At 49.3% G+C, this 169,478-nt stretch carries 143 protein-coding genes, 2 tRNA genes and 6 pseudogenes; 93 read left to right on the forward strand and 58 right to left on the reverse strand.

The genetic code is table 11. From position 1 onward, the window contains the following. The first annotated feature begins 102 nt into the window (after positions 1-102). Positions 103-178: transfer RNA gene (locus BEB54_RS14075), tRNA-Gly, on the forward strand. A 233-nt stretch (positions 179-411) separates the two neighbouring features. Continuing rightward, positions 412-465 carry a hypothetical protein gene (locus BEB54_RS14080; protein WP_010723271.1) on the forward strand — a complete coding sequence of 18 codons (54 nt, stop codon included), beginning with the start codon at positions 412-414 and terminating at the stop codon, positions 463-465. Here BEB54_RS14080 and queG read toward each other — a convergent pair. After that, positions 448-1,587, reverse strand: a complete 1,140-nt coding sequence (queG, locus tag BEB54_RS14085; protein ID WP_032185740.1) for a tRNA epoxyqueuosine(34) reductase QueG — start codon at positions 1,585-1,587, stop codon at positions 448-450. The two genes, BEB54_RS14080 and queG, sit on opposite strands and share 18 nt — an antisense overlap. On the opposite strand from queG, the gene nnr reads away from it, so the two are divergent. The 22 genes from nnr (at position 1,586) to BEB54_RS14200 (ending at position 24,438) form a co-directional block, all read left to right on the forward strand. After that, entirely contained in the window at positions 1,586-3,133 is a 1,548-nt protein-coding gene (nnr, locus tag BEB54_RS14090) for a bifunctional ADP-dependent NAD(P)H-hydrate dehydratase/NAD(P)H-hydrate epimerase (RefSeq protein WP_105277361.1), read from the forward strand. The two genes, queG and nnr, sit on opposite strands and share 2 nt — an antisense overlap. Then, complete coding sequence (gene tsaE, locus BEB54_RS14095) at positions 3,105-3,566, forward strand: tRNA (adenosine(37)-N6)-threonylcarbamoyltransferase complex ATPase subunit type 1 TsaE (RefSeq protein WP_000981977.1); 462 nt, start codon at positions 3,105-3,107, stop codon at positions 3,564-3,566. The genes nnr and tsaE overlap by 29 nt, the downstream gene beginning before the upstream one ends. A gap of 18 nt (positions 3,567-3,584) precedes the next feature. Continuing rightward, complete coding sequence (gene amiB, locus BEB54_RS14100) at positions 3,585-4,922, forward strand: N-acetylmuramoyl-L-alanine amidase AmiB (protein ID WP_032185741.1); 1,338 nt, start codon at positions 3,585-3,587, stop codon at positions 4,920-4,922. 9 nt (positions 4,923-4,931) lie between these two features. Then, a complete protein-coding gene (gene mutL / locus BEB54_RS14105; RefSeq protein ID WP_001353511.1) occupies positions 4,932-6,779 on the forward strand; it encodes a DNA mismatch repair endonuclease MutL in 1,848 nt (615 codons plus the stop codon). Next, on the forward strand, positions 6,772-7,722 hold the full coding sequence (gene miaA / locus BEB54_RS14110) for a tRNA (adenosine(37)-N6)-dimethylallyltransferase MiaA (protein ID WP_001280339.1): 951 nt from the start codon (positions 6,772-6,774) through the stop codon (positions 7,720-7,722). The genes mutL and miaA overlap by 8 nt, the downstream gene beginning before the upstream one ends. A gap of 85 nt (positions 7,723-7,807) precedes the next feature. After that, positions 7,808-8,116 carry an RNA chaperone Hfq gene (gene hfq, locus BEB54_RS14115; RefSeq protein WP_001051883.1) on the forward strand — a complete coding sequence of 103 codons (309 nt, stop codon included), beginning with the start codon at positions 7,808-7,810 and terminating at the stop codon, positions 8,114-8,116. 76 nt (positions 8,117-8,192) lie between these two features. Then, the gene (gene hflX / locus BEB54_RS14120) at positions 8,193-9,473 is read left to right on the forward strand and encodes a ribosome rescue GTPase HflX (RefSeq protein ID WP_000460360.1); all 1,281 of its coding nucleotides are present in this window, start codon (positions 8,193-8,195) and stop codon (positions 9,471-9,473) included. An 85-nt stretch (positions 9,474-9,558) separates the two neighbouring features. Continuing rightward, positions 9,559-10,818, forward strand: coding sequence for an FtsH protease activity modulator HflK (hflK, locus tag BEB54_RS14125; protein WP_000312477.1), 1,260 nt, complete (start codon positions 9,559-9,561; stop codon positions 10,816-10,818). Between the two features lie 2 nt (positions 10,819-10,820). Further along, on the forward strand, positions 10,821-11,825 hold the full coding sequence (hflC, locus tag BEB54_RS14130) for a protease modulator HflC (protein WP_001232412.1): 1,005 nt from the start codon (positions 10,821-10,823) through the stop codon (positions 11,823-11,825). A gap of 81 nt (positions 11,826-11,906) precedes the next feature. Next, entirely contained in the window at positions 11,907-12,104 is a 198-nt protein-coding gene (locus BEB54_RS14135; RefSeq protein WP_001089292.1) for a DUF2065 domain-containing protein, read from the forward strand. A 103-nt stretch (positions 12,105-12,207) separates the two neighbouring features. Further along, a complete protein-coding gene (gene purA, locus BEB54_RS14140; protein WP_105282217.1) occupies positions 12,208-13,506 on the forward strand; it encodes an adenylosuccinate synthase in 1,299 nt (432 codons plus the stop codon). Between the two features lie 204 nt (positions 13,507-13,710). Beyond that, complete coding sequence (gene nsrR, locus BEB54_RS14145; RefSeq protein WP_001177637.1) at positions 13,711-14,136, forward strand: nitric oxide-sensing transcriptional repressor NsrR; 426 nt, start codon at positions 13,711-13,713, stop codon at positions 14,134-14,136. A 38-nt stretch (positions 14,137-14,174) separates the two neighbouring features. Continuing rightward, positions 14,175-16,616 carry a ribonuclease R gene (gene rnr, locus BEB54_RS14150; protein WP_000076292.1) on the forward strand — a complete coding sequence of 814 codons (2,442 nt, stop codon included), beginning with the start codon at positions 14,175-14,177 and terminating at the stop codon, positions 16,614-16,616. Between the two features lie 180 nt (positions 16,617-16,796). After that, positions 16,797-17,528 (forward strand): 23S rRNA (guanosine(2251)-2'-O)-methyltransferase RlmB, encoded by a 732-nt coding sequence (rlmB, locus tag BEB54_RS14160; RefSeq protein ID WP_032304360.1) that lies wholly within the window; start codon positions 16,797-16,799, stop codon positions 17,526-17,528. A gap of 126 nt (positions 17,529-17,654) precedes the next feature. Continuing rightward, on the forward strand, positions 17,655-18,056 hold the full coding sequence (locus tag BEB54_RS14165) for a YjfI family protein (RefSeq protein WP_032304361.1): 402 nt from the start codon (positions 17,655-17,657) through the stop codon (positions 18,054-18,056). Between the two features lie 18 nt (positions 18,057-18,074). Continuing rightward, positions 18,075-18,773: a PspA/IM30 family protein gene (locus tag BEB54_RS14170; RefSeq protein ID WP_000511992.1), complete on the forward strand. Its 699-nt coding sequence runs from the start codon at positions 18,075-18,077 to the stop codon at positions 18,771-18,773. Further along, a complete protein-coding gene (locus tag BEB54_RS14175) occupies positions 18,773-19,843 on the forward strand; it encodes a potassium channel family protein (protein ID WP_032185747.1) in 1,071 nt (356 codons plus the stop codon). Before BEB54_RS14170 ends, BEB54_RS14175 begins: the two co-directional genes overlap by 1 nt. Further along, the gene (locus tag BEB54_RS14180) at positions 19,840-20,499 is read left to right on the forward strand and encodes a YjfK family protein (protein ID WP_000200291.1); all 660 of its coding nucleotides are present in this window, start codon (positions 19,840-19,842) and stop codon (positions 20,497-20,499) included. The genes BEB54_RS14175 and BEB54_RS14180 overlap by 4 nt, the downstream gene beginning before the upstream one ends. A 17-nt stretch (positions 20,500-20,516) precedes the next feature. Then, positions 20,517-20,915 (forward strand): DUF350 domain-containing protein, encoded by a 399-nt coding sequence (locus tag BEB54_RS14185; protein ID WP_000547753.1) that lies wholly within the window; start codon positions 20,517-20,519, stop codon positions 20,913-20,915. 9 nt (positions 20,916-20,924) lie between these two features. Then, on the forward strand, positions 20,925-21,563 hold the full coding sequence (locus BEB54_RS14190; protein WP_000101673.1) for a DUF1190 domain-containing protein: 639 nt from the start codon (positions 20,925-20,927) through the stop codon (positions 21,561-21,563). A gap of 2 nt (positions 21,564-21,565) precedes the next feature. Beyond that, entirely contained in the window at positions 21,566-22,729 is a 1,164-nt protein-coding gene (locus tag BEB54_RS14195) for a glutathionylspermidine synthase family protein (protein WP_032185750.1), read from the forward strand. Positions 22,730-22,812: 83 nt separating this feature from the next. Continuing rightward, the gene (locus tag BEB54_RS14200; RefSeq protein WP_105277362.1) at positions 22,813-24,438 is read left to right on the forward strand and encodes an isovaleryl-CoA dehydrogenase; all 1,626 of its coding nucleotides are present in this window, start codon (positions 22,813-22,815) and stop codon (positions 24,436-24,438) included. Between the two features lie 149 nt (positions 24,439-24,587). On the opposite strand, the gene yjfN is transcribed toward BEB54_RS14200, so the two are convergent. After that, complete coding sequence (gene yjfN, locus BEB54_RS14205; RefSeq protein WP_000811566.1) at positions 24,588-24,863, reverse strand: DUF1471 family protease activator YjfN; 276 nt, start codon at positions 24,861-24,863, stop codon at positions 24,588-24,590. Positions 24,864-25,011: 148 nt separating this feature from the next. Beyond that, positions 25,012-25,341, reverse strand: coding sequence for a biofilm peroxide resistance protein BsmA (gene bsmA / locus BEB54_RS14210; protein ID WP_000254636.1), 330 nt, complete (start codon positions 25,339-25,341; stop codon positions 25,012-25,014). A gap of 181 nt (positions 25,342-25,522) precedes the next feature. On the opposite strand from bsmA, the gene yjfP reads away from it, so the two are divergent. Beyond that, positions 25,523-26,272, forward strand: a complete 750-nt coding sequence (gene yjfP, locus BEB54_RS14215) for an esterase (protein ID WP_105277363.1) — start codon at positions 25,523-25,525, stop codon at positions 26,270-26,272. Here the strand turns inward: yjfP and ulaR are convergent. After that, on the reverse strand, positions 26,269-27,024 hold the full coding sequence (gene ulaR / locus BEB54_RS14220) for an HTH-type transcriptional regulator UlaR (RefSeq protein WP_000133631.1): 756 nt from the start codon (positions 27,022-27,024) through the stop codon (positions 26,269-26,271). The genes yjfP and ulaR overlap by 4 nt on opposite strands. A 107-nt stretch (positions 27,025-27,131) precedes the next feature. Then, the gene (gene ulaG / locus BEB54_RS14225; RefSeq protein ID WP_001353507.1) at positions 27,132-28,196 is read right to left on the reverse strand and encodes an L-ascorbate 6-phosphate lactonase; all 1,065 of its coding nucleotides are present in this window, start codon (positions 28,194-28,196) and stop codon (positions 27,132-27,134) included. 354 nt (positions 28,197-28,550) lie between these two features. Between ulaG and ulaA the strand changes: the two genes are divergently transcribed. The 6 genes from ulaA to ulaF are packed head-to-tail and all read left to right on the forward strand — an operon-like array spanning position 28,551 to position 32,957. Next, entirely contained in the window at positions 28,551-29,948 is a 1,398-nt protein-coding gene (ulaA, locus tag BEB54_RS14230) for a PTS ascorbate transporter subunit IIC (protein WP_105277364.1), read from the forward strand. A 15-nt stretch (positions 29,949-29,963) separates the two neighbouring features. Continuing rightward, positions 29,964-30,269: a PTS ascorbate transporter subunit IIB gene (gene ulaB / locus BEB54_RS14235; protein WP_000218362.1), complete on the forward strand. Its 306-nt coding sequence runs from the start codon at positions 29,964-29,966 to the stop codon at positions 30,267-30,269. 9 nt (positions 30,270-30,278) lie between these two features. Continuing rightward, positions 30,279-30,743, forward strand: a complete 465-nt coding sequence (gene ulaC / locus BEB54_RS14240) for a PTS ascorbate transporter subunit IIA (RefSeq protein ID WP_000776505.1) — start codon at positions 30,279-30,281, stop codon at positions 30,741-30,743. Between the two features lie 13 nt (positions 30,744-30,756). After that, complete coding sequence (gene ulaD / locus BEB54_RS14245; RefSeq protein WP_000056740.1) at positions 30,757-31,407, forward strand: 3-keto-L-gulonate-6-phosphate decarboxylase UlaD; 651 nt, start codon at positions 30,757-30,759, stop codon at positions 31,405-31,407. A 9-nt stretch (positions 31,408-31,416) separates the two neighbouring features. After that, entirely contained in the window at positions 31,417-32,271 is an 855-nt protein-coding gene (ulaE, locus tag BEB54_RS14250) for an L-ribulose-5-phosphate 3-epimerase UlaE (protein WP_000949498.1), read from the forward strand. After that, positions 32,271-32,957 (forward strand): L-ribulose-5-phosphate 4-epimerase UlaF, encoded by a 687-nt coding sequence (ulaF, locus tag BEB54_RS14255; RefSeq protein ID WP_001170788.1) that lies wholly within the window; start codon positions 32,271-32,273, stop codon positions 32,955-32,957. Before ulaE ends, ulaF begins: the two co-directional genes overlap by 1 nt. 128 nt (positions 32,958-33,085) lie before the next feature. Here the strand turns inward: ulaF and yjfY are convergent, their stop codons facing one another. After that, positions 33,086-33,361 (reverse strand): DUF1471 family protein YjfY, encoded by a 276-nt coding sequence (gene yjfY / locus BEB54_RS14260; RefSeq protein WP_000492914.1) that lies wholly within the window; start codon positions 33,359-33,361, stop codon positions 33,086-33,088. 327 nt (positions 33,362-33,688) lie between these two features. On the opposite strand from yjfY, the gene rpsF reads away from it, so the two are divergent. Genes rpsF through rplI form a run of 4 tightly spaced genes read left to right on the forward strand, consistent with a single transcriptional unit; the run spans position 33,689 to position 35,128 of the window. Continuing rightward, entirely contained in the window at positions 33,689-34,084 is a 396-nt protein-coding gene (gene rpsF, locus BEB54_RS14265) for a 30S ribosomal protein S6 (protein ID WP_001216676.1), read from the forward strand. Between the two features lie 6 nt (positions 34,085-34,090). Then, positions 34,091-34,405: a primosomal replication protein N gene (gene priB, locus BEB54_RS14270; RefSeq protein ID WP_001296681.1), complete on the forward strand. Its 315-nt coding sequence runs from the start codon at positions 34,091-34,093 to the stop codon at positions 34,403-34,405. A gap of 4 nt (positions 34,406-34,409) precedes the next feature. Then, complete coding sequence (gene rpsR, locus BEB54_RS14275; RefSeq protein ID WP_000135199.1) at positions 34,410-34,637, forward strand: 30S ribosomal protein S18; 228 nt, start codon at positions 34,410-34,412, stop codon at positions 34,635-34,637. Positions 34,638-34,678: 41 nt separating this feature from the next. Further along, positions 34,679-35,128: a 50S ribosomal protein L9 gene (rplI, locus tag BEB54_RS14280; RefSeq protein ID WP_001196062.1), complete on the forward strand. Its 450-nt coding sequence runs from the start codon at positions 34,679-34,681 to the stop codon at positions 35,126-35,128. Between the two features lie 70 nt (positions 35,129-35,198). On the opposite strand, the gene BEB54_RS14285 is transcribed toward rplI, so the two are convergent. Further along, the gene (locus tag BEB54_RS14285; protein ID WP_105277365.1) at positions 35,199-35,993 is read right to left on the reverse strand and encodes a DUF2686 family protein; all 795 of its coding nucleotides are present in this window, start codon (positions 35,991-35,993) and stop codon (positions 35,199-35,201) included. Positions 35,994-36,263: 270 nt separating this feature from the next. Between BEB54_RS14285 and BEB54_RS28615 the strand changes: the two are divergent. Then, positions 36,264-36,668: pseudogene (locus tag BEB54_RS28615) on the forward strand (TetR/AcrR family transcriptional regulator); the annotation flags it as partial. Here BEB54_RS28615 and ytfB read toward each other — a convergent pair. Continuing rightward, the gene (gene ytfB / locus BEB54_RS14295; RefSeq protein ID WP_105277366.1) at positions 36,652-37,290 is read right to left on the reverse strand and encodes a cell division protein YtfB; all 639 of its coding nucleotides are present in this window, start codon (positions 37,288-37,290) and stop codon (positions 36,652-36,654) included. The pseudogene BEB54_RS28615 and the gene ytfB overlap by 17 nt on opposite strands. A gap of 217 nt (positions 37,291-37,507) precedes the next feature. On the opposite strand from ytfB, the gene fklB reads away from it, so the two are divergent. Both fklB and cycA read left to right on the forward strand, forming a co-directional pair. Then, on the forward strand, positions 37,508-38,128 hold the full coding sequence (gene fklB, locus BEB54_RS14300) for an FKBP-type peptidyl-prolyl cis-trans isomerase (RefSeq protein WP_000211225.1): 621 nt from the start codon (positions 37,508-37,510) through the stop codon (positions 38,126-38,128). A 308-nt stretch (positions 38,129-38,436) separates the two neighbouring features. Further along, positions 38,437-39,849, forward strand: a complete 1,413-nt coding sequence (gene cycA / locus BEB54_RS14305; RefSeq protein WP_000228352.1) for a D-serine/D-alanine/glycine transporter — start codon at positions 38,437-38,439, stop codon at positions 39,847-39,849. Between the two features lie 44 nt (positions 39,850-39,893). On the opposite strand, the gene ytfE is transcribed toward cycA, so the two are convergent. The 3 genes from ytfE to qorB form a co-directional block, all read right to left on the reverse strand. Continuing rightward, positions 39,894-40,556, reverse strand: a complete 663-nt coding sequence (ytfE, locus tag BEB54_RS14310; RefSeq protein WP_105277367.1) for an iron-sulfur cluster repair protein YtfE — start codon at positions 40,554-40,556, stop codon at positions 39,894-39,896. Positions 40,557-40,663: 107 nt separating this feature from the next. Beyond that, positions 40,664-41,629: a DMT family transporter gene (locus BEB54_RS14315; protein ID WP_105277368.1), complete on the reverse strand. Its 966-nt coding sequence runs from the start codon at positions 41,627-41,629 to the stop codon at positions 40,664-40,666. 107 nt (positions 41,630-41,736) lie between these two features. Beyond that, a complete protein-coding gene (gene qorB / locus BEB54_RS14320; RefSeq protein WP_088541514.1) occupies positions 41,737-42,597 on the reverse strand; it encodes an NAD(P)H:quinone oxidoreductase in 861 nt (286 codons plus the stop codon). Positions 42,598-42,684: 87 nt separating this feature from the next. Here qorB and BEB54_RS14325 point away from each other — a divergent pair, with 87 nt between their 5' ends. Further along, positions 42,685-43,065, forward strand: coding sequence for a winged helix-turn-helix transcriptional regulator (locus BEB54_RS14325; protein ID WP_000075980.1), 381 nt, complete (start codon positions 42,685-42,687; stop codon positions 43,063-43,065). Between the two features lie 124 nt (positions 43,066-43,189). Here the strand turns inward: BEB54_RS14325 and cpdB are convergent, their stop codons facing one another. After that, entirely contained in the window at positions 43,190-45,133 is a 1,944-nt protein-coding gene (gene cpdB, locus BEB54_RS14330; RefSeq protein ID WP_088144809.1) for a 2',3'-cyclic-nucleotide 2'-phosphodiesterase, read from the reverse strand. Between the two features lie 189 nt (positions 45,134-45,322). Between cpdB and cysQ the strand changes: the two genes are divergently transcribed. Continuing rightward, entirely contained in the window at positions 45,323-46,063 is a 741-nt protein-coding gene (gene cysQ / locus BEB54_RS14335; RefSeq protein ID WP_000886904.1) for a 3'(2'),5'-bisphosphate nucleotidase CysQ, read from the forward strand. Positions 46,064-46,275: 212 nt separating this feature from the next. After that, positions 46,276-47,199, forward strand: coding sequence for a hypothetical protein (locus tag BEB54_RS14340; RefSeq protein ID WP_088144808.1), 924 nt, complete (start codon positions 46,276-46,278; stop codon positions 47,197-47,199). A 99-nt stretch (positions 47,200-47,298) separates the two neighbouring features. On the opposite strand, the gene BEB54_RS14350 is transcribed toward BEB54_RS14340, so the two are convergent. Beyond that, on the reverse strand, positions 47,299-47,853 hold the full coding sequence (locus BEB54_RS14350) for a YtfJ family protein (protein ID WP_088144807.1): 555 nt from the start codon (positions 47,851-47,853) through the stop codon (positions 47,299-47,301). Between the two features lie 325 nt (positions 47,854-48,178). Here BEB54_RS14350 and BEB54_RS14355 point away from each other — a divergent pair, with 325 nt between their 5' ends. Further along, positions 48,179-48,385 carry a DUF1107 domain-containing protein gene (locus BEB54_RS14355; protein WP_000689228.1) on the forward strand — a complete coding sequence of 69 codons (207 nt, stop codon included), beginning with the start codon at positions 48,179-48,181 and terminating at the stop codon, positions 48,383-48,385. Between the two features lie 62 nt (positions 48,386-48,447). Here the strand turns inward: BEB54_RS14355 and BEB54_RS14360 are convergent, their stop codons facing one another. Beyond that, on the reverse strand, positions 48,448-49,791 hold the full coding sequence (locus BEB54_RS14360; protein WP_000934983.1) for a hemolysin family protein: 1,344 nt from the start codon (positions 49,789-49,791) through the stop codon (positions 48,448-48,450). 322 nt (positions 49,792-50,113) lie between these two features. Next, on the reverse strand, positions 50,114-50,752 hold the full coding sequence (msrA, locus tag BEB54_RS14365) for a peptide-methionine (S)-S-oxide reductase MsrA (protein WP_001355104.1): 639 nt from the start codon (positions 50,750-50,752) through the stop codon (positions 50,114-50,116). A gap of 205 nt (positions 50,753-50,957) precedes the next feature. On the opposite strand from msrA, the gene tamA reads away from it, so the two are divergent. Genes tamA through BEB54_RS14385 form a run of 3 tightly spaced genes read left to right on the forward strand, consistent with a single transcriptional unit; the run spans position 50,958 to position 56,811 of the window. After that, on the forward strand, positions 50,958-52,691 hold the full coding sequence (gene tamA, locus BEB54_RS14375; protein ID WP_001269316.1) for an autotransporter assembly complex protein TamA: 1,734 nt from the start codon (positions 50,958-50,960) through the stop codon (positions 52,689-52,691). Further along, positions 52,688-56,467 (forward strand): autotransporter assembly complex protein TamB, encoded by a 3,780-nt coding sequence (gene tamB / locus BEB54_RS14380; protein WP_088144806.1) that lies wholly within the window; start codon positions 52,688-52,690, stop codon positions 56,465-56,467. Before tamA ends, tamB begins: the two co-directional genes overlap by 4 nt. A 2-nt stretch (positions 56,468-56,469) precedes the next feature. Further along, entirely contained in the window at positions 56,470-56,811 is a 342-nt protein-coding gene (locus BEB54_RS14385) for a gamma-glutamylcyclotransferase family protein (protein ID WP_001219160.1), read from the forward strand. 377 nt (positions 56,812-57,188) lie between these two features. On the opposite strand, the gene ppa is transcribed toward BEB54_RS14385, so the two are convergent. Then, positions 57,189-57,719, reverse strand: a complete 531-nt coding sequence (gene ppa / locus BEB54_RS14390) for an inorganic diphosphatase (protein ID WP_000055072.1) — start codon at positions 57,717-57,719, stop codon at positions 57,189-57,191. A 309-nt stretch (positions 57,720-58,028) separates the two neighbouring features. On the opposite strand from ppa, the gene ytfQ reads away from it, so the two are divergent. The 4 genes from ytfQ (at position 58,029) to yjfF (ending at position 62,638) form a co-directional block, all read left to right on the forward strand. Then, a complete protein-coding gene (gene ytfQ / locus BEB54_RS14395) occupies positions 58,029-58,985 on the forward strand; it encodes a galactofuranose ABC transporter substrate-binding protein YtfQ (protein WP_000265930.1) in 957 nt (318 codons plus the stop codon). Between the two features lie 132 nt (positions 58,986-59,117). Then, positions 59,118-60,620 carry a galactofuranose ABC transporter, ATP-binding protein YtfR gene (ytfR, locus tag BEB54_RS14400; protein ID WP_088144805.1) on the forward strand — a complete coding sequence of 501 codons (1,503 nt, stop codon included), beginning with the start codon at positions 59,118-59,120 and terminating at the stop codon, positions 60,618-60,620. Between the two features lie 13 nt (positions 60,621-60,633). Further along, on the forward strand, positions 60,634-61,656 hold the full coding sequence (gene ytfT / locus BEB54_RS14405; RefSeq protein WP_088144804.1) for a galactofuranose ABC transporter, ATP-binding protein YtfT: 1,023 nt from the start codon (positions 60,634-60,636) through the stop codon (positions 61,654-61,656). Next, positions 61,643-62,638 carry a galactofuranose ABC transporter, permease protein YjfF gene (gene yjfF, locus BEB54_RS14410; RefSeq protein ID WP_000595980.1) on the forward strand — a complete coding sequence of 332 codons (996 nt, stop codon included), beginning with the start codon at positions 61,643-61,645 and terminating at the stop codon, positions 62,636-62,638. Before ytfT ends, yjfF begins: the two co-directional genes overlap by 14 nt. 32 nt (positions 62,639-62,670) lie before the next feature. Here yjfF and fbp read toward each other — a convergent pair whose 3' ends face one another. Further along, complete coding sequence (fbp, locus tag BEB54_RS14415) at positions 62,671-63,669, reverse strand: class 1 fructose-bisphosphatase (RefSeq protein WP_000853753.1); 999 nt, start codon at positions 63,667-63,669, stop codon at positions 62,671-62,673. 175 nt (positions 63,670-63,844) lie between these two features. Here fbp and mpl point away from each other — a divergent pair, with 175 nt between their 5' ends. Next, complete coding sequence (gene mpl / locus BEB54_RS14420) at positions 63,845-65,218, forward strand: UDP-N-acetylmuramate:L-alanyl-gamma-D-glutamyl-meso-diaminopimelate ligase (RefSeq protein WP_001219783.1); 1,374 nt, start codon at positions 63,845-63,847, stop codon at positions 65,216-65,218. A 155-nt stretch (positions 65,219-65,373) separates the two neighbouring features. Here the strand turns inward: mpl and yjgA are convergent, their stop codons facing one another. Further along, the gene (gene yjgA / locus BEB54_RS14425; RefSeq protein WP_000166277.1) at positions 65,374-65,925 is read right to left on the reverse strand and encodes a ribosome biogenesis factor YjgA; all 552 of its coding nucleotides are present in this window, start codon (positions 65,923-65,925) and stop codon (positions 65,374-65,376) included. Positions 65,926-66,018: 93 nt separating this feature from the next. Between yjgA and pmbA the strand changes: the two genes are divergently transcribed. The 4 genes from pmbA (at position 66,019) to BEB54_RS14450 (ending at position 68,652) form a co-directional block, all read left to right on the forward strand. Beyond that, a complete protein-coding gene (gene pmbA / locus BEB54_RS14430) occupies positions 66,019-67,371 on the forward strand; it encodes a metalloprotease PmbA (RefSeq protein WP_088144803.1) in 1,353 nt (450 codons plus the stop codon). 181 nt (positions 67,372-67,552) lie between these two features. Then, entirely contained in the window at positions 67,553-67,939 is a 387-nt protein-coding gene (gene cybC / locus BEB54_RS14435) for a cytochrome b562 (RefSeq protein WP_001232246.1), read from the forward strand. A gap of 190 nt (positions 67,940-68,129) precedes the next feature. Continuing rightward, positions 68,130-68,372 (forward strand): type II toxin-antitoxin system RelB/DinJ family antitoxin, encoded by a 243-nt coding sequence (locus tag BEB54_RS14445; protein WP_000212715.1) that lies wholly within the window; start codon positions 68,130-68,132, stop codon positions 68,370-68,372. Next, positions 68,362-68,652, forward strand: a complete 291-nt coding sequence (locus BEB54_RS14450) for a type II toxin-antitoxin system RelE family toxin (protein ID WP_088144802.1) — start codon at positions 68,362-68,364, stop codon at positions 68,650-68,652. The genes BEB54_RS14445 and BEB54_RS14450 overlap by 11 nt, the downstream gene beginning before the upstream one ends. On the opposite strand, the gene nrdG is transcribed toward BEB54_RS14450, so the two are convergent. The 5 genes from nrdG to treR all read right to left on the reverse strand — a co-directional run bounded on the left by nrdG (position 68,653) and on the right by treR (position 76,033). Next, a complete protein-coding gene (gene nrdG, locus BEB54_RS14455) occupies positions 68,653-69,117 on the reverse strand; it encodes an anaerobic ribonucleoside-triphosphate reductase-activating protein (RefSeq protein WP_001106232.1) in 465 nt (154 codons plus the stop codon). Positions 69,118-69,251: 134 nt separating this feature from the next. Then, positions 69,252-71,390, reverse strand: coding sequence for an anaerobic ribonucleoside-triphosphate reductase (nrdD, locus tag BEB54_RS14460; protein WP_000187805.1), 2,139 nt, complete (start codon positions 71,388-71,390; stop codon positions 69,252-69,254). A gap of 393 nt (positions 71,391-71,783) precedes the next feature. Continuing rightward, positions 71,784-73,439 (reverse strand): alpha,alpha-phosphotrehalase, encoded by a 1,656-nt coding sequence (gene treC, locus BEB54_RS14465; protein ID WP_105277717.1) that lies wholly within the window; start codon positions 73,437-73,439, stop codon positions 71,784-71,786. Between the two features lie 49 nt (positions 73,440-73,488). Then, positions 73,489-74,910: a PTS trehalose transporter subunit IIBC gene (gene treB, locus BEB54_RS14470; protein ID WP_072156972.1), complete on the reverse strand. Its 1,422-nt coding sequence runs from the start codon at positions 74,908-74,910 to the stop codon at positions 73,489-73,491. A 118-nt stretch (positions 74,911-75,028) separates the two neighbouring features. After that, positions 75,029-76,033 (reverse strand): trehalose operon repressor TreR, encoded by a 1,005-nt coding sequence (gene treR / locus BEB54_RS14475; RefSeq protein WP_257187417.1) that lies wholly within the window; start codon positions 76,031-76,033, stop codon positions 75,029-75,031. A 125-nt stretch (positions 76,034-76,158) separates the two neighbouring features. Here treR and mgtL point away from each other — a divergent pair, with 125 nt between their 5' ends. Together mgtL and mgtA are read left to right on the forward strand one after the other, a co-directional pair. Then, positions 76,159-76,212 (forward strand): mgtA regulatory leader peptide MgtL, encoded by a 54-nt coding sequence (mgtL, locus tag BEB54_RS14480; protein ID WP_001387276.1) that lies wholly within the window; start codon positions 76,159-76,161, stop codon positions 76,210-76,212. A 140-nt stretch (positions 76,213-76,352) separates the two neighbouring features. Continuing rightward, the gene (gene mgtA, locus BEB54_RS14485; RefSeq protein ID WP_000471876.1) at positions 76,353-79,049 is read left to right on the forward strand and encodes a magnesium-translocating P-type ATPase; all 2,697 of its coding nucleotides are present in this window, start codon (positions 76,353-76,355) and stop codon (positions 79,047-79,049) included. A 205-nt stretch (positions 79,050-79,254) separates the two neighbouring features. Here mgtA and ridA read toward each other — a convergent pair whose 3' ends face one another. From ridA to bdcA, 6 genes are all read right to left on the reverse strand, one after another. Beyond that, positions 79,255-79,641 carry a 2-iminobutanoate/2-iminopropanoate deaminase gene (gene ridA / locus BEB54_RS14490; RefSeq protein WP_000047539.1) on the reverse strand — a complete coding sequence of 129 codons (387 nt, stop codon included), beginning with the start codon at positions 79,639-79,641 and terminating at the stop codon, positions 79,255-79,257. 72 nt (positions 79,642-79,713) lie between these two features. Next, positions 79,714-80,175, reverse strand: coding sequence for an aspartate carbamoyltransferase regulatory subunit (gene pyrI / locus BEB54_RS14495; protein ID WP_000148577.1), 462 nt, complete (start codon positions 80,173-80,175; stop codon positions 79,714-79,716). Positions 80,176-80,187: 12 nt separating this feature from the next. Continuing rightward, positions 80,188-81,123, reverse strand: a complete 936-nt coding sequence (pyrB, locus tag BEB54_RS14500; protein ID WP_000013046.1) for an aspartate carbamoyltransferase — start codon at positions 81,121-81,123, stop codon at positions 80,188-80,190. 3 nt (positions 81,124-81,126) lie between these two features. Beyond that, positions 81,127-81,261, reverse strand: a complete 135-nt coding sequence (gene pyrL, locus BEB54_RS14505) for a pyr operon leader peptide (RefSeq protein WP_001296693.1) — start codon at positions 81,259-81,261, stop codon at positions 81,127-81,129. 280 nt (positions 81,262-81,541) lie between these two features. Further along, complete coding sequence (locus tag BEB54_RS14515; RefSeq protein ID WP_039021195.1) at positions 81,542-81,937, reverse strand: RidA family protein; 396 nt, start codon at positions 81,935-81,937, stop codon at positions 81,542-81,544. A gap of 130 nt (positions 81,938-82,067) precedes the next feature. After that, positions 82,068-82,781 (reverse strand): SDR family oxidoreductase, encoded by a 714-nt coding sequence (gene bdcA, locus BEB54_RS14520; RefSeq protein ID WP_000500711.1) that lies wholly within the window; start codon positions 82,779-82,781, stop codon positions 82,068-82,070. Positions 82,782-82,851: 70 nt separating this feature from the next. Between bdcA and BEB54_RS14525 the strand changes: the two genes are divergently transcribed. The 3 genes from BEB54_RS14525 (at position 82,852) to BEB54_RS14535 (ending at position 85,742) form a co-directional block, all read left to right on the forward strand. Further along, the gene (locus tag BEB54_RS14525; RefSeq protein WP_000256673.1) at positions 82,852-83,445 is read left to right on the forward strand and encodes a TetR/AcrR family transcriptional regulator; all 594 of its coding nucleotides are present in this window, start codon (positions 82,852-82,854) and stop codon (positions 83,443-83,445) included. A gap of 144 nt (positions 83,446-83,589) precedes the next feature. Next, a complete protein-coding gene (gene tabA, locus BEB54_RS14530; protein ID WP_105277718.1) occupies positions 83,590-84,042 on the forward strand; it encodes a toxin-antitoxin biofilm protein TabA in 453 nt (150 codons plus the stop codon). A 122-nt stretch (positions 84,043-84,164) separates the two neighbouring features. Then, entirely contained in the window at positions 84,165-85,742 is a 1,578-nt protein-coding gene (locus tag BEB54_RS14535) for a hypothetical protein (protein ID WP_105277719.1), read from the forward strand. A gap of 51 nt (positions 85,743-85,793) precedes the next feature. Here BEB54_RS14535 and argF read toward each other — a convergent pair whose 3' ends face one another. Beyond that, positions 85,794-86,798 (reverse strand): ornithine carbamoyltransferase, encoded by a 1,005-nt coding sequence (gene argF, locus BEB54_RS14540; protein WP_105271819.1) that lies wholly within the window; start codon positions 86,796-86,798, stop codon positions 85,794-85,796. Between the two features lie 162 nt (positions 86,799-86,960). Between argF and rraB the strand changes: the two genes are divergently transcribed. After that, positions 86,961-87,377: a ribonuclease E inhibitor RraB gene (gene rraB, locus BEB54_RS14545; RefSeq protein ID WP_000002953.1), complete on the forward strand. Its 417-nt coding sequence runs from the start codon at positions 86,961-86,963 to the stop codon at positions 87,375-87,377. A 144-nt stretch (positions 87,378-87,521) separates the two neighbouring features. Here rraB and BEB54_RS14550 read toward each other — a convergent pair whose 3' ends face one another. Continuing rightward, positions 87,522-88,025, reverse strand: coding sequence for a GNAT family N-acetyltransferase (locus BEB54_RS14550; protein WP_001059402.1), 504 nt, complete (start codon positions 88,023-88,025; stop codon positions 87,522-87,524). 192 nt (positions 88,026-88,217) lie between these two features. Between BEB54_RS14550 and BEB54_RS14555 the strand changes: the two genes are divergently transcribed. Next, complete coding sequence (locus tag BEB54_RS14555; protein ID WP_000079650.1) at positions 88,218-89,414, forward strand: YjgN family protein; 1,197 nt, start codon at positions 88,218-88,220, stop codon at positions 89,412-89,414. Between the two features lie 53 nt (positions 89,415-89,467). On the opposite strand, the gene valS is transcribed toward BEB54_RS14555, so the two are convergent. From valS to pepA, 3 genes are all read right to left on the reverse strand, one after another. After that, entirely contained in the window at positions 89,468-92,323 is a 2,856-nt protein-coding gene (valS, locus tag BEB54_RS14560) for a valine--tRNA ligase (RefSeq protein WP_046083062.1), read from the reverse strand. Then, positions 92,323-92,766, reverse strand: a complete 444-nt coding sequence (gene holC, locus BEB54_RS14565) for a DNA polymerase III subunit chi (RefSeq protein WP_000786399.1) — start codon at positions 92,764-92,766, stop codon at positions 92,323-92,325. Before holC ends, valS begins: the two co-directional genes overlap by 1 nt. A 161-nt stretch (positions 92,767-92,927) precedes the next feature. Beyond that, the gene (gene pepA / locus BEB54_RS14570) at positions 92,928-94,439 is read right to left on the reverse strand and encodes a leucyl aminopeptidase (RefSeq protein ID WP_000397144.1); all 1,512 of its coding nucleotides are present in this window, start codon (positions 94,437-94,439) and stop codon (positions 92,928-92,930) included. A gap of 153 nt (positions 94,440-94,592) precedes the next feature. Between pepA and ytgA the strand changes: the two genes are divergently transcribed. From ytgA to lptG, 3 genes are all read left to right on the forward strand, one after another. Beyond that, positions 94,593-94,643 (forward strand): protein YtgA, encoded by a 51-nt coding sequence (gene ytgA, locus BEB54_RS29330; protein ID WP_211180521.1) that lies wholly within the window; start codon positions 94,593-94,595, stop codon positions 94,641-94,643. A gap of 62 nt (positions 94,644-94,705) precedes the next feature. Continuing rightward, entirely contained in the window at positions 94,706-95,806 is a 1,101-nt protein-coding gene (gene lptF / locus BEB54_RS14575; RefSeq protein WP_000584114.1) for an LPS export ABC transporter permease LptF, read from the forward strand. Beyond that, positions 95,806-96,888, forward strand: a complete 1,083-nt coding sequence (lptG, locus tag BEB54_RS14580) for an LPS export ABC transporter permease LptG (RefSeq protein ID WP_001295681.1) — start codon at positions 95,806-95,808, stop codon at positions 96,886-96,888. Before lptF ends, lptG begins: the two co-directional genes overlap by 1 nt. Positions 96,889-97,048: 160 nt before the next feature. Here lptG and BEB54_RS14585 read toward each other — a convergent pair whose 3' ends face one another. From BEB54_RS14585 to idnD, 5 genes are all read right to left on the reverse strand, one after another. Continuing rightward, complete coding sequence (locus tag BEB54_RS14585; RefSeq protein WP_032185790.1) at positions 97,049-98,551, reverse strand: helicase HerA-like C-terminal domain-containing protein; 1,503 nt, start codon at positions 98,549-98,551, stop codon at positions 97,049-97,051. A 77-nt stretch (positions 98,552-98,628) separates the two neighbouring features. Continuing rightward, entirely contained in the window at positions 98,629-99,627 is a 999-nt protein-coding gene (gene idnR / locus BEB54_RS14590; RefSeq protein WP_001348245.1) for a DNA-binding transcriptional regulator IdnR, read from the reverse strand. Between the two features lie 66 nt (positions 99,628-99,693). Continuing rightward, the gene (gene idnT / locus BEB54_RS14595) at positions 99,694-101,013 is read right to left on the reverse strand and encodes a gnt-II system L-idonate transporter (protein WP_001128336.1); all 1,320 of its coding nucleotides are present in this window, start codon (positions 101,011-101,013) and stop codon (positions 99,694-99,696) included. A gap of 64 nt (positions 101,014-101,077) precedes the next feature. Next, positions 101,078-101,842 (reverse strand): gluconate 5-dehydrogenase, encoded by a 765-nt coding sequence (idnO, locus tag BEB54_RS14600; protein WP_000998702.1) that lies wholly within the window; start codon positions 101,840-101,842, stop codon positions 101,078-101,080. 23 nt (positions 101,843-101,865) lie between these two features. Further along, positions 101,866-102,897 carry an L-idonate 5-dehydrogenase gene (gene idnD, locus BEB54_RS14605; protein WP_001197418.1) on the reverse strand — a complete coding sequence of 344 codons (1,032 nt, stop codon included), beginning with the start codon at positions 102,895-102,897 and terminating at the stop codon, positions 101,866-101,868. Between the two features lie 216 nt (positions 102,898-103,113). Between idnD and idnK the strand changes: the two genes are divergently transcribed. Further along, the gene (idnK, locus tag BEB54_RS14610) at positions 103,114-103,677 is read left to right on the forward strand and encodes a gluconokinase (protein WP_000896738.1); all 564 of its coding nucleotides are present in this window, start codon (positions 103,114-103,116) and stop codon (positions 103,675-103,677) included. Between the two features lie 3 nt (positions 103,678-103,680). Here idnK and ahr read toward each other — a convergent pair whose 3' ends face one another. Then, entirely contained in the window at positions 103,681-104,700 is a 1,020-nt protein-coding gene (gene ahr, locus BEB54_RS14615) for an NADPH-dependent aldehyde reductase Ahr (protein ID WP_001300770.1), read from the reverse strand. Between the two features lie 195 nt (positions 104,701-104,895). Between ahr and BEB54_RS14625 the strand changes: the two genes are divergently transcribed. Both BEB54_RS14625 and BEB54_RS14635 read left to right on the forward strand, forming a co-directional pair. Further along, positions 104,896-104,980 (forward strand) — tRNA-Leu (locus tag BEB54_RS14625). Positions 104,981-105,669: 689 nt separating this feature from the next. Beyond that, positions 105,670-107,706 (forward strand): hypothetical protein, encoded by a 2,037-nt coding sequence (locus BEB54_RS14635; protein WP_105282219.1) that lies wholly within the window; start codon positions 105,670-105,672, stop codon positions 107,704-107,706. Positions 107,707-108,104: 398 nt separating this feature from the next. Here the strand turns inward: BEB54_RS14635 and BEB54_RS14640 are convergent. Beyond that, positions 108,105-108,284, reverse strand: a pseudogene (locus BEB54_RS14640) (hypothetical protein); the annotation flags it as partial. 44 nt (positions 108,285-108,328) lie between these two features. Further along, positions 108,329-109,201, reverse strand: coding sequence for a phosphorothioated DNA-binding restriction endonuclease (locus BEB54_RS14645; protein WP_105277772.1), 873 nt, complete (start codon positions 109,199-109,201; stop codon positions 108,329-108,331). Positions 109,202-109,339: 138 nt separating this feature from the next. Between BEB54_RS14645 and BEB54_RS14650 the strand changes: the two genes are divergently transcribed. Both BEB54_RS14650 and BEB54_RS29935 read left to right on the forward strand, forming a co-directional pair. After that, positions 109,340-109,990, forward strand: coding sequence for an HNH endonuclease (locus BEB54_RS14650; RefSeq protein ID WP_105277773.1), 651 nt, complete (start codon positions 109,340-109,342; stop codon positions 109,988-109,990). Next, complete coding sequence (locus tag BEB54_RS29935) at positions 109,990-110,067, forward strand: hypothetical protein (RefSeq protein ID WP_212734751.1); 78 nt, start codon at positions 109,990-109,992, stop codon at positions 110,065-110,067. The genes BEB54_RS14650 and BEB54_RS29935 overlap by 1 nt, the downstream gene beginning before the upstream one ends. A 44-nt stretch (positions 110,068-110,111) precedes the next feature. On the opposite strand, the pseudogene BEB54_RS29135 reads toward BEB54_RS29935, so the two are convergent. The 4 genes and pseudogenes from BEB54_RS29135 to zorA2 form a co-directional block, all read right to left on the reverse strand. Then, a pseudogene (locus BEB54_RS29135) lies at positions 110,112-110,607 on the reverse strand (kelch repeat-containing protein); the annotation flags it as partial. Between the two features lie 209 nt (positions 110,608-110,816). Continuing rightward, positions 110,817-111,920 carry a type II Zorya anti-phage system protein ZorE gene (gene zorE / locus BEB54_RS14665; RefSeq protein WP_105277774.1) on the reverse strand — a complete coding sequence of 368 codons (1,104 nt, stop codon included), beginning with the start codon at positions 111,918-111,920 and terminating at the stop codon, positions 110,817-110,819. Between the two features lie 3 nt (positions 111,921-111,923). After that, positions 111,924-112,631, reverse strand: a complete 708-nt coding sequence (gene zorB2 / locus BEB54_RS14670) for a type II Zorya anti-phage system protein ZorB2 (RefSeq protein WP_105277775.1) — start codon at positions 112,629-112,631, stop codon at positions 111,924-111,926. A 6-nt stretch (positions 112,632-112,637) separates the two neighbouring features. Further along, positions 112,638-114,290: a type II Zorya anti-phage system protein ZorA2 gene (gene zorA2, locus BEB54_RS14675; protein ID WP_105282220.1), complete on the reverse strand. Its 1,653-nt coding sequence runs from the start codon at positions 114,288-114,290 to the stop codon at positions 112,638-112,640. 211 nt (positions 114,291-114,501) lie between these two features. Here zorA2 and BEB54_RS14680 point away from each other — a divergent pair, with 211 nt between their 5' ends. From BEB54_RS14680 to BEB54_RS14705, 6 genes are all read left to right on the forward strand, one after another. Next, on the forward strand, positions 114,502-117,861 hold the full coding sequence (locus tag BEB54_RS14680; RefSeq protein ID WP_123059740.1) for an STY4851/ECs_5259 family protein: 3,360 nt from the start codon (positions 114,502-114,504) through the stop codon (positions 117,859-117,861). After that, positions 117,861-124,175: a DEAD/DEAH box helicase gene (locus BEB54_RS14685; protein ID WP_105277776.1), complete on the forward strand. Its 6,315-nt coding sequence runs from the start codon at positions 117,861-117,863 to the stop codon at positions 124,173-124,175. Before BEB54_RS14680 ends, BEB54_RS14685 begins: the two co-directional genes overlap by 1 nt. 223 nt (positions 124,176-124,398) lie before the next feature. Next, positions 124,399-127,257, forward strand: coding sequence for a DEAD/DEAH box helicase (locus BEB54_RS14690; protein WP_123059741.1), 2,859 nt, complete (start codon positions 124,399-124,401; stop codon positions 127,255-127,257). 2 nt (positions 127,258-127,259) lie between these two features. Beyond that, on the forward strand, positions 127,260-132,182 hold the full coding sequence (locus BEB54_RS14695; protein ID WP_105277777.1) for a class I SAM-dependent DNA methyltransferase: 4,923 nt from the start codon (positions 127,260-127,262) through the stop codon (positions 132,180-132,182). Continuing rightward, positions 132,182-138,523 (forward strand): DEAD/DEAH box helicase, encoded by a 6,342-nt coding sequence (locus BEB54_RS14700; protein WP_105277778.1) that lies wholly within the window; start codon positions 132,182-132,184, stop codon positions 138,521-138,523. Before BEB54_RS14695 ends, BEB54_RS14700 begins: the two co-directional genes overlap by 1 nt. Then, on the forward strand, positions 138,520-140,634 hold the full coding sequence (locus tag BEB54_RS14705) for a UvrD-helicase domain-containing protein (RefSeq protein ID WP_103253448.1): 2,115 nt from the start codon (positions 138,520-138,522) through the stop codon (positions 140,632-140,634). The genes BEB54_RS14700 and BEB54_RS14705 overlap by 4 nt, the downstream gene beginning before the upstream one ends. 513 nt (positions 140,635-141,147) lie before the next feature. Here BEB54_RS14705 and BEB54_RS14710 read toward each other — a convergent pair. After that, positions 141,148-141,798 carry a hypothetical protein gene (locus BEB54_RS14710; RefSeq protein ID WP_001026378.1) on the reverse strand — a complete coding sequence of 217 codons (651 nt, stop codon included), beginning with the start codon at positions 141,796-141,798 and terminating at the stop codon, positions 141,148-141,150. 170 nt (positions 141,799-141,968) lie between these two features. Next, positions 141,969-142,650, reverse strand: a pseudogene (locus BEB54_RS14715) (hypothetical protein). A gap of 114 nt (positions 142,651-142,764) precedes the next feature. Between BEB54_RS14715 and BEB54_RS29940 the strand changes: the two are divergent. Next, entirely contained in the window at positions 142,765-142,854 is a 90-nt protein-coding gene (locus BEB54_RS29940; protein WP_374758120.1) for a hypothetical protein, read from the forward strand. Positions 142,855-143,186: 332 nt separating this feature from the next. Here BEB54_RS29940 and BEB54_RS29945 read toward each other — a convergent pair. The 3 genes and pseudogenes from BEB54_RS29945 to nanC all read right to left on the reverse strand — a co-directional run. Continuing rightward, a pseudogene (locus BEB54_RS29945) lies at positions 143,187-143,753 on the reverse strand (sialate O-acetylesterase); the annotation flags it as partial. 64 nt (positions 143,754-143,817) lie between these two features. Next, a complete protein-coding gene (nanM, locus tag BEB54_RS14725) occupies positions 143,818-144,924 on the reverse strand; it encodes an N-acetylneuraminate epimerase (RefSeq protein WP_105277780.1) in 1,107 nt (368 codons plus the stop codon). Between the two features lie 19 nt (positions 144,925-144,943). Beyond that, a complete protein-coding gene (nanC, locus tag BEB54_RS14730; RefSeq protein ID WP_071533235.1) occupies positions 144,944-145,660 on the reverse strand; it encodes an N-acetylneuraminic acid outer membrane channel NanC in 717 nt (238 codons plus the stop codon). 1,462 nt (positions 145,661-147,122) lie between these two features. Here nanC and fimB point away from each other — a divergent pair. The 9 genes from fimB (at position 147,123) to fimH (ending at position 155,875) form a co-directional block, all read left to right on the forward strand. Next, positions 147,123-147,725, forward strand: coding sequence for a type 1 fimbria switch DNA invertase FimB (fimB, locus tag BEB54_RS14745; protein WP_000790582.1), 603 nt, complete (start codon positions 147,123-147,125; stop codon positions 147,723-147,725). Positions 147,726-148,202: 477 nt separating this feature from the next. Further along, a complete protein-coding gene (fimE, locus tag BEB54_RS14750; protein ID WP_000044711.1) occupies positions 148,203-148,799 on the forward strand; it encodes a type 1 fimbria switch DNA invertase FimE in 597 nt (198 codons plus the stop codon). 480 nt (positions 148,800-149,279) lie between these two features. After that, positions 149,280-149,828, forward strand: coding sequence for a type 1 fimbrial major subunit FimA (fimA, locus tag BEB54_RS14760; RefSeq protein WP_000695535.1), 549 nt, complete (start codon positions 149,280-149,282; stop codon positions 149,826-149,828). Positions 149,829-149,892: 64 nt separating this feature from the next. Further along, positions 149,893-150,432, forward strand: a complete 540-nt coding sequence (locus BEB54_RS14765; protein WP_000824095.1) for a fimbrial protein — start codon at positions 149,893-149,895, stop codon at positions 150,430-150,432. Between the two features lie 36 nt (positions 150,433-150,468). After that, positions 150,469-151,194, forward strand: coding sequence for a type 1 fimbria chaperone FimC (gene fimC, locus BEB54_RS14770; protein WP_001403893.1), 726 nt, complete (start codon positions 150,469-150,471; stop codon positions 151,192-151,194). A 66-nt stretch (positions 151,195-151,260) separates the two neighbouring features. Next, a complete protein-coding gene (gene fimD / locus BEB54_RS14775) occupies positions 151,261-153,897 on the forward strand; it encodes a fimbrial usher FimD (RefSeq protein ID WP_105282221.1) in 2,637 nt (878 codons plus the stop codon). A gap of 9 nt (positions 153,898-153,906) precedes the next feature. Continuing rightward, positions 153,907-154,437 (forward strand): type 1 fimbria minor subunit FimF, encoded by a 531-nt coding sequence (gene fimF / locus BEB54_RS14780; RefSeq protein ID WP_039020421.1) that lies wholly within the window; start codon positions 153,907-153,909, stop codon positions 154,435-154,437. A gap of 12 nt (positions 154,438-154,449) precedes the next feature. Further along, positions 154,450-154,953, forward strand: a complete 504-nt coding sequence (gene fimG / locus BEB54_RS14785) for a type 1 fimbria minor subunit FimG (protein ID WP_105277724.1) — start codon at positions 154,450-154,452, stop codon at positions 154,951-154,953. A 19-nt stretch (positions 154,954-154,972) separates the two neighbouring features. Beyond that, on the forward strand, positions 154,973-155,875 hold the full coding sequence (fimH, locus tag BEB54_RS14790; protein WP_103253485.1) for a type 1 fimbria D-mannose specific adhesin FimH: 903 nt from the start codon (positions 154,973-154,975) through the stop codon (positions 155,873-155,875). 173 nt (positions 155,876-156,048) lie between these two features. On the opposite strand, the gene gntP is transcribed toward fimH, so the two are convergent. Further along, positions 156,049-157,392 carry a gluconate permease GntP gene (gene gntP / locus BEB54_RS14795; RefSeq protein WP_105277725.1) on the reverse strand — a complete coding sequence of 448 codons (1,344 nt, stop codon included), beginning with the start codon at positions 157,390-157,392 and terminating at the stop codon, positions 156,049-156,051. A gap of 339 nt (positions 157,393-157,731) precedes the next feature. On the opposite strand from gntP, the gene uxuA reads away from it, so the two are divergent. The 3 genes from uxuA to uxuR all read left to right on the forward strand — a co-directional run bounded on the left by uxuA (position 157,732) and on the right by uxuR (position 161,445). Next, entirely contained in the window at positions 157,732-158,916 is a 1,185-nt protein-coding gene (gene uxuA, locus BEB54_RS14805; RefSeq protein ID WP_000438605.1) for a mannonate dehydratase, read from the forward strand. An 80-nt stretch (positions 158,917-158,996) separates the two neighbouring features. Then, the gene (locus tag BEB54_RS14810) at positions 158,997-160,457 is read left to right on the forward strand and encodes a fructuronate reductase (RefSeq protein ID WP_000208194.1); all 1,461 of its coding nucleotides are present in this window, start codon (positions 158,997-158,999) and stop codon (positions 160,455-160,457) included. Between the two features lie 214 nt (positions 160,458-160,671). Beyond that, a complete protein-coding gene (gene uxuR / locus BEB54_RS14820; RefSeq protein WP_000833681.1) occupies positions 160,672-161,445 on the forward strand; it encodes a Uxu operon transcriptional regulator in 774 nt (257 codons plus the stop codon). Positions 161,446-161,585: 140 nt separating this feature from the next. On the opposite strand, the gene BEB54_RS14825 is transcribed toward uxuR, so the two are convergent. Next, the gene (locus BEB54_RS14825; protein WP_000062493.1) at positions 161,586-162,407 is read right to left on the reverse strand and encodes a DUF2686 family protein; all 822 of its coding nucleotides are present in this window, start codon (positions 162,405-162,407) and stop codon (positions 161,586-161,588) included. A 287-nt stretch (positions 162,408-162,694) separates the two neighbouring features. Between BEB54_RS14825 and BEB54_RS29950 the strand changes: the two genes are divergently transcribed. The 4 genes from BEB54_RS29950 (at position 162,695) to iraD (ending at position 163,473) form a co-directional block, all read left to right on the forward strand. Further along, positions 162,695-162,763 (forward strand): hypothetical protein, encoded by a 69-nt coding sequence (locus tag BEB54_RS29950; RefSeq protein ID WP_418930497.1) that lies wholly within the window; start codon positions 162,695-162,697, stop codon positions 162,761-162,763. Further along, on the forward strand, positions 162,742-162,885 hold the full coding sequence (locus BEB54_RS29705; protein ID WP_269218583.1) for a hypothetical protein: 144 nt from the start codon (positions 162,742-162,744) through the stop codon (positions 162,883-162,885). The genes BEB54_RS29950 and BEB54_RS29705 overlap by 22 nt, the downstream gene beginning before the upstream one ends. 115 nt (positions 162,886-163,000) lie before the next feature. Then, complete coding sequence (gene idlP / locus BEB54_RS28620) at positions 163,001-163,084, forward strand: iraD leader peptide IdlP (RefSeq protein WP_123009414.1); 84 nt, start codon at positions 163,001-163,003, stop codon at positions 163,082-163,084. Further along, positions 163,081-163,473: an anti-adapter protein IraD gene (iraD, locus tag BEB54_RS14835; protein WP_000986226.1), complete on the forward strand. Its 393-nt coding sequence runs from the start codon at positions 163,081-163,083 to the stop codon at positions 163,471-163,473. The genes idlP and iraD overlap by 4 nt, the downstream gene beginning before the upstream one ends. Here the strand turns inward: iraD and hypT are convergent. The 4 genes from hypT to BEB54_RS14855 all read right to left on the reverse strand — a co-directional run bounded on the left by hypT (position 163,466) and on the right by BEB54_RS14855 (position 166,768). Beyond that, positions 163,466-164,377, reverse strand: coding sequence for a hypochlorite stress DNA-binding transcriptional regulator HypT (gene hypT, locus BEB54_RS14840; RefSeq protein ID WP_000340767.1), 912 nt, complete (start codon positions 164,375-164,377; stop codon positions 163,466-163,468). The genes iraD and hypT overlap by 8 nt on opposite strands. Before the next feature lie 64 nt (positions 164,378-164,441). Further along, on the reverse strand, positions 164,442-165,614 hold the full coding sequence (gene iadA, locus BEB54_RS14845; RefSeq protein WP_039020418.1) for a beta-aspartyl-peptidase: 1,173 nt from the start codon (positions 165,612-165,614) through the stop codon (positions 164,442-164,444). A 12-nt stretch (positions 165,615-165,626) separates the two neighbouring features. After that, positions 165,627-166,088 (reverse strand): YjiG family protein, encoded by a 462-nt coding sequence (locus BEB54_RS14850; protein WP_000211971.1) that lies wholly within the window; start codon positions 166,086-166,088, stop codon positions 165,627-165,629. Beyond that, entirely contained in the window at positions 166,085-166,768 is a 684-nt protein-coding gene (locus BEB54_RS14855) for a nucleoside recognition domain-containing protein (protein ID WP_105271138.1), read from the reverse strand. Before BEB54_RS14855 ends, BEB54_RS14850 begins: the two co-directional genes overlap by 4 nt. A gap of 249 nt (positions 166,769-167,017) precedes the next feature. On the opposite strand from BEB54_RS14855, the gene kptA reads away from it, so the two are divergent. Next, a complete protein-coding gene (gene kptA / locus BEB54_RS14865) occupies positions 167,018-167,590 on the forward strand; it encodes an RNA 2'-phosphotransferase (protein WP_105277728.1) in 573 nt (190 codons plus the stop codon). A 180-nt stretch (positions 167,591-167,770) separates the two neighbouring features. On the opposite strand, the pseudogene BEB54_RS14870 reads toward kptA, so the two are convergent. Next, a pseudogene (locus BEB54_RS14870) lies at positions 167,771-169,405 on the reverse strand (Ig-like domain-containing protein); the annotation flags it as partial. Positions 169,406-169,478 lie beyond the last annotated feature (73 nt).

Consider the following 169,478-nt stretch of genomic DNA (forward strand, 5'->3'; position numbering starts at 1 on the left):
GCTCAGTTGGTAGAGCACGACCTTGCCAAGGTCGGGGTCGCGAGTTCGAGTCTCGTTTCCCGCTCCAAAATTTGAAAGTGCTGCAAAGCACAGACCACCCAAGCGGGAATAGCTCAGTTGGTAGAGCACGACCTTGCCAAGGTCGGGGTCGCGAGTTCGAGTCTCGTTTCCCGCTCCAAATTCTTCTCTCAATAAAATATCCACAGCGACGCGATGCGTTATTGCTGGTTTTTGTTGTCTCTGACAAACTCTTGTAAACAGAGTTATCCACAGCCTCATGTCGTAATCTTAATTTCAAAGAAACTTCGCACGGTGAATAGTATTTTTTTAACTTATTGATATATAGGTTGAAAATTAAGATCTCGTTTTGTCGAGTCGATCACTTGACGATTTTATTCGCCTTGAATTGCAATGCGTTTTTATTTTTATTCACAAGCTGTGGATGAATCAGGCGTCACGCGGTAACCCTTTTTCAATCACCCGAACCAGACGCTGTTTTTTCGGTAGTTGTACCTCTACGACGCACGCATTTCGCCTCTCGATTTGCTGCGCAATCGCCCACGCTATGTGCTCATCAAGAAGTGGGTGCTCACCTTTACGACTTTCCAGCGCTGTCAAAATCGTTTTATCCCAGGGGGCATTGCCTAATGCCACGGCGATATTACGCAGCCAACGCAGGTGACCTATACGGCGAATCGCCGAACCTTCCGTGACTTTTAAAAACTTCTCTTCACTCCAGGCGAATAACTCAATGAGTTCCGGTGCGTGTAGTGGTTTGCGCGGGCTGAAATCGTCTTCTGTAGTGAGTTGCGAATAGCGATTCCATGGGCAGATAAGCTGGCAGTCATCGCAACCGTAAATACGGTTTCCCATCAATGGACGCAGCTCTTCCGGGATCGCCCCTTCCAGTTCAATGGTGAGATAAGAGATACAGCGGCGAGCATCGACGGTATATGGCTCGACGATGGCGCCGGTCGGGCAAATCGTCATACAGGCCACGCATTTACCACATCCTTCCTCGACCGGTTGATCCACGGGCAGCGGAATATCGACCAGTAATTCACCTAAAAAGAAGAACGAACCGGCCTCGCGATTGAGGATAAGTGAGTGCTTACCTGTCCAGCCAAGACCTGCTTTTTCAGCTAACGGGCGCTCGAGAATAGGCGCAGAATCGACAAACGGTCTAAAATTCAGCGAAACACAATGTTGCTGAATCATCTCGCCCAGCTTTTTGAGTCGGTTGCGCAGAAGTTTGTGATAGTCACGGCCCAGCGCATAACGGCTAACATAGCCGAGTTTGGGGTTTTTCAGCGTGCTGGCAAATGCGGCGTTAGCAGGAAGGTAATTCATCCGCACGCTGATCACGCGCAGCGTACCAGGCAATAACTCATGGGGGCGAGCGCGCAGCATACCGTGACGCGCCATCCAGTCCATTTCGCCGTGGTATTGTTTGTCCAGCCATGCTTGCAGTTTGGGCTCGGACGCGCTGAGATCGGTATCGGTAATACCTACCTGCTGAAAGCCCAGTTCCAGCCCCCACTGTTTAATTTTTTGCGCTAACTGATTGAGATCGAGGGGCTCTGACATGACGGACCATACAATGAAGAAAAACCCCGTAAGTATACCACACACCGTCTGGCACGCCGACGATATCCGCCGCGGCGAACGCGAGGCGGCAGATTCGTTGGGGCTTACACTCTATGAACTGATGCTTCGCGCTGGTGAAGCCGCATTTCAGGTGTGTCGTTCGGCTTATCCTGATGCCTTCCACTGGCTGGTGCTGTGCGGTCATGGCAATAACGGCGGCGATGGTTATGTGATTGCGCGGCTGGCAAAAGCGGTCGGCATTGAGGTCACGCTGCTGGCCCAGGAAAGTGACAAACCGTTACCGGAAGAGGCCGCGCTGGCACACGATGCATGGTTAAACGCGGGAGGCGAGATCCATGCTTCGAATATTGTCTGGCCCGAGTCAGTAGATCTGATTGTTGATGCGCTGCTCGGTACCGGATTGCAGCACGCGCCCCGCGAATCCATTAGCCAGTTAATCGACCACGCTAATACTCACCCTGCGCCGATTGTGGCGGTTGATATCCCTTCCGGCCTGCTGGCTGAAACTGGCGCTACGCCAGGCGCGGTAATCAATGCCGATCACACCATCACTTTTATTGCGCTAAAACCTGGCTTGCTCACCGGGAAAGCCCGGGATGTTACCGGAAAACTGCATTTTGACTCGCTGGGGCTGGACAGTTGGTTGGCAGGTCAGGAGACGAAAATTCAGCGGTTTTCGGCAGAACAACTTTCTCACTGGCTGAAACCGCGTCGCCCGACTTCGCATAAAGGCGATCACGGGCGGCTGGTGATTATTGGTGGCGATCACGGCACTGCGGGGGCTATTCGTATGACGGGGGAAGCGGCACTGCGTGCTGGTGCTGGTTTAGTCCGAGTACTGACCCGCAGTGAGAACATTGCGCCGCTGCTGACTGCACGACCGGAATTGATGGTGCATGAACTGACTATGGACTCTCTTACCGAAAGCCTGGAATGGGCCGATGTGGTGGTGATTGGTCCCGGTCTGGGCCAGCAAGAGTGGGGGAAAAAAGCCCTGCAAAAAGTTGAGTATTTTCGCAAACCGATGTTGTGGGATGCCGATGCATTGAACCTGCTGGCAATCAATCCTGATAAGCGTCACAATCGCGTGATCACGCCGCATCCTGGCGAGGCCGCACGGTTGTTGGGCTGTTCCGTAGCAGAAATTGAAAGTGACCGCTTACATTGCGCCCAACGTCTGGTACAACGTTATGGCGGCGTAGCGGTGCTGAAAGGTGCCGGAACCGTAGTTGCCGCGCATCCTGACGCTTTAGGCATTATTGATGCCGGAAATGCAGGCATGGCGAGCGGCGGGATGGGTGATGTGCTCTCTGGTATTATTGGCGCATTGCTTGGGCAAAAACTGTCGCCGTATGATGCAGCGTGCGCGGGCTGTGTCGCACACGGTACGGCAGCTGACGTACTGGCGGCGCGTTTTGGAACGCGCGGAATGCTGGCGACCGATCTCTTTTCCACGCTACAGCGTATTGTTAACCCGGAAGTGACTGATAAAAACCATGATGAATCGAGTAATTCCGCTCCCTGATGAGCAGGCAACATTAGATCTGGGCGAGCGGGTAGCGAAAGCCTGCGATGGTGCAACCGTAATCTATCTGTATGGCGATTTAGGCGCAGGTAAAACCACCTTTAGCCGGGGCTTCTTACAGGCTCTGGGTCATCAGGGTAATGTCAAAAGCCCCACTTATACGCTGGTCGAACCCTATACGCTCGACAACTTAATGGTGTATCACTTTGATTTATACCGCCTTGCCGATCCCGAGGAGCTGGAGTTTATGGGGATCCGCGATTATTTTGCTAACGATGCCATCTGCCTGGTGGAGTGGCCACAACAAGGTACAGGTGTTCTTCCTGACCCGGATGTCGAAATACACATTGATTATCAGGCACAAGGCCGTGAGGCGCGCGTGAGTGCGGTTTCCTCTGCGGGTGAATTGTTGCTGGCGCGTTTAGCCGGTTAACCTTTGAAAGGTGGCGGGATGATGTATCGCATCAGAAATTGGTTGGTAGCGACGTTGCTGCTGCTGTGCGCGCAGGCTGGCGCCGCTACGCTCTCTGATATTCAGGTTTCTAACGGTAATCAACAGGCGCGAATAACATTGAGTTTTACTGGCGATCCTGATTACGCGTTTAGCCATCAAAACAAACGCACCGTGGCGCTCGATATCAAACAAACGGGCGTGATTCAGGGGCTACCGTTGTTGTTCAGCGGTAATAATCTGGTGAAGGCGATTCGCTCTGGAACGCCTAAAGATGCACAAACGCTACGGCTAGTGGTCGATCTCACCGAAAACGGTAAAACCGAAGCGGTGAAGCGGCAGAATGGTAGCAATTACACTGTCGTCTTTACGATTAACGCCGATGTGCCGCCACCGCCTCCGCCGCCGCCTGTGGTTGCGAAACGCGTTGAAACGCCTGCGGTTGTCGCACCGCGCGTCAGCGAACCGGCGCGCAATCCGTTTAAAACGGAAAGTAACCGCACTACGGGTGTTATCAGCAGTAATACGGTAACGCGTCCGGCAGCGCGCGCGACGGCTAACACTGGCGATAAAATTATCATCGCTATTGATGCAGGACACGGTGGTCAGGACCCTGGCGCTATCGGCCCCGGTGGTACGCGGGAGAAAAATGTCACCATCGCCATCGCACGTAAATTGCGTACTTTGCTCAATGACGATCCAATGTTTAAAGGCGTTTTAACCCGTGACGGGGATTACTTTATCTCGGTGATGGGGCGCAGCGATGTGGCACGTAAGCAAAACGCTAATTTCCTCGTGTCGATTCACGCTGATGCCGCACCGAACCGCAGTGCGACTGGCGCTTCCGTATGGGTGCTCTCTAACCGTCGCGCCAACAGCGAAATGGCCAGTTGGCTGGAGCAGCACGAGAAACAGTCGGAGCTGCTGGGCGGAGCGGGCGATGTGCTGGCGAACAGTCAGTCTGACCCGTATTTAAGCCAGGCGGTGCTGGATTTACAGTTCGGTCATTCCCAGCGGGTAGGGTATGATGTAGCGACCAGTATGATCAGTCAGTTGCAACGCATTGGCGAAATACATAAACGTCGACCAGAACATGCCAGCCTTGGCGTTCTGCGTTCGCCGGATATCCCATCAGTACTGGTCGAAACCGGTTTTATCAGCAACAACAGCGAAGAACGTTTGCTGGCGAGCGACGATTACCAACAACAGCTGGCAGAAGCCATTTACAAAGGCCTGCGCAATTATTTCCTTGCGCATCCGATGCAATCTGCGCCGCAGGGGGCAACGGCACAAACGGCCAGCACGGTGACGACGCCAGATCGCACGCTGCCAAACTAAGGATGATTGATGCCAATTCAGGTCTTACCGCCACAACTGGCGAACCAGATTGCCGCAGGTGAGGTGGTCGAGCGACCTGCGTCGGTAGTCAAAGAACTGGTAGAAAACAGCCTCGATGCGGGTGCGACGCGTATTGATATTGATATCGAACGCGGTGGGGCGAAACTTATCCGCATTCGTGATAACGGCTGCGGTATCAAAAAAGATGAACTGGCGCTGGCGCTGGCGCGTCATGCTACCAGTAAGATCGCCTCTCTGGACGATCTCGAAGCTATTATCAGCCTGGGGTTCCGCGGTGAGGCGCTGGCGAGTATCAGTTCAGTTTCCCGTCTGACGCTCACTTCGCGCACCGCAGAGCAGCAGGAGGCATGGCAAGCGTATGCCGAAGGGCGCGATATGGACGTGACGGTTAAACCGGCGGCGCATCCGGTGGGAACGACGCTGGAAGTGCTGGATCTGTTCTACAATACCCCGGCGCGGCGCAAATTCCTGCGTACCGAGAAAACCGAATTTAACCATATTGATGAAATCATCCGCCGCATTGCGCTGGCGCGTTTCGACGTCACTATCAATCTGTCGCATAACGGCAAAATAGTTCGCCAGTACCGCGCAGTGCCGGAAGGCGGGCAAAAAGAACGGCGCTTAGGCGCGATTTGCGGCACCGCTTTTCTCGAACAAGCGCTGGCGATTGAATGGCAACACGGCGATCTCACGCTGCGCGGCTGGGTGGCAGATCCGAATCACACCACGCCCGCACTGGCAGAAATTCAGTATTGCTACGTGAATGGTCGCATGATGCGCGATCGCCTGATCAATCATGCGATCCGTCAGGCCTGTGAAGACAAACTGGGGGCCGATCAGCAACCGGCATTTGTGTTGTATCTGGAGATCGACCCACATCAAGTGGACGTCAACGTGCACCCCGCCAAACACGAAGTGCGTTTCCATCAGTCGCGTCTGGTGCACGACTTTATCTATCAGGGCGTGCTGAGTGTGCTACAACAACAGCTGGAAACGCCGCTGCCACTGGACGATGAACCTCAACCTGCACCGCGCACCATTCCGGAGAACCGCGTGGCCGCCGGGCGTAATCATTTTGCTGAACCGGCAGTTCGCGAACCGGTAGCCCCCCGCTACTCTCCTGCGCCCGCCTCTGGTGGTCGTCCAGCAGCTTCCTGGCCGAATGCGCAGCCAGGCTACCAGAAACAGCAAGGTGAAGTGTATCGCCAGCTTTTGCAAACGCCTGCGCCGATGCAAAAACCAAAAGCACCTGAACCGCAGGAGCCAGCGCTTGCGGCGAACAGTCAGAGTTTTGGTCGGGTACTGACTATCGTCCATTCCGACTGTGCGTTGCTGGAGCGCGACGGCAACATTTCACTTTTAGCCCTGCCAGTGGCAGAACGTTGGCTGCGTCAGGCGCAGTTGACGCCGGGTGAAACGCCAGTTTGCGCCCAGCCGTTGCTTATTCCGTTGCGGCTAAAAGTTTCTGGCGAAGAAAAATCGGCATTAGAAAAAGCGCAGTCTGCCCTGGCGGAATTGGGTATTGATTTCCAGTCCGATGCACAGTATGTGACCATCAGGGCCGTGCCTTTACCCTTACGCCAACAAAATTTACAAATCTTGATTCCTGAACTGATAGGCTACCTGGCGAAGCAGTCCGTATTCGAACCTGGCAATATTGCGCAGTGGATTGCACGAAATCTGATGAGCGAACATGCGCAGTGGTCAATGGCACAGGCCATCACCCTGCTGGCGGACGTGGAACGGTTATGTCCGCAACTTGTGAAAACGCCGCCGGGTGGTCTGTTACAATCTGTTGATTTACATCCGGCGATAAAAGCCCTGAAAGATGAGTGATATCAGTAAGGCGAGCCTGCCTAAGGCGATTTTTTTGATGGGGCCGACGGCCTCCGGTAAAACGGCGTTAGCCATTGAGCTGCGTAAAATTTTACCAGTAGAGTTGATAAGCGTTGATTCTGCCCTTATTTACAAAGGGATGGATATCGGGACGGCGAAGCCGAACGCTGAAGAGTTACTCGCCGCGCCGCACCGATTGCTGGATATTCGCGATCCGTCGCAGGCTTATTCGGCCGCTGATTTTCGCCGCGATGCGCTGGCGGAAATGGCTGATATTACCGCGGCGGGGCGGATCCCACTATTAGTGGGCGGTACGATGTTGTATTTCAAGGCATTGCTGGAAGGGTTGTCGCCGCTACCGTCGGCAGACCCCGAAGTGCGGGCCAGAATTGAGCAACAGGCGGCAGAGCAAGGTTGGGAGTCATTGCATCGTCAACTTCAGGAGATCGATCCGGTTGCGGCAGCAAGGATTCATCCAAATGATCCACAAAGGCTTTCCCGGGCACTGGAAGTTTTTTTCATTTCGGGTAAAACTTTAACGGAACTGACGCAAACGTCAGGAGACGCTCTACCGTATCAGGTGCATCAGTTCGCCATCGCCCCGGCGAGCCGTGAACTGCTCCATCAACGAATTGAGCAGCGTTTTCATCAGATGTTGGCTTCAGGTTTTGAAGCAGAAGTCCGGGCGCTTTTTGCCCGAGGAGATTTGCATACGGACTTGCCTTCCATTCGTTGCGTGGGTTATCGCCAGATGTGGTCTTACCTTGAAGGCGAAATCTCATACGATGAAATGGTTTATCGAGGTGTTTGCGCCACGAGACAGTTGGCGAAGCGGCAGATAACCTGGCTGCGTGGTTGGGAAGGGGTTCACTGGCTTGACAGTGAAAAACCAGAACAGGCGCGTGACGAAGTATTACAGGTTGTTGGTGCTATCGCAGGCTGAATGTGTACAATTGAGACGTATCGTGCGCAATTTTTTCAGAATCGAAAGGTTCAAAGTACAAATAAGCATATAAGGAAAAGAGAGAATGGCTAAGGGGCAATCTTTACAAGATCCGTTCCTGAACGCACTGCGTCGGGAACGTGTTCCAGTTTCTATTTATTTGGTGAATGGTATTAAGCTGCAAGGACAAATCGAGTCTTTTGATCAGTTCGTGATCCTGTTGAAAAACACGGTCAGCCAGATGGTTTACAAGCACGCGATTTCTACTGTTGTCCCGTCTCGCCCGGTTTCTCATCACAGTAACAACGCCGGTGGCGGTACCAGCAGTAACTATCATCATGGTAGCAGCGCGCAGAATACTTCCGCGCAACAGGACAGCGAAGAAACCGAATAAGGTTTCATGCTGTTTTTTTTACACGGGGAGCCAGCGATCCTGCGTTCCCCGCTGATCTATTTAGAGGGTTATACGCTTGTTTGACCGTTATGATGCTGGTGAGCAGGCGGTACTGGTACACATCTATTTTACGCAAGACAAAGATATGGAAGACCTCCAGGAGTTTGAATCTCTGGTTTCTTCCGCCGGTGTCGAAGCATTGCAGGTGATTACCGGTAGCCGTAAAGCGCCGCACCCAAAGTATTTTGTAGGTGAAGGTAAAGCAGTTGAAATTGCGGAAGCTGTCAAAGCGACGGGTGCTTCGGTCGTTCTTTTTGACCATGCCCTGAGCCCGGCGCAAGAGCGTAACCTGGAGCGTTTGTGCGAGTGTCGTGTTATCGACCGCACCGGCCTTATTTTAGATATTTTCGCCCAACGTGCGCGTACCCATGAGGGTAAGTTGCAGGTTGAGCTGGCGCAGTTGCGCCATCTGGCTACGCGCCTGGTGCGTGGCTGGACCCACCTTGAAAGACAGAAAGGCGGGATCGGTTTGCGTGGTCCGGGTGAAACCCAGCTCGAAACCGACCGTCGTTTGTTGCGTAATCGCATCGTGCAGATACAGTCGCGCCTGGAAAGAGTTGAAAAACAGCGTGAGCAGGGGCGGCAATCGCGTATCAAAGCCGACGTTCCTACTGTTTCGCTGGTGGGATATACCAACGCCGGTAAATCTACCCTTTTCAATCGCATCACCGAAGCGCGGGTCTATGCGGCAGACCAGTTGTTTGCCACCCTCGACCCGACGTTGCGGCGTATTGACGTCGCGGATGTCGGTGAAACCGTGTTGGCAGATACCGTAGGGTTTATTCGCCACCTGCCGCACGATCTGGTGGCGGCATTTAAAGCCACATTACAAGAGACGCGGCAAGCCACATTGCTGCTGCACGTCATTGACGCGGCAGATGTGCGAGTACAAGAAAACATCGAAGCGGTGAATACGGTTCTTGAAGAGATCGATGCTCACGAGATCCCAACCCTGCTGGTGATGAACAAGATCGATATGCTGGAAGATTTTGAACCGCGTATTGATCGGGACGAAGAGAACAAACCGATCCGTGTCTGGCTTTCTGCGCAGACCGGAGCGGGGATACCACAGCTTTTTCAGGCTTTGACGGAGCGTCTTTCCGGCGAGGTGGCGCAGCATACATTGCGTCTGCCGCCGCAGGAAGGGCGTCTGAGAAGTCGTTTTTATCAGCTTCAGGCAATAGAAAAAGAGTGGATGGAGGAGGACGGCAGCGTAAGTCTGCAAGTTCGTATGCCGATCGTTGACTGGCGTCGCCTCTGCAAACAAGAACCGGCGTTGATCGATTACTTGATCTAACGGCGTAGCGTCTGAAGCGTGGAGTCATATCCTCTGGCGTCGAAAGACAACAGGGATCACCGCATAACAAATATGGAGCACAAACATGGCGTGGAATCAGCCCGGTAATAACGGACAAGACCGCGACCCGTGGGGAAGCAGCAAACCTGGCGGCAACTCTGAGGGAAATGGAAACAAAGGCGGTCGCGATCAAGGGCCACCTGATTTAGATGATATCTTCCGCAAACTGAGCAAAAAGCTCGGTGGTCTGGGCGGCGGTAAAGGCACCGGATCTGGCGGTGGTAATTCATCGCAAGGCCCGCGCCCGCAGCTTGGCGGTCGTGTCGTTACCATCGCAGCGGCAGCGATTGTCATTATTTGGGCGGCCAGTGGTTTCTACACCATTAAAGAAGCCGAACGCGGCGTGGTAACACGCTTTGGTAAATTCAGCCATCTGGTTGAGCCGGGTCTGAACTGGAAACCGACGTTTATCGACGAAGTCAAACCGGTGAACGTGGAAGCCGTGCGTGAACTGGCTGCTTCCGGTGTGATGCTGACGTCGGACGAAAACGTGGTGCGCGTTGAGATGAACGTACAGTACCGCGTCACCAATCCGGAAAAATATCTATATAGCGTGACCAGCCCGGATGACAGCCTGCGTCAGGCTACCGACAGCGCCCTGCGTGGGGTTATCGGTAAATACACCATGGACCGCATTCTGACGGAAGGTCGTACCGTGATTCGTAGCGATACTCAGCGCGAACTGGAAGAGACGATTCGTCCGTATGACATGGGTATCACTCTGCTGGACGTCAACTTCCAGGCAGCTCGTCCGCCGGAAGAAGTAAAAGCGGCGTTTGACGATGCGATTGCCGCGCGTGAAAACGAACAGCAATACATTCGTGAAGCAGAAGCGTATACCAACGAAGTTCAGCCGCGTGCGAACGGTCAGGCGCAACGTATCCTCGAAGAGGCGCGTGCGTACAAGGCTCAGACTATCCTGGAAGCCCAGGGTGAAGTGGCACGCTTTGCTAAACTTCTGCCGGAATATAAAGCTGCGCCGGAAATTACCCGCGAGCGTCTGTATATCGAGACGATGGAAAAAGTGTTGGGCAACACCCGCAAAGTGCTGGTTAACGATAAAGGTGGCAACCTGATGGTTCTGCCGTTAGACCAGATGCTGAAAGGTGGTAACGCCCCTGCGGCGAAGAGCGATAACGGTGCCAGCAATCTGCTGCGTCTGCCGCCAGCCTCTTCCTCCACAACCAGTGGAGCAAGCAACACGTCGTCCACCAGTCAGGGCGATATTATGGACCAACGCCGCGCTAACGCGCAGCGTAACGACTACCAGCGTCAGGGGGAATAACGATGCGTAAGTCAGTTATCGCGATTATCATCATCGTGCTGGTAGTGCTTTACATGTCTGTCTTTGTCGTCAAAGAAGGTGAGCGCGGTATTACGCTGCGTTTTGGTAAGGTACTGCGTGACGATGACAACAAACCTCTGGTTTATGAGCCGGGTCTGCATTTCAAGATACCGTTCATTGAAACGGTGAAAATGCTTGATGCACGTATTCAGACCATGGACAACCAGGCCGACCGCTTTGTGACTAAAGAGAAGAAAGACCTGATCGTCGACTCTTACATCAAATGGCGCATCAGTGATTTCAGCCGTTACTACCTGGCAACGGGCGGTGGCGACATTTCGCAAGCGGAAGTGCTGTTGAAACGTAAGTTCTCTGACCGTCTGCGTTCTGAAATTGGTCGCCTGGACGTGAAAGACATCGTCACCGATTCCCGTGGTCGTCTGACCCTCGAAGTACGTGACGCGCTGAACTCCGGTTCTGCGGGTACAGAAGATGAAGTTACTACCCCGGCTGCAGATAACGCCATTGCCGAAGCGGCAGAGCGCGTAACGGCTGAGACGAAGGGTAAAGTACCGGTCATCAACCCGAACAGTATGGCGGCGCTGGGTATTGAAGTTGTCGATGTGCGTATCAAGCAGATCAACCTGCCGACCGAAGTGTCTGAAGCGATCTACAACCGTATGCGCGCCGAGCGTGAAGCGGTAGCACGTCGTCACCGTTCACAAGGTCAGGAAGAAGCGGAAAAACTGCGCGCGACTGCCGACTATGAAGTGACCAGAACGTTGGCAGAAGCTGAGCGTCAGGGCCGCATCATGCGTGGTGAAGGCGATGCAGAAGCAGCCAAACTGTTTGCTGATGCATTCAGTAAAGATCCGGACTTCTACGCATTCATCCGTAGCCTGCGTGCTTATGAGAACAGCTTCTCTGGCAATCAGGACGTGATGGTCATGAGCCCGGACAGCGATTTCTTCCGCTACATGAAGACGCCGACTTCCGCAACGCGTTAATATAACGACTGCGATACAGGTCAATAAAGCCACCGCATCCTCAGGGATGTCGGTGGTTTTCTTTTTCTATAAGGATAATGAATGAATTCGACAATCTGGCTGGCGCTTGCCCTGGTTTTGGTGCTGGAAGGTTTAGGGCCGATGCTTTACCCGAAGGCATGGAAGAAGATGATCGCTGCGATGACCAATTTGCCCGATAATATTTTACGTCGTTTTGGCGGTGGACTTGTGGTTGCGGGCGTTGTGGTCTACTACATGTTGAGGAAAACGATTGGCTGAACAAAAAACAGACTGATCGAGGTCATTTTTGAGTGCAAAAAGTGCTGTAACTCTGAAAAAGCGATGGTAGAATCCATTTTTAAGCAAACGGTGATTTTGAAAAATGGGTAACAACGTCGTCGTACTGGGCACCCAATGGGGTGACGAAGGTAAAGGTAAGATCGTCGATCTTCTGACTGAACGGGCTAAATATGTTGTACGCTACCAGGGCGGTCACAACGCAGGCCATACTCTCGTAATCAACGGTGAAAAAACCGTTCTCCATCTTATTCCATCAGGTATTCTCCGCGAGAATGTAACCAGCATCATCGGTAACGGTGTTGTGCTGTCTCCGGCCGCGCTGATGAAAGAGATGAAAGAACTGGAAGACCGTGGCATCCCCGTTCGTGAGCGTCTGCTGCTGTCTGAAGCATGTCCGCTGATCCTTGATTATCACGTTGCGCTGGATAACGCGCGTGAGAAAGCGCGCGGCGCGAAAGCGATCGGCACCACGGGTCGTGGTATCGGGCCTGCTTATGAAGATAAAGTGGCACGTCGTGGTCTGCGTGTTGGCGACCTTTTCGACAAAGAAACCTTCGCTGAAAAACTGAAAGAAGTGATGGAATATCACAACTTCCAGTTGGTTAACTACTACAAAGCTGAAGCGGTTGATTACCAGAAAGTTCTGGATGATACGATGGCTGTTGCCGACATCCTGACTTCTATGGTGGTTGACGTTTCTGACCTGCTCGACCAGGCGCGTCAGCGTGGCGATTTCGTCATGTTCGAAGGTGCGCAGGGTACGCTGCTGGATATCGACCACGGTACTTATCCGTACGTAACTTCTTCCAACACCACTGCAGGTGGCGTGGCGACCGGTTCCGGCCTGGGCCCGCGTTATGTTGATTACGTTCTGGGTATCCTCAAAGCTTACTCCACTCGTGTAGGTGCAGGTCCGTTCCCGACCGAACTGTTTGATGAAACTGGTGAGTTCCTCTGCAAGCAGGGTAACGAATTCGGCGCAACTACGGGTCGTCGTCGTCGTACCGGCTGGCTGGACACCGTTGCCGTTCGTCGTGCGGTACAGCTGAACTCCCTGTCTGGCTTCTGCCTGACCAAACTGGACGTTCTGGATGGCCTGAATGAGGTGAAACTCTGCGTGGCTTACCGTATGCCGGATGGTCGCGAAGTGACTACCACTCCGCTGGCAGCAGACGATTGGAAAGGTGTAGAGCCGATTTACGAAACCATGCCGGGCTGGTCTGAATCCACCTTCGGCGTGAAAGATCGTAGCGGTCTGCCGCAGGCGGCACTGAACTACATCAAGCGTATTGAAGAACTGACCGGTGTGCCGATCGATATCATCTCTACCGGCCCGGATCGTACTGAAACCATGATTCTGCGCGACCCGTTCGACGCGTAATTCTGGTACGCCTGGCAGATATTTTGCCTGCCGGGCTAACAGTGTGATACATTGCTGTGTCGGGTAAGCCATTACGCTATCCGACACAGTGTTAAATCCTCGCTTTTTTCCTTCCCCGAACTGAAATAAATTAGCGACACAGCTTGTGGCTGGTTTATCATCAATATAAATGTATTTTTTCCCGCTTTCCCTTTTGAGGTTGATGTGCAGTTAACGAGTTTCACTGATTACGGATTACGTGCGCTGATCTACATGGCGTCATTGCCAGAAGGGCGGATGACCAGTATTTCTGAAGTGACTGACGTCTACGGCGTCTCCCGTAATCATATGGTCAAAATAATCAATCAACTTAGTCGTGCCGGCTACGTGACTGCTGTTCGTGGAAAAAATGGCGGCATTCGCCTGGGTAAACCGGCGAGTGCGATACGTATTGGTGATGTGGTGCGCGAGCTGGAGCCCTTATCGCTGGTGAATTGCAGCAGTGAGTTTTGCCACATTACACCTGCCTGTCGGTTGAAACAGGCGCTTTCTAAGGCCGTGCAAAGTTTTCTTATGGAACTGGATAACTACACGCTTGCCGATTTGGTTGAAGAGAATCAACCGCTTTATAAATTATTGCTGGTGGAGTGACGAAAATCTTCATCAGAGATGACAACGGAGGAACCGAGATGTCACAAGATCCTTTCCAGGAACGCGAAGCTGAAAAATACGCGAATCCCATCCCTAGTCGGGAATTTATCCTCGAACATTTAACCAAACGTGAAAAACCGGCCAGCCGTGATGAGCTGGCGGTAGAACTGCACATTGAAGGCGAAGAGCAGCTTGAAGGCCTGCGTCGCCGCCTGCGCGCGATGGAGCGCGATGGTCAACTGGTCTTCACTCGCCGTCAGTGCTATGCGCTGCCGGAACGCCTCGACCTGGTGAAAGGTACCGTTATTGGCCACCGTGATGGCTACGGCTTTCTGCGGGTTGAAGGACGTAAAGATGATTTGTATCTCTCCAGCGAGCAGATGAAAACATGCATTCATGGCGATCAGGTGCTGGCACAGCCGCTGGGCGCTGACCGTAAAGGCCGCCGTGAAGCGCGTATTGTCCGCGTACTGGTACCAAAAACCAGCCAGATTGTTGGTCGCTACTTTACCGAAGCGGGTGTCGGCTTTGTGGTTCCTGACGACAGTCGTTTGAGCTTCGATATCTTAATCCCGCCCGATCAGATCATGGGCGCGCGGATGGGCTTTGTGGTGGTGGTTGAACTGACCCAACGCCCGACTCGCCGTACCAAAGCGGTGGGTAAAATCGTCGAAGTGCTGGGCGATAATATGGGGACTGGCATGGCGGTTGATATCGCTCTGCGCACCCATGAAATTCCGTACATCTGGCCGCAGGCTGTTGAGCAACAGGTTGCCGGGCTGAAAGAAGAAGTACCGGAAGAGGCGAAAGCTGGCCGTGTCGATCTGCGCGATTTACCGCTGGTCACCATTGATGGCGAAGACGCCCGTGACTTTGACGATGCAGTTTACTGCGAGAAAAAACGCGGCGGCGGCTGGCGTTTGTGGGTCGCAATTGCCGATGTCAGCTACTATGTGCGTCCGCCAACACCGCTGGACAGAGAAGCGCGTAACCGTGGTACGTCGGTGTACTTCCCTTCGCAGGTTATCCCGATGCTGCCGGAAGTGCTCTCTAACGGCCTGTGCTCGCTCAACCCGCAGGTAGACCGCTTGTGTATGGTTTGCGAGATGACCATTTCGTCGAAAGGCCGCCTGACGGGCTACAAATTCTACGAAGCGGTGATGAGCTCTCACGCGCGTCTGACCTACACCAAAGTCTGGCATATTCTGCAGGGCGATCAGGATCTGCGCGAGCAGTACTCCCCGCTGGTTAAGCATCTCGAAGAGCTGCATAACCTCTATAAAGTGCTGGATAAAGCCCGTGAAGAACGCGGCGGGATCTCGTTTGAGAGCGAAGAAGCGAAGTTCATTTTCAACGCTGAACGCCGTATTGAGCGTATCGAACAGACCCAGCGTAACGACGCACACAAGTTAATTGAAGAGTGCATGATTCTGGCGAATATCTCGGCGGCGCGTTTCGTTGAGAAGGCCAAAGAACCGGCACTGTTCCGTATTCACGACAAGCCGAGCACTGAAGCAATAACCTCTTTCCGTTCAGTGCTGGCGGAGCTGGGGCTGGAATTGCCTGGCGGTAACAAGCCGGAACCGCGTGACTACGCGGAACTGCTGGAATCGGTTGCTGACCGTCCTGACGCAGAAATGCTGCAAACCATGCTGTTGCGCTCGATGAAACAAGCGATTTACGATCCGGAAAACCGCGGTCACTTCGGTCTGGCATTGCAGTCCTATGCGCACTTTACTTCGCCGATTCGTCGTTATCCTGATCTGACGCTCCACCGCGCCATTAAGTATCTGCTGGCGAAAGAGCAAGGGCATCAGGGCAACACCACTGAAACCGGCGGCTACCATTATTCGATGGAAGAAATGCTGCAACTGGGTCAGCACTGTTCGATGGCGGAACGTCGTGCCGACGAAGCAACGCGCGATGTGGCTGACTGGCTGAAGTGTGACTTCATGCTCGACCAGGTAGGTAACGTCTTTAAAGGCGTGATTTCCAGTGTCACTGGCTTTGGCTTCTTTGTTCGCCTGGATGACTTGTTCATCGATGGTCTGGTCCACGTCTCTTCGCTGGACAATGACTACTATCGCTTTGACCAGGTGGGACAACGCCTGATGGGTGAATCCAGCGGCCAGACTTATCGCCTGGGCGATCGCGTGGAAGTTCGCGTCGAAGCGGTTAATATGGACGAGCGCAAAATCGACTTTAGCCTGATCTCCAGCGAACGCGCACCGCGCAACGTCGGTAAAACCGCGCGCGAGAAAGCGAAAAAAGGCGATGCAGGCAAAAAAGGCGGCAAGCGTCGTCAGGTTGGTAAAAAGGTAAACTTTGAGCCAGACAGCGCTTTCCGCGGCGAGAAAAAAACGAAGCCGAAAGCGGCGAAGAAAGACGCGAGAAAAGCGAAAAAGCCATCGGCGAAAACGCAGAAAATAGCCGCAGCGACCAAAGCGAAGCGTGCGGCGAAGAAAAAAGTGGCAGAGTGATCATTACCCTCTTCAAACAGAAGAGGGTCAGATTGCTGACAAAATGCGCTTTGTTCATGCCGGATGCGGCGTGAACGCCTTATCCGGCCTACATAATCAGGCAAATTCAATACATTGCAGGGATCATGTAGGCCTGATAAGCGTAGCGCATCAGGCAAAACGTAAACAACGAGTACATTAATGAGCGAAATGATTTACGGCATCCACGCAGTGCAGGCCCTGCTGGAGCGCGCCCCTGAACGTTTTCAGGAAGTCTTTATTTTAAAAGGCCGTGAAGATAAACGTCTGTTGCCGCTGATTCACGCCCTTGAGTCCCAGGGCGTGGTTATCCAGCTGGCAAACCGCCAATATCTCGACGAGAAAAGCGACGGTGCCGTGCATCAGGGCATTATCGCCCGTGTGAAGCCTGGACGTCAGTATCAGGAAAATGATCTGCCGGATCTGCTTGCTTCGCTCGATCAGCCGTTCCTGCTGATCCTCGACGGTGTAACCGATCCGCATAACCTGGGTGCATGTATGCGTAGCGCGGACGCCGCAGGTGTTCATGCGGTGATTGTGCCGAAAGATCGCTCCGCACAGCTCAACGCCACGGCGAAAAAAGTAGCCTGCGGCGCGGCAGAAAGCGTTCCGCTGATTCGGGTGACTAACCTTGCGCGCACCATGCGTATGTTGCAGGAAGAGAATATCTGGATCGTCGGTACGGCAGGTGAGGCGGATCATACGCTCTATCAGAGCAAAATGACCGGACGGCTGGCACTGGTGATGGGCGCAGAAGGTGAAGGCATGCGTCGCCTGACCCGTGAACATTGCGATGAGTTGATCAGCATCCCAATGGCAGGAAGTGTTTCTTCGCTGAACGTTTCTGTGGCGACAGGCATTTGCTTATTTGAAGCGGTACGCCAGCGTAGCTAATTTCTCGGAATTATGAAAAGCCATCCAGATTTGGATGGTTTTTTTTTGTCTATAGCTGGTAAGATAATTACGTACTACAAATATTCATTTTATTAATATTTAAACTTAATTTATATGGAATAATATATGACATGGAATCCGTTGGCGCTGGCGACGGCGCTGCAAACTGTACCTGAACAAAATATTGATGTAACAAATAATGAAAACGCATTAATTATTAAAATGAATGATTATGGCGATTTGCAAATCAATATTCTTTTTACTTCCCGCCAAATGATCATCGAAACCTTTATTTGCCCGGTAAGTAGTATCAGCAATCCAGATGAATTTCATACCTTCTTATTAAGAAATCAGAAGATGATGCCGTTGTCATCGGTAGGGATCTCCAGCGTGCAACAGGAAGAGTATTACATTGTTTTCGGGGCGTTATCGCTTAAATCTTCTCTTGAAGATATCCTGCTGGAAATAACCACGCTGGTAGATAACGCTTTGGATCTTGCTGAAATTACAGAAGAATATTCACACTAATTACAAGGACAGGTATTTATGGGAATTTTAAAAACTTTATTTACGCTGGGTAAATCGGTGATCTCGCAAGCGGAAGAATCCATTGAAGAAGCACAGGGCGTTAGAATGCTTGAACAGCATATACGCGATGCCAAAGCAGAACTGGATAAGGCCGGTAAATCACGTGTCGATCTACTGGCAAGAGTGAAATTGAGCAACGATAAACTGAAAGATTTGCGTGAGCGTAAAGCCAGTCTGGAAGCTCGCGCGCTGGAAGCGTTAAGCAAGAATGTTAATCCGTCGTTGATTAACGAAGTTGCTGAAGAAATCGCCCGTCTTGAGAATCTCATTACCGCTGAAGAGCAAGTGTTGTCGAATCTGGAAGTCTCTCGCGATGGTGTGGAAAAAGCGGTTACAGCGACAGCACAGCGTATCGCTCAATTTGAGCAACAAATGGAAGTCGTTAAAGCTACTGAAGCCATGCAGCGTGCACAACAGGCCGTAACGACCTCTACTGTTGGCGCATCTTCCAGCGTTTCGACAGCGGCAGAATCCTTAAAGCGTCTGCAAACGCGTCAGGCCGAACGTCAAGCTCGCCTGGATGCTGCCGCACAGCTGGAAAAAGTGGCAGATGGTCGCGATCTTGATGAAAAACTGGCGGAAGCCGGAATTGGCGGTAGCAACAAAAGTAGCGCCCAGGATGTATTAGCAAGACTGCAACGCCAACAGGGCGAGTAATGTTCTTCTCATGGATCATTAAAACCTGCCGACGTCACCTTTCCAGGCTTACCTGGCCGGCATTGACTGGATTATTTACAGGACAGTATCTGTTTTGTTATCTGGTGTTAACTGCGTTGCATGAAGAGGCGTTGGTAGGTCAACTGAGTAATTTTATTTATTACTGCTCGGTTGTGGGATCAACGCTGGGGTTTGGTGATATCACACCCCAAACGGTGGGGGGACGTCTGTTCACAGCGCTCTGGCAGATTCCTGTGAGTGTTGGTTTATTTGGCGCTTTAATGGGAAAAGTCATTGCATTAGTGCAAGACATATTGGCGAAAGGAATGACGGGAATGGGCGACTACAGCAATTTGCGCAACCATATGCTGGTCATTGGATGGCGCGGGCATCAGACTGAAAAGATGATTTCATTATTGTTGTTTGATGCCCGAAGAGCATTTGGCCGGGTACTTTTGTGTGAGCGGGATGATATTCAACATCCGATGCCTGGAAATAATTGGGTCGATTTCATTCGTATTAGTAATTTTAATGATCCGCATGAACATACCCGCATGGGACTGGCAAATTGCCAAAGTGTCATCATCTTTTCGCAAACTGATGAGCAGACGTTCACGACCGCACTATCCCTGGCGGATTTTATTCCTGAAAGATGCCATATCGTCGCTTATCTGGAAGATGAACGCTACGCTCGTTTATTAGAGGTTCATTGTCAACGTATTGAAATAGTGCGAAATATTTCAGCAGAACAACTTTCCCGTTCAATACAAGATCCCGGTTCATCTCAATCAGTGGCATCGATTATGAATCCAATGCTGGGGGATACGGGGTTTGTTTTACCTATTCCTGAACGGGTTACCTCAATGCGTTATGGCGCATTGATGCATTATATGAAACTTCATCATGATGCCACCGTCCTGGGAATAAGCAGTTGTAAAAATGGTAGGGGAATGGAACTGAATCCAGTCATTGCAACGGAAGTTAAAGGCGGTATGTGGCTGCATCTTATTGGCAATAACCGTATTTTGGCTGAAGAAGTGGCATGGCAGGACATTGAGGGAAGCATATGACAAGTTTTTTCAAGCGTCTGTTTGGTAAGGATGATAAACCTGCAATCGCACGTGGCCCACTGGGACTTCATCTCAATAGCGGCTTTACGCTCGACACGTTAGCGTTTCGTTTGCTGGAAGATGAATTGCTGATTGCGCTGCCGGGTGAAGAATTTACGGTAGCCGCTGTCAGCCACATCGATCTGGGCGGCGGTAGTCAGATTTTCCGCTACTACACTTCGGGCGATGAATTTCTGCAAATCAATACCACCGGCGGCGAAGATATTGATGACATTGATGATATCAAGCTCTTTGTCTATGAAGAGAGCTACGGTATCAGTAAAGAGAGCCACTGGCGCGAGGCGATCAATGCCAAAGCGATGGGGGCAATGACTTTAAACTGGCAGGAAAAACGCTGGCAGCGATTTTTTAACAGCGAAGAACCGGGGAATATCGAACCCGTCTATATGCTGGAAAAAGTTGAAAATCAAAACCACGCCAAATGGGAAGTGCATAATTTTACCATGGGCTATGAACGGCAGGTGACCGAAGATACCTGTGAATATTTGCTGTTAAATGGTGAGGAATCTTTTAACGATCTCGGCGAGCCGGAGTGGTTATTTTCGCGCGCACTGGGTGTTGATATCCCACTGACATCACTTCATATTATTGGTTAATTACAAGGACGTTTACGATGCATATACTGGATTCACTTCTTGCCTTTAGCGCCTATTTTTTTATTGGCGTGGCTATGGTGATTATTTTTCTGTTTATCTACTCCAAAATTACACCGCACAACGAATGGCAGTTAATTAAAAACAATAATACCGCGGCGGCACTGGCGTTCAGTGGTACATTGTTGGGTTACGTGATCCCATTATCTAGTGCGGCAATCAATGCGGTGAGTATTCCGGATTATTTTGCCTGGGGCGGGATCGCACTGGTGATTCAGTTACTCGTTTTTGCTGGCGTCAGACTTTATATGCCAGCATTAAGCGAAAAAATTATTAATCACAATACCGCAGCAGGAATGTTTATGGGAACCGCCGCGCTGGCTGGCGGTATTTTTAACGCAGCTTGTATGACATGGTAATGGACGATCATGGCCAGAAAACGCAAATCAAGAAATAACAGTAAAATTGGTCACGGAGCGATCAGTCGCATTGGAAGACCTAATAATCCTTTTGAGCCGCGACGCAATCGCTACGCACAAAAATACTTAACGTTGGCGCTAATGGGCGGTGCAGCTTTTTTTGTATTGAAAGGTTGTGGCGATAGTGGTGATGTCGATAACGACGGTGACGGAACGTTTTACTCGACAGTGCAGGATTGTATTGATGACGGTAATAATTCAGATATCTGTGCTCATGGCTGGAACAATGCCAAAGCGGCATTTTATGCCGATGTTCCGAAGAATATGACTCAGCAGAATTGTCAGTCTAAGTACGAAAATTGCTACTACGACAATGTTGAACAGAGTTGGATCCCGGTCATTTCTGGATTTTTATTAAGCCGGGTTATTCGTAAAGATCGCGATGAGCCGTTCGTTTATAACAGCGGTGGATCCTCATTTGCTTCCCGCCCCGTCTGGCGCAATACTTCCGGTGATTACTCCTGGCGCTCCGGTTCTGGCAAAAAAGAGTCTTACTCCTCGGGCGGCTTTACCACCAGAAAAGCGTCAACTGTTTCTCGCGGCGGCTATGGTCGTTCTTCCAGCGCCCGTGGGCACTGGGGAGGCTAATCATGCTGAGACACAACGTTCCTGTACGACGGGATCTGGACCAGATCGCCGCCGACAACGGTTTCGACTTTCATATCATCGATAATGAAATTTATTGGGATGAGAGTCGGGCTTACCGCTTTACTCTGCGTCAGATAGAAGAGCAGATCGAAAAACCAACTGCGGAACTGCATCAGATGTGCCTTGAGGTGGTGGATCGTGCGGTTCAAGACGAAGAGATCCTGACGCAACTGGCGATCCCCCCGCTGTACTGGGATGTGATCGCTGAAAGCTGGCGCGCACGCGATCCTTCGCTGTATGGTCGGATGGATTTTGCCTGGTGTGGTAATGCGCCGGTGAAGCTGCTGGAGTACAACGCCGATACGCCGACCTCATTGTATGAGTCGGCTTATTTCCAGTGGCTGTGGCTGGAAGATGCGCGGCGTAGCGGCAGTATTCCGCGTGATGCCGATCAGTACAATGCCATTCAGGAACGCCTGATTTCGCGTTTTAGCGAGCTTTACAGTCGGGAACCGTTTTATTTCTGCTGTTGTCAGGATACCGACGAAGACAGGAGTACTGTGCTGTACTTGCAGGACTGCGCTCAGCAGGCTGGGCAGGAGTCACGGTTTATCTACATTGAAGATCTCGGTTTGGGCGTCGGCGGTGTACTGACCGATCTTGATGATAATGTCATCCAGCGTGCATTTAAGCTGTATCCGCTGGAATGGATGATGCGTGACGATAACGGTCCGCTGCTGCGCAAGCGCCGCGAGCAATGGGTGGAGCCGTTATGGAAAAGTATCTTGAGCAACAAAGGGTTAATGCCGCTGCTTTGGCGCTTCTTTCCTGGTCATCCTAACCTACTTGCATCCTGGTTTGATGGCGAAAAACCGCAGATTGCCGCTGGCGAAAGCTATGTGCGTAAACCGATCTACTCACGCGAGGGCGGTAACGTCACCATTTTCGATGGTCAGAATAACGTCGTTGACCACGCTGAGGGTGATTATGCCGATGAACCGATGATCTACCAGGCATTTCAACCTCTGCCACGATTTGGCGATAGCTACACACTCATTGGTAGCTGGATTGTTGATGATGAAGCGTGCGGAATGGGGATCCGTGAAGATAACACGCTGATCACCAAAGACACCTCACGTTTCGTTCCGCATTATATTGCTGGCTAAGAATGTTTTAGCAATCTCTTTCTGTCAGGAATCCGTGGCAGTGACCATACTAAGGGTGACTGCCATTGATGGAGGGAGACACAGTGCACTGGCAAACTCACACCGTTTTTAATCAACCTATACCATTAAATAACAGCAACCTATACCTGTCTGATGGCGCGCTCTGCGAAGCGGTAACGCGTGAAGGTGCTGGCTGGGATAGCGATTTTCTCGCCAGTATTGGTCAGCAGTTAGGAACGGCTGAATCCCTTGAACTGGGGCGACTGGCGAATGTGAATCCGCCTGAATTATTGCGCTACGATGCGCAAGGACGCCGTCTGGACGATGTGCGTTTTCACCCCGCCTGGCACTTGCTGATGCAGGCGCTATGTACCAATCGGGTGCACAATCTTGCCTGGGAAGAAGACGCTCGCTCCGGCGCATTTGTGGCGCGCGCGGCGCGTTTTATGTTGCACGCACAGGTTGAGGCTGGGTCGTTATGCCCGATAACGATGACCTTTGCCGCCACGCCATTGCTGTTACAGATGTTACCCGCGCCGTTTCAGGACTGGACCACGCCGCTGTTGAGCGATCGCTACGATTCTCACTTATTGCCAGGTGGGCAAAAACGCGGTTTGTTGATTGGCATGGGCATGACGGAAAAGCAGGGCGGTTCCGATGTGATGAGCAACACCACCCGCGCAGAGCGACTGGAAGATGGCTCTTATCGGCTGGTGGGGCATAAATGGTTTTTCTCGGTGCCGCAAAGCGATGCGCATCTGGTGCTGGCGCAGACTACGGGCGGTTTGTCCTGCTTTTTTGTGCCGCGCTTTTTGCCTGACGGGCAACGCAACGCGATTCGCCTCGAGCGGCTGAAAGATAAGCTGGGTAATCGCTCTAACGCCAGCGGCGAAGTGGAGTTTCAGGATGCCATTGGCTGGTTGTTGGGGCAGGAAGGGGAAGGAGTTCGTCTGATCCTGAAAATGGGTGGGATGACGCGTTTTGATTGCGCCCTGGGTAGCCATGCCATGATGCGTCGTGCGTTCTCGCTGGCAATTTATCACGCTCATCAACGCCATGTATTTGGTAATCCGTTGATCCAACAGCCTTTGATGCGTCATGTCTTAAGCCGCATGGCGCTCCAACTTGAAGGGCAAACAGCGTTGCTGTTTCGTCTTGCGCGAGCGTGGGATCGGCGTGCCGATGCCAAAGAAGCCCTGTGGGCGCGCTTATTTACGCCTGCGGCGAAATTTGTTATCTGCAAACGTGGCATTCCGTTTGTGGCTGAAGCGATGGAGGTGCTGGGCGGTATTGGCTATTGCGAAGAGAGCGAACTACCGCGACTTTATCGGGAAATGCCAGTGAACAGCATCTGGGAAGGTTCTGGCAATATTATGTGCCTCGATGTGCTGCGCGTTCTCAATAAGCAGGCTGGGGTATACGATTTGCTGACAGAAGCATTTGTGGAAGTGAAAGGACAGGATCGCTATTTTGATCGCGCGGTTCGTCGTTTGCAGCAGCAACTGCGTAAGCCAGCTGAAGAAATGGGGCGAGAGATTACTCGTCAGCTATTCCTGCTGGGTTGCGGCGCGCAAATGTTGAAATATGCCTCTCCGCCAATGGCGCAGGCGTGGTGTCAGATGATGTTTGATACGCGCGGCGGCGTGCGGTTGTCAGAGCAGATCCAGAATGATTTATTGCTGCGGGCGACGGGGGGAGTATGTTTATAAACGAGTCAGCCAGATGTGATGCTAGCGCGTCTTATAATGGCAACAGCAGCATTACGTGTTATCAACTAACACAATGAAATTTCAGGAACTGTTGGCCGGATAAGGCACAGGTGCCGCATCCGGCATTGTTCATTTGCTGTAGATGACACTCACGCATACAGGATCGCCTGTACGCGCCAGTTATCAGGCTGCTGGTCTTCGTACATGGTAATAATGCGGTACCATGATGCACCTTGTTCATCGGCCTTTAACGCCACGATACGTTCCACGTCCTGCGGATCCCCTGAAATATTGCTAACCGAGATCTGACCTATTTCATTCAGGCCCGTCACGCAGTCAGCACTGGCGAATTCTGCAGACTGTGCCGTGGCGCTCGCAGGATAAGTCACTAATTGCAGCGAGGGTGAGGCAAGTAATTGTTTCATCGTCAGCTCCATTTTTCGTTTCCCCACATGTTGCAGGGCATTCCATCGCGGTAATAAACGCCCGAGCTTCCAGCCGGTAATTTATTGTGCACAGGTAAACGCATAGGGACGCAAAGCAATGTAAAGCTGACTATGTAAGTTGTCTGATTTATTTACGGTACAAAATGGCTTGTGAATACCACTGTCCTGTCACGATGGTTTCGTCCACCATGACGACAACGTAATAATCAGCTTTTGCAGCGACAGCTTTCGCTCTGATTTCTGCTAATGCGTCATCCGGAGAACCCCGAACCATCGTGCTTACGCTACCTATTCGCTGTAACCCTTGCGTCTGGTCGCGGCGAATCTCTTGCGGATGGTCCGTTACTGGCGGTGCTGGCTGTGGCGTACCTTGCAGTGCGCTACAGGCACTTAACATCAACACCAATAATAAACTGGCAAACCGGTAAATAACGCTATTACGTTTCCTGCTAACCATAGTGTAGTGCCTTATTAATTTAACTTTGGGGGAATGTTCCCGAATTGTTACCTGGTACGCGATTTTCGAATGAAAACGTGATGAAAGCGTAACCCACATCTCAACATTATGAACTAATACCGCCAGCAGAAACTTGTGCTAAGGATTTCTTCATGTCATACCAGACAAAAAGGAGAGACAGATGATTGAAATAGACTCGCGCGTGCTGGCAGATATTCCCGTTCTTCATGCTTATCCTGTCGGGCAAAAAGATACCCCGTTACCGTGCGTGATTTTTTATCACGGCTTTACTTCGTCCAGTCTGGTGTATAGCTATTTTGCCGTTGCGCTGGCGCAGGCTGGTTTGCGGGTAATCATGCCGGATGCGCCCGATCACGGTAGCCGTTTTAGGGGCGACGCAGCGCGGCGGTTAAATCAATTTTGGCAAATTTTGCTACAAAGTATGCAGGAATTCACTACCTTACGTGCGGCAATAGCCGAAGAAAACTGGCTGCTTGCTGACCGTCTGGCAGTCGGTGGCGCGTCGATGGGCGCGATGACGGTACTGGGAATTACCGCTCGCCACCCCACGGTGAAATGTACCGCCAGCATGATGGGATCGGGCTATTTTACATCGCTCGCCCGTTCACTGTTTCCACCGCTGATACCTGAAACGGCAGCACAGCAGAATGAATTCAATAACATTGTCGCGCCGCTGGCAGAGTGGGAAGCGACAAACCATCTGGAACAACTTGGTGACAGACCTCTACTGCTGTGGCATGGCCTTGACGATGACGTCGTGCCTGCCGACGAATCACTACGTTTGCAGCAGGCCTTAATCGAGACGGGACGGGATAAACTGCTAACCTGTTCATGGCAGCCAGGCGTGCGTCACCGCATTACGCCTGAGGCATTAGATGCTGCCGTGACATTTTTCCAGCAGCATCTTTAAACACGCAGAATGCTGACCCCTTGCGCTTCCAGTTGTTGCAGGATTTCCGGGTTAGCATTTTTGCCGGTGATCAGCATATCGATTTGATCTGCACGACTAAAGAGCATCCCCGCACGTTCGCCGATCTTACTGCTATCAACCAGTACCACCAGTTTCCCTACCACGCTCAACATCTTCTGCTCTGCCATTGCCGTCAGCATATCGGTTTTATACAACCCTTCTGCGGTCAGTCCTTTGCCGCTGGTAAACATCCAGTGCCCGGCATAGAGACTGTTTTCGCTGCCCTGTGGACTTAAGGTGATGGACTGGCTTTTGTTGTATTGGCCGCCCATGATAATCACGCTGTCATGCTCCTGATCGATCAGGTAATTCGCCAGCGGTAGATAATTAGTAATGATTTGCACTGGCTTGCCACACATTTCCCGCCCAAGCAGAAACGCGGTGGAACCGCAGTTGATGACGACGCTTTCGCCGGGATTCACCAGCTGCGAGGCTGCTTTAGCGATACGTACTTTTTCATCATGGTTCTGCGCCTGATGCAGATTCATCGGCGTCCAGCGTGGGCGCTGCTGGGTAATGGCTTCTGCGCCATTGCGCACTTTTTTCAGTTTGCCGCTTTCGTCAAGTTTATTGATATCGCGTCGAGCGGTAGCAGGCGAAATTCCCAGACGCTCAACGACTTTCTCAACGGTCACAAAGCCCAATTGTGCGAGCATTTCCAGGAGAATTTGATGTCTTTGTGCTTCAGTCATGAGCTATTCCGATAAAATTTGATTTTTTTAGATGATATTTGAAATAGCCAGGAAATACTACGCCGGATAGCGCGAACTTCTCCACGCCATCCGGTATAAACGACAGATTACAGGAACGACTTGAACGGCAGATCCGGTTCAATGGTGAAGCAATCGTCAAAACCACGTGGATAGTGGTACTCGAAGTTGTCTTTATCCAGCGGCCAGGTAAATTTGCCACCGACCTGCCAGATAAACGGCTTGAAGCCATACTTCAGGCGATCTTTTTTCATCTCCCACAGTACGCGGATCTCTTGCGGATCGGCCTGGAAGTTTGACCAGATGTCGTGGTGGAACGGGATAACCACTTTTGTATTCAGCGCTTCTGCCATACGCAGGATATCAGCACTGGTCATTTTGTCGGTGATACCACGTGGGTTTTCACCGTATGAACCTAATGCCACGTCGATCTGATGCTCGTTACCGTGCTTCGCATAGTAGTTAGAGTAGTGGGAATCGCCACTGTGATACAGGGTACCGCCCGGCGTTTTGAACAGGTAGTTTACCGCGCGATCGTCCATGCCGTCTGGCAGTACGCCAGCCGCTTTTTGATCGGCAGGCAAAGTGATCAGTGCAGTACGGTCAAACGCGTCAAGGGCATGAATTTCAATGTCTTTCACTTTAACGACATCGCCCGGTTTGACCACGATGCAACGTTCTTTCGGCACACCCCAGCCAATCCACAAATCCACGCAGGTTTTCGGCCCGATAAATGGCACGTCATCAGCGCAGTTCTGCATCACGGCAGCAGCGACGTTGACGTCGATATGATCGTTGTGATCGTGAGTTGCCAGTACCGCGTCGATCTGGCGAATCGCAAAGGGATCAAGAACAAATGGGGTGGTACGCAGGTTCGGTTGCAGTTTTTTCACGCCAGCCATGCGCTGCATCTGGTGACCCTGTTTCATTAGTGGGTTACCGTGACTTTGTTTGCCAGTACCACACCAGAAATCGACGCAAACGTTGGTGCCACCTTCCGATTTCAGCCAGATCCCGGTGCAGCCTAGCCACCACATCGCGAATGTGCCAGGAGCTACCTGTTCTTGTTCAATTTCTTCATTCAACCAGCTACCCCACTCCGGGAAAGTGCTCAGGATCCAGGATTCACGGGTGATACTTTTCACTTTACTCATCGCCATTTACCTTCATTATGGTTCAATTTGAATCAATATTTGATTGGTTTTGATTAATCCTGACACTATTTTTTCAGGAAGGCAATGACCATTTTTTGACTTTTTGCCTGATGAGTAGTTGTTGATTTTAAGGCATTAAAGATGAAAAGGATTGTGATATTTAATTAACTACATGAATTTTAATTAATAAGTTTTGCATTGTGTGAATTCCACGCTTTCTATGTGGAATTATTTGCGTGTCGCGTCACATTTAATCATAAATAATCTTGTTGTGATTACTTTTGAAAATTAGAGTGAGTGCACAACATTCCGGGTGTGCGGAATACCCGGTTACCTCTTCTTCAGGAGATCGTTATGGAGATCCTCTACAACATCTTTACCGTGTTTTTTAACCAGGTCATGACTAATGCCCCGTTACTGCTGGGTATTGTGACCTGTCTGGGCTACATCCTGCTGCGCAAAAGTGTCAGCGTGATTATCAAAGGTACGATTAAAACCATTATTGGTTTCATGTTGTTGCAGGCCGGGTCCGGCATCCTGACCAGCACCTTCAAACCGGTGGTGGCGAAAATGTCGGAGGTTTATGGCATCAATGGTGCGATTTCCGATACTTACGCTTCCATGATGGCTACCATCGAACGTATGGGCGATGCCTATAGCTGGGTGGGCTACGCGGTGTTGCTGGCACTGGCGCTGAACATCTGTTACGTGCTGCTGCGTCGCATTACCGGTATTCGCACCATCATGCTGACGGGTCACATCATGTTCCAGCAGGCGGGGCTGATTGCCGTTACGCTGTTTATCTTTGGTTACTCCATGTGGACCACCATTATCTGCACCGCGATTCTGGTTTCGCTCTACTGGGGCATCACCTCCAACATGATGTACAAGCCAACTCAGGAAGTGACGGACGGCTGTGGTTTCTCCATCGGTCACCAACAACAGTTTGCATCATGGGTTGCTTATAAAGTTGCGCCGTTCCTCGGCAAAAAAGAGGAAAGCGTTGAAGACCTCAAACTGCCAGGCTGGCTGAATATTTTCCACGACAACATCGTCTCCACGGCGATTGTCATGACCATCTTCTTTGGTGCCATTTTGCTCTCCTTCGGTATCGACACCGTGCAGGCGATGGCAGGTAAAGTGAACTGGACGGTGTACATCCTGCAAACCGGTTTCTCCTTTGCGGTGGCGATCTTCATCATCACTCAGGGCGTGCGCATGTTTGTGGCGGAACTCTCTGAAGCGTTTAACGGTATCTCCCAGCGCCTGATCCCCGGTGCGGTTCTGGCGATTGACTGTGCGGCCATCTATAGCTTCGCGCCGAACGCTGTGGTTTGGGGCTTTATGTGGGGCACCATCGGTCAACTGATTGCAGTTGGCATCCTGGTCGCCTGCGGCTCTTCCATTCTGATTATCCCTGGCTTTATCCCGATGTTCTTCTCTAATGCCACCATCGGCGTGTTTGCTAACCACTTCGGTGGCTGGCGCGCGGCGCTGAAGATTTGTCTGGTGATGGGGATGATTGAAATCTTTGGTTGCGTCTGGGCGGTGAAACTTACCGGTATGAGCGCCTGGATGGGCATGGCGGACTGGTCGATTCTGGCACCACCGATGATGCAGGGCTTCTTCTCCATCGGCATCGCCTTTATGGCCGTCATCATTGTCATTGCACTGGCTTATATGTTCTTCGCTGGCCGCGCGCTGCGCGCAGAAGAAGATGCAGAAAAACAACTGGCAGAACAGTCTGCTTAATAAGGAGTTTTGATTATGACCGTACGTATTCTGGCTGTGTGTGGTAACGGACAAGGCAGTTCCATGATCATGAAAATGAAAGTGGACCAGTTTTTAACCCAGTCGAACATCGACCACACGGTAAACAGCTGCGCGGTTGGTGAATACAAAAGCGAGTTGAGCGGCGCGGATATCATCATCGCTTCTACGCACATCGCGGGCGAGATCACCGTGACCGGCAACAAATATGTCGTTGGCGTGCGCAACATGCTCTCTCCTGCTGACTTTGGCCCGAAACTGCTGGAAGTGATCAAAGAACATTTCCCGCAGGACGTGAAGTAAGGGCGCGCTATGAAATTACGTGATTCGCTGGCGGAGAATAAATCTATCCGTCTGCAGGCTGAAGCTGAGACATGGCAGGACGCAGTGAAAATCGGCGTTGACCTGCTGGTGGCGGCGGATGTTGTCGAGCCGCGTTACTACCAGGCGATTCTGGATGCGGTTGAACAGCACGGTCCGTACTTTGTGCTCGCACCGGGCCTGGCAATGCCGCATGGTCGCCCGGAAGAGGGCGTTAAGAAAACCGGTTTTGCACTGGTGACGCTGAAAAAGCCGCTGGAGTTCAACCACGAAGATAACGACCCGGTGGATATCCTCATCACGATGGCGGCGGTCGATGCCAACACGCATCAGGAAGTGGGCATCATGCAGATCGTCAACCTGTTTGAAGATGAAGAGAATTTCGACCGTTTACGCGCCTGCCGTACCGAGCAGGAAGTCCTGGATCTCATTGACCGCACCAACGCGGCTGCTTAAGAAGGAATTGAAAATGTCATTACCGATGTTGCAAGTCGCGCTGGACAACCAGACTATGGCTAGCGCCTACGAAACTACTCGCCTGATTGCCGAAGAAGTCGACATTATCGAAGTGGGCACCATTCTGTGCGTGGGCGAAGGCGTGCGTGCGGTTCGCGATCTGAAAGCGCTTTATCCGCACAAAATCGTGCTGGCAGACGCCAAAATCGCCGATGCGGGCAAAATCCTTTCTCGTATGTGCTTCGAAGCCAACGCTGACTGGGTGACCGTGATTTGTTGTGCAGATATCAACACCGCCAAAGGCGCGCTGGACGTGGCAAAAGAGTTTAATGGCGACGTGCAGATCGAACTGACCGGTTACTGGACCTGGGAACAGGCGCAGCAGTGGCGCGACGCAGGTATCCAGCAGGTGGTTTATCACCGCAGCCGTGACGCGCAGGCCGCAGGCGTGGCGTGGGGCGAAGCGGATATCACCGCGATCAAACGTCTTTCCGATATGGGCTTCAAAGTCACCGTCACCGGTGGCCTGGCGCTGGAAGACCTGCCGCTGTTCAAAGGCATTCCGATTCATGTGTTTATCGCTGGGCGTAGTATCCGTGATGCAGCCTCTCCGGTTGAAGCCGCGCGTCAGTTCAAACGTTCCATCGCCGAACTGTGGGGCTAAGGAGCGGATATGTTGTCCAAACAAATCCCGCTTGGCATCTACGAAAAAGCGCTTCCCGCCGGGGAGTGCTGGCTGGAACGGCTGCAACTGGCAAAAACGTTAGGCTTCGATTTTGTCGAGATGTCGGTAGATGAAACGGACGATCGCCTCTCGCGCCTTGACTGGAGCCGCGAGCAGCGTCTGGCGCTGGTGAACGCGATTGTTGAAACCGGCGTGCGCGTACCATCCATGTGCCTTTCTGCTCATCGTCGTTTCCCGCTGGGCAGCGAAGATGACGCAGTGCGGGCGCAGGGGCTGGAGATTATGCGCAAAGCTATCCAGTTCGCCCAGGATGTCGGTATTCGCGTGATCCAACTGGCGGGCTACGACGTTTACTATCAGGAAGCCAATAACGAAACGCGTCGTCGTTTCCGTGACGGCCTGAAAGAGAGCGTTGAGATGGCGAGCCGCGCGCAGGTGACGCTGGCAATGGAGATCATGGATTACCCGTTGATGAACTCCATCAGCAAGGCGCTGGGTTACGCGCACTATCTTAACAACCCGTGGTTCCAGCTCTACCCGGATATCGGCAACTTGTCGGCGTGGGACAACGACGTGCAGATGGAGTTGCAGGCCGGAATCGGGCATATCGTCGCGGTGCATGTGAAAGACACCAAACCAGGCGTCTTCAAAAACGTGCCGTTTGGCGAGGGTGTGGTGGATTTCGAACGTTGCTTTGAAACGCTCAAACAGAGTGGCTATTGCGGGCCGTACCTGATTGAGATGTGGAGCGAAACGGCGGAAGACCCGGCGGCAGAAGTGGCGAAAGCGCGTGATTGGGTGAAAGCGCGCATGGCTAAAGCAGGCATGGTGGAGGCGGCATAATGCAAAAGCTGAAACAGCAGGTATTTGAAGCCAACATGGATCTGCCGCGTTACGGGCTGGTGACCTTTACCTGGGGCAACGTCAGCGCCATTGACCGCGAACGCGGGCTGGTGGTGATCAAGCCCAGCGGCGTTGCCTACGAAAGCATGAAAGCGAACGATATGGTGGTGGTTGATATGAGCGGCAAGGTGGTGGAAGGGGAGTATCGTCCGTCTTCCGACACTGCGACGCATCTTGAACTCTACCGTCGTTATCCGTCGCTTGGCGGCATTGTCCATACCCATTCCACGCATGCCACCGCATGGGCGCAAGCGGGGCTGGCGATCCCGGCATTAGGCACCACGCACGCTGACTACTTCTTTGGCGATATCCCGTGTACGCGCGGGTTAAGCGAAGAAGAAGTGCAGGGGGAATACGAGCTAAACACTGGCAAAGTGATTATCGAAACGCTGGGTGACGCCGAGCCGCTGCATACGCCGGGAATTGTGGTGTATCAGCACGGGCCGTTCGCCTGGGGGAAAGATGCTCACGATGCGGTGCATAACGCGGTGGTGATGGAAGAAGTGGCGAAAATGGCGTGGATTGCCCGCGGCATTAACCCACAACTGAATCACATCGACAGCTATCTCATGAATAAACACTTCATGCGTAAGCACGGTCCTAACGCCTATTACGGGCAGAAGTAAAACACGCGCTGCGGAAATTTCCTTCTTCGGGAGATAACTGGTCTAAGTCCGCAGCCGTTTTTCAAAAAAAGCCCCCTGAGAAGGGGGCAAAGCAAACTATGGCAATGTTTCGTTGGTTATACCTGGTGCTAGCGATAAATATCCGCGCTGGCGTGCATATTGCCGTTACTCCCCGGTTCCCGCATCAGAATCACATGGTAGTACGTTGCGCCCTGCGCATCTGTCTCTTCATTTAATGCCTGACGTGCTTCACTTTCAGTGGCGAAATTATGATTGATATAAATCACGCCTAAGCTTTGCACATCGTCCATATTTCTGGCCTGGTGGTTATTAATTTCAATGGCTGCCCATGTATTTGCACTTAGCAAAAGCACAGCCAGAAGGGCTAAAACACGGCTGAACATAGATACCTCCTCGACGGCTGACTTTGTGTGCTCTCCTCTTGTGGTGATCTTCTGATTTAATTTTAATCAATGATAAAGAAGTGGATGGTGACCATTTCTGATGCAGTTGTTCAAAAAAACACCATGATGAAGTGTGATGAACTTCAAATCAGCGTGTTAGTACGATTTGGTGAAAGATGAGATTTATTTGTCGGCTGGCCTTGAGTTTAGCGGGGTATGTCAGTACTATAACGCGTCATTTTTCAGCCGACCTTTAACACGTTCCTTGCCTCCCCGGGATTCGGCTGACCCAGACAGGAGGCTGAATAATCCGTAAGGAGCAATTCGATGCGTCATTACGAAATCGTTTTTATGGTCCATCCTGACCAGAGCGAACAGGTTCCGGGCATGATCGAGCGCTACACTGCTGCCATCACTGGTGCAGAAGGCAAGATCCACCGTCTGGAAGACTGGGGCCGCCGTCAGCTGGCTTACCCGATCAACAAACTGCACAAAGCACACTACGTTCTGATGAACGTTGAAGCTCCGCAGGAAGTGATCGATGAGCTGGAAACTACCTTCCGCTTCAACGATGCCGTTATCCGCAGCATGGTTATGCGTACCAAGCACGCTGTTACCGAAGCATCTCCGATGGTTAAAGCGAAAGACGAGCGCCGTGAGCGTCGCGATGATTTCGCAAACGAAACCGCTGATGATGCTGAAGCTGGGGATTCTGAAGAGTAATTTCTGATGACCAACCGTCTGGTGTTGTCCGGCACCGTGTGCAGGACTCCCCTTCGAAAGGTCAGTCCATCAGGAATTCCTCACTGCCAGTTCGTGCTTGAGCATCGTTCTGTGCAGGAGGAAGCCGGCTTTCACCGGCAGGCGTGGTGTCAAATGCCCGTTATTGTTAGCGGACACGAAAACCAGGCCATTACTCACAGTATAACGGTCGGCAGTCGCATAACCGTTCAGGGGTTCATTTCATGCCACAAGGCAAAGAACGGTCTGAGCAAAATGGTTTTGCATGCCGAGCAGATTGAATTGATAGATTCTGGAGACTAGCCATATGGCACGTTATTTCCGTCGTCGCAAGTTCTGCCGTTTCACCGCGGAAGGCGTTCAAGAGATCGACTATAAAGATATCGCTACGCTGAAAAACTACATCACCGAAAGCGGTAAGATTGTCCCAAGCCGTATCACCGGTACCCGTGCAAAATACCAGCGTCAGCTGGCTCGCGCTATCAAACGCGCTCGCTACCTGTCCCTGCTGCCGTACACTGATCGCCATCAGTAATCGGTCACGGTCCATTAATACGACTTTGAGAGGATAAGGTAATGCAAGTTATTCTGCTTGATAAAGTAGCAAACCTGGGTAGCCTGGGTGATCAGGTAAACGTTAAAGCGGGCTATGCTCGTAACTTCCTGGTACCGCAGGGTAAAGCTGTTCCAGCTACCAAGAAAAACATTGAATTCTTCGAAGCACGTCGCGCTGAACTGGAAGCTAAACTGGCTGAAGTTCTGGCAGCTGCTAATGCTCGCGCTGAGAAAATCAATGCACTGGAAACTGTTACCATCGCGTCTAAAGCTGGCGACGAAGGTAAATTGTTCGGTTCCATCGGTACTCGCGACATCGCTGACGCTGTAACTGCAGCTGGCGTTGAAGTGGCTAAGAGCGAAGTTCGTCTGCCGAACGGCGTTCTGCGTACCACTGGCGAACACGAAGTGAGCTTCCAGGTTCACAGCGAAGTATTCGCGAAAGTGATCGTAAACGTAGTAGCTGAATAATTCGTTATTCAACGAGACGTAAAAACGCCGACCATTGGTCGGCGTTTTGCTTTCTATTTTTCGTCAGGCATTAATTTCGCAAGTAGATCCATTCACCATTCTCTTGTGTCCATAAGTCAGGATGGTTTGCTGGCGTTAGATGCATACGATCACTCCTTATGTCTCGGTCCTGCGGCACTCGCTCGAAACCTAAACCCGAGTAGATTGCGGCTGAATTTGATAAGGAACGTAGACCAATTTTCAAATCATGGGGTAAATCAGAATACGCGTTTAGCAATGCAGCAATGATGAATCCGAGGGCATTAGAAACGCCTGTAACAGTGCGAAGTTGGTCGATATAAAGATCGATTGTTGGTAGTTCAGATGACCAGCAATTAGGCATTTGGGCAGGAAGGGTTACAACGTATCCTATCGTTTGGCCGGTATAGTCTGGAGTACCATAACCAGGTCCCAAAACCACTTCGTGTATTGTGTATTTACTGTTGGGTTCGAAGGATTCGACATCTTGCAATAAATATTTCAGTTCTGCGGTTAACCGCGCACCCGCGTAAGCTTTATTGTATTTCTGGGCGTGAATATTATCTAATGTAGCTTCATGGTTCCATCCAAAAGAATTATCACCATTCATTGTTATTCCATCGTAAGTATTACACCTCGTCGCTAGCTTATTGAATGCTTGCCAGTCTGAGAGATCTAGTTTGTGGATCTCAACAGTACGTCTGCCATCGCAATTATGATCTCTTCCACGATTTGACAGTAATGTAGCGCGTGTGTATTGATGAAATTTTAATTTTACTGGTTTGTCGGTGGACGAAAAACGGGGTGAATATGCAGGAAATGAATAAATAGTCGTTGGTAATGTCATTGTATTTTTGCCTGTTTAATTTTTTTATAAATATCGTAGTTAAATGCTCACAGAAAAAGAATCGATATTAATAAAAATAAGTTTGTTTTCTGAAGTAGTGAAAATAGCGGATAGTAAAAGATATTAATATCAAAAATCGCTCATCACGGATATAACGATGCACCCAGGGAGGGAGATGACTGACAACGCCTTACACCATACATTCTTGTTATGCGGTATGTAATTATTCTACGCTGTCGGTATCGGTAAGTTCGTTAATCAGCAGGTTAACCAGACACAAGCGCCATTGAGAAAATTATCGATTTCACCTGGGATTATTACATTGCTAACCCCTGGTTTTTAAAAATTGTGCATAGTGAAAACCAGAGTAAAGGGGGGCATTATGCAAAATCACAGCGCCTTTTAGAAATTAACCACGCACACTTACAGTTAATGGAGTCATTATTAGCTGAAGGCAAACGGCGCAATATTTTTAAGCCAGATATCGACCCGTTGCAGGTGAATATTAATATTGCTGCTCTTGGAGGATATTATTTGATCAACCAACATACGCTTGGCCTGGTTTATCACATCAGTATGGTTTCACCGCAGGCACTGGAAGCCAGGCGTAAGGTCATCAAAGAGACGATCCTTAGCTGGCTTCTGGTTGACCCTTCATCTACCGCGCGCGAATAAAACTGCCATCCAGCTGGCGGGTAAACAGAACCTGTTGATTATTTCCCGTATCAATGGTTAAGCCCGTCACCACGCCGCTGGCGTTCTGGCGGATTTTCACCATCTGCCCATTTTGCAAATTACTCAGTGGCTTATCCGCGCCTTCTACCTGCGCCATTGCATAGACATCGGTAGCGGGCAGTCCGTGGTCGCGGAACAGCTGCGCCATTGTTTTACCGGGTTCGACACGATAAGAGCGCCATTGATTGTCAATTCCGCTATCTGGCTGGAAAGGTTGCACTTGCGAGGTTTGCGGCTGCTCTTCCGGTTGGCCTTCCTGTATCGGTTCTGGAGCGACCGGAGCCACCTGATCAGGATCATTTTGTGGTGTGACTAATTGCGCCCGCAGCTGTTCTTCTGTCGGCGGTTGTGATTGCGACTGAATATCTAACTGTGCTTCACGCGTCACCACCGGCGCGTTTGGCGTATCATCAGACGGGAGTAGAAATCCGACCACCAATACAATAGCGGCAATAATGATCCCCCGACGATGCATCGGCGGTAGCGGGTCCATGAAGCGAAAATTGTCCGGCGCGTGCCAGACTTTCTCCAGGGTTGGTTTTAGTTCAAAGCGCCCGGGCATGGTTTCCTCCTGCTCCGCGTCTTGTTCCTCAATCATAGCCTATGAATAAGCTAACGCTATGATGTCCGTGGTAAACCCGCCTTTATTATATTCATACGGGATATTGCTATTGTTTCTTTTTCCCCGGGATTTGTCATCATTCCCGCGACAAAGTTTTACCCAAAGAAGTGTGGCTGATATGCTGCCCGCTACTTTATACCCTAAGAAAGGAAATACGATGACCACCCCAACTTTTGACACCATCGAAGCGCAAGCAAGCTACGGCATTGGTTTGCAGGTAGGGCAACAACTGAGTGAATCTGGCCTGGAAGGGCTGCTGCCAGAAGCACTGGTTGCAGGCATTGCCGATGCGCTGGAAGGCAAACATCCGGCTGTTCCGGTTGATGTGGTGCACCGCGCGCTGCGTGAAATCCACGAACGCGCCGATGCCGTTCGTCGTCAGCGTTTCCAGGCGATGGCTGCTGAAGGTGTGAAATACCTGGAAGAAAACGCCAAAAAAGAAGGTGTGAATAGCACCGAATCTGGCCTGCAATTCCGCGTGATCAATCAGGGGGAAGGCGCAATTCCGGCACGCACTGACCGCGTTCGTGTTCATTACACCGGAAAACTGATCGACGGCACCGTGTTTGACAGCTCCGTCGCTCGCGGCGAGCCAGCTGAATTCCCGGTTAACGGCGTGATCCCTGGCTGGATTGAAGCACTGACTCTGATGCCGGTAGGTTCTAAATGGGAACTGACTATCCCGCAGGAACTGGCCTATGGCGAGCGTGGCGCAGGCGCGTCCATCCCTCCGTTCAGCACCCTGGTGTTTGAAGTCGAACTGCTGGAAATCCTCTAAGCAGCGCATTCTGTTCCCCTCGAGCCAGAGGGGAGCAGGCATTCAGCAATAAACCCTTCAGTTTGCCAAATGGCGCTATTTTGTGTTGCAAAGACCACGTAAGCGTGTATTTTTGTGAGCTGTTTCGCGTTATCACCGTGATATGACACTCACTTTAAACATAAAATTAACATTAGATCTAAATCTTAGTATTCATCCCGCGTATTGTTACCTAATATCGATGAGTCCCGATACAGATTCGTCGTATCATAGACTGACTAAAGGCCGCAGAGCCTGAACAACACAGACAGGTACAGGAAGAAAAAAACATGGTAGATCAGGTAAAAGTCGTTGCCGATGATCAGGCTCCGGCTGAACAGTCGCTACGGCGCAATCTCACAAACCGACATATCCAGCTTATTGCCATTGGTGGGGCCATTGGTACGGGGCTGTTTATGGGGTCCGGTAAAACAATCAGCCTTGCCGGACCGTCGATCATCTTCGTTTATATGATCATCGGTTTTATGCTCTTTTTCGTGATGCGGGCAATGGGGGAATTGCTGCTTTCGAATCTGGAATACAAATCTTTTAGTGACTTCGCTTCCGATTTACTGGGGCCATGGGCGGGATATTTCACTGGCTGGACCTACTGGTTCTGCTGGGTGGTTACCGGTATGGCGGACGTGGTGGCCATCACTGCCTATGCTCAGTTCTGGTTCCCCGATCTCTCCGACTGGGTTGCCTCGCTGGCGGTGATAGTGCTGCTGCTGACGCTCAACCTCGCTACCGTGAAAATGTTCGGTGAGATGGAGTTCTGGTTTGCGATGATCAAAATTGTCGCCATCGTGTCACTGATTGTCGTCGGCCTGGTCATGGTCATGATGCACTTCCAGTCACCGACCGGTGTGGAAGCGTCGTTTGCGCATTTGTGGAATGACGGCGGCTGGTTCCCGAAAGGTTTAAGTGGCTTCTTTGCCGGATTCCAGATAGCGGTTTTCGCTTTCGTGGGGATTGAGCTGGTCGGTACAACCGCTGCGGAAACGAAAGATCCGGAGAAATCACTGCCACGTGCGATTAACTCCATTCCGATCCGTATCATTATGTTCTACGTCTTCGCGCTGATTGTGATTATGTCCGTGACGCCGTGGAGTTCGGTAGTCCCGGAGAAAAGCCCGTTCGTTGAACTTTTTGTATTGGTGGGTTTGCCTGCGGCTGCCAGCGTAATCAACTTTGTGGTGCTGACCTCTGCGGCGTCTTCCGCTAACAGCGGCGTCTTCTCTACCAGCCGTATGCTGTTTGGTCTGGCCCAGGAAGGTGTTGCGCCGAAAGCGTTCGCTAAACTTTCTAAGCGCGCCGTACCAGCGAAAGGGCTGACCTTCTCTTGTATCTGTCTGCTCGGCGGCGTGGTGATGTTGTATGTGAATCCAAGTGTAATTGGCGCGTTCACGATGATCACGACTGTTTCCGCGATTCTGTTTATGTTCGTCTGGACGATTATCCTTTGCTCATACCTGGTGTATCGCAAACAGCGTCCGCACCTGCATGAGAAATCAATCTACAAGATGCCGCTCGGTAAGCTGATGTGCTGGGTATGTATGGCGTTCTTTGTGTTCGTGATCGTGCTGCTGACACTGGAAGATGACACTCGCCAGGCGCTGCTGGTTACCCCGCTGTGGTTTATCGCGCTGGGGTTGGGCTGGTTGTTTATTGGTAAGAAGCGGACTGCTGAACTGCGGAAGTAACGGCTTTATCATGCTGGATGGCGCAATGCCATCCAGCTTTTAGATCACTCACCCGCCAGCGCGCGCGGGAACAGCACATTGTTTTCCAGACTGATGTGCTCCATCAGGTCATCAATCAGTTCATTAATACCGTTATACATCGCTTTCCAGGTGGTGCAGGCTTCCGGCGGCGGTGTGACGTTATTGGTAGTGTGTTTGATTACTTCCAGCAGTTCACCCGCTTCATCGTGCTCGCTTTCCATTACGCTAATTGGCCCCATCGCCTGGCTACCCATGCCTTGTTTGAGCATCGGGAAGAGGATCTGCTCTTCTTTCATCATGTGGCTGGAAAGCTCTTCATGCAGCATGGTCAGGTATTTTGTCAGCCCTTTTGGCACGCTCGGTTTGTCGGCGTGAACGCGTTCGACTTTAGTCGCTTGCAGAATCAGTTCCGGCAGTTGTTCACGGTGACGATCGTGGTAGCGCACGATGATATGGTCGATGATTTCCGCCAGTGGGGCGCTACGCCAGTCTTTCTCAATCGGTTGTTCAGCAAGCTTTGCCAGTTCGGCTTCAATGACGTCAACATCCAGTTCTTTACGTGCCGCCGCACGCGCCAGCGTTTGCTTACCGCCGCAGCAGTAATCCATATCATATTGACGAAACAGAGCCGAAGCGCGAGGAATAGAGAGCGCCAGTTCACCTAAAGGTTGGTCGCGATAAGCCATAGCTGATACCTCATTCTTAATAATATAAGATGTATTTTAAATGCATCTTTAAGGCAAATGCTATAACCCTTACGTAGCAGAGGCTTATTTAACTCACTGCCAGCGTGTCAACTTTCTGAGACAGATTCAGTTAAAGGCTTTTCCGGTTTGGCTCTGACCGCAATGACCACGCCAATCACTAACAGCGCGATACCGCTCAGCGTCATTAGCGGCGGCATTTGCTGGCGGAGTAAAAAGGTGTACAGCAAACCTGCCAGCGTTTCGAAAACAATCAACGGCCCAAGAATCACCGTTGGTAATCGCTGGCTGGCGACGTTCCAGCAGAGTGCGCCAACCCATGAGCAAAGCACGGCTATCGCAATCATCAGACTAATAAACACCAGCGGACGGGGGCCAAAAGGTAGGGAGAAGCCCGGCGTTTGCGTATTCAGCCAGTAACAGGCGACGAGATAACCGATGAGCGAAACCGGCAGCGTGACCAGCGCCTGCGCCGTTGCCCACATCATCGGATGTTTGTCTGGGTTTTCCCGCAGCCAACGGGCGTTGCGCAAGGCATACCACGCCCAGCAGACCACGGAAACTAACGCCAACACGATGCCAGAGGTATAACGTGCCCAGTCAAAATCGGGGAGTCCGTGGTCTAACTCAGCAATATTTACACATGCCAGGCCGATGCCAATACAAACCAGCGCCGGGGCGAGTTTCCCCCACGCGAGTTTACCGTCACGCTGGCTATAAAGCAGATTGGCGAAGACAGGAATCACCACCGGCAGGGTGCCGATAATCATCGTGGAAACAGGCGCGCCAGTACGTTGAATGGCACTGGCAAGGCAGAAGTAATAGATGAGGTTGCCCATCATGGTGAGCATCAAGGCGGTAAGCCAGTCGCGACGCGCCAACTGACGCAGACGCACGCGTCCCAGCCAGGCAATGGGCAGCGCAATTAACCCTAACGCCAGATAACGCCCCATCGACTGCAACATCGCCGGGTATTCCGGCACGATCAACGGCCCGACAAATATAAGCCCCCACATCAACCCTGCTAACAGGGCGTACAGCACGCCGCTAATCATTACTGGCATCCATTGGTCTGTCAGAAGAAAGTTCAGGAAGCAGACATGATTGCTCCCCGCATCCCGTCATTATCAGAGAGGATACGGGAGGATGCCACTTTAATTAACTAGTTATTAACATTAAAAAGATGGCTTACGCTCTCGGCTAATGTTGTCGTTGGGCGGCCAATCAATTTGCTAAGCGTTTTGCTGTCATCAAACAGGCCGCCTTTCGATGCGCCAACGTCAGAATCTGCCAGCATATCCGCCAGCCCGTCAGGCAGACCGACGCTTTTCAGCGCCGCGGCGAAATCAGCTTCGCTCAGGTTTTGATAGGTAACCTGTTTGCCGCTCTGTTTGGTGAGTTCCGCCGCTAACTGTGTCAGTGTCCAGGCGCTATCACCTGCCAGTTCATAAACCTTGCCTTCGTGACCTGCTTCGCTAATTACGCGCGCCGCAGCTACCGCATAATCAGCTCGCGTAGCTGAGGCAATTTTGCCATCGCCCGCGGCACCGATAAATACGCCGTGCTCCAGTGCTGCCGGGGCGCTGGCGAGATAGTTTTCGGTGTACCAGCCGTTGCGCAGCAAGGTGTAAGCGATGCCAGAAACAGCCAGCATTTTCTCCGTCTCGATGTGCTCATCGGCGAGGCCGAGCGGGGAGGTATCAGCATGTAGCAGGCTGGTATAAGCGATAAATTTCACGCCCGCCGCCTTAGCGGCATTAATAACATTTCGATGCTGCGGGGCACGTTGCCCCACTTCGCTGGAAGAGATCAGCAGCAGTTTTTCCACTCCCTGAAGCGCAGATGTCAGTGCGGCTTCATCGCCGTAGTCAGCCTGACGTACAGTAATGCCTTGCGCGCTCAATGCCTGCGCTTTTGCCGGGTTACGTGCGATAGCCACTATTTGGCTGGCAGGAACGGTTTTCAGTAAGGAGTTAATAACATGGTGACCAAGTTGGCCGGTTGCGCCGGTAATTGCGATCATGGGAAGCCTCCATCGGTTTGTCTTGTGTTTAAATACGCTACCACCTAAACTTACTTTTAGTAAGTACGTACAAAAAGGTAAGTATGAATGAGCCAGGCTAGCCTGTCGCAACAACTGAAAGAGGGTAACCTCTTCGCCGAACAGTGCCCGTCGCGCGAGGTGTTGAAACACGTCACCAGCCGTTGGGGGGTATTGATTCTGGTCGCGCTTCGCGAAGGTACGCACCGTTTTAGCGACCTGCGCCGCAAGATGGGTGGGGTGAGTGAAAAGATGCTTGCGCAGTCGTTACAGGCGTTAGAGCAGGATGGGTTTCTTAACCGTATCTCTTATCCGGTGGTGCCGCCGCATGTGGAATACAGCCTCACGCCGCTGGGCGAGCAGGTGAGCGAAAAGGTTGCTGCACTGGCGGACTGGATTGAGTTGAATTTGCCTGAGGTGCTGGCAGTGCGGGATGAACGTGCGGCATAACAGCCGGATGCGCTGCGCTTATTCGGCCTACGGTTCATGACCTGTAGGGCGGATAAGATGCAGCAGCACCGCATCCGCCAATAAATGCCGGATGCGGTTCATATCTATAGACGGGAAAAGTGTTTTACTTACTCAAATCCACCTGATAAATCGCAAAGCCGATATCATCGGTCGCGACTTTATTCATCGGATACTGCCCTTTCTCTTTAATAAACTCTGCGGCTTTATCTGACGGAGAGGTTTCGAAACGGATATCCAGTTTCTTATCGCCGGGAATCGGTGCTAAACGCCAGTTGTTATCTGCCGCCGGGTGAATTTCTCCCGCACGCTTCGACTCATCTGCAATCCACGCTGCCAGCACCGAGCGGTTCTCATCCGGTGAAGCAAAAGCGATATGGCTATCGCCCGTACCTGCAAATTTGCCGCCGTAAGCGCGATAGTTATTGGTGGCAACGAGGAACATCGCGTTCGGATCAAGCGGCTTGCCGTTAAAGGTCAGGTTCTTAATCCTTTCCGCATTGGCATTAACCACCTGGCACTCGCCGTCATAGCGAGCGGGCTGAGTAACATCAATCTGATAATTCACACCATCAATGACGTCAAAGTTATAGGTGCGGAAACCATCCCAGTTGATCAGTGACTGTGGTTTCGTGCTGTTGGGATCAATCTGGTTAAACTGTCCGGCGGAGCATTCCAGCCACTCTTTCACCTCTTTACCGCTGGCTTTCACCACAATCAGCGTATTGGGATAGAGGTAAAGATCGGCGGCGTTACGGAAGGTTAATTGGCCTTTTTCCACCTCCACATAGCTTGCCGGATCATTTTTGCGACCACCGACTTTAAACGGTGCGGCAGCTGAAAGCACCGGCAGTTTTGCCAGATCCGGATCGCCCTGAATGTAGTGTTCGACATACGCTTTTTGTGCATTATTCACCACCTGCACGGTCGGATCGTCCTGCACCAGCGCCAAATAGCTATACATATTGTCGGCAGATTTACCGATTGGTTTGCTGACAAACTGGCGTGTGGCGTTGTGATCGGCTTTAAGTGTTTCTACCAGCTTGCTGTCTTCCGCCGCGAGGGATTTTTTATTGGCGATATCGTAAATTGGCCGTGCTTCCGCTTTCGCCTGCGTCACCTGCCATTTTCCGCTGTCATTATTGAGTTGCAGATCGACCACGCCGAGATGATCGCCCCACATGCCCGGCATTACCGCCGGAACGCCGTTCAGCGTGCCTTTGGCGATATCAGCCCCTTTGATATTCGCAAAATCTTTACTCGGGAAGACGGCGTGAGCATGGCCAAACATAATGGCGTCAACGCCCGGAATTTCACTGAGATAATAAACTGAGTTTTCTGCCATCACTTTATACGGATCGGCAGAGAGACCAGAATGCGCCAAAACGACAACAAGATCGGCACCTTTCTCGCGCATTTCAGGTACGTACTTGCGCACAGTTTCCGTTATATCGTTAACGGTGACTTTGCCAGATAAATTAGCTTTATCCCATCCCATAATCTGCGGCGGTACGACGCCAATATAGCCAATCTTCAGCGTCTGTTTTTTTCCGTCTTTATCGATCACTTCGGTGTCTTTAATCAAATACGGTGTAAACATGGGCTGTTTGGTTTTAGCGTCAATGACGTTGGCATTTACATAAGGGAATTTCGCTCCTGCCAGTGCATTTTTCAGGTAATCCAGGCCGTAGTTAAACTCGTGGTTACCGAGTGTGCCGACAGTATAGTCCAGCGTATTTAATGCCTTATAGACAGGGTGAATATCTCCGGCTTTTAATCCTTTCGCCGACATGTAATCGGCCAGCGGACTCCCCTGGATCAAATCGCCATTATCGACCAGTACGCTGTTTTTCACTTCATTGCGGGCATCGTTAATCAGGCTTGCCGTACGTACCAGTCCGAATTTTTCCGTGGCGGTGTCTTTGTAATAATCGAAATCCATCATGTTGCTATGCAGATCAGTGGTTTCCATGATACGCAGATCGACCGTCGCTGCATTCACACTGGCGGCAATCAGCGTGGCCAGGAGCGTTGCGCTAAACTTAATCATCAGGGACATCCTTTTATCATCGGGAATTCGAAAGAAAAGGGAGAATAAACCTCTTACTTTTAGAACAGTGAAGAATGCCACAATTTAACGCTTTGAAAATGATGACACTATCACAGTTGGCGCATTCTTTAACGATAGGGTATAAGTAAAACAACAAGTTAACACCGCTCACAGAGACGAGGTGGAGAAATGTTAGATCAAGTATGCCAGCTTGCACGGAATGCAGGCGATGCCATTATGCAGGTCTACGACGGGACGAAACCGATGGACGTCGTCAGCAAAGCGGACAATTCTCCGGTAACGGCAGCGGATATTGCCGCACACACCGTTATCATGGACGGTTTACGTACGCTGACACCGGATATTCCGGTCCTTTCTGAAGAAGATCCTCCCGGTTGGGAAGTCCGTCAACACTGGCAGCGTTACTGGCTGGTAGACCCGCTGGATGGTACTAAAGAGTTTATTAAACGTAATGGTGAATTCACCGTTAATATTGCGCTCATCGACCACGGCAAACCGATTTTAGGTGTGGTGTATGCGCCGGTAATGAACGTAATGTACAGCGCGGCAGACGGCAAAGCCTGGAAAGAAGAGTGCGGTGTACGCAAGCAGATTCAGGTCCGCGATGCGCGCCCGCCGCTGGTGGTGATCAGCCGTTCCCATGCGGATGCGGAGCTGAAAGAGTATCTGCAACAGCTTGGCGAACATCAAACCACGTCTATCGGCTCTTCGCTGAAATTCTGCCTGGTGGCGGAAGGGCAGGCTCAACTCTATCCGCGTTTCGGGCCAACTAATATTTGGGATACCGCTGCCGGTCACGCAGTTGCGGCAGCGGCCGGAGCACACGTTCACGACTGGCAGGGTAAACCGCTGGATTATACCCCGCGCGAGTCGTTCCTGAATCCTGGGTTCAGAGTCTCTATTTATTAAATATATATGGCAGAAACAGTGTATTTCCTGATTCTGCCATCCTGATTTGTTTCCAACCTAAAAAGTTATAGATATAAAGGGATTGTATTTAAAGTGTAAATATTCTAACGTTAATAAGTTATGTTTTAATAATGAGCTTTTTTTGATAGTTTACTTCTTTAATAAGATATTTAATGGCGACATAGAATAACCAAATATAATAAGGTTGTCATATGTTACCCAAGATCAGACACAATAATTTTTTTGGTGCAGTGGAGTTATTTGTAAAGTCATCGCATACAAAAATACATTCAAATAATTTCTTTAATAATATTCAGCATGCATTTAAGAAAAGGGATTGGATTTCGAATTATGATAGTCTGTTAATTTTAAGGGAGTTCTTTCTTAGAGCAACACAGATTGATAAAAATAGTTATCAGGTGCTTTCATCAAAAGATGAAATCGTTCACGCCATGGATAATTTTCTTATCAGCTTCCGCCTTAAAGATAACGGTGCCGAATATACAATGACATTGCGAGGCACTGGATTTGAATACGAAGAAATCCCTATAACATTAAATGAGTATAACTCATTTATAGACTTTAAAAACCGTGAATTTCCACTAGCACAAAATAGAAGATTGTATGCCTATGATATTTTGCAGAAAAAACAGTCTGACATACCTGAAAGGATTAACGGTTATTTTCGGAAGGCGGCGGGTAACTTATCTTACGATTCTGCTTATTTGGAGAATGTAGTAAGCAAATTAAAACGGGGTAAATTTGAACTTGAAGGGCCAGAAGGTAGCATTAAAGAATGTGAAGGATGGTATTTTTGCGAGGAAATAAATAATAGAAATTATGCCATGGTCATAGAATCTTTGGGCTTTGCTCTTAAAATCTATGGAGGGGATGAGGAATTTCGAACTGGCTCTTATATTTTTTTGCAGGGTGAAGATTACTCTCTTATTTATAATTTTCTGGTTAATGCAGGTTACCAACAAGTGGAAATAACCGAGCAAGTGGAAGCAATTATAAGTGCAAATCTGGCCGCAAACGGTAATTATACCGAAGAAAAGATTTCCGAGAAATATAAATCTACCATTGAAGCGTTTAAAAAAGAGGTAAAACCGTTAAACGCGAATAAGGGTTATTGATACTAGTATGAGTTCGGCGTAAAAACTCAGAGACTTAATTCCCCTATCCCATATATATCGATAGGGGAAATTTATTTTCCAGAATTTATGTTATTAACATTATTTGAGCAACTTTTGCAGCAGGTTCATCACTTGCTGCACCTCTTCCTGAGTGAGCGCACCGTCTTTGGCCCATTGCACTCGACCGTCTTTGCCCAGCACCGCTACAGCGGAACTTTCTTCATCCAGCTGCCAGGCACCGCGCGCGATGCCATTGCTATCGACAATAAACTGCGACCAGGGATAAAGCTTTTTATTACTCTCCAGACTGCTGCGCACAAACATGCCAGAACCCGGAATCGCGTCGTCGGTGTTCACAATGGTGGTGGTCTGGTAACGATCGTGCGGTAACTTTGCTGATTTAATCGCTTCAATCAGCGTCGCGTTTTTCTCTTTTGCAGAGGTGCGACCAGCAATATGTTGCAGTACTCGCACTTTTCCCACTAACTGCGCGCTGTTCCAGGTTTTGTAGCTAAACTGATCTTTATCAAGCACCAACTCGCCCCGATCGGTAATGCCTATCGGTGGCACTCGTTGACCGGTTTCAAACTGATGTGCGGAAGCCATCATCGGCAACAGCAGGCAGGTGAGTGCCAGAATCTTACGTAGGGTCATGGTGTATCCTTCTTATGATATGCAGGTGATCCGACCACTTGGGGTCTGACTTTTAATCATATGTGCTATTTATCGAATTTCCCGCAAGTGTGATGCCAGTTTGCGGTCAAGCGCACAAATCATATGAAAAATGAATGCTTATACTGAAGACCGCGCTTCGGTAAAAAGATAATTCTGAATAATTGTAACCTTTAGGTAAAAAAAGTTATACGCGGTGGAAACATTACCCGGATAGTCTATAGTCACTAAGCATTAAAATTTGCGCCTCATAATAGTTGGGCCGATTGTGGCACCGCAAAGGCGTAATACTCAGCAGGAGATAACAATGAAAATTTTCCAACGGTACAACCCACTGCAGGTGGCGAAGTACGTAAAGATCCTGTTCCGTGGACGGTTATACATCAAGGACGTTGGCGCTTTTGAATTTGATAAGGGTAAGATTCTTATCCCAAAAGTGAAGGATAAGCTGCATTTGTCAGTGATGTCCGAAGTTAACCGTCAGGTTATGCGTCTGCAAACAGAGATGGCTTAACCAAAGTGCTATGCAGTAAATAAGACGGCTCCTGATTCAGGAGCCGTTGATGTTTCTTGGGGTTACGCGACGTTTTCTTCTTTATCTTTAACGTCAGGCAGTTTGGGCGAAAGGGCGGTGGCCTTGCTGTCGATCCGCGTTACCAGCAACTGGTCGATGCGGTAGTTATCGATATCCACCACTTCAAATTTGTAGCCGGCGAATTTCACCGAGTCGGTGCGTTTCGGGATTTTACGCAGCATAAACATCATAAAGCCGCCGATGGTTTCGTAGTTGCCTGACTGCGGGAACTCATCAATATCCAGCACACGCATTACGTCGTCAATCGGGGTGCCGCCATCAATCAACCATGAGTTCTCATCACGGGCGACAATCTGCTCTTCCAGTCCCTGACCGACCAGATCGCCCATTAGTGTGGTCATTACGTCGTTGAGGGTGATGATCCCAACGACCAGCGCGTACTCGTTCATGATCACCGCGAAGTCTTCACCCGCAGTTTTAAAACTTTCCAATGCCTCTGAAAGGGTTAATGTATCCGGCACAATCAGCGTGTTGCGAATTTGTACGCCGCTGTTCAGTGCCAGGCTTTGGTTAGCCAGCACGCGGTTCAGCAGGTCTTTAGAATCGACATAGCCGATGATGTGGTCAATATCTTCATTACAGACGAGGAACTTAGAGTGCGGATGTTCCGCCACCTTATTCTTCAGACTTTGCTCATCTTCGTGGAGATCAAACCAAATCACGTTTTCACGCGGTGTCATTGAAGACGGAACGGTACGGGATTCTAGTTCAAAGACGTTTTCAATCAGCTCGTGTTCCTGTTTACGTAACACGCCCGCCAGCGCACCGGCTTCCACTACCGCGTAGATGTCATCAGAAGTGATGTCATCTTTACGTACCATTGGCAGTTTGAAAATACGGAAGATCATGTTCGCCAGGCCGTTGAAGAACCACACCAGCGGGGTGCAAACGTACAGGCAGAAGCGCATCGGGTTGATGATACGCAAAGCCACCGCTTCTGGCGCAATCATACCGATGCGTTTCGGAGTTAAATCCGCAAACAGGATAAACATGCCAGTTACTAACGAGAAAGAGAGAATAAAGCTCAGTTGCTCAGAGAGTTCCGCCGACATATAGCGGGAGAACAGGCTGTGAAAAGCTGGAGAAAACGCCGCATCACCGACAATACCGCCGAGAATCGCCACTGCGTTAAGACCGATTTGTACCACGGTAAAGAACATGCCAGGATTTTCTTGCATATTCAGAACGCGTTGGGCATTTATATTGCCTTCATCAGCCAGCAGTTTTAGTTTGATTTTGCGTGAAGCGGCAAGTGAGATCTCGGACATCGAGAAGAACGCACTTACAGCGATCAAGCAGAGTATGACAAAAATACTGTTTAACATATCTTATCCGACCTTTCAGGCCAGATCCTCGGAAGGGGAAGTTGATTAATTTGTGTGAAATACACATTGAAAGCCGATTCGAAGAAAGTGAACCGGCATTTTCAGTGGCTAGTATAGCGTAAGGTACTGTAAAGTCGCCAGAGGGTTAAAATTCAGACGACTGATAAATGCAAAACTGCCTGATGCGCTATGCTGTTCAGGCCTACGAAGTCTCTGCAATACATTGAATTTTGAGGATTTTGTAGACCTGGCAAGGCGTTTACGCCGCATCCGGCATAAACAAAGCTCACTTTATCAACAATCTGAATTTGTAACCGTAACGCTATGCTTCCGGCGGCAGACAGACGCCAATTCCGCCAATTCCACAGTAACCATATGGGTTTTTATGCAGATATTGCTGGTGGTCATCTTCGGCATAATAAAATGGTGAGGCGTTAGCGATTTCCGTGGTGATGTGACGATCGTCATCGGCGGCAAGCATCGCCGCCTGAAAACGCTCCAGACTGGCACGAGCGGCGGCATCCTGTTCTGGGGTCAGCGGATAAATCGCTGAACGATACTGCGTGCCGTGGTCATTGCCCTGACGCATTCCCTGGGCGGGATCGTGATTCTCCCAAAATACTTGTAGCAACTGCTCATAGCTGATGACGGAAGGATCGTAAACAATGCGCACCGCTTCGGCATGACCAGTATCACCGGAGCACACTTCCCGATAAGTGGGGTTTGGCGTATATCCGCCGGTGTAACCTGCGGCGGTGCTGTAAACGCCGGGTAACTGCCAGAACAGACGCTCCACACCCCAGAAACAACCCATCGCAAAAATGGCAATCTCCATTCCGTCAGGTACATTGGTCATTGAGTGACCATTGACCGCATGCAGCGTGGCTACGGGCATCGGGGTGTTACGTCCAGGCAGGGCATCGGCGGGGGAAACCAGATGCTTTTTATCAAATAAACTCATGGTGTCGCTCTCCCGAAAATCGGTCATTGGGGTTAAGGTTGTAACAAGAGACGTATTTGCACACAATAACCACCGTGAATAGGTCTAAAGTAAAACATAAGAAATATTTGGGGTTTAGTCTGCTTTTTAATCCATATTACTGGATTTTTGTTAAGCCGTTTAACGGCGTTCCAGGGGCAGGAATAAAGGATATTCAGGAGAAAATGTGCGCTATATCCGACAGTTATGCTGTGTAAGCTTACTCTGCTTAAGCGGATCTGCCGTCGCCGCGAACGTCCGTCTACAGGTCGAAGGGTTATCGGGACAACTGGAAAAGAACGTTCGTGCACAGCTTTCAACAATTGAAAGTGATGAAGTGACGCCAGACCGTCGCTTTCGCGCACGCGTCGATGATGCCATCCGCGAAGGTCTGAAAGCGCTGGGTTATTACCAGCCGACCATTGAATTTGATCTCCGTCCACCGCCAAAGAAAGGGCGGCAGGTATTGATCGCCAAAGTCACGCCAGGCGTGCCGGTGTTAATTGGCGGCACCGATGTGGTATTGCGCGGCGGCGCGCGGACCGATAAAGACTATTTGAAATTGCTCGATACTCGCCCGGCTATTGGTACGGTACTGAACCAGGGCGATTATGAAAATTTCAAAAAGTCCTTAACCAGCATTGCGTTGCGTAAAGGTTATTTCGATAGCGAATTTACCAAAGCGCAGCTGGGCATTGCGCTCGGCCTGCATAAAGCCTTCTGGGATATTGATTATAACAGTGGCGAACGTTACCGCTTTGGGCATGTGACCTTTGAAGGATCACAAATCCGCGATGAATACTTGCAAAATCTGGTGCCGTTTAAAGAGGGCGATGAGTACGAGTCGAAAGATCTCGCGGAACTGAACCGCCGACTTTCTGCTACCGGCTGGTTTAACTCGGTGGTGGTTGCACCACAATTTGATAAAGCGCGCGAAACGAAAGTATTACCGTTGACGGGCGTGGTTTCGCCGCGCACAGAAAACACCATCGAAACCGGGGTCGGTTACTCTACAGACGTGGGACCGCGCGTGAAAGCGACGTGGAAAAAACCATGGATGAACTCTTACGGTCACAGTCTGACCACCAGTACCAGTATTTCCGCGCCGGAACAGATCCTCGACTTCAGCTATAAAATGCCGCTGCTGAAGAACCCGCTGGAACAATATTATTTGGTGCAGGGCGGTTTTAAGCGCACTGACCTGAACGATACCGAGTCTGACTCCACGACGCTGGTGGCTTCTCGCTACTGGGATCTTTCCAGCGGCTGGCAGCGTGCCATTAACCTGCGCTGGAGTCTCGACCACTTTACCCAGGGTGAAATTACCAACACCACGATGCTGTTTTATCCGGGGGTGATGATTAGCCGCACGCGTTCTCGTGGTGGCCTGATGCCAACCTGGGGCGACTCGCAACGTTACTCTATCGACTACTCCAACACGGCCTGGGGCTCGGATGTCGATTTCTCCGTTTTCCAGGCGCAGAACGTCTGGATCCGCACACTGTACGATCGCCATCGTTTTGTGACACGCGGCACGCTGGGCTGGATTGAAACGGGTGATTTCGACAAAGTACCGCCGGATCTGCGTTTCTTCGCCGGGGGCGACCGCAGTATTCGTGGCTACAAATACAAATCTATCGCCCCGAAATACGCCAACGGTGACCTGAAAGGGGCATCGAAGTTGATAACCGGATCGCTGGAGTACCAGTACAACGTGACCGGAAAATGGTGGGGCGCGGTGTTTGTCGATAGTGGCGAAGCGGTAAGCGATATTCGCCGTAGCGACTTTAAAACCGGTACTGGGGTTGGCGTGCGCTGGGAATCGCCGGTCGGGCCAATCAAACTCGATTTTGCCGTACCGGTCGCAGATAAAGACGAGCACGGGTTACAGTTTTACATCGGTCTGGGGCCAGAATTATGAGTTTATGGAAAAAAATCAGCCTCGGCGTGGTTATCGTTATCTTACTGTTGCTGGGAGCGGTGGCGTTTCTGGTGGGCACCACCAGCGGCCTGCATCTGGTATTTAAAGCGGCGGATCGCTGGGTGCCGGGGCTGGATATTGGCAAGGTCACCGGCGGCTGGCGCGATCTCACCTTGTCTGACGTTCGTTATGAGCAGCCAGGCGTGGCGGTAAAAGCGGGCAATCTCCATCTGGCGGTCGGGCTGGATTGTCTGTGGAACAGTAGCGTTTGTATTAATGACCTGGCGCTGAAAGACATTCAGGTCAACATCGACAGTAAAAAAATGCCCCCTTCTGAACAGGTTGAAGAAGAGGAAGATAGCGGGCCGCTGGATCTCTCCACGCCGTATCCCATCACCCTGACGCGGGTGGCGCTGGATAACGTCAACATCAAGATTGATGACACCACGGTATCGGTGATGGACTTCACCTCCGGCCTGAACTGGCAGGAGAAAACCCTGACCCTGAAACCGACGTCGCTGAAAGGCCTGTTGATTGCTTTGCCGAAAGTGGCGGAAGTGGCGCAGGAAGAGGTGGTCGAACCGAAGATTGAAAATCCGCAGCCGGATGAAAAACCGCTCGGCGAAACGCTGAAAGATCTCTTTTCTCGCCCGGTATTGCCGGAAATGACCGACGTGCATTTGCCGCTCAACCTGAATATTGAAGAGTTTAAGGGCGAGCAGTTGCGCGTGACAGGCGACACGGACATCACCGTGAGCACCATGCTGCTGAAAGTGAGCAGCATCGACGGTAATACCAAACTGGACGCCCTGGATATCGATTCCAATCAAGGGATCGTCAACGCCAGCGGCACGGCGCAGCTATCAGACAACTGGCCGGTGGATATCACCCTCAACAGCACACTGAACGTGGAGCCGCTGAAAGGCGAAAAGGTGAAGCTGAAAGTGGGTGGTGCGCTGCGCGAACAGCTGGAGATAGGCGTTAACCTTTCTGGCCCGGTAGATATGGATCTGCGCGCCCAGACGCGGCTGGCAGAAGCTGGATTGCCGCTCAACGTGGAAGTGAACAGCAAACAGCTTTACTGGCCGTTCACTGGTGAGAAGCAATATCAGGCGGATGATCTGAAACTGAAACTCACCGGTAAAATGACCGATTACACGCTCTCTATGCGCACGGCAGTGAAGGGACAGGAGATCCCGCCAGCCACCATTACCCTTGATGCCAAAGGTAATGAACAGCAGGTCAATCTCGACAAACTTACCGTCGCGGCGCTGGAAGGGAAAACTGAACTCAAGGTGTTGCTCGACTGGCAGCAGGCAATTAGCTGGCGCGGTGAGTTAACGCTTAATGGCATTAACACCGCGAAAGAGTTCCCGGAGTGGCCGTCGAAACTCAATGGTTTGATTAAAACGCGCGGTAGTCTGTATGGCGGCACCTGGCAGATGGACGTGCCGGAGTTGAAGCTGACCGGTAACGTCAAACAGAACAAAGTGAATGTTGACGGTACACTAAAAGGCAACAGTTACATGCAGTGGACCATCCCTGGGTTGCATCTGGAACTGGGGCCAAACAGTGCCGAAGTGAAAGGTGAACTGGGGGTAAAAGATCTCAATCTTGATGCCACCATCAACGCGCCGGGGCTGGATAATGCGCTACCAGGACTGGGTGGTACAGCGAAAGGGTTGGTGAAAGTACGCGGCACGGTGGAAGCACCGCAGCTGCTGGCCGATATCACCGCGCGCGGTCTGCGCTGGCAGGAACTTTCCGTGGCGCAGGTTCGCGTAGAAGGTGATATCAAATCCACCGACCAGATTGCGGGTAAACTCGACGTGCGCGTTGAGCAAATCTCGCAGCCGGATGTGAATATCAACCTCGTCACCCTGAATGCAAAAGGTAGTGAAAAGCAGCATGAGTTACAGTTGCGGATTCAGGGTGAGCCGGTTTCCGGGCAGCTTAATCTGGCAGGCAGTTTTGATCGCAAAGAAGAACGCTGGAAGGGAACACTTAGCAATACCCGCTTCCAGACGCCGGTCGGTCCGTGGTCGCTGACCCGCGATATTGCGCTGGATTACCGCAATCAGGAGCAAAAAATCAGCATCGGGCCACACTGCTGGCTTAACCCGAATGCAGAACTGTGCGTGCCACAAACCATTGATGCCGGGGCTGAAGGGCGTGCGGTGGTGAATCTCAACCGCTTCGACCTGGCCATGCTGAAACCGTTTATGCCAGAAACCACTCAGGCCAGCGGTATCTTCACGGGTAAAGCGGATGTCGCCTGGGACACCACCAAAGAGGGACTGCCGCAGGGCAGTATCACCCTTTCGGGGCGTAACGTGCAGGTAACGCAAACCGTCAACGATGCGGCGCTGCCCGTGGCGTTTCAGACGCTGAATCTGACGGCGGAGTTACGTAACAACCGTGCCGAATTGGGCTGGACCATTCGCCTGACCAATAACGGCCAGTTTGATGGACAGGTGCAGGTGACCGATCCGCAAGGCCGCCGTAATCTTGGTGGCAACGTCAATATCCGTAACTTCAACCTTGCGATGATAAACCCCATCTTTACCCGTGGGGAAAAAGCAGCGGGGATGGTGAGTGCCAACTTACGTCTGGGTGGTGATGTACAAAGCCCGCAGTTGTTTGGGCAGCTCCAGGTTACGGGGGTGGATATCGACGGCAACTTTATGCCGTTTGATATGCAGCCGAGCCAGCTTGCGGTCAACTTTAACGGTATGCGCTCGACTCTTGCCGGTACCGTGCGGACCCAGCAGGGTGAGATCTACCTGAACGGCGACGCCGACTGGAGCCAGATTGAAAACTGGCGGTCGCGGGTAACAGCGAAGGGCAGTAAAGTGCGTATCACCGTGCCGCCGATGGTACGAATGGATGTATCACCAGATGTTGTATTCGAGGCTACACCAAACCTGTTTACCCTTGATGGTCGCGTGGATGTCCCGTGGGCGCGCATCGTAGTGCACGATCTGCCGGAAAGCGCGGTGGGTGTCTCCAGCGATGTGGTGATGCTTAACGATAACCTGCAACCGGAAGAGCCGAAAACGGCGTCGATTCCGATTAACAGCAACCTGATTGTCCACGTTGGCAACAATGTGCGCATTGACGCCTTTGGCCTGAAAGCGCGGCTGACGGGCGATCTTAACGTCGTACAGGATAAACAAGGGCTGGGCCTGAACGGGCAGATCAACATCCCTGAAGGTCGCTTCCATGCCTATGGTCAGGATCTGATTGTGCGTAAGGGTGAGCTACTGTTCTCTGGTCCGCCGGATCAACCGTATCTTAATATCGAAGCTATTCGTAACCCGGATGCTACAGAAGACGACGTAATCGCCGGAGTTCGCGTCACTGGTCTGGCGGACGAACCGAAAGCGGAGATCTTCTCTGACCCGGCCATGTCGCAACAGGCCGCGCTTTCCTACCTGCTACGTGGACAAGGGTTGGAGAGCGATCAGAGTGACAGTGCGGCGATGACCTCAATGCTGATTGGTCTGGGGGTTGCACAAAGTGGTCAGATTGTGGGTAAAATCGGCGAGACGTTTGGCGTAAGCAATTTAGCGCTCGACACAGAGGGAGTAGGCGACTCCTCCCAGGTGGTGGTCAGCGGCTATGTATTGCCAGGTCTGCAAGTGAAATACGGCGTGGGTATATTTGACTCAATAGCAACACTCACGTTACGTTATCGCCTGATGCCTAAGCTATATCTGGAAGCCGTGTCTGGTGTAGACCAGGCACTGGATTTGCTCTATCAGTTCGAGTTTTAGCAATGCGAATATTTGTCTACGGCAGTTTACGCCACAAACAAGGCAACAGTCACTGGATGACCAATGCCCAGTTACTGGGTGATTTCAGTATCGATAACTACCAGTTGTATAGCCTGGGCCACTATCCAGGCGCAGTTCCGGGGAACGGAACAGTACACGGTGAAGTTTATCGTATTGACAACGCCACGCTGGCCGAACTTGATGCCTTGCGCACCAGGGGCGGTGAATACGCGCGCCAGTTGATTCAGACGCCGTACGGGAGTGCATGGATGTACGTTTATCAACGACCCGTCGATGGATTAAAGCTAATTGAAAGCGGCGACTGGTTAGACAGGGATAAGTAATAATAAAAGCACGCCACCTTTGGGTGGCGTTGTTTTATGCGATGTATCTCGCGATTTTTTTTGTAACTTCCCTATCTTTAGCTTTTCTCTCCGAGCCGCTTTCCATATCCGTAAACGCATAAAAAACTCTGCTGGCGTTCACAATTACGTAGGGGTAAAACGGGGGCATGCTTTGAACGGTGAGAATGAGTGAGGTCGGCTAATTTCCAGCAAGCGGCTATGAACAGCAAAATGGTGGTCGTGTTTGCTTGTTCTTACCGTTCAAGCCTTGCAAGCGCTGAGAATAATGATAGGGGAATAGAGAGTTTATTTATCGCGGGCATAAAAAACCCTTACTAACCGAAGCCCGGCGTTCAGGGTTATGGCACTAGAAGAACTTATTTATTCTTTGCGCGCTCGAAGGAGGCAACGATTTCAGCTTTAGCGGCTTCTGCGTTTTCCCAGCCTTCAACTTTCACCCACTTGCCTTTTTCGAGGTCTTTGTAGTGCTCGAAGAAGTGAGCGATCTGTGCTTTCAGCAGTTCAGGCAGATCGTTAACGTCTTTGATGTGATCGTATTCTTTGCTCAGCTTGGTGTGCGGAACAGCAATCAGTTTCGCATCTTCACCAGCTTCGTCGGTCATTTTCAGAACGCCAACCGGACGGCAGCGAATCACAGAACCTGGCTGCAGCGGGTACGGAGTCGGGACCAGTACGTCAACCGGGTCACCGTCCAGAGACAGGGTGTGGTTGATGTAACCGTAGTTGCACGGATAGAACATCGCGGTGGACATGAAGCGGTCAACGAACAGTGCGCCGCTCTCTTTGTCGATTTCGTATTTGATCGGATCTGCGTTAGCCGGGATCTCAATAACAACGTAGATGTCTTCCGGCAGATCTTTACCCGCAGGGACGTTGAGTAAGCTCATGTCTGTTTCCTTTAAAAATATGTGGCAAACAAGTGCCGAGTATTATAGCCAACTCGCGCCGAATGTCTTCGCTTGTTTTCGTCTTCATTTTCCTTTTTCGCCAGTTTTAAGAAGGTTTACAGAGCAGGAAAATCCATAACCGTAGCCGCATTTTTCATAGTGAGATGAAAGCGATTACAAACTTGTGATTAACGTTTTATTTACTTTTTTGAAGTGTGATGTAACGCAATCCGTTACATAACGAATTGTCTATAGTTTTTTCGCGAACATCTTTTCACCAATAATAATTACCCCGACGAGGACAACCCTATGTGGAAACGCTTACTTGTAGTCTCTGCAGTCTCGGCAGCCATGTCGTCTATGGCGTTGGCTGCTCCATTAACCGTTGGATTTTCGCAGGTCGGATCGGAATCCGGCTGGCGCGCCGCAGAAACCAATGTGGCGAAAAGTGAAGCCGAAAAGCGCGGAATTACGTTGAAAATTGCCGATGGTCAGCAAAAGCAGGAAAACCAGATTAAAGCGGTACGTTCCTTCGTTGCACAAGGGGTGGATGCGATCTTTATCGCTCCGGTGGTGGCGACTGGTTGGGAACCGGTATTAAAAGAGGCGAAAGATGCCGAAATCCCGGTCTTCTTGCTTGACCGTTCCATCGATGTGAAAGACAAATCTCTCTATATGACCACCGTCACTGCCGACAACATCCTCGAAGGCAAATTGATCGGTGACTGGCTGGTAAAAGAAGTGAATGGCAAACCATGCAACGTGGTGGAGCTGCAGGGCACCGTTGGGGCCAGCGTCGCCATTGACCGTAAGAAAGGCTTTGCCGAAGCCATTAAGAATGCGCCAAATATCAAAATTATCCGCTCGCAGTCAGGTGACTTTACCCGTAGTAAAGGCAAAGAAGTGATGGAGAGCTTTATCAAAGCGGAAAACAACGGCAAAAACATCTGCATGGTTTACGCCCATAACGATGACATGGTGATTGGTGCAATTCAGGCAATTAAAGAAGCGGGCCTGAAACCGGGCAAAGATATCCTCACGGGTTCCATTGACGGTGTGCCGGACATCTACAAAGCGATGATTGATGGCGAAGCGAACGCCAGCGTTGAACTGACGCCGAATATGGCAGGCCCTGCTTTTGACGCGCTGGAGAAATACAAAAAAGACGGCACCCTGCCTGAAAAGCTGACGCTGACCAAATCCACCCTTTACCTGCCTGATACCGCAAAAGAAGAGTTAGAGAAGAAGAAAAATATGGGGTATTGAGGGGCATCAATGCCTGATGCCGACTTGTGGGCCGCCGGATAAGGCATTCACGCCGCATCCGGCGGTTGTGCGAGATGCCTGATGCGACGCTGTTGTGTCTTATCTGGCGCACGCTTTACTACGGGGGAAACTATGAATACTAACCAACACCAGGAAATCCTCCGCACCGAAGGATTAAGTAAATTTTTCCCCGGCGTCAAAGCGTTAGACAACGTTGATTTCAGCCTGCGCCGTGGTGAAATCATGGCGCTGCTCGGTGAAAACGGGGCGGGAAAATCAACGCTAATCAAAGCATTAACCGGTGTCTACCACGCCGATCGTGGCACCATCTGGCTGGAAGGCCAGACTATCTCACCGAAAAATACCGCCCACGCACAACAACTCGGCATCGGCACCGTCTATCAGGAAGTCAACCTGCTACCCAATATGTCGGTCGCTGATAATCTATTCATAGGTCGCGAACCCAAACGTTTCGGCCTTCTACGCCGTAAAGAGATGGAAAAGCGCGCTACCAAACTGATGGCATCGTATGGTTTCTCCCTCGATGTGCGTGAACCGCTCAACCGCTTTTCAGTGGCGATGCAGCAAATCGTCGCTATTTGTCGGGCTATCGATCTCTCCGCCAAAGTGTTAATCCTCGATGAACCTACCGCCAGCCTCGATACCCAAGAAGTAGAGTTGCTGTTTGGCCTGATGCGCCAGCTTCGCGATCGCGGTGTCAGCTTGATCTTCGTCACTCACTTTCTCGATCAGGTTTATCAGGTCAGCGATCGGATCACCGTCTTACGCAACGGCAGTTTCGTTGGCTGTCGGGAAACTCGTGAGCTACCACAAATCGAACTGGTGAAAATGATGCTGGGGCGCGAGCTGGATACCCATGCGCTACAGCGTGCCGGAAGAACATTGCTGAGTGACAATCCTGTTGCCGCATTTAAAGATTACGGCAAGAAAGGAACGATCGCGCCGTTTGATCTGGAAGTACGTCCTGGTGAGATCGTCGGGCTGGCAGGTTTGCTGGGATCAGGGCGGACAGAAACCGCTGAAGTGATCTTCGGCATCAAACCAGCCGATAGCGGCACGGCGCTGATCAAAGGCAAACCGCAAACGCTACGATCGCCACATCAGGCTTCGGTACTGGGCATCGGCTTTTGCCCGGAAGACAGGAAAACTGATGGCATCATCGCCGCCGCCTCAGTGCGGGAAAATATCATCCTCGCTCTCCAGGCCCAGCGCGGCTGGCTACGGCCGATTTCCCGTAAAGAACAGCAAGAGATTGCCGAACGTTTTATCCGTCAGCTGGGCATTCGTACTCCTTCCACCGAACAACCGATTGAATTTCTCTCCGGCGGCAATCAGCAAAAAGTGTTGCTCTCACGCTGGCTGCTGACTCGTCCGCAGTTTCTGATCCTCGATGAGCCAACGCGTGGCATTGACGTTGGCGCCCATGCCGAGATTATTCGCCTGATTGAAACGCTGTGCGCCGATGGTCTGGCGCTGCTGGTGATCTCTTCCGAACTGGAAGAGCTGGTGGGCTATGCCGATCGGGTGATTATCATGCGCGATCGCAAACAGGTGGCGGTGATCCCGCTGGCAGAGCTTTCCGTTCCGGCGATCATGAACGCCATTGCGGCGTAAGGAGAACAGTGTGATGCCTCAATCTCTCCCGGACACCGCACCGTCGAAAAAGCGCTTTCGCTGGCCGACGGGGATGCCGCAGTTGGTGGCGCTGTTGTTGGTGCTGGTGGTCGACAGCCTGGTGGCACCGCATTTCTGGCAGGTAGTGCTTCAGGATGGCCGCCTGTTCGGTAGCCCCATCGACATTCTTAATCGCGCTGCCCCCGTAGCGCTATTGGCGATTGGCATGACGCTGGTGATCGCCACCGGTGGCATTGATCTCTCCGTGGGGGCGGTAATGGCTATTGCCGGAGCAACCACCGCCGCGATGACGGTAGCGGGATTTAGCGTACCGATTGTGCTGCTCAGTGCGTTAGGTACTGGAATTCTGGCTGGATTGTGGAACGGCATACTGGTGGCGATCCTCAAAATTCAGCCGTTTGTTGCCACTTTGATCCTAATGGTCGCTGGACGAGGTGTGGCGCAATTGATCACCTCTGGGCAGATCGTCACGTTCAACTCGCCGGATCTCTCATGGTTCGGCAGCGGATCGCTATTGTTCCTGCCAACGCCGGTCATTATCGCGGTGCTGACGCTTCTTTTCTTCTGGCTGTTGACCCGCAAAACGGCGCTGGGGATGTTTATTGAAGCCGTTGGCATCAACATTCGGGCGGCAAAAAATGCCGGAGTCAACACACGAATCATCGTCATGCTCACCTACGTATTGAGCGGGCTGTGTGCGGCGATTGCAGGCATTATCGTGGCGGCGGATATTCGCGGTGCCGATGCCAATAATGCCGGGTTATGGTTGGAGCTGGACGCCATTCTTGCGGTGGTCATCGGTGGCGGATCGCTGATGGGCGGGCGCTTTAACCTGCTGCTCTCGGTGGTAGGGGCGCTGATTATTCAGGGAATGAACACCGGAATTTTACTTTCGGGCTTCCCGCCGGAGATGAACCAGGTGGTGAAAGCAGTGGTGGTGCTTTGCGTGCTGATTGTTCAGTCGCAACGCTTTATCAGTCTGATTAAAGGAGTGCGTAGCCGTGATAAAACGTAACTTGCCACTGATGATCACCATCGGCGTCTTTGTGTTGGGCTATTTCTATTGTTTAACACAGTTTCCCGGTTTTGCTTCCACGCGGGTGATCTGCAATATCCTGACCGATAACGCTTTTCTTGGGATCATCGCCGTTGGCATGACCTTTGTGATCCTCTCCGGTGGGATCGATCTCTCCGTCGGTTCGGTGATCGCCTTTACCGGCGTGTTTCTGGCAAAAGTGATTGGCGATTTCGGCCTCTCGCCGCTGCTGGCGTTTCCACTGGTGCTGGTGATGGGCTGTGCCTTCGGTGCATTTATGGGGCTTCTGATCGACGCGCTGAAGATCCCCGCGTTCATCATTACCCTGGCAGGAATGTTCTTTTTGCGCGGCGTCAGCTATCTCGTTTCGGAAGAATCGATCCCGATAAACCATCCCATTTATGACACGCTCTCAAGCCTTGCATGGAAAATCCCTGGTGGTGGTCGCTTAAGTGCGATGGGGTTACTGATGCTGGCGGTGGTAGTTATCGGCATATTCCTCGCGCATCGTACCCGTTTTGGTAATCAGGTATATGCCATTGGTGGCAACGCGACGTCGGCGAACCTGATGGGGATTTCCACTCGCAGCACCACTATTCGCATTTATATGCTCTCCACCGGGCTGGCAACACTGGCGGGGATAGTCTTCTCGATTTATACCCAGGCTGGATATGCGTTGGCGGGCGTAGGTGTGGAACTGGACGCTATCGCGTCGGTGGTGATTGGCGGTACACTTTTGAGCGGTGGCGTTGGAACGGTATTAGGGACGCTTTTTGGCGTGGCGATTCAAGGGCTAATTCAGACTTATATAAACTTTGACGGCACGCTGAGTTCCTGGTGGACGAAAATCGCCATCGGCATTTTGCTGTTCATTTTTATTGCCTTACAGCGTGGATTAACGGTGCTGTGGGAGAATCGCCAGAGTTCGCCAGTGACAAGAGTCAATATTGCGCAGCGATAAAAACGCCTCTCCGTATGGAGAGGCGCAGGAGATTACGCGTCCGGGAACTCACGGATAAAGCGTTCGACATCTTCAACCATATGGTCGTTGCCGACAAAGAATGAACGGCGCTGGTGCAGGGTTTCCGGGATGATATCCAGAATACGCTCTTTGCCATCACTCGCTTTACCGCCCGCTTGTTCCGCCAGGAATGCCATCGGGTTGCACTCATACAGCAAACGCAGTTTACCGTCCGGGTGGCTGGCGGTGCTTGGGTAGAGATAAATCCCACCTTTCAGCAGGTTACGGTGGAAATCTGCGACCAGAGAACCGATATAACGTGAGGTATATGGACGGTTGGTGGACTTATCTTCTTCCTGGCAGAATTTAATGTACTTCTTCACCCCGTTTGGAAACTTAATGTAGTTCCCTTCGTTGATGGAGTAGGTTTTGCCTTTCTCCGGGAAGCGCATCCGTTCCTGGCACAGGCAGAAAACGCCAAGCGAAGGATCGTAAGTAAAGGCGTGAACACCGCATCCGGTGGTGTAAACCAACATGGTAGAGGAGCCGTATACCACGTAACCTGCCGCAACCTGTTTGTTACCAGGCTGGAGGAAGTCTTCTTCCGTTACCGGCGTACCGACAGGGGTAACACGGCGGTAAATGGAGAAAATGGTACCGACAGAGACGTTAACATCGATGTTGGACGAGCCATCCAGTGGGTCCATCAGCACCACGTATTTTGCGTGTTCACAGCCTTCAAAGACGACAATCTCATCTTCTTCTTCAGAGGCAATGCCCGCAACGATATCGCGTGCTTTAAGTGCGGCTTTCAGTTTTTCATTAGCGAACAAGTCGAGTTTCTGCTGAACCTCGCCCTGCACGTTCTCAGCACCGCTGGCACCCAGGATATCAACCAGTCCTGCTTTGTTGATATCGCGATGGATAATCTTGGCGCCCAGTTTTATTGCCGACAGCAAAGCAGTGAGCTCACCGGTAGCATGAGAAAACTCGTGCTGCTTTTCGACAATAAATTCACCTAACGTTTTCATAAAACTTTCCCTGCAATGTTTATGGAGTAAAGCGACCGCAACAATCTTAACAAATAATCTCAATGTCGCGCTCAGGTGAATCGCGCCAGCAAATTACGCATTATCCTGAAATGCGTTTCTCACTTGCCCGACATATGCGTAAAATGAGCGGCAGATTAAAAAAGGATAGTGACGTATGCGCATTCATATTTTAGGAATTTGTGGCACATTTATGGGCGGTCTGGCGATGCTGGCGCGCCAGTTAGGCCATGAAGTAACGGGTTCGGACGCCAATGTGTATCCGCCGATGAGCACCTTACTTGAGAAGCAAGGCATTGAACTGATTCAGGGTTACGATGCCAGCCAGCTCGACCCGCAGCCGGATCTGGTGATCATTGGCAACGCCATGACCCGTGGAAATCCGTGTGTGGAAGCGGTACTGGAAAAAAACATCCCTTATATGTCTGGCCCGCAGTGGCTGCACGATTTTGTGCTGCGTGACCGCTGGGTGTTGGCCGTTGCCGGTACACACGGCAAAACCACCACGGCGGGAATGGCGACCTGGATTCTGGAACAGTGTGGCTATAAACCGGGTTTTGTGATCGGCGGTGTTCCGGGGAACTTTGACGTTTCGGCACGTTTAGGCGAAAGCGACTTCTTTGTTATCGAAGCGGATGAGTATGACTGCGCCTTCTTCGACAAACGCTCTAAATTTGTCCATTACTGCCCGCGTACGCTGATCCTCAACAACCTTGAGTTCGATCATGCCGATATCTTTGACGACCTGAAAGCGATCCAGAAACAGTTCCACCATCTGGTGCGTATCGTTCCGGGGCAGGGGCGTATTATCTGGCCTGAAAACGACATCAACCTGAAACAGACCATGGCGATGGGCTGCTGGAGCGAGCAGGAGCTGGTGGGCGAGCAGGGGCACTGGCAGGCGAAAAAGCTGACCACTGACGCTTCCGAATGGGAAGTCTTGCTGGATGGCGAAAAAGTGGGCGAAGTGAAATGGTCGCTGGTGGGCGAACATAATATGCACAACGGCCTGATGGCGATTGCGGCGGCCCGTCATGTTGGCGTAGCGCCGGCAGATGCTGCTAACGCGCTGGGTTCGTTTATTAACGCTCGTCGTCGTCTGGAGTTGCGCGGAGAAGCAAATGGCGTGACGGTGTATGACGATTTTGCCCATCACCCGACGGCGATTCTGGCAACGCTGGCGGCGCTGCGCGGCAAAGTTGGCGGTACGGCGCGCATTATTGCCGTGCTGGAACCGCGCTCAAACACCATGAAAATGGGGATCTGCAAAGACGATCTGGCACCTTCATTAGGTCGTGCCGATGAAGTCTTCCTGCTGCAACCGGCGCATATTCCGTGGCAGGTCGCAGAAGTGGCAGAAGCCTGCGTTCAGCCTGCACACTGGAGTGGCGATGTGGATACGCTGGCAGATATGGTGGTGAAAACCGCTCAGCCTGGCGACCATATTCTGGTGATGAGCAACGGCGGTTTTGGTGGAATTCATCAGAAACTGCTGGATGGGCTAGCGAAGAAAGCGGAAGCCGCGCAGTAATTCGGCCTCAGCCTGATATAGTGTGTGTAGGCCGGATAAGGCGTTCACGCCGCATCCGGCATTTGAGCATAGAGCCTGATGCGACGCTTGATGCGTCTTATCAGGCCTACAGGTGCACCGCATCCGGCAAACCATACTCACATCAACAACGAAAATTACCCTTCGTTTTCCGCTAACTCACGCAGATACTGGAAAATCTGGCGCGCGGATTTCGGCGGCTTATTCCCTTCTTTCTCTTTCTTCGCGTTGCGGATCAGAGTACGCAGTTGCTGACGATCGGCATCGGGCCACAGATTCAATACTTCAGCGATGGCGTCATCACCTTGCTCGATCAGACGATCGCGCAGGTTTTCCAGTTTATGGAACAACACCACTTGCTGGTTGTGGCGGTTTTTCAGCTTATCCAGCGCCTGACGGATCGGTTCTACGTCGCGCTGGCGCAGCATCTTACCGATGAGCTGCAACTGGCGGCGGCGACCTTCCATCTTAATACGCTGGGCGAGCTCAATAGCCGCGCGCAGATCCGCGTCTAACGGGATCTTATCCAGCGCGTTTTTCCCCAGATCAACAATTTCTGCGCCAAGGCGTTTTAGCTCCTCGGCATCACGTTTAATTTCACTTTTACTGACCCAGATAATTTCATCGTCTTCGTCTTCGATGTCATCACCGGGAACGTCGTCGAGCCAGTCTTCGGGCTGCTTAGTCATCTCAGGCTCCTTAAAAAAAGAGGCTAATGTTACCAGTTAAGATGCGCACTGAAAAACGGTTCTCTGTTAGACTTCAGAGAAACTCTCTACATTATGGCACTTGCAATGAAAGTAATCTCTCAAGTTGAAGCGCAGCGCAAGATTCTGGAAGAAGCAGTTTCCACTGCGCTGGAGTTGGCCTCAGGCAAATCGGACGGTGCGGAAGTTGCCGTCAGCAAGACCACCGGCATTAGCGTAAGCACGCGTTATGGTGAAGTGGAGAATGTTGAATTCAATAGCGATGGCGCGCTGGGGATCACTGTTTATCACCAGAACCGTAAAGGTAGCGCATCGTCTACCGATTTAAGCCCGCAGGCCATTGCCCGCACCGTACAGGCAGCGCTGGATATTGCCCGTTATACCTCGCCAGATCCCTGTGCCGGCGTGGCAGAAAAAGAGTTGCTGGCCTTTGACGCGCCGGATCTCGACTTGTTTCACCCTGCGGAAGTTTCCCCGGATGAAGCTATTGAACTGGCGGCTCGCGCAGAACAGGCAGCATTACAGGCGGATAAACGCATCACCAATACCGAAGGCGGCAGTTTTAACAGCCACTACGGTGTCAAAGTTTTTGGCAACAGCCACGGCATGTTGCAGGGTTATTGCTCAACGCGTCATTCACTCTCAAGCTGCGTAATTGCCGAAGAAAATGGCGATATGGAGCGTGATTACGCCTACACCATTGGTCGCGCGATGAGCGATCTGCAGACGCCAGAGTGGGTCGGGGCCGACTGTGCTCGCCGTACTTTATCGCGCCTGTCACCGCGTAAACTTTCCACCATGAAAGCGCCGGTAATTTTTGCCAATGAAGTGGCAACCGGACTTTTTGGGCATCTGGTGGGGGCGATAGCGGGTGGATCGGTTTACCGTAAATCCACCTTCCTGCTGGATTCGCTGGGTAAACAAATTCTGCCGGATTGGCTGACCATTGAAGAGCATCCGCATCTGCTGAAAGGACTGGCATCGACGCCATTCGACAGCGAAGGTGTGCGCACCGAGCGCCGCGATATCGTCAAAGATGGTATCCTGACTCAGTGGCTGCTGACCAGCTATTCGGCGCGGAAACTGGGGCTGAAAAGCACCGGACATGCGGGCGGTATTCACAACTGGCGGATTGCCGGGCAAGGGCTAAGCTTCGAACAAATGCTCAAAGAGATGGGCACCGGGCTGGTGGTGACGGAGCTGATGGGCCAGGGCGTGAGTGCCATTACCGGTGATTATTCCCGTGGTGCTGCGGGCTTCTGGGTAGAGAATGGCGAAATTCAGTATCCGGTTAGCGAAATCACCATCGCAGGTAATTTAAAAGATATGTGGCGCAATATTGTCACCGTCGGTAACGATATTGAAACACGCAGCAATATACAGTGTGGTTCTGTGCTGTTGCCGGAGATGAAAATCGCCGGGCAGTAAAAAAAGGCGCGACCTGCCGCGCCATAAACTAAAAAATTACACAAAATCATTCGCGCTGCATCGAGACGGAAAGTGAATGAGAGCCGGGGAGCGTACTCGTAGTACGTGACCCGGTCGAATGAGCGTAGCCGTCGATGAGGCAGTGTGAAGGATGAAGTGTAAATAAAAAAGGAAGTGAGCAATGCGTAAAAGCCTGTTAGCTATTCTTGCAGTCTCCTCGTTGGTATTCAGTTCGGCGTCGTTTGCCGCTGATCTTGAAGACAATATGGAAACCCTCAACGACAATTTAAAAGTGGTCGAAAAAGCCGATAACGCGGCGCAAGTCAAAGACGCGTTAACCAAAATGCGCGCAGCGGCGCTGGATGCGCAAAAAGCAACGCCGCCGAAGCTCGAAGGCAAATCGCCAGACAGCCCGGAGATGAAAGACTTCCGCCACGGTTTCGACATTCTGGTCGGTCAGATTGACGACGCGCTGAAGCTGGCTAATGAAGGTAAAGTAAAAGAAGCGCAGGCTGCCGCAGAGCAACTGAAAACGACCCGCAACGCCTATCACCAGAAGTATCGTTAATTCCTTATTGGGCGGTGAAACGTTACCGCCCAACGCTTTCTTCCCCTTCGAAAAATCACCGCAATATCTATCTTCACTACCGCATATTCCTGCGTGTCGTCCTCATTTTTGCGAGGCGTTTTCCAGAAATGAATGTAATGCATATGTAATGCTATAATGCATTACACTTTTCATAATTACCGGAGGCATAATGGCCACACTTAACGTCCGCCTGGATGACAAACTGAAAAATGAGGCTTATGCGGTGCTGGAAAAATTAAATATCACGCCTACTGAAGCAGTGCGGCTGCTGTTTCAGTACGTTGCGGAAAATGGACGAATGCCGGTAAAAACGCTCACTGTCAGTGATAGTGAAGAAGCCTTGTTACGCACTGTCAGGGAACGACTGGCCAATCCACAGGAGGCCATTAAGGTCCGACTGGATGAACTATGAACTGGCTTTTGATCCGCGGGCGCTGAAGGAGTGGCAAAAACTGGGCGTGAAAGTCCGGGAACAATTTAAAAAAAAGCTTGGGGATGTGCTGAAAAGGCGGCGCAATCCATCGGCTAAACTACGGGATTTGCCGGACTGCTACAAAATTAAGCTTCGCACACTGGGATATCGCCTGGTCTATCAGGTCAATGATAAAGAGTTACTCGTGTTGGTGATAGCTATTGGTAAGAGAGAGAACTCAGCCGTTTATGAAGACGCGACAAAACGGCTGGATGAGTGACTAACGCAAATGATGCACCACCTGATTGCTGCTGCCGCGCCAGATCAGGGAAGGGTCTTTTAGATCCTGCATAAATTTGCCGTCGACCAGCACGTTAATCAAATCAACAACCTGCATTTGCGCAGCGTTGAGTTCGTCGAGTTTATAGCCTGTCCACACCCAGATGTCTTTACCCGGACATTCGGCGCGGATGCGTTGTACCAGTTTCAGAATATCCGGCACGTTTTGCGGATGCAGCGGATCGCCGCCGGAGAGGGAAATACCCTGGCGTTTGATGCGGGTGTCGTTCAGATCGTTAATGATCTGGTCTTCCATTGCTTTGGTAAATGGCTGACCGGAATTTACTCGCCAGGTGCTTTTGTTATAGCAACCGGGGCATTCATGAACACACCCGGAGACAAACAGGGTGCAGCGAGTGCCGGGGCCGTTGACGATGTCGACAGGATAGTACTGATGATAATTCATTATTTCGCCTGGCTTATCAGTCCGCGTGTAGGCGGTATCAGGCAATCAACGCCTCAGGCCTACAGCCGTTGCCAAATGTAGGCCGGATAAGGCGTTTACGCCGCATCCGGCATTTGCTTAGCGCAGAGTGAAGATTAACCGATCTGCCCATTTCCCAAATGTTTAACGCGGCGCTTAACTTCTTCCTGCTTACCAGCGTTAAACGGACGCGCATCCGGGCTACCTAAATATCCGCACACGCGGCGAGTCACCGACACACGGGAGGCGTCATGGTTACCGCATTTCGGGCAGGTGAAGCCTTTACTGGTGCACTCAAACTCACCGGTAAAACCACACTCGTAACACTCATCAATCGGCGTATTGGTGCCGTAATACGGTACATGCTGATAGCTGTAATCCCAGACATCTTCCAGCGCCTTCAGGTTGTGCTGAATGTTTGGATATTCGCCGTAGCAAATGAAGCCACCGTTCGCCAGCGGCGGGTAAGGCGCTTCAAAGTCGATCTTGTCGTACGGGTTCACCTTCTTCTCCACATCGAGGTGGAAACTGTTGGTGTAGTAACCTTTATCAGTCACGCCCGGCACCACGCCAAACTCCGCGGTATCGAGACGGCAGAAGCGGTCGCACAGGTTTTCACTTGGCGTGCTGTAAAGGCTAAAACCGTAACCCGTTTCTTCTTTCCACTGATCCACCGCCTGACGCAGACGTTCAACAATGGCGATACCTTTCGCGCGCAGCTGCTCGTTGTCATACACATGCTCGCCGCCAAACAGCGCGTTAATGGTTTCGTGGATGCCGATGTAACCCAGCGAAATAGACGCACGACCGTTTTTGAAGATTTCAGAAACATCATCGTCAGCATTGAGACGCACGCCACAAGCGCCTTCCATATAGAGGATCGGGGCCACGCGCGCTTTAACGCCTTCGAGACGAGCGATACGGGTCATCAGCGCCTTACGTGCCAGCACCAGACGTTCATCCAGCAGCTTCCAGAAGGTGGCTTCATCGCCTTTCGCTTCCAGCGCAATGCGCGGCAGGTTCAGGCTGATCACGCCGAGGTTGTTACGACCATCGTGGATCTGTTCGCCGTTTTCATTTTCCCACACGCCGAGGAAGCTACGGCAGCCCATCGGGGTTTTAAACGAACCGGTGACTTTCACTACCTGATCGTAGTTCAGGATATCCGGATACATGCGCTTGCTTGCGCACTCCAGCGCCAGCTGTTTGATGTCGTAGTTCGGATCGCCTTTTTTATGGTTCAGGCCATCGCGAATCGCAAACACCAGTTTCGGGAACACCGCAGTTTTGCGGTTTTTACCCAGGCCAGCGATACGGTTACGCAGGATAGACTCCTGAATCAGGCGAGACTCCCAGCTGGTGCCCAGACCAAAACCAAAGGTCACAAACGGTGTTTGACCGTTGGCGGTGTGCAGGGTGTTTACTTCGTACTCCAGCGACTGGAAGGCATCGTAGCACTCTTTGATGGTACGAGAGTTAGCGTAACCTTCGGCGTCCGGGATGTTCCACTCTTCTGCGGTCTTGCGGTGTTTGTTGTAGCTGGCGGTGACAAACGGTGCCAGCACTTCATCGATACGGTTAATGGTGGTGCCGCCATAAATATGACTGGCGACCTGAGCAATAATCTGCGCTGTTACCGCGGTTGCCGTAGAGATCGACTTCGGTGGTTCAATCTCGGCGTTACCCATCTTAAAGCCCTGGGTCAGCATACCTTTCAGGTCGATCAACATGCAGTTGAACATCGGGAAGAACGGCGAGTAATCGAGATCGTGATAGTGAATATCGCCACGCTCATGCGCCTGCACCACGTCACGCGGCAGCAGGTGCTGACGTGCATAGTGTTTAGCCACAATCCCGGCCAGCAGGTCGCGCTGGGTTGGAATCACCTTGCTGTCTTTGTTGGCGTTTTCGTTGAGCAACGAGGCGTTGGTCTGCTCAACCAGACCACGGATCTCCTGATTCAGGCGACCGCGTTTTTCACGTTCAATGTCGCGATCGTGACGGTACTCGATGTAAGCACGAGCCAGTTGTTTGTATGGACCCGACATCAGCTGGTTTTCAACGGCGGTCTGGATCTCGTTGATATCCACCTGGCTGCGGCCCTGCATCTGCTCGCTGACAACCGCGGCAACAGTGGCGCAATAATCTGCATCATCGACTTCCGCTGCTTTAGCTGCACGCAGAATCGCTTCTTTGATGCGCTCTGATTTAAACGGCACTTTGCAGCCGTCTCGTTTCATCACATGCGGTGTCATGATCGCTCCATATTTTTAAGAACAGGTTATCCACAGAAATTGGGAAAGGTGTTTTCCGGTTTTTTCGTTTCGTTTTCCGGCGCTTTCCGCAATCGCCATCCGCTTATCCACAACGCCGCACCTTTTTCGTGGGGAGTTGTAGTAGCAATTATAGTCGATTAATACAACATATTGGGTCGGGACGCATTTTAAAGTCTATATATAGTGCTTTGCATCAAGGATGTTTGAACTTTTTTTGATGTAGCTCAAAGTAAAAAGCAGAGCGTACGGATGACGGGCGCTACAGCGTTATGTAAATTTTTTAATGAATTTTTTGATTATAAAATCAACAAAAACAACATACTGAAAGGCAAAACCCCGGAATGACCAGTATTACCGGGGCTTAGCGGATACTTACTTCTGTAACCACCAGACGGCCTCAAAAGGCCGTAAAGTCATGGCACAGGGTTGTGCTGAGGCTTCTTCGTAGTTATGCATCACAAGCTGCCAGTTTCCGCGCATTTGCCCTGGCTGCCAGGGTTGGATCTCACGGCTAAGGTTGGCAATGACCAGCAAGGTTTGCCCCTTCCATTCACGGCGATAGCACCACAATACAGGGCTGTCTGGCAGCAGATCCTGGTAATTGCCCCATGTCAGGACGGCTTCTTGCTTACGCAGTGCGATTAACTTTTGGTAGGTGTAAAACACCGAGGACTCATCGGCCAGCGCAGCTTCTACGTTGATTTCTTGATAGTTATCGCCCAGGCCAATCCACGGTTCACCCGTTGTAAACCCGGCATTATCGCCGTTGCTCCATTGCATTGGCGTGCGACTATTGTCACGGGATTTACTGGCGAGGATTGCCAATAACTCGTCGGCGTCACGCCCATCGTTGCGCAGTTCGGCAAACATATTGAGGCTCTCCACGTCGCGATAGTCAGTAATGCGCGTGAAATGTGGATTAGTCATGCCAATCTCTTCGCCCTGATAGATATATGGCGTTCCCTGCATGCCATGCAGCACCATCGCCAGCATTTTTGCCGCAGGTTCGCGGTAGTCCCCTTCATCACCAAAACGAGAAACAATGCGCGGCTGATCGTGGTTACACCAGAACAAGGCATTCCATGCCACGTTGTGCATTCCTTGTTGCCAGTGGCGGAACAATGCTTTCAACGCCACAAAGTCAGGTTTAGCCAGCGTCCATTTTTCACCACCGGGATAATCGACCTTCAGGTGATGAAAATTAAAGGTCATCGACAATTCACTGCCTGTCAGAGCCGCGTATCGCTGGCAATGCTCAAGGCTGGTGGAGGACATTTCACCCACGGTCATTAACCCGCGAGGCGTAAACACATCGCGGTTCATCTCGTGCAAAAACTCGTGTGCTCGTGGCCCGTCGGTGTAGAAGCGACGTCCGTCGCCATCCAGGTCTTCAGGGAAACGCGGGTCTTTGGAGATCAGATTCACCACATCCAGGCGCAACCCGTCGACCCCGCGATCGGCCCAGAACTCACAGACTTTTTTCAGCTCGGCGCGTACCGCCGAATTCTCCCAGTTGAGATCCGCCTGTTCTGGTGCAAAGAGATGCAAATAGTACTGTTCGCTTTCCGCATGCCAGCGCCACGCACTACCGCCAAATTTTGAACGCCAGTTATTCGGTGGCGTTTCTGGTTCACCATCGCGCCAGATATAAAACTGACGGTAAGGGCTTTCTTTGCTCAGCGCCTCGCGAAACCAGGCATGTTGGGTAGAAGTATGATTAAACACCATATCGAGAATGATACGAATGCCGCGTGATTTCGCCTGCGTCACCATTTCGTCAAAATCGTCCAGCGTACCGTAAGTGGGATCTATCGCCGTATAGTTCGCTACGTCGTATCCGTTATCGACCTGGGGAGAGACATAAAAGGGGGTTAGCCAGATAGCATCGACGCCCAGTTTATGCAGATAGTCCAGGCGTTGGATAACGCCACGTAAATCACCGGTGCCGCTACCCGTGGTGTCCTGAAAACTCTTGGGATAAATCTGGTAGATAACGCCGTTTTGCCACCAGTGGGGAAGATTCGTCATTACGTTATTCCTGCAAATGCGAGGGGGCGCAATTGCGCCCCGAAGAAAATTAAACAATGTCCAGCGTACCCAGGCGGTATTTCCGCTGGTAGATAAACGAGGTGAGTACAATCGGGATGATGATGGCGATAGCCATTGCCAGCGCAAACACTTGCCAGTAGCTCGGTTGAATAGAGAGAATTCCCGGCAGGCCGCCTACGCCGATGCCATTCGCCATAACGCCGTTCAGACCACATAGCAATCCTGCCAGACCAGAACCAATCATCGCGCACAGCATCGGGAAGCGATATTTCAGGTTAATGCCGTACATTGCAGGCTCAGTGACCCCAAGCCAGGCGGAGATAGCGGCAGGCACGGAGATCTCGCGTTCATTGTTCTTGCGGCTGGAAATGATAATGCCTATCACGGCGGAGCCCTGAGCGATATTCGACAGCGCAATAAGCGGCCACACTGGCGTGCCACCCATGCTTTGAATCATCTGCAAATCTATAGCAAGCGTGGTCTGGTGTACGCCGGTGATCACCAGCGGTGCGTAAAGGAAGCCAAACAATGCCGCACCAATGGGGGCAAAGCTGCCGGTCATCAGGTGACGCACCGCAAAGGCAACGCCATCGCCAATCATGCGACCAAACGGACCAATCAGCGCATGGGCGAGGAACACCGCGAGGATCAGCGAACAGACCGGCACCACCACCAGATAGAGGTAATCCGGCACGATACGCTTAAGGCGAGTTTCTATAACGCCCAGAGCCAGCCCGGCTAACAGTGCCGGAATAACTTGTGCCTGATAGCCCACTTTGGCGATGCTGAACATGCCAAAGTTCCATACTTCCGGTAGCTGCTGCCCGAGCAGATAAGCGTTCATCAACTGTGGGGAAACCAGCGTCACGCCAAGCACGATACCGAGGATCGGCGTGCCGCCCATTTTTTTCACCGCTGACCAGCAAATTCCGACCGGCAGGTAGAAGAAGATCGCTTCACCGATCAACCATAGAAAATCGTAGATCGTTTGCAGGGAAGGGTACATTTGCGCCAGCGTTTGACCGTTGCTCATGGGCAAATCACCGATCACATTGCGAAAACCGAGGATCAAACCACCACTAATCAACGCGGGCAGCAGCGGGAAGAAGATCTCCGCGAAATGAGAGATCAACTGCTCATGCCATTTCATATTCTGCCGGGCTGCTTTTTTCACCTGCTCTTTATCAACCTGCGCCTGTCCGGTCGTCGCTATCAGCGCTTGATAGTAATCACCCACGTTGGTGCCAATTACCACCTGAAATTGCCCGGCATTGGTGAAACAGCCTTTCACCATGGGGAGTTGCTCAATCTCTTTCGGTCTGGCATTGGCCGGTTGGTTGAGGACAAAGCGCAGACGAGTAATACAGTGGCTCACCGTCGCAATATTGCCGCGCCCGCCGACCAGTTCAATCAACCGATCGATATCCGTTTGGTTTATTTTGCTCATCATAAAGCCCCATGGCAGATGACATTTTTGGTTGGCTGCAGAATATATTGCGCGGAAAAATTTAAAAACGGGAACGTTCCCGAAACGCAGCGAAGATCACAATTTATCGTTCAGGAAACGATCAGGATAGGGTGGCAGGGATGATGATTTGTTGCGGTTCGCTGCGCCCGGTTACCTGCGCAATTAACTGGCTGGCCGCCTGGCGTCCGGCTTCGGCGTAACCTGGGTCAACGGTGACGATCTCCGGATGGAGGAATTTCATTAACGGCGTATTACCGACGCTCGCCAGTTGCAAGGTGTCGATGCGTTGCTCTTGCAGGTATTTACTTGCGCCAAGTGCCAGCGTGTCGGTTGCGCACAGTAACGCGGTAGTTTCAGGCGTAATCACTTTTGCTACGTTCTCATAGCCTTGCTTCATAGCAAGCCCTGGCAGAGCGGCAACGGGATGCAATTTATGCGCTTTGCAGAACGCCAGGTAGGCTTCGTGACGTCGCTTACCGGTCGTCACGTCACTATGCGGCACCCCGAGATAGCTGATATTACGATGCCCCTGGTCATACAGCCGTTGCATCAGGATTTTGATTGCCCCTTCGTCGTCATAACAGACCGAAGCAAAGCCTTTTGCGTCACGCGCCAGCAGAACCAGCGATGACTGCCAGTGGGCTAACATGTCTTCGGTTATGCCGGTAAAACCGAACAGCACTACGCCGTCGATATTACGCCGTTTCAGCACCCCCAAATGTTCGGCAACTAATTGCGGAGAAAACTGACTTTCCATCATGATCGGGTCGTAACCTTGTTCATAGAACGCTGGCAGCATGGTTTGGACGGCGAGATTTTCTGACAACGAATCCAGACGGGTAACAATGATGGCGACCACTTTATCGCTTTGCCCACGCATAGCGCGCGCGGAGCGGGAAGGGGAAAATCCATGCTGATTCATCACTGCTTCCACGCGCTCGCGCGTGCGCTGACTCACGCCGCTTTCGTTATTCAGCACTCGGGAAACCGTAGATTTCCCCACGCCGCTTAAGCGCGCGATGTCTTTGATGGTCAGCCGATTTTGCATCCTGTTGTCCCGTAATTGCGTTTCATTATTTGAGCCTAACTTTACCCGTGCATTCAGCAATGGGTAAAGTCTGGTTTATCGTTGGTTTAGTTGCCAGTAGGTATTATATCGCCATAAATGCCACGAATATTATTGGATTCTCCTTATTATTTGCGGCGCTTTTTTCACTTACCGGAGGTTATATGGAACCTGATCCCACGCCTCTCCCTCGACGGAGATTAAAACTTTTCCGGTAAGCCCGTCTTTTCACGGCGTTACCGGATGCGTAAGGCCGTGACGTTTTAACGTCCCAGCTCAGCTTTATTACCTTCAGGTAAGGCTTCGCCACGCCTGAAGACATTTCTGCACTGTTTCAGTCAGTGCGGAGGGACTCCTTATGTTTAAAGAAATTTTTACCCGGCTCATTCGCCATTTACCTTCCCGTCTGGTTCATCGCGATCCATTGCCTGGCGCGCAGCAGACAGTGAATACGGCGGTCCCGCCGTCCTTAAGTGCGCATTGCCTGAAAATGGCGGTGATGCCAGAACAGGAATTATGGAAAACGTTCAATACCCATCCGGAAGGGTTAAATCAGGCGGAAGTGGAATCTGCCCGCGAACAACATGGTGAAAATAAATTACCCGCGCAACAACCGTCGCCGTGGTGGGTACATTTATGGGTCTGCTATCGCAACCCCTTTAATATTTTGCTCACCATTCTCGGTGCTATTTCTTACGCCACGGAAGATTTATTTGCCGCAGGTGTTATCGCGCTAATGGTCGCTATTTCTACGTTGCTGAACTTTATTCAGGAAGCTCGTTCCACCAAAGCGGCAGATGCCCTGAAAGCGATGGTCAGTAATACCGCGACGGTACTGCGCGTAATTAACGATAAAGGTGAAAATGGCTGGCTGGAAATTCCGATAGACCAACTAGTGCCCGGCGATATTATAAAACTGGCGGCGGGGGATATGATCCCGGCAGATTTACGTATCTTGCAGGCGCGGGATCTGTTTGTCGCTCAGGCGTCGTTAACCGGTGAGTCTCTGCCCGTGGAAAAAGCTGCTACCACTCGCCAGCCGGAGCACAGCAATCCGCTGGAGTGCGACACCCTGTGTTTTATGGGCACCACCGTGGTGAGCGGCACGGCACAAGCAATGGTGATTGCTACAGGAGCCAACACCTGGTTTGGTCAACTGGCGGGGCGTGTTAGTGAGCAGGAAAGCGAGCCGAATGCCTTTCAGCAAGGGATTAGCCGCGTCAGTATGCTGCTGATTCGCTTTATGCTGGTGATGGCTCCGGTGGTGTTGCTGATCAACGGTTACACCAAAGGTGACTGGTGGGAAGCGGCACTGTTCGCACTTTCGGTCGCGGTAGGCTTAACGCCAGAAATGTTGCCGATGATTGTCACTTCGACGCTGGCGCGTGGTGCCGTAAAGCTGTCGAAACAGAAAGTGATCGTCAAACATCTGGATGCCATTCAGAACTTTGGCGCTATGGATATTCTGTGCACTGATAAAACCGGCACCCTGACGCAGGATAAAATTGTGCTGGAGAATCATACCGATATCTCCGGTAAAACCAGCGAACGCGTGCTGCATAGCGCGTGGTTGAACAGTCATTATCAGACCGGACTTAAAAACCTGCTTGATACAGCGGTGCTCGAAGGTACGGATGAAGAGTCAGCGCGCTCGCTGGCCAGTCGTTGGCAAAAAATTGATGAGATTCCGTTTGATTTCGAGCGTCGCCGGATGTCGGTGGTAGTGGCAGAGAATACCGAACATCATCAACTGGTTTGCAAAGGCGCATTGCAGGAAATCCTCAATGTGTGTTCGCAGGTGCGTCACAATGGTGAGATTGTGCCGCTTGATGACATCATACTGCGTAAGATTAAGCGCGTTACTGATACGCTGAATCGTCAGGGGCTGCGCGTGGTTGCGGTGGCGACGAAATACCTGCCAGCACGTGAAGGGGATTACCAGCGGGCGGATGAATCCGACCTGATCCTCGAAGGATATATTGCTTTCCTTGATCCGCCGAAAGAGACAACAGCTCCGGCACTGAAGGCATTAAAAGCGAGTGGCATTACCGTGAAAATCCTTACTGGCGACAGCGAGTTAGTGGCGGCGAAAGTGTGCCATGAAGTGGGACTGGACGCGGGAGAGGTGGTCATTGGTAGTGATATTGAAACGCTATCTGACGACGAACTGGCAAATCTTGCACAGCGCACCACGCTGTTTGCTCGCCTGACGCCGATGCATAAAGAACGCATCGTGACCTTGCTAAAGCGCGAAGGGCATGTGGTTGGCTTTATGGGCGATGGTATTAATGATGCGCCCGCCTTACGCGCTGCGGATATCGGCATTTCTGTGGACGGTGCGGTAGATATTGCCCGTGAAGCGGCTGATATCATCCTGCTGGAAAAAAGCCTGATGGTGCTGGAGGAGGGGGTTATTGAAGGACGCCGGACTTTCGCCAACATGCTGAAATACATAAAAATGACGGCGAGTTCTAACTTCGGTAATGTGTTCAGCGTGCTGGTGGCGAGTGCTTTCTTGCCCTTCCTGCCGATGCTGCCTTTACACTTACTGATCCAGAACCTGCTGTACGATGTGTCACAGGTGGCGATCCCGTTTGATAACGTCGACGACGAGCAAATTCAAAAGCCTCAGCGTTGGAATCCGGCGGATTTGGGGCGCTTTATGATCTTCTTCGGACCGATCAGTTCGATCTTCGATATTCTGACGTTTTGCCTGATGTGGTGGGTATTCCATGCCAACACGCCGGAAACGCAAACGCTGTTCCAGTCGGGCTGGTTTGTGGTGGGATTACTGTCGCAAACGCTGATTGTGCATATGATCCGTACCCGTCGTGTACCGTTTATTCAGAGCTGTGCATCGTGGCCGTTAATGATCATGACCGTGATTGTGATGATAGTCGGGATCGCATTGCCGTTTTCGCCGTTGGCCAGTTATCTGCAACTGCAGGCGCTGCCGTTAAGCTATTTCCCGTGGCTGGTTGCGATTCTGGCAGGGTATATGACGTTAACCCAGCTGGTGAAAGGGTTCTATAGCCGTCGTTACGGCTGGCAGTAAAGAATAAACTGGGCATGGTGGCCCGGATTCAGATTACAGACAAAGTGAGCTTTGATCATGCCGGATGCGGCGTAAACGCCTAATCCGGCCTACAAATTCAATAAATTGCAGGAATCACGTAGGCCTGATAAGCGTAGCGCATCAGGCTATTTTGCTTTTGCCATCAGACTTAATCCGGGCATGATAGCCCGGATTTCCATCAAGATTAGCGACGAACAGCGATCGCTTCGATCTCAATCTTCACGTCTTTCGGCAGACGGGCAACTTCAACGCAAGAACGTGCCGGGAAGGTGGCATTGTGCTCGGTGAAGAACGCTTCGTAGGTAGCGTTTACGGTTGCGAAGTCGTTCAGATCTTTCACAAACACGGTGGTTTTAACGATATCGCCCACTTTCAGGCCAGCGGCTTCGACGATCGCTTTTACGTTATCCAGCGACTGACGTGCCTGTGCAGCGACGTCTGCCGGTACTTCGCCGGTTTTCGGGTTTACTGGGATCTGACCGGAGGTAATGATCATATTGCCCAGATCAACGCCCTGTACGTAAGGACCGATAGCTGCCGGTGCATTTTCCGTCGCGATAGTTTTGCTCATGATTTCTCCTTTATTACAGCGGTAAAAAGTCTGGCTCATTATAGGGAGCCAGACTTTTATTACCAACCGCAATTAATTGGCCAGCACCACATTATGGGAAAACTCTTTTTCACAGTATTTGCATTTGAGCGCGATGTCATTGGCGCGTTTTCGTACTGCAAAGCTGGAAGAAACCGGTTCGGCATGGCTGATACAGTTGCTGTTCGGGCAGACCAGCACATTGTCGATATGCTCCGGCAGGCTGGGGCGCGATTTGCCCACCACTTCATAGTTGTCGATACGGTTAACCGTGGCTTGCGGCGCATACAATGCCAGTTGGTCTACCTGATCTTCACTCAAAAAGGTATTTTCGATTTTGATCAGATCTTTACGCCCCATCTCACCAGAAGGCAGATTCAGGCCGATGGTAATACGCTGATCTGTCTCGGTAAGCTTGAACAGACTCAATAGCTTAAAACCGATCTGGGCGGGGATATGGTCAATTACCGTGCCGCGTTTAATAGCTTCAACCTGCAATTTATTATCGTGTGTCATCTCTATTTCCCCTTACAGTACCAGATCGCGATTCAGAACCAGTGCCAGTAACGCCTGGCGAGCGAAAATCCCGTTGCCTGCTTGCTGGAAGTACCAGGCGTGCGGCGTTTTATCAACATCGGTGGCAATCTCATCGACACGCGGTAGCGGATGCAGCACTTTCATATTGGCTTTGGCGTTGTGGAGATCGCTGGCGCGAAGAACAAACTGCGCTTTCACGTTGGCGTACTCGGACGGGTCCAGACGCTCTTTTTGCACGCGAGTCATGTACAGGATGTCCACTTCCGCCATCACTTCTTCAATGGAGCTGTGCAGACTCCAGGCGATCCCTTTTTCATCGAGCATATCCAGGATGTATTGCGGCATTGCCAGCGCGTCCGGCGCGATGAAGTAAAAACGGTTGCCGTCGAACTTCGCTAACGCCTGGGTCAGAGAGTGAACGGTGCGGCCATATTTCAGGTCACCAACCATTGCGACGTGGAGATTGTCCAGACGCCCCTGGGTTTCCTGAATGGTGAATAAGTCCAGCAAGGTTTGTGTCGGATGTTGGTTGGAGCCATCACCGGCATTCAGTACCGGTACATTGCCGGAAAATTCGGTGGCCAGGCGCGCCGCACCTTCCTGCGGATGACGCATCACTATCGCATCGACGTAAGTGCTGATAACCGAAATGGTATCGGCCAGCGTTTCGCCTTTTTTACCCAGTGATGTATTGGCGCTGTCGGAGAAGCCCACCACGCTGGCACCCAGGCGGTGCATGGAAGTTTCGAAAGAGAGGCGGGTACGGGTAGAGGCTTCGAAGAAACAGCTGGCAATGACTTTGTGCTTCAACAGCTCTGGTTGCGGGTTTGCTTTCAGTTTCGCCGCTGTCGCCAGCACCAGATTAAGGTCATCGCGACTAAGGTCGTTTATGGAAATGATATGTTTCTGATATAGCGGATTAGCCATCTTTTATCTCCTGACGCCTGGGCAAAAAAAAGCCCCTCGATTGAGGGGCTGGGAATGGGTGATCAACGGGAAGAAAAACGGCAGGCCAGCGTCTTTTTTCAGACGCGGTAAGACAAAATGTCGAACACACTGAACCATACATCCTCCCGGCAAATTGTCCGGCATTATACTCATCGTCAGAAGCGGCGCAAGCATTTGATGCAATATTTTGTCAGCGCAAACGGTTTATTTGAATTAAAAGTCAAAGTGTATGCATTTTTATTAGCTATGATTCTGGAGGGGAACGGTCGTTCGGTATCAATAATTGCAGACATTTCCTGCTTTTTTCTTTTTCAATTTCACCCAATCCGATATGCATTTTATTCCATTCATCCGACTTATAGGGCGGAGTGTGAAAACTCACGGCTAAAACTATTGCTTACAGCTCAGGGATGCGCGCTATCACTTTAATTTCAAAATCAAAGCCTGCCAGCCAGGTAACACCCACCGCCGTCCAGTTTGGGTAAGGTGGGGCGCTAAATATTTCATTTTTGACTGTCATGATGTCTTCAAATTGTTTTTCCGGATCGGTATGAAAGCTCGTCACATCAATGATATCGTCAAAAGTGCATCCCGCAGCTGCCAGGGTCGCATGCAAATTATCAAATGCCAGTCTGACTTGTTGCTGAAAATCGGGTTCAGGTGTTCCGTCTTCTCGACTTCCTACTTGCCCGGAAACAAACAGCAAATCGCCGGAACGGATAGCCGCAGAATAACGATGTTCAGCATACAGTGAATGTCGGCCAGCAGGGAAAACAGCGATTCTTTCTACCATTTGGTTATCCTCAAGATTTACGACATGAACAGAAGATTTATATTTACCGGGAGCCGCTTTTAGGGGACGACGTGAGTAAACAAAACCCAGACATCATGGATAATGGCTGGGCTTAATTGAGCGTAGTCGGTTATGCGCCAAACGCGCCATCAATGGTATGCATCGCACCGGTAACAAAACTGGCTTCTGGCCCTGCTAACCATGCGACCATACCAGCGACCTCTTCCGGTTGCCCATGTCTTTTGATAGCCATAAAACCATGCAACATATCGCGCATTGGCCCGTTGGCGGGATTCGCGTCGGTATCAATTGGCCCTGGCTGGACGACGTTGATGGTGATCCCACGCGGTCCAAAATCACGGGCCAGCCCGCGCGCCATACCTTGCAGGGCAGATTTACTGGCGGCATAAGCAGCCATGCCTGCAACAGGCATACGATCGCCATTCACGGAGCCGATGATTAAGATGCGCCCGCCTTCGGGCATCTGCCGGGCGGCTTCAACAGAGGCATGGTAAGGAGCATGAATATTGATTTTGAAAAGGCGATCAATATCGTCGGCATTTAATTCCAGGGCATCGCCAAAGACGCCAATACCTGCATTTACCACCAGGATATCCAATGCGCCGCTCTTACGAACGACATCAATGACAGCGTCTCTGTCAGCACTATCTGTGAATACTGCTGTCGCTCCCGTCTCTTGTGCCAGGCGTTCAGCGGCATCTTTCGACCCCGCATAGGTGAATCGTACATTGGCCCCATCGGTGACGAAACGACGTACGATAGCAGCACCGATTCCACGACTGCCACCGAGGATGAGAACTGTCTTACCTGTAAAAGCGCCCATAAGGACTCCTTGATTTATTATGTAACATGCATTACAAAACTGTTTTAACTTTCTGTCATCAAGTTTTGTAATGGTCACTAAAAAACAATCTCGAGTTCCAGGTCGTCCCAGACGTTTCGCTCCTGAGCAGGCAGTCTCTGCGGCAAAAGTGCTTTTTCACCAAAAAGGTTTCGATGCTGTCAGTGTTGCTGAAGTTACTGATTATCTTGGTATTAACCCCCCGAGCCTCTACGCGGCTTTTGGCAGTAAGGCTGGGTTATTTAGCCGTGTACTCAATGAATATGTCGGTACGGAAGCTATTCCGCTTGCCGATATTCTTCGTGATGATCGTCCGGTAGGCGAGTGCCTGGTTGAGGTATTAAAAGAAGCGGCGCGCAGATATAGCCAAAACGGCGGCTGCGCTGGCTGTATGGTTCTTGAAGGTATTCATAGTCATGATCCACAAGCGCGTGATATTGCCGTTCAATATTATCACGCCGCAGAAACGACCATTTATGACTATATCGCAAGGCGGCATCCACAAAGCGCACAATGTGTGACTGATTTTATGAGTACCGTGATGTCTGGGCTTTCTGCGAAGGCACGAGAGGGGCACTCCATCGAACAACTCTGTGCAACAGCTGCCCTGGCGGGGGAAGCGATAAAAACTCTTCTCAAGGAGTGATGCTGGCCTTGATCCGAAAGGCGGGAACGCGCCTGCCGATAAGTTGTGATAAGACAATAATTCACGCGTTAAGGCTAGCGGAATTGATCATCTTTTCGTATAACGATAGAAATGAAACATTGTTTTAATTAAGGAGTGAAAAAGATGATCATCGGAAATATTCATAATCTTCAGCCGTGGCTACCCCAGGAGTTACGCCAGGCGATTGAGCATATCAAAGCACACGTTACGGCAGATACGCCAAAAGGTAAGCATGATATCGAAGGCAACCGTCTGTTTTATCTAATCTCGGAAGATATAACCGAGCCATACGAAGCTCGCCGTGCGGAGTACCATGCCCGCTATCTCGACATTCAGATTGTGTTAAAAGGTCAGGAAGGCATGACCTTCAGTACACAACTTGCAGATACGCCAGAGACCGACTGGTTAGCTGATAAAGACATCGCTTTTTTGCCGGAAGGCGTTGATGAGAAAACAGTTATCCTAAATGAAGGTGATTTTGTTGTGTTTTATCCCGGGGAAGTGCATAAACCGCTGTGCGCAGTGGGCGCACCAGCCCAGGTTCGCAAAGCAGTAGTGAAGATGCTGATGGCGTGATGACTTTTCGCCGTAAATAACTCCAGGTTTACGGCGAGTTTGTGAAAAGAGCGTTTTTTGATATTTTTTTGTGAGTAAAATTTGTAATGCTTAGACGTTCTTATTAACTCAAGGAGTTCGTCATGAGCAAAATATCGCATTCGGATTATTTTCACTACGTTGCTTCCTGCAGGAATTTTAAACCAAAACATGATGTTTTAAATAGCTGGTGTGTGGGAATCAATAATTTTTCCCGTATTGCCGAGGGGCAGCATAACAAAAGAAATATCCTTTCTCCTAAGGCATTTTTGGAGTTTCTGGCATGGATATTTACCTTGGGACATGTAGATTTTAGTGAAAGCCGCAATGAAGCGGGAAGAAAAATGATGGGTAATATAAAATCCTCATCTTATTTAAAAAAAGATGATGGTAGTGAAATAATGCGATTTTACATGAATAATCCTGAAGGGTGGGAAGATGATATACGCCCGGTTATTTTAGAAGTTAGACTTACCCCTCCCTCTGTGAATGGGGCTCGTCAAGGGCGTACAGCCATTATATTTGATGATGTAACAGAATCTGGTAAGTCAATTTTTCGTTTTGAAGGGACGGATTTTGAAACAAAAGATGAGAGTTCATTACTACTGATTACTAATAAAGTTCTGGCGTGTTACCAGCGTGAAATTAACAACGAAATAGCACTTCAGTTAAATAATAACCAGATGAATTGGCAAGCCCAGGACTATAAAGATTTTTTTAAAGATGCCTTGGCTACAACATTGTCAACAATAAAGCAAGAGCATCTGCTAATAATGCCTCATGTATGTAATGAAATTATTCCAGACTTACTGGGCGAAGAAGGCATACTTGAAGAGATAGATAATCTCAGCGCGTCTGACGATGCCTTTACTAATAATAAAAAAAGTAATGATGAAATTAATAAGATCAAAGTTGATCTAGCGCATATTCTTATTGATTCCTTAGATGATGCGCCGGTTGACCTCTCACCGGTCATCCGTTCGATGTTAGAAACTTTTTTACAATCGCCATATATGAGTGATGTAAAAATACTGGAGTGGTGTTTTAATAAAAGTATCGAATATTTTAATGCTGCTGCAAAGATAGATTATGCATGCGACGTGATAAAAAATATTAAGTCTGGTTGTGATCAGTCTAAAAGAGCTGAGGCATTATTTTCCCTTCTCGATAAAGAACCCTATAAAAATAATCCTGATTTACAGACGTTGATTTGGGATAAGTTGATTGTATATGTCGAAGTTTTAAACTTAAGCAATCAAGAGAAATCACATTTAATTGAAAGACTATTTAATAATGCTCAGTCAGTATTTAAGGACGTACCTGTCAGTATCTTGGTGAACAAGGTGTTTCTGAATGATTTTTTTATGAAAAAACCTGAGATGATTAAATGGTACCTTCCTCAGTTACTTGTGAGTTATGCAAGGGAAAAGAGAGAGCTTGATAGCTTAGAATGTGATATTAATAATAGACAACTTACGAAAGAACAACTGGGTCAACTTATTGAAGAAAAGGCGATTAATGAATTAAACCTTAGAACTAACGTGTTGGTAATCATCAAAAATTTAAAAAGTGCTCTATTAACAGATTTTAATGACGCATATTTGGAGGGACGAAAACCTCCTGAATGGCTACAGGATGCAATACAGAACTATGTGTCGAAACAGGAGACTGACGCTGAATAATAGGATGCCGGGATAATATTGTATTTCCCGGCATCTTTATAGAGGTACAAATTATTTACTGAGTGTCGCTACCATCACCGCTTTTATGGTGTGCATCCGGTTTTCTGCCTGGTCAAAGACAATACTTGCCGGAGATTCAAAGACTTCATCGGTGACTTCCATTCCACCATGCAGACCAAATTCTGCGGCCATTTTTTTACCCAGCGTGGTTTGATCATCATGAAATGCAGGCAGACAGTGGAGGAATTTAACCTGCGGATTACCGGTCAGGGCCATCATTTTGCTATTCACCTGATAGTCACGCAGCAGGGCAATACGCTCCGCCCATTTCTCTTTGGGCTCACCCATCGATACCCAGACATCGGTATAGATAAAGTCTGCGCCTTTAACCCCAGAGGCGATATCTTCCGTCAAGGTGATTTTACCCCCGTGTTTTTGCGCCAGAGCACTGCATTCGGCGACCAGCGATGCTTCCGGCCAGTAGGCTTTCGGCGCGACTAAACGCAGATCCAGCCCGGTCAACGCCGCAGCTTCCAGCATTGAGTTCCCCATGTTGTTACGAGCATCTCCGGCGTATACCAGCGTCATTTCATTGAACGCTTTACCTGGCAGATGTTCCTGCATCGTGAGGAGATCTGCCAGCAGCTGTGTCGGGTGAAACTCATCCGTCAGGCCGTTCCATACAGGCACGCCAGCGTATTCAGCCAGTGTTTCAACAATTTCCTGACCGTAGCCACGGTACTGTATCCCGTCGTACATCCGACCAAGAACACGAGCCGTATCTTTAATCGATTCTTTATGACCAATCTGGCTGCCGCTTGGGCCTAGATAAGTGACTCGTGCCCCTTGATCATATGCGGCAACTTCGAAAGAGCATCGTGTGCGAGTCGAGTCTTTTTCGAAGATGAGCGCGATATTTTTACCCGTTAATTTAGCTTCTTCAGTGCCGTTTTTCTTCGCGGATTTCAGTGTTGCGGCAAGTTGTAGCAGGGTGGTGAGATCTGAAGAGGTAAAATCGAGTAACTTCAAAAAATGCTTCTGATAAAAACTGGACATACTTCCCTCCCATGGCATACGCCTTTGATGAATTAAAATTCAATCTATATGAATGATTATTCATTTGCAAGCTTGATAAATAAAACTTTGTGACAAAGGTGGAGGCAATGTCAGTGGTGTGTGACAATAAGAGTATCGGCAGGACATTAAGAGGAATGAGCCATGGCAAACCCGGAACAACTGGAAGAACAGCGTGAAGAAACACGTTTGATTATTGAAGAATTACTGGAAGATGGCAGCGATCCGGACGCGCTGTACACCATCGAACACCATCTTTCCGCAGACGATCTGGAAACTCTGGAAAAAGCGGCAGTTGAAGCGTTTAAACTCGGTTACGAAGTGACCGATCCAGAAGAGCTGGAAGTTGAAGATGGTGATATCGTGATTTGCTGCGACATCCTCAGCGAGTGCGCGTTGAATGCCGATCTGATCGATGCCCAGGTTGAACAACTGATGACGCTGGCAGAGAAATTTGACGTTGAGTACGACGGTTGGGGCACTTACTTTGAAGATCCTAACGGCGAAGATGGCGACGATGAAGATTTTGTCGATGAAGACGATGACGGAGTTCGCCACTAATTAAGCGTAGCGCATCAGGCCCAGGTAGTTCCTGCAACCTGGTGAATTTGTTGCCCGGATAAGGCATTCATGTCACATCCGGCATAAACAAAACGTACGTTGTTAATGTTCGAATGCCCGCGAGTTGAACACGCGGGCATTTTTTTAGAGTTCGCGCAACATCCGCACTTCACAATCGACATGGCCCGTGCAGCCAAGCGCATAGTCGATATGCTCAAAGCCCAAATGCTCATAAAGCGCAATGGCTTCCTTTAAAAAAGCTGTCGTTTCCAGATAGCAGCGTTTGAAACCCATCTCTCGCGCCTGCTCCATCGCCATTAAGGCCAGTTTTTTTGCCAGCCCTTTGCCGCGGATAGCCGGAAGAAAATACATCTTTTGCAGTTCGCAAATGTCCGACTCACTCCCGGTTAATGGCGCTATCCCACCGCCGCCGACCACTTCACCCTCGTACTCAACTACCCAATATGCATGGCCAGGCTGACTATACACTTGATACAGCTCGTCAAGATTCGGATCGGCGACGGTGTAGCCTTTATCAGCGGTAAGACCGTATTCGGCGGATACCTGACGAATGACGCGGGCGATAGCAGGATTATCCTGCAGCGTCAGGCGACGCATTACAGGTGATTGCGGCGCAATGTTATTCATAGTTTAACCCAATAAAAATAAAGTAATTATACATTTGTTTAATACCACTCTCTTCTTACGTGCGCAAGCGACTTATAAAGTAATAAAGTTTTTGCCAGCCTATTACTGATAAGAGTATTGTAACGTGGCAGAACATTTTACTGTCTGTATATATAAGTTATATCAATGGATTTTTTAATTCAGGGATTTTTTATGGCTCAAGTTATTAATGAAATGGATGTTCCGTCCCATTCGTTTGTTTTTCATGGTACAGGTGAGAGGTATTTTCTTATTTGTGTGGTGAATGTGTTGTTAACGATTATAACGTTAGGTATCTATTTACCATGGGCATTAATGAAATGTAAGCGTTATCTTTATGCTAATATGGAAGTTAACGGACAACGATTTTCTTATGGAATTACCGGTGGGAATGTTTTTGTTAGTTGTCTTGTTTTTGTTTTTTTCTATTTCGCAATCTTAATGACAGTGTCAGCAGATATGCCGCTTGTTGGTTGTGTTTTGACTTTGTTACTGTTGGTTTTGCTTATATTTATGGCAGCAAAAGGACTGCGTCATCAGGCCTTAATGACCAGTCTCAACGGCGTAAGATTTAGTTTTAATTGCTCTATGAAAGGGTTCTGGTGGGTGACCTTTTTCTTGCCGATTTTAATGGCCGTTGGGATGGGGACTGTTTTCTTTATCTCGACAAAGATGCTACATGCCAATAGTTCAAGTAGTGTTATTATATCTATGGTTCTGATGGCAATAGTTGGTATTGTTTCCATTGGTATTTTTAATGGTACTTTATATAGTCTGGTAATGAGTTTTCTCTGGAGCAATACCAGTTTCGGTATACATCGTTTCAAGGTAAAATTAGATACTACGTATTGTATAAAATATGCCATTCTCGCATTTTTAGCTTTATTGCCTTTTCTCGCTGTTGCTGGTTATATTATCTTCGATCAAATATTAAATGCGTATGATAGTTCTGTATATGCAAATGATGACATTGAGAATTTACAGCAATTTATGGAAATGCAACGTAAAATGATAATCGCGCAGTTAATCTATTATTTTGGGATTGCTGTTAGCACCAGTTATTTAACGGTGTCGTTGCGAAACCATTTTATGAGCAACCTGTCACTGAATGATGGGCGTATTCGTTTTCGCTCAACTTTAACGTACCACGGTATGCTTTATCGCATGTGTGCGTTGGTGGTGATATCCGGGATTACGGGCGGTCTGGCTTATCCACTGTTGAAAATATGGATGATTGACTGGCAGGCAAAAAATACGTATTTGCTGGGCGATTTGGATGACCTTCCTTTAATCAATAAAGAAGAACAACCAGATAAAGGCTTCTTAGCCAGTATTTCTCGGGGAGTTATGCCTTCTTTACCATTTCTGTAAGAGATAAAAAAGGCCGGAGCATGCTCCGGCCTTCGTTTTCATCACGGTGTTGATTACAGCGCGGCGATAACAGCCTGCTGTTCAATCAGCTTCGCTTTCGCTTCCGCATAGCCTTCCAGCTTCTCACGCTCTTTCGCGATGACCGCTTCCGGTGCACGGGCGACAAAGCCTTCGTTCGCCAGTTTGTTCTCGATACGGCTGATTTCACCTTCAATCTTCGCCACTTCTTTCGCCAGACGCGCCAGCTCATCTTCTTTGTTGATGAGGCCAGCCATCGGGATCAGCAGCTCTGCACCGTCGATGATCTTCGTAACAGAAACCGGACCTTTGTCATCGGCAGGCAGCACGGTGATGCTTTCCAGACGCGCCAGCGTTTGCAGGAAGCCACGGTTTTCATTTACGCGACGCTCTGCATCCGCGCTGCAACCACGAAGCAACAGCTCCAGCGGTTTGCCCGGCGCGATGTTCATTTCTGCACGGATGTTACGTACCGCAACGATCGCCTGCTTCAGCCACTCGGTGTCGGCCAGTGCGGCTTCATCGACCTGAGACGCATCGTACTGCGGGAACGGCTGCAGCATGATGGTGTCGGCAGTGATTCCGCAAAGTACTTTCACACGCTGCCAGATGGTTTCGGTGATGAACGGAATGATCGGATGCGCGAGGCGCAGCAGACCTTCCAGTACAGTCACCAGCGTATGGCGAGTACCGCGCAGTTCGGCTTCTGTTCCACCGTTCATTACCGGCTTGGTCAGCTCCAGATACCAGTCACAGAACTGGTTCCAGGTGAATTCATACAGAATGCCGGCGGCGATATCGAAGCGGAAGCTGTCCAGCGCTTCGCGGTACGCTTTGATAGTCTGGTTGAACTCCGCCAGAATCCAGCGGTCCGCCAGCGACAGCGTCATTTCGCCGCCGTTGAAGCCGCAATCCTGACCTTCTGTGTTCATCAGCACAAAGCGGCTGGCGTTCCACAGCTTGTTACAGAAGTTACGGTAGCCTTCCAGACGCTTCATATCCCAGTTGATGTCACGACCGGTAGAAGCCAGCGCCGCCAGGGTGAAGCGCAGCGCGTCAGTACCGTGCGGCTCAATGCCGTTCGGGAACTGCTTCTCGGTGCGCTTACGGATTTTGTCCGCCAGCTGCGGCTGCATCATATTGCCGGTACGTTTTTCCAGCAGTTCCGGCAGCGAAATACCGTCAACCATATCCAGCGGGTCAATCACGTTACCCTTGGATTTGGACATCTTCTGGCCTTCGTCATCACGAATCAGGCCGGTCATGTAAACGGTGTGGAACGGCACCTGCGGTTTGCCATTTTCATCTTTGATGAAGTGCATGGTCATCATGATCATGCGGGCAATCCAGAAGAAGATGATGTCGAAACCAGATACCATCACGCTGGTTGGGTGGAACTGGCGCAGTGCGTCGGTGTTTTCCGGCCAGCCAAGGGTAGAGAAGGTCCACAGTGCGGAGGAGAACCAGGTGTCGAGAACGTCTTCGTCCTGACGCAGGGCAACATCAGCACCGAGGTTATTTTCTTTACGCACTTCGTCTTCGTTGCGGCCAACATAAACGTTACCCGCGTCGTCGTACCATGCCGGGATACGGTGACCCCACCACAGCTGACGAGAGATACACCAGTCCTGAATATCGCGCATCCAGGAGAAGTACATGTTTTCGTACTGCTTCGGTACGAACTGAATGTCGCCGTTCTCAACCGCTTCAACCGCCGGTTTCGCCAGCACGTCGGCACGTACGTACCACTGGTCGGTCAGCATCGGTTCGATAACCACGCCGCCACGGTCGCCGTAAGGAACGGTCAGGTCGTGCGGTTTAATTTCTTCCAGCAGGCCGAGTGCGTCAACCGCGGCAACGACCGCTTTACGCGCAGCAAAACGCTCGAGTTTCTGGAACTCTGCCGGGATTTCGCTGGAATAAACGTCAGATTCGTTACCTTTGGTATCGAACACCTGGGCGCTTTCACGGATATCACCGTCAAAGGTCAGGATGTTGATCATCGGCAGGGCGTGACGTTTACCGACTTCATAGTCGTTAAAGTCGTGCGCCGGGGTGATCTTCACGCAGCCAGTGCCTTTTTCCATATCGGCGTGTTCGTCGCCAACAATCGGAATACGACGGTTAACCAGCGGCAGAATGACATATTTGCCAATCAGATCTTTGTAACGCGGATCTTCCGGGTTAACGGCCACGCCGGTATCGCCCAGCAGGGTTTCCGGACGGGTAGTCGCAACCACCAGATAATCTTTACCGTCTGCGGTTTTCGCGCCGTCAGCCAGCGGATAGCGGATGTGCCACATCGAACCTTTCGATTCGCGGTTTTCCACTTCCAGGTCAGAGATTGCGGTACGCAGTTTCGGGTCCCAGTTTACCAGGCGTTTACCACGGTAAATCAGGTCTTCTTTATACAGACGAACGAAAACTTCTTTCACCGCATTGGACAGGCCTTCGTCCATCGTGAAGCGTTCGCGCTCCCAGTCGACGGAGTTACCGAGACGACGCATCTGACGGGTAATGGTGCCGCCGGATTCCGCTTTCCATTCCCAGATTTTGTCGATGAAAGCTTCGCGGCCGTAGTCGTGACGGGTTTTACCTTCTTCTGCGGCAATCTTGCGCTCAACTACCATCTGGGTAGCGATCCCGGCGTGGTCAGTACCGACCTGCCACAGGGTATTTTTACCCTGCATACGCTGATAGCGGATCATGGTATCCATGATGGTTTGCTGGAAGGCGTGACCCATATGCAAACTGCCGGTGACGTTCGGCGGCGGGATCATGATGCAGAAACTTTCCTGGCTTTCATCGCCATTAGGCTTAAAGTAGCCCTGCTTTTCCCAGTGCTCGTAAAGCGGCTGTTCGATATCTTGTGGGTTGTATGTCTTTTCCATTATTTCCAGGTTGCCGTATTCAGGTTGAAACCAGCCACGCGGTAGGCTTTATAGCGTTCGCGCGCCAGTTGTTTCAGAGAATCTTCATAAGGAACGAAGTCTACCACTTCTGTGAAAGCGGTGGCAAAATCTGCAAAGCTTGTTCGCAGACTAATCAATATATCGCGCGGGCTGCTGCTACGCTTTTGTGGCCAGGCGATCTCCACCGGCGCACCGCCGCGCGGTCCTTCTCCCGCTAAATTATGCGGAACAAAGCTTTCTGCCGGACGCGCCCACAGGGCTTCATCCAGTCGGTAAGCCTGCTTTTCATCTTCACAAGCGATGAGCACGCGCTTACCGCTGCGCCAACGTTCTGCGGCAATTTCACACACCAGTTGCTCAACGGCGCTTAAGCCATCGACGGTGGTGTCATTGTCCAGAAGATAGAACGTCGCGTTTTTCATAAATGGGGCTTCTTGTGGTGGATTTAAATACACATCAGATAAACGCCGAATTGCCTGATGCGACGCTGTCGCGTCTTATCAGGCCTACGGGTCCGGTACTCTGTGTAGGTCGGATAAGGCATTCACGCCGCATCCGACAATAACAACACAGCCTGATGCAATTACTCTTCGCCGTTAAACCCGGCGCGGTTGAGCAGGAACTGTGCCAGCAACGCCACCGGGCGACCGGTTGCGCCTTTTGCTTTACCAGAACGCCAGGCGGTACCGGCGATATCCAGGTGTGCCCAGTTGTACTTACGGGTAAAGCGCGACAGGAAGCAACCTGCGGTAATCGCCCCGCCAGGACGACCGCCAATGTTCGCCATATCGGCAAAATTGGACTCCAGCTGTTCCTGATACTCGTCACCCAGCGGTAAACGCCATGCGCGGTCACCGGATTGTTCAGATGCAGCAATCAGCTCATGGGCCAGCGGATTGTGGTTCGCCATCAGACCGGTAATGTGATGGCCCAGCGCGATAACGCAGGCACCGGTCAGCGTCGCCACGTCAATCACCGCTTCCGGCTCAAAACGCTCAACGTAAGTTAACACATCGCACAGTACCAGGCGGCCTTCGGCGTCGGTATTCAGCACTTCTACGGTTTGACCGGACATGGTGGTTAACACATCGCCCGGACGATAGGCACGTCCGCCAGGCATGTTTTCGCAGCCTGCCAGCACGCCAATAACGTTAATCGGCAGTTGCAGCTCCGCGACCATACGCATCACGCCGTAAACCGCCGCCGCACCGCACATATCGTACTTCATCTCATCCATGCCTTCTGAAGGCTTGATGGAGATACCGCCGGAGTCGAAGGTTAAACCTTTACCCACCAGCACGATTGGGCGAGCATCTTCCGACGCGTTGCCTTTGTACTCAATCACCGACATCAGCGATTCGTTCTGCGAACCCTGACCGACCGCCAGATAGGAATGCATCCCCAGCTCTTTCATCTGCTGTTCGCCGATAACGCGGGTGATGACATTCTTGCTGTAGCTGTCAGCCAGCTGGCGCGCCTGAGAGGCGAGATAAGCGGCGTTACAGATATTCGGCGGCATATTACCGAGATCTTTCGCTGCTTTTATCCCGGCGGCAATCGCCAGACCGTGCTGGATCGCGCGCTCACCGCTAGTCAGTTCACGGCGGGTCGGCACGTTGAAGACCATCTTACGCAGCGGGCGACGCGGTTCGCTCTTATTCGTTTTCAACTGATCGAAACTGTAGAGCGTCTCTTTTGCTGTCTCGACAGCCTGACGCACTTTCCAGTAGTTGTTACGGCCTTTAACGTGCAGTTCAGTCAGAAAGCAGACCGCTTCCATCGAGCCAGTATCATTCAGCGTATTAATGGTTTTCTGAATAACCTGCTTGTACTGACGCTCATCCAGCTCACGTTCTTTGCCGCAACCAATAAGGAGGATGCGTTCAGAAAGCACGTTTGGCACATGGTGCAGCAACAGTGTCTGCCCCGGTTTTCCTTCCAGTTCGCCCCGACGTAGCAGGGCGCTGATGTACCCATCGCTGATTTTATCGAGCTGTTCTGCAATCGGAGAAAGGCGACGTGGTTCGAAGACGCCCACGACGATGCAGGCACTCCGCTGTTTCTCCGGGCTACCGCTTTTTACACTAAACTCCATGCACTACGCTCCTGAATCTTAAAGACAACGGCGGTGGCTACAGATAGAATTGCAAGCTTTCGTAACTCATGTCCGCTGTTGCGATGACTTCGTGTTAATCTTAACGTTATTACGGCATTGGCACGTCAGAACAAAATCTGAGAGGTGAATCCGTTGAGTATAATTATCTTAGCGACGATTTCGACGACTCAAGAGAATAAATGACGTTTAAGCCATGAAACAAGCTAAAATCCTGCAAAAGACGAGTTTTTACGGGCGTATTTAAAGTGATAATCATAAGATATCTGGTGCGGGAGACGCTCAAAAGCCAGCTGGCGATACTCTTCATCTTGCTTTTGATCTTCTTCTGTCAAAAGTTAGTGAGGATCCTCGGCGCAGCGGTTGACGGCGATATTCCGGCGAATCTGGTGCTCTCCCTTCTCGGGTTGGGCGTGCCGGAAATGGCGCAGCTTATCCTGCCATTAAGCCTGTTCCTCGGGCTGCTGATGACGCTGGGCAAACTGTATACCGAAAGTGAAATTACGGTAATGCATGCCTGCGGCTTGAGCAAAGCGGTTCTGGTGAAAGCGGCAATGATCCTTGCGGTATTCACGGCAATCGTCGCGGCGGTTAACGTGATGTGGGCGGGACCGTGGTCATCGCGACATCAGGATGAAGTGTTAGCAGAAGCGAAAGCGAACCCTGGCATGGCGGCGCTGGCGCAAGGGCAATTCCAGCAAGCGACTAATGGCAGCTCGGTGCTGTTCATCGAAAGCGTTGACGGCAGCGATTTCAAAGATGTGTTCCTCGCGCAAATTCGACCAAAAGGTAATGCACGTCCTTCTGTGGTGGTGGCCGATTCCGGACATTTAACCCAGCTGCGCGACGGCTCCCAGGTCGTCACTCTCAACCAGGGAACGCGCTTCGAAGGCACTGCACTGTTACGCGATTTCCGCATTACGGACTTCCAGGATTATCAGGCGATCATTGGTCACCAGGCGGTGGCGCTCGACCCGAACGATACCGACCAGATGGACATGCGCACATTGTGGAACACTGACACCGATCGTGCCCGCGCAGAACTGAACTGGCGTATCACGTTGGTATTCACCGTGTTTATGATGGCGCTTATGGTCGTTCCGCTGAGCGTGGTTAACCCGCGTCAGGGGCGCGTACTGTCGATGCTGCCAGCCATGCTGCTGTATCTGTTGTTCTTCCTGATCCAGACCTCCCTGAAATCGAACGGCGGTAAAGGTAAGCTGGACCCGACGCTGTGGATGTGGACCGTAAACCTGATTTATCTGGCTTTGGCGATTGTTCTCAACCTTTGGGACACCGTGCCGGTCCGCCGCCTGCGCGCCAGTTTTTCGCGTAAAGGAGCGGTGTGATGCAACCTTTTGGCGTACTTGACCGCTATATCGGTAAAACTATTTTCACCACCATCATGATGACGCTGTTCATGCTGGTGTCGCTGTCGGGCATTATCAAGTTTGTCGATCAGCTGAAAAAAGCCGGGCAGGGGAGTTACGACGCGTTAGGCGCAGGAATGTATACCTTGCTGAGCGTGCCGAAAGATGTGCAAATCTTCTTCCCGATGGCGGCCCTGCTGGGTGCATTACTTGGGTTGGGGATGCTGGCACAGCGCAGCGAACTGGTGGTCATGCAGGCTTCTGGTTTTACCCGTATGCAGGTGGCGCTGTCGGTGATGAAAACCGCCATTCCGCTGGTCTTGTTGACGATGGCGATTGGCGAATGGGTCGCACCGCAGGGCGAGCAGATGGCGCGTAACTACCGTGCGCAGGCGATGTACGGTGGCTCGTTGCTCTCTACCCAGCAAGGCTTATGGGCAAAAGATGGCAACAACTTCGTCTACATTGAGCGGGTTAAAGGTGACGAAGAGTTAGGTGGCATCAGTATCTATGCCTTTAATGAGAATCGTCGTCTGCAATCTGTACGCTATGCCGCTACCGCGAAGTTTGACCCGGAACATAAAGTCTGGCGTCTGTCGCAGGTTGATGAATCTGATCTGACCAATCCGAAACAGATCACTGGTTCACAGACGGTGAGCGGTACCTGGAAAACCAACCTCACGCCGGACAAACTGGGCGTGGTGGCACTGGACCCGGATGCCCTCTCCATCAGTGGTTTGCACAACTATGTGAAGTATCTGAAGTCGAGCGGTCAGGATGCCGGACGTTATCAGCTCAACATGTGGAGCAAAATCTTCCAGCCGCTATCCGTGGCGGTGATGATGCTGATGGCGCTGTCGTTTATCTTTGGCCCACTGCGTAGCGTACCGATGGGCGTGCGTGTGGTCACCGGTATCAGCTTCGGTTTTGTCTTCTACGTACTGGACCAGATCTTCGGCCCGCTGACGTTGGTTTACGGCATCCCGCCGATTATCGGCGCGTTGCTGCCAAGCGCCAGCTTCTTCTTAATCAGCCTGTGGCTGTTAATGAGAAAATCGTAACCTGATGAACGAATAAAGGGAGCGAAAGCTCCCTTTATTATTGTTAGCAAAGTGTGCTTCGTTCATGCCTGAAAAATCATGAAAATTCAATATATTGCAGTAGTGTAGGCATGATAAGGCGCGCCAGCGTCGCATCAGGCAAAGACAAATCGCACCTGACTTACCTTCTTCTCCCCCCCAGCAAACTCCCCAGCACACCACGCACAATCTGATTCGTCACCTGGCGGGCGGCGCTTTTCGCCATTGTTTGCACCACACCATCTTTCTTCCCGCCGCGTGGTCCGGTAGTGCCAAACAAAATATCCTTCAATCCACCAAGAATACCGTCATCCACCGCCACCTCTTTCCCTTTCGCGGGAGGATTATTTTGCTGCTCGGTACTGGCCTGAAAGCCTTTTTGCAACATTTCATAGGCGGATTCCCGGTCCACGTCATCCTCGTACTTGCCATACACCGGGGAGTGATTAATCAGGCCGTTACGCTCATCTTCCGTCACCGGCCCCATTCGTGAACAGGGGGCAATCACCATCGCCCGTTCCACCACTGAAGGGCTTCCTTTCGCATCGAGAAACGAGATTAACGCCTCGCCGGTCCCCAGTTCCTGAATCGCCTTTTCGGTATCAAACGCCGGATTGGCCCGCATGGTTTGCGCCGCAGCTTTTACTGCTTTCTGATCTTTGGGCGTAAAAGCCCGCAAAGCGTGTTGAACGCGATTACCGAGCTGCCCGAGCACATTATCCGGAATATCTGACGGGTTTTGCGAAACGAACCAGACGCCCACGCCTTTTGAGCGAATAAGCCTTATCACCTGCTCAATCTTATCCAGCAGTACCTGCGGTGCATCGTTAAACAGCAGATGTGCTTCGTCGAAGAAAAACACCAGTTTTGGTTTCTCCAGATCGCCCGCTTCAGGCAATTGTTCATATAACTCTGAAAGCATCCACAGCAGGCTGGCGGAGTACAGTTTCGGCATCTGATAAAGCTTCTCGGCGCTGAGGATATTGATAACGCCTTTACCGTTGGTATCGCTACGCATCCAGTCTTTGATATCCAGCATCGGCTCACCAAAGAAGTGTGCTGCGCCTTGCTGTTCCAGCGATAACAGCCCGCGCTGGATGGCACCAACCGATGCGCTACTGATATTACCGTACTGATTCTGGAAGGATTTGGCGTTATCGCCGATGTACTGGGTAATCGCCCGCAAATCTTTAAAGTCGAGCAGCAACAGCCCCTGATCGTCAGCAATGCGGAAGATAATATTCAGCACGCCAGATTGCACATCGTTGAGATTCAACAGTCGCGCCAGCAACAGCGGCCCCAGGTCTGAAACCGTCGCCCGCACCGGATGGCCTTTCTCGCCAAAGATATCCCACACCACCACCGGATTAGCATGTGGTTGCCAGTCATTGACGCCGATATTTTTAAGCCTTGCGAGCAGTTTTTCCGAAGATGTACCTTCCTCCGCTACTCCCGTTAAATCACCTTTCACATCGGCCATAAACACCGGAACACCGATTTCCGACAATGACTCTGCCAGTTTTTGCAGCGTAACGGTTTTACCCGTCCCCGTTGCGCCAGTAATCAGCCCGTGACGGTTAGCCATTCCCGGCAGTAAAAACAGTTCTGTGTCCGGCGTGCGGGCAATTAACAGGGGTTCGCTCATGAGATATCCTCCAGTTTCCTGCCTGGAGTATAGGCAACGTCCGGCAAAGAGAATACGTGTAATGAAGAGAAAATAACCTAAAGCGTGTTACCGTGATAAATCTGATACCCGAGGTCAACAGTGTTGTGGTTGTGATCGTTATTTTTAATTTTGCTCAGCAACATTTGGGCGGCCATCCGACCAATATCAAAACGGGGAGTAATTACGCTGGCGAGACTTGGGATCATTTGCCTGCCAATCTCCAGCCCATGAAAACCCGCAATGGAAATTTGTTCTGGCACGGCGAGGTTTCGCTCGCGGCACAGCAGAAGCGCACCCATCGCAATATCGTCATTGGTGCAAAATACACCGTCTAAATCCGGGGTTGCGCTAAGGGCATCACGCATTAATTGCATTCCTAAATGAATGGATGAGATGGCGCGTGGATTCATGCGTAACGGGGAAAGATTATGCAGCATCATCGCATCGCAATACCCCTGATAACGCTGTTCATCGCGGGTGTCATCTTTGGAACCGAGATACAGAATTTTGCGCCTGACTCGCTTATCCAGCATGGTACACACCATGTCAAAAGCGGCCTGCCGATTATCAAAACCGACCTCCATATCCAGCCGTTCTCCCTGTACATCCATCAATTCCACGACCGGAATGGTGGCTGAACGCAGAAATTTCACCGTCCTGATGGTGTGATATTTTTCCGAAAGAATAATCCCGTCAATGTTATAAGAGAGCAGGTTAATCACCGACTCTTCTTCGGAATCGCGATCGTAATTGTAATTAGCAATAAGGGTCTGATAATTATGCTCAGAGGTGACGGATTCTATTCCCGCGAGAATGTCAGCGAAGAGTTGATTTTGAAATGACGGAATCAAGATACCGAGGGTATAACTTTGTGCATTCAACAACATGCCGGGAGCGCGATTAGGGATATAATTGATCTCTTCCATAATTTTAGCGATGCGCTCGCCTGTTTCCTTTGCCACCTTTTTCGGCGAGCGGATATAACGACTCACGGTCATTTTTGTTACGCCAGCCAGCGTAGCGATATCCTGTAAAGAAATTCTGTGATTGCGCATAACTTCTCCCAACGTCGGGGGAATCTTCAATCTTCCCCCGAAACTACATCACAATATTTTATTCTTTCAGTGCAATACGGCGTTAATGGCTAACACGCCCAGCAAACCCATAATAGAAATAAGGGTTTCCATCACCGTCCAGGTACGCAACGTTTCACCAACCGTCAGATTAAAATACCCTTTAAATAGCCAGAAGCCAGGGTCGTTTACGTGTGACGCGATCACGCTGCCCGCACCGGTTGCCAGTACCATTAAAGCGGGATCGGCATGGGTAACGTTGATAATCGGCAACACCACACCCGCGGTGGTAATGGCCGCGACGGTGGCAGAGCCCAGAGCGATACGCAACAGCGCCGCAACAGTCCAGCACATCAATAACGGCGAAAGTGTAGTTCCGGTCATTAAGTGTGAAATATACTGCCCGACACCGCTATCTACTAATACCTGCTTAAACGCGCCGCCGCCAGCGATAATAAACACAATCATCGCGATAGCGCCTATAGAATCCCCAATGATATCCATGATTTGCTCGATGGTGCGTCCATTACGTCGGCCCAGTGTGAAAATCGCAATAACAATGGCAATAAACAGCGCAACGGCAGGGTTACCGACAAATTCAAAGAAGAGGCGCACGGTGTTAGTTTTCGGTAACGTAATTTCACAAACGGCGGCGATAGCCATCAGGATGACCGGGATCACGGCAGCGAAAATACTGTTCCAGAAGGAGGGCATCTCCTCTTCGCTAAACAGATGAGGATTAAATAAGCCTTCCGGTGGTGCTTTCTCAAAGCGAGTTAGCAGTTTAGAAAACAGCGGTCCTGCGACAATAACTGTCGGAATGGTAATGATAAATCCATACAGTAAAGTCGTTCCGAGATTAGCCTCAAAGATAGTCGCGATGGCAGTAGGCCCTGGATGTGGCGGCAGAAAACAGTGGGTTACAGAGAGCGCTGCTACCATTGGTACGCCAACATACAACAGGGGTAATCCTGATGATGCTACGATGGTAAATACCAACGGCAACAGCAGGACAAAACCCACTTCAAAAAACATGGCGAGGCCCACAACCAGACCGGTGATCACTAGCGCCCATTGCACGCGTTTTTTACCAAAAGTAGCAATCAGCGTAGTGGCGATACGTTGTGCCGCACCCGTATCAGAAATCAGCTTGCCTAACATGGCCCCGAAACCGAGGATCATTGCCAGCCCGCCGAGCGTGCTGCCGATACCATTTTGTATAGAGTGCAGGACGGCCTGTGCATCCATCCCTTCGGCAAATCCGACGACGGCAGCTACCAGAACGAGGGCAATAAAGCCGTTAACTTTAAAGCCGATCATCAGGATAAGAAGCAGCGCGACGCCTGCCGCAATAATGATTAATGGCATAGTCTTTATCTCTTATTAGTGCCAGAAAAGCAGCGCTTTCGCGCTGCACGTAGGGTAGTAGGTGTTAAACAGCCACTAACATGCCGCCATCAACAAACAACAGGTGGCCGTTTACGAAATCAGAGGCTTTTGAAGAAAGGAACACCGCAGCACCAATCAGTTCCTGCGGATCTCCCCAGCGTGCGGCGGGGGTCCGTTTGCACAACCAGGCGGTGAAGGCTTCGTCCTCAACCAGTGCTTTAGTCATTTCTGTTTTGAAATAGCCCGGCGCAATACCGTTGACCTGAATATTGTGGCGCGCCAGCTCGACGCACATGCCGCGGGTGAGCATTTTTACCGCCCCTTTCGATGCGGCATAAGGGGTGATGGTGTCACGTCCCAGTTCGCTTTGCATCGAGCAAATATTAATAACTTTACCTGCCTTGCGTTCAACCATGTGACGAGTTACCGCTTGCGACACCAGGAACACGGCGGTCTGGTTTACTGCGATCACATCATTCCACTCTTGTTCAGGGAACTCAGTAAAAGGATGACGGCGCTGGATACCGGCGTTATTCACCAGCACATCAATGGGGCCGATGTCCTTTTCGATATGTTCAACGGCGGCATCAATTTCATGTTTATGAGTAACATTAAAAGGTGCGGCAACGGCCTGAATACCCTCCTGGTGGAGTTTTTTTACAGCAAGTTCTGCGCGTTCGGCAGTAATATCATTAATAATTATTTGTGCGCCATATTTACCCAGGCCGGTTGCCAGTAAAAAGCCAATGCCCTGTGCTGAACCGGTAATCAAGATATTTTTTCCTGCCAGTGAAAATAGATCGTTCATTGTATTATTCCTTTATTTATCTCTTAGAAAACAAGCTGGACTTTTGCTGCCTGGGTTTTATCACCGGCGAAACGTAGCGCCTCTTCCAGGTCAGTGAAGGGATATTCAGCACTCAGTAAAGGCAGTGGATTGATAACGCCATTCGCCAGCCATGACACTGCGGTATTAAATTCGCTGGTAAAACGGAAAGAGCCTTTGAGTGAAATCTCCTTACCAATCAACGTCATCATTGGGAATTCTGCCATCGCGCCTCCCATACCTACCTGCACCATTACGCCGCGTGCACGAGTGACCTCCAGACAGGTATTCACTGATGAAGGATGACCGGACACTTCAAAGCTGACATCGAAATAGCCTTTTTCCGCTTTCCAGTGATCCATGTCGTCGTTTTGTGGGTTTACGAGCACATCCGCCCCCATCTCTTTGGCCAGCAAAAGGGAACGGGGACTCACATCGGCACAGACAATTTCCGAGGCCCCCAGTGTTTTCACAGCACTGACAATCAGGCAGCCAATGGGCCCAACACCGGAAATAAATACTCGCTTGCCCTGTAACTCGCCGGCCTGATGTGCGGCATGAATCGCGACGGCTAAAGGTTCGGCAAAAGCCATAACCTTTTCGTCAGCTTTGGCCGGATAAGGGACACATTGCGACGTTTCGACCATTTTATAACGGGTAAAGCCACCATCAACATGAGGGAAATACATGGCACTGCCAAAAAAACGCATCTCTGTACACTGATTCTCGTTATGTTCAATGCAGTATTTGCAGTGACCGCAAGGTTTAGACGGATTAATGGCTACCGTTTGCCCTTCATGTAATTCTGATGAGTCGCTATGAATAACTTTACCGATAACTTCATGACCTAACACCATCGGTGCCTTTATCATGAAATTACCTACTTTTCCTTCCTGATAATAATGTAAATCGGAACCGCAAATTCCACCTCGGGTTATTTGTACTAATGTTCCATTATTATTCCAATCTATCGTCTGCTCGGTAACGGCAACAGTTTTCTTGCCCGCAACAACGCAGGACTGTGTTTTCACTTGCATAAATTCCTCACTGGTCAGGTAGACACCTCGGAAGCATTTAAGCGGTTTTAATTGTCATTATTTGTGATGAAGATCACGTCAGAAAATTGTTACATTACTATGTTACGCATAACGTGATGTGCCTTGTAATTCTTATCAACAGAAATAAAAAAACGTGAAATTATTATGCCGCCAGGCGTAGTATCGCCGCAGGTAAGATGATTCAGGAGATTTTAAATGGCGGGTGAAAGCTTTATTTTGATGGGCGTATCAGGGAGTGGTAAAACATTAATTGGTAGCAAGGTTGCCGCGTTATTGTCTGCGAAATTTATTGATGGTGACGATCTTCATCCAGCCAAAAATATAGATAAAATGTCGCAAGGCATTCCATTATCTGATGAAGATCGACTTCCCTGGCTGGAACGCTTAAATGATGCTTCATACAGTCTTTATAAAAAGAATGAAACAGGATTTATTGTCTGTTCATCATTAAAAAAACAGTATCGTGATATTTTACGCAAGGGTAGCCCCCATGTTCATTTCCTCTGGTTAGATGGCGATTATGAAACTATTCTCGCGCGAATGCAGCGTCGGGCTGGGCATTTTATGCCGGTAGCGTTACTAAAAAGTCAGTTTGAGGCGCTGGAGCGACCACAAGCAGATGAACAGGATATTGTGCGCATTGATATCAACCATGATATTGCCAATGTCACCGAACAATGTCGGCAGGCTGTGCTGGCGATAAGACAAAACAGAATATGTGCGAAAGAGGGCAGCGCCTCAGATCAGCGCTGCGAATGATTTTCAAAAATCTGCTTTCAACACCACGCGGTAGCGCGCTTTACCATCGCGTACATGCTGAATGGCGTCGTTAATTTTCGACATTGGGAACAGTTCGGTGGTCGGCGCAACCTTGCTGCGGGCGGCAAAGCGCATCAGCTTACGCAACTCATAAGGCGTGCCGGTAGCAGAGCCAGAGACACTGCGGTCGCCCGCAATTAACGTAAAGGCCGGAACAGACAGCGGCGTGAGGACCGCGCCGACTGTATGGAAATTACCGCCATACGTCAGCGCCTCAAAATAAGGCTGCCAGTCGAGGCTGACGTTGACGGTGTTGATAATGAGATCAAACTGCCCCGCCAGTGCTTTCAGTGCCTGCGGATCGCGGCTATTCACCACTTTATCGGCACCCATCGCCAGCACTTCCTGCTCTTTCGCCGGATTAGAACTAAAGGCCGTCACCTCGCATCCCATTGCGTGCAGAAGTTTTATAGCGATATGCCCCAGCCCGCCAATACCAATTACCCCAACGCGGCTGGTAGCAGTGATATGGTGCATCAACAGTGGTTTAAAGACCGTGATACCGCCGCACAACAGCGGCCCGGCAGATTCGATATCAATATTTTCCGGCAGTGGGATTACCCATTGCCAGTCCGCACGCAACTTCTCAGCAAAGCCACCGCGATTCATAATCGTCGGCACCGCACCTTGCTCACAGTTGATCTGATTACCGCTAATACAGGCATCGCAGTGACCACAGCTACGCGCCGTCCAGCCAATCCCGACACGCTGACCGACCTGCAAACCTTTATCCTGCGCGGCGCTCCCGAGCGCCACCACGCGACCAATCACCTCATGCCCGGCAACCAGCGGATATTGTGAAAATCCCCATTCGTTGTCGATCATCGACAGATCGGAATGGCAGATCCCGCAGTAATCCACCTGCACTTCGACATCTTGTGGTTTCAGTTCACCGGGATCGTACTCATAAACTTCCAGTTCGCCGCCAGCCTCTTTTGCGGCATAGCTTTTTATCATCGACATATTTTTGTCCTTCTCTGGTGTTGTCTGGGAAGTGTAGAGCATGGTAGGGCGGGGTGCCTGGAGTGTGACAAAGGTTACACATCGCGGTATGCAATGCTGAAAATTTCAGCACTTAGCGAGGTGCGAGCAAGCTGGCGCTTGCATGGTGGCGCGTGACAGGTATAATCCACAACGTTTTCCGCATACCTCTTCAGTGCCGAAGTGGCGAAATCGGTAGACGCAGTTGATTCAAAATCAACCGTAGAAATACGTGCCGGTTCGAGTCCGGCCTTCGGCACCACACCGTATGCAAATCGAGTCGCTCAAGAGCGGCTTTTTTTGTGTCTGAAATCACCCATATCCGTGCAGTATATAGGCCTGCCAGAAAAGCAGTTCAGTATTCTTCATTTGGTAGTCGATGGTCCCAAGTTTGCTCTGGCTGGAAGCTGCATCGTCCACATTACGTGGGCAGGGTGGTTTCGCTATGCTACTTGAACGTTTTGACCATGTGGCTCAGGTAGCTAATATCAAAAGACGTCATTTTGTCTCCACGCCCACCTTGGTGAACATTCAATAAATAGTTTCGGTCGAGAGCAGTTATGTAGGGCTAGCAGACGAGATGCGCAGACATCTTGTTGAAGACAATTTTACTGACCACCTGAGAACGCTATTCTACCGAATAATATTTATTATCTTGGTGAATAATGATGATTACCTGTGTAACTATGGTTTTATGCTGATGGGACCGGCAGTACAATTTCTGTAGTGTACTCGCAATTTCAGGTCTCTGGCGTTTATTCTGGTGCAAAGGAGGTATGTGATGAAAACTTTGCTACCATGCCATTAAATGCGACCAATATCGGATTATCCATCAGTTGCTTGTTGTAGATTTCATTGGTTATAAAAATGCAAGGTGCAAAAGATGAAATTTATAATTATTAGTTAAGTGGCTAATTTTATAGTAATTTAGACAATAGGATGTATGGAAAAATGGAAAAAGTTTATGATACCACTAGAATTAGTAATCTTGCTAACGACCCGAAACAGTTTTGTTCTTTTTTTTGTGAGTACATAAAAAGAGATGATATTAGTATAGATATCGCCTTGGATGTGCTGAGAATATCTTCCATCTATTATAATAGATTTTCAGTTCAGACTGAAGTTGAGTATAACAATACATTCAAAAAATGTATTAATGAGCTAGTAAACTCATTTCCTGATAACATTGAACTAATCTCTGAGTTCGAGAGTCAATGTAAAATTATGCATGATATAAATAATTCTTTCTTTGGGGCTGCAAAATGTGCTGGTATTTGGCGTAAAAATACAAAAAAATCACATGCATTAATACTTAATCTCATCATGTTTTGTGAGATGTTTTTATCATCATTATCATCCTTGGTTGTGGTCAATGATCCTAAAAAAATGAAGAGGATTTTTCCATTATTTATCGTTTCTGAAAATATTAATATTCATGCTGAACCTGATATCGAATATTTTCGAGTTATCGATAGGGCATTTGATGAGGTAGCCAATTACACCGGAAGAATATTTTCTTATTTACGGACTCATGGGCCATTGAAACTAACTTCTTGTGTGAATAAACAAACCTTGCTTTCAATGGGAGGGTACCTTAATGAGTGGAATGTTTTTGACTCATTAAGCAGAGTAAGAGACTTTTTCAGACTAAGTAGTGCAGTATTTACAAAATTGGATAATAACATTTACTCTCTTGAGGTTGATAGTTTTTGTTTATACCGAGATTATGAGATTGCAAGAAATAGACTAATGATGAGAGCGTCACATCTATATAGCGAAGTTCATGAATTTAGTAACAAACATTTTCATCTAAATAGTTGGGTAAAGGATCATATGCCATCTTACTTAAATTCTGATGGCGTTTTTAGCTCATTTCATTTAAGCGAGTTGGAAAATATGTCTCCTGATGACCTTCATGAAGAATATGGGAATATATCATTATTTAATTGGGTGCACGCTTATCAATGTTTAGTCGAGTTATCTAAAGAAGAAATGAGCAAAAGATTTTCATCGACAAAACCTATACCCCTACAGTTGGATCGCTGGCTGGTCATAAAAAGCCGTGAGAGTTGGTTATCATTCTTTCAACGTAAGGGGATTGCAGCAGATGCAGCAAAAAAACTGATAGATTATTTTACCTTCAATTCAAAATCACATGATCTTAATGATTGCCCATTTATTCCCTGTATGGACGGTTTATGCTTAATGCCTGCATTAATAGCAAATAGCTCAGTGACTCGCTCTCTAATGTCATTATTTGGTTCCAAAAAAATTTCTCAAGCAAGTAAAGGGCGATTTCATGAGCAACAATTTATAAAACAAGTTCGTGATGCGGGGATTAAAGCTTCTCCAATTGATGCTCATGCTAATTATCAGTGCGATTGCGTGATTCTCCTGGATGATTGTTTGATTTTTACAGAACTAAAATCAAATGGTCAACCAATATATTATGGTAAGTACTATCAGCAAGTGTGTAACATCGTTGGAGATAGCTCATTAATACATGATCATAATAATAAATTTATGCGTTCTTATTTTCAACAAATAAATCGAATTTCTGAACATTATCTTAATCATCTTGATGTGATCATTAAAGAATTCGAACTACCATCAACATGGCAACCCAAAGGTGTGTATAAGCTTATTGTTACTACAACTATGCTCGGTGGGAAATATCATGTGGATGATACATATGTAGCGGACAAATATGCATTATCTAGTTTTTTTCAACGAATACCTGGAGTGATATATCAAACAAATGAAAATGGAAAAATGGCGAAAAATATCATTGATGGGTTTGAGTGTTGCGAAGGGAAAATCACTATCGATAAGTTTATAGATTATCTTTCCTCTTTGCCCAGTATTAATGCTGTACGTAAAAATATAAAAAAATTAACTTATAGTGTTCGATTTAATGAAAAATTAGTCCATCACCCTTATTATGATTCTTGGGCTTTTGGCCCATATATTCGTAAGGGAAATGATTAGAGCAATTTATTATATAGTCCATGTTATTCACTGATTATATTATTGATAATATAATCAGTGAATAACTCTAATTTTTTTAATGTTGGGGTTTAGCCTAAAGTTGAAATTGGTACTACGGAACGGTATGATCATATCGCATCAAAATATCAAGGAAGTGATGATTTTCTACGCACCGATCCAGAAACGTGGATTTTATCATCACCATAAGCAATGGCAGCGACAACACCATCAATTTCTATATCAAAGGTGGTGAAATAAATTAGAAAATTGTTTATTTAATCCATTAGCGATAAGTTTTATTGTTATTTAGCCGAGATATATTCCATTGAAAAAAGTAAATTGGCACTGATATTATATCAAATGGGAATAATCCTTTTGTAAATAAGCTGAGGAATGTGTTAATTCACATCCAGCGCCTTATAAACCGCATCAACCGGTTCTGAGTAAAAACTTACCTGAAACTTGGTAAACAACTCTGCCGGAACTGTTGGAATATCCATAGCCGAGGATATCGGCAACAGAACTCGTTTTGCGCCGCTATCGAAGGCGAGTTGTAAACTAGCGGCAAGATCCTGCACTGATTATGTCAGCAATATTGAACATACTGCGATAGTTATCAACCTCACCCCCTAAAAACCTCTTTTCGATGCCACTCCACAAACCCCTCAAAAGGGTAATTTTTACGCACCTGTGGTAACGCAATAGTTTTCCCGTCAAAATCCCAGAATAGTTTCTCAACGATCCCTCCGCCGTTTACCGCATCCGAGACCAGTACCCGCATATTTTCATCCAGGCCAATCGATCCTTTATCAAAGGCTTTATGGTGTATTGCACAAAGCGCCAGGCCATTAGGAATTTCACAAGGACCGCCGTGCTGTTTCCATTTTATATGCGCTGCTTCCAGTGCGACGGTGGTGTCATCGTGGCGCATATTAAAGCCACATATCGCGCACTGGTAGTTATATGCGCGCAATACAAGTTTGCGAAATAACGGGTCGCGCTGTTTACGGATTTGCTGGAGATCAAAACCCAGCTCGTCAGCAATTTCTTCCTGAATGCTCTCGGTGAAGTGCGCTTCGAGTATCTGTTGCGCCAGGGTATTGATGAGTTTTTTATTGCCGATTACCAGGGCATAGTGCTGTTCATCGAAACCGCCTGCAACGCGGTGTTCGGTCAGTTCCTTCACTGGCGGTTGTCGGCTACTCCCTGCTGTTGAGCAAAGTTCGGCATTGTGTAATTGCCAGAATCCGTCGCCTTGTAATCGCCAGAACGGCATATCAGGTCGGTACTGTGAACGCTGTGGCCCAAAACGTTCCAGTAAACTGTGCAGAGGTTCGTAGATTTCCGAGCCATAATCGAAAAGGCGCGGATGTCCATTCAGGTATCCCGCTAATATATATAAAAACAACAATGGCTTATGCGGCGCGCGCTGTTCACCCTTGTGCCAGATTTTTATATTGGCAATTGCCTGCTGTAGCGATTTACTGGAAGCCATTGATATCCCTGGCAGTGAAATAATTGCGATCATGCTCGCAAATTTTTCTGCTGTTCAAGCCTGCAAGTGAAGATATATTACCTTGATCTCATTTGTTTTTTTTGCTGCCTGTTCTGAGAACGTATAAGGACATTCTCCATGAATAAACTCCCCGATCATCTTCCGCGGCGGTATATCATCGAAGCTATCCATTTATGGGATGCGGGAGAAACTCATCAGTTCCAGCCTGCGCGGTTGTATGAGATTGAATATCATGGCCGACGTTACCCCTCGAAGGCGATTGCTGGCATCGCAGCGACATTGATGACGGGGACGCAATTTACCCCTGCGGATTTCACCGGCGGAATAAAATCTAAATGCGTCAAACTACTCATAGAGCAGGGATTTCATATTCATCAGGATAAAGCCGCTGCGGCTCCCATAGCCGACGTTCTGTTCCCGGATGAGTTGCCGTCGCAGGAGACATACGTTGAAGGTGCGGCGATAAAGGTGACAGTAAACCGCTATGAACGCGATAAAAAGGCCCGAGATAAAGCGGTCGAACATCATGGATGCCAGTGCAACGTATGCGGCGTTGATCTGGTGAAGATCTATGGTGATATCGCTGAAGGCTTTATCCATGTGCATCACCTGGTCCCGCTTTCAGCCATTAAAGAGGATTACCAGCTGGATCCAGTTAATGATTTGCTTCCTGTGTGCCCTAATTGCCATGCGATGTTGCACCGACGCAAACCACCGTTTTCGCCGGAGCAGTTAAAAGCGTTGATGGATGCAAATAAATCAAATTAATGAACGCTCACCCTTCACGCCAAAACCGCAAAATAGCGTCAACAAATTTGTCTACAATCATCCCCCGACTGAAATGACTGCTTCGCAGTGCCGTCGTCCAGTTCTCCGGTGACCGGTACGCTGAATCTTTTCCAGCTTCGTTAAGATCTTCAAAATAGCCATTGAAGATATTCTGGTTAACACCGCCAGTAACATAAGCCTTGCCGTTGTGTACAAATGTCACATGACCCGCCATGCCCATCGGCGCGTGCGACATCAATTTAACCCAGCTATTGGTTTTGAGGTTGTATTTGTGAACGTCATTAAATACCTGAGTCAAGCCCTCACTGTTTTTGCCAATGCCGTCAAACACATACAGATTGCCATCAATAAATGCAGAAGTTGCTTGATCTCTCGGTCCACCAGGAAATGCAGCTAACGCTGTCCATTTTTTTATCTTTGGTCTGTTTCTCCAGCTTGTACCATGCCGTACCTGCGCTACCTAAACCAATGTAGACAGTGTTGTTATCAATTGCTCCGGTACCACTTTTAAATGGCACAGGCGTTTCCGGTAATACAGACGCATTTACGGAAAATGAAGCCATCATTATAGCAAGCACCGTTATTGCTTTATTCATTGTGACTGTAACCTATCTACCAAGCTTTAACCTTCACCCGTATGAGGAAAGTTTTAAATATAAGGCTAACCATAGCATATGCCTTTATACCTATTACACCAAAAAAACAGACAAGTTATGCCATAAACGACTTTTATAATTTGAGTCACAAATCAGGAAAATTTTATTTATCTTCCGTGAAAGTCTTAACTTTCACGGAGTTTCGGAATTTACAACGTTGCTGACGTAAAGGCTCCTGTTTGTATTTCTTTAACCAGCTCACCCACGGTATATATTCTCCATCCTTCGACTTCGGCGGGAGTAAGGTTAACTGCAATTTTAAGGCCTGGCCATGCTGCTTCTACGGTTGCAATAATTTCATGTTCTGAGTTTTGAAGATCTAACCCAGGAACAGGAGGTTGAAAGCCTTTATGTTGCATCATATTAATATCACCATGTACTGATGGATCAGTCAGGTCATATATTTCATTCCAGGATTCGGCTTTTAATAACCCTTGTTGGGAACGTAAACGTTGAATGATAGCCATCTCAGCTTGGGTAACGAATATACCTTCATGGAGGGGCTGTTTACGATGGCAATCCTTACACAGAACAAGAAGGTTTTCATGGTGATTATCATATTTGATGCCATTTTTATGATGGACATGGCACAAGTTTTTGGCGGTTGATAAATTCACGCCACAATCATTACAAACATAATTTGCCTTTTCTCGTATTGATTTAGATATATCTTTCCAGTTTTCGACATACCCACTATTTGTTTTGTCATAGATACCCTTAGGCATATGACGAAAACAGGTACTATAATCTGAAAAAAACTCATTTAATGAGAATGATTTAAAAATCTCTCTTTTTCGTTGTTTATCAATACTTCCTTTATAATTAAGTCGTTCGAGGCAATTCATACATACCCGTAAATCAACATCCTGGCTCCGACCTGAACCATCATCAATTTCGAATAAACCATCTATGCGGTTAGTTGCATGATACCTTTCAAATTGATTTTTATGGCGCATTTCATCAAGAGTTCTGCACCAGGCAATATGAAAACGTTTTCCTTTTTCGCCATCTACGATAGCCGCATCATAACGCCCTGAATGGTCCCGAATATATAAAAGAACCTGGCGGCCATGATAAGAGATAAGCCCGCTACCAGGGTCAAGATCTTCGATACTAACTTCTTTACCCGTGGATAACTCAATATCTATAGGATCAAAGTCAATAGGGGATTCATCCAGAAAAAAATCGACTCCTTCTGGTAACATTTTCTTCCCTAATTGAATAAGTTCTGAAATGTCGATAGATAATTTCATCTCTTACTCCTGAATAATCTTTCTAATCTGCAATTCGGCATTTGTTACAACTTTGAAGGTGACACGACGAGAGCGATTAGGATCCTCCTTGCCGGTTTTATCAAGAATGGGATGTGCAGATGAATAACCTACTGCGGCAAATTTACTTTTAACCCATTGTTGGTGTGTCGCGATATTTTTTATGTCATAAACGTATTGTAATACTGCACGTGTACGACCTTGTGATAGTGCCATATTATTAAAATAAGCAATATCAGGATTCGTTGTTCCTGTCCAGTCAGTACTTGTGTGACCTTCAATGCGGACTTCAGTAATATGGTCCTGATAATTATCTAGAACTTTTAGGTAGCGAGGAAAGAAGTCGTCAAGAATGAGTTTAAACTTTGGTTTTAGCTCTGTGCTTCCTAAGCCAAATAAAACATCCGGTGATTTAAATCGAACCTCCAGAGTCTGTTTATCGATCTCTGCATCCCAGTCTTGTAAATCCTTTGCAAACTCAATATCCAGAGCATTATAAAGCTGTAACTGAGCATTCTCGTAGGCTACGGCAACTTCTTTAATTTTTTCTTTTTCAATACGTACGTAGTGCATATAAGCAATAGATATGAACATAAAAACCATCATCAGCCCTGCCATTAGGTCTGACATGGATACCCAATGTTCATTATCTTGATCTTTTTTAGGTAATTGTTTCCCTATAATCTTATCCATGAACGATTACCCGCGATGTTTATTAGCAGAAATTAATGCTTGTAACTGCCCCATAACTATTTGGTAATCTTTAATAAGTTTTTCATAGTTACCGACAAAACCTTTGCTGATTGAAAGCAGAGCATTACCTAATGATTGCATTTCACGGTTCATTTCACGTTCAGTTGCTTGCTCAAAAGCATGTAACTGCTCGTTGATGGATAGAGCAAATTTTTCAATTGATTCTCTGACTTGAGAAGTCAGCCCTGCACTTGCCTTATCAAATGATGTCTGGATTGAATCAAACATATTATCGGCATTACTGGATAGTTGATGGTTAATCTTTTCACCAGTCTTACTGAACATATCAATCACATTCGTCGTATTTTGTTCCATATTTCTATGCAATTCTTTCGAGTGCGACTCTAGTGATTTCAGGAATTCTTCACCACTTTGTTTCATTTCAGTAATTGTTTCACCTAACGTGCTGGTTAGGGTTTCGGAGGAATTGCTGACATCATGTGCCATCGAGGCAAATGCTTGTTGTGTTTGGGTAACCGATTGTCTGAATCCTTCGGTACCTTCATCCAGGGCCACGCGCATTGAATCTGCATTAAGAAGTATTTGCTGGCTGGTTTGCTCAAGAGATGCACTAACATTTGCAGCTCCGGATTTCAGCAGTTCACCCACTTCAGCCATTTTGTTTTGTATTTCAGGTAATACGGTTGTAGCTTTATCGCGGATGGCGACAAAGGTTTCTAAATGGCGGGAGAGTTCGCTAATTTGATGTTGGTTCACCTGAAGCACTTCACGCAGTTCAGACATAGCCAGAGGAATTTCTTTACATTCTTCCCAAATCCCGGCAACCGCAGTTTTTGTTTCAACCAGGGAGTCGACACTTTGTTGATATTGTTCTGACATCTGCTCAACTTGTGTTTTATAATTTCCCTGCCACTCAACAAGTTTTTTTACAGAGGCATCAAGTGCTTTAAAATTTTCACCAAATTGTTCAGTTAAATTTTCATTAAAATCAATAATGACTTGTCGCAAAGCATCAATAATTTGTTCTGTAGCACCTTTTGCCATTAGATCTGCAAATTGTTCAAGTTGTTCCCAAAGCTTATTACTGAAATGAGTGTGATTAGCTAATTGTGCCTGCGAGGAATCGCTAATCTCAGTACGTAGTAATTTTATTTGAGCAATAAGAGAACCTTCACTATCACCGTTAATATCCGAGACTAATTTAGTCAGAGTCTGGTTCTGCTCTTTTAATTCATGATAGATATGTTCAGGTGTAACAGATTCAGGGTTATTTTCTGCTAACGCACTTCGTTTATTGGCAAAAAAGAAAGCATCCATTCCATTAAATAAAATGGCAAAAAACATACCTACAATGCTTGTAATGAATGCTGTTTTTAGGCCGCCTAATAATACGGGGATGCTGGTATCAATACTTTCAGTATTAAAATTGAGTAACCCAATAATAATACCAATGAAAGTACCCAGAATACCTAATGCCCCCATTAAGGTTGGAGCATATTCTCTAAACTTACTATGTATATTTTTTTTGTCACACCACCAGGCTGATAAAAATACGAATATAACAGCCCAGATGAAAATATTGGTGATCAGTGTAGAGTCTATCGATTGAAACAACTGCTCAAAAAGCTGCGCTAACATTTTGATACCTGTGTAAATAATGGATAGTTGTAATTGTTTAAAAAATAAACAAAACACACATAATTTATATGGTTAAGTTCGGTGTAGCGCTCATGATTGTAACAAGTTTTTTCGAGATATAAATGATTTGTCTCATTTTTAGCGAGTTCATCGGGTTGAGCTTTTTTATGATGATAGTAACCTGTTACGAATTGTATCAAAGGAAGGCAGGTTGCTTGTGAAAACTCCAGTTAACCCACTTTTGCAATGGCTTAACATGTTTTTTAGTCGCCGTTCATTATCCGGAGCTGATGGACGGGCGTTATATGCTTACCGTTGTACTGATACAGAGTACGAAAGTTTGGCAGAACTACTGCGTACATATGCCCCTCGTAGTTATCCAAGAACGATATTCATTTCCTATAGCGATGTTCTATTTAGCATATATGCCGCAGAGTTTATCCGCCGGACTCATACGGTCGGACACCCTAAATGGGACACAATTTTAGATTCTATTGACTGGAAAGTTCCGTATGTTCATCGACAGAAGCTGGTTAATGATGGCATTCGCTACTGGAAAAGAAAGATAAGAAACCTGGGGCAAGCTTCGGGTTATCTGCATACACTGGCTTGTGAAGGTGGTTTACCTATCCGCATGATTGAAAATGAGAGCGGTTATTTGATTACCTATTTCAGAAGGATATATCAGGCGCTTCGTGGGCAAGCATCTCAATATCCTGCCGCTAAAATTGCACAAGAATTAGGCGATACGATTCCTGTCACAATGCAAAACGAACTGGTCTATGAAATAGCCGGTGAATTCTGCGAGACTCTCTGCCGATTACTTAGTGAGCATCCACCTCAAAGCAGTGATCCCGTTTCTGCATTACGTAAGCTCTCTCCAGACTGGCATCTTCAACTTCCACTCGTTCTCCCCGAAGCGAATGCTGCAGAGATTGTAAGGCGATTACTTTCTCAATCTTCTGAAATACGCAGTGCAAGTAGTCTTCAGGTTGAAAGAATCTGGGTCGATGTTGATGACAGTTGGTATTGTGATGCCCGGTTCCGATTCCCGGCCACAATGCGTACAGAACAGTTAACCTCTTTGTTTGAATGCAATATTCAGCCGGAGCAGACCCGACTCATCATTTCAGGAAAATGGAGAAATGGCGGGGCAAGGTTGGCAATGCTAAGCCGTTATGAGCAGCAAGATTGGCGGGTCGAGTTATTACCTATTGCGATGCAAAAGCTCTCTGGTGCAGATGCAATGGCCGAAATCTCGTTGTCGCTTCATGAAGGTCCAATTCTGTTAGGCCACACAATTCCAAAAGGCGGTTATGAACTTACTGAAGAACTCCCCTGGGTTTTTGAAGCGATGAATGAGAGTGAATCGCAGCTAAAACTTGTCGGTATGGGGTCTGTGAGTTCCAGGCTAAATGCTCTGTTTATTTCGCTACCGAAAAATAGCCATTTAGATATTAGTGGAGAAGGTGAGTTTGATATCCCAAGGTTGCTGAAAAACAGTGAACGCAGCTTAACTAAAATAAGTGGAGTATTTAGTGTTGTTTTACATGATGGTGCAGTTTGTACAATTCGCACCCAGCAACTTTATGATTCTGCGATTGAATATTATATTAAATCGACAGAAGTTGAACTGGTTAAATCGGATTATCCTGTCCATCGAGCCTGGCCGAAGATCGGTTGGAAAAAGGATCTGCAATATGGCATTGTACCGGAGAAAGAACTTTTTTGGCGTTCCATTCGTTCAGGTAACAATGCCTGGTATTCTGTCGCATCAGAAATGCCAAAAGGACAGATAGAAGTCAGACGAATAGTTAATGATGAGGTTTTATTTAGCGGTAAAGTTGTAGTTTTACCAGCAGACTTCGATATTAATATTATACCTGAGAGTGCTCAGCAAGGCATCATAATGCTTTCTGGTATAACGGATACTAGAATTGACAAATATACAAACAATGAAAAAGTAACACTTAAGTCCGATTATTCACAAAACGAGTGTGCTATTTATTATAATTCATCGCAGATGCTGGAAAATACCGTTGATTTACGGGTCTCCTGGAAAGATGGTTCTAATCTTAAACTATTATTACCTAAGCCGGTTAGCGGTGGCCGATTTGTAACTAATGATGGTTCTGTTCATTTTGATGGTGTGGCATCTATAGCACATTTGCATGGAATAGATGCTGAGTTATTAACCATGTCATGTGCTGGAAGAGGATATCTTAATATCGAGTTATTGGATGAAAATCCAGTAGCTGAAAAATTCCGTTATTTACATGCCGACCTTCCTCTTTTATCAGGACGCAATGACAAATTACAACAAATTTCACTTTATGAGAACTATAATTTGCTAAATTCTATGCTGGCATGTGCATGGAACAGCAATAGTACATTATGTGTTGATTTTTACTCTGACAGATTTGGAAAGGATAAAGCAACACTCAATATTAAACGCTACGATGGTAGTTTTATTGAACACGATCAAGGGTTGCTGGTTGATATAAAAAATTCTGTTGTTTTTCCTGCAAATAGAATAGACGAACTGGTTGTTGATGCTATTTCTCTTAAGGATCCTGGCTTACACAAATCATTGCTAAAAAAAGATGAATTTGCTTATGATCTTTCAGCTCTGAATGTTCAGGATAGTCCATGGTTAATTGTGGGAAAACTTGATGGTACAGCTCGCATTGCACCAGTAATTAAATGGATGCTACCTGTATTGCAGACAAATGATTTATTACTAAATGCTCTATGCGAAGCAGACCCAGAACAGCGAAAAAAATATTTTAATGAGCTAATTTTTGAAATAGATAACAATCCTTTGCAAAATTATTGCTGTTTATTAACGGAGTATATTAAGAAATACAAAATGAATAATGGCTTATCCTTGCTGGATCTGGATTTGTTCAGAGGTATTTCGAGTAATTACCGCGTAGTTGTTCAGTTGTTAATATCATCATGTCTTTCTGGTGATAGCGATACGATTTATGATATACAGGACGAATTACCCTTTTCATGGGGATGGATTCCCGTTTCAATCTGGAAAGATGTTTTTCAAAAGTGTTGGGCTTATCTGGAAAAACAGATTAACGATAAAACATTAGCATTACATATATTGCAACCCTTTATTGCTTTTATGAACCATCGTGCACATATCGATCGTCGTCTGACTCCCATTGCGAATATGTTACTTACATATGGCGAACTCCTACCAGCCGGTTGTAATGTCTTGCCAACTGTTAGTCGTGAGCAGTTTAATGAAGCTAAACAGATGCTATTAAGGAACCCCGACAGCTTTGGGCGTATCAGTATCTTCCCTAAAGAACTTTGGTCTAGTGCTATTACTCCAGAGTTAAAATCTGTTTTTAATAAGCTTTGGATTGAAGATAAATATCACTCACGGCTTGAAAAACGTTTTAATTTGATGTTAGTCGCAGCGCTGTTAACCCAAAAAGATAATAACTTGATACATCAACTGTCTGCGCTTTTTGAATTCCACTATCAGCAAGCCCCGCAGCAATTAGGGGTAATCTATCAATATTATTTTGAACAAGCAGGAGTATGTCATTGATGGACGTTCAGCAACTGCATTATGCGCCACTTCTAAATCAGCTTCATCAGCGCGCGGTGAGGTCGGTGGTAAGTCAGTTGGCATTGCGGAGCAAGTCGTTGACTCATTATCTGGAATCACAATATTTCCAGCCTCCCGGTCAGGAGGGGTCACTGCTTGCAGACCCGGTATTCGAAAGCACGTTCGGCTGGATGCCTGCGGATGAAACAATGGAGGATTTGCGGGACAAGCTAATTTCCAGCCCGCTGGTTGATGCATTGAGCAAAGCGCCGGTGCCATTTCGTCATCAACTTACGGCGTGGCGAACGATTCTGGAAGACAAAAAATCCTTGTTAGTGAGCAGCGGTACGGGATCCGGGAAAACAGAATGCTTTATGGTACCGGTTCTGGAAGATCTTATTCGTCAGCAAAAATCGACCCGTCAGTCACTAACAGGGACACAAGCTATTTTCTTGTATCCGTTAAATGCATTAATTAACAGCCAACAGGAGCGGCTTCGCGAATGGACGCGCGGATTTAAGGGGAAAATACGCTTCGCGCTATATAATGGCGAAACCCGGCATACCAAATACGAAGTTCAGGAAGATCAGTTGAAAGTACCTGAACAAGCTTTGAGTCGGGAAGCCATTTACGAAGCACCACCTTCCATCATGGTGACGAATACCACCATGCTGGAATATATGCTGATTCGTCGTAAAGATGCCCCAATCATCGAAAAGTCTCAGGGGATGTTAAAGTATATCGTCCTGGATGAAGCCCATAGTTATATTGGTTCTCAGGCTGCTGAGTTAGCGCTGCTTTTACGTCGTGTTATGCAGGCTTTCAATGTTGGACCTGGCACAGATAAACCTGTGCAGATTATCGCGACCTCTGCCACTATTGGTGAAGACTCTCCTGAAGGTAATAAGGAGCTTGCTAAATTTGTCGCTGATCTTGCGGGCGTTACAGAACGTGATGTCAAAGTGGTTCGCGGCTATCGACAAATACCGCGGGTATCGGAGTCGCTGATTCGTCATGAATATCCCACATCTTTAACTTCTCTTAAATCTTTGAGCCCTCAGGATCTTTACCAACAGCTTTGTCATTACCGTGTGGCCCAGCAATTGCGTCAGGCGTTAACTCATCCCGGACGGCAGGCAGTACGTTTGAGTGAGTTGCTCAATGTTGCCAGAAGAACCTGGCCAGATATTAATCACCGTGAGTTACTGCAACTCCTCGACCTAATGGCGAGATCGCGAGAAGGTGAACTGGCTTTTACGCCATTACGTATGCATGGGTTTATCAGAACACTGGCGGGTCTATGGGCATGTTCAAACAAACAATGCTCACATAAAGCGCATGAATTAAATCAGAGTGACTGGCCATTTGGTCAGGTATGGTTTGAGCAGCGCCAATATTGTGACTGTGGTGCGCCGGTATTTGAAGTTTTACGTTGCTCCGGGTGTGGTTCAGCTTATTTGTCTGCCAAAGAGGAGGTGCGCGGTGATGGAACGAACTGGTTGGTAGCGCAACCCGCTGCTGCCGAAGTGGATGAATTTGCTCTTGATGTGGATGTTTATTCTGAAGATGAAGACAACGATGAATTAGACAATAACTCTCAATTTGATCGTCTGATTGCGATCGATGGTGAAAAATATATCATTTCACTGGAAGAAACGACGGCGGGGAAAATTGATAGTGAAGCGCAAAAGCACTATGAAATAAACCTGTTAAGACCGGAGTCTCGAGGTGAGGGACGTAATAATTCCTTTGCTTGTGTTTGCTGTGGTGACACCCAACGAAAAAATAATCCTTTATTCCGTCCGCTTCGACTTGGCGCGCCCTTTTTTTTAAATGAAATTATTCCTACTCTGCTGGAGTTTTCACCATTACCGCAGACAAGAGAAGAGCAGTTAGGACCGTTTAATGGTCGACGTCTGCTCACCTTTACGGATTCACGTCAGGGCACTGCCCGCATTTCTGCCCGCTTACAGCAGGATGCCGATAAAGCGACGTTGCGAGCTCTTTGTTACCAGGAGTTGGCAAATATTAATGAGCCATCAGCAAAGCTCAGCCCGGCACACTGCGCATTGTTAGAGAGTTTTATTACCCAGTTTTCTATCCTTCCTTTAAAAAACTCTATTGACGCGCTGAAAAAAGCGATGGTTGCTAATGAAGAGCTTAGCCCGGCGGACATTCAGGCACTTAAAATTATCGAGCCGATGGTGAGTTCCTTAAGCCCGGATCATGCTGAAGCGATGCAAATACTCCAGGCTAACTCTGGCAATCAGCAGAAGAAAACCATGTCATGGCAAACACTGTCTGAACAGCTGGTTGGCAGTGTGGACCTTGCCGATAGAATGAGAGGCAGTTTTAAAGAATTGTCTGGGCTTGATCTTACTAAACAACAGTTTGCAGATTTTTGTTTATACAGTGAGTTTGGTCGCCGCCCTAAAAATGCCTGGACCCTCGAAAGTCTGGGTCTGGTAGCCATTCACTATCCATTTATTGATAAAGTTACAACCTGCCCGCAGGACTGGAAGACATTATTACCCGATCCCGATAAGCAATTAGCGGAATGGCGTAATTTATTGAAGATTACTCTTGATTTCTTTATACGTGAAAACAGTGCCGTTTTTTACGAAAACGAGCAATACCCTCGCTGGATGGGGGCTCGTTTCCCGGTAAAAATGCTCCAGGGTCCAGATAAAAAAAACAAAGGGCAGAAACGTGATCAACTTTGGCCACAAATACGCGATCGCCATTATAACCGGGTCATTAAGCTATTAATTGCAGTCTTTCCGGCAATACAACCTGAGCAGGCTCACTGGAAATCGTTAGTTAACCACTTAATGATTGAGGTCTGGGATGCAATTCGACCCTGCTTACGTCAGTTTGAGTCGGGTTATCAGCTGGATATTAAACAACAAGCTGAATTTTACAGTCCAAAGCAAGTGTGGCGTTGCCCCTATACTCGACGTGCGTTAGACGTCACGTTACTGGGATACTCTCCGTATTTACCGGGTAGCAAAGAAATTGCACCTGAAAAAGCTGTGTTGATTGAAATGCCTGAGCTTCCTGTACGTCACTGGCGTTTGTCTGGTGGTGGAGAAATCGCCCGAGAAGAACGTCTGGAGTGGCTGGAAAGTAATGCGCTGATTCAACATGCCCGCGAGGAAGGATTATGGTCTACTCGCAGCGACCGACTGGCCCTGAAAGATAGCTGGTATCGTCTGGAGGAACACTCTGCGCAGAGAACGCCTGAGCAGAACCAGTTTAATGAAAAACAATTTAAGTCAGGCAAAGTTAATGTGCTGAACTGCTCCACGACCATGGAGATGGGGGTGGATATTGGTGGTATGAGTTTGGTGGCAATGAACAACGTTCCTCCAGCTCCGGCAAATTATTTGCAACGTGCAGGTCGCGCGGGGCGTCGTGGAGAGAGTGCATCTGCTGCCATTACGTTATGTAAAAACACGGCGCATGGAATGGAGGTATTCAAAGACCCCCTCTGGGCGTTCAACACTACTGCCAGTGCGCCACGGGTTCGTTTTGGGAGCAGTAGTATTGTTCAACGACATGTTAATGCCCTGGTTTTAGGTCTGTTTTTACGAGCTGAAGTTCCTGATGCGACAAAACTGAGTTGCAAATGGTTCTTTGAAGGTGATGAGAGCCAGTGTCTTCGTTTTCTCCATTGGTTAAATCACCAGGCCGATCAGCTGGCGGATAAACTTAAACGCCTTACTCAGGGAACCGTCCTGATGTCATTGACGGCAACCCAGCTCTTGACCCGCACACAAGCAATGATGCAGCAGGTTGATATCCGCTGGAGAAGCCAACTTGCGATACTGTTGGAAAATATCGAAGCGTTGAAGGCGGATAACAGCGCGTGGGAAGAAACGCCAGCAGGTAAAGCCATCGCTTATCAGCTTCGTGATTATCGCGGTGCATATCTGTTTTCTAAACTCATTAGTGAAGCGTTCCTGCCGGGGCATGGTTTCCCGGTTGGCGTCGTCAATTTCAATTATCTGACGGCAGATGAGCTGGAAAAACGTCGCGCAATAAAAGCTACTCAGGCTGACCCTAATGAAGGGGGAGAAAGCTTTTCTCGTCGTATTGAAAAATTGCCCAGCCGTGATCTACCTACAGCATTACGCGAGTATGCGCCTGGTGCAGATGTGGTATTGGGCGGAAAAGTATATCGTTCCTCGGGCATTATGCTTGGCAAGGTACTTGCCAGCGGGCAGGAGCTGTCAGGCGATCATCATATTCCGTGGTTCTGGCATTGCCGTAAATGTGGTGCGGGGGCAACCAGTGCTACCCATCCTGTCGAATGTAGTCACTGCAAAGCGGATATACAGCAACTTGATGTGAAGCGTTATTTACAGCCTGTTGGTTTTGCGACAGATATTCGTTATCAGGCACATAATGATGTATCCATGCCTGCACAACTTCCCTGGAAAGATCCACGTGTTCTTGTACCGTCTTCGGTGTGGGTTTCTTTACCCGATGCTGGGCTAGGACGTTACCGTTTTAGCCATAGTGGGGAATTGTTCCACTTCAGTGAAGGGGAATTTGGGCACGGCTACGCAATTTGCCTCTCATGTGGTCGGGCAGAATCTCAAACTCAACCCCAGCGTACCCCTGAAAATCTAAAGAACCCAGAGCGGGAAAATACGCATTACCTGTTGCGAGGGGGCAGTAACGATCGTCAGGGGAGCAATAAATTGTGCCACGGTCATGTGCATAAAGATCTGTGGTTGGGGTATAGCAGTCGTACAGATATGGTTGAGCTGCAACTCAATGATGATAATGGCCTGTTGATCCGTGATGAGGTTGCCGCGCGATCCCTTGCGGTCGCTTTGCGTGAAGGGTTAGCGCATAAATTGGGTATCGAAAATACTGAGCTGGGCGTGACGACGCAGCAAGCGCGCGATATCAATGGCTATACCGGATATTCCATCTTCATTTACGACAATAATGCGGGTGGTGCAGGTTATGCAGTGCAATTGATCGACCATTGGGCTGATGTCTTTAATTACGCCAGAAAATTGCTCGATTGCAGTTGCGATAAATTCTGTCACCACTGCTTGCTCAGCTACGACAGTCAGCATTATGTCAACAGATTAGATCGTCACCATGCATTAACCCTGCTTACCAATGTACGGTTGCAGCGACTTAACCTCGCGCCAGAATATCAGTACTTCGGCGATGGTAGCCGGGTTGAAACTAACCCGCTGAGTTTACGTATTGCGCAATGCCTGAACAGCGAGATTTATGACTCCTGCTCGCTGGTTCTTGCGGGGCCGCAGGAACAGTGGGATTTTGCCCAATGGCCATTATTTAAAGAGTTGCTCCAGTTTGCCTCCTCCGGTGGGTATGTTGAGTTGCTGGTGGCCACGCCGTTGGCAAACTTAACTGATAGCTCCAGACATCAGCTTTCCGCGTTGGCGGCGATGCCGGGAGGACGCTTACAAGTGAAATCCATTGCCACTGCGCAACTCATGCAAGGAAAGGGGCGCTGGCTTGCGCAGGTGACTCGCGAAGGGCAAAGCCAACAGTGGGCCGCAGACGACAGCGCTACCGTTGCACCTGGTGAATTATGGGGACAAAGTGCGTCCTCACCAGTAGTGACACTTAAAGGAACGTCCGGAAAAACCTTCTCGGGTCAGACCTTAAGTGCAGAAGATTTACTGCCCGCCTTACCCACCGGGGCGGTGCGCATCAACCTCTGCGAGCAACTGGACGGGCCGCTGGAAGGGTTTGGTTCGCGTTTCTGGTCGTTAGTCACGCAACAGCACGCTGGCTGGAAGCAGGCATTTACCCGCCACAAAGAGATAACGCATGTTGAGTACAGCGATCGTTATCTTAATAGCCCATTCACGGCGCGTTTGTTAGGTGAAATCTTAACTGAGCTGGTTGAACAGGGAATGGCGGAACGTGCCAGCCTCACTGTTTGCGTCAAAAAATTGGATTACAATTCTCGCCAACACGACGCTCTCTATAACGCGTGGCTTAATGAGGAAGATCGTCAGCAGGTTGTGACCACTTTACTTGAAGAAGGATATCTGGGGCCAGCGTGGCCGGGAGCAATTAGCTGGTTAACGGGGGATAACCAGAGTACGGAGCATGGACGAGAACTGACAGTCACCTTCAGCGATGGCAGTCAGCATTATGTCCTGCTCGACATGGGGCTTAGCTACTGGCGCTGTATTGAAGACACCTTCTTTGATTTTGCTCTACGAGTACCGCAGCAAGTTGAACGGCTGGCAAACACGCGAGCGCGAGCTGTTGCCCCGGGTAATGACCTTAGGAGTTATGTTATCGCTGGATAAATAATTGCTCCCCTGGGGATATCTTCCAGGGGAGTTGACCCAGCTCACTTTTTAATAATTTTTGTTTGAAAATCATGCGCAATTTATGCGCATTCCCTCCCATTTTGTCACTTTGCCGGGGGCCTTCATGATATCTTTAAGGCCCTCTTTTTTATCGCAGTGTGCCGCGCCACATTTTTCAGGATGACGTTACCGCCACTGCCCCAAATAGACAGAAAAACCGATGAATAAGCAAAATTATGCACCTGGTATGCGGGTGGTTATTCGTGATGCCGAATGGCGTATTCGCCGGGCGGATGACAGTGGTGATGGTGGGTATTTGCTGACCTGCGATGGTATTTCAGAGCTGGTGCGCGGTAAAGAAGGGTTATTTCTGACCAAACTGGAACAAAAAGTAGAGATCCTTGATCCCGCAAAAACGCATTTGGTGGAAGATGAATCCGCCAATTATCAGGCGGCACAGTTGTATATTGAAAGTCAGTTACGCCAACGCGTACCGACAGACAGTAAAGTCCATTTTGGACATCTGGCGGCGATGGATTCCATGCCGTTTCAGCTCGATCCTACGCGGATGGCGCTGGCACAACCGCGTCAGCGGATACTCATTGCCGACGCTGTCGGTCTGGGTAAAACGCTGGAAGCGGGTATTCTGGTTTCGGAACTGATCCGTCGTGGGCGCGGAAAACGTATTCTGGTTCTGGCGGTTAAATCGATGCTGACACAATTCCAGAAGGAGTTCTGGAGCCGTTTTGCGATCCCATTGACCCGCCTGGATTCTGCTGGTTTACAAAAGGTGCGTAACCGCATCCCTACCAACCACAACCCGTTTCACTATTTTGACAAGACCATTATCTCCATCGATACGCTGAAACAAGATATTGAATATCGTCACCATCTGGAAAATGCCTGGTGGGATATTATTGTCATTGATGAGGCCCATAACGTCGCAGAACGTGGAACCAGTTCGTTACGCAGTAAACTGGCAAAACTGCTCGCCGGGCGTAGCGATACGCTGATTATGCTTTCAGCGACGCCGCATGATGGTAAAGCTGAAAGTTTTGCCAGCCTGATGAACATGCTTGACCCGACGGCGATCGCCAACCCGAAAGAGTATGTATACGCCGACTTTGCCGATAAAAATCTGGTTGTCCGTCGCTTCAAAAAAGACGTGAAAGATCAGATGTCTGGCGAGTTCCCCGAGCGCAATATTGTCAAATTGACTCGCCTGGCATCCGGTGCCGAAGAAGAAGCATACCGTCGCCTGGTTGAGAGTCAGTTCCGTGATGATGACGATGAACAGGCCCAGTCTAACAAAGGTCGTCTGTTCAAGATAACTCTCGAAAAAGCGCTATTTTCCAGCCCGATGGCGTGTGCCAGCGTAGTGGCTAATCGTCTGAAGCGTCTTGAGAGCCGTAAAGATCATAATAGCCAGAGCCAGATCAACGAACTGGAGTCATTGCTGTTGGCGCTGAATAACATTGATGCCAGCCAGTTCAGCAAATACCAGTTGCTGCTCGACACCATCCGTAAAGACCTTGCCTGGAAAGCCAATAACACGGAAGATCGCCTGGTGATCTTCACCGAAAGCATTAAAACGCTGGAGTTCCTCGAACAGCAACTGCGAGCGGATCTGAAATTGAAAGATGATCAGATCGCCACGCTGCGCGGCGATCAGGGCGATACGGTGTTGATGGAAACCGTAGAAGCCTTTGGTAAAACGCAGTCGCCGTTGCGTCTTCTGGTTTGTTCGGATGTGGCATCTGAAGGGATCAACCTGCATCACCTTAGCCACAAAATGATTCACTTTGATATTCCGTGGTCGTTGATGGTATTCCAGCAACGTAACGGGCGTATTGACCGCTATGGGCAAAAACATCAGCCTCAAATCCGCTATCTGCTTACCGAGGCCAGCGAACCACAGATCAATGGCGATATGCGCGTACTGGAAGTGTTGATCAACAAAGACGAACAGGCGCAGAAGAACATTGGGGACAGTTCGGAGTTTACCGGCAAATTTACCCAGGAAGAGGAAGAAGAGCAGGTTGCAGAGTTCATGATGCAGGATGATGGTGCCAGCCTGTTTGATCAACTGCTGAACAGCAACGTCTCGGAAAGCGCCGAACATGATCTGTTTGGCGAAATATGCAGTGCGGTTTCCAGCGATGCCTCAATGGTTACCGAAACAGACACCAGCTTGTTTGCCAGCGAACAGGCGTACTGTGAAAGAGCATTGGGTTACCTGAAAGCCAGTGGTCAAACTATCCAGTATGAAACCTTGCCTGATAATACCTTGTCGCTGGTGGCACCGGAGGAGTTACGCCGCCGCTTCAACCAGCTACCGCCTGAAATCGCGCCGGAGAACTGGCAGCTCTATTTAAGTCAGGATAAAACCGTCATCACCGACGCGATTGCACGCGCTCGCGGTGAGCAACATGCCTGGCCCGATGTGCAGTATCTCTGGCAAATCAACCCGGTAGTGCAGTGGCTGGACGATAAAATCTCTTCGGCTTTTGGTCGTCATCAGGCTCCGGTTATCCGGCTGCCATACCTGCTTGAACCCGATGAAGATCACTTCATTCTTTCCGGGTTATTCCCGAACCGTAAATCACATCCGATGGTGAACCCGTGGATAGTGGTGAGCTTTAACCGTGAATCGCTAATCGGCAGTCAGCCATTCGCTGAGTTTTTACAACGTCATCCGCAGTTGAGTAACAAGCTGACTAACAGCGGCGGTAAAGATCGTAATCACCAGCGCCAGCAGGATTTACTGGAAGCGGCTATTGCTCATGCCCGGGAGGTATTCATCCATGATCGGAATGCGTTTGAAACGCACATTAACCAGCAACTGAATGAGCATCTGCAAAAGCTGGACGTTTTGCGTGGGCGGCAGTTGAGCCAACTTGAGCTGGATTTTGCCGATAACAAACAGCAATTGTCAGTTAAGCAGAGCCGTAAAGAGCAGAGACAACGCGAAATAGAACACAATTTTGACAGCTATATTGAATGGATTGAGGACACCATGACGACTGAAAAAGAACCCTACATTCAGGTAATTGCTGTTATCACCGGAGCGGAGGGTTAATCATGGCGCTGGTCGGTATTAATAACGAAAATGAATTTTACTCTAACCATTATTTGGGTGAGGTTTTCACCAGTGATATCCGCGATGTGCTGGAACCCTGGATAGCCCAGGAAAATGCCGCGCGTGAAGCGGAGCGTGCCGCTCGTGAACAGGGCAAAGACGTAGAGCCGGGATACCGCGCTCCGTGGAACCAGTTTAACAGTCTGGCGACTGAGTTTTTCCGCAAACTTGCCGAGCACGAAAAACAGCGTCAGATCCCGCAGCGTCTGGCCGATCAACGTAATCGCTGGCAGCCATTGTTAAAGGCGCTGGGCTACGAAATTACGCCGCAGATCCAAATGCTGGATGACGATACACCGCTGCCGGTACTGGCGCGTTACAACAGCACTGACGGTAGCCCGTGGCTGTGGATTGTTGAAGCACACGATCAGGAAGAAGGAACGCTGGATCCGCTGGCGCTCTCTTTACTGACCGCGCAATTCCCGGCGGATACCGACAAACATAAGCGCGACAGCCTGCGCAAAAAAGCCAACGGTGAATATCGCAGCTGGCAGGATCTGCTCTCTACGGCGGTCTTCACCCAAAATGAACCGCCGCGTTTTGTGCTGCTGCTCGGTAACCGTCAGCTATTGTTGTTGGACCGTACTAAGTGGGCGCAAAACCGTCTGCTACGTTTTGATTTTGAAGAGATTTTAAGTCGTCGTGAAACGGATACGCTGAAAGCGACGGCAGTGTTGCTACATAAAGATTCGCTGCTGCCGGGCAGTGGGGCACCTTATCTTGACTCGCTGGATGACAATTCGCACAAACATGCGTTTGGTGTTTCGGAAGATCTGAAATATGCCCTGCGCGAAAGCATTGAGTTGCTGGGCAACGAAGCGATGCATTATCTGATCGACCGTGGCCTGGCAAACTATACCGGTAACCGTGCGGTGGACCCGGATGAACTGAGCCGCGAATGTCTGCGTTACATGTACCGCCTGCTGTTCCTGTTCTACATTGAAGCGCGCCCGGAGCTGGGTTATGCGCCAATGACCGCCAAAACCTATCTGCAAGGTTACAGCCTGGAAACGTTGCGCGATCTGGAGATGATCCCGCTGACCAGCGAAGAAGATCGCAACGGGCGCTACTTCCACGACAGCCTGAATATGCTGTTTAAACTGGTGCGCGAAGGCTACAACGGCGGCGTGAAAATGCAGAGTGACCTGGAGAGCGGCGACCGGATCACCATCCATAGTCATCAGTTCAGCGTCCCGCGTCTGGAAAGTCATCTTTTCGATGCCAACAACACCCGCATTCTTAACCGCGTGGTATTCCGTAACGAAACCCTGCAACAGATTATCCAGGCGATGTCGTTAAGCCGCCCGGGCAAAGGGCGCTTTAACCGCCGCGGACGTATTTCTTATCGCCAGTTGGGTATCAACCAGTTAGGTGCGGTGTATGAGGCGCTGCTTTCCTATCGCGGATTCTTCGCCAGCGAAGATCTCTACGAGGTGAAGAAAGCCGGGGAAGAGTTTAACGAGCTGGAGACGGGTTACTTCGTCAGTAAGGATGAGATTGGCAAATACCACGAAGACGAGAAGGTCTACGAGAAAGACGGCAGTCTGCGCATTCACCGCAAAGGCAGTTTTATCTACCGTATGGCCGGGCGCGACCGTGAGAAATCTGCCTCTTATTACACCCCGGAAGTGCTGACCCGCTCCTTGGTTAAATATGCCCTGAAAGAGCTGTTTAAAGAGCAAATTGATCCCATTAGCGATCCGCACGCCAAAGCTGATGCCATCTTAAACCTCACCGTGTGCGAACCGGCGATGGGCAGCGCGGCGTTCCTTAACGAAGCCATCAACCAGCTGGCGGAAGCGTATCTGTTCCACAAGCAGCAGGCGGAAGGTCGCCGTATTCCGCAGGATCGTTACACCCAGGAGTTACAGCGGGTGAAAATGTACATTGCCGACAACAACGTTTTCGGCGTGGACTTAAACCCGGTGGCGGTGGAACTGGCGGAAGTGTCACTGTGGTTGAACGCCATCAGTGGCGATGCCTTTGTACCGTGGTTTGGTTACCAGCTGCACTGCGGTAACTCACTGGTGGGCGCGCGCCGTCAGGTTTTCAACAAGAGTGAACTGACCTACAAAAAAGCCAAAGATCCGAGCTGGCTTAACAGCGAGCCGGTCGAGCTGGCGATGAACACGCCGCGTGAAGAGACGCAGATTTTCCACTTCCTGCTGCCCGACGGCGGTATGGCTAACTACAGCGATAAAACTGTTAAGCAGCGTTATCCGGATGACTTCAAAGCCCTGGACAGCTGGCGCAAAGAGTTTATTAAAAGCTTTGCCGGGCATGAGATTGCTGATGTGCAGCGTATCAGCGAAAAGGTGGAAGCTCTGTGGAACACCTATCGCCAGCAACTTAAAGCAGAACGTCTGAAAACCGCCGACAGCTACCCGGTGTGGCCGGCAGAAAACAGCGAGCAGACGCGTTCTTCGCTGAGCAGTAAAGATGAAACCTTCAGTGGTCGTCTTGAAGATAACAGTGCCTACCAGAAGCTGCGTTGGGTAATGGACTACTGGTGCGCGCTGTGGTTCTGGCCGATCGACAAAGCCGATGAGCTACCGGATCGCGGCACCTGGTTGTTTGAGATTGAAACCCTGCTCGACGGGATTGTAATCACGGAAAAAGTCACTGAAGTTGCGGAGCACACCACAGGCGATCTGTTTGCCGAAGAAGGTCTGCTGCGAGAAGAGTCTTCACTGTTTTCCGGCGCAGGTCGTCTGAAAACTGAGGTGTTGTTCCGTCATTTGCCGCGTCTGGCGATTGTCGATGCCCTGAGAAAGCAGCACCGTTTCTTCCACTGGGATCTGGAGTTCTGCGACCTGTTTGCCGAGCGCGGCGGTTTTGACCTGATGCTCGGAAACCCGCCGTGGCTGAAAGTGGAATGGCAGGAAGCTGGCGTGCTGGGTGATTACGAGCCGGAATTTGTGCTGCGTAAGCTGAGTGCATCGAAGCTGGCAACGTTGCGTATTGATACCTTTAACCAGATCCCGGCGCTGGAAGCGGCCTGGCGCAACGAGTATGAAGGCTGTGAAGGGATGCAAAACTTCCTCAATGCGCAGCAGAACTACCCGGTACTAGCAGGTCAAAAAGCGAATTTGTATAAATGCTTCCTGCCGCAGGCGTGGCGTTTGGGGGCGGAAAGAGGTGTGACAGGACTCCTGCACCCGGAAGGGATTTATGATGATCCTACTGGTGGGCAGATGCGTGCATCAGTTTATCCGAGGTTGAGGGCTCATTTTCAGTTTGCGAATGAAATAAAACTATTTGCTGAGGTGGATAATCACACTAGATTCAGCATCAATATCTATGGTCCATTTTCTCAAATGCCAGTATTTTCGAACATAGTAAATTTGTTTATTCCTCAAACAATTGATGCATGTTTCGAACATAAAGGTGATGGTAACGTTCCAGGCATTAAAGAAGAAGCTGAGATTGATGGAAAGGCCAAAGCTAAATGGAATTTTCAGGGACATTTAGATCGAATTGTGACTATTGATTTTATAAAATTAGGACTATTTGCTCGTCTCTATGATTCTGACGACACGCCGGCCCTACAAGCTCGTCTTCCTGCATTACATTCTAAACAATTGGTAGCGGTGCTTGAGAAGTTTGCTCGTCAACCTAAGAGATTAAATGATTTTACAAACAGCTATTATGCAACCCAGCATTGGAATGAAGTTAATGCACAAAATGACGGCACAATTTTGCGAAAAACACAGTTTCCAAAAAATCCTTCACAATGGGTTGTATCTGGTCCACATTTCTTTGTCGGCAATCCTTTCTATAACACACCCAAAGAGATCTGCGACACGAATAAAGCATACGATAACCTCGACTTGCTAACTCTGCCTGACGACTATCTGCCGCGCACTAACTACATTCCGGCATGTGATGCACAGGAGTATGCAAAGCGCACACCACGGGTTTCGTGGAAAGAGCAGGATGAAGACGAGCCGAGGAAGGTGACGGATTATTATCGTTTTGTTAATCGGAGAATGTTTGGAGGATCTTCTGAGAGATCTTTCATCTCCGCTATTCTTCCCAAGGGATTTGCAAACATTAACACATGTGTCGCTACGGCCTTTGAGTCAACTAATGTACTGGTGAATTTTACGGGCCTTTCGCATTCAATTGTTTATGATTTTATTTTGAAATCAACTGGAAAGTCAGATCTGTACGGTGCACAACTTGGTGGGTTCGTATATACCGAAAGTTTTGGTGTAAAAATAAGGACTTTATTATTAAATGCCCTATCAAGTGAATACGCCGATCTCTGGCAGTCCTGCTACACCCCAGACTTCAACACCCAGCGTTGGAGCCGAGATCTCCCGCAACTTCCACAAGATTTCTTCGCCAATCTGACCCCAGAGTGGCAGCGTAACTGTGCCTTACGCTCCGACTACAGTCGTCGTCAGGCGCTGGTGGAAATCGACGTATTGGTGGCGCAGGCGCTGGGGTTAACTCTCGAAGAGCTGCTTACCATTTATCGCGTTCAGTTCCCGGTTATGCGCCAGTACGAAGCGGACACCTGGTACGATCAAAACGGTCGCATTATCTTTACCCCAAGCAAAGGGCTGGTGGGCGTCGGTCTGCCGCGTACCGCCCGTAAAGCTGACCTGAAAAACGGCTTTGTCTTTAACGTCGACAGCCCGGAGTGGACCGGCGGTGACTGCACCGATCAAGCTATCGGCTGGGATGATGTCAAACATCTTAAAACAGGTACCGTCAGCGTCACCTTTGATGACTATACCCGCAGCGACGAAGGCGAGCGCCGTACCGTCACCTGGCAGGCTCCGTTTATCAAGCCAGATCGCGAAGACGACTACAAAGTGGCCTGGGCGTTCTTTGCACAAGATAAGGAGAGCGCCTGATGCTGCCATCCGTTGTCAGTCGGCAGGTCGCCGACAGCGTTGCCGCCTTTTTACGGGCGGCGTTCCCCCTAAACAGCCCGCTGTTTAACGGTGAGAATAACGATAATGTCTCAATGCTGGAGCAATTTCTGTCTCAGCCGGAAACGCTGCTGAAAGGACCATACCTTTCCGCCCAGTTGCCGTTTCGTAAAAGTGACTTACCGCTGAATTTTTTCCCTAATCTGACGCTGCCGTTCCCGCCGCACGCACATCAGGCCCGGGCATTTCAGCGTCTGGGAAGCGACGCGCCACAGCCGACACTGGTCGCTACCGGTACCGGCTCCGGTAAAACAGAATGCTTTATGTTCCCGCTGCTCAACCACTGCGCGGGCGCGTCACAAGCCGGGGTTAAAGCAATTATCATCTACCCGATGAACGCCCTGGCAACCGATCAGGCCAGCCGTTTCGCCAAAACCATCGCCAGCGATCCACAACTGCATGGCAAGGTGACCGTCGGCCTGTTTGTCGGCGACAGCGAAATCGAACCCAGCAAAAAAATGTCGGCAGAAAAGGTCATTACCTGTAAGCACACGCTGCGCGAAAGCCCGCCGGACATCCTGTTGACCAACTACAAAATGCTCGACTACCTGCTGATGCGCCCTGGCGATCAGCCGCTCTGGCGTTACAACCAGCCCGGTTCATTGCGTTACCTGGTCGTGGATGAATTGCATACGTTTGATGGCGCGCAAGGGTCGGATCTGGCCTGTCTGGTGCGACGTCTGAAGCATCACATAGGTGTAGATAACCAACGATTCGCCTGCGTCGGGACATCAGCTACCGTCGGCGACGAACTGGGGCAACTGCTCGATTACGCAAAAACAATCTTTGACCAGCCGTTTACCGATGACGCCGTTATTCGCGAAGATCGCTACACGGCAGCGGAGTACTTGCAGGATTACACCATTGCGTACAGTCAGTATCCGGGGCCGGAGGTCGCTTCGGCCCTGGATCCGCAGGGTTACGCTACCCCGGTGGCGTATCTCAACGGACAAATCCCTTTGTGGTTCCCCGACAGCGACTTGCAACTCCCGGACGATCTGGAGAGCGACGACGGGCGTGAAAAGCGTATTGCGCTGGGGTCACTGTTACGCCGCCACAGCGTGATGCATGTCTTACTCCATGATCTGCAAGGCGGGATCCTCTCTGAACGAGAGTGTCTGGAAAATCTCCAGGTCATGCTGGCAGAAAGCGCCGACCATGCCCGACGCGTGCTGCAAAGCATTCTGGCGCTGATCGCGCAGGCACGTCTCGAAGTACCGGAAACGGACCACGATCGGCAAAAACGTCTCCAGGCGAAGAAAGCGCGCCCGGTGCTGCCGTTCGTGCAACTGCGTTCCCAGTTGTGGCTTCGTGAGATGCGTCGTCTGGTCGCCAGCGTGGCGAAAACGCCGAGACTGGTGTTTGCCGATGATGTGGCGGTGGAAGATCGCGAACACTATTTGCCGGTTATCCACTGCCGTGACTGCCACGCAACCGGCTGGGCCAGCCTGCGTCATGGGCAAAGCGTTCAGCTGGAAACAGACCTCGACGGCATTTATCGCCAGTTCTTTGAAAAAGGGCGCTCCATCGTCCTTGCTTTCCCGGATAACAACGAAAAAGCGGTCAGTGGCGCACACCAGAAACTGTGCCCTACCTGCCTGAAACTGAACCGACAGTCCAGCGCCCAGTGTGGACATTGCGGTCATACGGAACTGTTGCAGGTACTGATCCCGGATATGCTCAAAGAGCGTAAGGACGAGCTGGAGTTTGCTAATGAATGCCCGTACTGCAACAGCAAACAGGGGATTTCGATTCTGGGGTCACGGGCTGCCAGTCTGTCGGCGGTGATGATTCACCAGCTTTATGGCAGCCAGTTCAACGAACATAAAAAGCTGATTACGTTTTCTGACTCGGTACAAGACGCCGCGCATCGTGCCAGCTTTTTTACTGCCCGAACCTGGCCGCTGATGATTCGTGGGCAAATCGCCAGTGTTCTTGGCGAAAAAGAGACATTACCGCTGGATGCGTTCGCGGCGCGTGTTTGCCAACAAACGCGTGAACGTTCACCGGACGATGCTCATTTTGCAGCGAACTTCATCGCACCAAATATGCAGTGGCTGAATGATTATCAGACACTGAAAAATGAAGGCAAACTGGCGGAGAACTCCGATCTGCCGGAGCTGGTTTCCCTGCGCCTCGACTGGGAGGTGTACAGCGAATTTACCCTGCGCGCGCGTATCGGACGTACGCTGGAAGCCACCGGTTATGCCGTTGCCGGAGTGGATAAAGAACGCTTTAATCCGGCAATTACCGCCCTGCATCAACAGCTTTGTGAAGAGCTGGGTGATGAGATGTCCGGTGTGAGCGTCGAGCAGGTCGCGCACCTGGCGCTGGGGGTTATTTGGTATCAACGCCAGGCCGGGGCCGTTATGCATCCGGCGTTCGAAAGTTATCGCCGTGATGGCACGACCTTTATGATGACGCAAAAAGAGCGTACCTCGCGCTATATGCCTTCTATCGGTCCGAAAACGCGTAAACCGGCTTATGCGTCGTTTGAAAAAATTAATGGTTTCCATCGCCTGATTGGCGCGAAGTCTAACCCCAGTTGGTATCAGCATTGGATCAATCGCACGCTGAGTAACGGCAATAATCTGTTTATCAGTAGCGTTGCGGAAACAGTGTTACGACGCCTGTTTACGGCGTTGAAAATAGCCGGAGTAGTAAAAGATTTTGACACCAAAGGGCGTGAAGCCTGGGGACTGGTGCCTTCGGCGCTGGTGGTGAGCCGTGACGTCGTTCAGCTTAATTGCTCATGTTGCCGTGAGGTTGTCCGGGCTCCGGCCGATCAAGGCTGGCAGTGGCGTAATGCGCCTTGTCTCTCTTTACGTTGTGAAGGTCGTTACCAGGAAGTCGACAATATGGCGACCTGGCGTTGGGAGAACATGGACATCGCGCGCGTGCAGGGCGCAGAACACACGGGGCTGCTTAGCCGTGAAGATCGCGAAGCCACCGAAAAATCGTTCTACCGTGGCAACCAACCGTGGAATATCAACCTGTTGTCGGCAACACCGACGCTCGAGATGGGTATTGACGTTGGGGATCTTTCCACCGTTTTACTCTGTTCTGTCCCACCTGCTCAGGCCAACTACTTGCAGCGTATTGGTCGCGCCGGTCGTAAAGATGGTAACGCGTTAAACATTACCGTGGCAGAAGGGAACCCGCACGATCAGTTTTTCTTTGAAGAACCGCTGGAGATGATGCAGGGCCAGGTGCAGGCTCCTGGCGTCTTCCTCAATGCAACGGCTATTCTCGAACGCCAGCTGGCAGCTTTTTGTATGGATAACTGGGTGAAAACCGGTGTACCAGAATCCGCTATCTGTAAAAACGTCAAACAGATGCTGGATGAGCTGGAGTTCGGGCGTAAATCGGGTTTTCCGTATAACTTACTGAGATATATCGAACAGCATCATGCGGAGATTGCTGCACAATTTACGGCGATCTTCCCCGATCTTGCCGCAGAAACTCGCCAACAGTTGTTGTCTTATCTTCAGGGCGCGCCAGGACAACGCTCTCTGGTGCAGCGTATCGAAGAGGCGTTAAAACTGCTGGTAGAAGATCGCAAATCTCTGCGTTCACGCATCGATAAACTCAAGCGCAGTATCGATAAACTGGAGAATGCGCCGCGCGATCAAAACTTTGACAGCGATATGCGCGAGTTAACTTCGGAACGGCAGGCGCTGATGGCGCTGGTCAATCAAATCAACAATAAGCAAACGCTGAATTTCCTCACGGATGAAGGTCTGCTGCCTAACTACGCCTTCCCGGAAGCCGGTATTACGTTACGTTCTGTGCTCTGGCGGCGTAAAGAAGGCGGGGAAGCACGTGAATATCAAAACACCACTTTCGAATATGAACGCCCGGCATCAACGGCGCTGGCTGAGCTGGCTCCGCTGAATAATTTCTATGCCGGTGGGCATAAAGTTGAAATTGAGCAGATAGACCTGAAGGTCTCTGAGCCGGAGAACTGGCGTATCTGTAGCCACTGTAACTACAGCGAAAATATCGACCAGACGGGCGACCAGCATAAATATTGCCCGAAATGTGGCACACCGGGGTGGGCCGACGCCGGACAAAAAACCACGCTGCTGAAACTTCGCCAGGTTTATGCCCGCGCCAGCGCACGTGATAGCCAGATCAGCGACGAGAGCGACAGTCGTGAACCTGCTTTCTTCCAGCGTCAGCTATTGGTTAGTTTCGAAAAAGAGGATGTATCGGCGGCATACGCGATTGAGGAAGGCGAAGTTCCGTTTGGTTTTGAATTTTTAAGCAAAGTCACCCTGCGGGATATCAACTTCGGCAAAATGGCGGATGATGCCAATGAGTTGATGATTGCCGGAGAAGCGAAGAAGCGAACCGGGTTTAAAGTTTGCCTAGGGTGCGGCATGGTACAGCGTCCTCGCGATCATGAACCCCGTCATGATTTGAGCTGCAAATATCGCACGGAACCGGAAAAGGCGAAGTTCGAAGATTATCTCTATCTCTATCGCCAGCTGGAGTCAGAAGCGTTGCGTATTCTGCTCCCGGTAAGCAGTTACAGTAATGACCGTGTCGTGGAGGCTTCTCTTGGGGCGGCGATCCAGCTAGGTCTTAAACATTACTTCAAGGGGAATGTCGATCACCTGAAAGGCGTTGTGTACCGCGAGCCGGAAAATGAAGGCGAATCCTGGCGGCAGTATCTGGTGATTTACGATACCGTCCCGGGGGGGACTGGTTCTCTTAAAGAGCTGATGCGCACTCCCGACAATTTGCTGAAATTACTTGAACTGGCCTATCAGGCGATAGTGGAATGCAGTTGCAACCATGATACGCATAAAGATGGTTGTTATCGTTGCGTTTACGCTTACCGTGACCGTGGGCGCATGAAGTATGTCTCCCGCGATCAGGCGCGTCTCTTGCTGGCGAAAATTTTGCAGGCAAGAGATTCGATACGGGTAATTGATTCCATCAAAAACATTTCCCTCGAAGCCATGATGGGCAGTGAGCTGGAAAAACGGTTTATTAGCTGCCTGCAAGAAAATAAAAACCTGATTGTCAGTCGCAGTTACGCGCATCAGGGCGCTGGGTGGATTATTAACACCCGCAGCGAACCGATGATGAGCTGGCATCTTAAAGCTCAGGTGGATTTAGGCGCTAAAGAGGCAGTGGGGATCCCTTGTCGCCCGGATTACGTGCTATATCCGCTTATGCAGTCTGATGCCATTAAACCGGTAGCTATTTTCCTTGATGGCTTTGCGTTTCACAAAAATAGCGTCGCAGAGGATGTGCAAAAACGCCAGGCGATTCGGGATAGCGGTAATTTCTGGGTGTGGACAGTCACGTGGGCCGATCTCAAAGAGCCTGGGCTTAAACATGTTCAGGATGTCCTGGGGCTTGGGCATAACCCGGATATGAAACAGCCTAAGTTTTATAACCTGTTTCACGATACCAACTTTGCGGCCCTTGAAGCGTCGTTCCGGGAACGCAACAGTTTTGCACTGCTGCTGGATTATCTCGCTGATCCGGGCGGAAGAACGCAGTTATGGCAGAAAATGGCTGCTGCACATGCCTGGGTGTGGTTGGATGTGAAGAAGTCACAGGACGCGGGAACAAAACAAAAGTATGCCTATGAAATGCAGGAAAACGCGCCAGACTGGCGGCTAGCAGAGCTTTTGCCAGACGAACCGTTTGTCTTTGGTGGTTTACTCGATAGCTGTAACTCATCGCAGCAATTTATTGAGCTGGCTTCGGTGTTGCCACAACAAGCCATTAAACCGACGACCAGTGTCGCACAAATGCGCAGCTGGCTGCGTTTGCATATCTGTTTTGACGATCGCTATACGCAGGATGACGGTTATGAAGCGGGACTCAATGGCTTCTGGCGACTGGTAAACCTGTTACAGTTCCTGCCGGATATGACCTTTACCAGCCGTAAAGCCGTGCATTTACCGCAGGAAAGCGTTGACGTTAAAGTTACGGCAACGCCAGAGGCAGTACCAGAGACTGATGAAAGTTGGGCTGAGATTATTGAGTTTGGCTTATTAAGCGCTGAAGAGATCGCGTTGCTTCAGTCTCATTCTCTCTCTGCGCCGACTCTCGGCTACGAATTGCAAAATGATGAAGGTGAAATTATTGCGGAAGCCGATCTCGCCTGGCCATCACAAAAATGGGCATTGATTATTGATAATCAAGAATTTATTCCATTATTCACAACCAGGGGTTGGCACGTTGCATTCGGGCCAATTGACGAAAATACATTGCAACATCTGTCCGGAGGTGACAAATGACGGTGCAAACGCCCAAGGTGGCACTTTCTGATGGTTTTCTGGGCGCATTCGCGCGGATCCCAAAAGCACAGCAAAAAAAGGTGCAGGAATTCATCTCCAAATTCCGTCAGGACCCGACCAGTAATGGACTTAACTATGAAAAGATCCACGATGCGCGCAGTAAAAATGTCCATTCGGTGCGAATCGATCAAACTTATCGCGGCATTGTTCTGAAACCTGAACAGGGTGCTCTGTATATGCTGATGTGGGTGGATAAACACGACGAAGCATATGACTGGGCGCGGCGGCATGATTGTTCGATTCACCCGGTTACTGGCGCGATTCAGGTCATTGATATTAGCTATATCAAACCGGCAGCGGAAACGGTGGTTGATAAACCGAAACTCTTCGCAGCTTACAGCGCGGAACAGATTCTGGCCCTGGGTGTGCCGCCTGTCTTTATTGATCAGGTGATGGCGCTTACCGATGAAGCCGGGCTTAATCAACTTGAAAGCATAATGCCAGCAGAAGCCTGGGAACCTCTGCACTGGCTGGCAGAAGGGCTGGATTACCAGGAAGTGCTGGAAGAGTTTAACGATCATCGTGATGAGCCTGTTGATACCAACGACTTTATGGAGGCGATTGAACGAAGTAAACGTCGCTTCCATGTCGTTGAAAATGAACAGGAGCTGTTGCAGATGCTTAATGCGCCTTTAGAAAAATGGCGTGTATTTCTGCATCCGAGCCAGCGAAAACTGGTGGAGTCGCCCGCTAATGGTCCGGTACGAGTACTGGGCGGTGCAGGTACAGGGAAAACGGTTGTTGCAATGCACCGTGCGCGGTGGTTATCTCAGCGTCTGGTAGATAAACCCGGTAAGAAGGTACTTTTCACGACCTTTACGCGTAACCTGGCGGCAGATATTCGCGCTAATCTCCAGCGGTTGTGTACGCGAGAAGAGATGGCGCGTATTGACGTCGTTAACATTGATGCCTGGATGAGCGACCAACTAAAACGCCACGGTTATGATTTCCGCGTGGTATACGACAGCGATGAAGGGCGACGTAAATGCTGGAACTATGCCTTGCAGCAGGCACCTGCCGAACTGGGGCTACCTGACAATTTCTATGCTGAAGAGTGGCAACGCGTTGTCCAGCCAAATGCGGTTTACACCCGGGAGGAATACCTCAAAGTCAGCCGGGTTGGACGTGGTACAGCGTTATCCCGTATTCAACGGGCGAAAATCTGGCCAGTTTTCGAAGAATTCAGAGCACAAATGGCGCGTGCCAAACTGCGCGAAATGGGCGATGCCATGCATGAGGCTATTGTTCTGTTTAAAGAAAAGCAGGTCCAACTACCTTATAGCAGTATTGTCGTCGATGAAGCTCAAGATATCGGTGCCCCGGCATTTACTCTTATTCGCAGCCTGGTTCCCGAGTCGCCCAACGATCTGTTTATTGTCGGGGATGGGCATCAGCGTATTTATCGCAATAAGGTCGTTCTTGGTCAGTGTGGTATTAACGTCCGTGGTCGTCGCAGTAAAAAATTGAAGATTAACTATCGGACCACAGAAGAGACGCGTCAATTTGCTGTTGGGCTGTTAACTGGTGTGAAGGTTGATAACCTCGATGGCGAAGCGGATACCAGTAATGATTATTTGTCATTACTGCACGGGGAAAAGCCCATGATTACGCATGCGGCAGATTTCAAAGAAGAGGCTGCAACACTCGTCAAGCAAATTCAGGCATTGCTGGCGAATCAGGTTCGTTCTCAGGATATCTGCATTACTGCGCGTACTAAACATGCTTGCGACCGCTACGCATCAGCACTCAATGACGCCGGAATTGAGACATTTAATTTAGGCAATGATAGCGGTGACAGCGATGCACGCCCAGGCGTGCGAGTTGCAACGATGCACCGTATTAAAGGGCTTGAGTTCCAGTATGTGTTCCTGGTGGGGATTAACGAAGGCGTTGTGCCGGAAATAAAAGCATTAGCATCCGATGATCCCGTTGAACAGCGTGATGCATTATTTAATGAGCGCGCGTTACTGCATGTGGCTGCAACCCGTGCCGTAAAAGGGCTGTTTGTTTCATCATCTGGTATCCCTAGTCCGCTATTAGTGGCTGATTGATAATATGTCCGAAACAGACCAGGAGCCGAAACGCTCCTGGTCTATATAACCGTTCTGGCAACTGGCGATATTTATATTGTTTAGCTCCCAACAGCCAGACAATATCAGCTTAGAAATTATATTCGCTTATGCGGTTAGCATATTGCACAGTACAACCTGTTTTCTCTATATCTAACGTAACATCAGGATGTGGATGATTTTTGGATGGGGTAACACACTGGACAAATATAGCTGGCACGAAAAGGCTGGCATTTTCTGGTGACCAATAGTCTTTGGAATCATGATTATAAAACAAACACCTTAAATTTTAAACGTATGATGCCAGGATTACCAGAATTATAAACGAATGTATGAGTTCTTTTCTGTTTGTTCAGGGGAGGGTATAAATATTGTAATTGTTAATAGTATCGTCAGGACGATAAAAATATAATCATGACAAAGGAAATTGAACTAAAATGATTGACCTTTTACAGGTGGTTTGTCAGTGATTTCTTGTTATTAATGATTCATCTCTTATTCATGAACTGAATTATTCGTATGGTTACTGTTACTATTGCGATAAATCGCAATTCCTTTTCTTAATTGTTCGACATTCATTTCGATTTTTGACTTTTCAATGAGCAGGTTTTTTCCGGTAAGAATATATCCAGGAAGTATGCTTATTCCTTTCCAGACTAATTCGCTATTCATCAGTTTGTACGTCGGAGTTGAAGGGATGGCATGTTTACGTGTTTGCTTTTTCGCGATGATGTTAAGGCATTTTCGCGCGATATCGCCGCCAACGAAAATAACTTTTATATTGGCAAAGAGTTCGAGCTCCCATTCTACAATAGGTGACCAGAGAATGATCTCCGCGGGTGTGGCTGTGATCTGTGTTTTAGGTAGTTTCAGTGCGGAGGTCAGGTAGATACCATGGTTGAGTAAGACTTCGCCACTACTTGCCGATAATCCAGCCAGCGCTAACTGTCGGGCGACAGTCGTAAAATAACCAGACTCTGGTGTATAAAAATCTTCTTGCGGTGTTATAGCTACCACCTCATTAATCATAACCATTTTTATGGTCGATGGCATAATTTCATAAGTGGGGAAATACAGTAATATATCTTTAGCCTGTTGAGGGTATTCTGCATAGATTCGGTCATGTAATGATTGACGGATATTCATGATTTATTTTCCGTATAAAATAGTAAGGTGATCACCTGAATAAAGGTAATCATCATATTTTGATGAGTATAGTGATTTTTTATTTCTCTGGTGAGGAATGAAGAAAATATCAATGGTGAGGATCGTCAGAGATTCAGGGAAAGTTAAGGCCAGTCAGAAACACAATGCCGTCACTTAAGCGGGGCGGCACTGTGTTTCACCGGATAACGGGTTTTTGATACCTTAACAGCCCTCGGCCTTGATAGTCGTGGGAACACCGCTTCCAGAGCACCCCGCAGATGCTCCAGCCGTTTCGGGATGGTTCCTGGTGACGCCGTATTTCCCTGCACTATCATTTCTGTCACGATAAACAGGAATGCGAACTTAAAGCTGATTTCTGACGCCGCTTTAGTTGCCTCACGCTGTATCGCTCCGCCGGTAGGCCGCGGTCATGGCATTCAGCAGAATGTGATTCCCAGATTCATTAACGCCACCAGACGCATGACCGGGTAGGCGCTCTGCCGCTCAGTGGATGTGTTGGCAGAGCCATAATATTCACGCAACTCAGGTTCATAGGTGTCCTGAACTGTGCGCCATCAATGGCAAAAAGTTGCAGGCCGTGCCAGTCATCCTTCAGGTAACGTTCCGCGCCCCATGTCTGTGCGGTCTGGCGGAAGAGCCATTCCACCAGGGGGCCCCCACGCGCTGGCGCTCCTGGGTGACAGCGCTGCGGGCCAGCAGGCTAATCCCCGCTTCGCCATCCGCGCTCAGGTTAAGACGACAAATGGTCGCATGAGCAGAAAGCGTCAGGAGGTGCTGTATCCACTCGGTGGGAAGGTGCTCTGCAAACAGTTGCGTAGAGGGCGGTGGCATAAGCGGATGGTCTCTGAAAGTGGTATAAGAAAATGGCTCCTTGTTGTGAAAACCATTATAGTGCCGCACACCGGAGCAGTTAAAAGCGCTGATGGATGCAAATAAATCAAATTAATGAACGCTCACCTTTCGCGCCAAAACTGCAAAATTGCTTCTACAAACCTGTCAGAAATAATCCCCCGACGGGCTGCCGCGCTGAAATGACTGCTTCGCAGTGCCGTCGTCCAGTTCTCCGCTGACCGGTACGCTGAACCGAAATATCCCGTGCTTAAATCGTCCGGATCTTCATCAGGCGCGTTCGTCAGTCCTCTTGCACCTTGTTGCTGGAAGTCGACGAAAATAATATTGGCTAAAACATTATTTTGATAATTGCCATAAATAGCTTCATACGCATGAGGGAAACTTTCTTTCCAGTACCAGGTGGTATCGCCGCAAAACCACGGCGCGTCAGTAATTTTATTAAGCTGAGAATGGTATTGTTTTAGATCCCTACGAAAGGCTTCAACCATATGATTAAAGTGTTGAGGGTGTGACGCGTAGTCACTGGTCATTAAGTCAAATTCGCCTTGCATCCAGCATACGCCGAGGAATTTGTTATGCGGATTTTTTGCCAGTGCGGCTCGCGTTCTGCTGACTAAATCCTGGTATAGAGGGGTATCCGTTCCCCAACGACAAGCATCATGGCTGGCTCCGTGCCGTTCTGAATATGTCCCTTCGCTGCCCGCGGTAAAAGCCGATCCGCCACGGCAACACGGAACGATGAGAACCCCTGCATTATCAGGAATGAAGGGCAGTAATTTCCGTGCAATATGCAGTGCCTGCCCAACGGTGCCGTACTGTGTTTGATGATTCGTTGCCAGAGGATGGTGATAACCCTGCATATCCTGAACATCGTGTGGGCAGTGAGTCAGTGGAATAATGTCGTTAAAGTGACATGAGGGGCCTCCGGGATGCGTATGTGCGAATCTCGCTAATTGTTTAATTCTGGGATGAGGCGCATCTTCCCTGTCCGGTAATGGCAGTCCTTCGCCATACGCCATGGCATTAGACTGACCGGCAACGGTAAGAACATAGTAATAATCGGGCGATATTATTGCGTTCATATAATTTTCGCGTAATTGAAATGATAAATTGATAGCAGGGCCCCTTTACTGGGGCCCTGAAGCATTAGTTTTGTACTGTGACTTTATTATCCTTCACAGAGATCAAAACTGAATCCGTCACCGCTTTGCCGCCTGTAGTTTCACCGCCAATAATTAATAAACTATTATTCCAGGGCAATGATACTCCGTAGGCCCGACCTTGCGATAATTCGCCAGATTTATCCCATTTCCCGTTATGCCAAAGATGAATATCAGCGCTATATGATTTTTTCAGGCCTTCATGCGCATAGTTCTTACCGTTCTGATAATTTTCCCGCGACCCCTTGAATCCGGCCCCCCCGGCAAATATGAGTGAGTCATTGCTTATCCCCGCAAAACCGCCAGCGACGCCATCTGGTGATGAGACGGGAGCAAGTTTATTCCATTTTAAATTATTACCGGTGAAATCAAGTTCAAATACGGCATCCGTTCGTAGTCCTGGTTTGGCTTCACCATTAATAAGCCAGCTTTTATCGCCTTTATTCACAACCGCTGCACCAGCCGTCCCGTACCAGGGAGATTCGCCAGCGTAACTCCATTGCTGTGTAGAGGGATCAAAAGACAACAGAAACTTATTGAAGAAATAATCTTCTGCTTTTTTGTCAAAATAGTGGGCGTTGATTTTATCTATAGCGGTTGGATCTTTTCCAGCTTCGTTGAGATCTTCAAAATAGCCATTGAAGATATTCTGGTTAACACCGCCAGTAACATAAGCCTTGCCGTCATGTACAAAAGTCACATGGCCCGCCATGCCCATCGGCGCGTGCGACATCAATTTAACCCAGCTATTGGTTTTGGGGTTGTATTTGTGTACGTCATTAAATACCTGAGTCAAGCCTTCGCTGTTTTTGCCAATGCCGCCAAATACGTACAGATTGCCATCAATAAATGCAGAGGTTGCTTGATCTCTCGCCCCACCAGGGAATGCAGCTAACGCTATCCATTTTTTATCTTTGGCCTGTGTATCCAGCTTGTACCATGCCGTACCTGCGCTACCTAAACCAATGTAGACAGTGTCGTTATCAATTGCTCCGGTACCACTTTTAAATGGCACAGGAGTTTCCGGTAATACAGACGCGTTTGCGGCAAATGAAGCCATTATGATAGTAAGCGCCGTTATTGTTTTATTCATTGTGACTGTCTCCTGTCTACTACAGTTTAAATGACACACCAATGCGATAACTGTTTTCTGATAAATTATCTCTGCCGTTATAAACACCCTGACGGTCAAGGTAGTCATATTCTATGTATGGCGTAATATCAGGCGTCATATGGTATTGTAGAACAAATGCATTTTCCGTCGCCCATTTCTTATGGTTTGCATAGCGATAATCGTTTTGTTTGCTGTATAGCGTCGTTTGCCATGCGAAGGTGAAATCACTATTAATATGGTAAGTGACATATCCATCCCAACGATGAACGTTATCACGAGACATCTCACCGGATAAGTCTTGTTGTCGGTAAGCTTTCCAGTCGTAACGATAGCGAATGCCAAAATTAAGATCTTTTGTCGCGTCCCAGGACAATTTTACGTAGGGTCCGTAGCGTGTGCCGTTACTGCTAAAATGCGTTAACATTCCCGGGCGCACCGTCCATTGATCATCAAGTTTAATCGCGTAATTAACTTCAACCTGAACATCATTGAGTGCGGCATTTTCCTTTTTATTATCATGAATGGTATTCCAGGTATTACTTTCCATACTTGCCCACCATCCATTTTGCCATCCCTCACTGACTTTGAGTCGAGTCTCATAGGCGTGGCTTCCACTACGATATCCACCACGTACGTCTAGTGTCGCAGCTTGAGAAATTAATGGTGACGAAAAGCACAGTAATAATACGCCAGAAAGTATTTTAGCCTTTTTCATAAATTTCACTCATTTGTAGGATACAGAAAGCAATACAAAGCCCGCATAAACAATTAGCATTTATGTTGTGTAATATTTTTTGCCAGGCTTATAGTGTCTTTGGTAACTGGTAGCTGTATTTTATATTTTTTGTATAAGGTCTCCTGTGAAAATTCTCTTCCACATTATTTAAATAAACAGAGAACCAGATTAAATACCTGAGTATAAAATCTCTTCTGATGTTTAATTGATTTGAATGTTCGTAAGCTATATCACTTACTCAATCCATTTTATCCAGAGTCATAAAATAGAGTGTCTGTTGATCTCATTTTCATATTCCTTTCAGACTGAAGTGCATTTTCATCACCCGATGTGAAAGAACTGAAGTGATGTTTGCCATAGATTACGAGATGCCCAGTCTCATTGACTATCGTGGTGCACCTTTATACCTGTTATACCAGATCAAAAATCACGCAATCCATACAACAAAACCAGATTTGCAATTCGTGTCACAAAATATGTCGATCTTTTTCTAAGAGGAAGATGCCATGTGAAGCCAGACGAACACTTGCGGTGGTCTTCAAAAACTAAAGATTTTCTTTTAACTATCTGTTTTATAGATAATTTATTTAGAATCTAAACAAGGAAAGCTTTGCAAGCTAACTCAGTGAGCTTGGTGAAAATAAGTGTTTACCCGCCATCAGGTTGAGCATAATTCTCATCATGAAATATGTTTCCAGGTTTGTGGCTTGTAACTGGTCACTTCTGAAGTCGATCAGGGGAGGCTTGTTGATGTTCAGTACGCATTGGTGTTTTCAGGATGATGTTTCACTTAGTTTGTTTGCCGTATCGCCCGGCGAATAGCTGTGATTGAGGAAGGTTTAAGTCGTAGTGACCAAAGCCATATTTACCAACGAATGTAGATGAAAAAGCGTCGCCTGCGTTCCCCCATATCTCCAGGATAAAAAGGAATGTAGCAATCTCATGGCGTAAGCTGACGAACCAGACAGGAATAATCGCTAGGGACCTAAGAATTAGCATGATAATAGACGCTAAGAAATTACTGCGTTCCATGAAATAGCCATTTTGTGGCAAATGCAGTTGACTAATAATGTCATATGTGAGACGGCTAGTTGAACGAATATTAAATTTTGCTGAATTTTTTATGTTGATTTTACTTGTTACAGAACATATCACATGATATATAGATAAGATTAGTTGCATTAATGATGAGGGTTATTATTAGATTCGTATCAGATTGATAAATATATAAAGGTACATAGCATGCAAGAGCATGGCGTTTGTATGGCAAAGTTATTATAAGTAACTATCGCTACTCCATTTAAGTTCACTCAGCAGAACTGGTCCACTTACGTTAGTTATTAAGCAAACGTTCGCTTTTATAAACATAATCAGGATTAAAATGTTGGATTATTGCTAACCCAGCACAGCTAGTGCGCGTCTGTAATTATAAGGGAAAACGATGAAGAATAAGGCTGATAACAAAAAAAGGAACTTCCTTACCCATAGTGAAATCGAGTCACTCCTTAAAGCAGCAAATACCGGGCCTCATGCAGCACGTAATTATTGTCTGACTTTGCTTTGTTTTATTCATGGTTTCCGGGCGAGTGAAATTTGCCGATTGAGGATTTCGGATATTGATCTTAAGGCAAAGTGTATCTATATCCATCGATTAAAAAAAGGCTTTTCAACAACGCACCCGCTATTGAACAAAGAAGTTCAGGCTTTAAAAAACTGGTTGAGTATCCGTACTTCGTATCCGCATGCTGAGAGCGAGTGGGTATTTTTATCACGTAAGGGGAACCCGCTTTCTCGGCAACAGTTTTACCATATTATCTCGACTTCTGGTGGTAATGCTGGGTTATCACTGGAGATTCATCCGCATATGTTACGCCATTCGTGTGGTTTTGCTTTGGCGAATATGGGAATAGATACACGACTTATCCAGGATTATCTTGGGCATCGCAATATTCGTCATACTGTCTGGTATACCGCCAGCAATGCAGGGCGTTTTTACGGCATCTGGGATAGAGCCAGAGGACGACAGCATCACGCAGTTTTATAGAGATAGATGAGATACCAGGGATGGTGTTAAAAAATACATTATTCTTACGATATATCAAAAATGATTAACCATTTATTAATTGATGTTATTGTAAGTGTGATTCTTAATTATCATAATAAACATTAAGTTAACCATATCCATACAAAATACAATGGTTTGTGTTCTTCAAAATAAATAAACAAAATCATTCATAAATTTACACATCACTCAAGTTCTCCTGTTTCTGCACTTTTTTCTTTATTTTTTAAGCAACTGGAAGTTAATCCGCTGCAATCTATTGTTATATTGAATCAAATCAATGAAAATAGATGTTGTCACATCAGTGATATTTTATTTTTGTATGATATTTAATGTAATTGACTGATAGCCACATCACTTCATGTGTGGTTATCTTTTTATCTATTGGGCTAATTTTGACCGATTGAGGTTTCCTATAGGTATTCATTCAAATATATCTCAGTCAGGAGTACTACTATTGTGAGTAAACGTCGTTATCTTACCGGTAAAGAAGTTCAGGCCATGATGCAGGCGGTGTGTTACGGGGCAACGGGAGCCAGAGATTATTGTCTTATTCTGTTGGCATATCGGCATGGGATGCGTATTAGTGAACTGCTTGATCTGCATTATCAGGACCTTGACCTTAATGAAGGTAGAATAAATATTCGCCGACTGAAGAACGGATTTTCTACCGTTCACCCGTTACGTTTTGATGAGCGTGAAGCCGTGGAACGCTGGACCCAGGAACGTGCTAACTGGAAAGGCGCTGACCGGACCGACGCTATATTTATTTCTCGCCGCGGGAGTCGGCTTTCTCGCCAGCAGGCCTATCGCATTATTCGCGACGCCGGTATTGAAGCTGGAACCGTAACGCAGACTCATCCCCATATGTTAAGGCATGCTTGCGGTTATGAACTGGCGGAGCGTGGTGCAGATACTCGTTTAATTCAGGATTATCTCGGGCATCGAAATATTCGGCATACTGTGCGTTATACCGCCAGTAATGCTGCTCGTTTTGCCGGATTATGGGAAAGAAATAATCTCATAAACGAAAAATTAAAAAGAGAAGAGGTTTGATTTAACTTATTGATAATAAAGTTAAAAAACAAACAAATACAAGACAATTGGGGCCAAACTGTCCATATCATAAATAAGTTACGTATTTTTTCTCAAGCATAAAAATATTAAAAAACGACAAAAAGCATCTAACTGTTTGATATATAAATTATTTCTCTTGTAAATTAATTTCACATCACCTCCGCTATAGGTAAAGCTAACGTTTCTGTGGCTCGACGCATCTTCCTCATTCTTCTCTCCAAAAACCACCTCGCGCAATATAAAAATCTATAAATAAACATAACAATAGAATATTAAGCCAACAAATAAACTGAAAAAGTTTGTGCGCAATGCTTTCCTCTATGAGTCAAAATGGCCCCAAATGTTTCATCTTTTGGGGGAAAACTGTGCAGTGTTGGCAGTCAAACTCGTTGACAAAACAAAGTGTACAGAACGACTGCCCATGTCGATTTAGAAATAGTTTTTTTAAAGGAAAGCAGCATGAAAATTAAAACTCTGGCAATCGTTGTTCTGTCGGCTCTGTCCCTCAGTTCCGCAGCGGCTCTGGCTGATACTACGACGGTAAATGGTGGGACCGTTCACTTTAAAGGGGAAGTTGTTAACGCAGCTTGCGCAGTTGATGCAGGCTCTGTTGATCAAACCGTTCAGTTAGGGCAGGTTCGTACCGCATCGCTGGCACAAGAAGGAGCAACCAGTTCTGCTGTCGGTTTTAACATTCAACTGAACGATTGTGACACTACTGTTGCAGACAAAGCTGCTATTGCCTTCCTTGGTACCGCAATTGATGGAACTCATCCTAACGTATTAGCTTTGCAGAGTTCAGCTGCGGGTAGCGCAACAAAAGTTGGTGTGCAGATCCTGGACAGAACGGGTGCTGCGCTGGCGCTGGACGGTGCGACATTTAGTGCACAAACAACCCTGAATAACGGAACCAACACCATTCCGTTCCAGGCGCGTTACTTTGCAACCGGTGCCGCAACCCCAGGTGCTGCTAATGCGGATGCGACCTTCAAGGTTCAGTATCAATAACCTACCCAGGTTCAGGGACGTCATTATGGGCAGGGATGCCCACCCTTGTGCGATAAAAATAACGATGAAAAGGAAGAGATTATTTCTATTAGCGTCGTTGCTGCCAATGTTTGCTCTGGCCGGAAATAAATGGAACACCACGTTGCCCGGCGGAAATATGCAATTTCAGGGCGTCATTATTGCAGAAGCTTGCCGGATTGAAGCTGGTGATAAACAAATGACGGTCAATATGGGGCAAATCAGCAGTAACCGGTTTCATGCGGTTGGGGAAGATAGCGCACCGGTGCCTTTTGTTATTCATTTACGGGAATGTAGCACGGTGGTGAGTGAACGTGTGGGTGTGGCGTTTCACGGTGTCGCGGATGGTAAAAATCCGGATGTGCTTTCCGTGGGAGAGGGGCCAGGGATTGCCACCAATATTGGCGTAGCGTTGTTTGATGATGAAGGAAACCTTGTACCGATTAATCGTCCTCCAGCAAACTGGAAACGGCTTTACTCAGGCTCTACGTCGTTACATTTCATCGCCAAATATCGTGCTACCGGGCGTCGGGTTACTGGCGGCATCGCCAATGCTCAGGCCTGGTTCTCTTTAACCTATCAGTAATTGTTCAGCAGATAATGTGATAACAGGAACAGGACAGTGAGTAATAAAAACGTCAATGTAAGGAAATTGCAGGAAATAACATTCTGCTTGCTGGCAGGTATCCTGATGATCATGGCAATGATGGCTGCCGGACGCGCGGAAGCAGGAGTGGCCTTAGGTGCGACTCGCGTTATTTATCCGGCAGGGCAAAAACAAGTACAACTTGCCGTGACAAATAATGATGAAAATAGCACCTATTTAATTCAATCATGGGTAGAAAATGCCGATGGTGTAAAGGATGGTCGTTTTATCGTGACACCACCTCTGTTTGCGATGAAGGGAAAAAAAGAGAATACCTTGCGTATTCTTGATGCCACAAATAACCAATTGCCACAGGATCGGGAAAGTTTATTCTGGATGAACGTTAAAGCGATTCCGTCAATGGATAAATCAAAATTGACTGAGAATACGCTACAGCTCGCAATTATCAGCCGCATTAAATTGTACTATCGCCCGGCTAAATTAGCGTTGCCACCCGATCAGGCCGCAGAAAAGTTAAGATTTCGTCGTAGCGCGAATTCTCTGACGCTGATTAACCCGACACCCTATTACCTGACGGTAACAGAGTTGAATGCCGGAACTCGGGTTCTTGAAAATGCCTTGGTGCCTCCAATGGGCGAAAGCACGGTTAAATTGCCTTCTGATGCAGGAAGCAATATTACTTACCGAACAATAAATGATTATGGCGCACTTACCCCAAAAATGACGGGCGTAATGGAATAACGCAGGGGGAATTTTTCGCCTGAATAAAAAGAATTGACTGCCGGGTAATTTTAAACCGGAGGAATAATGTCATATCTGAATTTAAGACTTTACCAGCGAAACACACAAAGCTTGCATATTCGTAAGCCTCGTCTGGCTGGTTTTTTTGTTCGGCTCTCTGTTGCCTGTGTTTTTGCCACACAGGCACCTTTGTCATCTGCCGAACTCTATTTTAACCCGCGTTTTTTAGCGGATGATCCCCAGGCTGTGGCTGATTTATCGCGTTTTGAAAATGGGCAAGAATTACCGCCAGGGACGTATCGTGTTGATATCTATTTGAATAATGGTTATATGGCAACGCGTGATGTCACATTTAATACGGGCGACAGCGAACAAGGGATTGTTCCCTGCCTGACACGCGCGCAACTTGCCAGTATGGGGCTGAATACGGCTTCTGTCTCCGGTATGAATCTGCTGGCGGATGATGCCTGCGTGCCATTAACCTCAATGATCCAGGACGCTACTGCGCAACAGGATGTGGGTCAGCAGCGACTCAATCTGACGATCCCTCAGGCATTTATGAGTAATCGCGCGCGTGGTTATATTCCTCCTGAGTTATGGGATCCCGGTATTAATGCCGGATTGCTCAATTATAATTTCAGCGGAAATAGTGTACAGAATCGGATTGGTGGTAACAGTCATTATGCATATTTAAACCTACAGAGTGGGTTAAATATTGGTGCGTGGCGTTTACGCGACAATACCACCTGGAGTTATAACAGTAGCGACAGTTCATCAGGTAGCAAAAATAAATGGCAACATATCAATACCTGGCTTGAGCGAGACATAATACCGTTGCGTTCCCGGCTGACGCTGGGTGATGGTTATACTCAGGGCGATATTTTCGATGGTATTAACTTCCGCGGCGCACAATTGGCCTCAGATGACAATATGTTACCCGATAGCCAAAGAGGATTTGCCCCGGTGATCCACGGTATTGCTCGTGGTACTGCACAGGTCACTATTAAACAAAATGGGTATGACATTTATAATAGTACGGTGCCACCGGGGCCTTTTACCATCAACGATATCTATGCCGCAGGTAATAGTGGTGACTTGCAGGTAACGATTAAAGAGGCTGACGGCAGCACGCAGATTTTTACCGTACCCTATTCGTCAGTCCCGCTTTTGCAACGTGAAGGGCATACACGTTATTCCATTACGGCAGGAGAATACCGTAGTGGAAATGCGCAACAGGATAAACCCCGTTTTTTCCAGAGTACATTACTCCACGGCCTTCCGGCTGGCTGGACAATATATGGTGGAACGCAACTGGCGGATCGTTATCGCGCTTTTAATTTCGGTATCGGGAAAAACATGGGGGCACTGGGCGCTCTGTCTGTGGATATGACGCAGGCTAATTCCACACTTCCTGATGACAGTCAGCATGACGGGCAATCGGTGCGTTTTCTCTATAACAAATCGCTCAATGAGTCAGGTACGAATTTTCAGTTAGTGGGTTACCGTTACTCGACCAGCGGGTATTTTAATTTTGCTGATACAACATACAGCCGAATGAGTGGCTACAACATCGAAACACAGGATGGTGTTATTCAGGTTAAGCCGAAATTTACCGACTATTACAATCTCGCTTATAACAAACGCGGGAAATTACAGCTCACTGTTACTCAGCAACTCGGACGCACATCAACACTGTATTTGAGTGGTAGCCATCAAACTTATTGGGGAACGAGTAATGTCGATGAGCAATTCCAGGCTGGATTAAATACTGCTTTCGAAGATATCAACTGGACGCTCAGCTATAGCCTGACGAAAAACGCGTGGCAAAAAGGACGGGATCAGATGTTGGCTCTTAACGTCAATATTCCTTTCAGCCACTGGCTGCGTTCTGACAGTAAATCTCAGTGGCGACATGCCAGTGCCAGCTACAGCATGTCACACGATCTCAACGGTCGGATGACCAACCTTGCGGGCGTATACGGTACGTTGCTGGAAGACAATAACCTCAGCTATAGCGTGCAAACCGGCTATGCCGGGGGAGGCGATGGTAATAGCGGAAGTACAGGCTACGCCGCGCTGAATTATCGCGGTGGCTACGGCAATGCCAACATTGGTTACAGCCATAGCGATGATATTAAGCAGCTCTATTACGGAATCAGCGGTGGGGTATTGGCTCATGCCAATGGCGTAACGCTGGGGCAGCCGTTAAACGATACGGTGGTGCTTGTTAAAGCGCCCGGCGCAAAAGATGCAAAAGTTGAAAACCAGACGGGGGTGCGTACCGACTGGCGCGGCTATGCCGTGCTGCCTTATGCCACAGAATATCGGGAAAATAGAGTGGCGCTGGATACCAATACCCTGGCTGATAACGTCGATTTAGATAACGCGGTCGCTAACGTTGTTCCCACCCGTGGGGCAATTGTGCGAGCAGAGTTTAAAGCGCGTGTTGGGATAAAACTGCTCATGACGCTAACCCATAATAATAAGCCGCTGCCGTTTGGGGCGATGGTCACATCAGAGAGTAGCCAGAGTAGCGGCATTGTTGCGGATAATGGTCAGGTTTATCTCAGCGGGATGCCTTTAGCGGGAAAAGTTCAGGTGAAATGGGGAGAAGAGGAAAATGCTCACTGTGTCGCCAATTATCAACTGCCACCAGAGAGTCAGCAGCAGTTATTAACCCAGCTATCAGCTGAATGTCGTTAAGGGGGCGTGATGAAAAGCAAACCTTTTTATCTTCTGTGCGCTTTTTTGTGGCTGGCGGTAAGTCACGCTTTGGCTGCGGATAGCACGATTACTATCCGCGGCTATGTCAGAGATAACGGCTGTAGTGTGGCCGCTGAATCAACCAATTTTACTGTTGATCTGATGGAAAACGCGGCGAAGCAATTTAACAACATTGGCGCGACGACTCCTGTCGTTCCATTTCGTATTTTGCTGTCACCCTGTGGTAATGCCGTTTCTGCCGTAAAGGTTGGGTTTACCGGCGTTGCAGATAGACACAATGCCAACCTGCTTGCACTTGAAAATACGGTGTCAGCGGCTGCGGGGCTGGGAATACAGCTTCTGAATGAGCAACAAAATCAGATCCCCCTTAATGCGCCATCCTCCGCGATTTCGTGGACGACCCTGACGCCGGGTAAACCAAATACGCTGAATTTTTACGCCCGGTTAATGGCGACACAGGTGCCGGTCACTGCGGGGCATATCAATGCCACGGCTACCTTCACTCTTGAATATCAGTAACTGGAGATGCTCATGAAATGGCGCAAACGTGGGTGTTTATTGGCGGCAATGTTGACGCTCGTAAGTGCGACGCTACAGGCAGCCGATGTCACGATCACCGTGAACGGTAAGGTCGTCGCCAAACCGTGCACGGTTTCCACCACTAATGCCACGGTTGATCTCGGCGATCTTTATTCTTTCAGTCTCGTGTCTGCCGGTGCGGCATCGGCCTGGCATGATGTTGCGTTAGAGTTGACTCATTGTCCGGTGGGAACATCGAGGGTCACCGCCAGCTTCAGCGGGGCAGCCGATAGTACGGGATATTATAAAAACCAGGGGACCGCGCAAAACATCCAGTTAGAGCTGCAAGATGACAGTGGCAACACATTGAATACTGGCGCAACCAAAACAGTTCAGGTGGATGATTCCTCACAATCAGCGCACTTCCCGTTACAGGTCAGAGCATTGACGGTAAATGGCGGAGCCACTCAGGGAACCATTCAGGCAGTGATTAGCATCACCTATACCTACAGCTGAATCCGAAGAGATGATTGTAATGAAACGAGTTATTACCCTGTTTGCTGTACTGCTGATGGGCTGGTCGGTAAATGCCTGGTCATTCGCCTGTAAAACCGCCAATGGCACCGCTATCCCTATTGGCGGTGGCAGCGCCAATGTTTATGTAAACCTTGCGCCCGCCGTGAATGTGGGGCAAAACCTGGTCGTAGATCTTTCGACGCAAATCTTTTGCCATAACGATTACCCGGAAACCATTACAGACTATGTCACACTGCAACGAGGTTCGGCTTATGGCGGCGTGTTATCTCATTTTTCCGGGACCGTAAAATATAGTGGCAGTAGCTATCCATTTCCTACCACCAGCGAAACGCCGCGCGTTGTTTATAATTCGAGAACGGATAAGCCGTGGCCGGTGGCGCTTTATTTGACGCCTGTGAGCAGTGCGGGCGGGGTGGCGATTAAAGCTGGCTCATTAATTGCCGTGCTTATTTTGCGACAGACCAATAACTATAACAGCGATGATTTCCAGTTTGTGTGGAATATTTACGCCAATAATGATGTGGTGGTGCCCACTGGTGGCTGTGATGTTTCTGCTCGTGATGTCACCGTGACTCTGCCGGACTATCCCGGTTCGGTACCTATTCCTCTTACCGTTTATTGTGCGAAAAGCCAGAACCTGGGGTATTACCTCTCCGGCACAACCGCAGATGCGGGCAATTCGATTTTCACCAATACCGCGTCGTTTTCACCAGCACAGGGCGTCGGCGTACAGTTAACGCGCAACGGTACGATTATTCCAGCGAATAACACGGTATCGTTAGGAGCAGTAGGGACTTCGGCGGTAAGTCTGGGATTAACGGCAAATTACGCACGTACCGGAGGGCAGGTGACTGCAGGGAATGTGCAATCGATTATTGGCGTGACTTTTGTTTATCAATAAAGAAATCACAGAACATTGCTAATGCTGGTACGCAATATTGCCTGAAGCTAAAAACCTGCACGTTAGCCCTTTGTAGGCCAGATAAGACGCGTCAGCGTCGCATCTGGCATAAACAAAGCGCACTTTGCCGACAATCCGAACTGAGCCTGCCATTGGCAGGCTCTGGTGTTCTTTTACGCTACCATGCTAATAATCAACACAATAATCAGCCCAACCACGGAGTTGACCAGCTCCAGCAGACCCCATGTTTTCAACGTGTCTTTTACTGACAGGTCAAAGTAACCTTTGAACAGCCAGAATGAGGCATCATTAATGTGGGTGAGGGTGTTGGAACCTGCAGCTGTCGCCAGCACCAGCAGCGCCGGATTCACGCCAACCAGTTGACCGGTTGCTGGATCAAGGATTGCAGCACTGATAATCCCGGCGGCAGTCATCGCCGAAACCACACCTTGACCCGTCGCCAGACGAATTAGCACAGTGATCAGCCACGCCATGATGTACGGCGAGATATTGCCGTGTGACATCAACATGCCAATGGTGTCACCAATGCCGGTATCGATGATGGTCTGCTTCAGCACGCCACCCGCACCGATGATCAGAATCACCATCGCAATGCTTTTTACCGCGCTTTCAAAGGCGTTCATCACCCACTGCATGTCATGACCACGCGCGGTGCCAAAGAGTATGAATGCAACCACCATCGCAATAAACATTGCAATCGGCGATGAACCTATAAAGTTAACGACTTCCCACGCAGGGGTGTCTTTGGCCAGCCAGATATTGGCGATGGTGGTGGAGATCATAATGATTGCCGGGATCAGCGGCACCAGAATCGAAACGCCGAAAGAGGGCAGATTATTCATATCTACCGGTTGATCTGCTTTCAGGAATGATGGCGTTGGGCGCTCAAGATTGCCGAGGAACTTCGGCAGGATCAGACCTGCGCAGATGACACTTGGGATCGTCACCAGTACGCCATAGATATAAACCATCCCCATATCTGCACCATAAGCATTCACCAGCGCCACCGGACCCGGCTGCGGAGGGAAAAGTGAATGTGCGGTGGTAGCAGCCGCTACTGCCGGAATAGCCAGTTTCAGGAACGGAATTTTAGCTTCGGCGGCAATGACGATAACCAGCGGCGCTAACATGATAAAGGCCACTTCATAGAACATCGCCAGACCAAAAATCAGGCCGATGATAATCACCGATATCTGGACATAGCGCAGGCCGAGACGCGCCAGCAGCGTATGCGCTATCTGGTGCGCCGCGCCGGAGTCGACCATCAATTTACCAATGACCGCACCGAACACAACAATGATTGCCAGTTCCCCCAGCGTGTTGCCGAAGCCCGCTTTCATGGTGTGCAGCAGCGACATCAAATCCATGCCCGCCAACATCCCGACGGACAGCGCCGCCACTAGCAAAGCCACCATTGAATTGATTTTGAACTTCAAATTCAGTACCAGCATCAGGCCGATACCGAATACTACCCAAAGAATGTTAAGCACATGCATAACGTTTTACCTTACCTGGTTGAACCGTTGTTATTTTGGGCGACATGTTATGTAAATTGGTCAACCATTGTTGCGATGAATGTCACACCCTCTGATTAATAACTATCAATTACCCGTTGCTGCAATTTGCAGCAACGAGCGTGCGCGTGAAAATCTTGTGATGTGGTTAACCAATTTTAGAATTCGGGTTGACATGTCTTACCAAAAGGTAGAACTTATACGCCATCTCATCCGATGCAATGCCACGGCTGCGGTCTGGTTGTTCATCCGGATACCTAAACAACTCCAGGGTTCCGCGTCTCTTTGCTGTGGAACCCACTATGTGAAAGAGGAAAAATCATGGAACAGACCTGGCGCTGGTACGGCCCTAATGATCCGGTCACTTTAGCTGATGTCCGTCAGGCGGGCGCGACTGGCGTGGTTACCGCTTTGCACCATATCCCGAACGGGGAAGTATGGTCCGTAGAAGAGATCCTCAAACGCAAGGCGATCGTTGAAGACGCAGGCCTGGTGTGGTCTGTCGTAGAAAGCGTGCCAATTCACGAAGATATCAAAACTCATACTGGCAACTACGAGCAGTGGATCGCTAACTATCAGCAAACTCTGCGCAATCTGGCGCAGTGCGGCATTCGCACCGTGTGCTACAACTTCATGCCGGTGCTCGACTGGACCCGTACTGACCTCGAATACGTGCTGCCAGATGGCTCCAAAGCTCTGCGCTTCGACCAGATCGAATTTGCTGCGTTTGAAATGCACATCCTCAAGCGTCCAGGCGCGGAAGCGGATTACACCGAAGAAGAAATTGCTCAGGCCGCTGAACGCTTCGCCACTATGAGCGACGAAGACAAAGCGCGTCTGACCCGTAACATCATTGCCGGTCTGCCGGGCGCGGAAGAAGGCTACACCCTTGACCAGTTCCGTAAGCACCTGGAGCTGTACAAAGATATCGACAAAGCCAAACTGCGCGAAAACTTTGCGGTCTTCCTGAAGGCGATCATTCCAGTTGCGGAAGAAGTTGGCGTGCGTATGGCTGTTCACCCGGACGATCCGCCGCGCCCAATCCTCGGCCTGCCGCGTATCGTTTCCACCATTGAAGATATGCAGTGGATGGTTGATACCGTAAACAGCATGGCGAACGGTTTCACCATGTGCACCGGTTCCTACGGCGTGCGTGCTGACAACGATCTGGTTGATATGATCAAGCAGTTCGGTCCGCGTATTTACTTCACCCATCTGCGTTCCACCATGCGTGAAGATAACCCGAAAACCTTCCACGAAGCGGCGCACCTGAACGGTGACGTTGATATGTACGAAGTGGTGAAAGCGATTGTTGAAGAAGAACACCGTCGTAAAGCGGAAGGCAAAGAAGACCTGATCCCGATGCGTCCGGACCACGGTCATCAGATGCTGGACGACCTGAAGAAGAAAACCAACCCAGGTTACTCCGCGATTGGTCGTCTGAAAGGCCTGGCCGAAGTTCGCGGTGTCGAAATGGCGATCCAGCGCGCTTTCTTTAGCCGTTAATATCCACCGGCATGGCTGCGCGCCGTGCCGGTTCCTTCTTCCTTGCCGTCACTCTCTGAAGACGGATTCTGGAGTTTACGATGACTACTATTGTTGACAGCAATCTGCCGGTTGCCCGCCCGTCATGGGATCATTCTCGTCTGGAATCACGCATTGTGCATCTCGGTTGCGGGGCGTTTCACCGCGCGCACCAGGCGCTGTACACCCATCACCTGCTGGAAAGCACGGATAGCGACTGGGGGATCTGCGAAGTTAACCTGATGCCAGGCAACGACCGTGTGCTGATCGAAAACCTGAAAAAACAGCAACTGCTGTACACCGTAGCGGAAAAAGGCGCAGAAAGCACCGAGCTGAAAATTATTGGCTCGATGAAAGAAGCGCTGCACCCGGAAATCGACGGTTGTGAAGGTATTCTCAACGCGATGGCGCGTCCGCAGACGGCGATTGTCTCCCTGACGGTCACGGAAAAAGGTTACTGCGCCGATGCGGCAAGCGGTCAGCTGGATCTCAATAATCCGCTGATTAAGCACGATCTGGAAAACCCGACTGCGCCGAAGTCGGCGATTGGTTACATCGTCGAAGCCTTGCGCCTGCGTCGTGAGAAAGGGTTGAAAGCGTTTACGGTGATGTCCTGCGACAACGTGCGTGAAAACGGCCATGTAGCGAAAGTTGCCGTTCTGGGGCTGGCTCAGGCGCGTGATCCGCAACTGGCGGCATGGATTGAAGAGAACGTCACCTTCCCGTGCACCATGGTTGACCGCATCGTTCCGGCAGCTACCCCAGAAACGTTGCAGGAAATTGCTGACCAGCTGGGCGTTTACGACCCGTGCGCCATTGCCTGCGAACCATTCCGTCAGTGGGTCATTGAAGATAACTTCGTTAATGGTCGCCCGGACTGGGATAAAGTGGGCGCACAGTTCGTTGCAGACGTTGTGCCGTTCGAAATGATGAAACTGCGTATGCTGAACGGCAGCCACTCTTTCCTGGCGTACCTCGGTTACCTCGGCGGCTATGAAACTATTGCCGACACCATGACTAACCCGGATTATCGCAAAGCGGCCTTTGCCCTGATGATGCAGGAACAAGCGCCAACGCTGTCGATGCCGGAAGGTACGGACCTGAACGCCTATGCGACGCTGCTGATCGAGCGTTTCAGCAACCCGTCTCTGCGTCACCGTACCTGGCAGATTGCGATGGACGGCAGCCAGAAGTTACCGCAGCGCCTGTTGGACCCGGTGCGTCTGCACCTGCAAAACGGCGGTAGCTGGCGTCACCTGGCGCTCGGCGTGGCTGGCTGGATGCGTTACACCCAGGGGGTGGATGAGCAGGGGAATGCCATTGATGTGGTCGACCCGATGCTGGCGGAGTTCCAGAAGATCAACGCGCAGTATCAGGGCGCAGACCGCGTGAAAGCGCTGCTGGGCCTGAGCGGTATTTTTGCCGATGATCTGCCGCAGAATGCCGACTTTGTTGGCGCGGTGACGGCGGCATATCAGCAGCTGTGTGAACGCGGCGCGCGCGAGTGTGTGGCTGCGCTGTAACTGACTGATTACCCAACAGACTTACTGGTCAATCAAAATAATATTTGGTTGACCAGTTTTCGTTTTTTTGCCCACCTGTACGTGCCAACTTCCAGTGCTAATGGTATAGTTTGAGATTGACGGGGGCCGTAAAATCGCCCGTTGTAGGCCGGATAAGGCGTTCACGCCGCATCCGGCAAAAATTTGATTAACTGCACCTAACGGACACAACACCATGAAATCTGCCACCTCTGCGCAAAGACCTTACCAGGAAGTCGGGGCGATGATCCGCGATCTGATCATAAAGACGCCGTACAATCCTGGCGAACGGCTGCCGCCGGAGCGTGAAATTGCAGAAATGCTTGATGTCACGCGGACGGTGGTACGTGAAGCGCTGATCATGCTGGAGATCAAAGGGCTGGTGGAAGTGCGCCGGGGTGCCGGTATTTATGTTCTTGATAGCTCAGACAGCCAGAACACAGACGGTCCGGATGCCAACGTTTGCAATGATGCGGGTCCTTTTGAGCTGTTACAGGCGCGTCAGTTACTGGAAAGTAACATCGCGGAATTTGCCGCCCTGCAGGCTACCCGCGAAGATATCGTCAAAATGCGTCAGGCATTGCAACTGGAAGAGCGTGAACTGGCTTCCAGCGCGCCGGGTAGCAGCGAAAGCGGTGATATGCAGTTCCATCTCGCCATTGCCGAAGCAACGCATAACAGCATGCTGGTGGAGTTATTCCGTCAGTCCTGGCAGTGGCGGGAAAACAATCCGATGTGGATCCAGTTGCACAGCCATCTGGATGACAGCCTGTATCGCAAAGAGTGGTTGGGCGATCACAAACAGATCCTCGCCGCGTTAATCAAAAAAGACGCCCGAGCGGCGAAGCTGGCAATGTGGCAGCATCTGGAAAACGTGAAGCAACGTCTGCTTGAATTCTCGAACGTTGACGATATTTATTTTGATGGCTATCTATTTGATTCATGGCCGCTGGATAAAGTCGACGCCTGACTTATTATGATAAGCGCAAGGGTAAACGTTCCTTGCGCTTTCTTAAATTAAGAAGTCGCAATGAGTATTACTTTATAAATTGCAGGGTATTGTTTAAATATCTGTATAACCTGAATGTTAGTACTCATTCTTCCCAGTGGTTATTTACCAATATAATTCCATTCACCATTTTTTAATTCAAACAGTTCTGGGAGAGATGACGGTTGCAGAGTCATACGTTTGACATGTGCATTTTCATCCCCGGGGATAACTTTATATCCAATCTTAGCGTGGATCTCAGCGGTACCAGGATAGGCTTCTATACCAATTATTGGGTCATTTCCCATTCCAATATTAGCATTAAGTAATGCAGCAAGGGCGAATCCGGAAGAATTTGCTACCCCTGACACAGTCATTATCTGATCAATATAGATATCAATTCTTGGCAGTGTTGTATCTTGCCAATTTTCAACCTTTTCAAGGGGGAGTGTTGCCAGGTATCCTATCGTGGTTCCCGCATAGCCTGGAACATTGCAACCAGGGCCTAGGGTTATTTCATGTATCGTGTTTGGAATTTTAGAATCCATAGTTAGGTTAAACCGTAGACCAGCTTCTAACGCTGCGGAAACATGCGCCTTTTTACATACTCCACCGTATATTCCGTCTAATACTGAGCTGGCCTTCCAGGTACCACAGCGTATGTTTCCTGTGATTGAAATACCATCGGATTCTTTACATGCGGCTGTTACGTAATTGAATGGCCAATACCCTTGTTTACCAATTTCAAGCTGTCTAATTTCGACAACACTTCCCCCATCATAGTTATGGTTATTTCCACGAACAAGAGGTCTGACATAGATGTTTTCCGAGTTAAGATGCGAGGGCATACTGTCTGCTAATTCTTTATCGGCATTTGGATGATGAGCGAAATGATTATCTGTAAAAATTTTGTTGTTAGCGGCATTGCTTATTGGCATAGACATATTAATAACCTTTTATGAGTATTTCACTGATGTTTTAGAAAAATAGATAAATTTTTCTGTAGTAAAAAGAGAAGTAAACAAATGACATGCATGTTTCTGTTGTAGTGATATCAACTCTACACAGTGATATTAAAGGGTGGGAAACACTCTAAAGTATCAAAAAACGCTCATTTAAAATTATTTGCATGCAATTTAAAAGCATATCTTATTACTAATTGGAATTTGATGTTGTTATATTGATGTCTATATTAATAATGCCTGTGAATGGTGTTTTTGATGTATTTGATATGTTATCAATTTATATTATTTACAAACTAATTGTTTCAAATAATACATGGTTGATTATACGAAAATAAATAATGTCCCGCCGGGATTAAGTAGCGGCGGTGACAAGTATTTTCATCTACGTAACTATTCGGAATATTCAGAATATACTAGCAGTTTTTTTTTGAGTTTGATGATTTTTATCAAATCATGACTTTTTTCCTGAAAAGTCAGTAGATATTCATAGGCAAGTAAGGTTTTATACTTTGCTGACAGGATTCAGGCCTGTCTCAGACTGACATGGATGTAATGAACAAAAGGGAATGGCTATGGAAAATGAGCATCAATACAGTGGTGCCCGGTATTCAGGGCAAGCCACATATGTTGCTAAACGTCAGGAGTGCGCAAAATGATGCGCCAATCACTTCAGGCTGTTTCACCTGAAATATCAGGCAATAAAACGTTATCACTGCGTAAATCGGTATGCAGCGATCTCCTCACTCTTTTTAATTCTCCTCATTCGGCATTACCTTCATTACTTGTTTCAGGTATGCCTGAGTGGCAAGTGCATAACCAGAGCGACAAACATCTCCAGAGCTGGTATTGCCGTCAACTACGTTCTGCACTGTTATTTCATGAGCCTCGGATTGCGGCGTTGCAGGTCAATTTGAAAGAAGCGTACAGCCACACGCTGGCGATCAGCCTTGAGATAATGCTGCACCACGACGATGAACCGCTAACGTATGATCTGGTCTGGGATAGTGGCGGTTGGTGTAGTGCGACGCTGGAGAATGTCAGCTAAGCACAATCTCCAGCTCGCGCAGTTCGCGCCAGAAGCGTTCGGCCACGGGATTCATACGGGTATTCATCCGGTATGCATAGGCCTGAATCGGGATCACCAGTTCGTCCCGATTCAGAACGATAAGCTTCCCGCTGCGAATTTCTTGTTGGATGGCGTACTCCGGCAGCCAGGCAATCCCACAGCCGTCGAGGGCAACCTGCTTTAAAAGCTCGCTCATCGACGAGACAAAAAAGGTGCTGAAACTTAACTCACTGTGGCGCGTCAGGGTACGGTTAATCAATCGCCCCATGTAGGAGTTACGGCTGTAATTCAGTAACGGAAAGTGTGGCTGTGCGAGGTTAAAAAGCGCTTCTCCGTGTTCGTCACTGGCGCAGACGGGGAACAATTGAGATTCAAATAAGCGAATGTGGTCAAACGGTGCTTCCAGCAAATCTTCGTCATGAAAGGAAAAAATACAGTCGCTTTGCCCTTCACGCAGTTTATCGACCGCTTCATCAACATCAATGGCTTCAATCGCCCAGGTAAAGAGCGGCGGCATCTGGCTGATAATGGACGGTAAAAGACCGAGAGAAAGAGAGTGTGCAGCGGCTACCTTGATTTTACGTTGCGCGTAATCGCTGCCGCCACGCAGTTCTGCAAGGTTGCTCTCTAACTGTTGCAGCAGATGGCGGATCTGCGAATGGAAGATTTTCCCTTGTTCCGAGAGTTGCAGAGGTGTCACCTGGCGGTTAAACAATTCAACGCCAATTGCCTGTTCCAGCGCGCGGATGCGACGGCTAAATGCGGGTTGTGAGACGTTGCGACTGACTGCCGCCTGGGAAAAGTTGCGGCATTTTTCCAGGGTCAGAAAATCATAAAGCCATTTTGTTTCAATATTATGCAAAACCGCACCACAGTCATCCATTACGTTTTACTCTGTCAGCCGCCCTTGCGGGCATTCTACGTCCATTCGGGCGGCTGACAACCGTTTATGCCGTTTCAAACGTTCCTTTCACGCAGGCTTTGCCGTCTTTAACCATCAGTTTGCCGCGGGCGTATACCTGTTCAATGCGCAGTTCTGGCGTCATGACCAGCAAATCTGCGTCATTGCCTGGCAGAATTTCGCCTTTCCCGGTCAGGTTAAGGAAACCGGCCACGCTACTGGTGAGTGGGCGCAGGGCATCGCTGATGCTGAAATCGTAGTCTTTGACCAGCATCTGTACGGTTTCCAGCAACGTTTCAAATCCCGCAACGCCGATATGGGTTAAATTCCCTTCGTCGTCGAAGAACGGCTGACTACCGTTACCATCGGAGCTGAGGGTGACGCGTGTCAACGGAATACCGGCCTGAACGGCGCGGGCAATACCTTCGGCAGGGGCGACCGGTTCATCGATGCTGCTGGTGATGTCAATGGTACCGCCTTTGCGCGCAAACTCCAGCGCCTGCTCAAACAACGGTACGTTGCGGTTAACGTGGGTCGGCAGCAACTTATTGATGGGAACATCGCAGTTTTCCAGCAGGTCATAGATAGGCTGCAATGCCTTTTTGCTGTCGCCCATGTGGAACACAGTGACGCCAGGCTTACCGCCGAGCAAACCGCCAACGCGGGATTCCGCCGCCATATTGGCCAGGTGATAAACGTCCGGTGCGGCAGAGCGGTGATCAGAGATAGCGCATTTCACGCCAATCACGCGATCGATAATTGCCACGTCTTTTTCCACGGAACCTGTAATGGTGCGGGAAGGTACATGATAAGCGCCGGTCAGCATCCAGGCGCTGATGCCTTCCTCATTGAGCGCACGGGTCTTGGCGAGCAGGGATTCCGGGTGGCGAGAGACAGAGTCGGTGCCCAGCAGTCCAACCACTGACGTGACGCCCGCTTCTGTCAGACGACTTAACGCCACTTCCGGCGTACGCGTAGTGGGGCCAGCTTCTCCGCCACCGCCAATCAAATGGACGTGTTGATCAATAAAACCAGGGCAGAGGATCTGCCCGCGGAGATCGACGACCATGCAGTCAGGTACGATGTCAGAAGGGATATTGCTGGCAACGGCGATAATTTTGCCGTTAGCGACGAGGACATCGCAAATTCCCCGATCTTCCGGCGCATACAAATGCGCTCCCTGCAGCAGGGTAAAACCGGCTGCGGAATAATCAATCATGATAACTCCTTGTTAAACAATAAGCTGCATAACCCAGATCGACAGCAATGCGTTAATGACGCAGACCGTAATGATGTGCGGGTAATATTTGGCATTCACTTCGGCTGTCCCCAGGCAGCGACCGACATTTTGCACCGGGTTGCCCATTAAATACATTGCAGGCAGTAAAACAGTGACATCGTGGCCGGTTAATGCGCCAGCGGTCGCGAGACTGGCGGCAACACCGACTGCGCCGCCCATACTCATTAATGCGGCTAAAAGGACAGTTGCCGCTTCACCGGGCAATCCCCACAACGCCATTACGGGTTCACAGATATGCCCCACCCAGTCGAGCAGGCCGGTAATTTTCAGCGCCTGAATGATGACAAATGCCATCACCACGTTCGGCAGCAGGTTGGTGGTGGCGATAGTAAAGCCACGGCGTGCGCCATCGATAAACATATCCATGACATTTTTGCGGACCTGAGTTGTCATGCTTGCGCTCCTTGCGTTGTGTTGCGACGTTCTTCGAAGTTAAGCCAGACGCGCAAAATGTTGGCTCCGACAAATTTAAACACCAGGATGACGGCTAAAGGTACGATTACGGACGTGCCCAGAAAGGCAAACACCGCGACGCCGGAAGAGAAGTAGTTGGTGATGATGGCGCTACCGCTGGTTTGATATGCGGCGAAAATCACTTTATCGCGTTCGGTAATTTCACCTTCCTGCGCCAGCTCTTTGGTCATACCGGCGGCGGCATCGGTGTTTTGTAGGTTAGCGATCAGCGCCAGCGAGCAGATTCCTGGAATGCCCAACAATGGTTTTAGCACAGGTGTCATTAACTGCTGCGCGGCGCGTAATCCACCAAGACCATCGGTAATTGAAATAATCCCCAGAGAGAGAATGACTGATGGTGCCAGCTCCAGCGCAAAGAGAAAGCCATCTTTAGCCCCCGCGCCACCCGCTCCGCGAAACGAGGTGGTGGCTCCGTTCGCACCAGGCAGTTGCCCAAACGATCCGTTCAGAACGGAAAAATCAAAAACGCGCCACCAACTGTCTGTCCCGGAAAAAACACCGGAAAAAAAGATTATGGTGAGAAAAAAAGCCAGATACCCTTTAATGCCCACTTTTTCTGTCGCGAGCTCCCCGGCTACAGCATCCCCTTGTTGTGTCATAACAATCCCCATTGTTTTTTTGTGTTTGTGTGTTGCTTGAGCCAGGAAAATTCCTGGAGCTGAAAAACCTTATCAGTCATGTGGGTATGGGGAAAATGCAAGTATGTTTCTGGCTATGCGTTTTTTGCATAGCGGAAAAATTACGCTGTTTGAACAAGATGCTGCGAAGGATTTCGTTGCAGAAAATTCATAAATCCAGTGACAATGACGTGAGTAAATAAAAACGGAAAATCCAGGGACGAAAACGCGATGGCAAAGTACAACGAAAAAGAGCTGGCGGATACAAGCAAGTTTTTAAGTTTTATTCTCCGACATAAACCGGAGGCGATTGGTATCGTACTTGACCGTGAAGGATGGGCGGATATTGATAAGCTCATACTTTGTGCACAAAAAGCAGGTAAGCGGTTAACCCGTGCATTACTGGATACCGTTGTCGCCACCAGCGATAAAAAGCGTTTTAGTTATTCCAGTGATAGTAGGTGCATTCGCGCGGTTCAGGGGCATTCGACTTCGCAGGTCGCCATTGCCTTTGCCGAAAAAACACCGCCACAATTTCTCTACCACGGTACAGCAAGCCGCTTTCTTGACGAGATAAAAAAACAAGGGCTGATTCCAGGAGAGCGTCATTACGTGCATCTCTCTGCTGATGAAGCAACGGCACGCAAAGTGGGAGCAAGACACGGATCGCCGGTTATTTTAACCGTCAAAGCACAGGAAATGGCGAAACGAGGCATCCCTTTCTGGCAAGCGGAAAACGGGGTCTGGCTGACATCAACGGTTGCTGTTGAGTTTCTTGAGTGCCCGAAGAAAAGAGCTGATTAATGTTTGCTCGTGCCAGATGCGGCATAAACGCCTTGCGCTCCCTACAAAAGCATAAAAATTCAATATATTAGAGAGATAGTGTAAGCCTGATAAGCGTAGCGCATCAGGCAATTTGGCTTTTGTCATGAGTCTGAAAGGATACCCTCGCAAAAGGGTATCCTTTAATAACTACTTCAGAAATTAAAGTGATTTACGGCAGGCAGTTAGTTGAGCGCTGGAATCTGCGTCGCTTCCAATCCTGCCCGTCAGCATCTGCACATAGACGTGACTATTGTAATCATCCTGTTGATTGGTCCAGTAAGCACCCGCGGTAAATTGCGAATCACTGGAAAACTCCCCAACGTTCCCCCACTCACCATATAGCGATCCCAACGTGCGTTTGTTTTCGCCAGACGTTAAATGTGCGACGCCAGGAAGATTATATCCATCACTTTTCGCGTTGCAGAACGCATTGGCAGTTAGCCAGATATTGGTTTGATTCCCATGATTCACCCACCAGCCTTTCAGCTTAATTAATGTCTGGTAGGTTGTACCTCCTTGTCTGGGAACAGCGCTTATTACGACTGAAGTTTGGTCGCCGGTATTTGTGAAAGAAACTTTACCTGAAGCATCGACAGACACCCAACTCTGTGAACTTGTGAACATATAATCACTAACGGTTCTACCCGCTTCAAAGTTGTCATCATTAAGTGTGTAGTACGCCCCTATAAAACCTTCACTGGGGAATGTAGCCGTTGTGAAGGTATGGTTGTTGACTGTTACATGACCGTGCATGTCTTTTATTGAGCGGACAAGATCCAGTGATATGCTTAAGTTTGCTTGATGAACACCGTTCAGCATAGGAATGAGAGTCGCTCTGCCCTCTACGCCGCCAGTGACAGTGACGGTGTACTCGCCATAATTTCTTTGGCTGTAATCAATATTGCTCAACTTCAGGAGGTTCACGTAGGCACCTGACTGGACAAATTCCAGATGATCAGACGTCACTATCGGGTTACCGTACTTGTCTTGCAATATTAACGTAAGTGTCGCGCTCTCCTGGAAGTCAGCCATAAAAGAGCTAACGCTAGATTTCAATGTTGATTTACTTTCATCTGCCGTACCAGGAATCAATGTAATGGCTGCGGATTTGTGGACTGTGCCAGGGACCTGAACATTGACAATTAGAGCTTCTGCCAATGTACCTGTTATTGTCGCCGTGACTTGCCCGGACTGATCGGTACGCGTAGTTGGATTATTAATCACCGGGCTGCCTTTGGTGTCTAAGCTGTAACTAACGTCGACACCTTCAACCGGGAATCCATAATCATCTTCTACTCGTGAAGTGATGGTGCTGCTATCAACCCCGTCGGCGATTATGGTGTCAGGAGAAGCCACTACACTCACAACATGTGCCGTTGTAGCATCAGCCTTAACCGCAACCGTCACCTGGCTCTGAACGGGAACGTCTTTGCCCATTGTGGCCGTAACGGTATATACATTGACTTTGTCACTGGTCAGCGTCACTTTGGCCTGACCTGACTGATCAGTCAGGATTTCCCCTGTATTGCTTAGCGTTGCCCCATCAGGTGTTACGCTAAAGGTGATAATTTGCCCCGGCATCAATTCACCCTGAATATTTCTTGCCGTTGCGGTCAGTGTAATACCTTCACTGTTATGGACCGTGGTTTCTGGCTTCGATGATGTTAACTCGAGTTTGCCCTTTGCCACACTCACGTCAACTTTACGACTACTGTTATTGTCCAGCGTTGCTGTCACCTGATAGACCCCAGGCTGGGTGCTGATAAGGTTAACGTACGCATAGCCGTTATTAGACTGGCCCCCTGAATCTCCAGACAACCAATATCACTTATTTAAGTGATAGTCTTAATACTAGTTTTTAGACTAG

Origin of the sequence: Escherichia sp. MOD1-EC6021 (assembly GCF_002965245.1) — a bacterium.
Classification (GTDB): Bacteria; Pseudomonadota; Gammaproteobacteria; order Enterobacterales; family Enterobacteriaceae; genus Escherichia; species Escherichia coli_F.

Bases quoted from the DNA above. Each gene is read 5' to 3' on its own strand.
- BEB54_RS14515 (WP_039021195.1), bottom strand. From the start codon at position 81,937: ATGGTAGAAAGAATCGCTGTTTTCCCTGCTGGCCGACATTCACTGTAT.
- miaA (WP_001280339.1), top strand. From the start codon at position 6,772: ATGAGTGATATCAGTAAGGCGAGCCTGCCTAAGGCGATTTTTTTGATG.
- BEB54_RS14645 (WP_105277772.1), bottom strand. From the start codon at position 109,201: ATGGCTTCCAGTAAATCGCTACAGCAGGCAATTGCCAATATAAAAATC.
- BEB54_RS14165 (WP_032304361.1), top strand. From the start codon at position 17,655: ATGACATGGAATCCGTTGGCGCTGGCGACGGCGCTGCAAACTGTACCT.
- BEB54_RS14555 (WP_000079650.1), top strand. From the start codon at position 88,218: ATGGCTCAAGTTATTAATGAAATGGATGTTCCGTCCCATTCGTTTGTT.
- bdcA (WP_000500711.1), bottom strand. From the start codon at position 82,781: ATGGGCGCTTTTACAGGTAAGACAGTTCTCATCCTCGGTGGCAGTCGT.
- treB (WP_072156972.1), bottom strand. From the start codon at position 74,910: ATGATGAGCAAAATAAACCAAACGGATATCGATCGGTTGATTGAACTG.
- idnT (WP_001128336.1), bottom strand. From the start codon at position 101,013: ATGCCATTAATCATTATTGCGGCAGGCGTCGCGCTGCTTCTTATCCTG.
- cybC (WP_001232246.1), top strand. From the start codon at position 67,553: ATGCGTAAAAGCCTGTTAGCTATTCTTGCAGTCTCCTCGTTGGTATTC.
- BEB54_RS14185 (WP_000547753.1), top strand. From the start codon at position 20,517: ATGCATATACTGGATTCACTTCTTGCCTTTAGCGCCTATTTTTTTATT.
- hflK (WP_000312477.1), top strand. From the start codon at position 9,559: ATGGCGTGGAATCAGCCCGGTAATAACGGACAAGACCGCGACCCGTGG.
- BEB54_RS29935 (WP_212734751.1), top strand. From the start codon at position 109,990: ATGAACGCTCACCCTTCACGCCAAAACCGCAAAATAGCGTCAACAAAT.
- pepA (WP_000397144.1), bottom strand. From the start codon at position 94,439: ATGGAGTTTAGTGTAAAAAGCGGTAGCCCGGAGAAACAGCGGAGTGCC.
- ppa (WP_000055072.1), bottom strand. From the start codon at position 57,719: ATGAGCTTACTCAACGTCCCTGCGGGTAAAGATCTGCCGGAAGACATC.
- hflC (WP_001232412.1), top strand. From the start codon at position 10,821: ATGCGTAAGTCAGTTATCGCGATTATCATCATCGTGCTGGTAGTGCTT.
- rraB (WP_000002953.1), top strand. From the start codon at position 86,961: ATGGCAAACCCGGAACAACTGGAAGAACAGCGTGAAGAAACACGTTTG.
- pyrL (WP_001296693.1), bottom strand. From the start codon at position 81,261: ATGGTTCAGTGTGTTCGACATTTTGTCTTACCGCGTCTGAAAAAAGAC.
- valS (WP_046083062.1), bottom strand. From the start codon at position 92,323: ATGGAAAAGACATACAACCCACAAGATATCGAACAGCCGCTTTACGAG.
- ulaB (WP_000218362.1), top strand. From the start codon at position 29,964: ATGACCGTACGTATTCTGGCTGTGTGTGGTAACGGACAAGGCAGTTCC.
- tsaE (WP_000981977.1), top strand. From the start codon at position 3,105: ATGATGAATCGAGTAATTCCGCTCCCTGATGAGCAGGCAACATTAGAT.
- BEB54_RS14635 (WP_105282219.1), top strand. From the start codon at position 105,670: ATGGAAAAAGTTTATGATACCACTAGAATTAGTAATCTTGCTAACGAC.
- BEB54_RS14340 (WP_088144808.1), top strand. From the start codon at position 46,276: ATGTTACCCAAGATCAGACACAATAATTTTTTTGGTGCAGTGGAGTTA.
- mgtA (WP_000471876.1), top strand. From the start codon at position 76,353: ATGTTTAAAGAAATTTTTACCCGGCTCATTCGCCATTTACCTTCCCGT.
- queG (WP_032185740.1), bottom strand. From the start codon at position 1,587: ATGTCAGAGCCCCTCGATCTCAATCAGTTAGCGCAAAAAATTAAACAG.
- rlmB (WP_032304360.1), top strand. From the start codon at position 16,797: ATGAGCGAAATGATTTACGGCATCCACGCAGTGCAGGCCCTGCTGGAG.
- ytfT (WP_088144804.1), top strand. From the start codon at position 60,634: ATGCCTCAATCTCTCCCGGACACCGCACCGTCGAAAAAGCGCTTTCGC.
- nrdD (WP_000187805.1), bottom strand. From the start codon at position 71,390: ATGACACCGCATGTGATGAAACGAGACGGCTGCAAAGTGCCGTTTAAA.
- BEB54_RS14690 (WP_123059741.1), top strand. From the start codon at position 124,399: ATGAATAAGCAAAATTATGCACCTGGTATGCGGGTGGTTATTCGTGAT.
- fimD (WP_105282221.1), top strand. From the start codon at position 151,261: ATGTCATATCTGAATTTAAGACTTTACCAGCGAAACACACAAAGCTTG.
- BEB54_RS14175 (WP_032185747.1), top strand. From the start codon at position 18,773: ATGTTCTTCTCATGGATCATTAAAACCTGCCGACGTCACCTTTCCAGG.
- idlP (WP_123009414.1), top strand. From the start codon at position 163,001: ATGGAAAATGAGCATCAATACAGTGGTGCCCGGTATTCAGGGCAAGCC.
- uxuA (WP_000438605.1), top strand. From the start codon at position 157,732: ATGGAACAGACCTGGCGCTGGTACGGCCCTAATGATCCGGTCACTTTA.
- BEB54_RS14855 (WP_105271138.1), bottom strand. From the start codon at position 166,768: ATGACACAACAAGGGGATGCTGTAGCCGGGGAGCTCGCGACAGAAAAA.
- yjfP (WP_105277363.1), top strand. From the start codon at position 25,523: ATGATTGAAATAGACTCGCGCGTGCTGGCAGATATTCCCGTTCTTCAT.
- ulaE (WP_000949498.1), top strand. From the start codon at position 31,417: ATGTTGTCCAAACAAATCCCGCTTGGCATCTACGAAAAAGCGCTTCCC.
- iraD (WP_000986226.1), top strand. From the start codon at position 163,081: ATGATGCGCCAATCACTTCAGGCTGTTTCACCTGAAATATCAGGCAAT.
- BEB54_RS14810 (WP_000208194.1), top strand. From the start codon at position 158,997: ATGACTACTATTGTTGACAGCAATCTGCCGGTTGCCCGCCCGTCATGG.
- cpdB (WP_088144809.1), bottom strand. From the start codon at position 45,133: ATGATTAAGTTTAGCGCAACGCTCCTGGCCACGCTGATTGCCGCCAGT.
- ridA (WP_000047539.1), bottom strand. From the start codon at position 79,641: ATGAGCAAAACTATCGCGACGGAAAATGCACCGGCAGCTATCGGTCCT.
- BEB54_RS14650 (WP_105277773.1), top strand. From the start codon at position 109,340: ATGAATAAACTCCCCGATCATCTTCCGCGGCGGTATATCATCGAAGCT.
- cycA (WP_000228352.1), top strand. From the start codon at position 38,437: ATGGTAGATCAGGTAAAAGTCGTTGCCGATGATCAGGCTCCGGCTGAA.
- BEB54_RS14190 (WP_000101673.1), top strand. From the start codon at position 20,925: ATGGCCAGAAAACGCAAATCAAGAAATAACAGTAAAATTGGTCACGGA.
- rnr (WP_000076292.1), top strand. From the start codon at position 14,175: ATGTCACAAGATCCTTTCCAGGAACGCGAAGCTGAAAAATACGCGAAT.
- pyrI (WP_000148577.1), bottom strand. From the start codon at position 80,175: ATGACACACGATAATAAATTGCAGGTTGAAGCTATTAAACGCGGCACG.
- BEB54_RS29940 (WP_374758120.1), top strand. From the start codon at position 142,765: ATGAACGCTCACCTTTCGCGCCAAAACTGCAAAATTGCTTCTACAAAC.
- hfq (WP_001051883.1), top strand. From the start codon at position 7,808: ATGGCTAAGGGGCAATCTTTACAAGATCCGTTCCTGAACGCACTGCGT.
- yjfY (WP_000492914.1), bottom strand. From the start codon at position 33,361: ATGTTCAGCCGTGTTTTAGCCCTTCTGGCTGTGCTTTTGCTAAGTGCA.
- fimH (WP_103253485.1), top strand. From the start codon at position 154,973: ATGAAACGAGTTATTACCCTGTTTGCTGTACTGCTGATGGGCTGGTCG.
- BEB54_RS14705 (WP_103253448.1), top strand. From the start codon at position 138,520: ATGACGGTGCAAACGCCCAAGGTGGCACTTTCTGATGGTTTTCTGGGC.
- fbp (WP_000853753.1), bottom strand. From the start codon at position 63,669: ATGAAAACGTTAGGTGAATTTATTGTCGAAAAGCAGCACGAGTTTTCT.
- nanM (WP_105277780.1), bottom strand. From the start codon at position 144,924: ATGAATAAAACAATAACGGCGCTTACTATCATAATGGCTTCATTTGCC.
- BEB54_RS14685 (WP_105277776.1), top strand. From the start codon at position 117,861: ATGGACGTTCAGCAACTGCATTATGCGCCACTTCTAAATCAGCTTCAT.
- BEB54_RS14315 (WP_105277368.1), bottom strand. From the start codon at position 41,629: ATGATTAGCGGCGTGCTGTACGCCCTGTTAGCAGGGTTGATGTGGGGG.
- mpl (WP_001219783.1), top strand. From the start codon at position 63,845: ATGCGCATTCATATTTTAGGAATTTGTGGCACATTTATGGGCGGTCTG.
- BEB54_RS14450 (WP_088144802.1), top strand. From the start codon at position 68,362: ATGAACTATGAACTGGCTTTTGATCCGCGGGCGCTGAAGGAGTGGCAA.
- holC (WP_000786399.1), bottom strand. From the start codon at position 92,766: ATGAAAAACGCGACGTTCTATCTTCTGGACAATGACACCACCGTCGAT.
- ahr (WP_001300770.1), bottom strand. From the start codon at position 104,700: ATGTCGATGATAAAAAGCTATGCCGCAAAAGAGGCTGGCGGCGAACTG.
- BEB54_RS14445 (WP_000212715.1), top strand. From the start codon at position 68,130: ATGGCCACACTTAACGTCCGCCTGGATGACAAACTGAAAAATGAGGCT.
- BEB54_RS14825 (WP_000062493.1), bottom strand. From the start codon at position 162,407: ATGTCTATGCCAATAAGCAATGCCGCTAACAACAAAATTTTTACAGAT.
- yjgA (WP_000166277.1), bottom strand. From the start codon at position 65,925: ATGACTAAGCAGCCCGAAGACTGGCTCGACGACGTTCCCGGTGATGAC.
- BEB54_RS14285 (WP_105277365.1), bottom strand. From the start codon at position 35,993: ATGACATTACCAACGACTATTTATTCATTTCCTGCATATTCACCCCGT.
- BEB54_RS14360 (WP_000934983.1), bottom strand. From the start codon at position 49,791: ATGTTAAACAGTATTTTTGTCATACTCTGCTTGATCGCTGTAAGTGCG.
- BEB54_RS14350 (WP_088144807.1), bottom strand. From the start codon at position 47,853: ATGACCCTACGTAAGATTCTGGCACTCACCTGCCTGCTGTTGCCGATG.
- BEB54_RS14535 (WP_105277719.1), top strand. From the start codon at position 84,165: ATGAGCAAAATATCGCATTCGGATTATTTTCACTACGTTGCTTCCTGC.
- qorB (WP_088541514.1), bottom strand. From the start codon at position 42,597: ATGATCGCAATTACCGGCGCAACCGGCCAACTTGGTCACCATGTTATT.
- zorA2 (WP_105282220.1), bottom strand. From the start codon at position 114,290: ATGTTAGCGCAGCTTTTTGAGCAGTTGTTTCAATCGATAGACTCTACA.
- lptG (WP_001295681.1), top strand. From the start codon at position 95,806: ATGCAACCTTTTGGCGTACTTGACCGCTATATCGGTAAAACTATTTTC.
- ulaA (WP_105277364.1), top strand. From the start codon at position 28,551: ATGGAGATCCTCTACAACATCTTTACCGTGTTTTTTAACCAGGTCATG.
- zorB2 (WP_105277775.1), bottom strand. From the start codon at position 112,631: ATGGATAAGATTATAGGGAAACAATTACCTAAAAAAGATCAAGATAAT.
- idnR (WP_001348245.1), bottom strand. From the start codon at position 99,627: ATGCGCAATCACAGAATTTCTTTACAGGATATCGCTACGCTGGCTGGC.
- rpsR (WP_000135199.1), top strand. From the start codon at position 34,410: ATGGCACGTTATTTCCGTCGTCGCAAGTTCTGCCGTTTCACCGCGGAA.
- idnK (WP_000896738.1), top strand. From the start codon at position 103,114: ATGGCGGGTGAAAGCTTTATTTTGATGGGCGTATCAGGGAGTGGTAAA.
- ulaD (WP_000056740.1), top strand. From the start codon at position 30,757: ATGTCATTACCGATGTTGCAAGTCGCGCTGGACAACCAGACTATGGCT.
- amiB (WP_032185741.1), top strand. From the start codon at position 3,585: ATGATGTATCGCATCAGAAATTGGTTGGTAGCGACGTTGCTGCTGCTG.
- BEB54_RS14195 (WP_032185750.1), top strand. From the start codon at position 21,566: ATGCTGAGACACAACGTTCCTGTACGACGGGATCTGGACCAGATCGCC.
- ytfQ (WP_000265930.1), top strand. From the start codon at position 58,029: ATGTGGAAACGCTTACTTGTAGTCTCTGCAGTCTCGGCAGCCATGTCG.
- rpsF (WP_001216676.1), top strand. From the start codon at position 33,689: ATGCGTCATTACGAAATCGTTTTTATGGTCCATCCTGACCAGAGCGAA.
- BEB54_RS29705 (WP_269218583.1), top strand. From the start codon at position 162,742: ATGGTTGATTATACGAAAATAAATAATGTCCCGCCGGGATTAAGTAGC.
- fimF (WP_039020421.1), top strand. From the start codon at position 153,907: ATGAAAAGCAAACCTTTTTATCTTCTGTGCGCTTTTTTGTGGCTGGCG.
- fklB (WP_000211225.1), top strand. From the start codon at position 37,508: ATGACCACCCCAACTTTTGACACCATCGAAGCGCAAGCAAGCTACGGC.
- ulaG (WP_001353507.1), bottom strand. From the start codon at position 28,196: ATGAGTAAAGTGAAAAGTATCACCCGTGAATCCTGGATCCTGAGCACT.
- rplI (WP_001196062.1), top strand. From the start codon at position 34,679: ATGCAAGTTATTCTGCTTGATAAAGTAGCAAACCTGGGTAGCCTGGGT.
- idnD (WP_001197418.1), bottom strand. From the start codon at position 102,897: ATGCAAGTGAAAACACAGTCCTGCGTTGTTGCGGGCAAGAAAACTGTT.
- msrA (WP_001355104.1), bottom strand. From the start codon at position 50,752: ATGAGTTTATTTGATAAAAAGCATCTGGTTTCCCCCGCCGATGCCCTG.
- BEB54_RS14585 (WP_032185790.1), bottom strand. From the start codon at position 98,551: ATGAGCGAACCCCTGTTAATTGCCCGCACGCCGGACACAGAACTGTTT.
- ulaR (WP_000133631.1), bottom strand. From the start codon at position 27,024: ATGACTGAAGCACAAAGACATCAAATTCTCCTGGAAATGCTCGCACAA.
- argF (WP_105271819.1), bottom strand. From the start codon at position 86,798: ATGTCCAGTTTTTATCAGAAGCATTTTTTGAAGTTACTCGATTTTACC.
- zorE (WP_105277774.1), bottom strand. From the start codon at position 111,920: ATGAAATTATCTATCGACATTTCAGAACTTATTCAATTAGGGAAGAAA.
- mutL (WP_001353511.1), top strand. From the start codon at position 4,932: ATGCCAATTCAGGTCTTACCGCCACAACTGGCGAACCAGATTGCCGCA.
- fimB (WP_000790582.1), top strand. From the start codon at position 147,123: ATGAAGAATAAGGCTGATAACAAAAAAAGGAACTTCCTTACCCATAGT.
- BEB54_RS14695 (WP_105277777.1), top strand. From the start codon at position 127,260: ATGGCGCTGGTCGGTATTAATAACGAAAATGAATTTTACTCTAACCAT.
- BEB54_RS14180 (WP_000200291.1), top strand. From the start codon at position 19,840: ATGACAAGTTTTTTCAAGCGTCTGTTTGGTAAGGATGATAAACCTGCA.
- ytfR (WP_088144805.1), top strand. From the start codon at position 59,118: ATGAATACTAACCAACACCAGGAAATCCTCCGCACCGAAGGATTAAGT.
- gntP (WP_105277725.1), bottom strand. From the start codon at position 157,392: ATGCATGTGCTTAACATTCTTTGGGTAGTATTCGGTATCGGCCTGATG.
- treC (WP_105277717.1), bottom strand. From the start codon at position 73,439: ATGACGAATCTTCCCCACTGGTGGCAAAACGGCGTTATCTACCAGATT.
- fimA (WP_000695535.1), top strand. From the start codon at position 149,280: ATGAAAATTAAAACTCTGGCAATCGTTGTTCTGTCGGCTCTGTCCCTC.
- BEB54_RS14355 (WP_000689228.1), top strand. From the start codon at position 48,179: ATGAAAATTTTCCAACGGTACAACCCACTGCAGGTGGCGAAGTACGTA.
- idnO (WP_000998702.1), bottom strand. From the start codon at position 101,842: ATGAACGATCTATTTTCACTGGCAGGAAAAAATATCTTGATTACCGGT.
- uxuR (WP_000833681.1), top strand. From the start codon at position 160,672: ATGAAATCTGCCACCTCTGCGCAAAGACCTTACCAGGAAGTCGGGGCG.
- ulaC (WP_000776505.1), top strand. From the start codon at position 30,279: ATGAAATTACGTGATTCGCTGGCGGAGAATAAATCTATCCGTCTGCAG.
- ytfE (WP_105277367.1), bottom strand. From the start codon at position 40,556: ATGGCTTATCGCGACCAACCTTTAGGTGAACTGGCGCTCTCTATTCCT.
- iadA (WP_039020418.1), bottom strand. From the start codon at position 165,614: ATGATTGATTATTCCGCAGCCGGTTTTACCCTGCTGCAGGGAGCGCAT.
- pmbA (WP_088144803.1), top strand. From the start codon at position 66,019: ATGGCACTTGCAATGAAAGTAATCTCTCAAGTTGAAGCGCAGCGCAAG.
- BEB54_RS14710 (WP_001026378.1), bottom strand. From the start codon at position 141,798: ATGAATATCCGTCAATCATTACATGACCGAATCTATGCAGAATACCCT.
- pyrB (WP_000013046.1), bottom strand. From the start codon at position 81,123: ATGGCTAATCCGCTATATCAGAAACATATCATTTCCATAAACGACCTT.
- BEB54_RS14325 (WP_000075980.1), top strand. From the start codon at position 42,685: ATGAGCCAGGCTAGCCTGTCGCAACAACTGAAAGAGGGTAACCTCTTC.
- BEB54_RS14850 (WP_000211971.1), bottom strand. From the start codon at position 166,088: ATGACAACTCAGGTCCGCAAAAATGTCATGGATATGTTTATCGATGGC.
- nrdG (WP_001106232.1), bottom strand. From the start codon at position 69,117: ATGAATTATCATCAGTACTATCCTGTCGACATCGTCAACGGCCCCGGC.
- purA (WP_105282217.1), top strand. From the start codon at position 12,208: ATGGGTAACAACGTCGTCGTACTGGGCACCCAATGGGGTGACGAAGGT.
- BEB54_RS14170 (WP_000511992.1), top strand. From the start codon at position 18,075: ATGGGAATTTTAAAAACTTTATTTACGCTGGGTAAATCGGTGATCTCG.
- nanC (WP_071533235.1), bottom strand. From the start codon at position 145,660: ATGAAAAAGGCTAAAATACTTTCTGGCGTATTATTACTGTGCTTTTCG.
- BEB54_RS14135 (WP_001089292.1), top strand. From the start codon at position 11,907: ATGAATTCGACAATCTGGCTGGCGCTTGCCCTGGTTTTGGTGCTGGAA.
- yjfN (WP_000811566.1), bottom strand. From the start codon at position 24,863: ATGAAACAATTACTTGCCTCACCCTCGCTGCAATTAGTGACTTATCCT.
- nnr (WP_105277361.1), top strand. From the start codon at position 1,586: ATGACGGACCATACAATGAAGAAAAACCCCGTAAGTATACCACACACC.
- fimG (WP_105277724.1), top strand. From the start codon at position 154,450: ATGAAATGGCGCAAACGTGGGTGTTTATTGGCGGCAATGTTGACGCTC.
- ulaF (WP_001170788.1), top strand. From the start codon at position 32,271: ATGCAAAAGCTGAAACAGCAGGTATTTGAAGCCAACATGGATCTGCCG.
- tamB (WP_088144806.1), top strand. From the start codon at position 52,688: ATGAGTTTATGGAAAAAAATCAGCCTCGGCGTGGTTATCGTTATCTTA.
- BEB54_RS14700 (WP_105277778.1), top strand. From the start codon at position 132,182: ATGCTGCCATCCGTTGTCAGTCGGCAGGTCGCCGACAGCGTTGCCGCC.
- BEB54_RS14385 (WP_001219160.1), top strand. From the start codon at position 56,470: ATGCGAATATTTGTCTACGGCAGTTTACGCCACAAACAAGGCAACAGT.
- kptA (WP_105277728.1), top strand. From the start codon at position 167,018: ATGGCAAAGTACAACGAAAAAGAGCTGGCGGATACAAGCAAGTTTTTA.
- hypT (WP_000340767.1), bottom strand. From the start codon at position 164,377: ATGGATGACTGTGGTGCGGTTTTGCATAATATTGAAACAAAATGGCTT.
- BEB54_RS14550 (WP_001059402.1), bottom strand. From the start codon at position 88,025: ATGAATAACATTGCGCCGCAATCACCTGTAATGCGTCGCCTGACGCTG.
- cysQ (WP_000886904.1), top strand. From the start codon at position 45,323: ATGTTAGATCAAGTATGCCAGCTTGCACGGAATGCAGGCGATGCCATT.
- bsmA (WP_000254636.1), bottom strand. From the start codon at position 25,341: ATGGTTAGCAGGAAACGTAATAGCGTTATTTACCGGTTTGCCAGTTTA.
- ytfB (WP_105277366.1), bottom strand. From the start codon at position 37,290: ATGCCCGGGCGCTTTGAACTAAAACCAACCCTGGAGAAAGTCTGGCAC.
- BEB54_RS14525 (WP_000256673.1), top strand. From the start codon at position 82,852: ATGGTCACTAAAAAACAATCTCGAGTTCCAGGTCGTCCCAGACGTTTC.
- priB (WP_001296681.1), top strand. From the start codon at position 34,091: ATGACCAACCGTCTGGTGTTGTCCGGCACCGTGTGCAGGACTCCCCTT.
- BEB54_RS14765 (WP_000824095.1), top strand. From the start codon at position 149,893: ATGAAAAGGAAGAGATTATTTCTATTAGCGTCGTTGCTGCCAATGTTT.
- tabA (WP_105277718.1), top strand. From the start codon at position 83,590: ATGATCATCGGAAATATTCATAATCTTCAGCCGTGGCTACCCCAGGAG.